General features: G+C 64.7%; 197 protein-coding genes, 7 tRNA genes, 2 pseudogenes, 3 CRISPR repeat arrays and 1 riboswitch (1 of these 210 cut by a window edge). Of the genes and pseudogenes, 90 read left to right on the top strand and 116 right to left on the bottom strand.

What is annotated here, in order from left to right; all coding sequences use genetic code 11:
* Positions 1-846, bottom strand: the 5' portion of a protein-coding gene (locus tag DFO50_RS08755; RefSeq protein WP_028499618.1) for a histone deacetylase family protein. The gene continues 198 nt to the left of window position 1, outside the view; only the first 846 of its 1,044 coding nucleotides appear in the window; the start codon lies at positions 844-846; the stop codon falls past the left edge of the window.
* A 168-nt stretch (positions 847-1,014) separates the two neighbouring features.
* Positions 1,015-2,022, bottom strand: a complete 1,008-nt coding sequence (locus DFO50_RS08750; RefSeq protein ID WP_084300124.1) for a cytochrome-c peroxidase — start codon at positions 2,020-2,022, stop codon at positions 1,015-1,017.
* 423 nt (positions 2,023-2,445) lie between these two features.
* Here DFO50_RS08750 and DFO50_RS08745 point away from each other — a divergent pair, with 423 nt between their 5' ends.
* The 4 genes from DFO50_RS08745 to DFO50_RS08730 all read left to right on the top strand — a co-directional run bounded on the left by DFO50_RS08745 (position 2,446) and on the right by DFO50_RS08730 (position 7,900).
* Complete coding sequence (locus DFO50_RS08745) at positions 2,446-2,817, top strand: FlxA-like family protein (RefSeq protein WP_028499620.1); 372 nt, start codon at positions 2,446-2,448, stop codon at positions 2,815-2,817.
* Between the two features lie 324 nt (positions 2,818-3,141).
* On the top strand, positions 3,142-5,922 hold the full coding sequence (locus tag DFO50_RS08740; protein WP_028499621.1) for a ribonucleoside-diphosphate reductase subunit alpha: 2,781 nt from the start codon (positions 3,142-3,144) through the stop codon (positions 5,920-5,922).
* 301 nt (positions 5,923-6,223) lie between these two features.
* Positions 6,224-6,790, top strand: a complete 567-nt coding sequence (locus DFO50_RS08735) for a hypothetical protein (protein WP_028499622.1) — start codon at positions 6,224-6,226, stop codon at positions 6,788-6,790.
* A gap of 24 nt (positions 6,791-6,814) precedes the next feature.
* A complete protein-coding gene (locus DFO50_RS08730) occupies positions 6,815-7,900 on the top strand; it encodes a ribonucleotide-diphosphate reductase subunit beta (protein WP_028499623.1) in 1,086 nt (361 codons plus the stop codon).
* A gap of 321 nt (positions 7,901-8,221) precedes the next feature.
* Here DFO50_RS08730 and DFO50_RS08725 read toward each other — a convergent pair whose 3' ends face one another.
* Entirely contained in the window at positions 8,222-9,889 is a 1,668-nt protein-coding gene (locus DFO50_RS08725; protein ID WP_028499624.1) for an ABC-F family ATP-binding cassette domain-containing protein, read from the bottom strand.
* A gap of 271 nt (positions 9,890-10,160) precedes the next feature.
* Here DFO50_RS08725 and DFO50_RS08720 point away from each other — a divergent pair.
* Positions 10,161-10,289: pseudogene (locus DFO50_RS08720) on the top strand (transposase); the annotation flags it as partial.
* A 56-nt stretch (positions 10,290-10,345) separates the two neighbouring features.
* Here the strand turns inward: DFO50_RS08720 and DFO50_RS08715 are convergent.
* From DFO50_RS08715 to DFO50_RS08705, 3 genes are all read right to left on the bottom strand, one after another.
* On the bottom strand, positions 10,346-11,407 hold the full coding sequence (locus DFO50_RS08715) for an alpha/beta hydrolase (protein WP_112692350.1): 1,062 nt from the start codon (positions 11,405-11,407) through the stop codon (positions 10,346-10,348).
* Between the two features lie 42 nt (positions 11,408-11,449).
* The gene (locus DFO50_RS19515; RefSeq protein WP_028499626.1) at positions 11,450-12,286 is read right to left on the bottom strand and encodes a carboxymuconolactone decarboxylase family protein; all 837 of its coding nucleotides are present in this window, start codon (positions 12,284-12,286) and stop codon (positions 11,450-11,452) included.
* Positions 12,287-12,362: 76 nt separating this feature from the next.
* A complete protein-coding gene (locus tag DFO50_RS08705; protein ID WP_112692349.1) occupies positions 12,363-13,214 on the bottom strand; it encodes an aldo/keto reductase in 852 nt (283 codons plus the stop codon).
* Between the two features lie 122 nt (positions 13,215-13,336).
* Here DFO50_RS08705 and DFO50_RS08700 point away from each other — a divergent pair, with 122 nt between their 5' ends.
* Positions 13,337-14,299 carry a LysR family transcriptional regulator gene (locus tag DFO50_RS08700; RefSeq protein ID WP_028499628.1) on the top strand — a complete coding sequence of 321 codons (963 nt, stop codon included), beginning with the start codon at positions 13,337-13,339 and terminating at the stop codon, positions 14,297-14,299.
* Between the two features lie 5 nt (positions 14,300-14,304).
* Here DFO50_RS08700 and DFO50_RS08695 read toward each other — a convergent pair whose 3' ends face one another.
* The 5 genes from DFO50_RS08695 to DFO50_RS08680 form a co-directional block, all read right to left on the bottom strand.
* Complete coding sequence (locus tag DFO50_RS08695) at positions 14,305-15,429, bottom strand: HNH endonuclease signature motif containing protein (protein WP_199489781.1); 1,125 nt, start codon at positions 15,427-15,429, stop codon at positions 14,305-14,307.
* A 64-nt stretch (positions 15,430-15,493) separates the two neighbouring features.
* Positions 15,494-15,892, bottom strand: coding sequence for a hypothetical protein (locus DFO50_RS18835; protein WP_146745035.1), 399 nt, complete (start codon positions 15,890-15,892; stop codon positions 15,494-15,496).
* A 228-nt stretch (positions 15,893-16,120) separates the two neighbouring features.
* Positions 16,121-19,657, bottom strand: a complete 3,537-nt coding sequence (locus tag DFO50_RS08690) for an AAA domain-containing protein (protein ID WP_112692348.1) — start codon at positions 19,655-19,657, stop codon at positions 16,121-16,123.
* A 133-nt stretch (positions 19,658-19,790) separates the two neighbouring features.
* The gene (locus DFO50_RS08685; RefSeq protein ID WP_107889638.1) at positions 19,791-20,510 is read right to left on the bottom strand and encodes a peptidylprolyl isomerase; all 720 of its coding nucleotides are present in this window, start codon (positions 20,508-20,510) and stop codon (positions 19,791-19,793) included.
* Between the two features lie 82 nt (positions 20,511-20,592).
* The gene (locus DFO50_RS08680; RefSeq protein ID WP_028499630.1) at positions 20,593-21,276 is read right to left on the bottom strand and encodes a hypothetical protein; all 684 of its coding nucleotides are present in this window, start codon (positions 21,274-21,276) and stop codon (positions 20,593-20,595) included.
* Positions 21,277-21,509: 233 nt separating this feature from the next.
* Here DFO50_RS08680 and DFO50_RS08675 point away from each other — a divergent pair, with 233 nt between their 5' ends.
* Genes DFO50_RS08675 through DFO50_RS08660 form a run of 4 tightly spaced genes read left to right on the top strand, consistent with a single transcriptional unit; the run spans position 21,510 to position 27,652 of the window.
* Positions 21,510-22,631: an AAA family ATPase gene (locus tag DFO50_RS08675; RefSeq protein ID WP_028499631.1), complete on the top strand. Its 1,122-nt coding sequence runs from the start codon at positions 21,510-21,512 to the stop codon at positions 22,629-22,631.
* A complete protein-coding gene (locus DFO50_RS08670; RefSeq protein ID WP_028499632.1) occupies positions 22,628-23,068 on the top strand; it encodes a hypothetical protein in 441 nt (146 codons plus the stop codon). Before DFO50_RS08675 ends, DFO50_RS08670 begins: the two co-directional genes overlap by 4 nt.
* Positions 23,065-24,870, top strand: coding sequence for a hypothetical protein (locus tag DFO50_RS08665; RefSeq protein ID WP_028499633.1), 1,806 nt, complete (start codon positions 23,065-23,067; stop codon positions 24,868-24,870). The genes DFO50_RS08670 and DFO50_RS08665 overlap by 4 nt, the downstream gene beginning before the upstream one ends.
* The gene (locus DFO50_RS08660; protein WP_112692346.1) at positions 24,857-27,652 is read left to right on the top strand and encodes a bpX6 domain-containing protein; all 2,796 of its coding nucleotides are present in this window, start codon (positions 24,857-24,859) and stop codon (positions 27,650-27,652) included. The genes DFO50_RS08665 and DFO50_RS08660 overlap by 14 nt, the downstream gene beginning before the upstream one ends.
* 19 nt (positions 27,653-27,671) lie before the next feature.
* On the opposite strand, the gene DFO50_RS08655 is transcribed toward DFO50_RS08660, so the two are convergent.
* The 7 genes from DFO50_RS08655 to DFO50_RS08625 all read right to left on the bottom strand — a co-directional run bounded on the left by DFO50_RS08655 (position 27,672) and on the right by DFO50_RS08625 (position 37,657).
* Positions 27,672-28,934: a hypothetical protein gene (locus DFO50_RS08655; RefSeq protein ID WP_112692345.1), complete on the bottom strand. Its 1,263-nt coding sequence runs from the start codon at positions 28,932-28,934 to the stop codon at positions 27,672-27,674.
* The gene (locus tag DFO50_RS08650; RefSeq protein ID WP_146745034.1) at positions 28,931-30,172 is read right to left on the bottom strand and encodes a hypothetical protein; all 1,242 of its coding nucleotides are present in this window, start codon (positions 30,170-30,172) and stop codon (positions 28,931-28,933) included. Before DFO50_RS08650 ends, DFO50_RS08655 begins: the two co-directional genes overlap by 4 nt.
* Positions 30,169-31,701 carry a hypothetical protein gene (locus DFO50_RS19145; protein ID WP_158537425.1) on the bottom strand — a complete coding sequence of 511 codons (1,533 nt, stop codon included), beginning with the start codon at positions 31,699-31,701 and terminating at the stop codon, positions 30,169-30,171. Before DFO50_RS19145 ends, DFO50_RS08650 begins: the two co-directional genes overlap by 4 nt.
* A 181-nt stretch (positions 31,702-31,882) precedes the next feature.
* Positions 31,883-32,578 (bottom strand): hypothetical protein, encoded by a 696-nt coding sequence (locus DFO50_RS08640; RefSeq protein ID WP_107889630.1) that lies wholly within the window; start codon positions 32,576-32,578, stop codon positions 31,883-31,885.
* Between the two features lie 148 nt (positions 32,579-32,726).
* Positions 32,727-33,515 (bottom strand): hypothetical protein, encoded by a 789-nt coding sequence (locus tag DFO50_RS08635; RefSeq protein ID WP_028499637.1) that lies wholly within the window; start codon positions 33,513-33,515, stop codon positions 32,727-32,729.
* A gap of 39 nt (positions 33,516-33,554) precedes the next feature.
* Positions 33,555-37,202: a Hint domain-containing protein gene (locus DFO50_RS08630; RefSeq protein WP_112692343.1), complete on the bottom strand. Its 3,648-nt coding sequence runs from the start codon at positions 37,200-37,202 to the stop codon at positions 33,555-33,557.
* A 161-nt stretch (positions 37,203-37,363) separates the two neighbouring features.
* The gene (locus DFO50_RS08625; protein WP_169735651.1) at positions 37,364-37,657 is read right to left on the bottom strand and encodes a hypothetical protein; all 294 of its coding nucleotides are present in this window, start codon (positions 37,655-37,657) and stop codon (positions 37,364-37,366) included.
* 239 nt (positions 37,658-37,896) lie between these two features.
* On the opposite strand from DFO50_RS08625, the gene DFO50_RS08620 reads away from it, so the two are divergent.
* Entirely contained in the window at positions 37,897-39,261 is a 1,365-nt protein-coding gene (locus DFO50_RS08620) for a tetratricopeptide repeat protein (protein ID WP_112692342.1), read from the top strand.
* 267 nt (positions 39,262-39,528) lie between these two features.
* Here the strand turns inward: DFO50_RS08620 and DFO50_RS08615 are convergent, their stop codons facing one another.
* The gene (locus tag DFO50_RS08615) at positions 39,529-40,461 is read right to left on the bottom strand and encodes a CsgG/HfaB family protein (protein WP_373280392.1); all 933 of its coding nucleotides are present in this window, start codon (positions 40,459-40,461) and stop codon (positions 39,529-39,531) included.
* On the opposite strand from DFO50_RS08615, the gene DFO50_RS19980 reads away from it, so the two are divergent.
* Positions 40,363-40,857, top strand: coding sequence for a hypothetical protein (locus DFO50_RS19980; RefSeq protein ID WP_374755038.1), 495 nt, complete (start codon positions 40,363-40,365; stop codon positions 40,855-40,857). The two genes, DFO50_RS08615 and DFO50_RS19980, sit on opposite strands and share 99 nt — an antisense overlap.
* Positions 40,858-40,892: 35 nt before the next feature.
* Here the strand turns inward: DFO50_RS19980 and DFO50_RS08610 are convergent, their stop codons facing one another.
* The 5 genes from DFO50_RS08610 to sbcD all read right to left on the bottom strand — a co-directional run bounded on the left by DFO50_RS08610 (position 40,893) and on the right by sbcD (position 48,693).
* Entirely contained in the window at positions 40,893-41,531 is a 639-nt protein-coding gene (locus DFO50_RS08610) for a hypothetical protein (protein ID WP_107889625.1), read from the bottom strand.
* Positions 41,532-41,585: 54 nt separating this feature from the next.
* A complete protein-coding gene (locus DFO50_RS08605) occupies positions 41,586-42,650 on the bottom strand; it encodes a hypothetical protein (protein ID WP_028499641.1) in 1,065 nt (354 codons plus the stop codon).
* Positions 42,641-43,807 carry a hypothetical protein gene (locus DFO50_RS08600; protein WP_199489780.1) on the bottom strand — a complete coding sequence of 389 codons (1,167 nt, stop codon included), beginning with the start codon at positions 43,805-43,807 and terminating at the stop codon, positions 42,641-42,643. Before DFO50_RS08600 ends, DFO50_RS08605 begins: the two co-directional genes overlap by 10 nt.
* 246 nt (positions 43,808-44,053) lie before the next feature.
* Positions 44,054-47,476, bottom strand: a complete 3,423-nt coding sequence (locus DFO50_RS08595) for an AAA family ATPase (protein ID WP_112692340.1) — start codon at positions 47,474-47,476, stop codon at positions 44,054-44,056.
* Positions 47,473-48,693 (bottom strand): exonuclease subunit SbcD, encoded by a 1,221-nt coding sequence (gene sbcD, locus DFO50_RS08590; protein WP_112692339.1) that lies wholly within the window; start codon positions 48,691-48,693, stop codon positions 47,473-47,475. Before sbcD ends, DFO50_RS08595 begins: the two co-directional genes overlap by 4 nt.
* A 182-nt stretch (positions 48,694-48,875) precedes the next feature.
* Between sbcD and DFO50_RS08585 the strand changes: the two genes are divergently transcribed.
* The 4 genes from DFO50_RS08585 (at position 48,876) to DFO50_RS08570 (ending at position 54,711) form a co-directional block, all read left to right on the top strand.
* Positions 48,876-51,230 (top strand): TonB-dependent receptor, encoded by a 2,355-nt coding sequence (locus tag DFO50_RS08585; protein WP_112692338.1) that lies wholly within the window; start codon positions 48,876-48,878, stop codon positions 51,228-51,230.
* A gap of 41 nt (positions 51,231-51,271) precedes the next feature.
* The gene (locus tag DFO50_RS08580) at positions 51,272-52,420 is read left to right on the top strand and encodes a diguanylate cyclase (protein WP_028499646.1); all 1,149 of its coding nucleotides are present in this window, start codon (positions 51,272-51,274) and stop codon (positions 52,418-52,420) included.
* A gap of 272 nt (positions 52,421-52,692) precedes the next feature.
* On the top strand, positions 52,693-54,024 hold the full coding sequence (gene brnQ, locus DFO50_RS08575; protein WP_112692337.1) for a branched-chain amino acid transport system II carrier protein: 1,332 nt from the start codon (positions 52,693-52,695) through the stop codon (positions 54,022-54,024).
* A gap of 90 nt (positions 54,025-54,114) precedes the next feature.
* Positions 54,115-54,711, top strand: coding sequence for an HD family hydrolase (locus DFO50_RS08570; RefSeq protein ID WP_112692336.1), 597 nt, complete (start codon positions 54,115-54,117; stop codon positions 54,709-54,711).
* Between the two features lie 4 nt (positions 54,712-54,715).
* On the opposite strand, the gene DFO50_RS08565 is transcribed toward DFO50_RS08570, so the two are convergent.
* Entirely contained in the window at positions 54,716-55,195 is a 480-nt protein-coding gene (locus DFO50_RS08565; protein ID WP_112692335.1) for an AtaL-like protein, read from the bottom strand.
* A gap of 156 nt (positions 55,196-55,351) precedes the next feature.
* On the opposite strand from DFO50_RS08565, the gene DFO50_RS08560 reads away from it, so the two are divergent.
* Complete coding sequence (locus DFO50_RS08560) at positions 55,352-56,365, top strand: RHS repeat-associated core domain-containing protein (protein WP_158537424.1); 1,014 nt, start codon at positions 55,352-55,354, stop codon at positions 56,363-56,365.
* 3 nt (positions 56,366-56,368) lie between these two features.
* Here the strand turns inward: DFO50_RS08560 and purL are convergent, their stop codons facing one another.
* The gene (gene purL, locus DFO50_RS08555; RefSeq protein WP_112692334.1) at positions 56,369-60,331 is read right to left on the bottom strand and encodes a phosphoribosylformylglycinamidine synthase; all 3,963 of its coding nucleotides are present in this window, start codon (positions 60,329-60,331) and stop codon (positions 56,369-56,371) included.
* A 115-nt stretch (positions 60,332-60,446) separates the two neighbouring features.
* Between purL and DFO50_RS08550 the strand changes: the two genes are divergently transcribed.
* The gene (locus DFO50_RS08550) at positions 60,447-60,785 is read left to right on the top strand and encodes a P-II family nitrogen regulator (protein ID WP_028499651.1); all 339 of its coding nucleotides are present in this window, start codon (positions 60,447-60,449) and stop codon (positions 60,783-60,785) included.
* A gap of 275 nt (positions 60,786-61,060) precedes the next feature.
* On the opposite strand, the gene DFO50_RS08545 is transcribed toward DFO50_RS08550, so the two are convergent.
* From DFO50_RS08545 to ilvD, 4 genes are all read right to left on the bottom strand, one after another.
* Positions 61,061-61,930 (bottom strand): hypothetical protein, encoded by an 870-nt coding sequence (locus DFO50_RS08545; protein WP_107889618.1) that lies wholly within the window; start codon positions 61,928-61,930, stop codon positions 61,061-61,063.
* Positions 61,931-63,166: 1,236 nt separating this feature from the next.
* A complete protein-coding gene (locus DFO50_RS08540; protein ID WP_146745032.1) occupies positions 63,167-63,463 on the bottom strand; it encodes a hypothetical protein in 297 nt (98 codons plus the stop codon).
* Between the two features lie 105 nt (positions 63,464-63,568).
* Entirely contained in the window at positions 63,569-63,913 is a 345-nt protein-coding gene (locus DFO50_RS08535) for a hypothetical protein (RefSeq protein WP_107889616.1), read from the bottom strand.
* Positions 63,914-65,281: 1,368 nt separating this feature from the next.
* Entirely contained in the window at positions 65,282-67,138 is a 1,857-nt protein-coding gene (gene ilvD / locus DFO50_RS08530; protein ID WP_112692332.1) for a dihydroxy-acid dehydratase, read from the bottom strand.
* Between the two features lie 300 nt (positions 67,139-67,438).
* On the opposite strand from ilvD, the gene lgt reads away from it, so the two are divergent.
* The 3 genes from lgt (at position 67,439) to DFO50_RS08515 (ending at position 73,087) form a co-directional block, all read left to right on the top strand.
* Positions 67,439-68,302 (top strand): prolipoprotein diacylglyceryl transferase, encoded by an 864-nt coding sequence (gene lgt, locus DFO50_RS08525; protein WP_112692331.1) that lies wholly within the window; start codon positions 67,439-67,441, stop codon positions 68,300-68,302.
* Between the two features lie 66 nt (positions 68,303-68,368).
* A complete protein-coding gene (gene ccoS / locus DFO50_RS08520; RefSeq protein WP_107889612.1) occupies positions 68,369-68,548 on the top strand; it encodes a cbb3-type cytochrome oxidase assembly protein CcoS in 180 nt (59 codons plus the stop codon).
* 237 nt (positions 68,549-68,785) lie between these two features.
* The gene (locus tag DFO50_RS08515) at positions 68,786-73,087 is read left to right on the top strand and encodes a hypothetical protein (RefSeq protein ID WP_112692330.1); all 4,302 of its coding nucleotides are present in this window, start codon (positions 68,786-68,788) and stop codon (positions 73,085-73,087) included.
* A 91-nt stretch (positions 73,088-73,178) separates the two neighbouring features.
* Here the strand turns inward: DFO50_RS08515 and DFO50_RS08510 are convergent, their stop codons facing one another.
* The 7 genes from DFO50_RS08510 to DFO50_RS08480 form a co-directional block, all read right to left on the bottom strand.
* Positions 73,179-74,291, bottom strand: coding sequence for a glycosyltransferase family 4 protein (locus DFO50_RS08510; RefSeq protein WP_112692329.1), 1,113 nt, complete (start codon positions 74,289-74,291; stop codon positions 73,179-73,181).
* 143 nt (positions 74,292-74,434) lie between these two features.
* Complete coding sequence (gene adk, locus DFO50_RS08505) at positions 74,435-75,091, bottom strand: adenylate kinase (RefSeq protein ID WP_107889608.1); 657 nt, start codon at positions 75,089-75,091, stop codon at positions 74,435-74,437.
* 39 nt (positions 75,092-75,130) lie between these two features.
* Positions 75,131-75,895, bottom strand: a complete 765-nt coding sequence (gene kdsB / locus DFO50_RS08500; protein ID WP_107889607.1) for a 3-deoxy-manno-octulosonate cytidylyltransferase — start codon at positions 75,893-75,895, stop codon at positions 75,131-75,133.
* Entirely contained in the window at positions 75,895-76,077 is a 183-nt protein-coding gene (locus DFO50_RS08495; protein ID WP_107889606.1) for a Trm112 family protein, read from the bottom strand. Before DFO50_RS08495 ends, kdsB begins: the two co-directional genes overlap by 1 nt.
* Positions 76,078-76,083: 6 nt before the next feature.
* Positions 76,084-77,082, bottom strand: a complete 999-nt coding sequence (gene lpxK, locus DFO50_RS08490) for a tetraacyldisaccharide 4'-kinase (protein WP_107889605.1) — start codon at positions 77,080-77,082, stop codon at positions 76,084-76,086.
* Complete coding sequence (locus DFO50_RS08485; protein ID WP_028499661.1) at positions 77,079-77,504, bottom strand: biopolymer transporter ExbD; 426 nt, start codon at positions 77,502-77,504, stop codon at positions 77,079-77,081. Before DFO50_RS08485 ends, lpxK begins: the two co-directional genes overlap by 4 nt.
* Positions 77,504-78,109, bottom strand: a complete 606-nt coding sequence (locus tag DFO50_RS08480) for a MotA/TolQ/ExbB proton channel family protein (protein ID WP_028499662.1) — start codon at positions 78,107-78,109, stop codon at positions 77,504-77,506. Before DFO50_RS08480 ends, DFO50_RS08485 begins: the two co-directional genes overlap by 1 nt.
* 52 nt (positions 78,110-78,161) lie before the next feature.
* Here DFO50_RS08480 and DFO50_RS18830 point away from each other — a divergent pair, with 52 nt between their 5' ends.
* Positions 78,162-78,374, top strand: coding sequence for a hypothetical protein (locus DFO50_RS18830; RefSeq protein ID WP_146745031.1), 213 nt, complete (start codon positions 78,162-78,164; stop codon positions 78,372-78,374).
* A 95-nt stretch (positions 78,375-78,469) separates the two neighbouring features.
* The gene (gene xseA, locus DFO50_RS08475; RefSeq protein WP_107889604.1) at positions 78,470-79,816 is read left to right on the top strand and encodes an exodeoxyribonuclease VII large subunit; all 1,347 of its coding nucleotides are present in this window, start codon (positions 78,470-78,472) and stop codon (positions 79,814-79,816) included.
* Positions 79,817-79,861: 45 nt separating this feature from the next.
* Here xseA and DFO50_RS08470 read toward each other — a convergent pair whose 3' ends face one another.
* From DFO50_RS08470 to DFO50_RS08455, 4 genes are all read right to left on the bottom strand, one after another.
* Positions 79,862-80,896, bottom strand: a complete 1,035-nt coding sequence (locus DFO50_RS08470; protein WP_199489779.1) for a PotD/PotF family extracellular solute-binding protein — start codon at positions 80,894-80,896, stop codon at positions 79,862-79,864.
* 136 nt (positions 80,897-81,032) lie between these two features.
* On the bottom strand, positions 81,033-82,079 hold the full coding sequence (gene dusA / locus DFO50_RS08465) for a tRNA dihydrouridine(20/20a) synthase DusA (RefSeq protein ID WP_107889602.1): 1,047 nt from the start codon (positions 82,077-82,079) through the stop codon (positions 81,033-81,035).
* Positions 82,080-82,359: 280 nt separating this feature from the next.
* Entirely contained in the window at positions 82,360-84,210 is a 1,851-nt protein-coding gene (locus DFO50_RS08460) for a diguanylate cyclase domain-containing protein (protein ID WP_158537423.1), read from the bottom strand.
* Between the two features lie 188 nt (positions 84,211-84,398).
* The gene (locus tag DFO50_RS08455; RefSeq protein WP_233495223.1) at positions 84,399-84,725 is read right to left on the bottom strand and encodes a BON domain-containing protein; all 327 of its coding nucleotides are present in this window, start codon (positions 84,723-84,725) and stop codon (positions 84,399-84,401) included.
* Between the two features lie 418 nt (positions 84,726-85,143).
* Between DFO50_RS08455 and DFO50_RS08450 the strand changes: the two genes are divergently transcribed.
* Complete coding sequence (locus tag DFO50_RS08450) at positions 85,144-85,599, top strand: GNAT family N-acetyltransferase (RefSeq protein WP_051529096.1); 456 nt, start codon at positions 85,144-85,146, stop codon at positions 85,597-85,599.
* 407 nt (positions 85,600-86,006) lie between these two features.
* Here the strand turns inward: DFO50_RS08450 and DFO50_RS08440 are convergent, their stop codons facing one another.
* Positions 86,007-88,145, bottom strand: a complete 2,139-nt coding sequence (locus DFO50_RS08440) for a TonB-dependent siderophore receptor (RefSeq protein ID WP_199489778.1) — start codon at positions 88,143-88,145, stop codon at positions 86,007-86,009.
* Positions 88,146-88,435: 290 nt separating this feature from the next.
* On the opposite strand from DFO50_RS08440, the gene DFO50_RS08435 reads away from it, so the two are divergent.
* On the top strand, positions 88,436-89,542 hold the full coding sequence (locus DFO50_RS08435; RefSeq protein ID WP_304598477.1) for a sigma-54-dependent Fis family transcriptional regulator: 1,107 nt from the start codon (positions 88,436-88,438) through the stop codon (positions 89,540-89,542).
* Here the strand turns inward: DFO50_RS08435 and DFO50_RS08430 are convergent.
* The 7 genes from DFO50_RS08430 to moeB form a co-directional block, all read right to left on the bottom strand.
* Positions 89,501-90,721, bottom strand: coding sequence for an MFS transporter (locus tag DFO50_RS08430; RefSeq protein WP_107889596.1), 1,221 nt, complete (start codon positions 90,719-90,721; stop codon positions 89,501-89,503). The genes DFO50_RS08435 and DFO50_RS08430 overlap by 42 nt on opposite strands.
* A 124-nt stretch (positions 90,722-90,845) precedes the next feature.
* Positions 90,846-92,078 carry an acyl-CoA dehydrogenase family protein gene (locus tag DFO50_RS08425; RefSeq protein WP_051529093.1) on the bottom strand — a complete coding sequence of 411 codons (1,233 nt, stop codon included), beginning with the start codon at positions 92,076-92,078 and terminating at the stop codon, positions 90,846-90,848.
* Positions 92,075-93,739 (bottom strand): class I adenylate-forming enzyme family protein, encoded by a 1,665-nt coding sequence (locus DFO50_RS08420; RefSeq protein ID WP_199489777.1) that lies wholly within the window; start codon positions 93,737-93,739, stop codon positions 92,075-92,077. The genes DFO50_RS08425 and DFO50_RS08420 overlap by 4 nt, the downstream gene beginning before the upstream one ends.
* A complete protein-coding gene (locus DFO50_RS08415) occupies positions 93,721-95,538 on the bottom strand; it encodes a CoA transferase (RefSeq protein ID WP_112692325.1) in 1,818 nt (605 codons plus the stop codon). The genes DFO50_RS08420 and DFO50_RS08415 overlap by 19 nt, the downstream gene beginning before the upstream one ends.
* A 5-nt stretch (positions 95,539-95,543) precedes the next feature.
* Positions 95,544-95,816: a MoaD/ThiS family protein gene (locus DFO50_RS08410; RefSeq protein ID WP_028500618.1), complete on the bottom strand. Its 273-nt coding sequence runs from the start codon at positions 95,814-95,816 to the stop codon at positions 95,544-95,546.
* 38 nt (positions 95,817-95,854) lie between these two features.
* Positions 95,855-96,331, bottom strand: coding sequence for a Mov34/MPN/PAD-1 family protein (locus DFO50_RS08405; protein WP_199489776.1), 477 nt, complete (start codon positions 96,329-96,331; stop codon positions 95,855-95,857).
* 89 nt (positions 96,332-96,420) lie between these two features.
* The gene (moeB, locus tag DFO50_RS08400) at positions 96,421-97,584 is read right to left on the bottom strand and encodes a molybdopterin-synthase adenylyltransferase MoeB (protein WP_107890341.1); all 1,164 of its coding nucleotides are present in this window, start codon (positions 97,582-97,584) and stop codon (positions 96,421-96,423) included.
* Between the two features lie 335 nt (positions 97,585-97,919).
* Here moeB and DFO50_RS08395 point away from each other — a divergent pair, with 335 nt between their 5' ends.
* Both DFO50_RS08395 and DFO50_RS08390 read left to right on the top strand, forming a co-directional pair.
* On the top strand, positions 97,920-98,867 hold the full coding sequence (locus DFO50_RS08395) for an AraC family transcriptional regulator (protein WP_107889592.1): 948 nt from the start codon (positions 97,920-97,922) through the stop codon (positions 98,865-98,867).
* A gap of 238 nt (positions 98,868-99,105) precedes the next feature.
* Positions 99,106-101,385: a sensor histidine kinase gene (locus DFO50_RS08390; RefSeq protein ID WP_158537422.1), complete on the top strand. Its 2,280-nt coding sequence runs from the start codon at positions 99,106-99,108 to the stop codon at positions 101,383-101,385.
* An 89-nt stretch (positions 101,386-101,474) separates the two neighbouring features.
* On the opposite strand, the gene DFO50_RS08385 is transcribed toward DFO50_RS08390, so the two are convergent.
* From DFO50_RS08385 to DFO50_RS08370, 4 genes are all read right to left on the bottom strand, one after another.
* On the bottom strand, positions 101,475-102,398 hold the full coding sequence (locus DFO50_RS08385) for a LysR family transcriptional regulator (RefSeq protein ID WP_036386986.1): 924 nt from the start codon (positions 102,396-102,398) through the stop codon (positions 101,475-101,477).
* A gap of 181 nt (positions 102,399-102,579) precedes the next feature.
* Positions 102,580-104,022: an arginine-ornithine antiporter gene (arcD, locus tag DFO50_RS08380; RefSeq protein WP_028500614.1), complete on the bottom strand. Its 1,443-nt coding sequence runs from the start codon at positions 104,020-104,022 to the stop codon at positions 102,580-102,582.
* A gap of 77 nt (positions 104,023-104,099) precedes the next feature.
* Positions 104,100-105,164 (bottom strand): alanine/ornithine racemase family PLP-dependent enzyme, encoded by a 1,065-nt coding sequence (locus DFO50_RS08375; RefSeq protein WP_233495222.1) that lies wholly within the window; start codon positions 105,162-105,164, stop codon positions 104,100-104,102.
* A 261-nt stretch (positions 105,165-105,425) separates the two neighbouring features.
* The gene (locus tag DFO50_RS08370) at positions 105,426-106,250 is read right to left on the bottom strand and encodes a ChaN family lipoprotein (RefSeq protein WP_107889589.1); all 825 of its coding nucleotides are present in this window, start codon (positions 106,248-106,250) and stop codon (positions 105,426-105,428) included.
* Positions 106,251-106,485: 235 nt separating this feature from the next.
* On the opposite strand from DFO50_RS08370, the gene DFO50_RS08365 reads away from it, so the two are divergent.
* On the top strand, positions 106,486-108,309 hold the full coding sequence (locus tag DFO50_RS08365) for an ABC transporter ATP-binding protein/permease (RefSeq protein ID WP_051529091.1): 1,824 nt from the start codon (positions 106,486-106,488) through the stop codon (positions 108,307-108,309).
* Positions 108,310-108,315: 6 nt separating this feature from the next.
* Here the strand turns inward: DFO50_RS08365 and DFO50_RS08360 are convergent, their stop codons facing one another.
* The 7 genes from DFO50_RS08360 to DFO50_RS08330 form a co-directional block, all read right to left on the bottom strand.
* Positions 108,316-109,479 (bottom strand): FAD-dependent monooxygenase, encoded by a 1,164-nt coding sequence (locus DFO50_RS08360; RefSeq protein ID WP_112692323.1) that lies wholly within the window; start codon positions 109,477-109,479, stop codon positions 108,316-108,318.
* Complete coding sequence (locus DFO50_RS08355; protein ID WP_028500610.1) at positions 109,480-110,784, bottom strand: aminopeptidase P N-terminal domain-containing protein; 1,305 nt, start codon at positions 110,782-110,784, stop codon at positions 109,480-109,482. It lies immediately after the preceding gene.
* A gap of 112 nt (positions 110,785-110,896) precedes the next feature.
* Positions 110,897-111,541: a response regulator gene (locus DFO50_RS08350; protein ID WP_107889588.1), complete on the bottom strand. Its 645-nt coding sequence runs from the start codon at positions 111,539-111,541 to the stop codon at positions 110,897-110,899.
* Complete coding sequence (locus DFO50_RS08345; RefSeq protein WP_158537421.1) at positions 111,538-111,858, bottom strand: Hpt domain-containing protein; 321 nt, start codon at positions 111,856-111,858, stop codon at positions 111,538-111,540. The genes DFO50_RS08350 and DFO50_RS08345 overlap by 4 nt, the downstream gene beginning before the upstream one ends.
* A 159-nt stretch (positions 111,859-112,017) precedes the next feature.
* A complete protein-coding gene (locus tag DFO50_RS08340; RefSeq protein ID WP_107889586.1) occupies positions 112,018-112,200 on the bottom strand; it encodes a hypothetical protein in 183 nt (60 codons plus the stop codon).
* A 56-nt stretch (positions 112,201-112,256) separates the two neighbouring features.
* Complete coding sequence (ccoN, locus tag DFO50_RS08335; protein WP_107889585.1) at positions 112,257-113,678, bottom strand: cytochrome-c oxidase, cbb3-type subunit I; 1,422 nt, start codon at positions 113,676-113,678, stop codon at positions 112,257-112,259.
* Positions 113,679-113,766: 88 nt separating this feature from the next.
* Positions 113,767-114,282, bottom strand: coding sequence for a DUF934 domain-containing protein (locus tag DFO50_RS08330; protein WP_112692321.1), 516 nt, complete (start codon positions 114,280-114,282; stop codon positions 113,767-113,769).
* 304 nt (positions 114,283-114,586) lie between these two features.
* On the opposite strand from DFO50_RS08330, the gene DFO50_RS08325 reads away from it, so the two are divergent.
* The 14 genes from DFO50_RS08325 to DFO50_RS08260 all read left to right on the top strand — a co-directional run bounded on the left by DFO50_RS08325 (position 114,587) and on the right by DFO50_RS08260 (position 126,529).
* Positions 114,587-116,008, top strand: a complete 1,422-nt coding sequence (locus tag DFO50_RS08325) for a PLP-dependent aminotransferase family protein (RefSeq protein WP_107889583.1) — start codon at positions 114,587-114,589, stop codon at positions 116,006-116,008.
* Positions 116,009-116,113: 105 nt separating this feature from the next.
* Positions 116,114-116,683, top strand: a complete 570-nt coding sequence (locus DFO50_RS08320; RefSeq protein WP_107889582.1) for a carboxymuconolactone decarboxylase family protein — start codon at positions 116,114-116,116, stop codon at positions 116,681-116,683.
* Positions 116,684-116,708: 25 nt separating this feature from the next.
* On the top strand, positions 116,709-117,809 hold the full coding sequence (locus DFO50_RS08315) for an acyl-CoA dehydrogenase family protein (protein WP_107889581.1): 1,101 nt from the start codon (positions 116,709-116,711) through the stop codon (positions 117,807-117,809).
* Entirely contained in the window at positions 117,806-117,973 is a 168-nt protein-coding gene (locus DFO50_RS08310) for a rubredoxin (protein ID WP_028500602.1), read from the top strand. Before DFO50_RS08315 ends, DFO50_RS08310 begins: the two co-directional genes overlap by 4 nt.
* Before the next feature lie 10 nt (positions 117,974-117,983).
* Positions 117,984-118,793: an ABC transporter ATP-binding protein gene (locus DFO50_RS08305; protein WP_233495221.1), complete on the top strand. Its 810-nt coding sequence runs from the start codon at positions 117,984-117,986 to the stop codon at positions 118,791-118,793.
* 2 nt (positions 118,794-118,795) lie between these two features.
* Positions 118,796-119,989, top strand: coding sequence for an ABC transporter substrate-binding protein (locus tag DFO50_RS08300; RefSeq protein ID WP_107889580.1), 1,194 nt, complete (start codon positions 118,796-118,798; stop codon positions 119,987-119,989).
* Between the two features lie 10 nt (positions 119,990-119,999).
* On the top strand, positions 120,000-120,776 hold the full coding sequence (locus DFO50_RS08295; RefSeq protein WP_112692360.1) for an ABC transporter permease: 777 nt from the start codon (positions 120,000-120,002) through the stop codon (positions 120,774-120,776).
* Positions 120,777-120,868: 92 nt separating this feature from the next.
* Positions 120,869-121,243, top strand: a complete 375-nt coding sequence (locus tag DFO50_RS08290; RefSeq protein WP_028500598.1) for a Gfo/Idh/MocA family oxidoreductase — start codon at positions 120,869-120,871, stop codon at positions 121,241-121,243.
* 136 nt (positions 121,244-121,379) lie between these two features.
* Complete coding sequence (locus DFO50_RS08285) at positions 121,380-121,793, top strand: hypothetical protein (protein WP_112692320.1); 414 nt, start codon at positions 121,380-121,382, stop codon at positions 121,791-121,793.
* A gap of 243 nt (positions 121,794-122,036) precedes the next feature.
* Positions 122,037-122,543, top strand: coding sequence for a rhodanese-like domain-containing protein (locus DFO50_RS08280; protein WP_112692319.1), 507 nt, complete (start codon positions 122,037-122,039; stop codon positions 122,541-122,543).
* 4 nt (positions 122,544-122,547) lie between these two features.
* A complete protein-coding gene (gene epsC, locus DFO50_RS08275; protein ID WP_112692318.1) occupies positions 122,548-123,522 on the top strand; it encodes a serine O-acetyltransferase EpsC in 975 nt (324 codons plus the stop codon).
* On the top strand, positions 123,519-123,743 hold the full coding sequence (locus DFO50_RS08270; RefSeq protein WP_112692317.1) for a helix-turn-helix domain-containing protein: 225 nt from the start codon (positions 123,519-123,521) through the stop codon (positions 123,741-123,743). Before epsC ends, DFO50_RS08270 begins: the two co-directional genes overlap by 4 nt.
* 100 nt (positions 123,744-123,843) lie before the next feature.
* Positions 123,844-124,773: a family 2A encapsulin nanocompartment shell protein gene (locus DFO50_RS08265; RefSeq protein ID WP_112692316.1), complete on the top strand. Its 930-nt coding sequence runs from the start codon at positions 123,844-123,846 to the stop codon at positions 124,771-124,773.
* Positions 124,748-126,529, top strand: coding sequence for a family 2A encapsulin nanocompartment cargo protein cysteine desulfurase (locus DFO50_RS08260; protein WP_112692315.1), 1,782 nt, complete (start codon positions 124,748-124,750; stop codon positions 126,527-126,529). Before DFO50_RS08265 ends, DFO50_RS08260 begins: the two co-directional genes overlap by 26 nt.
* A gap of 113 nt (positions 126,530-126,642) precedes the next feature.
* Positions 126,643-127,771: a CRISPR direct-repeat array (repeat unit 29 nt; unit sequence CGGTTCATCCCCGCGTCCGCGGGGAACAC).
* A gap of 91 nt (positions 127,772-127,862) precedes the next feature.
* On the opposite strand, the gene cas2e is transcribed toward DFO50_RS08260, so the two are convergent.
* Positions 127,863-128,162: a type I-E CRISPR-associated endoribonuclease Cas2e gene (cas2e, locus tag DFO50_RS08255; RefSeq protein WP_107889575.1), complete on the bottom strand. Its 300-nt coding sequence runs from the start codon at positions 128,160-128,162 to the stop codon at positions 127,863-127,865.
* Positions 128,143-129,063, bottom strand: a complete 921-nt coding sequence (gene cas1e, locus DFO50_RS08250; protein WP_028500591.1) for a type I-E CRISPR-associated endonuclease Cas1e — start codon at positions 129,061-129,063, stop codon at positions 128,143-128,145. The genes cas2e and cas1e overlap by 20 nt, the downstream gene beginning before the upstream one ends.
* A 275-nt stretch (positions 129,064-129,338) precedes the next feature.
* A CRISPR array of direct repeats spans positions 129,339-130,405; the repeat unit is 29 nt; unit sequence CGGTTCATCCCCGCGTCCGCGGGGAACAC.
* Between the two features lie 273 nt (positions 130,406-130,678).
* Here cas1e and cas3 point away from each other — a divergent pair.
* From cas3 to cas6e, 6 genes are all read left to right on the top strand, one after another.
* Complete coding sequence (gene cas3, locus DFO50_RS08245) at positions 130,679-133,432, top strand: CRISPR-associated helicase Cas3' (protein ID WP_112692314.1); 2,754 nt, start codon at positions 130,679-130,681, stop codon at positions 133,430-133,432.
* Between the two features lie 416 nt (positions 133,433-133,848).
* Positions 133,849-135,432, top strand: a complete 1,584-nt coding sequence (gene casA / locus DFO50_RS08240; protein ID WP_112692313.1) for a type I-E CRISPR-associated protein Cse1/CasA — start codon at positions 133,849-133,851, stop codon at positions 135,430-135,432.
* Positions 135,413-136,006 carry a type I-E CRISPR-associated protein Cse2/CasB gene (casB, locus tag DFO50_RS08235; protein ID WP_107889572.1) on the top strand — a complete coding sequence of 198 codons (594 nt, stop codon included), beginning with the start codon at positions 135,413-135,415 and terminating at the stop codon, positions 136,004-136,006. Before casA ends, casB begins: the two co-directional genes overlap by 20 nt.
* A 16-nt stretch (positions 136,007-136,022) precedes the next feature.
* Complete coding sequence (gene cas7e / locus DFO50_RS08230) at positions 136,023-137,075, top strand: type I-E CRISPR-associated protein Cas7/Cse4/CasC (RefSeq protein WP_112692312.1); 1,053 nt, start codon at positions 136,023-136,025, stop codon at positions 137,073-137,075.
* A gap of 3 nt (positions 137,076-137,078) precedes the next feature.
* Entirely contained in the window at positions 137,079-137,822 is a 744-nt protein-coding gene (gene cas5e / locus DFO50_RS08225) for a type I-E CRISPR-associated protein Cas5/CasD (RefSeq protein ID WP_028500587.1), read from the top strand.
* Positions 137,819-138,523 carry a type I-E CRISPR-associated protein Cas6/Cse3/CasE gene (gene cas6e / locus DFO50_RS08220; protein ID WP_028500586.1) on the top strand — a complete coding sequence of 235 codons (705 nt, stop codon included), beginning with the start codon at positions 137,819-137,821 and terminating at the stop codon, positions 138,521-138,523. The genes cas5e and cas6e overlap by 4 nt, the downstream gene beginning before the upstream one ends.
* An 89-nt stretch (positions 138,524-138,612) precedes the next feature.
* Positions 138,613-139,740: direct repeats of the CRISPR family, unit length 29 nt; unit sequence CGGTTCATCCCCGCGTACGCGGGGAACAC.
* A gap of 196 nt (positions 139,741-139,936) precedes the next feature.
* On the opposite strand, the gene DFO50_RS08215 is transcribed toward cas6e, so the two are convergent.
* Both DFO50_RS08215 and DFO50_RS08210 read right to left on the bottom strand, forming a co-directional pair.
* A tRNA-Asn gene (locus tag DFO50_RS08215) sits at positions 139,937-140,012 on the bottom strand.
* A gap of 75 nt (positions 140,013-140,087) precedes the next feature.
* Positions 140,088-143,357: an Rne/Rng family ribonuclease gene (locus DFO50_RS08210; RefSeq protein ID WP_112692311.1), complete on the bottom strand. Its 3,270-nt coding sequence runs from the start codon at positions 143,355-143,357 to the stop codon at positions 140,088-140,090.
* Positions 143,358-143,883: 526 nt separating this feature from the next.
* On the opposite strand from DFO50_RS08210, the gene DFO50_RS08205 reads away from it, so the two are divergent.
* The 4 genes from DFO50_RS08205 to DFO50_RS08190 are packed head-to-tail and all read left to right on the top strand — an operon-like array spanning position 143,884 to position 146,785.
* The gene (locus DFO50_RS08205) at positions 143,884-144,822 is read left to right on the top strand and encodes an RluA family pseudouridine synthase (protein ID WP_028500584.1); all 939 of its coding nucleotides are present in this window, start codon (positions 143,884-143,886) and stop codon (positions 144,820-144,822) included.
* The gene (locus DFO50_RS08200; protein ID WP_233495220.1) at positions 144,819-145,481 is read left to right on the top strand and encodes an HAD-IA family hydrolase; all 663 of its coding nucleotides are present in this window, start codon (positions 144,819-144,821) and stop codon (positions 145,479-145,481) included. Before DFO50_RS08205 ends, DFO50_RS08200 begins: the two co-directional genes overlap by 4 nt.
* Entirely contained in the window at positions 145,457-145,795 is a 339-nt protein-coding gene (locus DFO50_RS08195) for a Rieske 2Fe-2S domain-containing protein (RefSeq protein WP_107889567.1), read from the top strand. The genes DFO50_RS08200 and DFO50_RS08195 overlap by 25 nt, the downstream gene beginning before the upstream one ends.
* Before the next feature lie 57 nt (positions 145,796-145,852).
* Positions 145,853-146,785: a S49 family peptidase gene (locus DFO50_RS08190; protein ID WP_107889566.1), complete on the top strand. Its 933-nt coding sequence runs from the start codon at positions 145,853-145,855 to the stop codon at positions 146,783-146,785.
* Positions 146,786-147,064: 279 nt separating this feature from the next.
* Here DFO50_RS08190 and DFO50_RS08185 read toward each other — a convergent pair whose 3' ends face one another.
* The 6 genes from DFO50_RS08185 to DFO50_RS08160 form a co-directional block, all read right to left on the bottom strand.
* On the bottom strand, positions 147,065-147,949 hold the full coding sequence (locus DFO50_RS08185; protein WP_158537420.1) for a VacJ family lipoprotein: 885 nt from the start codon (positions 147,947-147,949) through the stop codon (positions 147,065-147,067).
* Positions 147,930-148,202 carry a lipid asymmetry maintenance protein MlaB gene (locus DFO50_RS08180; protein ID WP_036386984.1) on the bottom strand — a complete coding sequence of 91 codons (273 nt, stop codon included), beginning with the start codon at positions 148,200-148,202 and terminating at the stop codon, positions 147,930-147,932. The genes DFO50_RS08185 and DFO50_RS08180 overlap by 20 nt, the downstream gene beginning before the upstream one ends.
* 1 nt (position 148,203) lies before the next feature.
* Entirely contained in the window at positions 148,204-148,821 is a 618-nt protein-coding gene (locus DFO50_RS08175) for a phospholipid-binding protein MlaC (protein WP_028500579.1), read from the bottom strand.
* A gap of 65 nt (positions 148,822-148,886) precedes the next feature.
* Complete coding sequence (gene mlaD / locus DFO50_RS08170; protein ID WP_028500578.1) at positions 148,887-149,384, bottom strand: outer membrane lipid asymmetry maintenance protein MlaD; 498 nt, start codon at positions 149,382-149,384, stop codon at positions 148,887-148,889.
* A gap of 17 nt (positions 149,385-149,401) precedes the next feature.
* Complete coding sequence (gene mlaE, locus DFO50_RS08165) at positions 149,402-150,187, bottom strand: lipid asymmetry maintenance ABC transporter permease subunit MlaE (protein WP_028500577.1); 786 nt, start codon at positions 150,185-150,187, stop codon at positions 149,402-149,404.
* Positions 150,180-150,995 carry an ABC transporter ATP-binding protein gene (locus DFO50_RS08160; protein WP_028500576.1) on the bottom strand — a complete coding sequence of 272 codons (816 nt, stop codon included), beginning with the start codon at positions 150,993-150,995 and terminating at the stop codon, positions 150,180-150,182. The genes mlaE and DFO50_RS08160 overlap by 8 nt, the downstream gene beginning before the upstream one ends.
* Positions 150,996-151,419: 424 nt before the next feature.
* Here DFO50_RS08160 and DFO50_RS08155 point away from each other — a divergent pair, with 424 nt between their 5' ends.
* From DFO50_RS08155 to DFO50_RS08125, 7 genes are all read left to right on the top strand, one after another.
* Positions 151,420-152,898: a type II secretion system protein GspD gene (locus tag DFO50_RS08155; RefSeq protein ID WP_146745030.1), complete on the top strand. Its 1,479-nt coding sequence runs from the start codon at positions 151,420-151,422 to the stop codon at positions 152,896-152,898.
* The gene (locus DFO50_RS08150; protein WP_112692308.1) at positions 152,895-153,704 is read left to right on the top strand and encodes a tetratricopeptide repeat protein; all 810 of its coding nucleotides are present in this window, start codon (positions 152,895-152,897) and stop codon (positions 153,702-153,704) included. Before DFO50_RS08155 ends, DFO50_RS08150 begins: the two co-directional genes overlap by 4 nt.
* Positions 153,701-155,386, top strand: a complete 1,686-nt coding sequence (locus DFO50_RS08145; RefSeq protein WP_112692307.1) for a GspE/PulE family protein — start codon at positions 153,701-153,703, stop codon at positions 155,384-155,386. The genes DFO50_RS08150 and DFO50_RS08145 overlap by 4 nt, the downstream gene beginning before the upstream one ends.
* 3 nt (positions 155,387-155,389) lie before the next feature.
* Positions 155,390-156,592, top strand: coding sequence for a type II secretion system F family protein (locus DFO50_RS08140; RefSeq protein WP_112692306.1), 1,203 nt, complete (start codon positions 155,390-155,392; stop codon positions 156,590-156,592).
* Positions 156,589-157,437, top strand: coding sequence for a hypothetical protein (locus tag DFO50_RS08135; RefSeq protein WP_028500572.1), 849 nt, complete (start codon positions 156,589-156,591; stop codon positions 157,435-157,437). Before DFO50_RS08140 ends, DFO50_RS08135 begins: the two co-directional genes overlap by 4 nt.
* Positions 157,422-158,267 carry a phosphoserine phosphatase SerB gene (gene serB / locus DFO50_RS08130; protein WP_028500571.1) on the top strand — a complete coding sequence of 282 codons (846 nt, stop codon included), beginning with the start codon at positions 157,422-157,424 and terminating at the stop codon, positions 158,265-158,267. Before DFO50_RS08135 ends, serB begins: the two co-directional genes overlap by 16 nt.
* Positions 158,268-158,594: 327 nt before the next feature.
* Complete coding sequence (locus DFO50_RS08125; RefSeq protein ID WP_112692305.1) at positions 158,595-159,830, top strand: aromatic amino acid transport family protein; 1,236 nt, start codon at positions 158,595-158,597, stop codon at positions 159,828-159,830.
* A gap of 17 nt (positions 159,831-159,847) precedes the next feature.
* Here the strand turns inward: DFO50_RS08125 and DFO50_RS08120 are convergent, their stop codons facing one another.
* From DFO50_RS08120 to DFO50_RS08030, 19 genes are all read right to left on the bottom strand, one after another.
* Positions 159,848-160,159, bottom strand: coding sequence for a DNA-binding transcriptional regulator (locus tag DFO50_RS08120; protein WP_028500569.1), 312 nt, complete (start codon positions 160,157-160,159; stop codon positions 159,848-159,850).
* 305 nt (positions 160,160-160,464) lie between these two features.
* On the bottom strand, positions 160,465-161,847 hold the full coding sequence (gene mpl, locus DFO50_RS08115) for a UDP-N-acetylmuramate:L-alanyl-gamma-D-glutamyl-meso-diaminopimelate ligase (protein WP_112692304.1): 1,383 nt from the start codon (positions 161,845-161,847) through the stop codon (positions 160,465-160,467).
* A 55-nt stretch (positions 161,848-161,902) separates the two neighbouring features.
* Positions 161,903-163,303 (bottom strand): sodium:proton antiporter, encoded by a 1,401-nt coding sequence (locus DFO50_RS08110; protein ID WP_112692303.1) that lies wholly within the window; start codon positions 163,301-163,303, stop codon positions 161,903-161,905.
* 133 nt (positions 163,304-163,436) lie between these two features.
* On the bottom strand, positions 163,437-165,275 hold the full coding sequence (locus DFO50_RS08105; RefSeq protein WP_028500566.1) for a nitric oxide reductase activation protein NorD: 1,839 nt from the start codon (positions 165,273-165,275) through the stop codon (positions 163,437-163,439).
* Between the two features lie 19 nt (positions 165,276-165,294).
* Positions 165,295-166,095, bottom strand: a complete 801-nt coding sequence (locus DFO50_RS08100) for a CbbQ/NirQ/NorQ/GpvN family protein (protein ID WP_028500565.1) — start codon at positions 166,093-166,095, stop codon at positions 165,295-165,297.
* Positions 166,096-166,107: 12 nt separating this feature from the next.
* Positions 166,108-166,359 (bottom strand): cytochrome C oxidase subunit IV family protein, encoded by a 252-nt coding sequence (locus DFO50_RS08095; protein ID WP_036386982.1) that lies wholly within the window; start codon positions 166,357-166,359, stop codon positions 166,108-166,110.
* Between the two features lie 75 nt (positions 166,360-166,434).
* On the bottom strand, positions 166,435-167,013 hold the full coding sequence (locus tag DFO50_RS08090; protein ID WP_036386981.1) for a cytochrome c oxidase subunit 3 family protein: 579 nt from the start codon (positions 167,011-167,013) through the stop codon (positions 166,435-166,437).
* Between the two features lie 162 nt (positions 167,014-167,175).
* Positions 167,176-168,561 (bottom strand): cbb3-type cytochrome c oxidase subunit I, encoded by a 1,386-nt coding sequence (locus tag DFO50_RS08085; RefSeq protein WP_028500562.1) that lies wholly within the window; start codon positions 168,559-168,561, stop codon positions 167,176-167,178.
* A gap of 42 nt (positions 168,562-168,603) precedes the next feature.
* On the bottom strand, positions 168,604-169,029 hold the full coding sequence (locus DFO50_RS08080) for a cytochrome c (RefSeq protein ID WP_107889554.1): 426 nt from the start codon (positions 169,027-169,029) through the stop codon (positions 168,604-168,606).
* 305 nt (positions 169,030-169,334) lie between these two features.
* On the bottom strand, positions 169,335-169,730 hold the full coding sequence (gene gloA / locus DFO50_RS08075) for a lactoylglutathione lyase (protein WP_028500560.1): 396 nt from the start codon (positions 169,728-169,730) through the stop codon (positions 169,335-169,337).
* 36 nt (positions 169,731-169,766) lie between these two features.
* Positions 169,767-170,465 carry a M48 family metallopeptidase gene (locus tag DFO50_RS08070; protein ID WP_158537419.1) on the bottom strand — a complete coding sequence of 233 codons (699 nt, stop codon included), beginning with the start codon at positions 170,463-170,465 and terminating at the stop codon, positions 169,767-169,769.
* The gene (locus DFO50_RS08065; RefSeq protein WP_028500559.1) at positions 170,434-171,201 is read right to left on the bottom strand and encodes a 1-acyl-sn-glycerol-3-phosphate acyltransferase; all 768 of its coding nucleotides are present in this window, start codon (positions 171,199-171,201) and stop codon (positions 170,434-170,436) included. The genes DFO50_RS08070 and DFO50_RS08065 overlap by 32 nt, the downstream gene beginning before the upstream one ends.
* Before the next feature lie 6 nt (positions 171,202-171,207).
* Entirely contained in the window at positions 171,208-171,750 is a 543-nt protein-coding gene (gene gmhB, locus DFO50_RS08060; RefSeq protein WP_028500558.1) for a D-glycero-beta-D-manno-heptose 1,7-bisphosphate 7-phosphatase, read from the bottom strand.
* A gap of 49 nt (positions 171,751-171,799) precedes the next feature.
* Positions 171,800-173,878, bottom strand: a complete 2,079-nt coding sequence (gene glyS / locus DFO50_RS08055; RefSeq protein ID WP_028500557.1) for a glycine--tRNA ligase subunit beta — start codon at positions 173,876-173,878, stop codon at positions 171,800-171,802.
* A gap of 6 nt (positions 173,879-173,884) precedes the next feature.
* Positions 173,885-174,349, bottom strand: coding sequence for a surface-adhesin E family protein (locus DFO50_RS08050; RefSeq protein ID WP_028500556.1), 465 nt, complete (start codon positions 174,347-174,349; stop codon positions 173,885-173,887).
* Between the two features lie 8 nt (positions 174,350-174,357).
* Positions 174,358-175,251, bottom strand: a complete 894-nt coding sequence (gene glyQ / locus DFO50_RS08045; RefSeq protein WP_028500555.1) for a glycine--tRNA ligase subunit alpha — start codon at positions 175,249-175,251, stop codon at positions 174,358-174,360.
* A gap of 77 nt (positions 175,252-175,328) precedes the next feature.
* Positions 175,329-175,973 (bottom strand): YceH family protein, encoded by a 645-nt coding sequence (locus DFO50_RS08040; protein ID WP_112692301.1) that lies wholly within the window; start codon positions 175,971-175,973, stop codon positions 175,329-175,331.
* A 76-nt stretch (positions 175,974-176,049) separates the two neighbouring features.
* On the bottom strand, positions 176,050-177,369 hold the full coding sequence (gene hemG / locus DFO50_RS08035; RefSeq protein WP_112692300.1) for a protoporphyrinogen oxidase: 1,320 nt from the start codon (positions 177,367-177,369) through the stop codon (positions 176,050-176,052).
* A gap of 112 nt (positions 177,370-177,481) precedes the next feature.
* Entirely contained in the window at positions 177,482-178,294 is an 813-nt protein-coding gene (locus tag DFO50_RS08030; RefSeq protein ID WP_051529081.1) for a class II glutamine amidotransferase, read from the bottom strand.
* A gap of 113 nt (positions 178,295-178,407) precedes the next feature.
* Here DFO50_RS08030 and DFO50_RS08025 point away from each other — a divergent pair, with 113 nt between their 5' ends.
* Together DFO50_RS08025 and hslO are read left to right on the top strand one after the other, a co-directional pair.
* Positions 178,408-179,010: an MFS transporter gene (locus DFO50_RS08025; protein WP_036386978.1), complete on the top strand. Its 603-nt coding sequence runs from the start codon at positions 178,408-178,410 to the stop codon at positions 179,008-179,010.
* A complete protein-coding gene (gene hslO, locus DFO50_RS08020; RefSeq protein WP_112692299.1) occupies positions 179,007-179,891 on the top strand; it encodes an Hsp33 family molecular chaperone HslO in 885 nt (294 codons plus the stop codon). The genes DFO50_RS08025 and hslO overlap by 4 nt, the downstream gene beginning before the upstream one ends.
* A gap of 236 nt (positions 179,892-180,127) precedes the next feature.
* Here hslO and serA read toward each other — a convergent pair whose 3' ends face one another.
* Positions 180,128-181,357 carry a phosphoglycerate dehydrogenase gene (serA, locus tag DFO50_RS08015; protein ID WP_107889551.1) on the bottom strand — a complete coding sequence of 410 codons (1,230 nt, stop codon included), beginning with the start codon at positions 181,355-181,357 and terminating at the stop codon, positions 180,128-180,130.
* A gap of 163 nt (positions 181,358-181,520) precedes the next feature.
* Positions 181,521-181,625, top strand: a riboswitch (yybP-ykoY riboswitch).
* A gap of 88 nt (positions 181,626-181,713) precedes the next feature.
* On the opposite strand from serA, the gene DFO50_RS08010 reads away from it, so the two are divergent.
* A complete protein-coding gene (locus DFO50_RS08010) occupies positions 181,714-182,283 on the top strand; it encodes a TMEM165/GDT1 family protein (protein WP_028500550.1) in 570 nt (189 codons plus the stop codon).
* A 334-nt stretch (positions 182,284-182,617) separates the two neighbouring features.
* On the opposite strand, the gene DFO50_RS08005 is transcribed toward DFO50_RS08010, so the two are convergent.
* The 7 genes from DFO50_RS08005 to DFO50_RS07975 all read right to left on the bottom strand — a co-directional run bounded on the left by DFO50_RS08005 (position 182,618) and on the right by DFO50_RS07975 (position 188,886).
* On the bottom strand, positions 182,618-182,896 hold the full coding sequence (locus tag DFO50_RS08005; protein ID WP_036386977.1) for an acylphosphatase: 279 nt from the start codon (positions 182,894-182,896) through the stop codon (positions 182,618-182,620).
* Positions 182,897-183,178: 282 nt separating this feature from the next.
* Positions 183,179-183,739, bottom strand: a complete 561-nt coding sequence (greB, locus tag DFO50_RS08000; protein ID WP_028500548.1) for a transcription elongation factor GreB — start codon at positions 183,737-183,739, stop codon at positions 183,179-183,181.
* An 84-nt stretch (positions 183,740-183,823) separates the two neighbouring features.
* Positions 183,824-184,282 (bottom strand): copper resistance protein NlpE, encoded by a 459-nt coding sequence (locus DFO50_RS07995; RefSeq protein WP_051529080.1) that lies wholly within the window; start codon positions 184,280-184,282, stop codon positions 183,824-183,826.
* Between the two features lie 58 nt (positions 184,283-184,340).
* Positions 184,341-186,782: a pseudouridine synthase gene (locus DFO50_RS19355; protein WP_199489774.1), complete on the bottom strand. Its 2,442-nt coding sequence runs from the start codon at positions 186,780-186,782 to the stop codon at positions 184,341-184,343.
* Positions 186,760-187,392, bottom strand: a complete 633-nt coding sequence (gene scpB, locus DFO50_RS07985) for an SMC-Scp complex subunit ScpB (protein WP_028500547.1) — start codon at positions 187,390-187,392, stop codon at positions 186,760-186,762. The genes DFO50_RS19355 and scpB overlap by 23 nt, the downstream gene beginning before the upstream one ends.
* A 23-nt stretch (positions 187,393-187,415) precedes the next feature.
* Positions 187,416-187,823, bottom strand: a complete 408-nt coding sequence (rnk, locus tag DFO50_RS07980) for a nucleoside diphosphate kinase regulator (RefSeq protein ID WP_028500546.1) — start codon at positions 187,821-187,823, stop codon at positions 187,416-187,418.
* A gap of 361 nt (positions 187,824-188,184) precedes the next feature.
* Complete coding sequence (locus DFO50_RS07975; protein WP_112692298.1) at positions 188,185-188,886, bottom strand: TIGR01621 family pseudouridine synthase; 702 nt, start codon at positions 188,884-188,886, stop codon at positions 188,185-188,187.
* 98 nt (positions 188,887-188,984) lie between these two features.
* On the opposite strand from DFO50_RS07975, the gene DFO50_RS07970 reads away from it, so the two are divergent.
* Positions 188,985-189,554: a TetR/AcrR family transcriptional regulator gene (locus DFO50_RS07970; RefSeq protein WP_107889549.1), complete on the top strand. Its 570-nt coding sequence runs from the start codon at positions 188,985-188,987 to the stop codon at positions 189,552-189,554.
* Between the two features lie 2 nt (positions 189,555-189,556).
* A complete protein-coding gene (gene sugE, locus DFO50_RS07965; RefSeq protein ID WP_028500543.1) occupies positions 189,557-189,871 on the top strand; it encodes a quaternary ammonium compound efflux SMR transporter SugE in 315 nt (104 codons plus the stop codon).
* A gap of 31 nt (positions 189,872-189,902) precedes the next feature.
* Here the strand turns inward: sugE and pdxH are convergent, their stop codons facing one another.
* On the bottom strand, positions 189,903-190,541 hold the full coding sequence (gene pdxH / locus DFO50_RS07960; protein WP_028500542.1) for a pyridoxamine 5'-phosphate oxidase: 639 nt from the start codon (positions 190,539-190,541) through the stop codon (positions 189,903-189,905).
* Between the two features lie 64 nt (positions 190,542-190,605).
* Positions 190,606-192,576, bottom strand: coding sequence for a monovalent cation:proton antiporter family protein (locus DFO50_RS07955; protein WP_028500541.1), 1,971 nt, complete (start codon positions 192,574-192,576; stop codon positions 190,606-190,608).
* 112 nt (positions 192,577-192,688) lie between these two features.
* On the opposite strand from DFO50_RS07955, the gene DFO50_RS07950 reads away from it, so the two are divergent.
* The 14 genes from DFO50_RS07950 to DFO50_RS07885 all read left to right on the top strand — a co-directional run bounded on the left by DFO50_RS07950 (position 192,689) and on the right by DFO50_RS07885 (position 203,367).
* Positions 192,689-193,672 carry an SIS domain-containing protein gene (locus tag DFO50_RS07950; protein ID WP_028500540.1) on the top strand — a complete coding sequence of 328 codons (984 nt, stop codon included), beginning with the start codon at positions 192,689-192,691 and terminating at the stop codon, positions 193,670-193,672.
* 13 nt (positions 193,673-193,685) lie between these two features.
* The gene (locus tag DFO50_RS07945) at positions 193,686-194,213 is read left to right on the top strand and encodes an HAD family hydrolase (RefSeq protein ID WP_028500539.1); all 528 of its coding nucleotides are present in this window, start codon (positions 193,686-193,688) and stop codon (positions 194,211-194,213) included.
* Between the two features lie 3 nt (positions 194,214-194,216).
* Positions 194,217-194,804, top strand: a complete 588-nt coding sequence (lptC, locus tag DFO50_RS07940; RefSeq protein WP_028500538.1) for an LPS export ABC transporter periplasmic protein LptC — start codon at positions 194,217-194,219, stop codon at positions 194,802-194,804.
* Positions 194,782-195,351, top strand: a complete 570-nt coding sequence (gene lptA / locus DFO50_RS07935; RefSeq protein WP_028500537.1) for a lipopolysaccharide transport periplasmic protein LptA — start codon at positions 194,782-194,784, stop codon at positions 195,349-195,351. Before lptC ends, lptA begins: the two co-directional genes overlap by 23 nt.
* Positions 195,348-196,082, top strand: coding sequence for an LPS export ABC transporter ATP-binding protein (gene lptB, locus DFO50_RS07930; protein ID WP_028500536.1), 735 nt, complete (start codon positions 195,348-195,350; stop codon positions 196,080-196,082). Before lptA ends, lptB begins: the two co-directional genes overlap by 4 nt.
* Before the next feature lie 9 nt (positions 196,083-196,091).
* Positions 196,092-197,537 carry an RNA polymerase factor sigma-54 gene (locus tag DFO50_RS07925; RefSeq protein WP_028500535.1) on the top strand — a complete coding sequence of 482 codons (1,446 nt, stop codon included), beginning with the start codon at positions 196,092-196,094 and terminating at the stop codon, positions 197,535-197,537.
* A 70-nt stretch (positions 197,538-197,607) separates the two neighbouring features.
* Positions 197,608-197,946, top strand: a complete 339-nt coding sequence (gene hpf, locus DFO50_RS07920) for a ribosome hibernation-promoting factor, HPF/YfiA family (RefSeq protein ID WP_028500534.1) — start codon at positions 197,608-197,610, stop codon at positions 197,944-197,946.
* Positions 197,947-198,211: 265 nt separating this feature from the next.
* On the top strand, positions 198,212-198,679 hold the full coding sequence (gene ptsN / locus DFO50_RS07915; RefSeq protein ID WP_028500533.1) for a PTS IIA-like nitrogen regulatory protein PtsN: 468 nt from the start codon (positions 198,212-198,214) through the stop codon (positions 198,677-198,679).
* Positions 198,672-199,628 carry an HPr(Ser) kinase/phosphatase gene (hprK, locus tag DFO50_RS07910; protein ID WP_028500532.1) on the top strand — a complete coding sequence of 319 codons (957 nt, stop codon included), beginning with the start codon at positions 198,672-198,674 and terminating at the stop codon, positions 199,626-199,628. Before ptsN ends, hprK begins: the two co-directional genes overlap by 8 nt.
* Positions 199,609-200,454 (top strand): RNase adapter RapZ, encoded by an 846-nt coding sequence (gene rapZ, locus DFO50_RS07905; RefSeq protein WP_107889547.1) that lies wholly within the window; start codon positions 199,609-199,611, stop codon positions 200,452-200,454. Before hprK ends, rapZ begins: the two co-directional genes overlap by 20 nt.
* Positions 200,451-200,816, top strand: coding sequence for a NusG domain II-containing protein (locus DFO50_RS07900; RefSeq protein ID WP_028500530.1), 366 nt, complete (start codon positions 200,451-200,453; stop codon positions 200,814-200,816). Before rapZ ends, DFO50_RS07900 begins: the two co-directional genes overlap by 4 nt.
* The gene (locus DFO50_RS07895) at positions 200,806-201,327 is read left to right on the top strand and encodes a Gx transporter family protein (protein WP_036386976.1); all 522 of its coding nucleotides are present in this window, start codon (positions 200,806-200,808) and stop codon (positions 201,325-201,327) included. Before DFO50_RS07900 ends, DFO50_RS07895 begins: the two co-directional genes overlap by 11 nt.
* Complete coding sequence (locus DFO50_RS07890) at positions 201,324-201,968, top strand: flavin prenyltransferase UbiX (RefSeq protein ID WP_028500528.1); 645 nt, start codon at positions 201,324-201,326, stop codon at positions 201,966-201,968. Before DFO50_RS07895 ends, DFO50_RS07890 begins: the two co-directional genes overlap by 4 nt.
* Before the next feature lies 1 nt (position 201,969).
* Positions 201,970-203,367 (top strand): NAD(P)H-hydrate dehydratase, encoded by a 1,398-nt coding sequence (locus tag DFO50_RS07885; protein ID WP_158537418.1) that lies wholly within the window; start codon positions 201,970-201,972, stop codon positions 203,365-203,367.
* Here the strand turns inward: DFO50_RS07885 and DFO50_RS07880 are convergent.
* From DFO50_RS07880 to DFO50_RS07845, 8 genes are all read right to left on the bottom strand, one after another.
* Entirely contained in the window at positions 203,349-203,744 is a 396-nt protein-coding gene (locus DFO50_RS07880; RefSeq protein ID WP_028500527.1) for an RNA-binding S4 domain-containing protein, read from the bottom strand. The two genes, DFO50_RS07885 and DFO50_RS07880, sit on opposite strands and share 19 nt — an antisense overlap.
* Entirely contained in the window at positions 203,744-204,394 is a 651-nt protein-coding gene (locus DFO50_RS07875) for a fumarylacetoacetate hydrolase family protein (protein ID WP_112692296.1), read from the bottom strand. The genes DFO50_RS07880 and DFO50_RS07875 overlap by 1 nt, the downstream gene beginning before the upstream one ends.
* Positions 204,395-204,526: 132 nt before the next feature.
* Positions 204,527-204,603 (bottom strand) — tRNA-Arg (locus DFO50_RS07870).
* A 295-nt stretch (positions 204,604-204,898) separates the two neighbouring features.
* Positions 204,899-204,974, bottom strand: a tRNA-Glu gene (locus DFO50_RS07865).
* A gap of 1 nt (position 204,975) precedes the next feature.
* Positions 204,976-205,052 (bottom strand) — tRNA-Arg (locus DFO50_RS07860).
* 21 nt (positions 205,053-205,073) lie between these two features.
* Positions 205,074-205,149, bottom strand: a tRNA-Glu gene (locus DFO50_RS07855).
* 3 nt (positions 205,150-205,152) lie between these two features.
* Positions 205,153-205,229, bottom strand: a tRNA-Arg gene (locus DFO50_RS07850).
* Between the two features lie 361 nt (positions 205,230-205,590).
* Positions 205,591-207,150, bottom strand: a complete 1,560-nt coding sequence (locus DFO50_RS07845) for a sensor domain-containing diguanylate cyclase (RefSeq protein WP_028500525.1) — start codon at positions 207,148-207,150, stop codon at positions 205,591-205,593.
* Positions 207,151-207,591: 441 nt separating this feature from the next.
* On the opposite strand from DFO50_RS07845, the gene DFO50_RS07840 reads away from it, so the two are divergent.
* From DFO50_RS07840 to DFO50_RS07830, 3 genes are all read left to right on the top strand, one after another.
* Complete coding sequence (locus tag DFO50_RS07840; protein WP_028500524.1) at positions 207,592-208,068, top strand: sigma factor-like helix-turn-helix DNA-binding protein; 477 nt, start codon at positions 207,592-207,594, stop codon at positions 208,066-208,068.
* Positions 208,069-208,076: 8 nt separating this feature from the next.
* The gene (locus tag DFO50_RS07835) at positions 208,077-209,096 is read left to right on the top strand and encodes a FecR family protein (RefSeq protein ID WP_051529077.1); all 1,020 of its coding nucleotides are present in this window, start codon (positions 208,077-208,079) and stop codon (positions 209,094-209,096) included.
* A 79-nt stretch (positions 209,097-209,175) separates the two neighbouring features.
* Positions 209,176-211,584, top strand: coding sequence for a TonB-dependent siderophore receptor (locus DFO50_RS07830; RefSeq protein ID WP_084300389.1), 2,409 nt, complete (start codon positions 209,176-209,178; stop codon positions 211,582-211,584).
* A gap of 9 nt (positions 211,585-211,593) precedes the next feature.
* Here the strand turns inward: DFO50_RS07830 and punR are convergent, their stop codons facing one another.
* Complete coding sequence (gene punR, locus DFO50_RS07825; RefSeq protein WP_199489773.1) at positions 211,594-212,526, bottom strand: DNA-binding transcriptional activator PunR; 933 nt, start codon at positions 212,524-212,526, stop codon at positions 211,594-211,596.
* Positions 212,527-212,669: 143 nt separating this feature from the next.
* Here punR and punC point away from each other — a divergent pair, with 143 nt between their 5' ends.
* A complete protein-coding gene (gene punC, locus DFO50_RS07820; RefSeq protein ID WP_028500521.1) occupies positions 212,670-213,872 on the top strand; it encodes a purine nucleoside transporter PunC in 1,203 nt (400 codons plus the stop codon).
* A 1-nt stretch (position 213,873) separates the two neighbouring features.
* Here the strand turns inward: punC and DFO50_RS07815 are convergent, their stop codons facing one another.
* A complete protein-coding gene (locus DFO50_RS07815) occupies positions 213,874-214,425 on the bottom strand; it encodes a methylated-DNA--[protein]-cysteine S-methyltransferase (protein ID WP_107889539.1) in 552 nt (183 codons plus the stop codon).
* 200 nt (positions 214,426-214,625) lie between these two features.
* Positions 214,626-214,856 carry a hypothetical protein gene (locus tag DFO50_RS18825; protein WP_146745029.1) on the bottom strand — a complete coding sequence of 77 codons (231 nt, stop codon included), beginning with the start codon at positions 214,854-214,856 and terminating at the stop codon, positions 214,626-214,628.
* Between the two features lie 21 nt (positions 214,857-214,877).
* Here DFO50_RS18825 and DFO50_RS07810 point away from each other — a divergent pair, with 21 nt between their 5' ends.
* Entirely contained in the window at positions 214,878-216,503 is a 1,626-nt protein-coding gene (locus DFO50_RS07810) for a methyl-accepting chemotaxis protein (protein WP_107889538.1), read from the top strand.
* 41 nt (positions 216,504-216,544) lie between these two features.
* On the opposite strand, the gene DFO50_RS19350 is transcribed toward DFO50_RS07810, so the two are convergent.
* Positions 216,545-216,709: a hypothetical protein gene (locus DFO50_RS19350; protein ID WP_169735668.1), complete on the bottom strand. Its 165-nt coding sequence runs from the start codon at positions 216,707-216,709 to the stop codon at positions 216,545-216,547.
* A 135-nt stretch (positions 216,710-216,844) separates the two neighbouring features.
* Here DFO50_RS19350 and DFO50_RS07805 point away from each other — a divergent pair, with 135 nt between their 5' ends.
* Positions 216,845-219,400 (top strand): cation-translocating P-type ATPase, encoded by a 2,556-nt coding sequence (locus DFO50_RS07805; RefSeq protein WP_112692356.1) that lies wholly within the window; start codon positions 216,845-216,847, stop codon positions 219,398-219,400.
* A 6-nt stretch (positions 219,401-219,406) separates the two neighbouring features.
* Here DFO50_RS07805 and DFO50_RS07800 read toward each other — a convergent pair whose 3' ends face one another.
* Positions 219,407-220,000: a TetR/AcrR family transcriptional regulator gene (locus DFO50_RS07800; RefSeq protein WP_199489772.1), complete on the bottom strand. Its 594-nt coding sequence runs from the start codon at positions 219,998-220,000 to the stop codon at positions 219,407-219,409.
* 105 nt (positions 220,001-220,105) lie between these two features.
* Between DFO50_RS07800 and DFO50_RS07795 the strand changes: the two genes are divergently transcribed.
* The 4 genes from DFO50_RS07795 (at position 220,106) to DFO50_RS07780 (ending at position 223,271) form a co-directional block, all read left to right on the top strand.
* Positions 220,106-221,311, top strand: a complete 1,206-nt coding sequence (locus DFO50_RS07795; RefSeq protein WP_028500515.1) for an MFS transporter — start codon at positions 220,106-220,108, stop codon at positions 221,309-221,311.
* 78 nt (positions 221,312-221,389) lie between these two features.
* Positions 221,390-222,082 carry an AzlC family ABC transporter permease gene (locus DFO50_RS07790; protein WP_112692295.1) on the top strand — a complete coding sequence of 231 codons (693 nt, stop codon included), beginning with the start codon at positions 221,390-221,392 and terminating at the stop codon, positions 222,080-222,082.
* Positions 222,079-222,402, top strand: coding sequence for an AzlD domain-containing protein (locus DFO50_RS07785; RefSeq protein WP_036386973.1), 324 nt, complete (start codon positions 222,079-222,081; stop codon positions 222,400-222,402). The genes DFO50_RS07790 and DFO50_RS07785 overlap by 4 nt, the downstream gene beginning before the upstream one ends.
* On the top strand, positions 222,399-223,271 hold the full coding sequence (locus tag DFO50_RS07780; protein ID WP_028500512.1) for an AraC family transcriptional regulator: 873 nt from the start codon (positions 222,399-222,401) through the stop codon (positions 223,269-223,271). Before DFO50_RS07785 ends, DFO50_RS07780 begins: the two co-directional genes overlap by 4 nt.
* Positions 223,272-223,383: 112 nt before the next feature.
* Here the strand turns inward: DFO50_RS07780 and DFO50_RS07775 are convergent, their stop codons facing one another.
* The 4 genes from DFO50_RS07775 to fdhD form a co-directional block, all read right to left on the bottom strand.
* Positions 223,384-224,187: a class I SAM-dependent methyltransferase gene (locus tag DFO50_RS07775; protein WP_112692294.1), complete on the bottom strand. Its 804-nt coding sequence runs from the start codon at positions 224,185-224,187 to the stop codon at positions 223,384-223,386.
* 246 nt (positions 224,188-224,433) lie between these two features.
* Positions 224,434-224,527: transfer RNA gene (locus DFO50_RS07770), tRNA-Ser, on the bottom strand.
* 310 nt (positions 224,528-224,837) lie between these two features.
* A complete protein-coding gene (locus DFO50_RS07765) occupies positions 224,838-226,061 on the bottom strand; it encodes an aspartate kinase (RefSeq protein ID WP_028500511.1) in 1,224 nt (407 codons plus the stop codon).
* 251 nt (positions 226,062-226,312) lie between these two features.
* Positions 226,313-227,143, bottom strand: coding sequence for a formate dehydrogenase accessory sulfurtransferase FdhD (gene fdhD, locus DFO50_RS07760; protein WP_107889516.1), 831 nt, complete (start codon positions 227,141-227,143; stop codon positions 226,313-226,315).
* 204 nt (positions 227,144-227,347) lie between these two features.
* Here fdhD and fdnG point away from each other — a divergent pair, with 204 nt between their 5' ends.
* Together fdnG and DFO50_RS07745 are read left to right on the top strand one after the other, a co-directional pair.
* Positions 227,348-230,407 (top strand): formate dehydrogenase-N subunit alpha, encoded by a 3,060-nt coding sequence (gene fdnG / locus DFO50_RS07750; RefSeq protein WP_146745028.1) that lies wholly within the window; start codon positions 227,348-227,350, stop codon positions 230,405-230,407.
* 12 nt (positions 230,408-230,419) lie between these two features.
* Positions 230,420-230,686: pseudogene (locus DFO50_RS07745) on the top strand (formate dehydrogenase subunit beta); the annotation flags it as partial.

Raw genomic sequence — 230,686 nt, 5'->3', positions numbered from 1 at the left:
CAGCGCATCGGGCCGGAAAGCCGCAATCGCCGTGCACGCCTGTTCCAGCGCCGCCATCCAGGTCGGAACGTCGCTGCCGGCCGGCAGCGGCAGGTTCAGGTTGCACCCTTCCCCCTCCCCGGCGCCGCGCTCGTCGGCAAACCCCAGATAGAACGGAAACTCGGTGCGCGGGTCACCGTGGATGGACACGAACAGCACATCGGCACGGTCATAGAAAATCTGCTGCGTGCCATTGCCGTGGTGGTAGTCGACGTCCAGGATCGCCACCCGGCCCAGCCCGCTGTCGCGCAGATGCTGGGCAGCGATCGCGGCATTGTTGAAGAAGCAGTAGCCGCCAAAGACGTCGGCCGCGGCATGGTGCCCCGGCGGACGGCACAGCGCGAACGCGGCCCGCTCGCCGGCCAGCAGGCGATCGGCACCGGTCAGGGCGGTCTGCGCCGACCAGTAGGCGGCAGGCCAGGTGCCGGCGGTCACCGGCGTGCCGGCGTCCATGGAGAAATAGCCCAGCTGGCCGTCGATGTCCTGCGGCTCGATCTGGCGGAAGCAGCGCGTCGGCCAGATCAGCGGCAGCGCATCATAGGTGCGGCCGGTTTTCGAGCGCCGGCTTGGCGCGGTCCAGCGCGACCAGAACGTCTCCAGAAAACGCACGTAGTTGTCGCGATGCACCGCCAGGATCGGCGCCTTGCCATGGTCGGTCGGCGCAATGCGCTCGAATCCGGCCCGGTCGACTTCGGCCAGCACCATGTCAGCGCGCGAAGGGTTCTCGAAGCACGGTTTCAGCGTGCCATCCACCAGTTCGGCATTGCCATGCTGAAGGCGATGTTGCTCGGTGTACACAGTCAGCATCGGAAAAAACACTCCCATAGAGAAACGGCCACCCGGCGACGCGTCGGCGGCATGCATTCACCCTACGCCACCCGCAGGCAAAATGTGCTGCCCTGGATCAGGAAGCCGGCCCGACGCAAAAAACCCCGCTCGCGAGCGGGGCCTGTTGCCGGCTGGCCGGTCGACGGGTCAGTCGAACGGATGCGGGCGCGGGGTGTTGTCAGCCGACGGCGGCAGGATCGGCATGTCGATCTTCGGCTGGTCGCCGGTCAGCGTCTTCAGGAAAGCCACGATATTGGCGTTCTCGCTCCTGGTGAACTGCTTGCCGAGCTGCAGCTTGCCCATCGTGTCCACCGCTTCGGACAGCGTGGCCGCCGCGCCGTCGTGGAAGTACGGGTAGGTCAGTTCGACGTTGCGCAGGGTCGGCACCTTGAAGTTGAAGCGGTCGGCATCCTTGCCGGTCACCGCGGCACGGCCGATCGCCGGGTTGTCGGTCTTGTACGGCGTGACCAGCCCCATTTTCTGGAACGAGGCGCCACCGACGGCCGGACCATTGTGGCAGGCCACGCAGCCGCTGTTCTTGAACAGCTGGTAACCGGCCAGTTCCTGGGCGGTCAGCACCTTCTTGTCGCCCTTGAGCCACTTGTCGAAGCGCGAGTTCGGCGTGACCAGCGTTTCCTCGAACACGGCGATCGCGTCGGTGATGCGGTTGATGTCGATCTTGTCCGAACCGTACACCCTGGCGAATTCCTGGCGGTACTGCGGGATGGACTGCAGCACGTCGACCGCCAGCGTATGCGTCGACGCCATTTCGCCCGGGTTGGCGATCGGGCCGCCGGCCTGTTCCTGCAGGTTCTTCGCCCGGCCGTCCCAGAACTGCGCCAGGTTCAGGCTGGAGTTCAGCACCGTCGGCGAGTTGATCGGGCCTTTCTGCCAGTTGTGGCCGATCGAGGTCTTCAGGTTGTCCGAACCGCCCATGCTCAGGTTGTGGCAGGAGTTACAGGAGATGAAGCCGGAACGCGACAGCCGCGGATCAAACCACAGCTTCTTGCCCAGTTCGGCCTTGGCCGGCTGCGTCAGCTTGTACGGGGCGATCGGCTGAATCGGCTCGTCCCCTGCTGCGCTGTCTGCCCATACCCAGCCGGCAGTCAGCATCACGCTGGCAATCGCGCCAATCTGAAATAGTTTTTTACTCATTTACGGCCTCCTTGATTCACGACGTCGTACCCAATATCTATTGGCCTGTTGCGCCAATGACCAGTCCATCCGCATAAAATGCTATTGGCTTTCAATATGCACAGTATTGACCGAAGTCAACAAGCTCAGGCTATCGACCGGATCAGGCAAACAGTAAAATCAACACGTTGATTACAAAAGGATTTTTTGTTATAAATTTTTTAAATCACTTCGATTAACATTGGCTATCGCCGAATGAAAAAACCGAAACAGCCAATGTTTTACGGCAAATAAACGGCGTTATGCCTGACAGATAAAAAAAAGAATAAATTTGTCCTGACACGCCATTTTTAATTCAATTCTTCATTCTGCAAAACAGAAAAAATTAAATACCTGGCGCATCCGGTCGATAACAGGCACAACGAATCACAGGACGCACCGGACATGACCTCGATCTCCGTCAACCTCAGCAGCTCGGCCTCGTCGACCAGAATGTCGACCGGCGCCACCGACAGCCTCGGCAAGAAGATCGCCGACCTGAAGCAGCAGGTTCAGGATCTGTACAAGCAGGCGCAGGAACTGAAGGACGCGAAGCTGTCGCCGGCAGAGAAAGAGAAGCAGCAGCGCATCATCGAGGCGTCGATCCAGATGCTGCAGGCCGAAATCGCCCGGCTGGAGAAGGAACGTGCCAGCCAGGGCAAGCAGGGCGGCACCGAACCGTCCAGGGACCCCAAGCCCGGCACGGAGGTCAAGACACCGACCGCCAGCGTCGCCAGCCCCTCGAACACCGGCACCCAGGTCGACGACTTCGCCTGAGGAGTGTTGCGGAACAGCAGTCCAGGCGGCGGATCACGTGATCCGCCGCTTTTCGTTTCTGCCCTGCCGTCCGTCACCCGTTGCATCCGCCCCACACCCCGTACAAAAAACACCCCCTCCCGCAAGTGCTTGAACGCAGGCGAAAAACGCGCTGCGGATATCGTCGTCGGCTGGAAAACCGTTATGTCCATGCCTTGTCATGAACAGACAATGACTACTACAATTTGTGCAACAACTATGAAAACAGCAGCACATATTGTGTAAAAACCCGCCTGGCACGGGTTTTCAGCCGACACAAGCGTCCCAGCAAAGGAGCTCCCAACGATGTCTGTCGCATCCACCGCCTCATACCAGTGCATCCGTCGCAACGGCGACGTGGTGCCGTTTGCCCCTGACAAGATTTCCGTCGCCCTGAGCAAGGCTTTCCTGGCCGTGCTCGGCAGCGAAGCCGGCGGCTCCAGCCGCCTGCGCGATGAAGTGGAACACCTGACCGCCACCGTGGTGGCAGCCCTGATCCGCCGCCGCCCGGAAGGCGGCCCGATCCATATCGAAGACATCCAGGACCAGGTCGAACTGGCCCTGATGCGCGCCGGCGAGCAGGAAGTGGCCCGCGCCTACGTGCTGTACCGCGAACGCCGCGCCGCCGAGCGCCGCGCTGCCCGCGAGGCACTGGGCCTGGCCGCCGCCCCCACCCTGCACGTCACCCGTGCCGACGGCAGCCGCGCGCCGCTGGATCTGGACCGGATGGCCACGCTGGTGCATACCGCCTGCATCGGTCTGGAAGCCGATACCGACCCGGCCGCCATCCTTGGCGACACGCTGAAGAACCTGTACGACGGCGTCAGCGAAGCCGAAGTCGGCCGCGCCGTGGTCATGTGCGCCCGGCAGATGATCGAGCGCGACCCGGCCTACGACAAGGTCACCGCCCGCCTGCTGCTGGATTCGATCCGCGGCGAAGTGCTCGGTCGCCATGTGGCGCAGACCGACATGGCCGCGCTGTACGCCGACGCCTTCCCCGGCGCCATCCAGCGCGGCATCCAGGCCGAGCTGCTCGACCCGCGTCTGGGCGAATTCGACCTTGCCCGCCTGGGCCAGGCGCTGAACGCCGACGCCGACCTGCAATTCGGCTATCTCGGCCTGCAGACCCTGTACGACCGCTACTTTCTGCATATCGAAGGCCGCCGCATCGAACTGCCGCAGACCTTCTTCATGCGCGTGGCGATGGGCCTGGCGCTGAACGAAGCCGAACGCAACGACCGCGCGATCGAGTTCTACCGCGTGCTGTCCAGCTTCGACTTCATGAGCTCGACGCCGACACTGTTCAACGCCGGCACCCTGCACAGCCAGCTGTCCAGCTGCTACCTGACCACGCTGGGCGATGATCTGACCGAGATTTTCGACGGCATCAAGGAAAACGCGCTGCTGTCCAAGTACGCCGGCGGCCTCGGCAATGACTGGACCCCGGTGCGTTCGCTCGGCAGCCATATCAAGGGCACCAACGGCAAGAGCCAGGGCGTGGTCCCGTTCCTGAAGGTGGCCAACGACACTGCCGTCGCGGTCAACCAGGGCGGCAAGCGCAAGGGCGCGGTGTGCGCCTACCTGGAAACCTGGCACGCCGACATCGAGGAATTCCTCGAACTGCGCAAGAACACCGGTGACGACCGTCGCCGCACCCATGACATGAACACCGCCAACTGGGTGCCGGACCTGTTCATGCAGCGGGTGATGGAAGACGGCCCGTGGTCGCTGTTCAGCCCGAGCGAAACCCCGGACCTGCACGATCTGACCGGCAAGGCCTTTGCCCGCCGCTACGCCGAGTACGAAGCCATGGGCGAGCGCGGCGAGCTGCGCGTCTACAAGCGCCTGCGCGCGCTGGACCTGTGGCGCAAGATGCTGACCATGCTGTTCGAGACCGGCCACCCGTGGCTGACGTTCAAGGACCCGTGCAACCTGCGCAGCCCGCAGCAGCACATGGGCGTGGTCCACAGCTCGAACCTGTGCACCGAGATCACGCTGAACACCAGCGACAGCGAAATCGCCGTGTGCAACCTCGGCTCGGTCAACCTGGCCAACCATATCCGCAATGGCCAGCTCGACGACGCCAAGCTCGCCGGCACCGTGCGCACCGCCATGCGCATGCTGGACAACGTGATCGACCTGAACTTCTACCCGGTCGAAAAGGCCCGCAACGCCAATATGCGCCACCGCCCGGTCGGCATGGGCCTGATGGGCTTCCAGGACGCACTGCATGCGCTGGGCCTGGCCTACGGCTCCGATGCAGCAGTCGAGTTCGCCGACCGTTCGATGGAAAGCATTGCCTACCACGCCTACTGGGCCTCGACCTCACTGGCCGAGGAACGCGGCACCTACCAGACCTACGACGGCAGCCTGTGGAGCCGCGGCATCCTGCCGCACGACAGCCTCGACCTGCTGGCCGAGTCGCGCGGCGGCTGGCTGGAAGTCGACCGCTCGACCACGCTGGACTGGGACCGCCTGCGGGCCCGCATCAAGCAGTTCGGCATGCGCAACTCGAACTGCCTGGCCATCGCCCCGACCGCGACCATCGCCAACATCATCGGCGTGTCGGCCAGTATCGAACCGACGTACAAGAACCTGTTCGTCAAATCGAACCTGTCCGGCGAGTTCACCGTGGTCAACGAGTACCTGGTCCGCGACCTGAAGCGTCTGGGGCTGTGGGACAAGGTGATGCTGGCCGACCTGAAATACTTCGATGGCGACCTCGGCCCGATCGAACGCATCCCGGCCGAGGTGAAAGCCCTGTACGCGACGGCATTCGACCTCGACCCGAGCTGGCTGGTCGAAGCCGCCAGCCGGCGCCAGAAGTGGATCGACCAGGCACAGAGTCTGAACCTGTACATGGCCGGCGCCTCGGGCAAGAAGCTGGACACGCTGTACAAGCATGCGTGGGTACGCGGTCTGAAAACGACCTACTACCTTCGCACGCTGGCCGCGACCAGTGCCGAGAAGTCCACCGGTCGTGGCGGCGAGCTGAACGCCGTCCCGGTCGCCGCCCCGCCGGCCGTCCCGGCGACGGACATGAAGTTCTGCTCAATCGACAACCCCGACTGCGAATCTTGCCAGTAGGCAAGATCGCAGGCGGTGGTTGAGGCGCAGCCACAACCCGGACGCTCCTGCGACAGCAGGAGCCAGCCCGCAGGGTGCGAATCTTGCCAACAGGCAAGATCGCAGCGGTGGTTGAGGCGCAGCCACAACCCGGACGCTCCTGCGACAGCAGGAGCCAGCCCGCAGGGCGCGAATCTTGCCAACAGGCAAGATCGCAGGCGGTGGTTGAGGCGCAGTTAAGGCACGCAGCCCACGGCGGGCGGACAGGTGTATAAGCACAATCGTCACCTGTCTGTTCCCGTCGTCGATTGGAGAGAGCGTCATGAAACGCCTGCTGTTACTGATCTGCTGCCTGACCCTGGCCGGCTGCGCCACGGTTGCCAAACAACTGAACGGCAGCCTGCAACCGCCGCCCGGCTACGGCTACGCCATCGTGTCGATGACCGCGCTGGCTTTCGAGCCGGATGCGAGCTCGATCGAGGCGATTTACGTGCCGGACGGCGCGCCTGGCCGGGGTGGCAACATCCACGCCAGCCTGCTGACCGACTCGGTGTTCGGCGAAGCCGGCTCGTCGCCGGTCGAAGGCAAGCTGGCCCTGCTGACGCTGCCGCCGGGCAACTACCGCTTTGTCGAGGCCATCGGCTACTACCCGCAGGAGATCGCCGGCTGGCGTACGCGGCAGATCATCCGGATGCCGATGAGCGCGCCGTTTACCGTGACCGCCGGTCGCGCCGTCTATCTCGGCGAGATCCGGCTCGATCTGTCGTACCGGCCGGAACTGCTGCTGCGCGACGGCCGCCCGCGCGACTTCGGCCATATCCGCCGCGTCTGGCACGTGGAGGACCTCTCGCCGATCGACGTGCGGCTGCTCTCCCCCCTTACCCAATAATCGACGTACCCGACAGGAACCGACATGCTGACATTTGAAGACAACGACATCGCCGCGCCGGCCGTACCGGCCAATCCGACTGCCACCGCCATGCCGAACCGCGTCAACGCGGTCGACAAGCGCATCATCAACGGCAAGACCGACGTGAACCAGCTGGTGCCGTTCAAACACAAGTGGGCATGGGAGAAGTACCTGGCCCAGTGCGCAAACCACTGGATGCCGCAGGAAGTGAACATGCAGCGCGACATCGAGCAGTGGAAGACCGGCCAGCTGAGCGAAGACGAAATGCGCATCGTCAAGCGCAACCTCGGCTTCTTCGTCACTGCCGACAGCCTGGCTGCCAACAATATCGTGCTCGGCACCTACCGCCAGATCACGTCGCCGGAATGCCGCCAGTTCCTGCTGCGCCAGGCCTTCGACGAGGCCATCCACACCCACGCCTACCAGTACATCGTCGAAAGCCTCGGCCTGGACGAAGGCGAAATCTTCAACGCCTACAACGAGATCGCCTCGATCCGCGACAAGGACGAGTTCCTGATCCCGTTTATCGACGCGCTGTGCAACCCGGCCTTCAAGACCGGCACGCTGGAAACCGACCAGCAACTGCTGAAGTCGCTGATCGTGTTTGCCTGCATCATGGAAGGCCTGTTCTTCTACGTCGGCTTCGTGCAGATCCTCGCCCTCGGCCGCCAGAACAAGATGACCGGCGCCGCCGAGCAGTACCAGTACATCCTGCGCGACGAGTCGATGCACTGCAATTTCGGCATCGACCTGATCAACACCATCAAGCTGGAAAACCCGGAACTGTGGACCGACAGCTTCAAGGCCAGCCTGGATGAGCTGTTCCGCAAGGCGGTCGACCTCGAATACGCATACGCCGAAGACACCATGCCGCGCGGCGTGCTCGGCCTGAACGCCCCGCAGTTCAAGGAATACCTGCGCTTTATCTGCAACCGCCGCATGCAGCAGATCGGCCTGACCGAACTGTTCCCCGGCGCCAGCAACCCGTTCCCATGGATGAGCGAGATGATCGACCTGAAGAAGGAAAAGAACTTCTTCGAGACCCGGGTGACGGAGTATCAGACGGGCGGGGCTTTGAATTGGGATTGAGGGGGGTTGTCAGAAATCGGAAAGGTTGAAATTTTGTAGTCAAAAGTTGAAATTTCCGATAACCAAAGCATGAAATCTTGCTTTGCGAGAAGAAAGGGCCCTGTCGTTACAGGGCCCTTTCCATGTTGCGATCGGCAGTATCAGTAATCGGAAGTAACCTCTTGCTTGAACATTGGCATGCGCTCGCTTCTCGGCCAAAACTGACGTTCGACGGCTCGATGAAAAATGGCCGCTTACCTATTGGAAGTGGACTGCCCCGGCTCCTGCAGGTAATCCTGCCCCATGATTGGCCGCAAGGAGGTAACGCGCAGACGGGCCGGCTCAGCGCTTGCCGGCCGCCTCTTCTCGCCGGCGCTTGGCCTCTTCCAGCAGGTAGACCTGGTAATCGTCCAGATCGCCCGCGAAATCGCTGACCCCGCCACGCGACACCATCCAGAATTCGTCACACACCGCGCGCAGCAACGCCCGGTCGTGGCTGACCAGCATCACCGAGCCTTCGAACTCGTTCAGCGCCACGCTCAGCGCCTCGCGGGTGGTGAGGTCCAGATGGTTGGTCGGTTCATCCAGCAGCAGCAGGTTCGGCCGCTGCCACACGATCATGCACAGCACCAGCCGCGCCTTCTCGCCGCCGCTCATGCTGCCGACCGCCTGCTTCACCATGTCGCCGCTGAAGTTGAAGGTGCCGAGGAAATTGCGCAGCCCCTGCTCGCGGCAGTCATTGGCCGACGGCCGCATCGCCGCCGGGGTGTCGCGCGCCAGGCGGAACATGTGCTGCAGCGGATCGTCCTCCGGCCGCAGCACGTCCAGTTCCTGTTGCGAGAAGTAGCCGATGTTTAGCCCCTTGCCGCGGATGATCTCGCCACCGACCGCCTGCAGCGCCTCGGCCACGGTTTTCACCAGCGTCGACTTGCCCTGGCCGTTGGCGCCGAGAATGCCGATGCGCTGGCCGGCCAGCACGGTGCGGTTGACGTTGCGCACGATCACCGTCGGCGGTGTGTCTGCCGGCGCGCCATCCATTGCCGGATAGCCGAACGCCGCGCCGGTCATCGACAGCATCGAGTTCGGCAGGCTCATCGGCTCCTTGAATTCGAACTGGAAGTCGGCGTCGGCCAGCACCGGCGCGATCTTCTCCATCCGCTCCAGCGCCTTGACGCGGCTCTGCGCCTGCTTGGCCTTGCTGGCCTTGGCCTTGAAGCGGTCGATGAACTTCTGCAGGTGCGCCATCTTTTCCTGCTGCTTGGCCTGCGCCGCCTGCTGCAGGGTCAGCTGTTCGGCACGCATGTACTCGAACTTGCTGTAATTGCCGCCGTAGCGCACCAGCTTGGCGTTGTCGACGTGCAGCGTCACCGTGGTGACGGCATCGAGGAATTCGCGGTCATGGCTGATCACCACCATGGTACCGGCGTACTGCTTCAGCCACGCCTCCAGCCACACCAGCGCATCCAGATCCAGGTGGTTGGTCGGCTCGTCCAGCAGCAGCAGATCGGACGGACACATCAGCGCGCGCGCCAGTTGCAGCCGCATGCGCCAGCCGCCGGAGAAGCTGTTCACTGGCTGCTGCAACTCGGCGACACTGAAACCCAAGCCGAGAATCAGTGCCTGCGCCCGGGCCGGCGCGTCGTGGGCGCCGGCATCGTTGAGCGCGGTATAGGCGTGCGCCATGCGCATATAGTCTTCGCCGGCCTCGGCCTCGGTCACCTCCCGCTGCGCGGCGAGCAGGATGGCATCGCCTTCGACCACGAACTCGGTCGCCGTCTGCACCGTTTCCGGCATGTCCTGCGCCACCTGCGACATGCGCCACTGCGACGGGATCGACACATCGCCGCCGTCTTCGTGCAGCGAGCCGTTCAGCACCGCGAACAGCGAGGATTTGCCGGCGCCGTTGCGGCCGACCAGGCCGACTTTCTCGCCAGGATTGAGCGTCACCGACGCGTTGTCGAGCAGGACTTTGGTACCGCGGCGCAAGGCCACGTTTTTCAGAATGATCATGGGAAGCGCCGTGCGGCGGCAGGAAACAGGTTACGCCGCGACCGGCGACAAGGCGGGAAGACGACAGGCAATGCGGCCAACGTTGGCCGCATCAGGACAAGGGTGCTGCCTCGGCAGCGTGGCGCCGCCGCATGCTGCAAAGCAATAAAAACGGCGCGGCGCAGATGGTAACACGCCCCTACGCGCTCCAATGACCTCCTCCCGAAAAACCGTAGCGGTGAGAAGTAGAGATTTCTGGCAAATTTGAGCCCATCCGGGCAGGAGATTTGTCATGAAAAAATCGAAGTTCACGGAAGAGCAGATTGCCTTCGCGCTGCGCCAGGCGGAGTCGGGCACCACGGTCGCGGAGGTCTGCCACAAGATGGGCATCTCCGAGGCCACCTTCTACAACGGGAAGAAGATGAGTCTCACAGGGGTGTCGAGCAGCAGATAACGCCCTGCCCGACCATCCACCAGTCATCCATAAAGCGTCCGGCCAAAGAAGTCTTTCAGCTTGTTTACGGCCAGGCCCACATACAGCGGCTTCCAGTACGTCTCGATATGGGTCGCTCCCTCGATCAGGAACAACTCCTTGTCCTTTGCATTCACTGCCTTCGTGAACGCTTCCTTGCTCATATAGAGCGAGTCGGCCCGGCTGCCGGCCATCATCAGCAGAGGCTGGGCAATGAGTTCGATATTGTCGGTTGCATCCCAGCGCATCAGGTCCAGCAGGCTGCTCGTGGTGTACTTGAAGGTCGAGTTGGGGTGCGCGTGTGTCTTCCCGTAGTACTCGTAACCCTGCCGATACAGATCGAACGGCAAGCTGGCAATCTGTTCGTCGGTCAGGTTTGCATCCCCGGAATAAAGGACGTCCCCTCCCACTGCCTCCTGGGCCCGGGCTGCCGAAGCCTGCTGCAGCCGTGACTGGATGGTGTCCAGTTGCGAATCCGCATAACCATTACGGCGAACCCGCCCCGAGTTGAACATGCTCAACGTCGCAACCGCTTTGAATCTCTTATCGGATTCTGCCGCGGCCAAAGCGTAGCCGCCTCCACCGCAGATACCGAGCAGCCCGAGTCGCGCCGGATCGACGCCCTGGAAACCGGAAATAAAGTCCGCCATCCCATGGATGTCTTCCACGCGATTCGCCGGCTTGTCGACGTGACGCGGCATGCCGCCACTGCCGCCTTGATAGGCGGCGTCGGCAACGATGGTGATATAACCCTGCTCGGCAAGCCGTTGCGCGTACAGACCAGCCACCTGCTCCTTGACGCCACCATTCGGATGCGCGACCACAACCGCGGGGTACTTTCGTTTCGCATCGAAATGGGCGGGCGTGTAAACATTGGCGACGATATCCAGGCCGTTGAGCCGGTATGTCACCGGCGTGATATTGATGGCTCCCCTGACGTTCCCGGTAATGGCGCCGTCGTAGGCCAGCGAGAAGGGATTCTGCCTGTAGTCTGCAGCCATGCTTGCTCCCGATAAAAGGCTGATCGCGCCAGCCACGCAGAATGCGTTGAAGATTTTCAAATTCATAAGAGTCTCGAATGGGCGGGATCCCGGGGGCCGGCAGCGGGATCAGGGCGCGGGTTTGCGCTGAAAAACATCCCTGGCAACCCCCGTTGCCGACACGGCATTTGGCCAGCCCGTATAGAAGGCCAGATGGGTGATGAGCTCGGACAGCTCCAACTGCGTCAGGCCGTTCTGAAGGCCAAGGACGAGGTGCGAGCGCAGTTGCTCCGGCCGGTTCATGGCAATCAGGGCACTGACGGTGGCAAGACTGCGGTCCCGCTTGCCCAGGCCGGGTCGCTCCCATATCTCGCCAAACAGAACCTGATCCGTAAGTTCGGCAAGTTTGGGGGCGACATCCCCCATCAACTGCCGGGCACGGCTCGGGCTGCCCACCGGGGCCGACCCTAATCCCGTGCTCTTCACTGCAGCCAGATAGTCCTGATCACTTACCTTGTCTTGCCAGGTGACGGCGCTGCCATTTTCTTTCTCGGCGATTGCAATATGCGTCATCGCTCCGCCAGGTCCTGCGCCATGCCAATGGCGCACATTTGCAGGAATGGTAACGACATCGCCGGGCCGGAGGATCTGTGCAGGCTGGCCGTCTTGCTGCACCAGGCCAATCCCGGAGGTAACGACGAGAATCTGCCCGAGAGGGTGGCTGTGCCATGCGGTCCGGGCTTGTGCTTCAAAGCTCACGGAAGCCCCCCCTGCGTGACCGGGCGGGAGAGCCTGGAATGGCGTGGAAATGCGAACAGTCCCGGTAAATGTCTCCGTCGATCCGATGGACACGGGTGCAGTCTCAGCGGAACGCACTTCAACGACCGGCAAGGGCGCTGCCCGGGCGGGTAGCTGCGTATTGGCGCCGGCGGCACACGTCAGGGCAAGCATAATCAGCGCTTTCATGAACGGGCCTCCTTTGGGCACAAGATGTCACGCCGACGTAGGTCCGGAGCTTTGGGTACGGTCATGGCCATTTGCTTCAGATATCGAGTCTGCGCTCGGCCATCCACTTGACGATGGCCGGGTCGCGATGCGAGAAGAAACTGCTTGTGTTGGTATCCAGCGTGGCGATGAGGGCCATGTCTGCATCAGCCAGTTCGAAATCCAGAACGGCGAGGTTTTCGGCCATGCGCTCCTTGCGCACCGACTTGGCCAGCGCGACGATGCCTCGCTGCGTCAGCCAGCGCAGCACAACCTGGCCCACGGACTTGCCGTAGCGCCTGCCGATACCGATAAGCAACTCGTTCTGGAACAGGTTGTTGCGGCCCTCTGCAAATGGCGCCCAGGCTTCGGCCTGCACACCGATTTCCTGCATGAAGGGAGCGCTCTCCCGTTGCTGCAAAAAGGGATTCACCTCGATCTGGTTCACAGCCGGCGCCATCTCGTTGAATGCCTTGATATCCATGAGCCGGTCAGGATGAAAATTGCTGACGCCAATGGCGCGCAGCTTGCCGGCACGGCAAGCCTCTTCCATCGCTCGCCAGGAACCGTGCACGTCACCAAACAGCTGGTGAATCAGATACAGGTCCAGATAGTCGAGCTGCAGGCGTCGTAGCGACTTGTCGATCGCCTCGCGGGTGTGCTCATACCCGGCTTCCTGCACCCACAGCTTGGTCGTTACGAAGAGCTGGTCGCGAGCGACGCCACTGGCCTTGAGCCCCTTGCCAACAGCCTCTTCGTTCATATACGAGGCTGCAGTATCAATCAGCCGGTAGCCACTCTCGATGGCATCAATCACGCTGCGTTCGCATTCCTTCGCATCAGGAATTTGAAAGACGCCGAAGCCCAGGATGGGCATTTCTACGCCGTTGTTCAGTGTCACGTGTTGCATGGCGAGTCCTCGAAGGTTTGCTGGCTTGAACTCTAGGCCCGATACTCGCATTTAAATAGCTGCAAAAAGATTGTTTTATTAACATCAAATTAGGGACAATAACGAAAAGGAGGCGCCTTCGAATGGCCATCAACGAGCTTCGATCCTTGTCCACCTTCATCAAGGCGGCAGAACTGGGCAGCCTGCGCAAAGCGGCGCAGGCTCTCGACATCAGCCCTCAGGCAGCCAGCAAGGCGCTGGCACAGCTGGAAGCGCATCTGAATGCGCGGCTGTTTCACCGTACTACGAGGGTCATGTCCCTCACGGATGCTGGTCAGCGCCTGCTTGAAGATGTCCAGCCGGCACTGCTGGGCATACAACGCGCACTGGCGCATGCCCGGACGGCCAAAGAGGAGTTTGCCGGGCCACTGCGCATCGCCGGCCCCCGCACGACATTCCAGCCCATCCTTTGGCATCTAGTGGAAGAGTTCTGCGCGTTGTACCCGGACATTCAGCCAGACGTGCTTCTGGATGACGGAGTTGGCAACTGGGTTGAAAACCGGGTGGACGTCGGCTTCCGGCTTGGACCGTCGCCACACGAGGGCGTCATCGCGCGCAAGCTGTTCCCGCTGCAATTGATTGTTTGCGGCGCGCCGGCCTACTTCCAGCGTTATGGGGCGCCGGGCTCACTGGCCGCGCTCGCCTCTCACCGTTGCAGTGCTTTCCGTAATCCCGGAACGGGCAAAGTCACGCCGTGGCATGTGAGGCTTGGCGAACAGATCGTCGACCAGCCGGTCGTTCCCGCAATCTGCAGCAATGACGAGATGTTCGAGCTGCAGGCCGTGCTGTCCGGCAGCGTACTGGGACAATTGGCAGGCGTCACCGCCGCCCCCTACATTCGTTCAGGACGGCTGGTTCCCGTTCTACTGGATCACATACCCGAGTTCGGGAACTATTCCGTGTACTTTGGCAGCAGGACGTCCCAGCCGGTACGAGCCCGGGCGTTCATCGACCTCGCGGTAAAGCGTCTTACTGACAATCCGGCGTATTTGCTGAGTGCTGAAGAGCTGCGGGACGGGTATCGCCGGGTGCGAGGGACAGAATGACGGCACTACTCACACACCAAGCGCTCAACGGATAAATACAGCTGTTCGACTAACTGTTTTGAATATGCGCCATAATGAAGTTCACGGTGGCAGTTTGGGCAGACGGCTACCGCATTCGATACTTGATCTGAGCCTTGATCGGCCAATCTTCTGACGTGGTGCACCTCAAGATAAGGCATGCCATCTGCAGCCTTAAAAGGAGCTGATTTTTTACAGCACTCGCAAACACCACCGGCCTGCTGCAAAATCCATGCTTTGATTTCTGGATCACGAGCATATTGAGTACTTGCAGAGGTGAACGGTTGGGGGCTATCACTGCCTGTCGGCACAGGAAGTTGCTTCTTTTTCACCTCATCCCGAACAGCAATCTCAAACGCAACGATGGGTGCTACCTGCCGCCCTTCGGCTTCCGCAAGTAGTTGCTCGATTTGTCCAGCCACTTGCGCACCGACATTTTTTGCTGGCTTTAGACCACGGAGCCAGTCCCGTCCCATCAGCGAAAGCACATAGGAAATATTTTGCATCCGATACTCGAATGCCTTTGCCGTTCTATTAAATTTCCCTGCAAGTTTTTCGTAGTACTGTTTTTTAACATACGGCTTACCCGCTCGGTCACGGGTCATCATATCTAGATAGGCCTCGACAGCCGAGCGCAACTCATCCACCGTCCACGCCGCGCCGTTGGCTTCTTCCACTGCAGTTGCAAGAGTAGGCGAAGAGAGCGTGTGGGGTTCAATCTCTAAATTGGGCAATAAATAATCCGACCAATCAAAAGCTTTCGACTTCTCAATTTCGGACGTCCACCAAGAAAAATCATTAGCTGACCGGCCAGACAATCTAAAATAGTCTTCTTCAGGCGCCATAGCGCTAGTGTCGATGATCACTCCCGTAATTGCAGGCACACCGGCATCATGCGTCCAAGTTGTCAGCGCAGTGAGCCCCTGTCTCCTCAAACTCTCCTCACAGGAAATCCCGAGTGACGGCAATCCAAGCTGATCGTGTACTAGCTTATAGCTGATATAAGTTTTTTTATCGCCAGGCTTTACGGCGGAGAGTAAGGCAACGAGTAGCGCAAGCAACTTGCGCCCGGCATCGTCAAGCTCACAACCGCCCTGCGCTATTTTTGGCATACCCCACCCTTTAACGTTTTACTACAACTATGCTTCGATCACATATCTACTGAAATGGAAGTCTTTATTTCCAGCAAGCAAGCATCGATTTTGCATCTTCTTTCGTTAACGACATCTCGAGAGAATCTGCGACGTCGTTGCAAGGCCTTTTATCGAAAATGGGGTCTTCCGCTATATTTTCATATAGAGTTGAACTCCCTATAGCCTCTGCTGAATCCGCCCAAAATGCAGTTGCAATAGCCAGCACAAAACCTGGGTAGGCTGTAGCAAGATTCAGCCGCGTTTTTTCCATGCCCGCCTTCATTTCCGGATGAAGCTTTTCGCAGACAATGGATTTATGCCAATTACTTGCCACAAAAAATCCATAGCTATCGCAGTCGCTAAATTCATTGACATCTTCGGCATTGGACAACATTGAGAAACCAAGCAAAAAAGCACTACAAACCCAAACAATTTTCTTCATAATCCATGTTTTACATCATGTTTTACATACAGGATATAAAATTCAAAACCTGCTCAATATCAGAAACAAAAACTCACTCAACAATTTAACTGACAATATAATATCGCCAAACAAACTCAATGTACATGACAAGCGAAGCAACGCTCTATCCGCCCAGCAACGTATCTAGGTGCTGAATAGGTTTCCACCTGCTACCTATCCAGCGCTATCTGCCTTGAAAACCAAGCCTCACCCCACCTCGCACACTTCTTCATCGAACTGATACACCAGCGTGCGACGTTGCAGGCTTTCTTTCATCACCGTGATTTCGTGGCAGAGGTCAGCACCGCAGTAGGCCAGCGAGGTTTCGTGCCGTGCATACTTTTCATCTCGGCTAGCGCTGAACCAGTTGAACGAGCCGACGCAATACAGGCTGTCGTCGCCGATCACGATCTTGCTGTGCACCTTGTGGACGATGTGCATGCTGATGCCCTTGCCACTCAGGGCGGAGACCACCGTACGCAGCGCCTGGTGCTTGTTCCACTGCGGGTTGCCTTTGTCAACATTGCATTTCAGGTCGGTATACACATGGACCTGGACGCCTCGGCTAACCGCGTCATTCATCGCGGCAAGGGCACCAGTTTGTTCAATACGCTCCAGCTTGATCCACGGGGACACGACATGTACCTCGCGCTGGGCGCTGGCCAGCGTATCGAGCAGAAAAGCATCGTGCTCCTGTGCATCTCGCAGCGGGCGGAGGTGGATTTGCGGGCTAATCAGGTCTGGACGCGGCTGATAGTCGAAACTCAGCGCATTGTCTATCTCGCGGAACAGGAATTGCCCGAGCAGGCCACGTGGTGTCGTTCCCGACTTCTGAGCGAAGGTATCCATATCGCCAAACACCAGAAAGCTATCTTTTGCTCTGGAAACCGCTACATTCAGCATGCTGGGGCGTCTGTCGATAAAACTGCCATCAGCATGTTTGGAATACACCGGGGAGAAGATCACCACAGGTCGTTCTGCCCCCTGCAGCGAATGTACGGTGCCGATAGTGATGTCGCTGCTACTCGCGCCCACCGAGATGCCCTGCTCTTTGCATGCAGCCGACAGCGCGCTGACTTGCCCGGAGAACGGCGTCACCACGGCAACAATCTGTGCCAGCGGTTTATCGTACTGTTGTTCCAGCGCGGCCCTGTTTGCCGCGATCCAGGCGGCAATTGTCTGAGCTTCCAGCAAGTTTTCCCAGCTAGCACCATGCTGGCGCAGGCATAAACCGTCGACATGCAGATAGCCCAATGCCGGCAAGTGCAGGTCGTCGCGAGGATGCAGGCCACGCCTGGCGATCAGTTTGCCGCGATAACATAGTGTGTTGCAGTAGCTAATGATTTCATCAAAACAGCGCCGATGCTCGTACAGGTACAACCCGCGTGCCAAGTCCTGATCGTAGTGGTAGCGACAGGCATACTGGGCGATCCGCATTACGCTACCGGACGCAGCGGTCTTGCCACTCATGGACACACGCTCGTAGCCGTCGTCGTCGTCACGACCAGGCAGGATGCCGGCACTAAATAAATTGCCGATATCCACACGGGCCGGAACGCTCCAGATGGGTTCGATCTGGGCGGTATCGCCGATAACCAGAGCGGTCTTAGCCAGCGAAAATGAGGCGCCAGCAACTTCGGGCAGTACCTGCCCGGCCTCGTCGACAATCAGCAGATCGGCAAAGTCGTAAAGGTAATCGTCGACAAACCGTTGTCCATCACGGCGGGACACTTTCATTTCGGATGGCAGCATAAAAAAGGTCGACACCACGCAGGGCGTCAACTTCATACGCCGGCGCCAACGTTTCTCGGCCGCTACCCGACCGGTCTTGCGCTTTTCCGCCTCCAGGTCAGGCGCCAGGTCTTGCATATCCAGCAACCAGCGGCCTTCCCAATAATGCGTCGTCAGTTGAAAGACTGGGAAACGAATGCGGGTATCCGCGATAGGATCGCAATCGGCCAGAGACCAGCGCCCGGCGTCATCTTCCATTCCCAACGGAATCAATGCCGTCCGCCAGCCGGCCAGTGCATCGGCCTCGGTCCGGATCAGGGCTTCTCCGTACCGGATGCGGCGATGCTGCTCATCATGTTGTTGATCCGTATGCTCGACAACGGCGATCAGCCAGGCTCCGATTTGCTCGATTCGCTCCCAAGCACAAGTTTCAAGCCACGATGGCCAGATAGGGTCGAGAAACTGGCGGGCTAGCTGCATGCGCTTTCTGGCCACCGGCGCCAACCAGGAAAACGGCGCATACAGCAGGGGTTCTTTGGCCAGATAACCATCCCATTGTTCCAACAACGAACATAGGTCGAGCAAACTGGCGTCGAGACTCTCCCCTTGCCTGCGCCGTTCGGCCATGGCGGCATCCGGGTTCTCGCCCAATTCCTTTCGGACCGTGTCCCGTGCCGCAGCCAGTCGTTGCCAGGTCTGCTCCAGATCGTCGAGCTTCGCCGCCTCGGTCGCAATAGCCTGTCGCAGCTGCTGTGTAGCAGACAAAACGGTCAAGCTGTCGTCCGCACCGGGCAACGCTTGGCGTGCCGCAGCCAGATAGGCCAGCTTGGCGTCCTGAACTTGGGCTTCTGATTCGATGCTCTCGAAAAAACGACGGGTCTGGTAGCGTTCGGCCAGCTTGGCTTCCTTACCTTTAGCTGGGAAATAGGCCGCAAAACTGTGAACGTCGGGCAACCAGCGGCCAGCAAACGGGCCACTGCCATGGGCAAAGTCCTTGCCGAACGCGTCAATGATGTTAGTTACCGCCTGATTGTTGGTAGACGCCGCCAGAATCAATGGCGGCTCTCCCCCATCCAGGGCTGCCCTGGCCCACTGCGTGGCGACAACGGTCAGCAACAGGGTCGTCTTCCCGGTCCCCGGCGGGCCATTGACAGCCAGTATTTCACCATGCTCAGCGAGCAGTAGATGCGATAGGGCATCGCGTTGGGCATCGGCCAACGGATAGAGATCGCTGGCGTGCCCCAACCGTGCAGAGAAACAGGCATTGGGCGGCAGGCAGACGTCAGGAGGACTCAAGCGCTCATCGGAATAACGCTCGAACAACGGTGCATCGGGTGTGCACTGCCGCAGATGGTCATACAGGCCGAGAATATGCTTGCTCGCCCCTGTGATGACATCCTTCTTGCGCAGGAAACCGTGGTCAGCCAGGATAAAACTTTCGTCGAGCGCAGAGCGCTCTCCCGTCACCTGCGCCAGCAATTGCCTGCAACCCGCCAGATAACGCGCCCACCCGGCCTGGTGACGCTCACCGAAAGCATCTTCCGTCATCTGTTCGTCACGGCACGAATCCACGCCGGGAATCGGGCTTCTGCTCAGGAAATCGTCCAGATCATTCACAGTGCCGACGGAGAATGCTCCTTGCTCCAACGGCTCCAGAATATCGCGCGGCATGACAGTATCCGCTAACGGAAACAGGCGGCCATCGCGTGCCAGTAGAGCCACGCCAACCACTGGTGTCACAATATCCGGCATGCCGGCATGACGTTTGCCATGCGACATTCGCGCCATATAAACCTGCGGGCGGATCATCACGCTGACAAACGGGTGCGGCTCAGGCTCCCCGGCAAAGCATGCGTCGACAATGTCACTGCCGACCCGGCCGCTGGCGAGTGCATCCGGGGTCAGCCACAGCTGATCCTCAGTCTCGCCGCTCCTGAATGCCCCACGCCCAAGGTCCGAGTCCGCCAGAGATGTCCGCCAGTAATCGGCATACGCGATGGATTGTACTGTCATGTCTTTTCGCTGCGCACCGCCCGGGTCGGCTATCGACCCGTCCGCAGTCTGTGAATATCGTAGCTGCCCCTTATAGCATATTCACAAAGAAAAAAACCCAACGTCATTATTTATTGATACAACCTGCGCCCCCTCAATTCACCAACGGCACCCCCACCGCCCCCAGATCCACCCCCTCCACCTTCGCCTGCCCGGCCAGGATCCGGACATACTGTTCCAGCGCCCGGGTCAGCGCCTGGCCCTGCAGGTCCATGGCCACGCGTTCGCGCGCGACGTCGAACGGCATCTGCTTGCCGGGAACGCGCTGGTCGATGCGCAGGATATGGAAGCCGAAGCGCGTGCGTACCAGTTGCGGCCACAGGCCGACGGACTGGTCGGAGAACAGGGCGGCGTCGAATTCCGGCACGGTTTCGCCGCGTTGCAGCTGGCCGAGGCTGCCACCAAGCTCGGAAGACGGACAGTTGGAGTTCTCGCGCGCCAGCTGGTCGAACCGCTCCGGCTGGTCGCGCACATTGCGCAGGATGGCTTCCGCCCGCGCCTGCAGTGCCGGCAGGTCCACGCCGGACGTCACCTGCAGCAGGATGTGCGAGGCAAATACCAGTTCGCCGGCACAGTAGCGCCGGGCATGGGCGGTGTAATAGCGTTCCAGTTCGCTGTCGCTGGCCTGCGGCACGCTGACTTCCTGTTCCAGCAGTTGTTCCAGTGCGGCAGCACGGGTGTCGTCGTCGGCGCCGTCTTCGAGCAGGCCGACAGCCAGTGCGCGCTGGCGCAGCAGTTCCTGCACGGCGGCATTGTTCAGTTCGGCCCGGGTGTCGGCTTCGATCCGGATATCGTTGATGGTCGCTTCAGGCATGGCAGGTTCGCGGGGTCGGGAGTAATGAAGGCACGTTATCCACCCCGGCGGCGCGGCACAATACGCCGAGCGGGCTAGGTCCCTACTCCGAAAACACGAAGAACGGCGCCGGCATCGGCATGCCTTCCGGATGGGAGAAGCGGTCGCCCGGTGCGCACTCGTTCCGGTTCAGCGCCGTCACCCGCAGCGCATCGAACCGGGCGCGGCCATTGACGGCCAGTCCCAGCGTGCCCCGCTGCCGCGTGTCGTGCGGCTCACCGCTCAGATAGCGTTTGCCGTCGATGCTGACGCTCAGGTTGCGGTTGCAGACGGTGATCTCGACCCGGTACGGGCGGTTCGTTTCCACCTGGAACGGCACTTTGGCCACGTTCTTGCCGCCATAGGCCTTGTCCGCAGTCGAGCGTCCGTTGCCGATGGCCAGCTTGTTCTCGATCCGGTACAGATAAACGCGGGTATAGCGTTGTGCGGTGCGGTCCAGCATCAGCTCGGCCAGCACGCCATCCTGCAGTGTCAGCGTGGTACCGAGCCGGTAGTTGGCCGGCAGCGGCACCCGGCCATTGATGCTGGCCCAGTCGCCCCGGCAGCCGCTGCTGCCCGTCTCGCAGCCCCCCTGCAGACCACCGTCCGCCAGCGGCTGCCACTGTCCGTTCTCGACCTGCCACAGTGACGGGAAGGTGTCGCTGCGGGTTTCGGAATAGCTGGCGCAGCCGGCCAGCAGACCAGCCAGGGCGATGGCGGGAGTCAGGGACAGGATGGAAGTGCGCAACGGGATACCTTTTTCCGGACCGGGGTGGGCCCCCATACTAGCGCGTTGAAAAAATCCGAAGAATATCTGGCGGCACCGCGGTGCGAAATCGGCACGAGTGCAAAAAACAAGCCACTGATTCAAAACAGATAACGTCAATGTCATTTTGATAATGACAAATTGTTGCTATTGGAATGATTTTCGCCAATCTGGCAAACTGGCCTTTTCTTTCCCTGGTGGAAGCCACTCCAGCAATGATTGCCGAACTGCACCATGCCGCCGGGCAGCTGCGCGAAAACCTCCGGCAGGCGACCACCGGGCTGGTAGAGCGCGAACAGCTGGCCGAACTGATCCTGCTGGCAGCGGTCGCCCAGGAGCATTTACTGGTTATCGGCCCGCCCGGCACCGCCAAGAGTGCCGTGGTACGCCGCGTCGCCCGTTCGCTGGGCGGCCGTTACTTTGAGTATCTGCTGGGCCGGTTTACCGAGCCGTCGGAGCTGTTCGGCGCGGTGGATCTCAGGAAACTGCGCGACGGCACGGTCGAGACCGACGTCAGCGACATGCTGCCGGAAGCGGACATCGCCTTTCTGGACGAGGTGTTCCTCGGATCGACGGCGATTCTGAACACGCTGCTCGGCCTGCTCAACGAACGCCAGTTCCGGCGCGGCCATACCCGCCTGCACTGCCCATTGCGCATCTGTGTCGCGGCAGCCAATGCGCTGCCCGAAGACGAGGCGCTGGCGGCCTTTGCTGACCGTTTCCTGGTCCACTCCTTCGTGTCGCCCGTGGCTGACCACCAGCTGGAAGCCCTGCTGGCCGGCGGCTGGCAGGTCGCGCAACAGCCGCCGGCCGCCGGAAACAGTCTCGCCCAGCTGGATCTGCTGAGCGCACAGGTGGCCCGGGTCGACATGCGCGAGGCGATGCCGGCGCTGGTCAATGCCATCCGTTCGCTGCGGGCCGCCGGCATTCCGCTGTCGGATCGCCGCCTCGTCAGGTCACAGCGGCTGATCGCTGCGGCCACCGTGCTGGCCGGACGCCTGCAGGCGCAGGAGGCCGACATCTGGCCGCTGCTGTGCGTGATTCCGACCGAAGCGCTGCAGGCGCAGGCACGCGATGTGCTGCGCGAGCAGATCGCGTGCTCCGCCAACGCTACCCTGTTCAGCGCCTGTGAGGCCACCGTCCAGCAACCGTTGTCCCGTGCGGCGCGGCTCGAGTCGGCAGCGCAGGAATGCCTGGCCCGGTCCGCCACGGTGACGCCCGCCCGGCTGGAGGCACTGTTGCGCGAGATCGACGCCAATTTCAGTCGCGAACAACTGCCCGAGGCCCTGGCCGGGCTCAGAACGCAACTGGCCGCCCGGCTTGTCGTAACGGCATGACGCTGGTTTCCCCCCTGCCCTGGCACTGGCGCCCCGCCGTCACTGTCGCCGAACCCGCTGCCGCCGTGGCGGGACGGGACGCGGCGCCCGCGCTGCTGGCACGGCTGGCGTCCCTGCCTGCCAACGTCCGTGCCCGGTTGCAGATGTGTTCATCTTCTGACCTGCTGGTGCTGATCGGTGCGGCGGCCGACCTGCCATGGGTCGATGGTATTGCCTATGCGGCACCCAGCAGGCAGGCACCGGCACTGTGGCTGCCGACGCAGGACGAACCCGACGTCGCCCATGATCTGCTCGCCCGGGCGCTAGACCTGCGCTGCCATCGCCAGCCGCTGCTGCTGTGGCGAACGCCGGCAGTGTTCATGCCGCTGGACCGGCAGCATGCAGTTTCCCCCTGTCTGCTGGAACGGCTGGCCAGGCGCTGGCCGGGACGCCCATGAGCGACTGGAGCCTTCCCGCCGCGCTTCGACCCTGGCACCACTGGCTGCAATGGTTCAGGCCCGATGTGGCCGTCGCGCTCGGCGATCTGGTTCGCCAGCTGGACACCCTGCCCGGTCTCGCCGCGTCCCGCCTGCACGACACCTCCGTGACAGAGCCGGACGGGCTGGATGACCTGAGGCATCGCGGGCCCTATCCGCGGCTGCTCGCCAGCGAATGGCTGCTGGCCGAAGCCGCGCCGGACGAGTTCCTGCGCCGGGCGGTCATGGGTGAGCACCTGTTCCTGATGCCACGGCCGAGATCCCGGCAGGTCGACCGTCTGATCCTGGCGCTGTTCGACGCGGGTCCGCACCAGCTCGGCGCACCGCGGCTGGCGCATCTCGCCGCATGGATCCTGCTGGCGCGCCGTGCGGAACAGGCCGGCGCCACACTGCGCTGGGGCGTTCTGCAACAGCCGGGGGCGCTGCACGAAGCGCGGGAAGTCCGCAATCTGCACGATTTACTCAAGCAGCGCGGCTGGACCCTGCCGACTCCGGCCCATCTGCAGCAGTGGCAGCAGTCACTGGCCGATGCCGCGCTGAATCCGGCCGAATGCTGGCAGGTCGGCAGCCCGTCCGCCGGGGCAATGCCGCAGGCCAGCCACCGCCTCGGCATCGCCCGGGCCCTGCAGGGCAGCGACCTCGACGTCCTGCTGGAAACGCGCACCCGCCGGAGCAGGCTGCAACTGCCGTTGCCGCCGGAGCCGCTGGCGCAGGACATACTGAAAGGCCGGTTTGCGCCAACTGCCGCCAGCAACGCCCATCAGAAAAACAGTGGTCGTCTCAGCATCAAACAGCCGCCCATTCTGTCGCCCGCAGGCCGTCATGTCGCCGTGCGCCTGCTCGACGCCCCCGGCGTCATGGTGTTTCCCATTCCTGGCGCCAACCATGCCCGGGGCAAGGCGCGCCGGCAGCTGTGGCCTGACGGCGCCCAGCCGCTGGCCCTCCTGCTCGATGGCAGGACGGCACTGGGGGTACTGAGGCAGTCGGGGCAGACCCTCGCCTGGCAAGCCGAGGGAATCAGGCTGCCGACGGATCTGGTGCCGGCACCGGCCGGCAGCGCGGCGCTGCAGCCGGCGGCCTGTCTCACCGCCGGCCGGCAGCGGCAGTTGCTGCTGTTGACGGTGGACAATGCCCTGCTCTGCGCGAAGCCGGCCAGCGGCGGCAAGCCGCCTGTGCCGGAAACCCTGGCCAGCAATGTGCTGGCGATCACGCCGGTGGGCAAGCACCGGCTCGCCTGTGCCTGGCGTGAAGCCGACAGGCTGCACATCCGGCAGTACGATACCGATCCTGACGATGTCCAGGTCACACTGGGACCGGTCGGCCAGGACGTTGCGGTCCTGCTGAACGGCATCGCCTCGCGACCGGAAGTGTTCGGCGGGGCCGCCGTCTGCGACCGCCGCCCGGGGGAAGCAGAAACGTGGCGGGTCTATCCGCTCCAGTGGCAGTCGGGCGGCCCGCTTCAGTCTCTGGAATGGACCTTGCCCCCCGGCTGGCGGGCGATCGGCATGTTCGACCGGACCATTGGCGATGACAGCGCCCTGCTGCTGATCGACGCCGGAAACGAACGGCTCGCGCGGTGGGACCAGGACGGCCTGACGACGCTGTACACCCTGCCCGCCGCTGCCGTGCGCCTCAGCTACTCACCGATCAGCGGACAGGTTGCGCTGCTGACCGGGCAGCAACAGTTGATCGTCTATTCGCTGGCAGAGCAGGTCCTCAAGCTGTTTATCCATGAAGGGAGCAGCGAAGATGCCAGCCATTGATCCCGGCCTGCTGCCGTGCCAGCCGGTATGGCATGGCAATCCGCCGCTGCACGGGTTGTGGTTCCCGGCCGACTGGTACGACGACGCGCAGCGCGCGGCGCGACTGGTCGCGGCCTGGCAGCCCGGAGCCACCGCCTGGCGCTTTGCCGCCGGCGACGCGCTGCGCTTTGCCCTCCCGCTCCCCGCCGACGCCGCCCAATTGGGCTGGCCGCTGGTGCGGGTCGGGCAGACACTGAGTTCGGCCGGCATCCGCCCCGGCGAAGCGGCCCGGCTGCCCGAGGCCGATCTGTGGATCGTCGATGGCGGCCGCGTGCTGGCCCTGCATTTTGCCGGGGCCGAGCCACTGGAACCGGCCGGCTGGCTGTCGGTCGACGACCATGCCCTGCTCGACACGGATGATTTCCGCGACGAACCCGGCGAAGCCGTGCTCGCCACCCCGGCCGTTCCCGGTGATGTGCGCGAGGTACTCGGCGAGGCGGTCGCCCCGGCGGACGCGGCTCAGCAGCGTTTTGTCCAGGCCATCGGGCAACCGCCGCAAAGCCGGCCTGATACCCGGAACGGCACGACCGGGTCGGCAGCATGGAAATGGCAAGTCGCGCTCACCATCATGTTGATGGGGTGGCTGCTGATCACCGACAGGCTGCCGCCGCTGTCCAGCCCCGGGTGGCTGATACCCATCACGGTCTGGGCCGTGCATCACTGGATCGCGCGCCGGCTGGCCGGCGGGGCCCGGCCGCTGGCCGCCCGGCTGGTGGACAGCCTGCCCGCCCGCCGGCTCCGCGCCCGCTTGCCGCAGCGCTGGCAGGACTGGGTGGCCCGCATGGTCATGACCACGCCGCTGGCCCGGGCATTCGGCCACCGTCAGGCCGCCTACCTGCGGCGGATGCTGGAAATGTTTGAAAACGGCCGGCTCGACGAGGCACTGCGCCATGCGATCCCGCTCGGCGGTGGCGACGGGTCGGACTCACCGTCACTCAGTACGCCGCATGCGCGAAAGGATCTGCGTCTCGGCGCACCGGGCACATCGGGCCGCGCCAGCCTGAATCTGGACCCGCCGCTGCGTCAGTACCTCATGGACCTGTACCGGAGGAGCTTCGGAAAACTGGACCGCGAAGGCCGTATCGACGAGGCGGTCTTCGTGCTCGCCGAGCTGCTGCAGTCCCATGCCGAAGCCCTCGACTATCTGGAAAAGCAGCAGCGCTTCACCCAGGCCGCCGCGCTGGCACTGTACTGGGATATGGCGGCGGACACCATCGTCCGTCTGCACTGCCTCGCCGGCGACTGGAAACATGCGGTTGCCGTGGCGCGGCGCGACAACGCCTTCTCCACCGCCATCCTGCAGCTGGAAGACAAATGGCCCGATGCCGCCCGACGTCTGCGCGAGGAATGGGCCGCGACCCTGGCGGCCCAGGGCGCATGGCTGGAGGCGGTCGATGCCGCCTGGCCGCTTCCCGATTTCCGGCCGCAGGCGGCACAGTGGCTGCAGAACGTCGAGCAGGCCGGGGGCCAGTTGCAGGCCAGGGCGCTGCTGAGGCGGGCAATCCTGTTGCCGGACACGATGGTGCATTACCACGACTTCCTGCTGGGCCTGCGCGATGATCCGGCACAGTACCCGGCCCGCGCGGCCATCGCCGACAGCGCCCTGACGCTCGGCGCGCGTGGTCCCGGCGTCGCAGCCATCCTGCGTCCCCTCCTGCCCGGGCTGCTGGCCGACCGCATGGCAGGACATGGCAAGCTGGACCGTCGTACCCTGAGCAAGCTGGTGACGCTGGCAGCGGACCCGGTATTCGCGGCCGACCTGCCCGATCTGCGTTTCCCGCCTCCGGCCGTGCTGCCCCTCAATCAGCAACAGACACCGCTGGACTGGCAGGCGCCGGCCGCCGGCGCGCGTGCGCTGCAGGATGCCGTGCCGCTGAACGATGACACGTTCCTGCTGGCCCTCGGCGAAGCTGGCGCCATGCTGGTCGACAGGCACGGCACCCCGCTCCACCGCTTCCCGCAACCGGCGGAACGGCTGGTGCCGGCGCACAACGGCCAGGTCGTGCTGGCGCTGGCGCAGCGCGGTACCAGGTGGCGGGTCAGCCGGCTCGACCTGCTCAACCGGACAGCCACGGGTCTCGGCAGCGGCGAGTTCGACCATATGGCGGAGCAGTTCGACGGCATCGGCTGGACCGTGGTCAGCGGTTCGCGGCTGCAGGTGCTCGATGTCACCACCTCGCTGCAGTCGGTGCTGTGGCAGGTGGCGGACCTGCCGGGCATGGTCACGGCCTTCTGCGCCGGGACAAGCGTGGAGCAACTGCTGATCCAGACCGGGCCGGACGAAGTACAGTTGTGGTGCTACCACCTGCCGGAACGCCGGCTCAGCTCACGCTGGCCGCAGGAAAAGCACACTGGCGACGGCCTGTTGCTGGAACGTGACGAAGGCTGCGTGATATTTCACACTGAGCAGGACCGGGACGGGCAGATCGTTCTGCATCGTGGCGGTCGCGGGGACGACGGCGCCGCCGTCACCCTGCCCGGCCCGGCCGGCCACGGCAGCGGCCTGATGCTGAAAACCGGCGCCGGCTGGTATCTGGCCTGCCGCACCAGCCCGAATGGTGCAGTCGACCTGTTCCATGTCGGCATGCGCGACTGGGCCCTGAAAGCAGCACTGCACTGGCCGGCAGGCAGCGGCCTGCAGGTCCGGGTCGCGGATGACTGGTGGCAGGTCATCGATCAGCACGGCCGCCTGTTCCACGTCGATGTCAGCCTCGGGCGTACCTTGTCGCTGTCCGTGTTCTGACCGGATGTTGCGGGCGGGCTTACTGCTCCGCCCACGCCGCGCCCAGCACCTGCCACGCCGGGCAGCCCGGCAGATTGCTGGCCCGGTAGATCCTGCCGTCCGCCAGCCATCCGGCCACGGTCGCCCCCCGGCGCGACAGGTAGCGGGCGCTGGCCGGATGCTGGTCGGCCGGTACGGCATACACGGCGGACAGCGGCTGGCTGCCATGATTGGCCCAGACCACGGCCCGGGTGGCGTCGGATGCCGCCGCTCCGTCAGGCAGGGTGGCGCCGACACCGATGCGGCCATCCTCACTCAGCGCATACAGGCGGACACGGCTGCCGTCGTCCAGCCCGTTCACCCACTCGGTCAGCTCCGGCGAGACCACCACACTGCGCGGCGCACCGGTGCTGTCCTTCAGGCTGACGGTATAGCGGCTGCCGTCGCGCGACAGGGCCTCCATGCCGATTTTGACCTCCGGGTCCGGCACGGCCGCGCGCAGCGGCTCGAGCCAGTCGTTGCGACGCATGTCACGACCGGCCGGCGCGACAAAGCTGAAGTAGCTGCCATCGCCGTCACTGCGGCCCTGGCCGGCCACCAGGCCGCCATCGGCCGACAGCGCTTCGGCGCGGGCGTAGCGCGCACGCGGCCCCAGCAGGGTCAGCGTGCCGTTGCGCAGCACGAAAGCCTGCTGCCAGCCGCCGCTGTCCGCCGCCTGCCCGGCCACCACGCGACCGTCGGCCGATACCGCGCTGGCGGCGGCGTACCCCGGTGGCGACGACAGCAGGCGGAGCGAGTAGCCGCGCCCGGTACGCCGGGCGACAAAGGCCCGCGGATACTGGTCATTCGGTGCCAGACTGCCGGCAACTACACTGCCATCGTCGGACACCGCCACCGCCTCGCCCATGCAGGTGCCGGCCGGCAGTTCCAGCGCAACGCGCACGCCATCCACCCAGATGGCAGGCCCGACGCAGGCGGCAGTCTGCCGGTAGCCGCCGACCGCCACCCGGCCATCGGCCGACAGGGCCAGCACATGGCCATACTGGCGATCCAGCCAGCGCCAGCCGTCGCCGTCGGACCAGGTGAATGCACGGCGACCGTCCGTCACCCGCGCGTAACCGGCCAGCGTGCTGCCGTCGGCCGACATCGCGGTCAGTACCAGCGGCAGCGGCGGCACGGCGGCACGCTCCGGTCTGGCCGGCGCGCAAAACTCGGCCGGCGCCTGCGGCGCGGAGGACATGCTGGCGCAGCCGGCCAGCAACCACAGTGGCCAGGAACGGGCCAGAAAGAGACGCAGGGTCATGGCTGAACTTCCGGAGCAAGATCAAAAACACAATAGCCCCCCGCCTGACCGGCCAGCGTCAGACGGTAGCCATCGGCGGACAGGAACAGCCGTCCGGCTGCCGGATCGCCGGCACAGCGCAGGCGGCGGCTGTCGCCCTGGGTCAGGTCCCGCCACCAGGCGCGCAGGGCCCGCTCTCCGGGACGATCACTGGCCCGGAACAGGGCGGCGACCTGGCGACCGTCGCTGGAGAAAGTCACGCTGTCGGCCTGCAGTCCGGCTGGCAGTGGCAGTTTCTGCATCGGCGTCAGCAGCACACTGTGCTGACGGCCCTGCAGCAGCAGGGCGCGGCCATTGGCTGCCATCGTGCCGCCCGACACCCGGTCCACCTGGCCGGCGGCCAGCGCATCAGCCTCGAATGTCTGACTTTCATGCCCGAGCCGCACCGTCAGCCGGCCCGGTTCGCGGGTGCGCCACAACACCGCTCCCTGCAGGCGGGCATACGCCAGCGCCCGGCCTTCCGCCGCCAGCTGCGTCGGCGACTCGCCGATCCGCCAGAGACTGACCCCCGGGTCGCCGGGCAGCAGCGCGGCATCGGGGTCAAGCACGGCCGACAGCGCTTTGCGGCGCAGACTGTCGCGATCCTCCCGATCACTGCTGGCCAGCAGCCCGGTGCCATCGGCGGATACCGCCAGCGGCAACAGCAGGGGGCCGGGCAGCAGACGCACACCGCGCCGCTCCCGCCACAGAAAGCCCCTCGCGACGGACTGCCGGTCAAGCAGCCAGCCGACGACGGTCCGGCCATCGGCGCTGATATCGGTCACCGACGAGTAACGCGCCATGGCGGTCGGCAGCATGCGTTCGGGCGCTTGCCCGCGGCGGATCAGCCACGCGTCCAGCGCGCCTTCCCGGCCGGCACCAACGGCCAGCGTGCCGCCGTCGGCCGACAGGCGGGCACTGCCGGCAAGCAGGTAGTCAAAACCGTCCAGCGGGGTGAAGCGCCGCTCCTGCTCCCAGGCCAGCGCCGGCACCCGGACCAGCGGTTCCCGCCCCGCCCGGTGATACGGCGCCAGGGCCCGCGTCAGCGCCGGCACACTCACCGCAGCCCGGTCTCCGGCACGATGGACCAGCCTGACGCGACCATCGGCCGACTGTGCGAGCAGCACCTGCCCGTCGACGACAAGCTGTGGTGCGGCGGCGGCGGCCAGCACGGCCGGCGCCAGCAGCGCCAGGGCCATGCCCGTCAGCCAGCGCCTCACGGCGCGATGCGGCGCAGGCAGATGACGCTGCGTTTGGTACCGGACTGACCGGTGGCCAGCACCTTGCCGTCGCCGGACAGCACCAGCGTTCCACTGCCCATGCTGTCGCCCGGGCAGTGGTAGGCCGTGTCGCGGCCAGTCGCTTCGGACCAGACCATGGCCGGGTAGCGCTGCGGCCTCGTTTCAGTGGCGCCGATGCCGGCCAGGGTACGCCCGTCCGTGCTGACACTGACCGGCGAGATGGCCGCCTGGACCTTGCCCAGCGGCACCCGTTTGCCGTCGCGGAAGAAGTAGGTACCGGACGACATGGCTTCATAGTCATCACCGCGCAGCCAGACCCGGCTGCCGTCGTCGGAGACTGACAACAGCCTCAGATAGCTGTTCCGCACATTCAGTTTCCCGCCCAGGTCCGTCCTGCCGCCGGCGTCGATCTGCCACAGCCGGGGCGGCCAGCCACCGGTCTGGTACGCGAACAGCGTATCGCCCCGGGCCGACATCCCGGCCGGCACACCGCCGGCCTCGATCATGTCCAGCCCCTTGCCCGGCTGCCAGCTGACCGCATCGGTCTGCAGGAAGGTGAAACGGTCGGCATCGGTCATCCCGCTTGCTGCCCGGATACGGCGGGCAAAGTCGTCGAAGTCCGGCTTTTCGCCACCGGGCTGCCGCTCCAGCATCGGCGGGTCGGCCTGTTCGACGAAGCCGGTCTGCTCATCCCACAGGAATCCCTGCCAGCGCGACGTCCCCTTGATTTCGACATGACCGGCCAGACGCTGGCCATCGGCGCTGACACCGACGATGTCCCAGTCCCCGGCGCCCTCGGTATTGTCGAACGGCATCTGCTGCTCGAACAGTTCCCGGGCACCGCGCTGCAGCAGTTGCCGGAAGTTGCCCCGGAAACGGGTGCCGAACACGCGCTGGCCGTCGGCACTGAGGGCAAACGGCAGGTTCATGTCGTCCGGCAGCAGTGAAAATCCACCGTCCTCGGTCCACAGAAAGGTGCGCGGCACCGACTGCCGGTCCGGTAGCAGCCAGCCCAGCACGGTGCGACCATCGCGGCTGATATCGGCCACGCCGGAGCGCCATGCCCGGCCTTCCGGCACCAGCCGCTGCAGGGCGCCCCCCGCCTGCCAGCGCCAGGCATCCAGGCTGCCATTGGCACCGGCACCAAAGGCGACAAATTTGCCATCCGCCGACATCCGTGTCGTCGTCGCCGTGAAATACGCACCGTCCGGCAGCGGCACCGGTGTTTCGCCTGCTGCGCCATCCAGCGCCAGCCCCTGTGCCGGTTGCAGATTCCAGAGATCGGTTTCCGACAGGCGCAGCCGCAGTTCGTTGAGCACGACGCCATCGGCCTCTTCCAGCCCGGCGCCGCTCTTGCGGACCAGCAGGACACTGCCATCGGCGGACACTCGCTCCAGCAGCCGGTTTTCGATCAGCTGCACGGCACCGACCGTTTTTTTGACTTCTGCGGCATGGGCGGCGGGCAGGGCCGCAAACAGTGCGGCAGCGAGGAGTGTCTGTCTCAGCATGCGAGGTCCGGATTTGGCTTGGAAAAACAAATGGTAACCGTGGATAAAATGAATGGGCAAGCCAAAGGGATAATGCTATGCGCAAAGCTTTTATATACGAATATTTAATTCAAAAAACATAAAAACCCCCGCAGGAATCCATTTGTGCCTGCGGGGGCAGTCCTGGCAGAAACCGGACGGATCACTGACGCTGGTAAACCAGCCCGCCGCCGCCCTCTTCCATGACCAGTTTGTCGCCCTTGACCGTCAGCGTCAGGCGCTGGAACGGCTGCTCGCGCACATAGTCGATATCGTCCACGGCAAAGGCGCTCAGGCGCTGCCCGGCACGATCCGGGGCAAGGTCGAACCACTGCAGCGGTGCCTTGCTGCCCTCGCGGCGCAGGCCGGCGCGGGCCCAGGTTTCACTGGCCGGCATTTCCACCATGGCATCGCCGGCGCGGTCGCTGACGGCGGTCGCCGTCTTGCCGGATGCACTCTCGAACGTCACTTCCACCCCGCGCATCGGCCCGACGCCCGGCATGCCGACGATGGCGACCCAGTAGCCGTCCTCTGCCGGTTTGCGTACCCGCATTTCCTCATCGCGGAACGGCCGGAACACCGGGTCCTTGTCGGTGCTGGCGGTCTGCAGAACCACCTTGCCCGCATTCACCCGCCAGCTGCCTTTTGCGTACTGGTCCATCGCGCCATAGCTGATGGCCCACTCGAAACGGCCATCGGCCTTCAGCAGCAGTTCCGATCCCATCTCGCGCACACCCTGCAGGTAGTAGTGCCCTGCCAGCGCCTTGTCCGCCTTGCCCGCCTTGCCCGGCCCGGCGGCCTGGGCCTGCAACAGCCAGCCGCTACAGAGCAGTGCAGCCATCAGTGCCATTTTTTTCATGATGCCATTTTCCTGATCCGGTCAATTTCCCCGCATGGTACGTCCTCCCCGAACGGCAGAGCCAGATCTGCAGCCGGAATGTCACGGTGACCGCCCGTGCCCACCCCGAGGCATGGGGCGATGGCACCGGGCGGTCCCGTCTCCGGCATCAGGCGCTGGTGCTGATCTTGATCAGCAGGCTGCCGCGGTTGTCCTTCAGGCCCATGCCATAGCGGCCATCGAGGTCATCGTTGATGCACAGTTCAAGCAGGCCGGCAGCGCCCTGCGGAGCACTGGCCGCGTTGCCGACCAGGAATACCCGGCCGCCGATGCGACCGACCAGCGCACCCTCGGGCGCACCGGGCAGTGTGTAGCCGGGCTTGGCGATCAGTCGCGGATCGCCGGTACCGGTGCAATTGCCGGTTCCCGGGCTGGCATACCAGTTGCCGCTGACATAGTTGATCGAGGTCGTCTGCGTTCCGGTGACCTGCACGCCGGTGCTCTGCCATGGCTGGGTCGCCAGCACGGTCACCTGCACCGGATAGAGGATATTCGCGGCCAGCAGGGTCTCGTCGGGCGAGAAGCCGGCGCCGGTCAGGGCGTGGCTCAGTTCCGGACGGCCGGTCTGCGGATAGACATTCGGATTCAGCAGGATGCCGCCGAGATCCAGCGCGCTCAGCCCGGAGTAATTGACCTTCAGCGCCACGGCGATGTCATCGACCGGATAGCCGAGGTTGTGCAGGATGATGGCGGCGGCCAGGGCGGTCAGTTCCTCGCCATAGACCTCGCGCAGGGCCAGGGTCAGTACCTCCGCGCCAATCGTGCGCGGATTGATCACTCCGGCAGCATGGCCGGCGCAGGCCAGTTCGAGGTTGAGCACGGCCTGCTGTGGTGTGGCGCCCTGCTGCTTCTGGGTCTGCAGGGCGGCGATCAGCGACGGGTCAAGGGGATTTGCCATGATGATTCCTTGGTGGGAGGGAAAAGAGTCGGGGACGGGTCAGGCCTTGCCATAGGCACTCACCAGTGCGGCGAGCAGTGCCGGTGCGGACAGCGACGGAAAGGCGGCTTTCAGCCCCTGCCCGGTTGCATCCGGCGGATAACCGGCCTGCTGCATGGCGATGGCCATGGCCGTGCTGTCGGTATCCGGATAAGCCGCAATCAGCCGCCGTCCGCAGGCTGCGCCATCCAGGTGTTCACTGAAGGACTGGGCGGCCAGTTGCGCCAGCGTTGCCTGTACCGTCACCAGTACGGCTGCACTCCAGATCCCCGGCACTTGCCGGCTGGCGGCACTGTCCGGCAGGCAGGCAACGAACAGCGTATAGGTGCCGAAGCTGACCGGTGGCGGCAGCTGCAACTCGGCCTGCGATGTGCCGCTGGCGTCGACCTGCTGGCAAACCGGTTTGCCGACAGGGTCGAGCAGGGTCAGCAGATAGCGCTGTACGCCGGCCACGGCCGTCCAGCGCGCGGTGACCGTCGTCCCGCTGCTGCTGGCCCGGACTTGCCCGGGGGTGCCGAGCCGGGTCCAGATCTGGACCGGGCTGTCATCACCGGGGATGGCGGCAGAACCGGCACTGGCGCCCAGCGAGAACGCATAGTCGCCGGCCGGCTGATCGGCATCGAAGCGCCACGGCAGGGCCAGCGCCGGTGCCTTGACCGGTTCCGGCGGCAGGCGCTCGCCGTTGCGGGACAGGCGGAGCAGATAGTCGGTGGCACCGGCCACGTCATCCCACTGCAGCAGCAGCGTGACGTTCGGTCCGATCGTGCCACCGGTCGGCGTGACCAGACCGGCGCGCAGCAACGGGGTCTGCAGCTTCGGCATCGACACCAGGCTGGCATCGCTGGTGAAGTCACCGAGGCAGGCCATGACTGCCATGCTGTAGTTGCCGGCCACCGCCTCTGCCCCGACCGGGAACGAGGCCGAAGTCTGCATGAAGCTCAGCGACACATCACCCAGCACCTTGCCGGCCGGGTCCCGCCACTGCACCCGGTAGCCACTGGCATTCGGCGCACTGCTCCAGCTCGCCTGCACGACGCCATTGAGGTAACTGGCGCTCAGTCCTGCCGGCGGCTTCGGGTTCTGGCCCGGTGTCGGCGGCGGCTGCGGGTCCTTGTTGTGAACCAGATAGCCGTCGGCGTAATAACTGTGATTGCCGTCGAGCACAAAGTTGTACAGCTGCAGCCGGGCGTCGGCCCGGGTCGCCGTCAGCGTCCGCAGTTCGGTGACGCTGCCGTCCTGCCGGCACAGCAGATCGCCTGCCTGCAGCAGCCCCACGGCCAGACCCGGGATTTCTCGCCGGGTAGCCAGCGGATCGAGCGCGCACCAGCCGGCACGGGTCATGAACGGATGCTCGGCGGTGACGAAGTGGCGTCCCCGGTTCAGCGCATACAGATGGCGCGAGCCAAGCCGTGGCGAGTCGAGACCCAGCACCCGGTTGTGCGCACCGTCGGCGCCAAGCAGCACATCGCCCGGGCAGACCGATTCGATCGGGCACTGGACACCATCGGCCAGCGTCACCAGGGTGCCGGCGATAAAGCACGACTTGCTGGTGCTGTGGGATACCGCGCCGCCAACGGCAGCGATCGACAGCGCCGAGATCACGCCTCCCGCCGCTGCCAGCGCGGTGGCGCCGGCCTCGGTGGCCGCGCTGACTGCCCCGTCGGCCAGGCCCTTGCACACCAGACTCAGTGCATATTGCGCAGCCTGCTTGCCGGCCATCAGCGCCAGAAAGGTGGCCACCGCTTCGCTGTTGTTCATCAGCCCGGTGACGAATGACTCGGCGGCGCCGGCCAGCGCATCGGTGATGGCCGCCGGCAGCGCCTGCATCGACAGCGAGTCCGGCAGCGGAAAGGCCACGGCTTCGGGAAATTCAAGGTGGGCAAATTCGACCCCGGCGGCGGTCAGCCGATACGTGCCGTTCAGCACCAGATACAGCCCGTCGCTGCGGGTCGAGAATGACGGCGAGATCCTGAAGGTCGACGCCAGCAGTTCCTTGTTGACGAAATCGGCCAGCGCCCCGCAGGCGGAACGGTTGCGGTTGGCGATTTGCTTCATCTCTTCGATAAAGTCGATCGCCTCGCTGACAAAGTCGAATGCCGGCCAGTTGTCGACCTTGAAGCCATCCTTCCTGCTGTAGGAAAAGCCCAGTGTCGGCGGTGTGGTGAACATCGGCGGAAAGGTCTGCGCAGACGACAGCGTGCCATCGATCTTCAGCTCGCTGCCCTGGCTCTTGCGCCCCCTGACCTTGACGTCGATGCCGAAATCTTCCTGGAAGAACAGCAGGCTGCAGCCAAAACCCATTTCGCTGCCGTCGACGGTATCGAACGAGAACACCGGCCCGCCGCCTTGCTTGCCACCGGTTATCTGCAGGATGTAGATCCGGATCGGATCGGCCAGCTGTATCGTCGCACTGACGCCCTTGCTGGCGATCCGCACGTCGCCGATGATCCGCAGCGTGGACAGCAGGGTGATGTCGAACACCGAATGGATATGGAAGCCGGGCAGATAGGTGATCTTCTGCGTCGGCACGGCCACCGGCAGCTGCCCCGCGGCCGGGCAGTTGAAGCCGCTGACGTCGAGCGGCATCGGACCGCTGTTCTCGTCCTGGTAATACAGACAACTGCCATCAAGAAAGGTGATGTCGATCAGATCGTCCGGCCAGTGAAAGTGCGGGATCGAGGCATGAAACAGGTCGCGAATGGACAGGTCCTGGTCGACCGAGACGGCCGCCAGCAGCGGCGTGGTGTCCTGCAGATAGATCTGCCCGCTCAGCTTCAGGTTGGCATAGTCGATGCTGCCCTGGACCCGGTACAACCCGGTCGCCTTCACCGGCGGCCTGGCCTTGCTGTCGGAGAAGGTATAGAACACGCCGAAAATCAGCTTGCGGAATGTGACCCCGAGCATGGCGCCATAGAACGGCTTGTCGATCTCGTGGCCGGGATCGCTCGCGCTCAGGCAGGCCTTCAGTGTCCTGGCGTTGGAAACCACCATGCCGTCGAAGCCATAGGCCTGCCCAAACAGCGCCAGTTCCAGCTTGCCGCTGATCGCATATTCGGCGTCGGTGGCGAAACGGTACTGCAGTTTCAGCTGCCGGAACGCAAACAGGCCCAGCAGCCGGATATCGGGCAGGATCGCGGTATAGATCGTCTGCCGCAGCGCCTCGCCGGCGCTCAGGGTATGGCTCAGGGTGCCGGACAGCGAAATGTCGGCCTGCGGCGTGTCGCCTTCCCGGTAGCCGACCTCGATCAGGCTGTTGAACAGGTCATTGCCCTTGAGCCGGATCGTCAGCCAGAAGCTGCTGGTATCGACCACCGGGCCGGACACGGCAGCCACGCTGGCCGGCAGCATGCTCTGCGGAAAGACGTCCAGCAGGGTCTTGTCACCCGGCGTTGTGCCACGGTGAGAAAAGGTGAAGAAGCCGGCATCCTGCACATACAGCGCGTTCTCCGGCAAGCCGGTGCCAAACGCCTGATTCAGCAGTTTGAAGACGTCCAGATTGTCGCCATCGACCCGGTCCCGGGTGGCCGGCATGTCGATGTAAATCAGGTAATACTCACCCGCCAGGTCCAGCCGGCACTGCATCGTGCTGTTCAGCTTGCCATCGAACAGGGTGCACCCGTCGAATCTGGCCGCGATCTGGAATTTCATCTGCGAAATGGCATCGGATAGGGAGGGCAGTCACGGTAAATGGCAGGCAGCCGGCTCGAATTCCGTCCCGGCGGCCCCCGTCGCAGCGGAGGCCACCGCCGACGCTCGTCCGGCAAGACGCCCGGGCGGCCCGGTCCGGGCGCCGGACCGGCAGCGGACGCTCAGGGTGTGGTCTTGAAAGTCTGGCTCTTCGGATCGTACGTGCCTTCCGACACCACCACGTTCAGTTGCTGCACCACATCGCCGGCCACCTCGGTCAGCAGCGACTTCGGCGGCGCCACCGCCACATAGATTTCCGCCGAACTGCCGACGGCCACCGCCAGCAGGTTGTCCAGCACCGTGCCATCCGGTTTCAGCGAATCGACATTGAACAGGAAGGGTGCGGTGGCAGTCGGCGTGCTGGACGGCAGTTTCAGGTCCACCGCATAGCTGTCCGTCCCGAGTTGGAATTTCACGTTCACATTCGCCTGAATACTCATCACTGCTCTCCGGGGGCAAGGGTTGACCGGTCGCAGGATAACAACCTGTGCACGGCATGAAACACGATGAAAAGATCAATTGTCATATATTCATAGCAGCCACTATTCACTTAGCAATCTTTTGTTTGCTTTTTTTATTCCACCGGCAACGGGAGAACCGCCAGCCCCCCGCCACCCTGCTACGATACGGGCCGTTCCCATCCCCGCCCCTTGCCATGACCACCGCACGCCAGCAGGCCGAAACGCTGTTCCACACCGGCAACCAGCAGATGGAGGCAGGCGACGATGCCGGGGCCGAGCGCAGCTTTCTGCTGGCGCTGGCGCAGGACCCCGGGCTGGCCGAGGCGCATGCGAACCTGGCCTACCTGCACGAGCGGGCCGGCGATGCGGCAGCGGCCGAAGCCCGTTACCGGCGCGCCCTCGCCCTCAGCCCCGACTGCCTGCAGATCGCGCTGAACCTGGGCAGCCTGCTGCTGGACGGCAAGCGCTTTGCCGAGGCGGAAGCCATCGGCCGGCAGGCGCTGCAGATCGCACCGGGCGAACCGGCGGCATGGTCGAATCTGGGCGTGCTGCTGGCCTGCATGAAGCGGGAAGACGAGGCCGAGCAGTGCTATCGCATCGCACTGGCACTGGATGACGGCTATGACAAGGCGCGCTTCAACCTCAGCTACATCCTGCTGCGCCAGGGCCGCTTCGACGAGGGCTGGCGCTGTCTGGAGGCACGCAACTGGTACGAGTACCTGAACCGGCATTTCACCTTCCCGCGCTGGCGCGGCGAAGCACTGACCGGCAAGTCACTGGTCATCACCATCGAGGCCGGCCACGGCGACATGATCCAGCTCTGCCGCTACGCCGCGGTGCTGAAATCCCGGGGCGCCAGCCGCATCGCCATCATCTGCCACCCCGGCCTGACCACCCTGTTCCGCAGCCTGCAGGACGTCGACGCGGTGTTTTCCATCACCGGCGAGCTGCCGAGCAACGGCTGGGACTACTGGTCGCCGCCGCTCAGCCTGCCGCGGCATTGCCGGACCGACCTGGACAGCATCCCGGCCCGCATTCCGTATCTGGCTGCCGATCCGGCCGGCATCGAAGTCTGGTCACGGCGGCTGTCGACCACCGCACGCCGCGTCGGTCTGGTGTGGAAAGGCAGCCCGGGCTTCGAGAACGACGCCGACCGCTCGCTGCCGTCCGTCGCCCTGCTGGCGCCGCTGGCCTCTGTGCCCGGCATCCAGTTTGTCAGCCTGCAGAAAGGCCGTGGCGAAGACGAGATCGCCGGCGCCCCGCTGCCGCTGCTGCCGCTTGGCGGCGAGCTGCAGGACTTTGCCGAAACCGCAGCCGTGGTGTCGGCGCTGGACCTGGTGATCAGCGTCGACACCGCCGTCGCCCACCTGGCCGGCGCGCTGGGCAAACCGTGCTGGCTGCTGTTGCCGGACTACCGCACCGACTGGCGCTGGCTGACCGAACGCACGGACACGCCGTGGTACCCGACCCTGCGCCTGTTCCGCCAGCCGGCAGGGGGCGGCTGGGAACCGGTGATGGCAAGGGTCGGGCAGGCGCTGCGGGAGTGGGTGGCGGGTTGAGCGCTGAATGGAAAAAGAGCGCCGAAGCGCTCTTTTCAGACTGTCCACAAACCCCGTCCGCGAAGAACGGACGAGCGAAGCGAGGTTTCCCCGCGGCGGCGGGGACGGAAGGGGCAGGACTCAATCAGGCAGACTGCCGTGTTCACGACCGATCCTGTCAGTCGGGCGTGCACCGACGCCACTGTGAACGTCGGTGCCCACCTTTATCAGCAGTCCGGGAGCGCCGAAGCGCTCTTTCCTGTTCTGCAAGACCATCCGGCTGGCGGATTACCACTTGTCCTTGTCGCCGGCAAACACGTTTTCGGCCTTGTGCGGCTTCTTCGCGACGGCTTTCTTCTCCGTGCCGTTACCGGTCCCGGCAGCAGCGGCTGCCTTCGGTTCCGGAGCCAGGTCGCGCAGTTGCAGCCCGCCGGGCGGGATCTGTTCCAGCGGCATGCGCACGTTTTCCAGATGGCCCTGCGACATGGTCGGTGTGACCTTGTCGATCACCACTTCGCAGCAGTCATACTCGGTCCGGCCCAGTGATTGCCCGGTCTGCGGGTCCTTGATCTCCTGGCCCAGCGAGACCAGCGCATAGCGGGCGCCTTCGCGCACCGACTGGCCGCCCTGGCTGAGGATTACCCGGTTGCCTTCGCGCGAGGCGACGGTAATCGGGAAGGTCCGCACCAGGATGGCGCTGACCACCCGTTCGACCATCTGGCTTTCCATGCTCTGGCGAACCGGATCGGCGCCGCTGGCGTTCAGCCGGCCGACATCGCCCTTCAGCATGCTGGACAGCTGCACCTGGCGGCTGGCGACGTTGATCACCCGCTGCGACAGGGCCCAGTTGCCCGAGTCCTTGCCATAGGAGAACGCGTTCAGCTGACCGGTCCAGACCAGATCGGCGCTGATGGCCTGGCTCATCTTCGAGCGCTCCGCCGACGGCGTCTGCCCGGAACCGATCATTTCCAGTTCCTGCTGCACGTCGTCGGTCAGATCGCGTTCGAGCACGGTAAAGCGACCGGTATTGGTCAGCGCGTTGAGGATCTGCTGACGGACTTCACTCGCGACCCTGGCCGACGGCACCGGCTGGCCGGCCACCTGGAACGACGCGCTGTCGACATGCACCGGGCCGACCACGATGCGCAGGCGGTTGCTGCTTGCCGGCGCGGTGAACCTGGCGATGGTCGCCTCGATCTGCGCGCTGTAGCTCTTGCCCATCAGGCCGGGCTCCTCGAGCTTGACCAGCTTGAAGCCGGTCACCACGCCGCCGGACTGCTGGCTGACGTACTCGGCGAACGCGTGCGCGCTGAGCTGCTCGGCATCCTTGCCGCTGGCCACGCTGAGCACGGCCTTGACCTGCTCCGAGCTCATGTCCATCGACACGCCGTTGACCTGGCGGATCGCCAGTTTCAGCGCTTCCTCGACCGCTTCGGCCGGGCTTGCGCCCAGGCCGGTGGCGGTGGTGGTCACACTGCCCACCTTGCCGGCATCCGGCATCGGCTGCGCCGCGCTGCCCTGGGCAGACGGGGAGGCGGTCGCCTTGTCGGCGGCCTCCTCTTTCGGCGAGCAGGCCAGCAGACCCAGCATCAGGCTGCTGGCACCGATCACGCGTAGCAATTTCATTCAGCCTCCCCTGTCATTCGCAGTGATTACAGTGCCTTGGTGGCATCCTTGGGCACCGGGATGTCATTGCTCTTGGCGAAGCTGATAGCCTGGTTCAGGGTGTTGTACAGATTCTTGCTGTTGCCCGGGAAGCTGGTGATGATGTACGAACCCGAGCTGAGCTTCGGCAGGTCCATCGGCGATGCGCTGCTCAGTGCCGACTTGAAGCCGTCGAACTGCTTGGCCATGCCGGCATACTTCAGCAGGCCCAGACCCAGCGAGCCCATGCCTTCGGCGTAGGTCTTCTTGGCCTGCGCGTCCAGGGTCACGCCCTGTGCCTGCTGGCCTTCGCTGATTGCCTTGGCAACCTTGCTCTGCACCGAGTCGGCCTTGGCCAGGTTGTCCTTGGTCGCACCCGAGGTCAGCGCATCGGCTTCGGCCTTGGCCAGGGCGGCGGCATCCTTCGCGCCGAGTGCCAGGGCCATCTTCGACTGGGCCATCAGCACTTCCTTGTTGGCGGCAACGTACAGCTCGACCAGCCTGGTCTGCTGGCCGATCAGGTCGCCACCGCTGTTGCTGCTGCCGCCGAGGCTGGCAGCGCCCTTGACGGCGTCGAACATGCCGGCGTGGCTGAGCGGGGCCAGGGCAGCAGTGGCCACGGCGAGGACGATAAGGGATTTGCGCATGCTCGAATCACTCCTGAGTAAGGTCGGGTAAAACTATTTGATGAATTCGGTGTTTCAGCGGAGGCCGGCGTTGGTCATCTGGCTCAGCAGCTCGCGCGCCACGGTGTCGGCGGCTTTTTTCAGCGCGTTGACCTGGGCTTCTTCCTCGGTCGGGCCGAGGCCGGCGACCTGGATCGGGCCGACTTCGGCGCGGGTTTCCGGGATGGTGTCGCTGGCGTCCAGCAGCTTGCCGGTGGCAGCGACCGACACCCGGTACATGCCGGTGGCCGGATCGGTGTCGGGCAGGCGCACATCCAGCGTGCCGTAGGCGATGTACGGCACCTGGGCGTTCTGCAGACCGGCGGCCACGTCACGTTCGGTCTGCGGTTGCAGGTCGTTGCCGGACTTGAAGTCGGTTTCGACTGCCTTGATCTTCAGCTTGCCCTTGCTGTACGGCTCCAGGTAAGCAGCGTCGACCACCTTGTAGCCGGCACCGGCGAACACGCCGTTGAACACGCTTTTCAGATAGTTGCTCGGGAAGATCGCGTAGGTCTTCCTGGTTGCCTTGCGCGTGGTGCTGCCGCCGGTTTCCACCGAGGCCCGGTACTGGGCCGAATTGCGGGTGGCGCGACCCTGTTCCTTGATCTCGGCGGTCGCGTATTCACGGTTGGCGAAGCTCTGCGCGGTATCGGTCTGACGCGACACGAAGATGAAGGTCAGCTTGGACTTCTGCCCGCCGCCGTTCTGCGCCACGGCCGAGCCGGCCTTCACCGCATTGTTCAGTTGCGACACGTTCAGCGTGGCGCGCACGGTCACGGTGTACTGGCCCATGTCCGGACGGTCTTCCTCGCTGAGGATGGCGGTTTCCAGCACATAGCGTTCCGGATCGGCCTGCACCTTGTCGCGGATGGCGTCCAGGTTCTGCGACTGGGCGTCGCCGGCTTCGGCGTAGTACTTCTCCACTGCCCGCAGCTGGGCCTGCAGCACTGCGCGGGCCTTGACCTCGGGGGTGACCTTGCGGCCGAACAGCGAGCTTTCATATTTGACAGTGGCCTGGCCCTTGGCCGTCGCCGTGGCCGCCATGGCCTGGATTCCGGTCAGCAACATCAGGCTGACGAGAAGGAAACGAATCATTTGCATGATTTCAGAAGCTCCTGGGTCGAAGTGATCTGTTTATTGATGCCCGAGGTGTCGGTCGCCGAGCTCAGCCAGTCGGTCCTGTTGCCGGCCAGGTTGTCGGAAAGCTTGGCAAACAGCCCCTTGATGGCATCGTGGTAGGCGGGGAAGTCGTCGACGCTGCTCTGCGTCACCGGCACCAGCTTGACTTCACCGTTCTTGAAATCGGCGTTCAGGTAATGCTTGCCGGATACCGGCTCCTGGATGTCGACATGGGCGTAGGCGCCATAGATGTAGCTGGCACCGGCAGCGGATTCGCCGCTCTTGATCTTGCGGAAGCGCGGCACGTCCAGCGCGATGGTGTAATCGGCCTCGGGCAGCTTGAGCATGAACACCTCGCCGTCGGAGATGCGCATCGACATCACGTTGCCAATTGCATAACCCTTCGAGTACGGCAGCAGTGGCACGCCGGTCTTGCTCGACAGGTTTTCCGCAAACAGATCGGCCAGCCAGGTCTCGGCGTCACCGGGGTTGCGAGTCAGCATCTCGGGCAGCACGGCACGTGCCTCGTCCGACAGCTTGACCTGGCCAACCTGCAGATAGCGCGGCACATGCTCGGGAATGGTGGCCGCGCCGACAATGTCGACAAAGCGGTTCAGGATGCCCGGCTTGCCCTGGTCGCCGTAGTACAGCGTGCTGAAGCGCGCCTGCATTTCGGCATTGCCCGGCATGTGGTCGATCACGTCGAGGTGGGTGAAACTGAACGGATAGGCGCGCAGCACCGACATGGTCTTGAAGTCGAAGAACATCGCCTGGGCGCGAACCTGGGTCAGCAGTTTCGCCACTGAGCCGAAGCGTTCCGCTGATACCGTTTCCCCGGTGATCAGCAGTGCGACGACGATGGCCTGGTCCTGGCCTTTCAGCGAGGTCAGGCCGGTCTGGTTCAGTTCAAAGTGCGCCGGCTTGCTGCTGGCCAGCGCCGACGACAATTGCGCGTTCAGCGTCAGGCCAGCAGCCGTCCGGGATTTCTCCAGCTTCAGGCTGTGCGGAAAGCGCTGCGGAATGGATTTGCTGTCGCCGGAATAGGCAATGCCGGCAAAGGTGACAGTAGCGGCGGAGGCTGTGGTGGCCAGACAGAGCAGGACCACGACCGAGCAACTCGACAGGATTTTCTTGATCACGGAATGGGAACCCAGGTGGCAATACCGGACACGCAGTCCGGAGCCCCGGGCTGTTGCCGGTCGACGTCAGTGACATCAGATCAGCAACAATGACAATATGCTGAAACGGCTATTGTTAATTTTCCATCGCGATAATATACATGAATGTCATTATTTTCGCCCGGATTTTTATCGCAATTGAATGATGTCCAGCATGGCCCCCGCCCGCGCAGCCTCTGCGACGCGGGCGGGGGGCGCAGCCCGGATTCACTGGCTGATGCTGAGGGTCGACACGCCGACGCCATTGCCCTTGCCGATGCGGATCTGCACCGGAATGCGTTCCTTCATCGCCTCGACATGGCTGATGACGCCGATCATCTTGCCGCTCGCATTCAGGCTGTCGAGCGCATCCAGCGCGATCTCCAGCGTCTCGCCATCCAGCGTGCCGAAGCCCTCGTCGAGGAACAGCGAATCGATCGAGGTCTTGTGGCTGACCAGATCGGACAGCGCCAGCGCCAGCGCCAGGCTGACCAGAAAACTCTCGCCACCGGACAGCGTGCGCGTATCGCGGGCCACATCGCCCTGCCAGGTATCGACTATCTCCAGCTCCAGCTCGCCACCGTGCCGGCGCCGCAACTGGTAGCGACCGTGCAGCCGCAACAGTTGCCGGTTGGCCAGATGAACCAGGTGGTCCAGCGTCAGCCCCTGGGCAAACTTGCGGTACTTGTCGCCGCGGGCCGAGCCGATCAGGCCATCCAGTCGCTGCCACAGGTCGACGTCGTCGGCCTGGGCGTCGATCTGCGCCAGCAGCGCCTGCTGGCTGGTCCGGCGTTCGTCGTCTGCTGCCAGCAGTGCGCGAATCTCCCCCTGCCGCTGCGCGACGGCGCGGCGCTGTTCGGCCAGCCCGGCCAGTTGCTGTTCCAGCGCCTCGCGGGTCAGTGCTGTCGGCGACGCGGCGTTCAGCGCGTCGAGCGCCTGCTGCGCGGCCTGCAGCAGGGTGTCGGCTTCCAGCCGCTCCTGCTCCAGCCGCGACTTGATGTCCTGCAGGCGCTGGCGCTGGTCATCGTCCAGCAGCGCCGCGCGGAAGGCGGCGGCATCGTCGAACGGGCTGGCCGCCAGCGCCAGTCGCCAGCCGGTATCGGCGCCGGCGACCTGCCGCTGGTGGGCAATCAGGTCGGCGTCCAGCTGCTGCTGCCGGCCATGCAATTGCGCCAGCGTCTGCTGTGCGTCGTCGATACCGGCCACGCAGCGGGCCAGATCGGCAGCCGGATCGGCCACCTCAGGCAGCGGGACGGCCTCGCCCATGCCGAGGGCGTGCCAGCGCTGCTGCCAGTCCTGCGCCTGCCGGGCAGCCGCCTCCGCCAGCGGCTGTTGCCGCAACAGTGCGTCTTTCAGCGCCTGCAGGCGTTCCTGCCCCTGCTGCCACTGCGCCCATTCGGCCTCGCGACCGGCCAGCCATGCCGCACTGTCGGCCGGCAGCGCGTGGCCGAAGCCGGCCAGCGTTTCCGCCAGTGCAGCCTGCTGGGCCTCCGCTTCCTGACGGCACCCGGCCAGTTGTTGCCGCAATTCGTCATCCTGCTTGTCACCGGCGGCCAGCGCCTGCTGCGACAGTGCCAACTGCTGCTGCAAGCCGGCCAGTGCCTGCGCCTGGCGATGACAGTCCTGGCGCGCGGCGGTCAGGGCGGCCTCGGCACGGTCGAGTTCGCTGACGGCGGCGGCGGCGGCAGTCAGCGCGTCCTGCTGCCGCTGGCTGCGGGCCTGCAGCGCGGCCGCATCCAGCCAGTCGTCGTCGCCCAGTTCCCATGCCGCGGCAGCGGCCTGCCAGCCGGCGGCCAGTGCATCGGCATCACGCACGGCCTGCGCCTGCTGGATCTCCAGCTGTTCCAGCTGTGTCGCCAGCCGGCTGATGCGTCCGGTCAGCGCCTGCCCGCGTTCGCGCAGCGCTTCAAGTTCGGTGCGCTTCTGCGCCAGGGTCAGCCGGGTCTGCGACGGATCGATGGCGTGATAGGCGGCAATGGCCGGGTGTTCATGCGCCCCGCACAGCGGGCAGGCGTCTCCGGGACGCAGGCCGGTACGCAGTGCTTCCAGACTCTGGATGCGCTGTTCCTGCTCCAGCAGCGCTTCCTTGTCCGTGATCTGCTCCTGCACATTCTTGTACGCCAGCCGCAGTGCGCGGCGTTCGTCGTCGAGCTGCCGGTGTTCCTGCTGCAGTTGCGTCTGCTGCTCCTGCCATTGCCGTTGCTGCGCGGCCAGCTTGCGCCGCTGTGCCGCAGTGGCTGTCAGCTGTTCGAGCGCATGCACGCCCTGTTGCTGCCGCTGCCAGTCGGCGCGCAGCATGGCGGCATCCTTGCCGGCCAGTACGGCAAGGCGATGCGCCCCGGCCCGGGCGTCGGCATCGCGGGCAGCCGTCAGCGCCAGACCGGCCTGCGCGCACTGCGCCTGCTGGCGCTCGATGTCCTGCGCCAGCGCCTGCTGCCGCGCAGCCAGTTCGTCCCGTGCGGTCTGCAGCCGGTCGTGTTCCGTCTGCAGCCGGGCCAGCGCGGCGAACTGACCGCGCCAGCCGCCCAGTTGCTCGCCCAGCCGCGCATGCTGCGGATGGGCGGCCAGCGTCTGCTCCAGCGCCTGCCGCTGCTGCGTAATGGTCTCCAGCCGCTCGCGTTCGGCAGCGGCGAGCTGCGCTGCCCGCGACCGCGCCCGGCCATGCAGGTCGAGCCGTTGCCGTTCGCTGTCCTCACGCTGGCCGGCCAGGGCCGCCAGATCATCGCGGGTACGCTGCCGCGCGGCTTCGGCCTGGGCCAGCGCGGCCGCCAGCGGCCGCAATGCGTCGGCCGGCCCGGCTGCCGCCAGTCGTGCCAGGTCGGCGCCAGCATCACGCCAGGCAGCTTCCGCAGCCTGACGACGCGCGGCAGCGGCATCCCGGGCCTGTTCGGCCTGGACCAGGTCGGCGCACCATTGCCAGTGCGCCTGCACCGTCGCCGCTTCGGCCGCCAGCGCCGTGTCACGTTCGCCCAGCGCTGCGGTTTCGGCCTGCAGCGCGGCGCGGGCCTCGTCACCGAGCAGGTCGACACCGTCGGCACGCGCACGCAGCTGCTCCAGCGCCAGCCGGGCGTCACGGGTCCGCTCGAACACCCGCTGCGAAATCTGCCCGTAGATGTCGGTACCGGTCAGTTCTTCCAGCAGCTCGGCGCGTTCGTTGGCACTGGCGTTCAGGAACGCGGCAAAGCCGCCCTGCGCCAGCAGCATCGACTTGGTGAAGCGGCCGAAGTCCAGTCCGGTAATGGCTTCGATCCGCTTGAGCTTGTCATTGATATGCGTGGTCAGGATGGTGCCGTCGCCATCGGCCAGCTCCACCCGTGGCGACTGCAGCGCCCCGTCGGCGCGGTCGCGCGAGCGGCGCTGGCTCCAGAATGCGCGATAGCGGGCACCCTTGACCTCGAATTCGACCTCGGCCAGGCAGTCGGCGGTATGCCGGGTCATCAGTTCATTGCTGCCGGCCGACACGGTGTCGAGACGCGGCGTCTTGTGATACAGCGCCAGGCACAGCGCATCGAGCAGTGTGGTCTTGCCGGCGCCGGTCGGTCCGGTAATGGCGAACAGGCCGTTGTCGCGGAACGGCTCGGCACTGAAGTCGATGAACCATTCGCCCTTCAGCGAGTTCAGGTTCTTCAGCCGCAGGGTCAGGATCTTCATGCGGCGTCCTCCCGCAACCCGGCGACGATCTCGCGGTAGCGCCGCTCAAGCCGGTTTTTCAGTTCATCACTCAGGGTTTCGCCCTGCAGCCGGCGGGCGAACACGTCGTCCGGCGTCAGTTCGTCCAGGGTTTCGCTGGCTTCGCCGGTCAGCGCGACGGCGGCGCGGTCGCGTTCACGGCGAATGCGCAGCACCTCGACCGGCAGGCCATCGGTCAGCGCGTCGATGCGGGTCTGCAGATCGGACAGGTAGTCGTCCTCCCGCACCCGGACTTCCAGCCAGACAGGCCGTTCGGCGTCGCCGTGAGTCGACGCGTCGCGGATGGCGTCACCGAGTTCGGCCAGCGAACCGGCCACGCTGAGCAGGGCCTGGAAGCGCGGCACCGGCAGCGGCGTCACCGCGCGCAGGCCGCTGCCGTCCAGTTCGACCAGCAGCACTTCCTTGCCCTGCCCGGCCTCGTCGAAGCCGAGCGGGATCGGCGAACCGCTGTAGCGGACATGTTCAAGCCCGCCGACTTTCTGCGGCCGGTGGATATGGCCAAGGGCAATGTAGTCGGCCGGCGGAAACGCGCTGGTCGGGAAGGCATCCAGCGAACCGACGTAGATTTCCCGTACCGACTCGCTGGCGCTGGCGCCGACCGTGGTCAGGTGGCCGGTAGCGATGATCGGCAGCGCGTCGCCGCGCGCCTCGCGCAGCCGGCAGGCCTGCGCATGCAGTGCATGGTAGTGGCGGCGGATGGCATCCTGCAGCGACAGCTGCTTGTCTTCGGCACTCTGCCCGGCCTGGCTTTGCAGCACGTCGCGCGGGCGGATGAACGGCACCGCGCACAGCAGCGCCCCCGCCTCGCCATTGCGCTGCGGCAGCAACAGCACCTGGGCTTCCGGCAGCCCGCCGGCACAGGGGATTACGTGCGCGTTCAGCCGCGCCAGCAAGGTCCGGCTCTCGCTCAGCGTCGCCACCGAATCGTGGTTCCCGCCCAGCAGCACCAGCTGCGCGCCGGTTGTCGACAATTCGACCACAAAGTGGTTGTACAGCTCGCGTGCATAGCTTGGCGGCGCGCCGGTATCGAACAGGTCGCCGGCCACGATGACGGCATCAACCTGCTGTGCATCGACCTGGCCAATCAGCCAGTCGATAAAAGCCAGATGCTCGGCCTGGCGTGTCTTGCCCATGAAGTGCTGGCCAAGGTGCCAGTCGGAAGTGTGAAGAATTTTCATGTCAGCCTGAAAAAATACTGTCTCGCGGCAGGTCGGCAAAAACGTGACAAATCAATATGACCGTCGACCAAAAAATCAATTGCTTATATCCTGTCGCCGGCCACGGCAGGCCGGCATTATCCGCTGTATCGCCAATGCCATGTACCGGTACGTGCCGACCCCCACCAGAATTGACGAATCGCATGAAACGCAGATTGCCTGCACGCTTGTCCTCACCGCGCTGCCACCCGCTTGTGCCGCTGGCCCTGACCGCCCTGCTGTCCTCCCCGCTGCATGCCGAGCCGGCGCCGCCCGCGGCGGCCGGCCACGCCGCAACCGGTGCCGATACGCCGTCGCTGACGCCGCTGACAGTGAGTGCGCGACGGCGCGAGGAACTGGCGCAGGAAGTGCCGGCGCCGGTCAGCGTGGTCGACGGCGCCACGCTGGAGGCCCGGCGCATCGACCGGATCGAGGATATCCAGCAGCTCCTGCCCAGCACCAGTGTCGCCTTTATCAATCCGCGCCAGACCAGCATTGCGGTACGCGGGCTGGGCAACAACCCGGCCAATGACGGACTGGAGGGCAGTACCGGCCTCTATCTGGACAATGTGTACCTGAGCCGCCCGGGCATGGCGGTCTTCGATCTGCTCGATATCGAACAGATCGAGCTGATGCGCGGCCCCCAGGGCACGCTGTTCGGCAAGAACACCACGGCCGGCGTACTGAACATCAGCACCCGCCGGCCGGATTTCACCCCGGAGCGCAGTCTGGAGATGTCGGCCGGCCAGCACGGCCGGGTCCAGGCCCGCGCCATGCTGTCCGGGCCGCTGACCGATGAGGTGGCGGGACGGATCGTGGTCTATCGCTCGCAGGACGCCGGCACGGTGACCAATCTGTACAACGGCGACCGGCTCAACGGCGGCCACCGTGACGGCGTGCGCGCCCAGATGCTGTTCACCCCCGATGACAGTTTCAGCCTGCGGCTGATTGCCGACTACAACGCGGAGAAATCCAGTTCCGGCACCCAGGTCATCTACAGTCTCGGCCCCGGCCTTGCGCTGCGCCGGGCGATCGCGGCCGGCGCCACCGGCATCGTCAGCGACCCGACGCGCTATCAGACCAATATTGATGAAACACCGCGCATCGAGGTCGAACAGGGCGGACTGTCGGCCGAGGCCAACTGGCTGTTCGACAGCGGTTTCCGGCTGACCTCGATCACTGCCGGCCGCTTCTGGAACTATGACCCGGTCGCCACCGACGAGCTGAACGTCAAGGTGCTCGACAACGGGGTGACGGTACGCAACCGCCAGTTGTCACAGGAACTGCGGCTGGCCTCGCCGGCCGGAGGCCGGTTCGACTATGTGGTCGGTGCGTTCTACATGCAGCAGCGGCTGCGCAACCGGCTGTCGCTGTCGTTCGGCCCCGCCGCCGACATTTTCCTGCAGGGCGCGCCGACCGGCCTGCTCGCCAGTGTGAGAAGCGAAAACCCCGGCCAGCAGGACACCAGCAGTTATGCGCTGTTCGGCCAGGGCACCTGGCATGTCAACGACCGGTTCGACCTGAGCGCCGGCCTGCGCGCCAGTTATGAGCTGAAGGAGGCACGCGTCACCCGCGACAGCCCGGTCGGCGGTTCCGCCCTGCTGGCGCCGATCCGCAACCAGCCGGGCCTGCTCGGTGCCTACGACAGCGGCACCCTGCGGCTGGAGCAGTGGAGTCCGTCCGCGCTGCTGAACGCCAGCTACCGGCTGCGCCCTGACCTGCTCGGCTACATCACGCTGTCGCACGGCGAGAAGTCCGGCGGCGTCAATCTGACCGGCCCCGGCACGGCGCCGGGACCGCTGGGCCCGGACTCGCTGCTGGTCGGACCGGAACGGGTCAACAATCTCGACCTCGGCCTGAAAAGCACGCTGTGGGACCACCGCGTGCTGCTGAACGCCAATCTGTTCTGGGCCGAAGTCCACGGCTACCAGACCACGACGCTGGTACCGGTCAGGAGTCTGAGCGGCGCCTATGTGCAGGTGCTGACCAATGCCGGCGATGTCCGCACCCGCGGCGCCGAGCTGGACCTGCAGCTACTGCCGCTGCGCGGACTGACGCTGACGCTGAACGCGTCGCTGAACGATGCCCGCTACCGCCGCTACGACAATGCCCCATGCCCGGCCGAGGTCAACATCCCGTATCCGAACGCGGTCTGCAGCCTGAGCGGTCGCCAGGTCGCCGGCGCGCCGCGCTGGATCGTCAATCTGTCAGGGGAATACCGGTACCGCTGGTCGGCGGATGTGCAGCACTACCTGAGCGCGGCCTATGCATGGCGCTCGGGTCAGGACGGGACACTGGACGGTTCGGTCTATTCGCGCATCCCGGCCTATGGCCTGCTCGACCTGGCCACCGGCTGGCGCCTCGGGCATGGCGCTTCGCTATGGAGTCTCTCACTCTGGGCACGTAATGTGCTCGACAAGCGCTACTTCCCGGCCGTCGCCGCCACAGCCAACGGGGCATACACCGCGTCGGTCGGTACGCCGCGCACGCTGGGCGCCACCGTACGCTACGATTTCTGAACCATGACCAACATCATGTCCCCACTCCCGGGCTGCTGATCTTGACGTTATCCACTCTGCAGATCCTGATGCTCGGCGCCCCCGGCATCGCCTTGCTGTTCGCCAGCGGTTTCCTGTTCGCCTGGCACACCTCGCGCAGCGAACGCCATCTGCTGCACCTGGCCGGCAGCTATGCGCTGTTCGCCGGCGGCATGTCCATGCAGATCCTGGCGGTGCCGGGCGATCTGTCGCTGAACGCCATGCTGTCGGTCACGCTGTACACGCTCAGCGCCCTGCTGCTGGCCGACGGGGCCCTGCGCCGTGCGGGCCGGCATCTGCCGCTGCCACTGGCCATCCTGATGCTGGCGGGGATGGTCGGCGCCACCTATGTGCTGTGCTATGTCACGCCGGATCTGACCCGGCGCGTCCGCCTGCACAACTTCGGCTTCTTCATTCTGTTCCTGCTGACCGCGCTGCAGCTGTATCCGGCATCGCGGCGGCGACGGATCGACCGGGCGGTGTTCTGGGTGTTTCTGGCTTTCGCGCTCGGCTTCATCCCGCGCATGCTGCTGGCGCTGAAGCCGCTGTCGCCGCTGCCGGACCAGTACGGCCATTCGCCGTTCTGGCTCACGCTGCAGATGTCATTGCTGATTTTCAGCGTGCTGCTGGCGCTGACCCTGCTGACGGCGATGATGCTGGACCGGATCGAGCTGCTGAGCCGCGAACGCGACCAGGATGTGCTGACGCGCCTGCTGAACCGCCGCGGCTTCGACAGCCAGGCCACCCATCGTCTGCGGGACCCCGGCTTTCACCCGGTCTGCGTCATTATCTGTGACATCGACCACTTCAAGCGGGTCAACGATGCGTTCGGCCATGCCGCCGGCGACGCCGTGCTGGAGACCTTCGGTACGCTGGTACGGCACCGGCTGCGGCCGGACGATGCCGCCGGTCGCATCGGCGGCGAGGAATTCGCCATTCTGCTCGCCAACACCGATCTGGACGGCGGGCTGGGCTTTGCCGAGCGCCTGCGCGCCGAGTTTGCCCAGAGCACTTTTCCGCTGGTGCCGGCATCACGGCAGATCACGGCCAGCTTCGGCGTGGTGACCTGCCATCCGTACGAAACGCTGGCCGACAGCCTCGCCCGTGCCGACAGCCTGCTGTACGCAGCCAAGCATGCCGGTCGCAACCGCACCGTTTTGCAGCCCGCCTGAGAAAAATCCGGCACCGCAGCGGTGCATGAGCAGCAACTCATATTGCGATTTGCGCGGCTAGAGCATAGTATTTACTCACATTTTTCACTGGCATTTATGCGAATTGCAAAACGGTTCGCTGCGCATGACCAGATTCCCAGCATTAGCCCTCATTTCCGTGCAATCCACGGATTGACTGCTTGTCGGACAGAATTTCTTCTTGCATGGACCCGTTCCCTCGCGCCCTCCGGCCGACGGACGGTTTTTTCATTTTCCGCAGCGTGCCGTCGTCTATGAATCGCGAAACCCTTTCCGTCCAGGACATCATTGCCCTGGGCTTCATGACCTTTGCCCTTTTTGTGGGTGCAGGCAACATCATCTTCCCGCCGATGGTCGGTTTCGAGTCCGGCAGCCAGGTCTGGCCTGCCGCCGCCGGCTTCCTGATCACCGCCGTCGGCCTGCCGATCGCCACCGTGGTCGCCATGGCCCGCGCTGGCGGCGGACTGGGCCGGCTGACCCTGCCGCTGGGCCGCACCGCCGGCATGGTGCTGGCGGTAGTCTGCTACCTCGCCATCGGTCCGCTGTTCGCCGTTCCGCGCACGGCCGTGGTCACCTATGAGGCCGGAATCGCGCCGGCACTCGGCCACAGCGACCTGCACCTGCTGCTGTTCTCGATCATCTATTTCGTGCTGGTCCTGCTGATCTCGCTGAAGCCGGGTCGCCTGCTCGACAGCGTCGGCAAGTGCCTGGCGCCGCTGAAGATCGCTGCCCTGGCCATCCTTGGCGTCGCCGCCTGTCTGTGGCCGGCCGGCACCGTCGGCCCGGTCGCCGCCAGCTATCAGGACAGCGCCCTGTCCCAGGGCATGGTTGCCGGCTACCAGACCATGGACACGCTGGGCGCGCTGATGTTCGGCCTGGTCATCGCCAACGCCATCCGCTCGCGCGGCATCACCTCGACCCGCTCGATTGCCCGCTACACCGTGATTGCCGGCCTGATCGCCGGCACCGGTCTGGTGCTGGTCTACCTGAGTCTGTTCCAGCTCGGCAACACCAGCCATGGCATCGCCAGCGACGCCAGCAACGGCGCCGCGCTGCTGCACGCCTATGTCCAGCACACCTTCGGCACCGGCGGCAGCACCTTCCTCGCCGTGCTGATCGGCATTGCCTGCCTGGTCACGGCCGTCGGCCTGATCACCGCCTTCAGCGAATTCTTCAGCGAACTGCTCGGCGTGTCATACAACAAGATCGCCATCACCACCGCCCTGTTCTCGCTGCTGGTATCGAATATGGGTCTGGATGCGCTGCTGCGGGTATCGCTGCCGGTGCTGACCGCCGTCTACCCGCCGTGCATCGTCATGATCCTGCTCAGCTTTGTCGAGTCGAAGTGGCGCTCGCCGCGACTGGTGGTCGCGCCGACCATGGCGATCGCCCTGCTGTTCGGCATCGCCGACGGCATCAAGGCCGCCGGTCTGGAAGCCTGGGGACTGGATCAGGTCGCCGCCCTGCCGCTGGCCAGCGAAGGCATGAGCTGGCTGGTGCCGTCGCTGACGGTGCTGGTCTGCTGCGCCCTGGTCGACCGCTTCGTGCCGCGCCATGCCGAGCGGACGGTGGCGCAGGACAGCTGACGCCCGAAACGGCCTGCCGCGCACGGGGCGCTGCCCTGTTGCGCCGGCAGCCGGTAAAATCGGCGGTTTCCGCTTTCAGTCAGCGCCGCCATGTCAGATTTTTCCCAGCTTGAGCAACAGTTCGCCTTCATCATCGAGATCGACCGGCTCAAGGCCGTTCTGCGCAAGAACAAGCCGGTCACGCTCGATCGCTACGAGAATACTGCCGAGCACAGCTGGCAGGTTGCGCTGCTGGCGCTGACCCTGACCCGGCATGCCACCGAGCCGGTCGATACCGACAAGGTGATCAGGATGCTGCTGCTGCACGATCTGGCCGAGATCGACACCGGCGATGCCATCCTGTACGGCGACAACCACCATGGCGCCGAGCGCGAGCAGGCCGAGCGCACGGCGGTACAGCGCATCTTCGGTCTGCTGCCCGACGCGCAGGCAGCGACCTTCTTTGACATCTGGCAGGAATTCGAGGATCAGCGCACGCCGGAAGCGCGGTTCGCCCATGCCATGGACCGGCTGATGCCGGTGCTGCTGAATCTGGCGCTCGGCGGCCAGAGCTGGCGCGAAAATGGTGTCAGCAAGGCACAGGTGCTGGCACGCGCCGTGTCCCAGGTCGCGCTCGGCTGTCCGCTTGCCGCCGACTGGCTGCGCGACAAGCTGGACTCGGCCGACGCGGCCGGTTTCTTCGGCTGATCGCTCAGGCGGCCGGTCCGTCCAGCCGGTCCGTTGCGGCCAGCTCGCGAATCAGACCGATCGCCTCGGCATCCATCTTGCGATAGGCGGCCTTCAGATAGCCTACGTAGTCGACGCCATCTTCCGGCAGATCGGCCACCGGCGTGTCGTAGCGAAAGCGCACGAACAGGTGCCCCTCGTCCGGCTCCTCTATCGTCACCACCAGTTCGCCGCCCAGGTGATTGCTGCCGGCGCGGGTGTGATAGTGCAGCCGCTGCTCGTGTTCGAGGTCGATGCGGTCATGCACGCTCAGCGCCCCCAGCTGCATGACGCGTTCGATGTGCACGTCGCTGCGGCTGACCAGGGTGACCGCCTCGACGCCGGGCAGGAACTCGCCCGGTGCCTCGATGCGATGGATCAGCCCGCGCCACAGCTGCTGGCGCGTCAGTTGCGTCAGCATCGGGTTGTTCGGGTCGTTGACTTCGATCAGGTGTTCGTACTGCATGTTCCATCCATCCGGCAGTGCCGCAAAAAATCAATCTGCTGAAGATGGTGGCAAACCCCTGCGGGACAAGGGCCCTTCGCCACCGGTCGCCCGTTTGCCGGCCCGGTCCCCTGCTGGCCTATACAGGGGGAATGCCAGACTGCCGCGGGAATGACCATGTCCACCGCCCCCTATCGTCTTCAGAACAGGCCGCTAACGGACGCGCGTCCACTGATCGGCATGCATGGCGAGCGCCTCGACTGGATCGGTCCACGCAGCCAGCTGTATCACCTGGGCAACGGTGTGCGCAGCTATGCGCCCACCATGCAGAGTTTCCTGTCCATGGACCCGTTCAGCCCGTTTTCGGCCGGCGGCACCAATGCGTATGGGTTTTGCGGCAACGACCCGATCAATCACAGCGACCCGAGCGGCTTTCTCAGCGAGTGGGCCACGAACGTCCTGTGGCTTGGCGCCCTGAACATTTTCCTGAGCATCCTGAGTTTCGGCCTGGCTGCCGGTGTGCTGGCCGGCCTGGCCTATGTCATGGCGGCCAGTTCAATGCTGCTCGGCGTGGGCAGCGGCCTGACCGGCATCCTGTCCGCCGCCTTTGAGGAACGGGATCCGGAACTGTCGCGCCTGCTCGGCCTGATATCTGTCGGCATGGGGATCGGTGCCGGACTGACCGCCGTCGGCGCCACTGCGGCCGGCAAACTGCTGGCCACCGGGCGCATCGCCTCGCGCAATGCCGCGCTGACATCCGGCGATGTCCGCATCGGCAAGATGACGCTGCAGGCCGACGATTACTGTGACGTCATCAATTCCCATGGCGCGCCGTTCACCACCCAGACCAGCTCGCCGGTGTCGGGCGGCACACTGGGCCGTCAGTTGCTGCAGGCCGGCCTGGAACGCACGGACAAGCCATTGCGCCTGGCATCCTGCTACAGCGCGGTTGGCGGACGCCATGCGTCACAGGCACAGCGCATCGCCAATCTGACCGGACGGAATACCATCGGCTACTACGGCCGGGTCAACTCCATGGCGCAGGGGACAGTCGTCAGCGGCAGCACGCAGCGCACCCTGTTCTCCCCGCAGGTCGGCATGGCGGCCACCAGGACCGCCGTGCTCAACGAGGCAGGATCGATGCTGATGCGGCCGCTGGTGTTCCTGAGGAACCCCACGGCCTTCATCTGAACCTCAGCCCAGCCACTTCCGCGCATTGGCGAACATGCGGAACCAGGCGCCGTTTTCGCCCCAGTCGGCCGGATGCCACGAGTTCTGCACCGTACGGAACACGCGTTCCGGGTGCGGCATCATGATGGTGAAGCGACCGTCTTCCGTGGTCACGCTGGTGATGCCGGCCGGCGAGCCGTTCGGGTTCAGCGGATAGCGCTCGGTCGCCAGGCCGCGGCCGTCGACATAGCGCAGCGACACGATGGCCTTGTCCTGTGCACCCGGCGCGAACACCGCACGGCCTTCACCATGGCTGACCACCACCGGCAGCCGGCTGCCGGCCATATCGGCCAGCAGGATCGACGGGCTGTCCTGGATCTCGACCATGCTGAAGCGGGCCTCGAACTGTTCGGACGCATTGCGGTGGAACTTCGGCCATGCCTCGGCACCCGGGATGATTTCGGACAGGTTCGACATCATCTGGCAGCCGTTGCACACGCCAAGGGCAAACACGTCATTGCGGGCAAAGAAGTGCTCGAACTCGTCGCGTGCCCGGGCATTGAACAGGATGGACTTGGCCCAGCCTTCACCGGCACCAAGCACGTCGCCATAGCTGAAGCCACCGCAGGCGGCCAGCCCCTTGAAGTCGTGCAGCGAAACGCGGCCGGCAATGATGTCGCTCATGTGAACGTCGACGGCGGCAAAACCGGCGCGATCAAAGGCGGCGGCCATTTCCAGCTGCCCGTTGACCCCCTGCTCGCGCAGGATGGCAATGCGCGGGCGGCTGCCGGTGGCGATGAACGGCGCGGCCGGGTTGTCATTGACGTCGAACGACAGCCGCGCATCGAGGCGCGTGGCCGCGGTGTCGGCCAGCAGCGCATATTCGCTGTCGGCGCAGGCCGGGTTGTCGCGCAGCCGCTGCAGCTGCCAGCTGGTCTCGCTCCAGGCCTTGAACAGATCGTGGCGGGCCTCGTCGAAGATCGGCTTGCCGCCGCGACGGACAATCAGCTTGTCCGCCTTGTTGGTCGAGCCGATAACGAACAGCGCGCGGCCAAGACCGGCGCGGGTGAAGCGCGAAATGGCTTCCGAGGTATGCGCCTTCTTCACCTGCAGCACGACACCGATTTCCTCGGTGAACAGCACACGCATATTGCGTGCATGGTCGGCCTGACCCGGATCGGACTGGGTGAAGTCATTGATGACGCGCTGCGTCACCTTGCGTTCGATCGCCAGTTCGTCGATGTCGATGGTGACGCCGACATGGCCGGCGAACATCATTTCCGCCAGCGTGGCGAACAGGCCGCCGTCGGAGCGGTCATGGTAGGCGGTCAGCAGCTTGTCGCGCAGCAGCGACTGGACCGTCTCGAACAGGGCAATCAGTTCGCCCGGCTGGTCGAGGTCGGGCGCGCGGCCCAGCATGTCGCGATACACCTGGCTGAAAGCCGAACCGCCCAGCGCGCAACGGCCATGACCGAGGTCGATCAGGATCAGGTCGGTATCGCCGTCGGCATTCAGCGCCGGCGTCACCGTGCGCTTGATGTCCTCGACCGGCGCGAAGGCGGTAATCACCAGCGACAGCGGCGCGGTCACGGCCTTCTGCTCGCCATCCTCCTGCCACACCGTCTTCATCGACAGCGAGTCCTTGCCGACCGGGATCGACACGCCGATGCGCTGGCACAGTCTGGACACGGCATCGACGGTGTCGTACAGCGCGGCTTCCTCGCCGGGATGACCGGCCGCGGCCATCCAGTTCGCCGACAGCTTGATATTGCCGATATTGCCCTGGCCGATATAAGTGGCGGCAATATTGGTGATCGCCTCGGCCACCGCCAGGCGGCCGCTGGCCGCCGGGTTGAACAGCGCGGTCGGCGTGCGTTCGCCCATCGCCATCGCTTCGCCACGATAGCTGTTGAAGCCCATGGCAGTCACCGCCACGTCGGCGACCGGCACCTGCCAGCGACCGACCATCTGGTCGCGCGCGGTCATGCCGCCAACGGTACGGTCACCGATGGTGATCAGGAAATTCTTGCAGGCCACCGCCGGCAGCCGCAGCACGCGGTAGGCGGTTTCCTTCAGTTCGTAACGCGAGGCGTCGAACACGCGGAACGGACGCTCGATCCGTTGCACGTCGCGCGTCATGCGCGGCGGCTTGCCGAGCAGCACGTCGAGCGGCATGTCGACCGCGCTGTTGCCGAACAGACTGTCGAGCACCTGCAGCTGGCGCTTGGCCGTCGCCGTGCCGACTACCGCGAACGGGCAGCGCTCGCGGTCGGCCAGGTCGCGGAATACCGCCATCGATTCCGGTGCCACCGCGAGCACATAGCGCTCCTGCGATTCGTTGCACCAGATTTCCTTCGGCGACATGCCGGTCTCTTCGATCAGCACCCGGCGCAGCTCGATCAGACCGCCACGGCCGGCGTCGTTGATCAGCTCCGGCAGCGCGTTGGACAGGCCACCGGCACCGACGTCGTGAATCGACAGGATCGGGTTCTGTTCGCCCATCTGCCAGCAGCGGTCGATGACCTCCTGCGCACGGCGCTCGATTTCCGGATTGCCGCGCTGGACCGAATCGAAGTCCAGGTCGGCCACGTTCGAGCCGGTGTCCATCGACGATGCCGCCCCGCCGCCCAGGCCGATCAGGAAGCCCGGACCACCGAGCACGATCAGCAGCGCGCCTTCTGGCAGCCCGTCCTTCTCGACATGACGGCCCTGGATATTGCCCAGGCCGCCGGCAATCATGATCGGCTTGTGATAGCCGCGCACTTCGCCCTCGAAGGTCTGTTCGAAGGTACGGAAATAACCGGTCAGGTTCGGGCGGCCGAATTCATTGTTGAACGCCGCGCCACCGATCGGACCGTCGAGCATGATCTGCAGCGCGCTGGCGATGCGTGCCGGGCGGCCGTATTCACTGGCGGTATCGGAGTGGATTTCCCACGGCTGGACAAAACCGGGAATGTTCAGGTTCGAGGTGGTGAAACCGGTCAGGCCGGCCTTCGGGCGCGAGCCGCGACCGGTGGCACCTTCGTCGCGGATTTCCCCGCCGGAGCCGGTCGCCGCCCCCGGGAACGGCGAGATCGCCGTCGGGTGGTTGTGGGTCTCGACCTTCATCAGGATATGGGTCGGCTCGGTGTTGTACGCGTAGCCGTAGTGGCCGGCGACCGGATAGAAGCGGTCGATGAAACCACCCTCGATCACCGACGAATTGTCCTTGTACGCGACCAGCGTGCCCTGCGGATGGGCATCGTGGGTATCGCGGATCATGCGGAACAGGCTCCTGGCCTGCGCTTCGCCGTCGATAATGAAATCGGCGTTGAAGATCTTGTGCCGGCAATGCTCGCTGTTCGCCTGCGCGAACATCATCAGTTCGACGTCGGTCGGGTTGCGCTGCATGGCACTGAAATTGTCGAACAAGTAATCAATCTCGTCGACCGACAGCGCCAGACCCATTTCCCGGTTTGCGGCCTCCAGGGCGGCGCGGCCGCCGGTCAGCACGTCGACGTGGGCCAGCGGACGGGGCGCGACATGTTCGAACAGGCGGTCGGCGGCGGCAAAGTCGTCCCAGACCTGTTCGGTCATGCGGTCGGCCAGCAGTGCGGACAGCGTCGCGCGCTGCGCGGCATCCAGCGGATGGCCGGCCTCGACGTACCAGGCCACCCCGCGCTCAAGGCGGCGGACCTGGGCCAGACCGCAATGGCTGGCAATGTCGGTCGCCTTGGACGACCATGGCGATACGGTACCCAGACGGGGCAGCACCAGGAACAGGTCACCGGCGGGCGCGTCGTCCAGTGCGGATTCACCATAGGTCAGCAGGCGATCCAGCGTAGCCAGTTCTTCGGCGCTAAGCTCGGTATCGCTCTCAATGAAATGCCAGAACTCGGCCCGCACGGACAGGCCGGGGAGACCGGCTTCTGCGGCCGAACGTTCCAGCTTTTCGCTGCGGAACGAGGACAAGGCGGAACCGCCTCGGAGCTTGGAAATGACGGGCATTGCGACACTCGCATCGTAATGAAATCAAGCCGTGCATGATACAGTATTAACGCTGCCCCCATGAACTGGGCAACATCCACTATGGGTTGATGCCCATCAAAATCAGGAGAATACCGTGAAGAAGATCGAGGCCATTATCAAACCGTTCAAGCTCGACGAGGTCCGCGAGTCCCTGTCCGAGCTCGGCGTCAACGGCCTGACGGTCACCGAGGTCAAGGGGTTCGGTCGCCAGAAGGGCCACACCGAGCTGTACCGTGGCGCCGAGTACGTCGTCGACTTCCTGCCGAAGGTGAAGATCGAACTGGTGCTGGCCGACGATCTGGTCGACCGCGCGATCGAGTCGATCACCAACGCTGCCCGCACCGGCAAGATCGGCGATGGCAAGATCTTCGTGTTCCCGGTCGAACAGGTGGTCCGCATCCGCACCGGCGAAACCGGCGAAAGCGCGGTCTGATACGCAGCAAGCCCGGCAGCGCCCGCTGCCGGGCCCGATCACCATCCATCGGCCTGACCGGTGGAGACACTGGATTTGCCAGCTCGCCGGAAACATACTGAATCCGGGCTGCAGGTCATCCTTTTCCACGACAGCAAGCACCTGCACCCCCTGATCGCAACGATCCCGGGAAACATGCCATGCTGTTCGAATCCAATGTATTCAATCTCATCGACTGGTCCGTCAACGGCGTCGAGCCACGGACCGGCATGTATCTCCGTACCCTTCCTGTCGCCTCAGTGGTTGGCAATTACCTGCAGGGCCCCGCCCTTGACCTGGCGATACGGTTCAACCCGTTCAGCAATCTCGATGATGGCTTCGGTACCGGCTGGGAACTGACCCTGCCCCGGATTGAGGTTTCGGGCAGCGACAAGATACTGGTCCTGGCGGATGGCAGCCGGTATCGCATCCTGGATGAGAGCGGGGAGGACGATATCCAGTTGCAGTACAAGCGCAGCAATACGTTCAGGGTGACGAAAGACCCGGCATCGCCCGGTGGCTATATCGTGATTCACAAGGATGGCCGCAGGGAAACGCTCAGCAATAACCGGACCAGCCTGATTACGACACCGGACCTGCGCACCCTGTCCCTTGCCTGGCACAGTGACCAGACTTTCACGCTGACCGACGACAAGCAGACCACCTTGCTGTCGACCCGCTGGGATGGCGATGCCCATTGCGTCACGACCCCGCGCGGCGTTTTTGCCTTTTTGCTGAACAAATCCAATCCCTCCTGCCCCTTCCTGGAGAAAGTCTCCAGCCGTAACGGCAGTACAGACAGCGACCTTTACCTGTTCACCTATACCAGCACCAATACCAGTTACTTGCTGATATCGCACTACAGCGCGATGGTTAATTTCTTCCAGAGCGATGATATCGTCTATGGAAAACTGGCCACACCTCCCGGCATGCCGGGAGAGGTCCATGCCGTCAAATCGATACAACAGTATGTCAAAACAAAAAATGGCGTCAATGAATACCTGACGACCAGCTACACCTATTTCGTCAGCAATTACCTTGGTTACCCAGCCGTGACCAGCTGGGCCGAGAAAATGGATAACCTGGAAAGCCTGCCATACCGCTTCACTTTCGGGACCGTCGAGCACATTGGCACGTCAAAAACCACTCAGCGACGGTATGACAAATTTTACCTGCTGGCCAACGATATTCCCCTTGACAAGAAAATCACCCCTGCAGATAACACACAGGCGCAGGGTTTTCAGTACGACTATCAGCTGGTCACGACAGGGAAAATAGACGATCAGGTTTCCACCTATATGTTGCCCACGGTGGAAAAGCATACTTACAGCACACTGAGCCCGACGGCAGGATCGCTCAAAAGAACCACAACCCGGACTTTCGAGTACGACGACTATGCCAATCTCACCAGAATGAAGGGAGAAGACGGCATTGAGCATGAATACGTTTACTATCCTGCCTCAGGCGAAAGCAGCGGGGATAGCATACTGTGTCCGGCAGATCCGGATGGTTTTGTCCGGCACCTGAAAAGTCTGACTCTCCGACCCGACATCCCATCCAGCCATCTGCCAGACAGAACACATCGTTATCAGTACAAAACACTGGCAGGCACCCGGGCAATAGTGATGACCGAAGATATTTTCCAGGAAACGTTTCCGGACACCGCCACGCCCGCTCCAACCTTGCTTCGAACTCGTTACACGTATGACGAAACCAGCGGAAGCCTTTTCCTTGCCTGCCTGTTGACACAGGAGCAGAACAAACCGGCAGTATCGGCCGACCCGCAAGGTCAGCCCGTCATCACCGATTATCTGACCACCCAGAGCTTCAGCTACAAGCTGTCGGAGGATAAAACGCAGCTCACTACTTTGAATACACTGCATGGATTTGATGATTCACAGAAGACAGGCGGCGAAGTATTCAATACTGCGACGGGAGATCTTTGCCAGGCAACAGACGAAAATGGCCTGATCAGCAGCTACCAGCATGATGCGCTCGGCAGGCTGATCGAGACCCGCTATGCCTGGTCGCCATCGCCGACAGGACAGGCCATCGACTCGACCAGCCATGATCCGGTCAACAGCAAAGTCACCAGAAGCAGTAGCACACGCGGCTTCAGCCAGACCGATACACTGGATGGTTTTGGCAATGTCCTGTCCGAGCAGCTTACCTCGACATTCACCGCAGGAAAAACATCCCGGTCAAAAACATTTCTGCTCGCCACGTATCGCTACAATGAGCTGCAGCAACTCACTACATTTATTCAATATGACTACAATGATGAACTGACTCCGTTTATCACCGAACGCACGGATTATGAATGGACCATTCATGACGAGCTGGTGAAAAAATGCCACCCGGATTCAAGTCGGCAGCAATATGTCCGTGATCATGTCGCCAATACCGTTCATGAAACCCGGCAGCCCGAGAATGAAACCATTCTGTCCACATTCAACCAGCAGGGACAATTGAGCCGCCGGCAACGTTACAATCTGTTCAACGCGGACCCCGCCATTCCGGAAGAGGAAGAAGTCTTCCATTATGACGGGCTGGGCAGACTGACGATGCATGCGTCCACCGTCAATGAAAGCCTGCTGTACAAGTACGATGCTTTCGACCGGAAGGTTTCGCAAAGAGGCCCCGGCAGTGGCCTGAAGCAATTCGACTATGCTGCACACAGTACAGCGGAACTGGTCTGCCGCACTCATCAAAACGGCACGCTGACAGGCGAACGCACCTTCGATGGCCTTGACAGGGAAATCAGTTCAAGCCAACCCCCGGTCCAGCGTACCAACAGCTACACCGGCAGCAGCCTTTTTGGCCGCCCCGCCTCCATCAGCTACAAGGATGGTCGCCTGTTTACTTACAAGCATGACGCCTCCCTGGGGCAAACCGTTTCCCGATCCGTTGCTGCCAGTGCCACTCCCGGTACGGAGCTGGCCCGCCACACCTTTTCCCATCATGCACAAACCGGCCTCCCTGAAAAGGCCATCAATGGAAAAAACGATGCGACCCGGCATTTTCACTTCGATATCTGGGGCAATATGCAGCATGAAACCGGGGGCCATAAATACCTCAATGGCATTTCCAGGGAGAAGTATGAAATCCATATCAAGTCAACGCTGCGTGGCAAGCCACTGCATACCAGAATCACGCTCCCCGACCCCAATGACAGGAAAAAAAAACTGACTGTGGAGATTCGTCATGAGTATGCAAAAACGGGCGGCGGTCTCAAACAGGTTGAGTACTACATCGAGGGAAAACTGAGGTCGCGCTCGGTCATTACGCGCAATGGGCAAGGTCAGGCAAACCGGATAGAAAACTACGCATATATTTTCACGCAAATTGACACGGATTATTTCGCAGGCATCCTGCTTAACCGCACATTCGGGGCCGGCGGGAACATTATCAGCGCAAATTACAAATCAACAGCCGAGGCAGCCACCGATTATTTCAGTTACTCACTCCAGTATGATGCCATCCGACGCTTGAAATTCATCGACTTCAAATTTTATGGCCTGACGTGGAGCGAGTTCTACACCTATACCAGAGATGGCATGCTGCAAGAATGGAGAATGAAAGGCAATGTAAGCTATGAAAGTGAGTATGGGCTTGGCATCACCCGGCAGGACTTCAGCTACACGCCAACGGGAAGCCAGGAATCCATCACCACTACCGCATCGCTGGACCCCACCATCATCTCGAGCTATAGCTATACGGATAATGGCGCTCTGAAAGAGATCAACAATGTCCTCTATCACTCTCCGGATATCTGGGCCGTGGGCAGATACCCATACAAAATTGTTTACTCCCATGATGCGGAAGGGCACGTCACTCAGGAAGCCGCATCGATAGAAAGTGAAAACGACAAAATAACTGAATATATTTTTTCTGGCGAAGACAATATTTCAACCAAGAAAACGACCCAGAATGGCGTCTGCAATCAGACAGATTACTACTATGACGCAAACAACAGAATTGTAAAAATTGCCAACACCCACTCCGGCCAAAAACTCCTGCTAAGCCGTTTCTATCTGGAAGATGACCCCATTATCGAAGTCATCTATCCGGACCTCACCCCCACGCAAAAAATCTATACGCTGTTTCATCGCATCAATGGGGAGGTTTTTTTATCAGTACCATTGACACCCTCAATAAAATTCAGGGTCAGCCTGCCATTACCACCCAGCCTTGCTTCAATCAGCCTGATGGCAGCCAGATTGCCAGAGGCAGCTATCGTGAAAAGGCACCTGAATTTGCCCCGTTCGCCAAGCCGGTACTCAGACCATATTATCTTCTCAGCATCAATGGGCAAAATGCCTACGGCTATACTTTTTCAATCAGGGATGTCAGGTGTGCCATTCACACCATTTATAAATATGCAGGCGGCAAGATGCTGCCGGCAAATCTTGTTTCGCCACGGAAAAACGCCCCCCCCTGACCGTGGCCACGGTCAAGGGGGACCATTCCATTGCCGCTTATCGGCGTTCGATCTGACTGACGTCGCGCACCGCACCGGTGTCCGCACTGGTGGTCATGGCCGCATAGGCGCGCAGGGCCGGCGTCACGACCCGGTCACGACCGACCGGCTTCCACGCATCGGCACCACGCGCCTCCATGGCGGCGCGCCGGCGCGTCAGCTCGTCATCGCTCACGACCAGGCGGATGCTGCGGTTCGGGATGTCGATTTCAATGCTGTCGCCCTCTTCCGCCAGACCGATCGCCCCACCCTCGGCCGCTTCCGGGCTGACGTGGCCGATGGACAGGCCGGAGGTACCACCGGAGAAACGGCCATCGGTCAGCAGTGCGCATGCCTTGCCCAGTCCCTTGGACTTCAGGTAACTGGTCGGATACAGCATCTCCTGCATGCCCGGACCGCCCTTCGGACCTTCATAGCGGATCAGCACCAGATCGCCGGCAACGATCTGCTCGTCGAGGATGCTGGCCACGGCCGCATCCTGGCTTTCGAAAATCCGCACCCGGCCCGTGAACTTCAGAATCGACTCGTCGACCCCGGCCGTCTTCACGATGCAGCCGCGTTCGGCAATATTGCCGTACAGCACCGCCAGCCCGCCGTCCTGCGAGTAGGCGTGTGCACCATCGCGGATGCAGCCGTCGGCACGATCGTCGTCGAGCGACGGGTAGCGCATGCTCTGGCTGAAGGCCAGCGTGGTGCGCACCCCGCCCGGCGCCGCGCGGAAGCGTTCGCGCGCCCGATCGTCACAGCCCGGACGCTTGATGTCCCAGCGGTCGAGCGCATCGCCCAGCGTCGGCGCATGCACGCTCGGCACATGGCGTTCGATCTTGCCCAGCCGGTCCAGTTCGCCAAGGATGCCGAGCACGCCGCCGGCGCGGTGCACGTCTTCCATGTGATATTTCTGCGTGGCCGGCGCGACCTTGCACAGGCATGGCACGCGGCGCGAGATACGGTCGATGTCGGCCATCCGGAAGTCGACGCCGGCTTCACTGGCGGCGGCCAGCAGATGCAGCACGGTATTGGTCGAGCCGCCCATCGCCACATCCAGGCTCATGGCGTTCTCGAACGCGGCCTTGGTGGCGATCGCGCGCGGCAGCACCGTCGCGTCGTCCTGCTCGTAATAGCGGCGGGCCAGGTCGACGATGGTCCGGCCGGCTTCGAGGAACAGCGCCTTGCGGTCCGCATGCGTGGCGACCAGCGAGCCATTGCCCGGCAGCGACAGGCCCAGCGCCTCGGTCAGGCAGTTCATCGAGTTGGCAGTAAACATGCCCGAGCAGCTGCCGCAGGTCGGACAGGCACTGCGTTCGACCCGGTCGACGTCCTCGTCGCTGACCTGGTCATTGGCGGCTTCGACCATGGCATCGACCAGGTCGAGCTTGCGCACCGTGTCGCCCCACTGCACCTTGCCGGCCTCCATCGGGCCGCCGGACACGAAGATGACCGGGATGTTCAGCCGCAAGGCGGCCATCAGCATGCCCGGGGTGATCTTGTCACAGTTCGAGATGCACACCAGCGCATCGGCGCAGTGCGCATTGACCATGTATTCGACGCTGTCGGCAATCAGGTCGCGCGACGGCAGGCTGTACAGCATGCCGCCGTGGCCCATGGCGATGCCGTCATCGATGGCGATGGTGTTGAATTCCTTGGCGATGCCGCCGGCTTTCTCGATCTCGCGCGCGACCAGCTGGCCCAGGTTGTGCAGGTGGACATGACCCGGCACGAACTGGGTGAACGAGTTGGCAATGGCAATGATCGGCTTGCCGAAATCACCGTCCGACATGCCGGTAGCGCGCCACAGTGCGCGGGCACCGGCCATGTTGCGACCGTGGGTCGAGGTTCTGGAACGATAAGCGGGCATGGAGCTGTCCCTTTTCCCTTCAGCAATTGATGTAGTCGGGTGCGGCTGCCAGATGGCCTGGCGCCCCCGTTTCTGTTGTCTGTCGCGTCGCGTCGGGGTCACCGCGCGCGCTGGCCCGGCCGGCCCGGCGCCATGCGCGTCGGGTCGCGGGAGAAACCTGGGTACGGCTGTGGATGTACCTGCGAGCTCGCCACATTGTGCGCGGAAATGCGGGCGGCCGGAAGTCTCCGCCGGTGAAACGAAAAACCGGCAGTTCCCGCTATATAATGCCGCCTTTCTCTACAGGGCCAAGGTTCAGGCATGCTGACTCATCCGCAGTTCGATCCGATTGCCATCAGCATCGGTCCTCTGGCGATTCGCTGGTACGGTCTGATGTACCTGGTGGGATTCATTCTTTTCATCGTGCTCGGCAATCTGCGCATCCGGAAAGGCCACACCGCCTTTACCGGCAAGATGCTCGACGACCTGCTGTTCTGGGGCGTGCTTGGCGTGATTTTCGGCGGCCGGCTCGGCTATGTGCTGTTCTACAAGCTTGGCGACTACCTGGCCGATCCGCTCAGCATCCTCAAGGTGTGGGAAGGCGGCATGTCGTTCCACGGTGGCTTCCTCGGCGTGCTGGTCGCCTGCGCGCTGTTCGCCCGCAAGCACCGGCTGAGCTTCTGGGACATCACCGACTTCGTCGCGCCGCTGGTACCGCTCGGTCTGGCCACCGGCCGGATCGGCAACTTCATCAACGGCGAGCTGTGGGGTCGCATTACCGATCCGTCGCGACCGTGGGCGATGCTGTTCCCGCAGGCACGCAGCGAGGATCTGCGCGCGGCGGCAGGCAATCCGCAGTGGCATGAATGGCTGGCCCAGTATGGCGCCATGCCGCGGCACCCGTCGCAGCTGTACCAGTTCGCGCTGGAAGGCATGCTGCTGTTCGTGATCCTGTGGTGCTATACCGCACGTCCGCGTCCGCGCGCCGCCGCCTCGGCGCTGTTCCTGATCGGTTACGGTGCATTCCGCTTTATCGCCGAGTTCGCCCGCGAGCCGGACGACTTCCTCGGCCTGCTGGTCATGCACCTGTCGATGGGACAGTGGCTGTCCCTGCCGATGGTGGTGGCCGGCGCCGCCCTGTGGCAGTGGGCGCACCGTCAGGCTGGCAACAGCTTCCCGCGCTAAGCTCGTTCATCTGCCCGCCGCGCCCTGCGGCGGGCCATCCCGTTCCCGGATCAGGACATCGTCGCCATGGAAAGTCTTTACCTGTTGATTCCGCTGAGCATCCTGCTGGTGTTCTGCATCGGCGCGCTGTTCTGGTGGGCGACCCACTCCGGCCAGTTCGACGATCTGGAAGGCCCTGGCCACAGCGTGCTGATGGATGATGACAAGCCCGAGCACGCCGACGCCGCTGATCGCAACGATCGCTGAGCCCGTCCCGGCCCTTCTGCTCCCACCCCGCATTCGCACAAACGCCTGTCGGAAAGTCGCCAATCCGCGTTTCTTCCCCGTGACGCATGGCATAAGTTGATAAGGCGAACCGCCTGATACCGGCTATCCCGCTTCTTCTGCCTCTCCGCCTGTAACTGGATCGCAGCCCACTGCCCTGGCTGCGCCATTGAAGTCTCCGCACGCCCCCCATTCGCCCCACGTCAACGGGAGCAAACCATGTTATTCGATTCGAATGTATTCAACATGATCGACTGGACAGTCAATGGTGTTGAACCCTGCACAGGCATGTATATTCGCACGATTCCCATTGCCAGCCTGCCCTCCTGCCAGCTGCAGGGGCCCACGCTCGATCTGGCGCTGTGTTTCAACCAGTTCAATGCCAATGACTATGGTTTTGGTGTCGGCTGGGAATTGACGCTGACCAGGGTCGATGTTGAAAACGGTGCAAGCACATTGATTCTGGCCAATGGCCAGCGTTATCGCATTCTTTCTGTCAGTGGCAACACCGTCAATCTGCAATACAAAAACACCCTGACTTTCAACTGCACCACGACCGGAACCGGGCAATATACCATTATCTATAAAAACGGTTTTATCGAGGAGCTGGTCAATTACCAGATCCGCACCCTCACCGCCCCCAACAACAAAAAAATCTACTTCAACTGGTACGCAGACCAGTCATTCAGCATTCAGGATGAAAACCAGAACCGGACAGGCAAGGGATATATGGTATCCAGCACCTGGCAGGGAACGAAGCATGTCGTGACCACACCCAGAGGATCAATTGCCTATGAAACCCTGATCATTGCCAATACCAGGCTCCGGTCTCTGGCTTCTGTGACCACCTTTATCGGCATTGGCCTTCTGGAGCTGTACACCGCCAAGTATCAATCACACAATGAGAAATATCTGTATATCACGGACATGGCATCGACGATAGACAGCTATCAACACGACGTCATAAAGTATAAAACGATAATGGCTCCGCCTGGCATGCCAGGCAGCATATATACAGTCAGTTCCGTAGAATTCAATATTTCTGGCACCTATCAAAAAGAAACTTTCATCAAAACCATCTATTCATTATCGACGGCAAATTACACCGGATACCCGCAGGTCACGACCTGGCAAAATGGTGTTGACAATCTGGAATCCCTGCCAGACAGCTTTTCCTTCAGCACCACAGCCACCACTGACAATAAAAGAAAGATTTTGTGCAGCTATAACAAATTCTACTTGCTGCTCAGTGAACAGCCGATGGCCCCCGAAGATTATCCAGACAGTAACAAACCGGGGAAGCTCGTCAAATATGAATACCAGCTGGTAGCCAACAGCGGCATTTCTTCCCAATCATCGACCTTTATGCTGCCCGTTACCATCAAGAAAATACGCCAGGATTACAACACGACGACAAAACAGCTGCAACAGATTTCATACGACACCCAGTATCGCTACGACAACTATTCAAATATTACCAGGTGCACCAACCCGGATGGCACCGTGGATGACTACACGTATTATCCCTCATCCGGTTCAATCCAGCAAGGTATTGTATATTGCCCTCCTGATCCGGGCGGTTTTGTCAATTACCTGAATAAAAAAACCACTACACCATTCAGCAACACACCAAATTACCTGCGCATATATACCTACACTTATATCGCCATTGCCAATACCAATCTGATTCAGCCGAGTGAAGTAACGTTTTCAGCTCTCGCCCGGGGGCAGCGCGAGATACTTATCGACTGGACCAAAGAAAAACACACATATCAGACCGACACCAGCAGTGCGTTCTATGGCACGCTGATCAAGACAGCGTTCACCATGCTGTATGGCACTGCCCCTTCGTTCACCACCACGACCACGATCAGCACGACGGCCTCCGGCAACAGCATCAACATTATCAACAGCCAGATCGGGTTTGATGATACGCCCAGCGTCCCGGTAAAAAGTTCTCATGTCGAAGTGTATGCGGCTGATACGGGTGACCTCATGCAGTCAACGGATGAAAATAACCTGACCAGCCTGTTCTCGTATGATGCACTGGGGCGCCCGACCAAAACGATACGCCCCTGGGGACCAGGTGCGAGTGACCAGGCAACGATCACAACCAGCTATGCCCCAGCCGCTGGAGAGACGCGCACGCGGGACAGCCGGGAGTGTTTTGACCGAGTCACCACCGTGAACAATCGGGGGGACCTGTTGACTGAAAGCTATAGGTTGACCACAACGGACCCGAAAGGGGTGCCCACAATCAAAGAATTCCTGATGGTTGAGAACACGTACAACACCCTGCTCCAGCTCGAGAAAAGCATTACTCATGATTACAGCCAGGATAAAAAAATCAGCCTGAGCGCAACAACAAACTACCAATGGAATATTTTTGACGAGCTGCTGTCCCAAAAAAATCCGGACATGAGCAATGACAGTTATACGTATGACTTTCTGGGAAATACCATCAGCGTGCTGCATCAGCCAGGGGACAGTGAAATCAAATCCGTCTACAACAATCAGGGTGCCATTATCAAGCGCACACGCAGTTCAAACTGGAAAGGCAAAACAGTCACTGGCGATGTGGAGAGATTCTACTACGATGGCTACTGGAATATTTTGACTCATGCACATTCCCAGGGAGAAACGCTGGACTACACCTATGATGTGCTCGGCCGCACCCTCACGCAAAAGGGAAGTACCAGCGGCAGAAAAACCTATCAGTATGCCCCCCATACCACAGCGGCGCTGGTCACCATAATCAGTGTTGATGATAATCTGATGGGAGAGCGCCGCTACGACGGGCTGAGTCGGGAAATTTCTTCAACCGTGGGCAAGGCGATAACCCAAAGCACATATGCCGGCTCCACGCTCCTGACACAACCGCGTACCGTCGCCATCAACGGCGGCCGGACATTCACATACACATACAATGCCGGGCTGAACCAGCTTGCGGCAAGAACGGTCACACCGAGCCCCAGCACGCAGGACCCTTCCCCCGCCCCGACAGGAAGCCGTGAATATACATTTCTGCAGGGAAGTGGCCTGCCAGCCAGTGCCCGCAACGTGACCGAAAGCCATACCCGGGAATTTGGCTATGATGACTTCAACAATCTGGCCAGTGAAAAAGGAAACTATTCCCTGCCAGTCGTGGCCAGAAGGCAGCCTTACAAAAACACCATCATCTCAACGGTCCGGGGGCTTCCCCTCAAGGCGGATGTCCAGTTGATTGATCCGGATGATGCCAGAAAAACCGTCATCATCACCAAGCGCTATGCCTACCAGTCCAATGGCGGCTTCCTGGTCCGGGAAGAATACTTGATCAACAATCAACTCCGCTCCAGGACTGATTACACGCGAGATGAAACGGGAAATTTGACCAATCTGGATATCTACGGCCACGTTGGGGATGGCAGTAGTACAGCCACCCCTGTCACCGATCGGAATGCACAGTATTTTGCGCGGATTCGCACCTTGTTTTCCTACGCCGAATTCAATCTGCTAAAAAGCAGAAAACATTTATGCACCAAACTCACCTCCCCCATCATCGAGCAGCAACTTGCTTACAACCAGATGGATTTGTTGAAAAAAGTCATTACCACCACTGGCGGCACACATGCATTAAGCTGGACAGAACATTACAAATACACACAATCAGGATCTCTGTCAAAATGGCAAAAATCCGGAAACATAAATTTTCAAGATCCATTTTCCCACTGGATAAATTCACAATCTTTCTCATACAGCACATCCGGAAACATCATGACAATCGATGCCGAGCATTCAACCGGAAGATTGCGCATCACTTACGATTACACAGACAATATCACGCTGGGAAAAATCACTCGACAGGCCATTGACAGCAGAGGTCAACCTTACGGCAAGGCAACCACAGTCAGCTATACCACTGACAGCGAAGGCAATGTGACCTTCGAGGCCACTGACGAACCCGTTACCAGAAATGAAACCACATACACCTATACTGGAGAGACAAATTTTTCATCCATCAAAAAGTCGAGCAGCACATCAACGAATTATTTGAATTCGGCTTACCACTACGATGCCAACGACATGATTCTGACCATAGAAAAGTATCCGGGAACCGGACAAACAGAGATAAATTGCCGATACTACCTGTTCAATGAAGTCATCGCAGAATGCATTTACATCGACAAATCAAGAGCCACAACAAAGTTGTACAATATTTTTCATCGTGGCAACAATGAAACACTGATGATAAGCAGCATCAGCCCGGATCAGAAAATAACAACCTACCCCTGCCTCAATCAATCAAACGGCAGCCAGATCGCAATAGGCGAGTACTTTCCGCAGATGGAGAGAATGGAAAGGGGACCACTATCGAGGGTTTACGTCCCCCAATACCGCTTCTATCTGCAGGGGCAAAATGCTTACGGATTTGTATTCAGAACGCAAAGCAGCGTAAATCTGATCTTTCCCATGTACAAATACAACAAGAAGACAGATAAAATGGTGGAAACCCGTGAAATTCCCCATCCCCCCGCATAGCAGACAAGGTGGACACCGACCGCCGCATTGGCGGAATCCGGCCCCTTTCATTTCCGGCAGCGGAGAATTCGTCCGTTTTCTGCGGCGAGATTCATGCCCGGTCTGCGCAGGCTACCTGTCCAGCCTTCAGCCAGTCAGCCCACTGCACCGCCACGCGGCTGGCTTCATGCCGCTCCTCCATGTGCCGCCTGGCCGTACAACTGAGTGCCAGCGCAAACTCCGGCGAATCGACCAGCCGGGCAATGGCATGGGCAAGCGAATCGGCGTCGGCCGGGGGCACCAGCAAACCATCCACGCCTTCACGCAGTCGCTCCGGCACCGCACCGATCCGTGTTGCCACGCAAGGCAGGCCCTGCGCCATGCCGACCAGCAACGCCTCTCCGCTGCCCGGCAGCAACGCCGGTTCGACCAGTGCATCGACGCCGCGCAGGCGAGTGCGCAATGCCGCAGCCGGCGCTGACGGCAGCCATTCGATCCGTGAAGACAGATTCAGCTGGTCAGCCCGGCTTTTCAGCTCGCCGGCCAGCGGCCCGTCGCCAATCAGCAGCAACTGGAGCGGGTAAGCAGCCTTGACCAGCTTCGCCATCGCTTCCAGCAGGGTGGCGTGGCCACTGGCGGCGACCAGCGGGCCGACCGCCATCAGCCTGAATGCCCCGCTGCGGGCCCGCGGCGGCTGCCAGTCGTGGCGAAGCAGGTCGATGGCCGGCGGCACCAGCACGGCGGCCGGCACGCCACCTGCAGCCAGCCAGTGCGCCTGCGCATAGAAACTGTCGCACAGCACCTGTCCGTCCGCCGGCGGGCTGGCCAGCCCGGTGCGCGCCCACCACAGACAGGGAATCCCCAGCTCGCGGTGCAGGGCACGCCCCAGCCAGACCGATTGCGCGTCCCCTCCCAGCAGCAGGCTGTCGACTTTTTCCGCCCGCAGGATGGCCGCCATCTCGCGCGCCGCGCCCAGCCACGGCCAGTGGGCGCGCGGCAGCCCCCTGAGCCGCCACGGCCGCCGCAATGCCGCCGGCCACCAGCGGGCACCGGGACGGGGGCTGACCGGCACCACGGTAATGCCGACCCGCGTCAGCGCCTGCTGCCAGGCCGACTGCACACCAAGCGGGTCCGGCACGATCGCCTCCGCCACCCAGCCGAGACGACGGAGCGGCCAACGCTGCTGCGGTGTGGCCGGTGACGGGGTATACAGCGCCGTGTCCATGACGGGCTCCGGGTCGGGAACTGACTTCTTTACCTTGTCGCCAGGCAGCAGGCTTTGTCAATGAAACAATGCACCAGCCCCCGCAAACAGACAAAAAGCCCCGCCATGAAGACGGGGCCGGGTGTTTCGGGCAGCGATGCGGTTTACGCGCCCAGCGCGCGGAAGATCGCGTCGCGGATGCCGTCGACCGAGCCCACGCCCGGAATCTTCACGTACTTCGGCGCGGTCCTGTCGCCGGATGCGGCCATGTCGGAGTAGTAACCGACCAGCACTTCGGTCTGTTCGTGGTAGATGTCGAGGCGTTTCTTGACCGTCGCAGCGTCGTCGTCCGGGCGCTGGACCAGGTCTTCTCCGGTTTCGTCGTCCTTGCCGGCCACTTTCGGCGGGTTGAACTTGATATGGTAGGTACGGCCCGACGGCAGGTGGATGCGGCGGCCCGACATGCGCTCGACGATTTCGCTGTCCGGCACGTCGATCTCGACCACGTAGTCGATGTTCACGCCGGCAGCCTTCATCGCTTCCGCCTGCGGGATGGTGCGCGGGAAGCCGTCGAACAGGAAACCGTTGGCGCAGTCGGCCTGGGTGATGCGTTCCTTGACCAGACCGATGATGATTTCATCCGAGACCAGCCCGCCTGCATCCATCACTTTTTTCGCTTCCAGGCCCAGCGGCGTGCCGGCCTTGACCGCAGCGCGCAGCATGTCGCCGGTGGAGATTTGCGGAATGGCGAATTTTTCGGTGATGTACTTGGCCTGGGTGCCCTTGCCGGCACCCGGTGCGCCCAACAGGATCAGTTTCATGTGTGACTCCAACGTAGAAAAGACAATCGTGTTCTTGTGTCATCGGGCAGCGAACAGCCGGCGGACACGCTCGAGATCGTCGGGCGTGTCGACACCGGGTGCAGGCGCGCCGGCCAGCGTGGCAACCGTGATCGGGAAGCCGTGCCACAGCACCCGCAACTGTTCGAGGGCTTCGATGCTCTCGATCGGTGCGGGGGACAGCTCGCGGTACTGGCGCAGGAATCCCGCCCGGTAGGCGTAGATGCCGACGTGCCGCAGGGCGGGGTGGTCCGCCGGCAGCACGGACCGGTCCGTCGCAAAGGCGTCGCGCGCCCAGGGCAGTGGTGCCCGGCTAAAGTAAAGGGCGCGGTTATGACGGTCAAGTACGACTTTGACCACATTCGGGCTGAAGAAGTCCGCCGCATTGTCCAGCGGGTGCGCAGCGGTCGACATCGGCGCGTCGCTGTCATCCAGGGCTGCGGCCACGCAGTCGATCACCCCGGGCTCGATCAGCGGTTCGTCGCCCTGCACATTGACGATGATCTGGCCGTCGGCCAGCGCCAGCAGATCGGCGACCTCGGCCAGCCGGTCGGTGCCGCTCGGGTGGTCGGCGGCGGTCATGACCGCCTCGACACCGTGTTCGCTGCAGGCCGCCAGGATGCGCGGATGATCGGTCGCCACCACCACGCGGCCGGCGCGGCTGCGCGCCGCCTGCTCGGCCACGCGCACCACCATCGGCTTGCCGGCGATGTCGGCCAGCGGCTTGTCGGGCAGACGGGTCGATTTCAGCCGCGACGGGATGACGACGACGAAATCGGCCGGCATCAGCCGACGTCCTCGTCTGCGGCGAGTTCGCGCGCATCGCTTTCCAGCATGACCGGGATATCGTCCCGGATCGGGAAAGCCAGGCGATCGCCCTTGCAGACCAGTTCCTGTGCGTCCTTGCGCAACACGAGCGGGCCCTTGCAAACCGGGCAGACCAGGATTTCGAGCAGTTTGGCGTCCATGTGCAGTCACAGTCCTTCGAGGGTTCGGGCCAGCCAGCGCCCGAGATCGGGTTCCATCACGGCGGCAACCGGCAAAGCCCAGATTCTAGCATCCTTGCCCTGCCGCAGTTTTACCGCGTCCTTTTCCGTGACCAGGATGGCGTCGGCATCGGGCATGTCGCCGTCGGCATAGTGATGGTGGTCGGGAAACGCATACTGGCGCGGATGCAGGCCCAGCGACGCCAGCGTGGCGAAGAAACGCTCCGGATGGCCAATGCCGGCCACGGCCGCGCAGTCCTTCCCGGCCAGATCGGCGGCCTCGCAGTACCGGTCCGGTGCAACCAGTTGCCAGAAACGCCCGGGGCGCAGTGTCATGACGAAGCCCGGCACGCCGGCCGGCAGCAGGTCCGGCCGCGCCGCGCCGTGGCTCACCACGGCGTCGACCGTCGCCAGCCGGCCCCGTGGCTCGCGCAGCGGGCCTGCGGGCAGCCGCCAGCCATTGCCGAGCCCGCGCGCGGCATCCAGCACCGCGATCTCGACATCGCGCGCCAGCCGGTAATGCTGGAGCCCGTCATCGGACAGCAGCACGTCGACATCGGGATGCGCCGCCAGCAGCGCGCGTCCGGCAGCAACGCGGTCGCGGCCGACCCAGACCGGGCAGCCGGTGGTCGCCAGCAACAGCGGCTCGTCGCCGACTTCAGCGGCCACACTGTCCACCGTCACGGCCATCGGCGCCTGGTGGCTGCCACCATAGCCGCGACTGATCACGCCGGGGTGCCACCCCTGCGCCCGCAGCGCATCAACCAGATAGCGGGTCAGCGGTGTCTTGCCGACACCGCCGACATTGATGTTGCCGACCACCACCACCGGTACCGGCAGGCGCTCGCAGCGCAACCAGCCATGGCGATACGCGCAGCGGCGCACACTGCTGACCAGGACAAACAGGGCCGACAGCGGCGCCAGCAACAGCGTCAATAGCGGGCGCGGCGCATACCAGTGCGCTTCGATCAGGCGGGACAGGCTCATGATGCCCGACGCGCGGTCGCGGCGAAGGTCACCCGGTTCAGGCCGGCCAGGCGGGCGGCTTCCAGCACCCGCATCACATTGCGGTGCGGCGTCATCTCGTCGGCATAGATCACCAGCGGATGGTCGGCGTTGCCGGCTGCCGCCGCTGTCAGCAACTTCGACAGCGTGGCGGCGTCAGGCAGGGCGAGCGTCTTGCCATCGCCGATGCGGACCTCGCCCTTCGCGTCCAGTCCGACCGCCAGTGGCGCGGTGGCGGCAACGCCCGGCCGGGCACCGAGGGTCGGCAGGTTCAGCTTGAGGTCGGCAAAGCGCGAATAACTGGTGGTCACCATCAGGAAGATCAGCACCACCAGCAGCAGGTCGATCAGCGGAATGAAGTTGATTTCCGGCTCGTCACGCCGGCGACCGCGACGGAAGTCCATCAGCGTGGCTCCGCATGCACGACTTCGACCAGTCGCAGCGCCTGCTGCTCCATGTCGAGCAGCAATTGGTCGGAACGGGCACGGAAATGGCGGTAGAAGATCATGCTCGGGATGGCGACGATCAGGCCGAAGGCCGTGTTGTACAGGGCAATGGAGATGCCGTGCGCCAGCTGCATCGGGTTCTCACCGGCCGGTCCCTGCGCCGCGAAGATTTCGATCATGCCGAAGACGGTACCCAGCAGGCCAAGCAGCGGCGCCATGGCGGCGATGGTGCCCAGCGTGGTCAGAAAACGGTCCAGCTCCGGCGACACGCCGCGCCCGGCCTCCTCGATCGCATCCTTCATGATTTCGCGCGGCTGTTCGGCATTGCGCAGGCCGGCGGCCAGCACGCGCGCCAGCGGCGCACCGGACGCCATGCGCCGGATCAGACCGTCATCGGCCCCCTGGCGGCGCCAGGTGTCCAGCGTCTCGTCGAGCAGGCATGGCGGGGCAACCACGGCGGCGCGCAGGCTCCACAGCCGTTCCAGGATGATGGCGAGCGCGATCACCGAGGCAAGAATCAGAAACCAGATCGGCCATCCGGCCGCTTCAATTATGGCCAACACGGGTACATGACTCCGGGCTTTAGCAAACGGTACACTTTACGCGACGCCGGCGATGACCGGCAACCATGAAGAAATTTCCCTGAAAAGTGAAATTGCAGCCAAATGCATGTCCGGCAAGGATTTTTTCATGTCATCCACAAAAGCTGTGGATAACATTGTGAGCAATGTACCCCCACCCCGCTCCAGCCAGCGCCAATACTGGCTTGCAGCTGATTTGCCTGTTTTGTGTGCAATTTTTCAGAATCGTTTAAAATCAACGACTTGAACAACCCTCTCTTGCCATTCCTCCCGGCCAGCCCACCCCGCGCCAGCGCCGGAAAAGCTTGTGGATGACTTGACAACACAACGGAGAATCGTCCCGTGCCCTTCCCGGACGCCAATGTCATCAGTGTTTCCGAACTCAACCGCCTGGCGCGGGACTTGCTGGAGTCCGGCCTGCCGGCCCTGTGGATCTCCGGCGAGATTTCCAACCTGACGCTGGCCGCGTCCGGTCATGCCTATTTCTCGCTGAAGGACGAACGGGCGCAGATCCGTGCCGTCATGTTCCGCAACCGCCTGTCCCAGCTGGGTTTTGTACCGAAGGAAGGCATGCGGGTCGAAGCGCGCGGCACGGTCACCCTGTACGAACCGCGCGGCGACTACCAGGTCAATCTGGCCGAGCTGCGCCAGGCCGGGCTGGGCGCGCTGTTCGAAGCGTTCGAGAAGCTGAAGGCCCGGCTGGCGATCGAGGGCTTGTTCGACAATCGTCACAAAAAGCCGTTGCCGGCCCACCCGCGCGCCATCGGCATCGTGACCTCGCCGCGCGCAGCCGCATTGCGCGATGTCGTCACCACCCTGCGCCGCCGGGCGCCGGGCATCCCGCTGATCCTGTACCCGGCCCAGGTTCAGGGTGAGGCCGCACCGGCGCAGATCGTCGCCGCCATCGAGGCCGCCGGCGCCCGCCAGGAAGTCGATGTGCTGATCGTGTGCCGGGGCGGCGGCAGCATCGAGGATCTGTGGTCATTTAATGATGAGCGGGTGGCGCGGGCGGTGTTTGCCTGTCCGCTGCCGGTGGTCAGCGGCGTCGGTCACGAAACCGACTTCACCATCTGTGATTTCGTTGCCGACCTGCGCGCCCCGACGCCAACCGCTGCCGCCGAGCTGACCAGCCCCGACCGGGCCGCGATGCTGGCGCGGCTGGCGGAGCTGCGTCGTCACCTCGACCATGCGCTGCGTCGCCGGCTGGAGAACGCCGCACAGCGGCTCGACCAGCTTGGACGCCGGCTGGTCCACCCGGGTGCACGACTGAACCAGCAGCGCGAGCGGCTGGCGGCCGATGGCCGGCTGCTGGAACAGCTGATCCGCTCGCGGCTGGCGTCCACGCGGCAACGGGTCGACGGACTTGGCGAGCGGCTGCGCCGTGCAAGCCCCGACCTGCCGCGTCGCGCCGAAAGACTCGCCCGCGATGCCGCCGCGCTGACCCGTGCCCGCAACGGCCTGCTGGACACGCACCGCCAGCGGCTGGCCCGGCTGGCCGACCAGCTGGCAGCCCTGAACCCGGCGGCGGTACTGGCACGCGGCTATGCCATTGTCGAAACCGCCGATGGCCACGCCGCCACCGATCCGGCGCAACTGGCACAAAACGAACGGGTCACGCTGCGGCTGGCGCACGGCAGCGTCGATGCGCGCATCAGCCATCCACCACGCCAGCACGAGCTGCCGCTGTAAGAAACGAGGGCGGATGCTGCATGCATCCGCCCTCGTTTTGCTGCTTTACGAGCCCACCTTGACCCGGGTCCACAGCCGGGTCAGATAGCGCCGCTCCTTCGGCTCCAGCTCGCGCAGCACCGTCCATTGCCGCACCGTGGCCGGCGCCGGGTTGATGACCGGATTCGCCTTCAGGTCCGGCCGGAAAAACGCCGTGGCGGTGCTGACCGGATTGGTCGCGCCATTCAGATTGGTCAGTTGCGCCGCATTGCGGCCTTCCAGCATGAAGTTCATGAACTGCAGCGCCAGATCCGGGCGGCGTGCACTCTTCAGGATCGCCATGGTGTCGACGCCAAGTTCATTGCCCTCGCGCTGCGGCACATTGCCGATGCTGAACTTGCGCTTCGCTGCGCGGGCATCTTCCTGCGCCTGGAAGAATTCGGTCGAATAGCCGAGCGATACCCAGATATTGCCGACCGCCAGCTCCTTCAGGTAACTGGCATTGGAGAACGTCGCCCAGTACGGCCTGGCCTTGCGAATCACCGCAGCGGCCTTGTCATAGTCGGCCAGATTGCGCGTGTTCGGGTCGATGCCCAGGTACATCAGCGCCGCCGCGAACACTTCGCGCGAGCTGTCCAGCACCGTGACCTTGCCCTTGACCTTCGCCAGCACCGCCGGATCGAAGATCACTGCCCAGCTGCCGGCATCGACACCGCGCTTTTTCAGCGCTTCGACGTTGTAGCCGACGCTGGTCAGACTGAGCACGGTCGGCACGGTATAGGTGTTGCCCGGATCGTATGACTGGTTCAGATAGGCCGGCGCCACATTGCGCAGATTCGGCAGCTTGCCGTGGTCAAGCGGCAGCAGCAGATGCTGTTTGGCCATCGCCTGGATCACGAAGCTGGACGGAAACACCATGTCGTAACCCCTGGCGCCGCTGGCCAGCTTGGCCAGCATCTCCTCGTTGTCACCGTAGAAATCCTGCACCACGCGGCAGGCGCACTGCCGCTGGAAATCGTCGAGTATCTTTTGCGACAGTGAGCCGCTCCAGTTGTACAGATGCAGCACATCGCCGGTTCCCGCCAGAGCGGTGGCGGACATGAGCGTCAACAACCAGGCCAGTTTCTTCAATTCGATTCACCTCCACAGTTCGGCGCCATGCGCCACGGACAACCGCCCCCGCGCACCGGGTGCGCGAGGGCGGCAGACAGGCCGGGACACGCCCGGCCAGAAAGGATCACGCGCCGGTCCGCGCGTGGCGGACGCTGTCGAGGGCGCGCAGGAACAGGCCGCTGTCGGCCCCGTTCAGCAGCGTCGCATCGGACAGCATCTGGCGGAAGCGGCGCGCGCCGGTCAGGCCGGTCATCAGGCCCAGCGTATGCCGGGCAATATCGCGCACCCGCCCGCCGGACGCCAGATGGGCATCCACATAGGGAATAAAGCGCTCGATGATGTCGCAGCGATCCGCTTGCGGGTGGTCGTCACCGTAATAGCGGGCATCGACGCCGGCCAGCAGATAGGGATTGTGATAGGCCTCACGGCCGATCATGACGCCGTCGACATGCGCCAGATGCGCGTCGACCTCGTCCAGGGTGCGGATGCCACCATTGATCAGGATTTCCAGTTCGGGATGCTCGGCCTTGAGCCGGTACGCGTAGTCGTACTTCAGCGGCGGCACCTCGCGGTTTTCCTTTGGCGACAGTCCCTTGAGGATGGCATTGCGTGCATGGACGATAAAAGTCCGGCAACCGGCTTCCGCGACCTCGCCGACGAAGTCGGACACGAAGTCGTAGCTGTCGACCTTGTCGACGCCGATGCGATGCTTGACCGTGACCGGCAGGCTGCACGCATCGCGCATCGCCTTCACGCAATCGGCCACCAGCGTCGGTTCCTTCATCAGACAGGCACCGAACGCCCCGCGCTGCACGCGCTCGGACGGACAGCCGACATTCAGATTGACCTCGTCGTAACCCCAGGTCTCGGCCAGCCGCGCACAATGCGCCAGATCAGCCGGTTCGGAACCGCCAAGCTGCAGCGCCAGCGGGTGTTCACAGGCATCGAAACGCAGATGGCGGCCGACATCACCATGCAGCAGGGCACCGGTGGTCACCATTTCGGTGTATAGCCAGGTGTGGCGGCTGATCTGGCGGGCGAAGGCACGGTAATGACGATCCGTCCAGTCCAGCATCGGCGCCACGGCAACGCGGCGGGGCGGGAGCTGGCCGGCAAATCCTTGCCATGACTGGGTTTTGTCGTTGTCTGCGGCGGTCTTGTTGCTGTCCATTTCTACCTGTTTTTGCCGGTTTTCGTCGCTTCGGTGCAGCGCCGGGAGCGCATGACCGCCGCTGCCGCACCCAGGAATGCTTTTGCTGCACTGAAAACAGTGTCATGGCAACGATAACTAAGCATTTGAAATCAAACCGGGAATTATCCTACCTCGCTCAAGAGAGGGTCAAGCGCAGAGGGAAGATCGTTTTCAGTGAGACCAGCCGCTTCCCGAAGGAGGGCCATCACCTTGGGCAAAGGCTTGCCAACAACCCGACAAGACTCCGGCCGGCCCCTCCTCACCAGACAACACTCTCCCTGCCCTCCCGCCGGAAATGGCAGATGCACTGCCCGGACTGCTTGGCCCGGTACATGGCCTGATCGGCATAGCGCAGCAGGGTATCGGCATCGTCGCCATCCTCGGGATGCATGGCCACGCCAATACTGGCCGTGACCTGTGCCGTCTGACTGGCGCCCAGCTCGACCGGGGTCGCCACGGCGGCGGCAATCCGTTCCAGGACATCGTCCATTTCCTGTGCGCTGCCCAGCCCGTTCAGCACCACGACAAACTCGTCGCCGCCCAGCCGGGCCACGGTATCGCCAGTGCGTACCACCTTTTGCAGCCGCTTCGCGATCTCCATCAGCAGCGCATCGCCCGCATCATGACCATGCTTGTCATTCACCGGCTTGAACCCGTCCAGATCCAGAAAGCAGACGACCAGCCGGCCCGGTTGCCGGGCGGTCCTGGACAGGGCCTGGTTGAGGCGGTCCGACAGCAGGCGGCGGTTCGGCAGGCCGGTCAGTGCATCATGGAAGGCAATATGCTCCACCGCCTGACGGTGATTCCGCGAATGGGTAATGTCGATAAAGGCAATCACCACGCCATAGCCGGCGTCGGAGCAGGGAATGGCGCTGATCGACAGCCAGCACATTGCCTTCTGCGCCGGATGGATGAAGCCGACTTCTTCATGGTGCACCAGTTCCCCGCCAAGCAGGGCGCGCATGCCGGGGAGCTCGGCAGCGCTCATGCGCGATCCGTCAGCGTGGTACAGCCGCCCCTCGAACCTGCTGAGATCGCTGGACAGCTGCACCTTACGTTCCAGGCCAAGCAACTGCTCGGACATCTGGTTGCAGTCGACAATATGCCCCTGCGGATCCGTCACCACGACACCGACCGGCAGCACATCGTAGATGGCCTGCAGCATGGCCCGATGGCGCTGCAGGCGCATGATCAGCCAGGTGATCAGCACGCAGATCAGCAGCAGCAGGATATTGATCGCCACACTGCGCAGCCGGGATTGGGTGATATAGCTCTCGACCGGGGACATGACGGCGTCGAGATCCAGCCCGACCGCTGCGGCCATATCGCCCGTCCCCAGTTTCTGCCAGCCGATCAGCCGGTGCACGGCATCGAAATCGCTGTCCCTTTCCAGCAGCCCCTGGCGTCTTCCACTGCGGCCCGGATGGGGCACTTCATCGGGCTCGCGCTCGGTCATGGCCTGAGACAGGGACAGGGAGCGGGCCAGATAACTGCCGTCCCGGCGGATCACGTACACCACATCACGCGGCAGCAACTGCAGCTCGTGCCAGCGCTGCAGCAGGTAGGCGGGCGCGATGCCGATGGTAATGACCCCGGCAAAGCCGCGCTTGTCGAACATCGGGCGGGAGATCGGGATCAGCCAGGTGCCGGTCGTGCGGGCCAGCAGCGGCTCGCCGACAAACAGGCCGGACCGGGCCGTGCGCTGATGAAACCGGAAATACTCCCGGTCGGCCACCGAGATGGTGTGATTCAGTCCCACCGAGGAATACACCATCTGTCCCTGGGCATTGTTGATCGACACCTGCATTTCGGCCACGGCCGGAAAACTGGCACGGGCATAGGACACCGAGCGGAGAAAGCCGGAGAACTCCTCGTCAACGTACTCGTTGCCCAGGGTCTGCAGCGTGACATCGACCATCTGCAGCAGCGTATCGGTCTGCTGGGCAACGGCACTGGCCAGCTGGATGGCCCGGTGTTCCGCCGCCTGACGGGCGGTGTCCAGCAATTTCTGGTGCGCCAGGGACTGGCTCCACCAGTAGCCGCTACTGAGCAGCAGCGCCGCAGCCGGGACAAGCAGTGCCGCGGCCAGACGCAGGCGGGATGGCAGCATGAAAATAACGCCATAACGGAATCCGTTTATGACAATAGTTTTGGACAACCGGATATGCAAGCAATTGCAAATTGCCAATTCCGCACAAAAACAATGCCTTGCCCCATCCCGTGCTGCGGTGCATGCCGATGCGCCACGCGCCATGTCACCGCCCTGCCCTCATGCCGGACCGGCTGCCGCAAACAGACTTACGGCGCCTGCTTCAGGCTGATCTTGTTGTGTACCGATTGCACGCCATTCACGCTGCGGGCCACGCTCACGGCGCGATCGATTTTTTCCTGCGAATTGACAAAGCCGCTCAGCTGGACCTTGCCCTTGAAGGTTTCGACATTGATTTCGGCAGCGCTCAGGCCGGGGTCATTGAAGATGGCGGCTTTGACTTTTGTCGTGATGGCCGAATCATCAAAGTATTCACCGGTGCTTTCCTTGTGTGGTGTCGATGCACAACCGGCAACGGTGACAAAGCCCGTGGCCAGTGCCACAAGCAGCAAACTGCGCATATAGCGGTTTGACATGATCAGATCCTTCAGAAGTCAGAGTGCCTGCAAATGAATATTTGCAATGCGACTCACTTCAATCTGCACTTGCTGGCACCCGCTGTCTGTGCGATGACGCACAGACAGCGGTTCCGTGTCCGGCGTATTTTCGGCGGGCCTGATCCTGCCCAGGATGACAGGCCCCGTACCCCCCGAAAAAAGGACACACCATGGACAATCCCGTCACGCAGCCGCCCCTTGCCACCCCCGACACGCCGGCGCAGCCATCACCCGCCGGACCGGAATCCGGCCCTCCGGCACCGGGCAAGACGCAGCCGGCTCCCCACCGGGCGCCCAGCATCCCGCGGAACCCCAACATCAATCCGGCACGCAAGTAATCCTCCTCCGGCGGCGACCATTTGCGGCACACTGGAGCCTCTCCTCTGCTGGAATGATGATGATGCTGATTCGCCATGCCCTCCCCGCCGACAATGCCCGGGCGCGGGACATCGTGCGACATTCGCTGCAAGCGTTTGCCATCGAGGCGGAATTCGACGGGCTGGACCAGGCCATCGGTGCTCTCGGGCGCGAAGACAGCCCCAATGCCATCGAACTGGTCGCCGAGTGGCGCCAGCAGGTTTGCGCCTGCCTGGCGATCCAGGAGGTCAGCCACGGCTGCGGCAAGCTGTCCGGTTTTCATGCCGACGCGGCCTGTCGCGGCCATGGCATCGGCCGCGCCCTGCTGTCGCGCGCCATCGACGAAGCCCGGCAGCACGGGCTGTCCCGGCTGATACTGGATACCTGTGCAGACATGCACGCGGCGATACGGCTGTACCAGTCGCTGGGCTGGCAGCGCATTGCCGATCCGTCACCGGATGCAGGCGCCGACCGCAGCTATGAACTGACGCTGTAGCCGGTCCTACAGCAGGACCGCGCGCCGCACCCGTCCCTGCGGATTGGCCGAAGCGCCGATTGGCTGTCCCGAAGCCGGCACCGCCCGCTCGCGCCCCCACTGCCGGATGCCCTCGATCTGCTGATGAGTTTGTCCGGATAGACCTCGACAAAGGCATACCCCGGGTGCAGGGCCAGCGAACGGCCGCGGGCCAGCATCGTCGGCAGGCTTTCGGAGTACTTGTAGTGCTGGATGATCTGCCCGGCACAGTCCAGCGCGGCAGGCGACAGACCGACCGGCGGCCGGAACGAAGGGGCCAGTGACGGGGTATCGAGTTTCGGAGAAGTGCCTAAAAGAATGCGCGCCATCTGTTTCGCCATATTGACCGGGAGAGCCTGGCCCATTGCCTGTCCGTCATGGCTTGCGCGTCAATAACTGCCGCGCAGGGTCAGCATCACATTGCGCGGCTCACCATAGAAGTTGTACGCCGTGCTGGTGCCGACCGAGGCGTAGTACTTCCTGTCGAACACATTGTTGACCAGCACGCCGACGGTGAAATGGCGGTCCAGCCGGAAGGCGGCCCGGGCGTTGAATACTGCATAGCCACCCTGCCCCTGCACCGCGCGATTGCCGCGCGAGCTCTCGCTGCCGCTGTTCGCCTGCACGCCGCCACCGAGGCTGAAGCCGGGCAGGCTGTCCTCGCTGAAGCGGTAGTCCGCCCACAGCTTGAACTGGTGCGACGGGGTCTGGATCGAATAGGCCTTTCCTTCCAGACTGCGGTCCTTCACATAGCGGGTCATCAGCCGGGTATAGCCGGCAGTCAGGTCCAGCCCGCGCAGCGGGCTGCCGGTCAGCTCCGCCTCCCACCCCCTGCTCTCGATTTCCCCGCTGGCCAGATAGTACGGCGTGCTGCTGGCCGGGTAGTCCGGATCGCGATAGGCGCGATTGCGGTCGCGCAGCGTGAACAGTGCCAGCGTGGCGCCGAGCCGGCCGTCAAGAAAATCGCCCTTGGCCCCCAGCTCGTACTGGCGGCCGGTGCGCGGGTCGATCACGCTGCCATCGGCCTTCTTCTGCGTCTGCGGCACGAAAATATCCGCATAGCTGCCATACAGGGTGACATCGCGGCTGACATCGAGCAGCAGCCCGCCATACGGCGTGAAATGATTGTCGGCCCTGGCATTGCCGGTGCTCCAGTCGGTAGGCACCGACGGTGACACATTGCGGCTCCGGGTCCGGAAGGTGGTAGTGCGGCCGCCGAGCACCAGGGTCAGCGGATCGGCCAGACTGGCACGCAACTGGCCGTAGGGCCCGTGCTGGCTGGTCACCGTCTCGCTGCCGCTGGTATAGCGGATCGACGCTTCGGGCACGCTGTCCGGCTGGCCGAACAGCACATTGGGCACGGCCGGTGCCGAGCCGCTCTTGCTGGCCGATTTCCGCCGGTCGACATTGAAGCCCAGCATCAGGTTGTGACTGCGTCCCAGCAGCGCAAACGGTCCGTTCAGGTACAGATCCAGCCCGTCGCGGTCATAGTCGGATTCGCTCTGACTGCGATTGAAGCGGCTGAAAGTGCCGGTAAGCGGATCAACACCGCTGCCCGGCCACGCATCTTTGGAATCGCTGTGCTGGCTGCGGTGATTCAGCGCAGCCCGGGCCACCCAGCGATTGTCGAAGCGGTGTTCGATGCTGGCCGACACTTCTTCGGTCCGGATATGGTAGTTGACCCAGTCCGGATAGACATTGGTCGAGCGGTCAGCATCGATCAGCCGGCCATCGGTATACAGCGGCAGGCCCGACGACGGTGCCGTGGTGTTGTCGTTCTGGATGCTGGCGGACAGCGCCAGCGTGGTGGCCGGCTGCAGATCGTATTCCAGCGTGCCGAACACCAGCCATTTGCCGGTGTGGGTGCGGTCTTGGAAATACTCGCGATCCTGCCCCGACACCACCAGCCGGCCGCGCAGGCTGCGGTCGGCATTCAGCGGGCCGGTCACATCGACCTCGCTGCGATAGTTGTTCCACGAACCGGCCGCCAGCGTGCCGCTCAGGGCGAATGCCGCGCCCGGCCGCTTGCGGACCATATTGACCACCCCGCCCGGCTCACCACTGCCCTGCAGTACACCGGCTGGTCCGCGCAGCACCTCGACCCGCTCGTACATGGCCAGATCGAACTGCTGCACGGCGGTCAGCCCGGCATAGGACGGCACACCGTCATACATCGCGCCCAGGCTGTAGCCGCGTGCCATCACCTGGTCATTGGTGGTGTCGTTGGCAATCACCGTCACGCCGGTAATCTGGCGCAGCGCATCCGACATGGTCACCAGTTCCTGATCGTCCATCTGCTGCCGGGTCAGCACCGACAGCGAGTTCGGCACCTCGCGCGGAGCAAGCGGCACCTTGCCGGCCACGGTGGCTGCATCGGCCTTGTAGCCGGGCATGGCCTCGGCCGTTACCAGCAGTTCCGGCACCTCGCGGCCGTCGGCCGGCTCCCCGGCGTCGGCCGGGCCCCGGGCCTGCACCGTCACACCATGAAAAACCGCCAGCAGCGGGGTCACATACAGCAGTTTGCGCATCGAGCCTGTCCTTGTGTCCGGATCGACGGATGGCACGGGTGGCGGCGGCATGACCGATCCCCGTGCAACCGGAAAATCCGCTCGCATCAAAGGCGAAGAATGGTAGTCGATGGTCATGGCGCAGCCGTGTGACCCATTGCCGCAGCCGGCCATGACAAGCCGCGGCAAATCGTCGCGGACCGCGCAGACGCAAGGCATGCCATGCTGATTTGCTATCAAGGAATCCTGCTAAAGCACTCGCGCCCCATCCCTTATGCTGTGGTGTCGCCATGATCTCCAGAGAGCCTGCAGTGAACTTTGACCGCGTACGATCAGACAGCGACACCCGGCCGGCGCAGACCGACACCCTGATCACCCTGCCCGACTCGCCGGTACGGGCGACCTCGATCCGCGCCACCGCGCAGGTGTTCGAAGACCCGAAATCGGTCGCCCTGCTGTCGCGTCTGCGCCAGATCGCCCCGAGCGAAGCCAATGTGCTGCTCACCGGTGAAACCGGTACCGGCAAGGAGCTGATTGCCCGCCATGTCCATGCACTGAGCCGGCGCCGGCACGGGCCGTTCATTGCCGTCAATTGCGGCGCCTTCGCCGAGTCGCTGGTGGAAAGTGAGCTGTTCGGCCACGAAAAGGGCGCCTTTACCGGTGCTTTCTCCGCCCGGCCGGGCTGGTTCGAGGCTGCTGCCGGCGGCACGCTGTTCCTGGACGAGATCGGGGACCTGCCGCTGAAGCTGCAGGTCAAGCTGCTGCGGGTACTGCAGGAGCGCGAGGTGGTCAGGCTCGGATCGCGCAAACCGGTGCCGATCGACGTTCGCATCATCGCGGCCACCCATGTCCGGCTTGAAGAGGCCGTCGCCGCCGGCAAGTTCCGTGAGGATCTGTTCTACCGGCTGGGCGTGGTCGTGCTCGGACTGCCGGCACTGCGCGACCGGCCCGGCGACATCCTGCCGCTGGCACAGCACTTTCTCGCGGTTTACCGGCAGCGCCTGGGCCAGGGCAATGTGCCCCTGCATCCGGACGCCGAACGCAAGCTGCTGCGCCACCCGTGGCCGGGCAATATCCGCGAACTGGAAAACGCCATTCACCACGCACTGCTGGTCAGCGAAAGCCACCAGATCCGTGCGGAAGACCTGCAGCTGTCGTCACTGTCGCTGCCGGATGCCGCCACCGGCCCGGCCGACAGCGCGCCGCAGCCAGCAGAGGACACCTTGCGCCAGGTGTTGCTGACGCTGTTCGAGCGCCCGCCGGCGGACCTGTTCGACCGCATCGAGGACACCGTGCTCCGTACCGCCTACGAGCACTGCCGGCGCAATCAGGTTCACACGGCCCGTCTGCTCGGAATCAGCCGCAATGCGATCCGCTCACGATTGATCCGGATCGGCGTCATCGACGCCCGGCGCTAGCGCCGGCCGCCCTCTCGCCCGGACCAGCCACAGCGACAGCCCGGTCGCCAGCAGCAAAACCAGCAGCAGCCCCCAGCCGGCCTGGCCCGGATCGCCGCGGTGGCGGATCAGCAGCCCGCTGCAGACCGGCCCCAGCGCCATGCCGGTGAAGAACGCGGCCGATACCCGGCCGGAAGCATGGGCCAGCGCACCAAAGCGCGAATCCCGTACCAGCATGCCCATGGCCAGCGCATTGGTGGCCACCGCGCTCAGCCCGACTCCGGCCACGGCCAGCCAGAGCAGGCCGGGGCTGCCGGCATCGGCCCGCAGGGACAGCGCAATCGACAGTGCCGAGACCAGCAGCAGTCCGGCCAGCAACAGCGCCTCCTCTGCCAGGCGGGCCCCCAGCGGCGTCAGCACCAGCCGTGACAGCATGCCCATGGCACCGAACAGCGCCACCATGCCGCCGGCACTGGTCGCCGACAGTCCCAGCCCGACGGCGTGCAGCGGCAGAAACAGGACAAAGGACGACAGCACCATGCCGACGCAGCACTGGATGGCCATCAGCAGTGCCAGCGGACGGTTCATGGCCGCAGGCGGCAGGGGACGGGCGATGGCGAGTGGCAGGGCCGGCAGTCGCCAGGCGCAGCACACCAGCCATGCGGCCAGGGCCGCCATCAGCAGAAAGGCGCCGCGCCAGCCGACCAGCCGCGCGCATCCCGGCAGGACCAGCCCGGCAAACAGCGCCGCCAGCTGCACACCGGACTGTTTCAGCCCGACCATGAAAGCCTGCTGCGACAGCCGGACCCGCTGCGCAATCAACTGGTTGGTCACCGGATTGGCCAGCGCCTGGGCCAGCCCGGCCAGGGCTGCCACCGGCAGCAGGCTGCAGAAGCCGGGCAGCACCGCCATCAGCGCAAACATCAGCGCCACCGAGGCAAACAGCAGGCACAGGGTCGAGCGCGGCCCCAGCCGGTCAAGCAGGACACCGGCCCGCAGGGACAGGACCGCCGCCACGGCAAAAGCGTTCAGGGTCAGATAGCCGAGTGTGGCCGGCGCAATGGCGAGATCATGGACCAGCAGCGGGCCCAGTGCGGCGACGGCATACAGCAGCAGCATCGGCAATGCCATGCCCAGTATCAGCAGTGATGGCAGCATCACGTCGCTGCTGGCAGGGGGGTCCGGCAGGAAGCGTGTCATGGGCAAAATTCCAGGCGATCAGAAAAACGCCGGACACGGCCAGCCATGGCCATGCCGTATCCGGCGGGCCCCACCCGTCGTGACCGGAAAGACGGAGGGAGGGAAAAAGCGGGCCGGCAGCGCATCAGCCACCGGCCGGCAGCGGGGTGAGGTCCGGACCGGTGCGGGAAAAATCCATCTGCCCGTCGTCGGCGAACGTCTCCAGCAGGCGTTTGCCGACAGCGCTGATCAGCGCTTCGTCCGCGCCATCCATGATGTGGGTGGCGCGTGCCGTGCGGTAAATGCCGGACAGCGGCGTCTGGTCGCTGACCCCTTCGGCGCCGTAGATCTGGATGGCGGCATCCGACACCAGACTCACCGCGCGCGACGCCGCCACCTTGGCCACATTGACGTCGATATCCGCCACCAGCCCCCGGTCCAGCCTGCCGGCCGCCAGTACCAGCAGGGCTCGGGCGCTGACGATGGCGCTGTAACATTCAAAGACCTTCAGCCGGGTCAGCTGCTTGTCGGCCAGCCGCACCAGCCGGCCGCGGGCCGAGGCGATGCGCCGGCACATCAGCCCGTAACAGCGTTCGGCCAGCCCCAGCCAGTGCCCGGCATGCAGTACGCGGCCGAGCAGCAGCCGCTCCCGTATCAGCACATGGCCACTGTGCGCCTGACCGAGCAGATGCGCGTCCGGTACCCGTACCGCTTCGAGCACCAGTTCGCATTGCCCCTGCAGGCGACCGAACACCGGCTGTTCGCGCTCGATGCGGTAACCGGCGCTGGTCGCCGGTACCAGCAACAGCGACAGCGACTGCCCGACCGGCCCGCCGTCGCGGGTACGTGCCACGACCGTGACGAAGTCGGCATTGCCGCCGCGGCAGACGAACCATTTGCGCCCGTCGATACGCCACTGGTCCTGCTCCCGTCGGGCGCAGGTCCTGAGCGTGGCCGGTACCGAGCCGGCACTGTCCGGCTCGGACATTCCGTAGGCGCACACGACGCGGCCGGCCGCCAGCGGTTCGAGGACGCGCTGCCGCAGTTCGGCATGGCCATGGCGGTGCAGCATGTGTACATCCAGCGCGACATCGCTGCCGAATATCGCCGGTCCGTACTCGGAGGCGCCCTCCTGCTCGGCCACCAGCAGATAGTCGCGCAGCGACGCGACCCGCCCCCCCAGCTCGGCCGGATAGTACATGCCCCACAGCCCGGCGCGGCGGGCCCGCGCCGACAGTCCGGCCAGCAATGCCGCCGCCCGCGCACCGCCGCCGGCCAGCACCGGCTCGTGCGGGACGATATCGTGGCCGACAAAGTGGCGGACCCGCCCGGCCAGGACCCGTGCCGCGTACGTGCTGCCGCAAAAGGGTTCATTCATGCCGGTGCGCTCCCGGCCGTGCCGAGGAAGCGGATATCGGCGGCAAGCCGCTTCTTGTCCACCTTGCCCGCCGGTCCCAGCGGCAGCTGGCGGCAGAAGCACAGGTAGTCCGGCAGCCTGTCGGCAGCCAGCCCGTGCAGCCGGAAATGCCGGTTGACGTCTTCCAGCGACGGCCGTGACGCCCCGGGCTTCAGCGTCACGCAAAGGCAGAGCCGCTGGCCGAGATCGGCATCCGGAACCGGGATGCAGGCGGCGCCGACGATGTCGGGGTGTGCCGTCGCCTGACTCTCGATCTGCACCGGGCTGATATTGGTGCCACCACGGATAATGATGTCTTTCTTGCGACCGGACAGCACCAGGTAGCCCAGCGGGTCGATATGGCCGAGGTCGCCGGTGCGGACCCAGCCGTCCCGGCTGCGATAGCGGGCATCCAGTTCAGGCGCATTGACGTACTGCATCGGACTCAGCGGCCCGCGGGCCATGATCTCGCCAGGCTGCCCGGGCGCCTGCTGCCGGCCGTCCTCATCGACGATGCGGATGTCGCAGACCGACGGATTCGGCCTGCCGACGCTGTATTGCGCCACATCCGGCGGGTCGTCCGGCAGGCTGTGGCAGTTGACGCCATCGGCCGAGCCGTAAAGGCTGACGAAGCCGCAGCCGAACGCCTCCGTGCAGCGGCGGATGGTCGCCGGATCGATCATCGCACCGCCGCTGACGATGGCCCGCAACGACGAGGTATCGACCGCGGCCAGTGCCGGATCGGCCGCCATGCGCTGGAACATGGTCGGCACGCCGAGCAGGTGGGTCGGCCGCAATTCACCGATGGCGTCGATGGCGGCGGCCGTGTCGAAGCGCGGCAACACGGCAATGCTGCCTCCCAGCCACGACAGCACGCCGCAGCTTGCCGACGAGCCGAAGGATGAGCCGAGCGGGACCAGGTACAGCCCGCGGAAGCCCGGCCCGTCCGGATGCAGGCGCTGCAGGAAGCGGCCGCGCCCCCCGACCAGCGCATTGTGCGAATACGCGACCAGCTTGGGCTCCGACTCGGTACCGGATGACACCAGCAGCCGGACCGGCGCATCGGCATCGACCTCGGCCAGCGCAGCATCAGCCAGCGCCGGACCGCACAGCAGGCTGTCCAGTGTCTGCCAGCCGGCACGCGGCGGGCCGTCGACAATCGGAAAGCGCAGCGACAGCAAGGTCGGCCGCAATGCCTCGACCAGCTGGCACATGTCGGTCTGCGCCTCGTGCGGCTCGACGATGAATGCCCGCGCGGCGCTGCGCCGCAACAGCGATGCGATGTCCAGTTTCCCGCGCCCGGGCGGCAACGGCGCCACCACGGCCCCGAGCGCGGCGGCCGCCAGATCGATCGCGCAGCCCTGCCAGCCGTTGGGCAACTGATAGGCAATCACGTCCCCGGCCACGAGCCCCATGCACCGGAAGCTGCCTGCCAGCCGCCGCACGGCCTGGTCCAGCTGTGCATAGCTGACGACCTTCCCCGGCATGAGCACCGCCGGCGCCGTCGGCCGGCGCTGCACCTGATCGGCGAACAGCCGGTACACCGGACGGTCCGGATAAATGCCCTCGTCCTTCCACTGCTGGCGCAGACTGGCGGGGACCAGGTCGATCAGGCCGGCGCTGTTCATGCGGGGAAGTGCCACGGCGAGTTGACCTGCGCATACCCGCCATCGCCCAGCAACGGCCCGGCGTGCGGGTGCCGGGGCAGCCGGGCAAGGTCCTCGACCACGCGGGCGGCCGGGATGCCGGCGCCGGCCAGCAGCGGCAGCCAGTCGCTGGCGCCCTTCTCCCGCAAACGGCAGGCAAGTACAGCCAGGCCATCAGCCGGCGTGCCGCCCAGCAGATCGGCCAGCCGCGCCAGCGCCCCCTCATCGCGGCAGTCCAGCGCCAGCATGCCGTCGGCGGTGGGAAAGGCACCGCTGCAACCGGGATCGGCCGGGCTGGCACACAGCAGGCTGGCAGCACCGGCCAGCGAGGTCCGTACCAGCGCCCCGCTGTGACGGGCTCGCCGGGCGAACAGCGCCGCCGTAATGCCCTGGGCCGCCACGGCACCGCCCAGCACGTCCAGTGCGGCAAACAGCGTGCCGCCGCGCGTCCCCGACGCCGAGGCGATCGCGTCAGCCACGCCGGTATGCGCCTGGGCCATGAAATCGGTACCCGGCAATCCGGGGTTGGCATCGTCATCCCAGCCCGCCGCCCGGGCATATACCAGCGTCGGTTTCAGCGCGAGCAGGTCGTCGCGATCCAGCCCGAACGCTGCGGCCTTGCCCGGCGCCCAGTTGTGCAGGAACACATCGGCCCCGGCAACCCGTGCCTTCAGCTCGCGGCGCCCCGCTTCCGACTTCAGGTCAATCTCGATCACGGTTTTAAGCCGGTTCAGCGCATCGAAGCGCGCCGAGCAGCCGCCGGCCAGCGGCGGCATGCCGCGCAGCGCATCGCCGCCGGGCGGTTCGATGCGGATCACCCGCGCACCGAGCATCGCCAGCAGATGACCGGCCAGCGGCCCCTGGATGCGCCGGCACGACTCCAGCACCACCAGCCCCTCCAGCGGCAGCGCGGCGGGGGCGCGGCCCGGATCCGGCGGCAGGGGCGCCGCCGGCGGGAAGGCGAACGCCCATGGCCCCCGCCGCCTCAGTTCGATCTCGGCGGCGTCGCCGGCCCGCATGGCCAGCGTGCGCAGCGGACTGAGGGCGATGCCGGCCGCCCGCGCCAGTTCGCACAGGCTGGCGAAAGGCAGCGCCGCGGCAGCAGCCGGCAGCGGCGCCGGCTGCCGCGCCATGGCCCGGGCATAGCGCCACTGGAATGTCTGCCAGCCCTGCCCGGCCACGTCGGCGGCCACGCCGGCCGACCGCCAGAATCGCAGCCATGGGCCGGCCTCCAGCGCCTCCAGTTCGAAACGTATGCCGTCGGCGGACACGAACGGCGGATGGGCCGCCGCCTCGCCCGGTACGGCCGGGGCCAGCTCGTCCTGATCCGGAGCCGTAGCATCGGCCAGGTACTGGCCGACCGCCAGCAGCGCAGCCCCGAGCAGCGACCCGTCGCAGCGGGGAAAACGGCCGCCGCGCCACTGGCCCACGGCGCAGGCGAGCGCACCGTTCAGCGCCAGCACGCTGGCCAGCGTCGACACGTAATCGACACCGAGCAGGCGCGGGGCGCCGCCAGCGCGGCCATGCACCGACATCAGCCCGGACGCCGCCTGCAGCAGGGCCTCGCCGGCCGCATGTCCATGCCCGCCGCCCTGACTCAGCCAGTCGCAGCAAACCGGTGCCGTGAACGGCGTGTGCAGCGTAAAGCCGAGGCCGCCAGCCAGCCTGACGCCATCGTCGACGCGGCGCAGCCCCAGACGTCGCGCCTGGTAGTCGAGCCGGCCGGCAAAGGCCGCCAGTGCAGGTGGCGGAGTGCACAGGGCCAGCGTGCATCCGTTCAGCAGACGAGCGACCATTCCCGTCAGCCCCCGGCCACAGCAGGCAGGATGGTCACGTGGTCGCCGGCCTGCAGCGGGGTCGCCAGCCCGGCGGCGAAACGGATATCGTCGTCGTTGACATACAGATTGATGAAACCGTGCACCGCGCCGCCGGCCATCAGCCCCGGCCCGATACCCGGATAGCAGGCATCGAGATTCTCGATCAGTTCACCCACGGTGTATCCGTGAGCGACGATCTGTCCGCGATCGCGGGTCAGCGGGCGCAGCAGCGCGGGAATGCTGACAGTGATGTCCATGTCGTTCTCCTGGAAAGTGAAGGTGGCCGGATCGCCGTTCAGGCAGCGGTGGCCGGTCTGGTATCGCCGGTGTCGAGGCCATGGTTGAACCGGACATCGCGATAGGCGGATACCGCAGCGATCCGCTCCTCGACCACGTGACCGTTGCCGATGCGAAAACTGCGCAGCCCGGGTGGATACCCGGCATCGGTGGACACGATCAGGTAATGCAGGGCCGGATCGGTCGCGTAGTCGATATCGCTGCGGCTCGGGTAGGCATGGCTGCCGGTATGCGAGTGGTAGATCGCCACGGCTTCCTGTCCCAGCTGCGCCATGTCGCGCGCCAGCCGCAACTGCTGGTGCGAATCGAAGCGGAAAAAGCACTCCGACTGCGCGGCGTTGTCCATCGCAATGCATCGGGTCGGCACGCCGGTACCGGCCGGACCGGCCAGCACGCCGCAGCTTTCAAGGGGATGGTCGGCCAGTGCCTGGCGGACAATGGCGTCAGCCAGTCGCTGATGGATGATCAACATCATGTTTCCTCCCTGTTGCCGATGGCCACGGGCCATCCGGTCGCGCGGTCGTCCCGCCCTCAGGGCGGAATCGGATGCGCAGTGCATTCCGTTCAGTAGCAAGGCAGTCCGGGCTCGACGTCCCGGATCCAGGCGATGATGCCGCCGTCGAGGTGTTTCACATTGCGAAAGCCGTGCCCCTGCATGTCGCGCAGCACCTGGCGCGAACGCAGACCATGCTTGCAGTGCAGAACGATGGCGGCGGACTTGTCCAGCGTCTCCAGCACGTCCTGGCGGATCAGCTCGTCTCGCGGGATATGGCGCGCGCCGTCGATGCGGACAATGTCCCACTCGAACCGCTCCCGGATATCGATCAGCACGACCGGCTCGTGGCGGGCCAGCAGTTGCTGCAATTCCTGCGCGCGGAGCGACGGCACCGGCGCATCGCCTTCGCCAGCCGCGCCGCGCCCGGCCGGATACTCGCCCAGGCCGGTCACGACCTCGCGCTGCGGGGCGCGCCTCAGCGGCAGGCAGCGCAGGCTCATGTCCAGAGCGTCATAGATCAGCAGGCGCCCCAGCAGGCTGGTGCCGATGCCGGTAATCAGCTTGATCGCCTCCGTGGCCATCAGGGTGCCGATCGTTCCGCACAGCACCCCGAGCACCCCCCCTTCCGCGCAGGATGGCGTACGGGCCGGCAATGGCGGCGACGGATAGAGGTCGCGGTAGTTCGGTCCGGCACCGCCGGGCGCCTGTTCCCAGAACACCGACACCTGTCCTTCGAAGCGGAAAATGGCCCCCCACACATAGGGCTTGCCGGCCAGCACGCAGCTGTCGTTGACCAGATAGCGGGAGGCGAAGTTGTCGCTGCAGTCCACCACCAGGTCATAGTCGGCGAGCAGGGCCCGCGCGTTGCCGGCATCGAACCGTTCGCGATGCGATCGCACATGAATCCATGGATTGCGTTCCCGTAGCGCCCGGACGGCACTCCCGGTTTTCGGCTGGCCGATATCGGCGACCCCGTGCAGTATCTGGCGCTGCAGATTCGACGCTTCGACCACGTCGAAATCGATCACCCCCAGCGTGCCGACGCCGGCGGCCCCCAGATAGAGCAGGACCGGGGAACCGAGTCCGCCGGCGCCGATCACCAGCACCCGGCTGTGCTTCAGCCGTCGCTGCCCGTCCGGCCCGAACCCCGGCATCAGCAGGTGACGGCTGTAGCTGGTGAGTTCGGCACTGGACAGCGTGGCGTCCGGTGCAACCAGTGGCGGCAGTATCATCGTGCCCGTCTCCAGTTCCGATTGGTCAATGAGAATTATTTTCATCCGCAGCCAGAGGGATGTGAATATCGATTTCAGCGCGACATCTATCGCTTTCGTTCGCGCCGGAATGCGGCAATCCCGTACCGGCGCCGCAATAAGCGCCTATGGTGGTACCTGCCCTTTCCCTTCGCATGCAGCAAGCGAACGCCGCACCGTGTGCCAGCACTTGCGGCGTTATCCAGCAGACACACAGGATAGTACGCACTAAAGATAATGATTATTGATATCGTTTGTGTGCGTATTGAAATATCTCATATGCGAACAGCCCGGACACAGGCGGGCAGGGAGACAACATGTCATACCGGATCATGGCGAACGAAGCGCATGGCAGCGAGCGACAGCAGCAAGGCTGGGTCAGGCTCCGCCTGCCGGAAGAACTGGGCGAGTGCCACACCGACTGCCTCGGCATCGCACCGGATTTCAGCCTGCTGCGCACCCATTACCGGCCGCAGCGGGATCTGGTGGAAGAGAGCCGCAAGCAACTGGAACGCCCGGTGCTGGCCATCACGCTGGGCCTGACCGGCGAGTCACAATTCCGCGGACATTGCGGCACCGAATTGTCGTTCCGCAGCGGTCACACCACGGTCTCGAGTTTTCTCAGCAGCCATGGCGAGCGCCATTACCGCCACGACCACAGTGTCCGGCAGATACGGCTGCTGGTCGGCGAACGCATGCTGCGACACTACCTGCCCGACGATCATGGCTGCCGGAAGCTGCTGGACAGCCGCAGCGGCGTGCGGCAACTCGCGTACCGGCCCACCTCGCCGGCCTGCCTCGCCCACGCCAATGCCCTGCTGTGGCAGGCATCCGAACCGACGCCGGACATTCTGCAGACCCATATCCACGTGCTCAGCCTGCTGGCGGAACAACTGCGCCATCTGGATCTGTCACAGGACAGGCACACCCCGCGTCTCCGCCAGCGCGATGCCGACAAGCTGGACGAAGCCCGGCGCCTGCTGGAAATGCACAACGGCCACTACATGGGCATCAGCGACCTCGCCGCAGCGGTCGGCCTCAGCGAGAGCAAGCTGCGCTCCGGCTTCCGCCACCGCTTCCGGCAAAGTCCGCTGCGACTGCAACTGGAACTGCGGATGCGGAAAGCCTGGGCGCTGCTGGAGACCGGGCGCCAGGTGGCCGAAGTCGCCTACGAGGTCGGCTATGAGCATCCGAGCAATTTCAGCGCTGCTTTCGCGCGTTTCTATGGCAGGGCGCCAAAGTCGGTGTTCGGCCCCAAGCGCTGATGCGGCCGGTCCGGCCGGGGCGGGTACGCCGCGGGCATGCTGAAACCCGGCGGTTTCATGCTATGATTTTTGCCATTCGGCTGTTTCCTGCAGGAAAAGCCTTCATTGCCCTCCCCGGTCCCGGTGACGATCGTCCGTCTGCCATCGCCGCCCCAGCCCCTGTCCTCGCATGCCTACCCTCCGCCCAGGTCCGCCACCGTTGTCCACGACAAGGCCAGCGTCATACACCGGCGGATGGATGCTGCTGCTGTGCCTGCTGTTCTGGCTGCCGTTTGCGCAGGCGGGCGAGCTGCGACTGGGACAGCGCAGCGACTGGCCGCTCAGCCTGACCCCGTATCTGGACGTGCTGAAAGATCCCGATGCGCAGCTGGATCTGGCCGGGGTTCGTTCCCGCGCCAGTGACTTCGTCCCGGCCACGACCGATCTGCTGCGCCCCGGGTTCACCCGCTCGGCCTGGTGGCTGCGGCTGAGCGTGGTCAATGACCGTCCGCTCCCGCAGTCCCTGCGGCTGATGTTCCTGTCGCCGCGCCTCGCCGACGTCACCTTCCATGTCGAGCAGGACGGGCACTGGTCGCAAACCCGGGCCGGCCTCGCCGTGCCCAACAGCGAGCAGCACTGGTCATACGCGCCGGAACGCATGCCCGGCCTCAGCCTGGAACTGGCCGCCCACCAGCGCGCGCAGATCTGGATTCGCGTCAAGAGCCCGACCTCGATCGGCATGGATGCCGTCCTGACCACACCCGGGACACTGCATGCCAGCGGCAGCCTGGAAGCGCTGCTGGACGGGATCAACCTGGGTGGCCTGGTCGTCCTGTGCATCTACTCGCTGTTCCTGTGCCTGTTCTCGCGCGACTGGCTGTTCGGCCTGCAGGGCGTGACCTGCGCCGTCTTCCTGCTGTACGAAGCGTCGTACCGCGGCTATGCGAAACAGTATCTGTGGCCGGAAGTGACCGCGTGGGGATATCAGGCCAATGCCTGCCTCGGTGCGCTGACCGCAACCTTCATCATCGCCTACCTGTACTTCCTGTGCCGGCGGGAGAAAATCTCGCTGCCCTGGGCCAGTGTCTTTATCGGCACTGCCATGCTGTTTGTCGGCATCGCGCTGATGTCGCTGTTCGGCGATTACTATCTGATCGCGAAAATCAGCATCTACACGCCACTGGTCACCAGCATGCTGCTGGTGGCCGTCGGCCTGCTGTTCATCAAGCGCATGCCGGGCACGGCCTGGCTGGTGATTTCCTTTTTCATGGTGTCCGTCGTCGGCATCCTGATCCGCGCGCTGGAGCTCGGCGGCAGTACCCGCCGCTGGCTGCCGGACATCAACTACACACCGCTGGTCGCCATCGTGATCATGGCCTTCATGCTGGCGATTCTGGCCGCCTGGGTGAACCGGATGCGCGCCGAGCGTGCCGAAGCCCAGGCGCTGCTGCTGTCATGGCATATCCAGGAAAAGGACCGGCTGCAGAAGGAAGTGGACCGGCAGACCTCGGCGCTGAACCAGGCCCTGGCCGAAGCGCGGACCGCCCATGACGACCAGACCCGCATCCTGGCCTATATCAGCCACGATCTGCGCGCCCCGCTGGTCACCATCGGCGGCTATGCACGCCTGCTGCAGGACGGCTCGCCTCCGGAGCTGGCCGCGCACGCCCGGACCATTGCCCACAGCGCGTCCTACCAGCTGGGCCTGATCGACGAACTGCTCGAGTACGCAAAGGGAGAGCTGCATCCGCTCAGCATCGACGCGGCACCGCTTCGCCTGCCGGACCTGATCAACCACATTTCGCAGTACGCGCACATTCTGGCCGCGCAGCAGCACAACACCTTTATCCTCGACTATGCCGACGATATCCCGGACACGCTGATGCTCGACGGCTACCGGCTGCAGCAAGTGCTGCTGAACCTGCTGTCGAACGCGGCCAAGTTCACCCACGACGGCGAAATCCGCTTGCGGGTCGGTATCGAATACGACAACGGCGAACCGCATCTGGGCATCTCGGTCAGCGATACCGGAGTCGGCATCCCGTCGGAGAAGCAGGCCCATATCTTCGAGGCCTTCGCCCAGTTGCAGCGCAACCATGGCGGCGCCGGCCTCGGCCTGTTCATCTCCAGGCGCATCATCCAGTACATGGGCGGCACGCTGGCCCTGCACAGCACCCCGGACCAGGGCAGCCAGTTCCATTTCGCCATCCCGTGCCGTGCCGCCGACAGCAGCGCCCGCACCATGCAGATCGACCTGCCGCCCCCGCCGGCCATGCCGGCGGTCCCCCCCCCGCCCTCGCATGTCCTGCCGCCCGAGCCGCGGCTGCGCGAACTGGCGCAGATGGCCGAAGCCGGCCTGATCACCGATATCGAGGACTGGATCGTGCTGATGACCTGCAGCTGTCCGGAAGCGCGCCCCTTTGTCGAAGCGGTTCGCGCCGCACTGGACGCGCTGGATTTTGCGGCAGTCCAGGCACTGGCCGCAGCCACACCGGCGGCTGGAAACGGGCAAAAAGATGCCCGCACGGGGCGGGCATGAATCCAGAAGAGGCTACGCAAGGCATGGGGAACAGCGTGTTCCTGCTTTGAGTGCGAAGCCACTTTAACACATACATTCCTGCATGTATATTAATTTGCAGCGTCGTCGGCCGCCTGCGGGTGCGAAAAGTGGCTGGCCAGGATCGCCTCGGACAGACGGTCCGCCGCCTGCGAGCGGATACCATAGCGCGGCCGGGTCAGGGCAAAGGCCGGCGAGTACTCGAGCGCCGGCGCCGGCAGTTGCCGCAGGCGCCCCTGGTCGACCCAGACCTTCGCGCAGTGGTTCGGCAGATAGCCGATGAATTCACCGGACAGCAGCAGGAACACCGTGCCTTCCATATGGGCGGACACCGCGCGGGTATTGAAGCCGGCTTCGAGCGGGGTGATGAAGTGCGACTGGCCGCGTCCGGCCACGGCGAACGCCTGCACATCACCCTTGTCCAGCACCTCCTTGCCCAGCGCAAATACCGGATGTTCCGGCGACGCGTACAGGCACTGCCGCTCGACGAACAGCCGGTCGTAGGACAGGCCCGGCATGTCCTTCTCGGACGAGGTGATGCCGAGGTCGAGCCGGCCCTGCAGCAGCAGGGACTCGATATCCATCGAGTCGATGACCGTGACCGAGACATTGACCTGCGGAAAATCATGGCAGAACTGACGCAGGCTCTCGGCCAGCCGGCACTCCGGGTTGGTCGCCAGCGTGTCGATGATGCCGATGCGGACATGGCCGAACAGCACGTGGCGGATCTGCCCGACCCGGTCCTCGTACTGGTCGATCAGTCCGAGCAGGATCCGGGTTTCCTCGTAGATGCGCTCGCCTTCGGCCGTCAGCCTGAACCCGCTGCGGCCACGCTCGCACAGGCGCAGCCCCATCCGGGTTTCAAGGTCGTGCATCTTGTTGCTGATCGCCGACTGGCTCAGCCCGAGGTGCGCCTGCGCGGCAGAGAAACCGCCGCAATCGGCAATGGTCATGAACACCCGCAGCAGGCGGATGTCGAAATTGTCCAGTCGCATGGGATCCGTCCACAGACGTCGTGATGGGCCGGCATTTTACGCTGCCGGCGCACGCTGGACGCATGACCGTGCGCAATATGCAGGCGGCGCACTGCCCACCCGGTCGCGGCCAGCCAGGCCGGAAAAACAAAAAACGCCCCGCGCGGGCGGGGCGAAACTGGCCGGAGAGCCAAATAAATCGTTACAGGGTCAGCGCACCGGTTGCAAGCTCGTAAGCGGCGTAGATACCGAGGAGAACCACGACCACGGCGATAACCACTTCAGCCGGCATGAACGGTTTCTGGTTCTGTTCCTTGCGTGCCTTCAGGTAGAACACCACACCGACGGCGTACAGGATCATCGACAGGAACAGGTACTTCGGACCGGCAGCGTACAGCAGCCACATGCCGTAGACCGATGCCACCAGGCTGACCAGCAGATCCTTGGTGCGGGTACCGGATTCAGCCTCGCTGTAGCCGTCCTTGCGAACTGCAATGATCAGTGCATACAGCGCGCACAGCAGATACGGGATCAGGATCATCGAGGTTGCGAGCAGCAACAGGGTCAGGTAACCGGCCGAGTTGAACAGGGTGATGATCAGGAACAGTTGCACCAGACCATTGGTCAGCCACAGTGCATTGACCGGGGCACCATTCTTGTTCACCACGCCGAAGAACTTCGGCATCGTGCCATCCTTGCCTGCCAGGTACGGCACTTCGGCAGCCAGCAGGGTCCAGGCCAGCAGCGCGCCACCCACCGAGATCACCAGGCCGATATTCATCAGCGTGGCACCCCAGTCACCGACAGCGGCCTTCAGCACACCAGCGGTCGACGGGTTTTTCAGTGCGGCGAGTTCCGGCTGGGTCAGGATGCCCATCGACAGCAGGGTCACGGCCACGAACATCACGATGGACAGGGCGAAACCGATCATGGTGGCCTTGCCGACGTCACGCATGTTTTCGGCACGGCTGGAGAACACCGAAGCGCCCTCGATACCGATGAACACCCAGGTCGTCACCAGCATGGTGCTCTTGACCTGATCCATGATGCTGCCCAGTGCGGCGGTACCCCAGAAGTCGAGACGGAAGGTGTCGACCTTGAATGCCACGATCACCAGCACCAGGAACAGGGCCAGCGGAACCAGCTTGGCCACCGTGGTCAGGATGTTGATGAAGGCTGCGCTCTGAATGCCGCGGCAGATCATGAAGTGCAGCATCCACAACAGCACGGACGAGCAGACGATGGCCGGCAGGGTATTGCCTTCGCCGAAGAACCCCAGCGCACTGAACGAACCCAGTGCGGAGAAGATCACCACGAAGTAGGACACGTTGCCGATCCACGCCGAGATCCAGTAGCCCCATGCCGAGTTGAAGCCCATATAGGGCCCGAACCCTGCCCGGGCGTAACCGTACACGCCGCCTTCGATTTCAGGCTTGCGGTTGGCCAGGGTCTGGAAGACGAAGGCCAGCGTCAGCATGCCGAAGAAAGTGATTACCCAACCGATGATGATCGCACCGGCACCCGCGCTTGCCGCCATATTCTGGGGCAAAGAGAAAATGCCTGCCGCGATCAGCGCGCTGACAACCAGCGCGGTGAGTGCGCCCAATTTCAGTTTCGGCGCTGCAACTTGAGTACCGTCAGACATGTTGGCTCCCAAAAGTTAACAAATTAATAGATTCTGATTTTTTACCGCAAAATTTTTTCATGGCCCCCGGCCACCGATCAGGCCGCCTCCGCCAGCCGCTCTGCTTTTTTCGCATTACGGTAGGTTTTCCGGACATAGTCGGAAGTCATTGCCTGCAAGACCCCACCGTAGCTCAGTGAAAAATACACCGCATCGCCGACCTGGTAATTCATTTTCGAGTCGGTGACATCCAGAATCAGGTGATCGCTGCTGCCGCCGATAATACGAATGGCCGGATCGGACGGAATCAACTGTTCAAAATCAATATCCTGCTTGCCCAGGGCGCAAATGGCACGCTGGCGATTGCCGAAATCCTCGAATTCAGGCTTGTTGCCGAATGCATCCAGTGCGGTGGAATTGATCGGGACCGACGGTTTTTCCTTCAGCTCGATAATTTCCACGCCCAGTTCGAATGCATCCTGGGTGGTGCCGGGAATCGGGTCGTCATTCAGGCCGATGCCCATCAGCAGCGAAGCGCCAAGGCGAAGCTGGGTCACGCCGGCCGGCATCCCGCCGCGCAGCAGCAAGGGCAGACCGGCCGAGCTGGCACCGGACACGGTGTGCAGCCTGACGCCGAGTTCGCGTTCGATGCGCCGACCGATATCGACCAGTGTCTGCTGGTTTTCCGTGGTCGGCTCGACCCCGCCGTAGCAGGCCAGGTTGGCGCCGACGCCTTCCAGTTCGAGATTCGGCAGATCCAGCACCAGTTTTGCCAGCGCCACGGTGTCTTCTGCCCGGAAGCAGCCTTCACGCAGGTCACCAAGGTCGTGCATGACGATGACCTTGTGGGTCCGGTTCAGGGCAGCAGCAGCGGCAGACAGGGCCCGCACCGTGCGCGGTTCCGAGTTCAGCGAAATATCGGCATACGTAACCACGTCGACGGCGCGACTGACTTGCGGAATGCGCAGCAGCATTTTCTCGACCGGCATGCCGGCCATGTTTTCCAGATTGCCAATACGGGAATCCCCGACGGTCTTGATGCCACCATCAATAAAGGCTTGCGCCACTTCGCAGGCGCCACGCGCCAGCTTGGTAATGCCAACCGGGGTGATTCCGTGGTCACGGCACAACGAGACCATCGCCTGGGCATTGTTTCTAATCACTGCCAGATCGACAAAAAGACATGGAAAAGTCTGAGACATGATATTCCTCACCAAACCGTTGCGAATAAGGGAAGAGCGGGTACCCGAACTCGTATCCGGATTGAACATCAGGCGATATTCAATCTGGATGCGAGCCTTGTTGTTTCTTTTGGCTTGAGCGTAATTTACTGCGGCCACTCTCCGGCTTAAATACCGAAGGTGACTTACTTTACATTTGCAAAACCAAATGTATCGCCAGAACGGCGCAGAACGGGGGCAGGGTCAGCGCGGGGCGGCGAGCGCCGCGCACGGGTCCGGACGCGAGACGGGGGCAAGGCGCAGCAGGTGATCGAACGCCGCTTCGGGCGGGTCCTGCTCGACAAAACCGATCACCAGCGGCGGGCGGTCGCCGGACAACCAGCGCGGCACGCCGAGGTCGCGCCGCACATGGCCGTTGCCGGCCAGCAGCACCACGCCGCGCCCGGACTGGCCGTCCAGCACATCGGCCATGAACACGTCACGGGCGACCTGGGCATTGACCATGCCGGGCACGGCGCTGTCCGGCAGCAGGCGGCAATGGCCGTCACGCACGGCTTCGCCCTGCCCTGCCGCCAGATCAGCCGGCAGCGCTTGCGTCAGCCGGTGACGGGCGATGCTGGCTGCATCCAGCGCGGCCGGGAAGCCGGCGCGCGCCACCCTGGCGGCATCGGCGCGGGACACGTTCGCCGCCAGCAGCGGCAACTGGTAGCGCTGCGCCAGTGCGACCACCGGGCGGTAGTAGCGCCAGTCCCAGCCGCCGTTGTCGGTCCGCGCAGCAGCGATCACGCAGTCGGCGTCCTGTCCGCAACGCTGCTGCGCCATGGTCAGGGCCGGCTGGCTTTCGCGGTCAAACTGCTCCATGGCGATGGCCGGCCGCCAGCCGGCCCCGACCGCGGCCGTCAGCAGCGCAAGGCGCTCGCGATGGCCATCGGCGTTGTCGTGCACCTCGCCCATCAGCACCACGGCCGTTCCCTGCAACGCTTCAGCCAGTGCAGGGGCTGCCTGCGCGCCGGCAGCAAGGACGGACAGGAAAACGGCGGGCAGCAATCGGCACGGGCGCAGGGACATGGCAAATCCGGAGCGGGACGGGTGAAGCCGCGAGTGTAGCCCGGATTGCGCGCGCGCTCCCTCCCGAACGGCAATGCCGATACACTAGTTGTTCCTTACTTGTTCTTTTCGTTCTTTTTGGGCCAGGTCCACCAGACAACGAAAAGACCGATGGCCAGGGCCAGCCCGGCCTCGAGGAGAAGGATCCACATCCGGCACGCTCCTTGCGACTCACCAGGAATCAGCTTAGACCACCATGCGCATCAGTCACTCGGGCCCGGCCCCGGAAAACCGCAACGATCTCAAGACCCTGGGCACACTGCTGCCCTATCTGCTCGAATTCAAGGGCCGCGTCATTGTGGCCATGGCCTGTCTGGTCATTGCCAAGCTGGCAAACGTCAGCGTGCCGCTGCTGCTGAAGGATGTGGTCGACACGCTCGGTCCGCAGCATGCCGTGCTGACGCTGCCGCTCGGCCTGGTGGTTGCCTATGGTCTGGCCCGGCTGGCGACCGGCGTGTTCGGTGAACTGCGCGACGCGGTATTCGCCAAGGTAACGCAGCGGGCCATCCGCCGCATTGCGCTGCAGGTGTTCGCGCATCTGCAGCGGCTGTCGCTGCGCTTCCACCTCGAGCGCCAGACCGGCGGCATGAGCCGCGATATCGAACGCGGCACCCGGGGCATCGGCTTCCTGCTGAATTTCATGCTGTTCAACATCCTGCCGACTCTGCTGGAAATCGCGCTGGTCGCCTTCATCCTGCTCGGCAGGTATCACTGGAGCTTTGCCGCCGTCACTTTCGGTACCATCGCCATCTACATTCTGTTCACGCTTGCGGTGACCGAGTGGCGCATGGTCTATCGCCGCAGCATGAACGACCTCGACAGCCAGGCGAACAGCAAGGCGATCGACGCGCTGCTGAACTTCGAGACGGTCAAGTATTTCGGCAACGAGAAATACGAGGTCGCCCGCTATGACCGCAACCTCGCCTCGTGGGAAGAAAGCGCAATCAAGAACCAGACCTCGCTGAACCTGCTGAACGCCGGCCAGGGCGCGATCATCGCCATCGGCGTCGCGCTGCTGATGGGCATGGCGGCCAATGGCGTGGTTACCGGGCAGATGAGCATCGGCGACCTGGTGCTGGTCAACGCCTATCTGATCCAGCTTTATGCACCACTGAATTTTCTCGGTTTCGTCTACCGCGAGATCAAGCACTCGCTGGCCGATATGGAGAAGATGTTCACGCTGATGGAAGTCGGTGAAGAAATCGCCGACAAGCCTGACGCGCAGACACTGTCGACCCGCTCCGCCGCCATCCGCTTCGACCAGGTCGATTTCCACTACGACCCGAAGCGGCAGATCCTGCACGATGTCAGCTTCGACATTCCGGCCGGTCATACCGTCGCGGTGGTCGGCAGCTCCGGCGCCGGCAAATCGACGCTGTCGCGGCTGCTGTTCCGCTTCTATGACGTCACCGGCGGCGCGATCCGCATCAACGGCCGCGATATCCGCGACTACACCCAGGCCAGCCTGCGCGCGCAGATCGGCATCGTGCCGCAGGACACAGTGCTGTTCAACGACACCATTTACTACAACATCGCCTACGGTCGGCCCGAGGCCAGCGAAGCCGAGGTGATCGAGGCCGCCCGCGCCGCGCGCATCCACGAGTTTGTCAGCCAGTTGCCGGACGGTTATCGCACCCAGGTCGGCGAACGCGGGCTCAAGCTGTCCGGCGGTGAGAAACAGCGCGTCGCCATTGCCCGCACCCTGCTGAAAAATCCGCCGATCCTGGTATTCGATGAAGCGACCAGCGCGCTGGACTCGGAAACGGAAAAGGCCATCCAGGCCGAACTGGCCGCCATTGCCGCCAACCGCACCACGCTGATCATTGCCCACCGGCTATCGACCATCATCGATGCCGACCAGATCGTGGTCATGGAACAGGGCCGCATCGTCGAGCGCGGCGCCTTCCGCGAACTGGTCGAACGCGACGGGCGTTTTGCCGAGATGTGGCGCCTGCAACTGCAGGAAGAGGAAGCCGCTGCGGCCGGCCAGCCCGCCAGTCAGGCGGTCGGACCGGCCTGATTCCGCCTAGCCGCCGATGCCGAACACCAGCGATGACGCGAACCGCTTGCGGAAGGTCGGCACCGCATCCAGCACTGCCATCACTGCGCCCCGCGCGCCCCGGCTGACCGGGTCCTGGTGATCGAACAGCGTCACCAGGCTGTGGGTGAAGCCGGTGACGGCCAGGCTGTCGACGCGACGGCGGCGCGCATACTCGGCCAGCCGCGTCGCGTCGCCGGCGTCGCCGGGACGGGCGATCAGCCCGGACAGCAGCGCGGCATCGCGCAGGCCGAGGTTCAGGCCCTGGGCCGCAATCGGGTGCATGGTCTGCGCCGCATTGCCGGCCAGTGCCACGCGGCGGCTGACGATACGGTTGGCGACCTTCAGCCGCAGCGGCACCGCCAGTCGCGGTGCGGTCGGCGTCAGCCGCCCGAGCCGCTCGCCGAATGCCGCGCCGAACTCGGCACCGAATGCCTCGTCATCCAGCGCGATCAGCCGCTCGGCATCGTCGTGACTGCGGGTCCACACTGCCATCAGCTCGTCACCGACCGGCAGCAGTGCCATCGGTCCCCGGGCGGAAAAGCGCTCGAACGCCACATTGCCATGCGGGGTTTCCGGCCGCAGCCGCGCCAGCACCGCGCACTGCCGGTAGTCGTGCTCGCGTCGCACCACATCCGGCAACTGGTCAATCAGCCCCCCGCCATCGGCCAGCACCACCAGCCGTGCCGTCAGCCAGTGCGGTGCGGCGCCATCCGGCGCGATGCCGAGCTCGGCAAAGCTGCTGCCGCTGCGCAGCGTGGTCGCCCGCGACGAGAACGCGACCGGCACGCCGGCGGCCAGCAGCGCCTCGCGCGCAGCCGCATACAGATCCGAATATGCGACCGAATGGCCAAGGTGTGCCAGGCCGAGGTCATCGCGGTCGAGTACGGTGCGGCCGAAAGCCGCCGCCTGACTGACATGGACCCGGTCGATCGGCGTCGACGGCATGCCGTCGTGCCAGATGCCGGAAGCGGCCAGCGCCTGCTGGCTGGCATGCGACAGCGCCAGCACGCGCGGATCGCGCACATCGGCATCCCGCGCCCGTGCCTCGACCAGCAGTACCGAGCGACCGGCCGCCTTCGCCGCCAGCGCGACACTCGCGCCGACCGCGCCGCCGCCGACCACGGCGACATCAACATGCAGTGGCAGCATTCAGTCGCGCTCCGCCAGCAGGGCCTCGACCGCCTCGACCGACTTCGGCACGTCGCCCGACAGGACCTCGTGTCCGCTCGCGGTCAGCAGCACGTCATCCTCGATGCGGATGCCGATGTTCCAGAACGCCTCCGGCACATTGTCGGCCGGCCGCACATACAGGCCGGGCTCGACCGTGGTCACCATGCCCGGGTGGTATTCGCGCCATTCGCCATCGATCTTGTAATCGCCGACGTCATGGACGTCGATGCCGAGCCAGTGGCCGATGCGGTGCATGTAGAACTGGCGATAGGCTTCGGACTCGATATTGCCGTCGACACTGCCCTGCAGCAGGCCGAGGTCGATCAGGCCGCGCACCTGGACCGCCAGCGCCGCATCGGCCGGCACGTTCCAGCGCACGCCGGGCGCCAGCGCGTCGATGGCGGCCTGGTTGGCCGCCAGCACCACCTGATACAGGTCGCGCTGTGGACCGCTGAAGGTGCCGTTGACCGGGAAAGTGCGCGAAATGTCGCCGGCGTAACCCTGGTATTCGCAACCGGCATCGATCAGCAGCAGGTCGCCGTCGCGCAGCACACTGCCGTTGCCGACATAGTGCAGCGTGGTGGCGTTGGCACCGCCGGCGACGATGCTCTCGAACGACGGATAGCGTGCGCCACCGGCGATGAAGGTGCGCAGGATTTCCGCCTCGACCTGGTATTCATGCCGTCCCGGACGCGCGGCGCGCATCGCGGCAACGTGACCGGCAGCGGACAGGCGTGCGGCCTCGCGCATCAGGGCGATTTCATGCTCATCCTTGACCAGCCGCATTTCGTGCACGAGCGCATGCACGTCCTTCAGCACCGTGGGTGCCGTCACACCGGTGCGGAAGCGGGCGCGCACCGTGTTCAGTGCCGCATTGATGCGGGTATCGAACGCCGCATCGCGGCCAAAGCCGTAATGCAGCGTATCCCGGTTCGCCAGCAGATCGGGCAGCCGGGCATCGAACTCGTCGATCGGCCAGGCCTCGTCGAAGCCGAACGCCTCGCGCGCGCCTTCGGGGCCATGACGGAAGCCGTCCCAGATTTCCCGTTCCAGATTCTTTTCGCGACAGAACAGCACCGAACGGCCATTGCTCGCATCCAGCACCAGCACCGCCTCCGGTTCGGCAAAGCCGGTCAGGTAGTAGAAGCTGCTGTCGAAGCGGTACGGATAATGGGCATCGCCATTGCGGTGCTGTTCAGGCGCGGTCGGCAGGATGGCGATGCCATCGCCGAGCGACCGGATCAACCGCTCGCGGCGGCCGAGATGGGGAGTGACGTCGGTCATGTGAATTTCCGTCTTTGGGCACCGCCGTCGCGGTGTCGGAACTGCGACGGCGGCCGGCGACGGCCGCGCATCGCGACAAGGCTGTCATTGTAGCCACTGCGGTGCGCTGCTGTCAGAGCAGCCCGTTCAGCCGGGCATACTCGTAGAGCTCGCGGTCGTTCGACACGCCGAGCTTGCGCGAGCCCTGGCGCTTCTGGGTGCTGACGGTCTTGACGCTGCGATTCAGCAGTCTGGCGATATCCGACACCGAGTTGCCGGTGACAAACAGGCGGACGACCTCCAGCTCGCGCGTCGTCAGCCGCTGCCGCTGCAGCGGATTGCCATCCTTGTCGGGCAGTTTGTCGGCGCGGCACAGGATGTCGGCCGCCTCGCGGTCGATATAGGTGCCGCCATTCATCACCGCATGGAGGGCCGGGATGATCTCCAGTGCGGCGGTACTCTTCAGCAACAGCCCCTGCACGCCGACATCGACGATCGTGCGCAGCACGGCCGCATTGGTCAGCATGGTCAGCACGATCAGCCGGACCGCCGGAAAATGGCGCTGCACATAGGTCACCAGGCCGATGCCATCACCCTGCCTGCTGCCCGGCATGTAGAAATCGGTAATCAGGATGTCCGGCGTCTTGCTTTCCAGCAGCCGGATCAGCCCGGACGCGCTGTCGGCCTCGCCGCTGATGCGAAGCTCTTTCACGGATTGCAGTGCGTTCCTGATGCCGATCATCACGATCGGGTGGTCATCCGCAAGCACGATGTTCATTCACGACCCTCCCAGGTGGAAAACAGGCAGCACTCCAGCGCGTCGGCCAGCGCCGCCATCCGTGCCGGATGACGCCTTTCCTCCGCCAGACGCTCGATGGCCGTGCACAGGCGGACCCCCGGAGCAGATTCGACAATGGCCAGTACGCCTTTCATCCGGTGCGCGTGATGGAGAATGGCCAGCCTGCTGCCAAGCCGGATCGCCGTCTGCAGGCTCCGCATGTCGTCGCGCATGGTCTGCTCGAACACCTGGAGAAACAGAACGGGAATGGCCGCTCGTGACAGTGGCAGGACCGGAGAGAAGAGGAGGTCTTTCATGCCCGGCATCGATCCCCCCGTCCACCCGCCCCGGGCAGGTAGACAGGGAAAGCTGTTCAGAATGAACAAATCGTGTTCAGGATCGCTGACATGGCAGTGCTTTTGAATAGGATTTTTCTGATTTCCCAGCTTTTTAGCCGGATCCGGGGCAGTGTCCGCTCAGCCATCCAGCGACGAATGCCGGCTGATGCGGCGGTCGTTGTCGGCGAACGGCAGGGCGGCGGCCTCGTCGAATTCCTCGCCGGCGCCGCGGCGGAAACAGGCCCAGGCAATGGCGTACAGGAAGCCGCCGAGTGCGGCGACGGTATACAGGGAGAGGATCAGCGCGTCGGTTTCTGACATGTCGGCTCCAGTCGGTGACCCGCCCCGGCCACGCCGGGGCGGAAAAGGGTTTCCGTTCAGGCGTGGGCGGCGAGAACCGGGATGCGGGCGTTGACGGCGCGGCCGATCATCACGGTGCGGCACACGTTGTACGCCATGATCACCATGCCGCTCAGGTACAGCAGCCCGCCCACCAGCCGCACGAAGTGGTACGGATAGGTGGCCTTGACCACTTCGGCGAACGCATAGGTCAGCGTGCCGTCCGGGTTCAGCGCACGCCACATCAGGCCCTGGGTCACGCCGGAGATCCACAGCGCGGCGATGTACAGCACGACGCCCAGCGTCGCCAGCCAGAAGTGCGCCTCGATCAGGCGGATCGAGAACATCTGCTCCCGGTTGAACAGCCGCGGGATCATGTAGTACAGCGAACCGATGGTGATGAAGCCGACCCAGCCCAGTGCACCGGAGTGAACGTGACCGATGGTCCAGTCGGTATAGTGCGACAGCGCGTTGACGGTCTTGATCGACATCATCGGCCCCTCGAAGGTCGACATGCCGTAGAACGACAGCGACACGATGAGGAACTTCAGGATCGGGTCAGTGCGCAGTTTGTGCCAGGCACCCGACAGGGTCATGATGCCGTTGATCATGCCGCCCCAGCTCGGAGCCAGCAGAATCAGCGAGAACACCATGCCGAGCGACTGGGTCCAGTCAGGCAGCGCGGTGTAGTGCAGGTGGTGGGGACCGACCCACATGTAGGTGAAAATCAGTGCCCAGAAGTGGACCACCGACAGCCGGTACGAATAGATCGGGCGACCGGCCTGCTTCGGGACGAAGTAGTACATCATGCCGAGGAAGCCGGCGGTCAGGAAGAAGCCGACCGCGTTGTGGCCGTACCACCACTGCACCATCGCGTCGACGGCGCCGGAGTAGATCGAGTACGACTTCCACAGCGTGACCGGAACAAATGCGCTGTTGACGATGTGCAGCAGCGCAATCGCCAGAATGAACGCCCCGTAAAACCAGTTGGCAACGTAGATGTGCTTGACCTTGCGCTTGGCGATGGTGCCGAAGAACACGACCGCATAGGCGACCCAGACGATGGCCAGCAGCACCTTGATCGGCCACTCCATCTCGGCGTACTCCTTGTTGAAGGACATGCCGAGCGGATAGGTGATCACGCACAGGACGATCACCGCCTGGTAACCCCAGAAGGTGAACGCGGCCAGACCATCGGAGAACAGCCGGGTGTTGCAGGTGCGCTGTACCACGTAGTAGCTGGTCGCGATCAGCCCACAGCCACCGAAGGCGAAGATCACACCACTGGTATGCAGCGCGCGCAGGCGGCCAAAGTGGAAATACGGACCGACGTTCAGGTCGGGCCAGACCAGTTGCGCGGCGATGGTCACGCCGACCAGCATGCCGACGACCCCCCATAGCACGGTCATCAGGGCGAACTGGCGTACGACCTTGTAGTTATATGTCGACTGCGACTCCATAGCGCTTTCTCCAGGACTGAAACAACGGCGTCCCCGTCCCGCGCCGGCACGGCGCGGAACACGGACGAAAAACAGACAGGGCGGACGCTCAGGTCCGCCGGGGCCCCGGCCCGCAAACCGGCGGGCAGCCTTCCAGCGCGGCCAGCGCCTGCAACGGGTCGTGACCCGGTCTGATGGTGAAACTGTCGAAACCGGCCTGTGACAACGCGTGCACGGTTTCGACCCGGACATCGCCGACGGCCCGCAACTCCCCCCGCCAGCCATGCCGGTCGCGCAGGGCCCGCGCCAGCGCATGGCCGCGCCGGTCGGCATGACCGGAGAAATCGATGGCGATAAAGGCGATATCGTCGGGCGGGAAAATCAGCCGGCCGTCTTCCAGCAGGGTGGCCGGATCGGTACCCGCATCCAGCCAGACGGCCGGCGGATGCCGACGACCGCTCAGCCGTGCACGGCAGGCCTTCCACAACGGCAATGGCAGCACCCAGCCCGGCTGGTCGACAAACACCGATCCGCCAGGTGGAAAGGCATCCACCGCGGCAAAGCCAAGCCAGTTGTCATTCTCGATCCGCCCGCTGCGGATCACCCGGCTGCGGGATTCATTCATGGCCGGCCTCCGCCTGTGCGGCTGGCCGGCTCCGGTCGACTGTCATGTGCATGGCTGCCACGGCCCCTTTCCGTCCCTCCCGCCATCGCCGGTTTCCGGGCTGGAAACGCGATGCGGTTTTTATGCCGGGAGGTTATGCCGTAGACCGTGTCGGCGGTATGGGCAGATGACAGTAAAAACACCGGAGCAGTTGCCGGTCTGTTACCCCTCTGATCCGGTGTTTTGCCCCGTTTGTGTGTCTGTTTCCCGCCGCGGGCGCTGCCTAGAATCCGGGATCCCTTCTTCCGCCCGGACCCCGCTCCCGATGACACGCTATGAAATGCTGGCCGACGATATCGCCCGCTCGATCGACACCGGCGTACTGCGTCCCGGCGACCGCCTGCCCTCGGTCCGCCAGGCCAGCGCCAGCCGCGAGATCAGCCCGTCGACGGTATTCCAGGCCTATTACCTGCTCGAAGCACGCGGCCTGATCCGCGCCCGCGACCGCTCCGGCTACTACGTGACCGGCACCGCGCCGCGCCTGCCGCCGGAGCCGGAAAACCTGCCGCAGCCGACCGCCACCGCAGCCGCGCTGGAGATCAGCGAGCGGGTGTTCGACGTGCTCGAATCGACGCTGCGCCGTGATCTGGTGCCGCTCGGCTCGGCGTTTCCCAGCCCCTTGCTGTTTCCGCTGCCGCGGCTGGCCCAGGTCATGGCGTCCTCGGTGCAGAAGCTCGACCCGTGGAGCTCGGTCGACGACCTGAGCCCGGGCAACGCCCGCCTGCGCCGGCAGATTGCGCTGCGCTACCTGATCGACGGCCTGCACGTCCACACCGACGACATTGTCATCACCAACGGGGCACTGGAAGCACTGAACCTGTGCCTGATGGCGGTCACCCGCCCCGGCGATGCGGTAGTGGTCGAATCACCGACTTTCTATACCGCGCTGCAGTCGCTGGAACGCATCGGCCTGCACGCGATCGAGGTGCAGACCCACCCGCGTGAAGGCATCGACCTCGCCGCACTGGAAAGCGCACTGACCCGGCACCGGCCGAAAGCCTGCTGGCTGATGACCAATTTCCAGAATCCGCTTGGCAGCCTGATGCCGGACCACAAGAAGCGCGATCTGGTCGAGCTGCTGGCCCGCCACGATGTACCGCTGATCGAGGACGATGTGTACGGCGAGCTGTATTTCGGCAGCAAGCGCCCGACACCGGCCAAGGCCTTCGACCGCCACGGGCTGGTCATGCACTGCTCGTCGTTCTCCAAATGTCTGGCACCCGGCTACCGGATCGGCTGGGCCGCGCCCGGCCGCTTTGCCCGCACCGTCGCCCGCCACAAGCTGACCACCACGCTGACTACCTCGGCACCGGCCCAGGCCGCGCTGGCCGCCTACCTGGAGAAAGGCGGCTACGACCGCCACCTGCGTCACCTGCGCCAGGCGCTGTCCGCGCAGCAGCGCGACGTCATGCAGGCCGTCGCCCGCCACTTTCCGCCCGGCACCTGCGCTACCCGACCCGACGGCGGCTACTTTCTGTGGATCGAGCTGCCCGACGGCATCGATGCGCTGGACCTGCACCAGCGCGCGCTGTCACACGGCATCAGCATCGCACCGGGGCGGATCTTTACCAGCCATCCGCGCTTCGCCAACTGCTTCCGGCTCAATTACGGCCATCCCTGGGACGCCGACATCGAACAGGCGATCGCCACGCTCGGCAAGCTGGCCACCGTCGGCAACCGGGCCTGAGCCGACCCTAAGCACAGAAAAGAATAAACAGAAACTTTTTTGATGTTTTTAATGCATATGGCAAAACTTACCATCGCTCCCTCAACCCTGAATCAGGAATGCCCCATGAGCCGCTTTCCCATCCACAGCCCCGATTCTGCCCCCGAAGCCGCGCGTGACGCGCTGAACAGCGTCCGCCAGGCATCCGGCTTTATCCCGAACCTGATCGGCGTGCTCGCCAATGCCCCGACCGCACTGGAAACCTACCGCACCGTTTCCGCCATCAACGCCCGCTCCAGCCTGAATGCCGCCGAACGTGAAGTGGTCCAGCTGACCGCCGCCACCACCCACGGCTGCGCATTCTGCGTCGCCGGCCACAGCGCCATGGTCGAGAAACAGGCACTGCTGCCGCCGGCCGTGCTCGCCGCGCTGCGTGAACGCCATGCACTCGACGACCCGCGCCTGAACGCGCTGGCCCGCTTCACCCTCGCCGTTATCGCCGGCCGCGGCCAGGTCGATGACGACGCGTATGCCACCTTCCTCGCCGCCGGTTTCACCCCGGCCAATGCGCTGGATGCCGTGCTGGGTGTCAGCCTGGCCACGCTGTGCAACTTCGCCAACAACCTGGCACAAACACCGCTGAATCCCGAACTGGCGACCTGGCGCTGGGACGCGCCGGCCGCGGCGCACGCGTAAGCGGGCCGGCCCGGAGGAAACCGCCATGAACGATATTTCCACAACGCCCGCACTGCATGACCGGGTCGCCGGACTGGCGCAGCAGACACTGGCGCCACGGGTCATCGACATCGACCGCGATGGTCTGTACCCGGAAGCCTTCCTGCGCGAACTCGGCGCCCTCGGCGGCTTTTCGGCCGCGCTGGCCGCGGAGGACGGCGGCAGCGGGCTGGCCAGCCAGATCGGCGTCATCGACACCGTCGGCCGGGTCTGCGGTTCAACCGCCTTTCTGGTCTGGTGCCAGACCACCTGTATCTGGTATCTGCGCCATGCACCGAATGCCGCCGTGCGCGAACGCCATCTCGGACCGCTGCTGCGCGGTGAACGGCTTGGCGGCACCGGCCTGTCCAATGCGATGAAGCACCTGGCCGGCATCGAGGACATCCGTTTGCGTGCCCGCCGCGATGGTAGCGGCTATCGCATCGACGGCAGCCTGCCATGGGTATCCAACATCGGCTCCGGTCACGTATTCGCTGCCGCCGCCGCCGTCGACGACGGCGGCTACGTGATGTTCCTGCTCCAGTGCGACCAGGCCGGCGTCTCGCTGCATGCCTGCCCGGAATTCGCCGGTCTGGAAGGGACGCGCACGCTGAATGTCCGCCTGCATGACGTCGCCATCGACGCCGATGCCGTCATCGCCGCTCCGGCGGAGTTCGCCGGCTATATCCGCCGCATCAAGCCCGGCTTCGTGCTCGGCCAGCTTGGCATCGGCTTCGGCATTGTCGACGCCTGCCTGCGCATCCTGCGCGAGTCGGCGGTCTCCCACGGCCACGTCAACACCTTCCTCGATCAGCAGGAAGCGCCGCTGGCGGCAGAACTGGCCGCCGCGCGCGCGCAGGCCGCCGCCCTGGCCGACGCCGCCGATCAGGGCACGGTACGGCCGCTGGACGTACTGAAGCTGCGCGCCGCCGCGGCCGAGCTGGCGCTGCGTGCAGCCAACGCCGCCGTGCTGCATGCCGGCGCCAAAGGCTACCTGATCCGCCACCCGGCCCAGCGCCGGCTGCGCGAAGCGGTGTTCGTTGCCATCGTCACCCCGGCGCTGAAACAGTTGCGCAAGGAAATCCATGCGCTGGAGCACGCCGCATGAGCGTGCAGTGGATGTGCGGTCCATGCGGCTTCATTTACGACGAAGCACTGGGCCTGCCCGACCACGGCATCGCCCCCGGCACCCCGTTCGCCGACATTCCCGACGACTGGGTCTGCCCCGACTGCGGGCTCGGCAAGCCCGATTTTTTCCTCATTCCGGATTAAGGAGCCCGCAGTGACCGCAAGGCCCGATGCCCTGCCCGCCCTGTGGGCGGAAGATATTTCCCTGTCCTACCCGCAGCCGGACGGCCAGCGCCAGCGGATACTGGAAGGCTTCGGCCTGTCGCTCGCCGCTGGCGAAACTGTGGCGCTGCTCGGCCCGAGCGGGGTCGGCAAATCGTCGCTGCTGCGCGTGCTGGCCGGCCTGCAGACCGCCGACAGTGGCCGGGTGCAGGCACTCGGCGCGCCGCTGACCGGTCCGCATCCGCGTCTGGGCATGGTGTTCCAGGACCCGTGCCTGCTGCCGTGGCTGACCCTGGCCGGAAACGTCGCCTTCGGCCTGGATTTCCGTCACCAGCCGGCGCTGGACGCCGCCAGCCGGCGGCGGCGGGTCGATGACGCCATTGCCGAAGTCGGACTGGACGCCTTCCGCCAGCGCTACCCGGCCGAACTGTCCGGCGGCATGGCCCAGCGTGCTGCGCTGGCCCGCAGCCTGGCGCGCCAGCCGGCCATCCTGCTGCTGGACGAGCCGTTCAGCGCGCTGGACGAGATTACCCGTGGCGACATGCAGTTGCTGCTGCGCGAGGTCATTCGTCATCACCAGGCGGCCGCCGTGCTGGTCACCCACGATATCGACGAAGCCCTGCGGGTAGCCGACCGCATTCTGCTGATCGGCGGCCAGCCCGGCCGCCTGATCGACAGCTGGACGCTGAACCTGCCGGCACCGGGTGCCGACCAGGACCGGGCGCTGACTGAGCTGCGCCTCGACATCGTGCAACGGCTGCGACATGCCCGCACGCCCTCCCCCCTCCCCCAACAGGCCTGACCATGACCCAAGATCCGTTGCGCTCCCGTCGGGAGTTCCTGAAATTGTCCGCGCTGCTGACCGCCGGCGGCGCGCTGCCGCTGCTGCAGTCGTTCGAGGCCCGCGCCGCCGCCGATGCCAATGCGCCGGTGCGGATCGGCTACCTGCCGATCACCGACGCCACACCACTGCTGGTCGCCCATCACAACAAGCTGTACGAGGCCGAAGGGCTGACGGTGGAAGCCCCGCGCCTGTTCCGCAGCTGGGCGCAACTGGTCGAAGCGTTTGTGTCCGGCCAGGTCAATGTGGTCCACCTGCTGTCGCCGATCACGGTGTGGGCGCGCTACGGCAGCAAGGTGCCGGCCAAAGTGGTCGCCTGGAACCATGTCGGCGGCTCGGCCCTGACCGTGCTGCCCGAGATCGACAATATCCGCCAGCTGGGCGGCAAGACGGTGGCGATCCCGTTCTGGTATTCAATGCACAACGTGGTGCTGCAGCAGCTGCTGACGCAGAACGGCCTGCAGGCGATCAGCGGCGGCCGCGCCGCACCGCGCGCCAATGAAGTGAATCTGGTGGTGATGTCCCCGGCCGACATGACCCCGGCGCTGGCCAGCCGCCAGATCGCCGGCTTTATCGTCGCCGAGCCGTTCAATGCCGCCGCCGAGCTGCTGAAGGTCGGCAAGGTGCTGCGCTTTACCGGCGACGTGTGGAAAAACCATGCCTGCTGTGTGGTTTTCATGCACGAGCGCGATCTGAACCAGCGCCCGGAATGGAGCCAGAAAGTGGTCACCAGCCTGGTCAAGGCCCAGGCCTGGATCCAGGACAACCGTGGCGCCACCGCGCGCCTGCTGTCCAGGGACGGCCCCAACCGCTACACGCCGCACAGTGTGGAAACCCTGTCCCGGGTGCTGGAGCCGAATGCGGCCCAGGCGCGCCAGTACGCAGCCAGCGGCGCCATCCGTCACCCGGACTGGAAGGAAGAGCGGATCGACTTCCAGCCGTATCCGTTCCCGAGCTACACCGAAACCCTGGTGCGGATGCTGAAGACCACCCGCATCGAGGGCAACAACGCCTTCCTCGCCGGGCTGAAGCCCGAGCAGGTCGCCCGCGACCTGGTCGATGATCGCTTCGTCAGGCAGGCGCTGCGCCAGGTCGGCGGGCTGAAGACGTTCGGGTTCCCCGATTCGTTCACCCGCAATGAAATCGTGTCGGTCTAGGAGGATGCGGATGTCTGTTTTTGCGGCCGGAAACGGCAAGGCCGCGCGGCTGGCGCTGGCCGTGGGCGGGCTGGCGCTGCTGCTGGCAGCCTGGGCACTGGGCATCCAGTGGCTGGGTCGCGAGCAGCCGCTGGCAGCCCTGCTCGGACCGGGGCCGACCTTCGTCAGCCTGTACGAGCTGCTGGCCGGCAACGAGCTGACCCGCCATGTGCTGGTCAGCCTGCGCCGGGTACTGGTCGGGCTCGGCCTGGCATTCGCCATCGGCGTGCCGCTCGGCCTGGCCGTCGGCGTGTCGCGGCCGGTCGAGGCCGGCACCTCGGCCGCATTCCAGTTCCTGCGCATGATCTCACCACTGTCGTGGATGCCGATCGCGGTCATGGTGCTGGGTGTCGGTGATGCGCCGATCTACTTCCTGCTCGCCTTCGCCGCGGTGTGGCCGATCATGCTGAACACCGCCGCCGGCGTGCGCCAGCTCGACCCGCGCTGGCTGCAACTGGGCCGCAGCCTCAGTGCCACGCGCACGGAGACACTGTTCCGCATCATCCTGCCCGGCATCCTCGGTCATATCCTGACCGGCGTCAGACTCGCCATCGGCATCGTCTGGATCGTGCTGGTGCCGTGCGAAATGCTCGGCGTCAGCGCCGGGCTCGGCTATTTCATCCTCGATACGCGAGACCGCCTCGCCTACTCGGAACTGATGGCCGTCATTCTGCTGATCGGCCTGCTCGGCTACCTGCTCGACGCCCTGGCACGCTGGCTGAAGCGTGCCGTGCATGCGGAAGCCTGAACGCCCGCCGCCTCCGTTTTGACCGCCATCAACGCAACATGACATCCGTGTTGCATAATGGCGGGGTTGATTTTTGTCACATGGAATTTGTCATGACTGCCATTCGTATCGCCATGATCGGCGCCGGTGAAACCGGCACCCCCCTGCTGCGCCAACTGCTTGACGCCCCGTTCGTCGAACTGGTCGGCCTGGCCGACCTCGACCTCGAACAGCCGGGCATTGCGCTGGCGCGCGAGCATGGCCGCCCCGTCACTACCGACTTCCGCGAACTGGCACGCGATGCCTCGATCGACATCCTGATCGACGTGACCGGCGTCCCGGCCGTGCGCGAAACACTGCGCCAGATCATGCAGGACACCCGCAACGAACATACGCTGATCATGCATGAGCGCATCGCGCTGCTGATGCTGTCGCTGTCGGCCGGCCACTGGATCGACGGCAAGCACGACAACGAACACTACGTGTAATACCGCCGCCGGCCGGCCTTCCCATGCCCGGGGGAAGGCCGGCGGCCGGCTTTTTCCGACCTTTCATAAAAGATTCACTAGCAAGTTGTAAATAGACTATAAATAATGAGACTTTGTCATATCCTCCGGGCTGAAGATGAATGCTGCAAAGAAGATCCGAAAACTCATAGAGAACAATCAGGAACCCGAGCAGATCACCATCCTGAAGTCGCTGGTGCTCGCCATCGAAAAAGGCGAACCGTTCCGGCTGCAGTCACTGTATGACCTGAACATGCCGCACTTCGACCTGGCCATCGAGCTGATCCAGGACTGGCGCTTCGATCACCACATCTCCTCGCGCAGCAAGCTGTGGGAGCAACTGGCCAACGAACTGCGTGCCCGACCGAGCGACGAACCGGCAGAGGCCGCAGAGGTCGCTGACGGCGACATCCCGGCTGTCGAAGCCGCCGCCCCCCCGGTAGTGGAAAAGGCACCGGCCAAGACCCCGGCTGCCCCGGCCGCAAAAAAGCCGGCCGCCAAGCGGACCAGCAAGCGGCCCGCCGCCAAGTAAGCACAAGACGCCGGTTCAACCGCAGCAGACCCCCCGGTCTGCTGTTCCAGTTTGTGCTTCAGTCCCTGACCAACCCGCCGCGCGCGGGTTTTTTCATGCCGGCAAGCGCCGGTTTCATCATCACGATTTGTGCTAACCAATCCAGTCTTTATTCTTTTACAGCCATATCGCGGATTCATATCCTGATGGTTATCGCCAGCACGGCCAGCCCGTGCCGACGCGAACCGAATGGAGAAAAACCGCATGTCCACCGTAGCCCTGTCCCTGATTTCCCCCGCCAGCGAACGGGCTGATGCCCCCCGTCACGAACACCCGGTTCTCGCCGCCGCCCGCTACCAGGCCCGGGTCGCGAACCTGCCGTTTGCCGGCAGCGTCACGCCGCAGCAGGCATGGCAACTGGTCGAGGCCGGCGCCGCGCAGCTGGTCGATGTCCGCTCGCCGGAAGAGGTCAAATTCGTCGGCCGCGTGCCTGACACGCAGAACGTGCCGTGGGCGTCCGGCACCGCACTGAACCGCAATCCGCGTTTTCTGAAAGAACTGGAAACCCGCGCCGGCGGCAAGGACGCCGTGCTGCTGCTGTTGTGCCGCAGCGGCAAGCGCTCGGCCGAGGCCGCTGCGGCCGCCACCCGCGCCGGCTTTGACGCGGTATTCAATGTCCTGGAAGGCTTCGAGGGCGAGCTGGATGCGCACCAGCAGCGCGGCGCGGCCGGGGGCTGGCGTCACCGGCAACTGCCGTGGCAACAGGACTGACGGCATGAATTCTCCCTTCCTCGCCATTCCGCCCGCCGCCACAGACGCCGGCGACGGCCTGTGGCCGCTGGAACAGGTGGTCGCCGAACTGCGCACTGCCCGCGCCCAGTGGCGCGCCGCCCAGCACCGCCAGGCCGAACCGGGCAGCCGCGAGCTGCCTTCGCGCGACATCCTGACCGACATCACCCACGCACTGCGTGCGGCGCTGTTCCCGCTGCGACTCGGCCCGCCGGACCTGCGTCCGGCCGGTGAGGACTTTTACGTCGGCCACACCCTGGACCGGGCGCTGAACGCCCTGCTCGGCCAGGTCAGGCTGGAGCTGCATTTCGTACTGCGCCACAAGAGTGGAAACCTGGACGCGCAGATCGACCACAAGGCGCGCGGCATCGTGCGCGAGTTCGCCATCCGCCTGCCGCAGATCCGCCGCCTGCTCGACAGCGATGTCGAATCGGCCTACCTCGGCGACCCGGCCGCGCGCAGTGTGGACGAGATCCTGCTGTGCTACCCCGGCATCGTCGCCATCATGCATCACCGGCTCGCCCATGCGCTGTACCGGCTTGGCGTGCCATTGCTGGCGCGCATCGTCGCCGAACTGGCGCATGCCGAAACCGGCATCGACATCCATCCCGGCGCGCAGATCGGCCGTGGCTTCTTTATCGATCACGGCACCGGCGTAGTCATCGGCGAAACCGCCGTGATCGGCGAGCGCGTGCGCCTGTACCAGGCCGTCACCCTCGGCGCGCGCCGCTTCGAGACCGACGACAGCGGTGCGCTGCGCAAGGGTGGTCCACGCCATCCGGTCGTCGAGGACGACGTGGTCATCTATGCCGGCGCCACCCTGCTCGGCCGGATCACCATCGGCCGCGGCTCATCCATCGGCGGCAATGTCTGGCTGACCCGCAGCGTGCCGCCGGGCAGCGCCATCACCCAGGCCGGTCTGCAGCAGGAAACGCCACCGCGCGACGGACCGGCGCCATGAACCCGCATCACTTTGGCCGCGAGGTGCGCCAGCTCCGCGAGACGCGGGCCTGCGCGCAGGAAGCGCTGGCGGAACGCGCCGACCTGAACCGATCCTGCCCCGGCAGGATCGAGCGTGGCGACGTGGTGCCATCGCTGAACACCATGGCCTGGCTCGCCGGCGCGCCCGGATTGAAACGGCCCGGACGGGTCGCCCGCTGCGGAACCCGCCTCGCAGCCTGAATGCCCAGGACCGCCCGTTGATGTCGATAGCATATCCAGTCGCCATCAACGAGCGGACCCTGTTTGCCGATTCCCTTCCACTCACCCCAGGAGCAGTTTGATGTCCGCTCAACACGATGCGCAGCTGGCGCTCGGCGACAATGCCGCCCGTCAACTGGCAAACGCCACCAAGACGGTTCCACAACTTTCCATCATCTCGCCGCGCTGGCTGACCCACTTGCTGCAATGGCAACCGGTCGAAGCCGGCATCTACCGTCTGAACAAGGTCAGGAACCCGCGCGACGTACGTGTCGCTTGCTCGCAACGGGACGAGTCGGAACTGCCGTCGACCTTTGTCGACTACGAAGAACAGCCGCGCGAATACTTCCTCAACGCCGTGACCACGGTACTGGACGTGCACACCCGCGTGTCCGACCTGTACTCCAGCCCGCATGACCAGATCAAGGAACAGCTGCGGCTGACCATCGAGACGATCAAGGAGCGCCAGGAAAGCGAGCTGATCAACAACCCGGACTACGGCCTGCTGGCCAATGTGGCCGACGAGCAGCGGCTGTCGACCCTGACCGGCGCCCCGACCCCGGATGACCTCGACGACCTGCTGACCCGGGTGTGGAAAGAGCCGGGCTTCTTCCTGACCCACCCGCTGGCCATCGCCGCCTTCGGCCGCGAGTGCACCCGTCGTGGCGTGCCGCCGCCGACCGTCAGCCTGTTCGGCTCGCAGTTCCTGACCTGGCGCGGCATCCCGCTGATCCCGTCGGACAAGGTGCCGGTCGAGGACGGCAAGACCCGCATCCTGCTGCTGCGCACCGGCGACAAGGGCCAGGGCGTGGTCGGCCTGTTCCAGCCAGGCCTGGCCGGCGAGCAGAGCCCGGGGCTGTCGGTGCGCTTCATGGGCATCAACCGCAATGCCATCGCGTCCTACCTGATCTCGCTGTATTGCTCGCTGGCAGTGCTGTCCGACGATGCGCTGGCCGTTCTCGAAGACGTGGAAATTGGCAAGTACCATGACTATCCAGACACTTACAAGTGAGCCGGTCCCGGCCGGCCTGCCGGACGTGCTGACCCTGGCGCAGCTGGCCGGCGAGTTCTTCGCCGCGCTGCCGGGATCGCCGCCGGCCGCCCCGACGGCACCAACCCCGCCGCGCGCGACCGGACCGGTCATCGCCTCCGGCAGCGGCTCGCCGACGCTGGCCCCGGCAGCCCCGCCGGGCGAAGCACCGGCCGCCGCCGGCGTACCACGCGGCCACAATGCCGCGCCCGGCGTGCCGCAGGGCTACGCTGCCGCGCTGCCGACGCTGGCTGCGCCGTCGGCGCCCTCCTCGTCGTCGCCGTACTACTTCCTCGACAGCGGCAATGGTTATCCGTCCGCCAGCGGGCTGTCGGTACCGCACAGCCTCGCCGCACAGCCATTCGGCTTTCCCGGCGAAACGGCGCTGCGCGAGTTGCTGGCCGACATCGACCACCGGCCACGGGACCGGGCAGCACCGGCAAACGGCAGCGGTCATTTCTACTTCCTCGACCCGGCAGCCGACGGCCGTCCGGCCCGCAGTGCCCCACAGGCCGCCAGCCAGCCGCCGCTGGACGTGAACCGGGTGCGCCACGACTTCCCGATCCTGCAGGAACGGGTGAACGGCAAGCCGCTGGTCTGGTTCGACAATGCCGCGACCACGCACAAGCCGCAGGCCGTCATCGACCGGCTCGCCTGGTTCTACGCCCACGAGAACTCGAACATCCACCGTGCCGCGCATGAACTGGCGGCGCGGGCGACCGATGCCTACGAGGCGGCACGACAGAAGGTGGCCCGCTTCCTTGGCGCGGCCTCGCCGGACGAAATCGTGTTCGTGCGCGGCGCAACCGAGGCCATCAATCTGGTGGCAAAGAGCTGGGGCGCAGCCAATATCGGCGCGGGAGACGAAATCATCGTTTCCCACCTGGAACACCACGCCAATATCGTGCCGTGGCAGCAACTGGCGGCCGAAAAGGGCGCAAAGATCCGCGTGATTCCGGTCGACGACAGCGGACAACTGCTGCTCGACGAGTACCGCAAGCTGCTCGGACCGCGCACCAGGCTGGTTGCGGTGACCCAGGTATCGAACGCGCTGGGCACCGTGACCCCGGTGCACGAAGTCGTGGCGCTTGCACACGGCGTCGGCGCCACGGTGCTGGTCGACGGCGCGCAGGCGGTGTCCCACCTGCGGGTTGACGTGCGGGCGCTGGATGCGGACTTCTACGTGTTCTCCGGCCACAAGGTGTTCGGCCCGACCGGCATCGGCGTGGTCTACGGCAAGAAGGCGATCCTGGACGGCATGCCGCCGTGGCAGGGCGGCGGCAACATGATTGCCGACGTCACCTTCGAGCGCACGCTGTACCACGGCGCCCCGGCCCGCTTCGAAGCCGGCACCGGCAACATCGCCGACGCCGTCGGCCTTGGCGCCGCCATCGACTACGTCGAGCAGCTGGGCCTGGACAATATCGCCGCCTACGAGCACGCGCTGCTCGAATACGCGACCCACGGCCTGCGCGCCATCCCCGGCCTGCGCCTGATCGGCACCGCGCAGCACAAGACCAGCGTCGCATCCTTCGTCCTGCAGGGCTACAAACCGGAGGAAGTCGGCGACGCGCTGAACCGCGAAGGCATCGCCGTGCGCTCCGGCCACCATTGCGCACAGCCGATCCTGCGCCGCTTCGGCGTCGAAGCCACGGTGCGGCCGTCGCTGGCGTTCTACAACACCTGCGAAGAGGTCGACAAGCTGGTGGCCGTGGTCAGGGGGCTGGCACGACGGTAGAGGGTCGCGTCAAGCCAGAACGGGCAATCCGGTGCATTCCCGGGAGGGAATGGACGGGGTTGCCCGTTTGTTCTGGTCGCTTCCGTACCGGGTCGGCAGTCATGGGAAGTGGGTATTTTCTCCCCGCGCCGGAGGGGAACACGATTTGGTCATGACCAAAATGCCGGCATATCTGGTTCATCCCCGCGGACGCGGGGAACACTGCGCCTTGCAGGGCCTCGGCACCAATGAAGGCGGTTCATCCCCGCGTCCGCGGGGAACACGTCGTAGGCCCAGCCTCCGCCCACCAGCCAGTGCGGTTCATCCCCGCGTCCGCGGGGAACACTTGGCAAGAAACTGCTGGAACGTGCCGTCAGTCGGTTCATCCCCGCGTCCGCGGGGAACACAGATTGTAGATACCGGGTTTTAGCCCCCCTGCCGGTTCATCCCCGCGTCCGCGGGGAACACCAGGTGATGTGCGGCTCGCGTGCGAAGCGGTACGGTTCATCCCCGCGTCCGCGGGGAACACGACGCTGGCGGCTTTGCGACGCAGATAGGCGGCGGTTCATCCCCGCGTCCGCGGGGAACACCTCAGCCAGTTTGCGGCCAGATTCATTCGCCGCGGTTCATCCCCGCGTCCGCGGGGAACACTGGCTGCAACGTGTCCTTGTCGATCAGGTCCACGGTTCATCCCCGCGTCCGCGGGGAACACGCGACCAGCCGCGACCGCACCGGCGCATAACGCGGTTCATCCCCGCGTCCGCGGGGAACACATCGCAGTGAAGCGCAACGTGCTGGTCAGTACCGGTTCATCCCCGCGTCCGCGGGGAACACGAATTGCTCGGAGAACAGCATGTACGCGTTCTCGGTTCATCCCCGCGTCCGCGGGGAACACCTTTGGTGTCGACGGTGTTCTTGCTGTCGCGGCGGTTCATCCCCGCGTCCGCGGGGAACACGCACCAGGCGACGAAGTCAGCCGGCGGCACTTCCGGTTCATCCCCGCGTCCGCGGGGAACACAGATATAACTGGAAGCCGGAAGAGGCTCAGACTCGGTTCATCCCCGCGTCCGCGGGGAACACCCTGGCCAGTCTGGGTTTAGTGATTTCAGGTACGGTTCATCCCCGCGTCCGCGGGGAACACAACGCCGATTTGCTGAGGTACTGGCTCATGATCGGTTCATCCCCGCGTCCGCGGGGAACACTTATGTTGTTTCCCGTGATGTTATTGAATGTCCGGTTCATCCCCGCGTCCGCGGGGAACACACTAAAAATAGTCAATTGATTACAAAAGACTATTTTGCACCCGGAAAATCTACCAACTTTTTGCCTTGCCCAAGGCCAGCGTCAAACCACCCTAGGCTGTGACGTCACCGGCATCCGGAGGATGAAACGACACCAGTCTGGCACCGTCGAATTCGACCGGCATCCGTCGATTGCGTCCAAGCGTGACAAACTCAAAACCGGCCTCATTGGCGGCTTGCCAGGCCATTACCGCATTGCCGTCCTCCAGCCCTTCTTCCACCTGCTGCCACAGGTATTCACGCACCTTGCGATTGTACGTGCCAACGTAGACGCCGGCCCGTACCTCCAGCAGCCAGATGGCCATGCGGCCGCGCAGTCTGGGCGGGGCATTCTCAAGTACGATGACCAGCATCGCCAAGCCCCTTCTCTTCCGGAATCGCCACCTCGACCACCCCGTCCACGACCGGCACGCTCAGCCCGCCCGCCGCCAGCAGTTCTTCGATATCGGGGATGATCCGCTCCAGCAGTCGCGTGCGGCGAAACATGTCCCGGCATGACTGTCGCACGGTCCGTTCGTCATTGCCGCCGGTCGATTTCGCGGCAACGGCAAAGGCGGCCGGAACAACGGTTTCGAATTTGTACAGGTCCGCGATGTCGTAGACGAACGACAGCGGTTTGCCACTATGGATAAAGCCGATGGCCGGCGCATAGCCGGCCGCCAGTACGGCCGCCTCGACCACGCCATACAGACAATGGTTGGCCGCAGACAGGCAGCGATTGACCGGGTCGGCGGCGTCCCAGTCATTGCGATCATAGTTTCGCCCCTGCCATTTGACGCCATACTGCCCGGCCAGCAACTTGTACAGCGCCCGGACGCGCGTGCCCTCGATACCGCGCAACTGCTCGACTGAACGCCGCTGCGGCGGCTCGTCGCCAAAACGGCGCCGGTACATCTCGCGCACCACCTTGAGCCTGGCATCGTCATCCAGCGCCAGCCGGGCCTGATGCAGCAGCCGGTCCGCCCGCGCTCCGCCCGGCTGGCCTGCCGAGTACAACCGTACCCCGGCCTCACCCACCCAGACCAGCAGCGTACCCACTTCGGCAGCCAGCTTGCAGGCCGCATGCGACACGCGAACCCCGGGCTCCAGCAGCAGACAGGCAACACCGCCGATCGGAATATGCGTCCGTATCCCGGTCGTATCGACGGCGACAAATGCACCATCCAGCACGTCCAGCTGACAGCGCTCGACAAACAGCACCGACAGCCGTTCCCTGACCGGAATCGGCTTGAGTTTGGGGAGAGGCTGGCTCATCGGGTCATCCCTCGGCCAATGCCGCATATATGGAGACTCGGCACGCCACCTGCTGCCGATGGCTGCCGGCACACCGGCGGCAGCGTATCAAAATGCCAAGCTTCACCTGATGACTGGATGACTCCGCCGCCCATATGGCCTTCCCGCGCATTGATCAGGACGGAATGAGTATGTCATGCGAAAAGCATGGTGCGCAAAGCCTGAGCGTCCAATGGGACACCATCCCGCTCACGCGGGGAACACATTGCCGAGGCGGACAAGAATGAGCTGCTTTTCGGTTCATCCCCGCGTCCGCGGGGAACTCTAGTTGTTGGCCTGCGTCAGAATGCCGCCAACCGGTTCATCCCCGCGTCCGCGGGGAACACCTATTTCGACAATCTCCATTTCAATCTCGATACGGTTCATCCCCGCGTCCGCGGGGAACACTGGCAACAACACGCCACTCAGGGTGATGCTCTCGGTTCATCCCCGCGTCCGCGGGGAACACGCGCCGCCGGCGGTCGTCGATTCTGTAGTGGGCGGTTCATCCCCGCGTCCGCGGGGAACACATCAGCTCCCGCACGAACGATTCCGTGCTGAGCGGTTCATCCCCGCGTCCGCGGGGAACACGCGCAGCTGTTCCTGCAGTTGGGCAGCCTGTGCGGTTCATCCCCGCGTCCGCGGGGAACACCTGATAGCGCGCCGGGAACTGCACACCTCCGACGGTTCATCCCCGCGTCCGCGGGGAACACGTGCTTGGCGAGAATCTGGCCGGTCAATCCGCCGGTTCATCCCCGCGTCCGCGGGGAACACCGGCAGCGGCGGGCGGAAGCTCAGCCCGGACGAGGTTCATCCCCGCGTCCGCGGGGAACACGGGCGTGCTGCGGGCCGGGTAATACGCCTTGTACGGTTCATCCCCGCGTCCGCGGGGAACACATGCCCGGACAGCAGCCAATCCGGCCGACCTGCGGTTCATCCCCGCGTCCGCGGGGAACACGCGAGCACCCCCGCTCCCGATACCGAGCACAACGGTTCATCCCCGCGTCCGCGGGGAACACGGCCAGTCCGCCGACTGGGTCGACCTCACCAGCGGTTCATCCCCGCGTCCGCGGGGAACACACATTGGCTTTCACTTTCACAGCCGTTTCCTTCGGTTCATCCCCGCGTCCGCGGGGAACACGGCTTGTTCCCGAACGGCCGCAGCGCAAACGGCGGTTCATCCCCGCGTCCGCGGGGAACACCCGGCAGGAAACTCGTACAGGACGCCCAGCGTCGGTTCATCCCCGCGTCCGCGGGGAACACGCATGCGACATCCCTTCGGCCGACAGCCAACGAGGTTCATCCCCGCGTCCGCGGGGAACACTCTAAAAATAACCAACTGATTAAAAACGACAATTTAACACCTCAAAAATCTACCGATTTTCAGCACGCTTGCAGCAGCGCTTTCCGTCTCGCAGCATGACCGGTATTTCAGGCCCCACCGCCAGCGTTCACAGGCACCAATACCCTACACAAGGTCATGCCATTCGACCACGTCACATCGCCAGCATCATGATGGCCATGTCGATGATTTGAAAAAATTAATCAAACGGAATAGTCTGTTCGCTCACTTCCATGCCGTACGAACAGGATCGTCTTGAAGACTACCGCATCCTACTGGCGCTATTGGGGCAAGGCCTCCCCGGCCACGGCCGACAGTGCCGCCTGGCACCTGTTGCCCCTGCACTCGCTGGATGTGGCAGCGGTCATGCACTGTCTGCTGGAACAGCAGACCGAATGGCTGGCAGTGCTCGCCGCGCGCTGGAACTGGCAACCCCGGGCACTGGCGGAGCATCTGGTCTTCTTTGCCGCCCTGCACGATATCGGCAAGTTCTCCCGCAGTTTCCAGCGACTTTGTCCGCATGATTCTCCCGGGCTGGTGTCATGCGAAAAGGCACGACCGTATACCCAGCGCCACGATACCCTGGGCTTTCTGCTCTGGCTGGACTGTCTGTCGCGCACCTTGCCCGAAAACCTGCTGCCAGCCCCCAGAGACAAGTTGTGGGGCGAGTGGATACGCGTGGTCTGCGGCCATCACGGCCAGCCGCCAAAAGAAGGAAGCAGCAGCAAGCTGCATGCCGATGACTATTTCCTGGTCGATGACCAGACGGCGGCAACGGCATTCTGTCAGGACGTGGTGGCGCTTTTGCTGCCGGAGGGGCTGCATGCGCCAGAGGGCATCTCGCGCGAGCACAGCAAAACCGTCAGCTGGCCACTGGCCGGCCTGATGGTTCTGGCCGACTGGCTGGGTTCCAGCCAGGCGTTTTTCCGCTATCACAGCGAGCCGCTGCCGCTCGACGATTACTGGTTCAACCATGCCCTGCCGGCCGCGCGCCAGGCCATCGCCCACAACGGGCTGGGGGCATGTGTGGTGGCCCCCTATTGCGGTGCCGACCGGTTGACCGACTTTATCGACTATCTGCACACCCCCACCCCGCTGCAGCACTATGCCGCCACGGTGACGCTGGATCCGGGACCGCAGCTGTTCCTGCTGGAGGACGTGACGGGCGCCGGCAAGACTGAGGCGGCGCTGATTCTGGCACACCGGCTGATGGCGGCCGGTCACGGCAAGGGGCTGTACTTCGCCCTGCCCACCATGGCGACGTCGAACCAGATGTACCGGCGCGTCGGCGCCATCTACCGCAAGCTTTATCAGCCACAGAGTGCCCCCTCGATCGTGCTGGCCCATTCTGCCCGGCAACTGGTCGACGATTTCACCCGCACGCTGCAACAGCCGGATCACGGTTACGGCCCGCAGGAAGGCAGCGCCAGCATGCATTGCAATGCCTGGCTGGCGGATGGCAACAAGAAGGCACTGCTGGCCCATGTCGGCGTCGGTTCCATCGACCAGGCCCTGCTGGCCGTACTGCCGGCCAGGCACCAGTCCTTGCGACTGGCCGGTCTGCGCGACAAGGTGCTGGTGATCGACGAAGTTCACAGCTTCGACCCGTATGTCAAAACCCTGCTGTGCCAATTGTTGCGCGCACACGCGGCACAGGGCGGCAGCGCCATTCTGCTGTCGGCCACCGTGCCGCACACGGTCAAAACCGGTTTGCTGAACGCCTTTCGCGCCGGGCTGGGACTGGCAGCCGAATACGTCGAGCTCGATCCGCATTACCCACTGACCACCCGGCTTGCCGCTCAGGTGACACTGGCAACGCCGTGTGAAACCCGCGCCGAGGTCAGACGCACGGTCGCCGTGCAGCTCTTTGACAACAAGGCCGCCGTTCTTGACCTGATTGCGGAAGAAGCGGCTGCCGGACGCTGCGTCTGCTGGATTCGCAATACCGTCGACGATGCGCGCCAGGGCTTTGCCGCCCTGCAGGCGCGGCTGCCGGCCGAAAACCTGCACCTGTTCCACAGCCGCTTTGCCATTGGCCACCGGCTGGATATCGAAAATCGCGTGCTGGACCTTTTCGGCAAACACGCTACCGCCGCCATGCGCCGGGGTCAGGTGCTGATTGGCACCCAGGTACTGGAACAGTCTCTGGATTTTGATGCCGACATCATGATCAGCGATCTGGCACCGATCGATCTGCTGATCCAGCGCGCCGGCCGTCTGCAGCGGCATGCCCGCCATGCCGATGGCCAGCCGGCCGACGACGGGATCGAGCGGCGCCCGGCTCCCCGGCTGTGCGTGTTCGGTCCGCCACCGGACCCGGAACCGAAAGCCGACTGGTACGGCAAGGTCTTTGCCGGCGCGCAATACGTCTATCCCGACTTCGCCAAATCATGGCTGACCCAGCAGGCGCTGCTGGCCGCCGGCTGCATCATCTCTCCGGGAGTGCCCGGGCAGGCAAGCGCGGTTCGTCAACTGGTGGAAGCGGTTTATGGCGATGACGCCGAAGCCCGGGTTCCGGCGGCCCTGCAGCAGGCATCGGCCAGATGCCTGGGCGAAGCGATGAGCCAGGCCGACATCGCCCGCTTCAATTCGCTGGAGCTGGGCAAAGGCTATTGCGAGGGCAGCAGCCATTTCTGGGATGAGGAAGCCAACATCCCGACCCGGCTCGGCGCGGAAACGCGCACCGTCTATCTGGCGGAAGCCGGCGATACACCGGAATCCGGACTGCGCCCGCTGTACCGCGATGCTGATCCCCTGCGCCAGTGGTCGATGTCGGCGATCCGCCTGCCCAGCCACCAGCTGCAGGCCCTGAGCGCCGACTGGCAGCAACGTTTTGCCGCTGCGCTGGCGCAGCTGCACAGTGAACAGCCATGGATGAGTGAGTTCGATCTGGTGCTGCCGCTGCTGCCGGACGAGCAGGCCGGGCAATGGATTGGTCATGGCTGCGATGCGGATGGCAGGCCGGTCACGGTGCGGTATGGGCTGGAACAGGGAGGGGTTCTGAGATGACATCCGGGGGCCTGAGCCACCCGGATGTCCACCCTGCGAATGCAGGGAACATGATGGCCGAGATGAAGCCTATGGCTACTCCGTACGGTTCATCCCCAAATAATCGGGGAACGCGCCAATGGTAGCAGATTGACTAAAAACCGTGGCCATCAGCCAAACAACGAAGGAATCACAATAGCTACTCCGTACTTAACATTAAATTGCCATCACTCCCAGAACTGAACTACATTACCTCCCATCTTCACCACTTTGGGGGCTGTATGCGTACTTTTCTGACAGGCCTTGCCATGGCCATCACAAATAATGGCCTGGAGTCATGGACGTTTATTCTATTAATTTTCCTCCTGATCACCGCTGCCAGACTCAAAAGCGTACGCATTGATTTCAAAGAGTAATCCGTAAAGGAAACGCCACGAATGAACCTGCTTGATCCAGACAACCACTGGCTCCTCCTGCGCCGCCTTGACGGCAGCGCGCTGCCGGCCAGTGTCCATGCGCTGTCGCAGCCGGATGTGGTCGATGTGCTGGCCCCGCGGGCCGATTTTCGTGGCGCGCTCTACCAGTTGCTGATCGGTCTGCTGCAGACTGCTCATGCGCCCGCCGACATGGACGACTGGCACCGGCTGTGGCGACAGCCGCCTGATGCGGCAACCCTGCAGGCATGGCTGGCACCATTGCAGCCTGCTTTCGAGCTGGACGGGAATGGCGCCGCCTTCATGCAGGATCTGGACCCGCTGACCGAGGCAAAGGACAACAGCACGGCCGACTTGCTGATCGACCGTGGCTCGGACTCCAATCTGTTCTTCAACAAGCTGGGCTCCTGGCAGGGGCTGTGCCCGGCCTGCGTGGCCCAGGCGCTGTTTACCCTGCAGATCAATGCGCCGAGCGGTGGCGTTGGTCACCGTACCTCGCTGCGCGGCGGTGGTCCGCTCAGCACGCTGGTCTTGCCGGCAAACGCCGAGGCCACGCTGTGGCAGAAGCTGTGGCTGAATGTGCTGCCTCTGGAAACGGGCGACGAGGCCTGGCGGCAGCCGGCACCGCTTGCAGCCAGCCTGCCCTGGCTGACGGCGACCCGCATCAGTGACAAGAACGGTGTGGAAACCCGCCCCGATGATGTCCATCCGCTGCAAGCCTACTGGAGCATGCCGCGCCGGCTGCGGCTGGATGAGACACAGACACAGGCCGGGCAATGCGGGATCTGCGGCCAGCCGCATGAGCAGCTCTACACCCGCTACCGCACCCGCAACTATGGCACCAACTACACCGGCAACTGGCTGCACCCCCTCACGCCGTACGCCATCGACCCCAAACACGTCAAACCGGCCCTGCCCGCCAAGGGCGGGCGGGCCGCAGGCAGCTACCAGCACTGGCTGAGTCTGACTTTTGGCGAGGACGACAGCATGAAGGTAGCGGCCGTCGTCTCCGACTTCAATCGCCGTGATGGCAAGGCGGACTGCCTGTGCGAACGCGGCGAAGCCCGGCTGTGGTGCTTCGGCTTCGAGATGGACAACATGAAGGCGAGGGCCTGGCACGACAGCACGCTGCCGCTGTACCAGCCCGTCAGCCACGATGAGCGCCGTTTTGCCCAGGCGGTTCGCCAGGTGCTTGGCGTTGCCGAACAGAGCGCATCCCTGCTCGGCGAGCAGGTCAAGCTGGCCTGCGGCAGCAGCAAGAAGGAACCGGCAGTCGAACAGAGTTTCTGGCAGCACACGGAAACGTCCTTCTACGCCGCCGTGCAGCAACTGGCATCACTGCCGCAGCTGGAAGACGAGCACTGTGTCCCCGCTTTTACCCAGTGGCTGAAAGCCGTGCGCAGCCAGACCCTGAATCTGTTCGACCGCTGGATATTGAATGCCCCGGTCGAGGAAATGAACATGAAGCGGGTCATCAAGGCCCGGGACGAACTGCGGCGCGGCCTGTGGCGTGCCAAACCGCACAAGCAGATGGAACAGATGATCAAGCAATTTTCCGGAGAAGCCCATGAAGCAGTTTCTCAGTGAGCCGCAGCAAGCGCTCGTCGTCCTGTGGTGGAACGGTCTGCAGAACGAGAACGGAAGGCCGGCGGGTCCGTTCGCCATGCTGACCCACGGCGACCGGGCACAGCTGCGCCGCTGCGCCCTGCCCGACGACGTGCTGCTGCTGTCGTCACTGCACCGGCTGGCGCAGGCCTTGCAAAAGGCCGATGGCCCGGCCGTGCCGCTGTCTGCGCTGGCGCTGGCCGCCGGGGTGCTGTCGCATGTCACCGACCACATTCCCGGCAAGGATTTTGCCCGTGCGCTGGGCAGCAAGAACGGCACCGACCGGCCATGCATGAGCGAGTTGCGCTTTCAGCAACTGCAGACCTGCCGTGACGAGGTCGCCTTTTTCCGTCAGGCGCGCCGTGCCGTCGACCTGCTCGGCGGCACGACTGACGTCGGCCGGCTGGCCAACGATCTGCTGAACTGGGTGCATGAATACCGCCAGCCTGATCCGGCCCTGCCGCCCGCGCAACGCCTGAAGCTGCGCTGGGCCACCCTCTATTACCAGGCCGCCCTGCCCGAATCCGCCGACGAACAAGCCCGGCAACCCTCTTGACCCTGGAGCCTCGACCATGACCCGTTTCATCCAGCTGCACACCCTGATTTCCTACCCGCCGTCCAACCTGAACCGCGATGATCTCGGCCGACCGAAAACGGCGCTGATGGGCGGCGCCGAACGTCTGCGCGTGTCGTCGCAGAGTCTGAAGCGCGCATGGCGCACGTCCGACGTGTTCGCTGCCCGCCTTGGCAGCCAGGTCGGCAGCAGCGACGGCAGCCTCGGTACGCGGACCAAGCGCCTGGGCGCAGACGCTTACGAGCGTTTCCGGGCCGCCGGTTTCAATGAAAAACTGGCCGGCGACAGCGCCGGCAAGATTGCCCAGGTCTACGGGGCGCTGAAAAAGGACAAGTCGTTCGAGATCGAACAGCTGGTCCATGTGTCAGCGGAAGAAAAGGCCACGCTCGATGCGCTGATCGCCACGCTGATCGCCGGGAAGCGCGAACCGGAGCAGGCTGAACTGGACGCCCTGCTGCACACCCAGCACGCAGTGGATATCGCCATGTTCGGCCGCATGCTGGCCAGCAAGACCGAATACAACGGGGAAGCGGCAGTCCAGGTGGCGCATGCCCTGGGCATTCACGCCTCGGTGCTGGAAGACGACTACTTCACCGCCGTCGACGACCTGAATGTGCAGGACGCCGGTGCCGCCCACATCGGTGAAAGCCCGTTCGCCGCTGCCGTGCTCTACCAGTACCTGTGCATTGACCGGGAACTGCTCAAGCGCAATCTGGGCGGCGACGAGGCCCTGCTGAACGCCGCGCTGCAGGCATTGATCGAAGCGGCGCTGACCGTCGCCCCGACCGGCAAGCAGAACAGCTATGCAAGCCGCGCTTATGCCCACTATGCGCTAGTGGAAAAAGGCAGCCGCCAGCCACGCAGTCTGTCGCTGGCCTTCCTCAAGCCGGTAGCAGGTAACGATTACGCCAGCGAGGGTATCCAGGCGCTGACCACGCTGCGTGACAATATGGACAAGGTTTACGGTGCCTGCGCCGATGCCCGTGACGAGTTCAATGTCCTGACCGGTTCGGGCAGCCTGGCCGGATTGCTGGCATTCGCGGCGGAGTAAGCCATGCACTCATATCTGGTACTGCGTCTCTATGGACCAATGGCCAGTTGGGGCGAGGTCGCGGTTGGCGAACAGCGCCCGGGCGCGCCCCATCCGTCACGCTCGGCGCTGCTGGGTCTGCTCGGGGCGGCGCTGGGCATCCGCCGCGACGATGAGGCCGGGCAGCAGGCGCTCGGCGCCGGCTATCGCTTCGGCATCAAATTGCTGTCGGCCGGACTGCCACTGCGCGATTACCACACCGTGCAATGGCCGGACCTGCCGAAGAAATTCAGCTACGCCACCCGCCGTCAGGAAATGCGCGCCCCGGACAGGTTGAACACCATCCTGACCAGCCGCGACTACCGCTGCGACAGCCTGTACACCGTGGCCATCGAGGCGACGGCGGATGCGGCATACGATCTGGCCACGCTGGGTGCGGCCATCGAGCGCCCGGTCTTTGTACCCTATCTGGGGCGCAAATCCTGCCCGCTGGCCCTGCCGCTGAACCCCCGGCTCGAATCGTTTCCCAGCCTGAAAGCCGCACTGGACAGCCGCGATGACGAGACGCTGATCCCGGAGGACCGCCATCACCAGTCTGCCTGCCTGCGCCCCGACCGCCTGGCCCGCTATTACTGGGATGCGAGGATGGACAGTGCCGGCATGCCGGTCACGCTCAGGCAGACCCGGCATGACGAGCCGCTGTCGCGCCGGCGCTGGCAGTTCGACACCCGGCAGGAAAACGTATACCTGGCCGAAGGAAGACAATGAGCTACTTCTCCCGCATCAGCATCAAGAGCGGCGCGCTGGCCGCGCAGGAAGGCGGCCTCGACGCTGGCGACGCCTATCGTGACCACACGCTGATCTGGCGCCTGTTCCCTGATTCGCCCGACAAGGCGCCGCGTGACTTCCTGTTTCGCGCCGCCAGTGCGGCAAGCGGGACGCTGCTGTACTACCTGGTCTCGCAACGTCAGCCACAGTCCTGGCATCCGCTGGTCACGGTGAACAGCAAACCCTTCCAGCCCCGGCTGGAGACAGGCGAATGGGTCGACTTCAGCCTGCGCGCCAATCCGACAGTGGCCATCGCCAGCGCCCCCGACCAGCGCGGCAAGCGTCACGACGTCCTCATGCATGCCAAGACCCTCGCCAGACAGGCCGGGCTGCAGGGTGAGTCACTGCAGCAGGCAATCCGGCAGGCTGCGCTGGCCTGGCTGGACAAGCGCGCTGCCAGCTGGGGCCTGCAGATCGACCCGGACCAGATCCAGGCCGATGGCTATTGCCAGCACGTTCTGCGCAGCAAGGGCCGGGAACTGCGCTTCTCCAGCGTCGACTATCAGGGCATGGCGCGCGTGCAGGACCCGGAGCGTCTGACCCAGGCAATGCTGGGCCAGCCGCTCCCGGGAAAGAACGCCAGCCTCGGCCACGCCCAGGCATTTGGCTGCGGGCTGCTGCTGGTCAAGCGGCTGGCGTGATCGCAGGCAGGCCCGGCGGGGGTCCGTTCGGCCGTTCTTCGCCTGGGTGAAGACCCCCCATTGACGCTGATGCAGGCAAGGCCCGCAAGCGGTTTATCCCCGCGTACGCGGGGAACACAGCTGATTGAATTGCGCGCGGGAAAGGGTTTTCGGTTCATCCCCGCGTACGCGGGGAACACTCAGCGAAGGAAATTTTCCCGGTTTTCACGAACGGTTCATCCCCGCGTACGCGGGGAACACAAAACCGAACGGCTCGACATGCTCGATGTCGTCGGTTCATCCCCGCTTACGCGGGGAACACGCCACGATGCCGTCAATGCGGTCGCGCGATTTCGGTTCATCCCCGCGTACGCGGGGAACACTCCAGGCACTTGCTGCGCAGGTGGGTGTCGTCCGGTTCATCCCCGCGTACGCGGGGAACACAGGGCGCTGCTGCCGCGTTCCGGTTCTCCCAACGGTTCATCCCCGCGTACGCGGGGAACACCAGATTGCGACCAGCGTCGCACGATAGGCGCGCGGTTCATCCCCGCGTACGCGGGGAACACACCCAGAGGGCGAGTCCGCCGCCGTCGGTGAGCGGTTCATCCCCGCGTACGCGGGGAACACCGCGTGGCGAGCGGCGTAACGCACTCACCAGCCGGTTCATCCCCGCGTACGCGGGGAACACGTTTTCTTTCCACGTCCCATTCCGCAAGATCACGGTTCATCCCCGCGTACGCGGGGAACACCGGGCCGTTGTACGAGTGTTCGATCTCGAGGTCGGTTCATCCCCGCGTACGCGGGGAACACCCCGGCGGCAAGCGGGAAAGCTATCTCGATTGCGGTTCATCCCCGCGTACGCGGGGAACACTGCAGGATGGTGCCGATGTAGACCACGTCGAACGGTTCATCCCCGCGTACGCGGGGAACACTCGATTGCCTGCCGAAAATGTCATTCGTTGAAGAGGTTCATCCCCGCGTACGCGGGGAACACGTCTGACTCGACACGATGTCGAATTCCCGCACCGGTTCATCCCCGCGTACGCGGGGAACACGTCGCTCTGGGTGGTCAGGAAAATGACCCAGCCGGTTCATCCCCGCGTACGCGGGGAACACGTGAACTGATCGTCATGCAGGATGGGGTTTATCGGTTCATCCCCGCGTACGCGGGGAACACGCGAGAAGATCAGTCGGACAATGCTTGTACACCGGTTCATCCCCGCGTACGCGGGGAACACTCAAAAATAACCACCTGATTAAAAACGATTATTTGCCACAGCAAAAATCTACCGATTTTCAGCACCCGGCAAGGGGGCTCATGCACACCGCAGCCAGTACGATAGCAGCCTCGCACACCGGCGGCCATCCGGCCTGTTTCTCCCGGCAACCCACAAATGAAAACGCCGTGAACATGCGTTCACGGCGTTTGAATTCTGGCTCCCCGACCTGGGCTCGAACCAGGGACCTACGGATTAACAGTCCGGCGCTCTACCAACTGAGCTATCGGGGAATCGAGAAAAGAGATTCTACGGAAGCCTGCTGATTCCGTCAACCCCCTGCATGCAGAAGGTTGACGGACTTCCGCTTAGTGGCGCGTCTCGACCTGCGACAGGCCGTTCTGGCCAGCGTCGCCGGCAGCGGCGGGCTGGGCCACGTCGGCGCGGCGGCGGGCTTCGGCGGCCGGGGTCTCGGCCGTGTCGGCCGGGGTGTCATGACCTGCGGTCTCGATCTGGACCAGCGATACCGGCTCGGCCACGACGGGCTGCTGCTGGCGCTGCTGGTTGCGACGGCGGACCGGGGCGGTCGGGGCCACTTCGGTTTCGGCAACCGGGGTGGTAACGGCCCTGGTGCTGACCATGACCAGCCCGTCGGCGACCGGGGCGGCGACTTCAGCAGCTCTGGCTACCGGCGCTTCGGCCTTGATTTCGACCGGTTTGGGCGCTTCGACGCGTTCCACCACCGGTGCTACCTCGACCCTGGCTTCAACCTTCTCGACCACCGGAGCGGCTTCGATCACCGGGGCCACGGCTTCGGCTTCGACCTTCGGCGTTTCGATCACTGCCGGCGCGGCCGGCTTTGCAGCCACCGGTTCGGCTTCGGCCAGAATCTGGGCCGGTTTGACCGGCACTTCTTCCGGCGTCGTGTTCAGCATGTCGATGCCGGACTGCGAACCGCCCTCTTCGATCCAGGTGGCGCGGGCATCAGCCTGCACTTCGCGGGCTTCTGCCGGTGCCGGTTCAGCGATGTCGGCGCGGACTTCCTGCGCCGGCTGCTCGGCCACGACCGGGCGTTCCTGACGCTCCTGACGCGGCTGGCGTTCCTGACGCGGCTGGCGCTCCGGCCGTTCCTGACGCTCCTGGCGTTCTGCGCGCGGTTCGGCAGCCGGTTTCGGCTCGGCGGCAAGCGGCATGTCACCGTTGCTGGCGACGCCGTTGTCTTCCGCTTCCGGGCGACGTTCTCCGCCACGACGGCCGCGACGACGACGGTTGCTGCGTTCGGCGCGTTCGGTTTCGGCTTCCGGTGCTTCTTCTTCGGCCGGCGGCAGGTCACCGATGGTGACCGGCTTGTTGATCAGCTCGTCGGCAGCCGGGGCATCGCGCTGTTCTTCACGGCGCGGGTTGCGGCGGCGTTCACGCGGTTCGCGCGGCTGACGGCCTTCGGCGGCTTCGGCGCGGACTTCCGGTGCCGGCACGTCCTGACGTTCCTGGCGTTCCTGACGCTCGACCGGGCGGCGTTCCGGACGCTCGCCACGTTCGGCGCGGACGTCATTGCGTTCGCGGCTTTCCGGGTTGCGATCGCCGCGTTCGCGACGTTCGTGGGTGTTGCGTTCCGGGTTGCGTTCGCCACGTTCCTGACGGTTGTCACCGCGTTCCTGGCGATTGTCGTTGCGTTCGCCACGGTTTTCCGGCGTGCGGTCGTTGCGATCGCGGCCTTCCTGGTTGCGATCCTGACGTTCGCGGCGCGGCGTGCCTTCGCCCTGTTGCGGCGAGCGGCGGCGCTGTTCTTCGGTCTTGGCGTGACGTTGCTTGCGGTCGCGCTTCTGGCTGGCATCGCTGCCGCCGGCCTGTTGCGCAGCCGGCGTCGGACGCGGGCGGGCAGCCGGGGTGGCCGGTTTCTTGTCGGTATCGCCCTGGAACCAGGCGATGATGCGCTGGAACAGGCCCTGCGGTGCGGCAGCGGCGGTGGCCGGACGGGCAGCGCTCTGGCGGGCAGCCGGTGCGGCCGGTTCTTCGCGGACCGGGGCCGGTTGCTGCGGGGTGATGCCCTGCACGGCGGCCTGCGGACGCTCCGGCTTCACGCGGTCGGCCAGGTAGGCTTCCATCGCGTCTTCTTCCGGTGCTTCGGCCAGGCGATAGCTCGGGCCGTCGTCTTCGACGATTTCCGTCATGTCGTCCTGGCGCAGACGGGTGATCTTGTAGTGCGGGGTTTCGAAGTGGATGTTCGGGATCAGCACCACTTCGACCTTCAGCCGGGCTTCGATGCCGAACAGTTCGGCACGCTTCTCGTTCAGCAGGAAGGTCGCGACGTCGACCGGTACCTGGACGTGGACCGCGCCGGTGTTTTCCTTCATCGCTTCTTCGGTCAGGATGCGCAGGATGTGCAGTGCCGACGATTCGATGCCGCGGATGAAGCCGGTGCCATGGCAACGCGGGCACGGCATGTGGCTGGTTTCACCCAGGCTCGGCTGCAGGCGCTGACGCGACAGTTCGAGCAGGCCGAAGCGCGACAGCTTGCCCATCTGGACCCGGGCGCGATCGGCACGCAGTGCGTCCTTGAGCCGGTTTTCGACTTCGCGCTGGTTCTTCGGGTTTTCCATGTCGATGAAGTCGATGACGATCAGGCCACCGAGGTCACGCAGGCGCAGCTGGCGGGCGATTTCATCGGCCGCTTCGACGTTGGTGTTCAGCGCGGTGGTCTCGATGTCCGCGCCCTTGGTGGCGCGGGCCGAGTTCACGTCGATCGACACCAGTGCTTCGGTATGGTCGATGACGATGGCGCCGCCGGACGGCAGCGCAACCTGGCGCGAGAACGCCGTTTCGATCTGGTGTTCGATCTGGAAGCGCGAGAACAGCGGAACGTCGTCCTTGTACAGCTTGACGCGGTTCACGTTGCCCGGCATCACGTGGCCCATGAACTGACGGGCCTGGTCCCAGATTTCTTCGGTGTCGACCAGCAGTTCGCCGATGTCCGGCTGGAAGTAGTCGCGAATCGCGCGGATGACGAGGCTGCCTTCCTGGAAGATCAGGAACGGCGCGGCCTGGGCACCGGCGGCGGATTCAACGGCGGTCCACAGCTGGAGCAGGTAGTTCAGGTCCCACTGCAGTTCGTCGAACGAACGGCCGATGCCGGCGGTGCGGGCGATCAGGCTGGTGCCCTGCGGGGTTTCGAGCTGGCTCATCAGTTCGCGCAGCTCGTTGCGTTCTTCGCCCTCGATGCGGCGCGATACGCCACCGCCACGCGGGTTGTTCGGCATCAGCACCAGGTAGCGACCGGCGAGGCTGATGTAGGTGGTCAGCGCTGCGCCCTTGTTGCCGCGTTCGTCCTTCTCGACCTGGACGATGAGTTCCTGGCCTTCGCGCAGCACGTCCTGGATCTTCGGACGACCGCCTTCGTAGGCGTTGAAATAGGTGCGGGAGACTTCCTTGAACGGCAGGAAGCCGTGACGGTCGGTGCCGTAGTCGACGAAGCAGGCTTCCAGCGAGGGCTCGATGCGGGTGATCACGCCCTTGTAGATATTGCCCTTGCGCTGTTCCTTGCCGACCGTCTCGATGTCGAGATCGATGAGCTTCTGCCCATCGACGATCGCGACGCGCAGCTCTTCGGCCTGCGTCGCATTGAACAACATGCGTTTCATGTTTGGTGTTCCCAGCACGCACGTCGCACGGGAATTGCAGCCAGTTTTTGACCATCCGCCGGCTTTGCGGGCGGATGCTATCCGAAAGATGCGCCTTCGATGGAAAGATCGGGAACGGAGTATCGCGTTAGCCGGCGTCTCATGTATTGCACGGCCCGGAACATCGCGTCAGGCGCGACGGCATCGACAGTGTCTGGCGGTGCCGTTTCGGGGTGTGGGCCGTGTCGGGTCAAACTTCGCTGCATGGTTTCCTGACTGGCTAGGGCATCAGGAAACAGGAACTTGCCTAAAGTGCGTCGTGCGCTCAAATGCATTAACATCGCTACTTTTCGGTGAGCGATACAAACCTTTTTGTCGCCAGCCGTCATTTCACCGCGTCAGGTCGACGCAAAAACTGCGTCGCCGGCTGTGCGCCCCAGACCCGCTGGCGGCGAAATTTTCGTTTCGCAACCGGTCGAAGGCGTTACGCTTCACCGCCACCACGCGCGTCGCGTCGCAACGATAAAGCGACCGAAGTATAAGCAATATGACCCCTCCGAGCAAAGATTCCGTCACCTTCCATTCCATCGATGAAGACGAGGCCGGCCAGCGGATAGACAACTGGCTGCTGAAGATCCTGAAAGGGGTGCCGAAAAGCCATGTGTACCGCATTCTCCGCGCAGGGGAAGTGCGGGTGAACAAGGGGCGCATCGACGCCAGTTACCGCCTTGCCGGCGGCGATCTGGTGCGCGTGCCGCCGATCCGCATCGCCGTGCGCGACAATGCCGCGCGGCCGGTGCCGGCGGCGGTGTTCCCGATCGTCTACGAGGACGATGCGATGCTGGTCATCGACAAGCCGTCCGGCGTTGCCGTCCACGGCGGGTCCGGTGTCAGCTTCGGCGTGATCGAGCAGTTGCGCGCCGCGCGGCCCGAGGCCCGCTTCCTCGAACTGGTTCACCGCCTCGACCGCGATACGTCCGGCCTGCTGATGCTGGCCAAGAAGCGTTCGGCGCTGGTCAAGCTGCATGCGATGATGCGCGACAATATTCCGGACAAGCGCTATCTGGCACTGGGTGTCGGCGAATGGGCGGCGGCGCGCAAGTCGGTACGCAAGCCGCTGTTCAAGTACACGCTGCCGGACGGCGAGCGCCGGGTGCGCGTCGACGAGCAGAACGGACTGGCCTCGCAGACCGATTTCCGCATTGTCGAGCGCCTGCCGGGCTTTACCCTGGTCGAGGCGCGGCTGCGCACCGGTCGTACCCACCAGATTCGCGTCCACATGCAGTCGGCCGACTGTCCGATCGCCGGCGACGACAAGTATGGCGACTACGATACCAACAAGATGCTGGCACGCCAGGGACTGAAACGCCTGTTCCTGCATGCCTGGCACCTCAGCCTGCCCCACCCGCTGACCGGCGAACCGCTGCTGTTCGAAGTCCCGCTGCCGCGCGAACTGGTCGCCTTTGCCGAAAGCCTGAAGTCATGATGGTTGCTCCTCCCTCCCTGCTGGTGTTCGACTGGGACGGTACGCTGATGGATTCGACCGCGCACATCACCCGCTCGATCCAGCGCGCCTGCGCCGATCTCGGTCTGCCGGTGCCGGAACGCGAACGCGCGTCGCACGTGATCGGTCTCGGCCTGCGTGACGCCATGCGCGTCGCCTGCCCGGGTCTGGCCGAGTCGGACTACGGCGGCATGGTTGAAGCCTACAAGCGCAACTATCTGGCCGGCGAAGAGACAGTCGAGCTGTTCCCCGGCGTGCGCGAGGCGCTGCAAGCCTACCGCCAGGCCGGCTATTTCCTCGCCGTGGCCACCGGCAAGGGCCGTCCCGGGCTCGACCGCGCGCTGGAAGCCAGCGGGCTGGGCGGCCTGTTCGATGCCACCCGCACCGTCAACGAGTGCGCGTCCAAGCCCGATCCGGAGATGCTCGACCAGTTGACCGACTACTTTGGCGTCGAGCGCGGCGCCAGCCTGATGGTCGGCGATACCACCCACGACCTGCTGATGGCGAAGAACGCCCGCGTGCCCGGCTGCGGGCTGGCGCAGGGCGCTCATCCGCGTCAGCAGCTCGAGGCCGTGGCACCGCTGGCGGTGTTCGACGACTTTGCCGGTTTCGATACATGGCTGACCTCGCTGCCACGCTGATCTGCCCGTCGTCGGCGCTGGTCGACGGCGGTGACGGCGTGCGCTTCGCCACGCCGCGCGGCGAGGCGTTCGTGGTCCGCTACCGCTCGCAGGTGCGCGCTTACCTGAATCTCTGCCGCCACCGGCCGATGCCGCTGGACATGAACGACAGCCGCTTCTTCAGCCTCGACGGCCATCACCTGGTCTGCAGCACCCATGGTGCCCATTTTCGCGCCGACAATGGCCTGTGCGTGCTCGGTCCCTGTCCCGGCCAGAAACTGGAACCAGTGGCGGTCATCGAACGCGACGGCAGTGTCTGGCTGGTGGCCGACTGAGCCTCCGGGTTTCTGTTAAGCTCGCCCTCGCCCTTCTGACCGGAAATCGATACGCATATGAGTGAAAACTGGGAACGCCAGGTGGTCGAAAAAACCCTGCTGGCTGCCGTTGTCGAACAGCGCCGTACGCGGCGCTGGAACATTTTCTTCCGCCTGACCTGGCTGGTCGTCATTGCGCTGGTGCTGTGGCCGCTGTTCGCCAGCATGTCCGGCGATTCGACCGAAGCCCTGCCCGGCGCCGGCACGCGTACTGCCGTGCTGCAGCTCAGCGGCACGATTGACGGCAACAATGACACCGCCAACCGGATGATCGACGGGCTGAAAGCCGCCTACAAGGATTCCGGCACCCGCGGCATCATCATCCGCGCCAACAGCCCCGGCGGCAGCCCGGTGCTGTCCGGCATGGTCTACGACGAGATCATGCGCCAGAAGAAACTGCACCCGAAGATCCCGCTGTACGTGGTGGTCGAGGATGTCTGCGCCAGCGGCTGCTATTACATCGCCGCAGCGGCCGACAAGATCTTTGTCGACAAGGCCAGCATCGTCGGTTCGATCGGCGTGCTGTCGGACGGCTTCGGCTTTACCGGTCTGATGGACAAGCTCGGCGTCGAACGCCGGCTGGCCCACGCCGGCCGCGACAAGGGCATGGGCGATCCGTTCAGCCCGGAAACGCCGGAACAGCGCGCCATCCGTCAGGGTCTGCTCGATGCGATCCACACCCAGTTCATCACCGCGGTCAAGCGCGGCCGTGGCGCGCGGCTGAAAGGGGACGAGTTGTTCACCGGCCGGGTCTGGATCGGCGAACAGGCGATTCCGCTCGGACTGGTCGATGGCTACGGCTCGGTCAATTCGGTCGCCCGCGACGTGATTCATGCCGAAGACACGGTCGACATGACGCCGAAGGACGGCCTCAGCGACCGCATCGCCAAGCGTTTTGGCGTCGGCGTGTCGGCCGGACTGCGCGATCTGATCGAGGCACGCTGGCTGTAGGACGCCGTTTCGGCCCGGCCCCAAAGCCCCTGACCGGATGGTCAGGGGCTTTTGACTGCTCAGGAGTGGGCTGCAACGGTCGCCGTGGTGCCGGTACACGCCCGGCTGACAGCAAGAATCGTGAATGCGGCAGTCTGCCTGACCGGGCCCTGCCCCTTCCGTTCCCGCCACGACGGGGAGATCCTGCTTCGTTGGTCCATTCCGGATGGACGGAACAGCAGAAAGCCTCTGACCGGAGGGTCAGGGGCCTGGTTTCTGGCGCGGAAAGCAGACGACACGCTACGGCGTGACGACGGCTTCCTTGCCGGCTTCCGGCGCTTCTGCGGCAGCGGCATGCGCAGCATGGGCGGTATGCACCATGTGTTCTTCCGGCTCGACCGGCGCAGCCGGCATTGCATGCTGCGGCTCGGACTCGGCACCGCCGTGATTGGCCGGGACCAGTTCGTTGATGTCGATCTCTTCGTTGTCGTCACCATTGCCCAGCGGCGGCGCAATGCCGAGCTGGCGGGCACGGATCGCCATCCACGCATCGCGGGTGAACGTGTACTCGTCGAGGGCGGCATCACGCGCCGGGTCCAGCGGCAGCAGGCGCGCGCGCTGGTCGACCAGATTCACCATCACCGCCGAGGCATCGGTATAGGTCGTGGTGAACAGTTCGCGCGTCGGCACCGTCAGGTAGTCGACACCGAGACCCAGCGTGTCGCGGATGGTCGACGGCGGGAAGAACGGGACCATGAAGTAGGCACTGTTCTGCCAGCCATAGTGCGCCAGCGTGTCGCCAAAGCCCTTCTGGTCCTTGTGCAGGCCCATCGGCGTGGCAATATCGAGCAGGCCGCCAAGGCCGAGCACGGTATTGACGCTGACGCGCATGAAATCGCTCATCGCCGGCACCGGACGCAGCATGACGATATTGTTCGCCAGGCTCAGCATGTCGGCCAGGTTGTCGAAGAAGTTGCGGATGCCGGTCCGCGCCGGTTGCGGCGTGACCTTCTGGTAGCCTTCGGCCACCGGACGATAGACGTGGCGGTCAAAGCCACTGTTGAAAGCGTAAACCTTGCGGTTATAGCCTTCATACGGATCGGACGGGTTGGAACCCGTTGCGCATCCGCCGAGAGCGATCAGGAGACCGAGCGCCGTCAGGGCCCTAGTCGGCTTGAGAGACAAAATGTTCCACTCCGTACAATTGGGCCAGTGTGGCCAGTCCGTTCGGCAGGGCCGTCAGGGTCAGTTGGCGACCGGCGGCGGTCGCCGCGCGCTGCAGGCCGAAGACCAGCGCCAGCGCCGAGGAGTCGGCAGACTCCACCGCCGACCAGTCCAGCACGCAATCATCGCGGGCGACGGCCGGGGTCAGCGTGCGCAGCAGGGCTGCGCTGTCGGCCAGCGTCACGCGGGTGGGCAGGGCCAGCCGTTCGCTCATGTCAGGCACCGCCCTTGGCGGCCAGCTGCGCATTCTTGTCGCGGATCGACTGGATCAGGCCGTCGATACCCTGCTTGCTGACCACTTCGTTGAAATTGCTGCGGTAGACAGTCACCAGGCTCGCGCCTTCGACCGTGACGTTGTAGACCTTCCAGCCGGCAGCAGTCCGGTACAGCGTGTAGTCGATCTGCACCGGCTTGTTGCTGGCGTCGCCGGTCTGCACGCTGCTGCGCACCGTGGCTTCACGGCCATTGCTGCTGACGATGGGGTTGTCGGCGACCGACACCTGGGCATTCTTGAAGCGGATCATCGTCGAGGCATAGGTCCGGACCAGGAGCGTCTGGAACGCGTCGGTCAGCTGTGCCTGCTGCTCAGGCGTCGCCTGGCGCCAGCCGCGGCCGACAGCCAGTGCCGTCATGCGGGTGAAGTCGAACTTCGGCGTCGCCAGCGCTTCGATCTCGCCGCGCAGACGGGCAGGATTGCGGCCGGTGTCCTTGCGGATGGTTTCCAGAACCTGCTGCGCAGTCTGTCTGACCACGGCATCGGGGTTGTCTGCGTAGGCTGCCACGGGCATGAAGCCACAGGCAAGGAAGGCAAATACAGCGGCAATGCGTTTCATTTTTGATATCTCACAATGTATCGGTCAGTCGTCGCCACCCGGTCAGCGGGCGGCGGATAGCGTGTTCATTTGAGCGAGGCGGCCGACTTGGTCGCACCGTCGTCACCCCCCTTTTCGGCAAAGCTCAGCATGAACTTGCCAATCAGATCTTCCAGCACCAGCGCGGACGAGGTCATGCTGATGGTGTCCCCGGCACGCAGCGGCTCGCTGTCGCCGCCGTCCAGCAGCGCGACATACTGCTCGCCGAGCAGGCCCGAGGTATTGATGGAGGCCGCCACGTCGCGGGCAAACGGGTAGCGGCTGTCCAGCGCCAGCATCACCCGGGCCCGCATGGTCTTGCTGTCGAGGCGAATGTCATCGACCCGACCGACGATGACGCCTGCGGCCTTGACCGGCGCACGGACCTTGAGGCCGCCGATATTGTCGAATTCGGCCGTCACCCGGTAACTGCTGGCACTGGAAGCGGTGGTCAGGTTCGCCACTTTCAGTGCGAGGAACAGGATGGCAGCAAAGCCGATGACGGCGAAGATGCCAACCCACAGATCAATTGTGGCTCTTTTCATAGTGAAAGCTATCCGTATCAGAACATGAAGGCGGTCAGCACGAAATCCAGTGCCAGAATGACCAGCGCGGAAGTCACCACCGTGCGCGTTGTCGCCGCCGAAACACCCGCCGCAGTCGGCTGGGCGTCATAACCTTCGAACACGGCGATCAGGGTGACCGCCACGCCAAATACCAGACTCTTGATCACGCCGTTGAGCACATCGTCGCGCAGGTCCACGGCCGCCTGCATCTGCGACCAGTACGAACCATGGTCGAGGCCGATCATCACCACACCGATGAAATAGCCGCCGAAGATGCCCATCAGGCTGAACAGCGCCGCCAGCAGCGGCATCGAAAACACGCCGGCCCAGAAGCGCGGGGCGACCACGCGGGCGATCGGATTGACCGCCATGACCGCCATCGCGTCCAGTTGCTCGGTCGCTTTCATCAGGCCGATTTCAGCCGTCATCGCCGAGCCGGAGCGGCTGGCGAACAGCAATGCCGCCAGCACCGGGCCCAGTTCGCGCAGCAGCGACAGCGCCACCAGGCTGCCGAGCGCATCGGCGGAGCCGAAGCGCATCAGCGTGGTATAGCCCTGCAGCCCCAGCACCATGCCGACGAAAGCGCCCGACACGATGATGATGACCAGCGACAGGACGCCGGCGAAATACACTTCGCGAATGGTCAGCTGGAAACGCAGCAGCGCCGTGCCCGAGTGCGTCAGCACGGCCAGCAGAAAACGCAGGGCAAAGCCGAGCCGCCATACGCCTTCGATGATGCGGTGGCCGATACCGGTCAGGCCGGCGCGCAGTCCGTCAAGCATGTCCGGCCCTCCCCAGTCCCAGATCCGTCGCGTAGTCGCGCGCCGGATATTGCAGTTTGACCGCACCGTCGGCCTCGCCGTGCACGAACTGGCGCACGAACGGATCGTTCGACACCCGCACCTCGTCCGGCGTTCCCTGGGCGACGATGCCGCCATCGGCGACGAAATAGATGTAGTCGACCACGTCCAGCGACACGTGGACGTCATGGGTGACCATGACCGCCGTGGCGCCGAGTGCCGCGTTCATCCGCTTGATCAGGAAGGCGATGGTGCCGAGCGCAATCGGGTCCAGCCCGGTGAACGGCTCGTCGTACAGCATCAGTTCCGGGTCGAGTGCAATCGCGCGGGCCAGCGCAACCCGCCGCGCCATGCCGCCCGACAGCTCGGCCGGCATCAGCCCGGCCGTACCGCGCAGGCCGACCGCTTCGAGCTTCATCAGCACCAGGTCGCGAATCATGCTTTCCGGCAGATCGGTCTGCTCGCGCAGCGGAAATGCCACATTGTCGAGCACCGACAGGTCGGTAAACAGCGCACCGAACTGGAACAGCATGCCCATGCGCCGGCGCAGCCGGTACAGGCCGGCGGAATCGATGTTGTCCACCCGCGCGTCACCGACCGTCACCCGGCCACGGTCAGGCCTGACCTGGCCGGACAGCAGTTTCAGCAGCGTGGTCTTGCCGCTGCCCGAGCCGCCCATGATGGCGACCAGCTTGCCTTTCGGCACGCACAGTGACACATCGCGCAGGATCTGCCTGTCGCCATAGCTGAAATCGACGTGCTCAAGCTCTATGAAGTTGCCTTGACTCAAACCAGCCCCTATCCCCGCGCTTGCAACGATATCCGGAAAGCATTAAAAATGATTTTGTCGGCAAAAACCGAAAAACAGCTACTGAATACAGCAAATTATCAATTTATTAGCATATTTGTCTCTTATCGCCCCGGCATACCCGGCGGCGACACCCGCGCCAACACATTGACGTGGCCGAGCATTGTAAGGCGGCACGCCGTCTTCGCCAAATGGGAAGCATCAGAAATATCCGCATACGACGTATGCGCGTTGCGCCCATGCCACGCCCCGGGGATTCCGAATGCCAAGTACCCGCGTGTCCCGCCCTGCCCACTTGTTGCTTTTTCTGTCCCTGCTGCAGGGCGGATGCGCAGCCTTTCCCGACCTCCCGCCCACGCCGCCCCCGGTGCCGGGCAGACCGCCTCCCGCACCGATCCCGCCGCCGGTGCTGGCCCCGCCCGTGGCCGATGCCGATGGCGGCCGACGCTACAGCATCAGCCTCGACCGGCCGGCGCCCTTGCGCGAATTGCTGACCCGGCTGGCCGGCGATGCCGGCATCGACATCGATATTCATCCGCAGCTGCAGGGCCAGGTCAGCCTGCATGCGATCCGCCAGCCACTGCCGCGCATCCTTGACCGCCTGGCGGAGCAGGCCGACATGCGCTGGCGGCGCGACCGCGATACGCTGGTCGTCGAGCCGGATACGCCTTACCTGCATCACTACACGCTCGACTACGTCAATATTTCCCGTCATTTCCAGTCCACGCTGAATGTCGACGCCAATATTTCCGGTGGGGCGGCCCCCGTCGCCGCCAGCAGCAACCCGCAGGACAACGGGTCGTCGACCCGGATCGGCAGCCATGCCGGCAATGATTTCTGGCACAGCCTGACCCGCCACCTCGCCGTGCTGCTGCAGGCAGACCCCGATGCCGCGGCCGGCGACAGCCGCCTGCCTGCTCCGCCCGGCATGTCGCGCACACCGGGCGCCCCCCCGGCCGGACGGCCGGCCGATCCCTGGTCGCGCCCCCCCGACGATGGCGAGGGCGGCAAGCTGGCCGTTCATCCCGAGACCGGCCTGATTTCCGTCCGCGCCACCGCCCGCCAGCACCGTCAGGTGCGCACGCTGCTGGAACGGGTCCACCGCCGGGCGATGCGTCAGGTGCTGATCGAGGCAACCATCGTCGAAGTGGAACTGTCGAATCATTACCAGTCCGGCATTGCCTGGGACCGCCTGTTCGACCATTTCCGCCTGATCGGCAACTTTCCGTCCGGCGCCGGCTCGCCGGGCGCCAGCCTGATCTGGAAAGGGGCCGACCTCAGCGCCGCACTGCGTCTGCTGGAAACCTTTGGTCGCACCCGGGTGCTGTCCAGCCCGAAGCTGATGGCGCTGAACAATCAGGTCGCCATTCTCAAGGTGGTGCGCGACGTGCCCTACTTTTCCATCCGCGTCACCCGCGACTATGTCGGCAGCCGGAGCCGGGATGGCGCCACCCCGAGTTACACCTACGAAAGCAAGGTCCATACCGTGCCGGAAGGCATCGTGCTCAGCGTGGTGCCGCAGATCGGGGCCAGTGGCCGCATTTCGCTCAGTGTGCGTCCGACCATTACCCATATCACCGGCTATGTGCCTGATCCGGCACTGCAGATGATGGAGGCCAGGGTCGAGAGCCGGGTGCCGGAGGTCCAGGTGCGTGAGCTGGAGTCGACGCTCGGGCTGCAGAGCGGCGAGGTCGGCATTCTTGGCGGCCTGATCCAGGACCGGCTGATGCATGACAATCGTGGCCTGCCGTGGCTGGCCCGGATTCCGTATCTCGGCGTGCTGTTCGGCAGCCGTGACGAACGCACGGTCAAGACCGAACTGGTGGTGTTCATCAAGCCGACACTGGCCGGTGACCCGGCCGCTCTGCTGGAGGCCTCCCGATGACCGCCGGGCCCCGGGACGGACGCGTACTGCAAACCGGTGACACCGCCAGCCCGGAACCGGTGCCGGTCGATGCCGATCCGGATCAGGATGCCGGTGCGCCCCTGCCGCTGTGGCAGGCATATGGCCGGCAGCAGGCCCGACAGCGGCGGCGGCGCATTGCCGCGCTGGGCGTACTGCTGCTGTCGCAGCTCGGGCTGGCCGGCTATATCGTCCGGGCGATGCAGCCGGCGCCCCCCGTCCCCGCCCTGCCCCGGGCGGCGGCGGCCCCCGCAGCGGACACCCTGCCCATGACCGCCATCGATGCCCCCCTCGTGGCCGAGGCCGACCCGCCGCCCCCGCCGCAGGACACGCCTGATGCTGCCGGGACCGGCCCCACCGACGGGATGGACGATACGGATGCGGAAGAGACGGATGCGGACGTTCCCGATGCCGCCCCTCCCGCGCCGCCCGCCAGGCTGCGGCTGCGCATCCAGCCGGACGGCGGCCGCCTGATCTCGCATGCGGACACGCCGGCCCACCCGCCACGCCCGGCAGCGCCGATCGACCCGCGGCTGGCGCCGGCCCGCCAGGCCAGCGCCGATGGCGACTGGGCCCGCGCGCGCAGTGGCTGGGCCGCCCTGCTGGCAGCCGATCCGGCGCAGGCCGACCATGCGTACAACCTCGCCGTCGCACTGGACCAGCGCGGCGAGCGACAGGAAGCCATCCGTCACTACCGGATGGCCCTGGCCCTGGCCGACTCCCGGCCCGCCCGGTTTCCGCTGGCACCGACCCTGCGCCGGCTGGCAACGCTGGAGGAGGAACGATGAGTGCCCCGGAAGCAGAATTCACCCAATGGCTGCTGGCCCGGGGGCTGCTGACGCCAGCACAGCTGCGCGTGGTGCAGGCCGAACAACAGGCTACCGGTGTTGCTCTCGATACGCTGTTGCTCCGGCTCGGCTTCGTCAGTGCCGCCGCCCTGCAGCAACGACCGGTGTCGACCGCCGTGCCGGTGCTCGGCGCCCTGCGCCGGCAGGTGGCCGACCCGCGCCTGCTGGCGCTGCTGCCGCGCGAGCTGGCCATCCGCCATGCGGCGTTCCCGCTGGCCTTCGACGCCGACAGTGGCACGCTGGACCTGGCCATGTCGCGTCCGCACGACAATGTGGCGCTGGCGCATATCCGCCAGCAGGGTGGCGCACGTTGCCGCCAGTTGCGTACCCACCAGGCGGCGGCGGCCGACATTGCCCAGGCCATCGGCCGCGCCTACGGTCATGCGGCGGCAGTGGACGACGCCCTGCGCGCGCTGGACGGGGCCAGCGCCGAGGTCATCGGGCGAGCGCCGGTCGACGGCAATCCGGTGGTGCAGCTGGTGGACAGCCTGATTGCCGATGCCGCCGCCCGCGATGCCAGCGACATCCACCTGGAGCCGGAGCAGACCTTCGTTCGCATCCGCTATCGGCTCGATGGCGTCATGCAGCTGTTCCGGACGCTGGACAAGCGTCACTGGCCGGCCATGCTGACCCGGCTGAAAATCCTGTCCGGCATGAATATCGCCGAGACGCGCGCGCCCCAGGACGGTCGCTTCTCGCAGTCGCCGGATGGCCGCCGCCTCGATGTGCGCGCCGCCACCCAGCCAACGCTGCACGGCGAGAACCTGGTGCTGCGGCTGCTCGATCGCCAGCGCGAGTACCTGTCGCTGGACGGACTCGGCCTGCCGGACGCGCAACAGGCGCTGCTGCGGGCGCTGAGCGCGCGGCCGGCCGGCATCCTGCTGGTCACCGGGCCGACCGGGTCCGGCAAGACCACGACGCTGTACGCGGTGCTGTCACTGCTCGACAGCACCGCGCTGAACATCATGACGCTGGAAGATCCGGTCGAGTACCCGATGCCGGGCATCCGCCAGACTTCAATCACCGACAACGTCAAGCTCGACTTCGCCAGCGGCATCCGCAGCCTGATGCGCCAGGACCCGGATGCGATTCTGGTCGGCGAAATCCGCGATGCCGACACCGCGGCCATGGCGTTCCGCGCCGCGATGACCGGTCATCAGGTCTTTGCCACGCTGCATGCGCCGACCGCGCTCGGCGTGCTGCCACGGCTGCTGGACCTCGGTGTGTGCCGCGACACGCTGGTCGGCAATGTGAGCGGCATCCTCGGCCAGCGGCTGGTGCGCCGCCTGTGCCCGCATTGCCGGCAGGCGGACCGGCCCGACGCCGGCGAGCGCCGGCTGCTCGGCGTCAGCGACGGCGAGATCTGCCTGTATCGCCCGCGCGGCTGCGAGGCCTGCCTCGGCAGCGGCTACCGTGGCCGCTTCATGGTTGCCGAGCTGCTGCGCATCGATGCCGACATCGACGCCGCCATCGGCCGGCACGATGACCCGGCCTCGCTGCGCCGGCTGGCAAAGGCACGCGGTTTCAGCGAGCTCGCCGAGCAGGGCTGCGCGCGGGTGCTGGCCGGCGATACCTCGCTGGAAGAAATCATCCGGACCATCGATCTGTCGGAGAGGCGCTGATCCATGCACTATCAATTGCTTGCCGCCGACCGCGACGGGCGCGTCCGCCGCCACCGCCTGAACGCAGCCAATCTGGCCGATCTGGAACAGCGGGCAGCGGCGCTGGGGCTGACGGTCATCCATCTGGAAACCCGCGCCGGTCTGCTGACCCGCGCCGCGCCGCGGCGGGTGTCGCGGCGCACGCAGATCGATTTTTTCCTGCAGCTGGAACATCTGCTCGGTACCGGCCTGCCGCTGCTCGATGCCCTGCGCGAACTGGACGACGACAGCGTCGATGCCGCCATGCGCCATGTACTGGCGGTCATGTCGCAGGACCTGGAGCGCGGCAGTACGCTGTCCGCCGCCATGCGCGCCCACCCGCGCGCCTTCGGGCCGGTCATCGTGGCGCTGGTGGAAGCCGGGGAACTGAGCGGCGAACTGCCGGTGATCTGCGCCCGGCTCAGCGACATGCTGCGCCGGGACGACGAGCAGCGCACGCACAGTATCCGGCTGCTGATGTATCCGCTGTTCGTCGCCGGCGTGTTGCTGGCAGTCTGCGTCTTCCTGCTGCTCTACCTGCTGCCGCAACTGGTCGGCTTTCTCGACAGCCTCGGCGCCGCGCTGCCATGGCAGACCCGCCTGCTGATTGGCACCGCTTCGGCGGCCGAACGGTACGGGCCGTGGCTGGCAGCACTGCCGCTGCTCACGCTGGCCAGCTGGCGCCTTGCCTGCCACCGGTTTCCACCGCTGCTGCAGCACGCCGACCGCTGGCGGCTGGCACTGCCGCTGCTGGGCCCGATCCGGCACCAGATCGCGCTGTCGCGCTTTGCCGCCGGTTTCGCCCTGCTGTACAGCGCCGGCATTCCGCTGCTGACCGTGCTGGAGCGCTGCGAGCAGCTGGTCGGCAACCGGGCGGTCGCCGCCGCGCTGGCCGATGCCCGGCGCCGGGTCGCCGGCGGCAGTACGCTGGCCGATGCGCTGGCGACCGGCGGCCTGTTCCCGCCCCGGCTGCGGCGGCTGATCCGGCTCGGCGAGCAGACCGGCGCACTCGGCCGGATGCTGGCCCACGCCGATCACGGCTACCAGCGCGATATCCGCGCCGGCATCGACCGGTTGCAGCGACTGATCGAACCGTCGCTGACCGTGCTGCTGGGATTGATCCTGGCCTGGGTGCTGAGTGCCGTACTGTCGCCATTGCACAGCGCCACGCTCGAGCTGACGCGATGACCGGCATCGGTCATCGGCCCGGCTTCCTGTGCCTGACACCGGGACTGGCCACGCTCTGGACCCACGACCGCCGTGGCGCCTGCCGGCTGGCAAGCTGGACCGACGCCGAGTGCGAGCAGGCGGCCGCACAATGCGCCGGCAGCGCCGGCCTGCACCTGCTGATCGAGGACCCGGCCGACCCGCTGCATGTCGAGCAGACGCCACCGGTCGCCCTGCACCATCGCCGGCGCTGGGTGCACTTTCGCCTCGAGCGCCTGTTTCCGGATGCGCCCTGCCGCGGGCTGCACCGGCTTCCGCAGCGGCGGGTGGCGTTTTCCGCACCGGCAAGGCCGGCGGCGCCGGGCCGGTGGCTGGCGGCGTTGTACCGGCATGGCGTCACGGTCCACAGCGTGCAGTCGGTCACGCTGCTGACCGCTGCGCTGGCCGCACGCATCGCGGCCGGGCACGATGGCGTCGTGCTGTGTCTGCCGGCCTTTGCCGATCACAGCCTGCGTTTCCTGCGCCTCGACCCGGACCGGCCGCTGTCGCGCGTCATCTGCGCCGACACACCAGGCACGCTGTTCGACAGCGAGTGCCGCCATCTGGCCGACGATCTGCCCCGGCAGCCCGAACCGGTGCTGATCGTCGTTACCGACGCCGGCTTTGCGCCGACGGCTGCGCCCGACTGGCCGTTCGCCCTGCATCGGCTGCCGGCCAGTCAGCTGGACGACTGCGCGGCACCGAGCGCGATCGGCGCCGTGCTGCGCGAGGCACAACGCGGCCACGGCCTGCTGTCCCCTCCCGCGCGCGGCCTGCGTACAATGGACGCCACTCATCTACTGGAGCCGTCATGCCCCACAACCTGATCATTCAGGCGCCGGTCGACCCTGCGCCGCACCTGGACACGCTGGCATCGCTTTCCGGCGCCCGCGATACCAGCACCGTCGCACCGGGGCTGGCCTACCGGCTGGCTGGCGCCGATCCGGAACGTCATGCTGCCGTCGATGCCTTCTGCGACCAGCACCGGATCGACTTTGCCTTCGTGCCGGCCGGCCGCCGCCTGGCCGACTACGGCCTGCTGGTCTCGGATATGGACTCGACCCTGATCACCATCGAGTGCATCGACGAAATCGCCGACATGTTCGGCGTCAAGCCGCAGGTCGCCGCCATCACCGCACGTTCGATGGCCGGCGAGCTGGATTTTGCCGCCTCGCTGCGCGAACGGGTCGCCCTGCTCGAAGGGTTGCCGGTCGATGCGCTGGCCCGCGTCTACGACGAGCGGCTGACGCTGATGCCCGGCGCACGCGAACTGCTGGCCGACTGCCGCGCCAGCGGCATCCGTACCCTGCTGATTTCCGGCGGCTTCACCTATTTCACCGATCGGCTGAAAGAAGAGCTCGGCCTGGATTACGCCATCGCGAACCAGCTTGAAATCATCGACGGCAAGCTGACCGGCCGGATGACCGGCCCGCTGATCGATGCCCAGGCCAAGGCCGACTGGCTGGTCCGCCTGCGCGGTGAACTGGGACTGGAACCGGAACAGGTCATCGCCATGGGCGACGGTGCCAACGACCTGAAAATGATTGCCGCCGCCGGTCTTGGCGTCGGCATGCACCCGAAACCGGTCGTTCGCCAGCACGCTGACGTCTCGCTGCGTTTTGTCGGGCTGGACGGGTTGTCCCGGCTGTTTGCATGATCGAAAGTCATAATTGACGTTCGGGTATTAACTTTATTTACTTTTATTTTTTCGTTTTGCAACCAAAAGCGGCCAAATGGCCGCTTTTCATATTCACTATCCAACATGCAGTTCGGCCAGACAAGCGACCGGTAATCAAGGGCTTGGCGCCACATTGCGGCATGGAAAGACAGATTTGGCACGATAGTGCCAGCCGCAACGGCATTCCATTTTATAATCGTTTCATGATTTACGAACGGATGCCCCCGTGGCATCCGAAATCATTTCCGTCCATGCGCGGCCAGCGAGGCCACGCTTCATAGAAAGGGTTCAATCTTGAACGCGAGCATGACACGTCAGGACATGGAATGGGTGCTGACGCTATTCGGTACCGCCATCGGCGCCGGGATTCTGTTCCTGCCGATCCAGGCTGGCCTGGGCGGCATCTGGCCGATGATCATCCTCACTCTGATCATCCTGCCCCTCACCTACATTTCGCACCGTGGCGTCACCCGCATGGTGGCGTCCAGTGAACAGGCAACCGACATCACCGGCGTGGTCGAAAACGATCTCGGCCGCAACTGGGGCTTTGCCATCAGCGTGCTGTACTTCCTGTCGATCGTGACCATCTGTGTCGGCTACGCAACCGGCGTGACCAACATCGTGTCGTCGTTCCTGGAAAACCAGATGGGCATCGACGGCATCTCGCGTCCGATGCTGACCGGCATCCTGCTGGTCGGCCTGACCGGCGTGATCGTGGCCGGCGAGAATACCGTGCTGAAGGTCACCTCGATCCTGGTCTACCCGCTGATCGCCATCCTGTTCGGGCTGTCGCTGTACATGATTCCGTACTGGAACCTGTCGGTATTCCAGCAGCCGATCGAACCGGCCAGCCTGGTCCGCAACCTGCTGCTGACCTTCCCGGTACTGGTGTTCTCGATGAACTTCTCGCCGATCTGTTCGGCGCTGGCCAGTTCGTACCGCGGCAAGAGCGCGACACCGGACGAAGCCGTGAAGCGCACCGACCGCGTGGTGTGGTGGAACAGCCTGATCCTGCTGGTGTTCGTGATGTTCTTCGTGTTTTCGATCGTGCTGTCGCAAACGCCGCAGAGCATGGTCGACGCCAAGGCCAACAACGTCGACGTGCTGACCATGATCTCGCTGCAGTCGAATGAACCGTGGCTGCGCTACCTGATTCCGATCGTCGCGCTGATCGCCATCGTGACCTCGTACTTCGGCCACTTTATCGGCACCCGCGAAGGCCTGGACGGCATGATCTATCGCCTGGCGACCTGGAATGCCGACAAGGACAGCAAGGCCGCATTCAATCACAGGAAGCTGCGCACCTGGACCACGATCAGCATGATCGCCGGCCTGTGGATGCTGGCCGTGTTCAATCCGCCGATCCTCAAGATCATCGGCGCGATGTCGGCACCGGTCATTGCGCTGTACTGCTACGTGATGCCGGTCGTGCTGATGAAGCGCGTCCCGCGACTGATGATCTACCGCTCGACCTGGGGCGGCGTGGTGTTCGTGTTCGGCCTGATCACCATCATCGGCTACGGAGTGGCCGAGTATATGTAACAGGCCCCCGGGCCGTGTCAGATCGAAGCCAGCCGCTCCATGGTATCCGGGTAGCGTTCTACCAGACGGATCAGGGTTGCGGCCTGGGCATTGGGTTTGGCACGGCCCTGCTCCCAGTTTTCCAGCGTGCGCTCGTTGGTACGCAGATAACGGGCAAAGACGGGCCGCGACAGATGCAGCCGGGTACGCAAGGCCAGCAGTTCTTCAGCGCTGACACAGGGCGGGGCCTTGCGCTCGACCTGATGCTTGCGCAAGGTCACCTTGCCCTCTCGTTCCGCGCGCAGCGCATCCACGCCTTCAGTCAATTCAGCAAACAGATTGCGTTTCATGATTGATTCCTCATCCTGATTTCCTGCTCAAGTCTCTGCTTCAGACCCTTGCGCCCTTCCGCAGACAAGTCCGTCGCCTCGTCCTTCCGGGATGACATCACCGGCATCGGGTTTGTTCAGCAGCCACTGTGCAGGCAGCAGAATGCGTCGTCATCCAGCTAGTCCTGACGATAGCGGGCAACTCGGTAAAGTTCGCATTCATTAAAAATGAAATGTACGCAACTTGCGTTGAGTTTTCAAATACATCCGAAGATGCAGTCCATAAAAAAATCGGCCCCGAAGGGCCGCATCCTGTTCAGGCACGTTCAGTTTCCCGCCAGCGCCTGCAGCAGCTTGCCGTGCACGCCGCCGAAACCGCCATTGCTCATGACCAGCACCTGATCGCCGGGCCGGGCAACGGCGGCGACGCGGGCCACCAGCGCATCCAGATCGTCAAAGGTTTCCGCCTTGTCGCCGAGCGGCGCCAGCGCGTCGGCCGGGTTCCAGCCCAGCTGGGCGCCATAGCAGAACACGCGGTCGGCCTGTGCCAGGCTGGCCGGCAATTCCGCCTTCATCGTGCCGAGCTTCATGGTGTTGGAACGGGGCTCCAGCACGGCCAGAATGCGGGCGCCGTCACCGACCCGGGCACGCAGGCCGGCCACGGTGGTCGCGATCGCCGTCGGGTGATGGGCAAAGTCGTCGTAGACGGTCACGTCATTGACCACGCCCTTCACTTCCATCCGCCGTTTGACGTTGCTGAAACGGCCGAGCGCCGCGCAGGCGTCCGCCGGTCGCACGCCGACATGGCGGGCAGCGGCCACGGCGGCCACGGCATTGAGCCGGTTGTGCTCGCCCATCAGCGTCCAGCACACGCGGCCGACCACGGTGCCGTCGAGCAGCACGTCGAAATGGCCGTCGGCATCGGCGTCGCCGGCCTGCCAGCCGCCCTCGGCGCCGAAGCGTTCGACCGGCGTCCATGCACCGCGCGCCAGCACCCGGTCCAGCGCCGGTTCACGGCCATTGACCACCAGCCGGCCATTGCCCGGCACGGTCCGCACCAGGTGATGGAACTGGGTTTCGATGGCGGCCAGGTCGGCAAAGATGTCGGCGTGGTCGAATTCGAGATTGTTCAGCAGCGCCGTGCGCGGCCGGTAGTGGACAAACTTCGAGCGCTTGTCGAAGAACGCGGTGTCGTACTCGTCGGCCTCGATGACGAAGAACGGGCTGCGCCCGCCCGGCTCCGCCGGCGGTTCGCCGGGCAGGCGCGCCGACAGGCCGAAGTTTTCCGGGATGCCGCCGATCAGGAAGCCCGGCGCCAGTCCGCAGTCCTCCAGCACCCAGGCCAGCATCGACGAGGTCGTGGTCTTGCCATGGGTGCCGGCCACCGCCAGTACCCACAGCCCGTGCAGCACATTCTCGGCCAGCCACTGCGGACCGGACGTGTACGGCAGCCCGCGGTCGAGGATCGCCTCCATCAGCGGCATGCCGCGCTTGACCACATTGCCGACCACGAACATGTCCGGGTTCACGCGGTCGAGCTGGTCGGCGTCGAAGCCGGTCATCAGGTCGATGCCGAGCGCTTCGAGCTGGGTCGACATCGGCGGATAGACGTTCTGGTCGCAGCCGGTCACGGTGTGGCCGGCGGCGCGGGCCAGCGCGGCGACGCCGCCCATGAAGGTACCGCAGATGCCGAGAATGTGAATATGCATGGAGACGACTCGCAAGGCTGTCCGGGCGCGGCATCCCGCCGTGCCCCGGCGTGTGTTACAGGGAGAAGAACAACAGGGTCATCAGCACGAACAGCGGGATCAGGATGGCGCCCGACCACAGCATGTAGCCGAAGAAACCCGGCATTCTAACCCCTCTCGACTCGGCGATCGCCTTGACCATGAAGTTCGGTGCATTGCCGATGTAGGTATTGGCGCCCATGAACACCGCCCCGGCCGAGATCGCCATCAGCGTCGACGCCATCGGCCCCATCATGTGTGCCGGGTCGCCATGGGCGAGATTGAAGAACACCAGATAGGTCGGCGCATTGTCGAGGAAGCTGGACAGTGCCCCGCTGAGCCAGAAGTACATGCTGTCGATCGGCGCCCCGTTGCCGTCGGTCACGGTCCGCACCAGCGGTGCCAGCGCACCCTCGGTGCCGGCACGCAGGATGGCGATGGCCGGGGCCATGGCGACGAAAATGCCGGCAAACAGCTTGGCCACTTCAAGGATCGGGCCCCAGTCGAATTCGTTGCGTTCGCGCACTGCCTTCGGCGTCATCCACAGCGACAGCGCCGCGCAGCCGAGCATCAGCCCGTCGCGCACCAGATCCTGCAGGCCGGTATCGACACCCAGCAGCGAAACGCTCACGCCCGGCTTCCACAGCCCGGACAGCAGCACGGCAAACACGATGACCGCCAGCAGCGCGAAGTTGCCCTTGCCTTCCACCCGCAGCGGCGAATCCGGCGTCGGGTCGATCCGGCGCACGCCTTCCTGGCGGTACAGCCAGCTGTCGATCGCATAGAACAGCGTCAGCAGCACGGCGGCGGCAAAGGCGACCGGCAGCAGCATGTGCTGCAGGGTCCAGAAGAAGTCGATGCCCTTCAGGAAGCCGAGGAACAGCGGCGGATCACCGATCGGGGTCAGCCCGCCGCCGATATTCGCCACCAGGAAGATGAAGAACACCACCACATGCACGTTGTGCTTGCGGTTGTCGTTGGCGCGCAGCAGCGGCCGGATCAGCAGCATCGCCGCGCCGGTGGTGCCCATCAGGCTGGCGCACAGGGTGCCCAGCGCCAGCAGCCCGGTATTGAGCCGTGGCGAGCCGTGCAGGTTGCCGCTGATCAGGATGCCGCCCGACACCGTATACAGTGCGAACAGCAGGATGATGAATGGCAGGAACTCTTCCAGCAGCGCATGGGCGACCACGCTGCCGGCGACGCCGGTGCCGTACAGCGCCACGGCCGGCAGCAGGAAGGACAGCGCCCAGAAGGCGCTGACCTTGCCGAAATGGTGATGCCAGAAATGCGGCAGGAACAGCGGGCACAGCGCAATCGACAGCAGGATGCCGACGAACGGCAGCCCCCAGGCCAGCGACAGCTCGGCACCGGGCAGGCCGGCGGCTTGCGCCGCCAGTGGCGCGCAACTCAGAAACAACAGGATCGGCAGTTTGGTCATGGCTCGGCAGGTTGCGGGCGGCAGGGACGCCCGGCGTGACAAGTCCCGGCAGGGGCCGGGACAAAAGCGCCGATTATACCCATGCCCCTCCCCCGCTCAGGCGACCCGGATCAAGAACCCGCCTGGCCGTCGCCTATGCCGGTGCCGCCAGTCTCAAATACAACCGTGGCAGCAGTCGCGGCAGCTCGGCGGCGTCGCGGGCGACCACGAAACCGTGGCTGCCGAACAGATAGGGCAGGTATTCGCCGGCATCGCGGTCGATGGTGACGCAGAACGGCAGCAGCCCGCGCGCACGCGCCTCGGCGACTGCAACCCGGGTGTCCTCGATGCCGTGGCGGCCTTCATAGCGGTCGAGGTCGTTCGGCTTGCCGTCGGTCAGCAGCAGCAGCAGGCGCCGCTCGGCCGGCTGTTCGGCCAGGATGCGGGTTGCGTGGCGAATGGCGGCGCCCATGCGGGTATAGAAGCCGGGCTTGATCGCCGCGACCCGGCCACGGGCGGCCTCGTTCCACGCCTCGCCGAAATCCTTCAGCACGTGAAAGCGCACGTGTTCGCGCCGCACCGACGAGAAGCCGTACACACCGAAGCGGTCGCGGCTCGCAGCCAGCGCCTCGGCAAACACCATCAGCGCGTCGCGGATCACGTCGACGACCCGTGCCTCGTTGCCGACCCAGGTATCGGTCGACAGCGACAGATCGGCCAGTACCAGCGTCGCCAGACTGCGCGCGCCGCCACTGTGGCGCCGGTACAGCCCGCTGTCGCCGACATGGCCCGTGGCGCGTTCGGCGGCAAAGCGCACGACCGCATCCAGGTCCAGTTCGTCGCCATCCTGCTGGGCATTCAGCCGCACCCGGACCGGCTGCAGCAGCTCGAACTGGCGCCGCAGCCGTCGCGCCAGCGGTGCCAGCGACTCGGGCAGCGCACAGGGCGGCGCCTCGTCGGCCTGCATCGGCTCGATCCGGCAGTAGTCGGGCAGATAGGCGCCAGTTTTCCAGTTCCACTCCGGATAGAGGATGCCGGCGCCGATCGGCCGGTCGTCATCGCTTTCCGGCGGCAGGTCGAGGTCGAAGCGCAGCCGCTTTTTCGGTGCGCGACCGCCCCGGGCGATGCTGAGCTTGTCCAGGTCGTCGGCAGCACGCGGATCGGGGTCCTCGTCGTCGTCCAGCGGCCGGTTGACCTCCAGGTATTCGGCCCAGCTGAAAATGCTCTCCGCGCGGAACACCATCAGCATGCCGTTCCTGTTCTCCGGCAGTTCGACCCGTTCTGCGCTGCGGCGCACGCGGTCGGCCTCGTCCTGACGCATCAGTTCGCCCTTGTCGCCGTCCGCATCGGCCGCGTCGGCACGCGGCGCCAGTGCCGCGGTCGTCGGCGGATCGGGATGCAGCCACAGCGGTACCGGATGCGGAGGCCAGCGCGCCGGGGGCGGGGGCGCTTGTTCGATTTCGGGTCTGAGCAGCGCGGCACGGATCGCCCGCTCCCATGCCGCCTCGTCCGCCGGCAAGCGGGTCGGGTCCGGCCGGCTGCCCAGATGCGCATCGACCAGTCGGTAGTAGCGCGACGCCAGCCCGGGCAAGCGGGCCAGCACACTGGCGGTGGCACGCCGGCTGCGCGACAGCCACTCGCCACCGACCGGTGCCTGGGCCGCCAGCGCGGTCAGCCAGATATACAGTTCGCGATTGAGCGCCGCCTCAGGCATGGCATCCAGCCCGGGCGGCAGGTACAGCGCGTCGTCGTCGGCCCAGCCATGGCAGGTCTGTTCGCCGATGCCGGCCACCCGTTCCAGCCAGCGCCGGCGCGCGCCATGCGCTTCCTTGTCGGATGCCTTGATCTGCGCGGCACCGGCACCGCCAAATGCCCGGTACAGCGGCGCCAGCATGCCGCTGACCTCGTCCAGCCTGACCCGGGCCGCCGGATGGCCGCGATAAGCCGCCCGGCGCACCCAGCGGTCCCATATGCCCCCAACCCATTCTTCCATATCGTTCTGCTCTGCCCGGTCAGTCGGCGAAATGGGCGCGAATGATCTCGGCCAGCGCCATGCGGGTGGCCGGTTCATCACTCAGCGGTTCGATCACCGCCACCCGGCAGGCACTGCCGGCCGGCAAACCGGCCTGCATCAGGCGGGCGGCATGGATCAGCAGCCGGGTGCTGACTGCTTCGTCCAGATCATGCGCGGCCAGCCGGCGCAGGTCGGTCGCCAGCGCAACCAGCGCGGCCGCCTGGTCGTGGCTCACGCCGGCCTCGGTGGCCACGATGCCGGTTTCGATCGCGGCGGCCGGGTAGTCGAAAGTCAGCGCGACAAAGCGCTGGCGGGTCGACGGTTTCAGCGTTTTCAGCGCGTGCTGATAGCCGGGGTTGTACGACGCCACCAGCATGAAGGACGGCGGGGCTTCCAGCTCCTCGCCGGTGCGTTCGACCGGCAGGATGCGACGGTCGTCGGTCAGCGGATGCAGCACCACGGTGGTGTCCTTGCGCGCTTCGACCAGTTCGTCGAGGTAGCAGATTGCGCCCTGGCGCACGGCGCGGGTCAGCGGGCCGTCCTGCCAGCGCGTCTCGCCGTCGCCAAGCAGGTGGCGGCCGACCAGGTCGGCAGCCGACAGGTCATCCTGGCAGGCCACGGTAATCAGCGGCACGCCCAGTCGGGCTGCCATGTGGGCGACAAAGCGGGTCTTGCCACAACCGGTCGGCCCCTTGATCAGCAGCGGCAGCTGCTGGCGGAAGGCGAGTTCGAACACGGCGCACTCGTCGGCGACGGGCTGATAGAACGGGGGCCGGATGGCGGCGGGGTCGGCATGCATGGGGCAATCCTTCTAGAACGTGGGGCGGAACGCGAACGCCAGGCCGGCCAGTACCAGCAGCAGCCAGCCGAGCACGGCGGCACGCAGCCAGCCGGCCGCGTGCGCAAGCCCCATGAAACGGTCGATGATCCAGCGTCCCTTCAGCAAGGTCAGTCCGCCGAGCAGCAGCGGCAGCGCCGGGCCGGCGCGACCGGTCTCGGTCAGCACGAAGCCCAGCGCGGTCAGAGACAGCAGAAACAGCCAATCGAAAGTGGAACGGGACATGACGGCATCCAGGGTTGAACGGAAAAACACGGGGCGGCAGGTGGCCGGGCACCAGCCCGGACCCGCAGCAGCCACTCAGCGCAGCAGGTAGAGCAGCGGAAACAGCACCACCCACACCAGGTCGACCATGTGCCAGTACGAGGCAACGGTTTCCACGCCATCGTGCGCTCTGGCGTCATAGCCGCCACGGCCGGCCTTGAGGGCCACATAGCCGAGCATGACCATGCCAAGCAGCACATGCAGGAAATGGAAACCGCTCAGCGACAGGTAGAACATGTAAAACAGGTCGGTCGACAGTGAGATGCCGGCAGCGAAGACAGCACCGAGCTCGGCCAGCTTGACGCTGGCGAACACGGCGCCGCAGGCGACCGCCCCCCACATCCAGCGGGCACAGCGCTGCGACTGTCCGCGGCGGATGGCCGCGACCGCACGCACGACGGCATAGCCGCCGCTGAGCAGCGCCACGGTATGCACGACGCCGGTCAGCGGATTCAGCCCGGCCTGTCCCTGCTCGAACAGCGCCAGGTGATGCTGGCGGGCAAAGGCGTAGGCCAGAAAGAAGACGCCGAACACCAGCAGTTCGGCAAGAATGAACAGCCACATGGCCAGGTCACCCGGATAGCGGGGCGGATCAAGGGCAGAAGCGGTAGACATGATGGAACGTCCTCGGGGGCCGGATGAGATCAGGCAGGCAGCCGTACTCACGATCTCCCCTGTCAGTCAGGCATGCACCGGCGCCACGGTGACCGCCGGTACCCACCTTTGTCAGCAGCCCGGGGCCGGGCGGAAAATCCGCCCGGCCCCGGGCTTGCACCTTCAGGCGTTGCTGCGTGCCGGCGCGGACTTGCCGCCGACAAAGAACGACGCCACGTACAGCAGCAGACCGGCCAGGAACACCAGCCCGGACACTTCACGCATCCAGTAGATCGACGAGATCTGGTCCTGGGCGACCATGAAGTTCATCGGCGTGTCGGTCAGGCGTTGCAGCATGACCTGCTTGAAGCCGGCAGCGGTCAGGAACAGGGTGATGGCGACCATGGCCAGGGTCATCATCCAGAACGACGCGATTTCCATCCGCTGCGACGCCTGGCTGTTGGCTTCACGACCGCGCATCAGCGGCATCGCATACGAGATCATGGTCAGCACCACCATCACGTAGGCACCGTAGAACGCCATGTGGCCGTGGGCGGCGGTCAGCTGCGTGCCGTGGGTGTAGAAGTTCACCGGGGCCAGCGTGTGCAGGAAGCCCCACACCCCCGCGCCCAGGAAGGCCATCACCCCGGTACCGAGCGCCCACAGCGTGGCGGCGCGGTTCGGATGGTCGCGCTTGCGGCGCTTGACCATGTTGAAGGCGAACACCGTCAGCATGAAGAATGGCACCGGCTCGATGGCGGAGAACACGCTCCCCATCCACAGCCAGTATTCCGGCGCGCCGATCCAGAAGTAGTGGTGACCGGTGCCGATGATGCCGGAGATCAGCGTCATGGCAATGATCACGTACAGCCACTTCTCGACCACTTCGCGGTCGACCCCGGTCACCTTGACCAGTACGAAGGCCAGCATGGCGCCGAGAATCAGTTCCCACACCCCTTCCACCCACAGGTGCACGACCCACCACCAGAAGTACTTGTCCAGCACCAGGTTTTTCGGGTTGTAGAACGAGAACAGGAAGAAGATCGCCAGTCCCCACAGGCCGAGCAGCATGACCAGGCTGATGGTGGTCTTGCGTCCGCCCAGCACCGTCATCGAGATATTGAACAGGAACACCAGCGCCACTACCACGATACCGACCTTGGTCGGCAGCGGCTGTTCAAGGAACTCGCGCCCCATGGTCGCCAGCAGATCGTTGCCGGTCAGCCGGGCCAGGGTCGCGTACGGCACGGACAGGTAGCCAACCACGGTCAGCGCCCCGGCGGCCAGGAAGATCCAGAACATCCAGCGCGCCAGCTTCGGGCTGTAGAGTTCGCGCTCGCTTTCTTCCGGGATCAGGTAATACGCCGCACCCATGAAGCCGAACAGCAGCCAGACGATCAGCAGGTTGGTGTGGACCATGCGGGCCACGTTGAACGGGATCTGGGGAAACAGGAAGTCCCCGATTACATACTGCAGGCCCATGATGAGGCCGAAAATGATCTGCCCGATGAACAGGCCGATCGCGGCGACGAAATAGGGCTTCGCCTCCGCCTGCGACTGGTATTTCATCTTTTTTCTCCGCGTGGATGGCGCAAACGGTCGTGATGGTGCTCAACCTTCGACATTGGGCGGCCAGTTGTTGGTGTTGATGCCGTTGGTGTACTTGAGGAAGGCCACCAGGTCGTCAAGTTCCTGATCGCTCAGGTGAAACTGCGGCATCTGCCGGCGGCCGGGAGCCCCGGTCGGCTGCGCCTTGATCCACGCCTTGATGAATTCCGGTCCGCGCCGGGTATAGACATTGCCGAGCTCGGGCGCGAAGTACGCACCTTCACCCAGAATGGTGTGACAGCCGATGCAATTGCGCGTTTCCCAGATGTGCTTGCCGCGCATCGCCTGATCGGTCAGCAGTGCCCGGTTGTCACGCTTGGGCAAGGTATTGACCGTATCGAAAGTCAGGCCGAGAAAAAGCAGAAAGAAAAACACCGCGCCACCGTAAAAGATGTTGCGCGCGGTTGACTTGGTGAAGCTTCCGCTCATGGCACTCCCCTGTGCATAAATTAGCATGCAGATAGTGCGGTCCGGCACAGGACATCATCATTGATTCGTATCAACGCTTTTCAGACCGGAGGGGAATCGGAAGCATAAATCCGGCTTTTTTCGGGTTATTTTAACCCTGCCATAATCAGGGTTTATTAGGCATGGCCGGCAACGCCGTTATAACCCCATTTATAATGCGGGAATACACGCCGGCTTTGCCGGCAGGTGCATATAGCCTGCAAAACAGGAAAAAGAAAGGACTGACCGTATTCAAATACGGTCAGTCCTTTTTTCATTCACTGCGATCAGTCGTGCTGGGTACCGGCCTGAATGAATTCGATCTTGTAGCCGTCCGGGTCCTCGACAAAGGCGATGACGGTCGAACCATGTTTCATCGGCCCGGCTTCGCGCGTGACCTTGCCGCCCAGGCGGCGCACGGCATCACAGCTGGCAGCGGCATCGGCGACTTCCAGCGCGATGTGGCCATAGCCGTTGCCGAGGTCGTAATGGTCGGTGTCCCAGTTGTGGGTCAGTTCGAGTACCGAGGCCTTGTCCTCGTCGTCATAGCCGACGAAAGCCAGGGTGAAGCGGCCGTCCGGATAGTCATTGCGGCGCAGCAGCCGCATGCCGAGCACCCCGGTATAGAAAGCGATCGAACGGTCGAGATTGCCGACACGCAGCATGGTGTGCAGCAGGCGCATGGTATTCCTCCAGAAAAGTCAGGGATGTTGTGGCGCTTACACGACGCCGCACAGCGCGGCGTTGCGCTTCAGCCAGACATGGCCGCGCTGCCAGTCCGGATACAGTCGGGCGACTTCGGCCCAGAAGCGCGGCGAATGGTTCATTTCCAGCAGATGGGCCAGTTCGTGCGCCATCACGTAGTCGATGGCGTAATCGGGCGCCATGACCAGCCGCCAGGCGAGATTGACCGTCCCGCGCGAGGTGCAGCTGCCCCAGCGCTTGCGCGCCGACGACAGTTTCAGCGCCCGGGGCGCCCGCAGCCAGTGGCCGGAAAACGCCTGCAGCCGGGCCGGAAAATCGGCGGCGGCTTCGGCGCGCAGCGCGCGGGCAATCAGCGGCTGTGCCGCTTCCCAGTCGGCGGCGCCGACCACCACGCACTGGCCATCGCGAAACAGCGCGCGGCGCGGGCTGCCGGGAATGAAATGCAGCGCATGCCCGATGCCACGCAGCAGCACACTGTGCGGCGTGGCCAGCCTGGCGGCGTCGCGGGCCATGACTTCGGCCTGCTTGCGCCGGATCCAGTCGGCCTTTTCGCGCACGAAGCCTTCGATGCGTTCGCGCGGCAGGGTCAGCGGCGCACGCGCCTCGACCCCCTGCCCGGTCACGTGCAGCGCCAGCGTCCGCCGCGCGCTGCGCACGACTGCCAGTTGCAGCGGTTCGCGGTCAGCCAGCGAGACGTGCCAGACGACGGGCACGGTCTTCGGGACTCGCGCACGGGCCGACGCCGCTGATTTCGGCTTGGCGGGCTTCAATCCATTCCTCCACTTGACGCATCATCGCTTCCGGTCCGCCAGCATCCGCCGCCATCACCGGCTTGCCGATGACCACGGTAATCTCGCCCGGGTACTTGAAGAAGCTGTTGCGCGGCCAGAATTCGCCGGAGTTCAGCGCCACCGGCACCAGCGGCACACCGATGTCGCGGGCCAGCCGCGCGCCACCGAGCTTGTACTTGCCGCGCTTGCCCGGCGCGGTGCGCGTACCCTCGGGGAAGATGGTGATCCAGAAGCCGTCGCGAATCCGCTGCTCGCCCTGCTCGATCAGTTGCCGGTTGGCCTGCATGCGATTGCGGCGATCGATCATGATCGCGCACGCCGCCGCCAGACCCCAGCCAAAGAACGGGATCCACAGCAGTTCACGCTTGGCGACGAACACCTGATGCGGAAAGATCGATTGCAGTGCCAGGGTTTCCCAGCCGGACTGGTGCTTGCTGGAAATGATCGACGGCGTATCGGGGATGTTCTCCCGACCGATCACCTTGTACTTGAGACCGACCAGGTGTTCCAGCGCCCACATCAGCACCAGCGCCCACGAGGCGATGACCCGCTGGCGGAAGCGACGCGGCGCCGGCAGCAGCAGCAGGCCAATGATCGAGTAAGGCGGCATGCTGATGCACAGCACCAGCCAGTAAAGCAGATTTCGGAATATGAGCATGAGTCTTCAGGAAACGTGGGCTATCAGCCATTCGGCGGCGACAAGCAGGTTGTCGAACACCTCGGTGCGCGGCGGCAGATCGCCGGCCTTCTCCGTCTGCCGCCCCTTGCCGGTGCGGACCAGGATCGCCTTGCCGCCGGCGGTGTCGATCGCCTGCAGGTCGCGCAGGCTGTCGCCGATCAGCCACAGGCTTTCCGGCTTGACGCCGAAGCGCTCGGCAATGTCCAGCACCATGCCCGGGGCCGGCTTGCGGCAACTGCAATGGGCCTCGGGCTTGTGCGGACAGAAGAATACCGCGTCGATGCGGCCGCCGGCCTTGCCGACCAGGTGGTGCATCTTGTCATGCATGGCGTTCAGCGCATGCATGTCGAACAGCCCGCGCCCGAGCCCGGACTGGTTGGTCGCCACGACCACGCGCCAACCGGCCTGGGACAGCAGGGCAATCCCGTCCAGTGCACCGTCGATCGGCACCCACTCGAGGCTGTTCTTGACGAAATCGTCGCGATCCTGGTTGATCACACCGTCCCGGTCGAGGATGACGAGTTTCATGGGGCTGGCACCGTGATGGGACAATGGACGTCCTTGTGACGGGCGTGGGTCATTCCGCCAGCAGCGAAATGTCGGCCACGCGATTGAACAGACCGGCAAGTTTGCCGAGCAGGGCGAGTCGGTTGCGACGCACGGCGGCATCGTCGGCCATCACCATCACGCCGTCGAAGAACGCGTCCACCGGCGCCTTCAGCGCCGCCAGGCGCGACAGCGCAGCTGTGTAGTCACGACCGGTGCAGGCGGCATCGACATCGGGCAGTACGGCGTCGATGGCGGCAGCCAGCGCGCGCTCGGCCTCCTCGGCAAAGCGTGCCGGGTCGATGGCAGTCGGCACCTCGCCGTCCACCTTCTTCAGGATGTTCTTGACCCGCTTGTTGGCGGCGGCCAGTGCGGCGGCTTCCGGCAGCGCGCGGAACGCGGACACCGCTGCCAGCACGGCGCGGATTTCGTCCAGCCGGGTCGGCGCCAGCGCCAGCACGGCGTCGACTTCGTCGGCGCGGATGTCGGCGTCGGCGGTCAGCAGGTTCTTCAGCCGTTCGAGCATGAAGCCGTACAGGGCGTCGGCAGTGCCGTCGGCCAGCGTGCCGGCCGGGAAGGCGGCGACGGCCCGTTCCAGCAGTGCGCGCAGGTCCAGTGGCTGTTCCATCAGCATGCGCAGCACGCCGAGGGCGTGCCGGCGCAGGCCGAACGGGTCCTTGTCGCCGGTCGGGATCAGGCCGATGCCCCAGATGCCGGTCAGGATTTCCAGCTTGTCGGCCAGGGCGACGGCGGTCGCGATCGCGCCTTCCGGCAGCGAATCACCGGCAAAGCGCGGGTGGTAATGGCCTTCGATGGCGGCAGCGACCTCGGCCGGCTCGCCATCCAGGCGGGCGTAATAGGTGCCCATCACGCCCTGCAGTTCCGGGAATTCACCGACCATGTCGGTCAGCAGGTCGGCCTTGGCCAGCCGGGCGGCGCGGCGCGCCAGCGCGGCGTCGGCCCCCAGTTGCGCGGCCACTTCGCCGGACAGGCGTTCGAGGCGTTCGACGCGTTCGAGCTGGCTGCCGAGCTTGTTGTGGTAGACCACATCGGCCAGACGCGGAATGCGCGCTTCCAGCGGCTGCTTCTGGTCCTGTTCATAGAAGAACTTGGCATCGGACAACCGTGCGCGCAGCACGCGTTCGTTGCCGCGGATGATGTGGGTCGGATCGGCGGTTTCCAGATTGGACACCAGCAGGAAGCGGTTCATCAGCTTGCCGGCGGCGTCCAGCAGCGGGAAGTATTTCTGGTTCTGCTGCATGGTCAGGATCAGGCATTCCTGCGGCACCTTGAGGAACTCGGCCTCGAAACCGGCTTCCAGCACCACCGGCCATTCGACCAGCGCCGTCACTTCGTCCAGCAGCGCGTCATCGGCCGCCAGCGTGGCGCCGAGTGCCGCGGCACGGTCGGCCAGGTGCTTGTCGATCAGCGCGTGGCGGGCTTCGAAGCTCGCCACCACTTTGCCCTGTTCGTACAGCGTACGCGCGTAGGCGTCGGCGGACGGAATGGCAATGTCGCCGGCGGACAGGAAGCGGTGACCGCCGGTCACCCGGCCGGACTTCAGGCCGAGGACTTCGCCATCGATCACGCGATCGCCATGCATCATGATCAGCGCATGCACCGGACGCACGAAGGTGACGTCGCTGTCGCCCCAGTGCATCAGTTTCGGGATCGGCAGCTTGCGCAGCGCTTCCTGCACCGCAGCCGGCAGCACCTGGTCGAGCCGGGCGCCGGTGGCGGTGTAGGTGTAGAAGAAGGTTTCACTCTTGCCGTCCTGGCGACGCTCGAACTTCGCCACCGCGTCGAGCGGGATAGAACGGGCTTCGAGCTTCTTCACCAGCGCCGGGCTCGGCTCGCCGGCAGCATTCAGCGCCACGCCGACCGGCATGATCTTTTCGGTGACATCGTGGTCCGGCGCCTGGGCCAGCACCGGGGAGATGGTCACGCCCAGCCGGCGCGGGCTGGCAAACGGGTGGACGACGGCGGCATCGTCGATCAGACCGGCGCGCGCGAGTTCGGCGCGGACGGTGTCGGCAAAACGCTCGCCCAGCTTTTTGAGCGCCTTCGGCGGCAGCTCTTCGGTAAACAGTTCTACGAGCAGGGTGGTCATGGCAGTTTATTCGGTCTTGTAGGCAGGGTGGCGGACGGTCTGGCAGGCGATATCCAGCATGCTGGCGCCCATCGAACCCTCCTCCACTGCTTGGAAACGCCACAGGTGCGGCGGCAGCGGGAAGGTCGTCGCCCAGACGAGCTTCCCGTTGCGATCCAGGTAATCGGAAGAAACAAGGGCATAACGGTCGTTTGCGCAGTCCACCACCACGGTATTGGTCCGGACGAAATAGTGCACCTTCAGCGTCGGCTCGGTCTTCTGGTCGGCGAAGGTTTCACGATGACGGAACTGCAGCAGCCCGCCGTCGACCCAGCGGAACGACGCACGGTCGATGGCCAGTTGCAGCTTGGTTCCGTTCTGGTAGGTCATCCACACCGGCGTCGGCGTGGGGGCCCGGGCGGAAACCGGGGCGGCGTGCGCCGACGACAGCAGGACGGCGGACAGGACGGCGGAAACGACGGTTTTCCTCATCTAGCGACTCACGATCCGGTTTGGCACATCGGGAAGCCCAGGGCTTCGCGACTGTCGTGGTAGGCCTGGGCCACCAGCCGCGCCAGCGCGCGGATGCGGCCGATATAGGCGGCACGCTCGGTCACCGAGATTGCACCGCGTGCATCGAGCAGGTTGAACGCGTGTGCCGCCTTCAGAATCATTTCGTAGCCGGGAATCGCCAGCCCGGTATCGAGCAGGCGGCGGGCCTCGCTCTCGAACTGGTTGAACTGGCCGAACAGGAACGGCACGTTCGAATGCTCGAAGTTGTAGGTCGACTGCTCGACCTCGTTCTGGTGGTACACGTCACCATAGGTCAGCGTGCGGCCTTCCGGGGTCACGGTCCAGACCAGGTCGTAGACGTTTTCCACCCCTTGCAGGTACATCGCCAGCCGCTCGATCCCGTAGGTGATCTCGCCGAGCACCGGCTTGCAGTCGAGGCCGCCGACCTGCTGGAAATAGGTGAACTGGGTCACTTCCATGCCGTTGAGCCAGATTTCCCAGCCCAGGCCCCAGGCGCCGAGGGTCGGGTTTTCCCAGTCGTCCTCGACGAAGCGGATATCGTGCACGGTCGGGTCGATCCCCAGTTCGCGCAGGCTGCCGAGGTACAGTTCCTGGATATTGTCCGGGCTTGGCTTCAGTACGACCTGGAACTGGTAATAGTGCTGCAGGCGATTGGGGTTTTCGCCATAGCGGCCATCCTTCGGCCGGCGCGACGGTTGCACATAGGCCGCATGCCACGGTTCCGGGCCGATGGCGCGCAGGAAAGTCGCGGTATGGCTGGTGCCCGCGCCCATTTCCATATCGTACGGCTGGAGCAGCGCACAGCCCTGGCGACCCCAGTAGGTCTGGAGCTTGAGGATGATGTCCTGAAAAGTCAGCATGACAGCGTGGATCCGGCAATAAATTAGCGGTGGATTCTACTCGTTAAGCCCTTGTCGAATCAAAGGCAGCCCATTTGCTACAGGCCCAGCTCGCCGCACACCCGGTCCAGACGCTCGCGCAGTCCGGCGACCTCCTCCTCCAGCTGTTCGACCCGCGCCTGCAGCGCCGCATCGCTGCGGGGTGCCGGTCGCGTGTCGGCGGCCGGGGCCAGCAGCTCCGGCCCGGGCTCGCCGCACAGCAGGTGCATCCAGCGGTTTTCCCGGCTGCCGGGGGCCTTGGGCAGCATGCAGACCAGCGCGCCGTCGCCGCGCTCGGACAGCTCGTCGAGAAAAGCCTCGACGGCCGACACGTCGGCAAAACGGTGCAGCCGCTCGCAGTTCGCGCGCAGCTCGGCGGCCGTCTGCGGACCGCGCAGCATCAGCGTGGACAGAATGGCGACCGACTGGGTCGGCACCGACAGCACGCGTTCGGTGTTGTGTGCGTAGCGGATCACGCGTCCGCCGGAAGATTCGATGACGAAAGAATGGCTGCGCAGCGCATCCAGCGCGGCCAGCACATCGGACTCGCCGGCGCTCATCACCGGGTCGCGGCTGGTCTTCTGATTGCAGCCGGCAAGCAGCGCATTCAGCGACAGCGGGTAGGTATCGGGCACGGTGCGCTGTTTTTCCACCAGCACACCGAGAATGCGCGCTTCAAGCGCGGACAGAACGGGAACGGACATGGGCAAACGATACAGGGGTCATGGCAATGTCCTTTATACCGTTAACCGCGCCGCCGCGCACGGGGCAAGCGCGCCTTCAGGCGCCGGTCCGGTCGCCGGCCAGCCGCCGGGCCAGGCGCTCGCCCTTTTCCAGGCAGTCGGCCATCGACACGCCGTCATGCCAGTTCGCGCAGACGTGCAGCCGTTCGCCTGCCAGCACGCTGGCGGCATGGGCGATCGGCAATGCGCGCTCGTCGTACTGCGGCAAGGCCTCCGCCCAGCGTGTCAGCCGCTGCCGCAGCGGTGCGGCCCGGGTCCGGCAAGTGCGCGCCAGCTCATCATTGACCCCGGCCAGCAGGGCCTGGTCATCGACGGCGTAGCGGTCGACGAACTGCATGCCGCCGACAAAACTGGTCAGCAGGGTTTCTTCCGCCGGCACGCAGTCGGGGAACAGGGAGCCGGACCAGATGGCACCGGCGGCGAACGGCCGCTCGGCACGCGGATGCAGCGCGCCGAAGCCGTCCAGCGCATGGCCAACGTCGGTGCGGCGGAACACCGTGTGCACCACCGCCATCGGCGCATAGCCAAGGCCGGCCAGATCCTGCGCCTGGCGCGGCAGCCACGGTTCGACCAGCGCCGCAGCGGCCGGCGCCGGCAGCGCCAGCACCACGGCGTCGGCCGCGATCGGCCCGGCGGCCGTCACGACCGTCCAGCCGCCGTCACCCCGTTCCAGCCCGAGTGCCGGGCACGACAGTCGCACGTCCAGCCCGGCGGCCAGCGCGCGCGGCAGGCTTTCCAGTCCGTGCCGCAGCGTGAAGCTGTCGCGGCGACGCAGGGTGTGCATGCGCTTGAGCATGCCCAGCAGGATGGAACCGGCATCACGCTCGGCGTCATAGATCGCGGGCAGGGTCAGCGAGGCCAGCAGGTGTTCGGGATCGCCGGCAAACACACCGCCGATAAACGGGTCGATCAGCCGCTCGACCATCTCCTGGCCCAGCCGGCGGCGAAAGAATGCCGCTACCGTTTCCGGCGTCTGCCGCGGCCGGTTGCGGCGGAACGGTTCGGTCAGCAGCCGCCACTTGCTGCGGGCGCTGAAGGCGCCCCCGCACAGAAAGGCCAGCGGCCCGCCCGGCAAGGTGCGGTATTCGCCACCACGCAGCACATGACGATGGCGCGCCACATCGGCAACCGGGACGATGTCACCGTCCAGTCCGAGGCGGGCAAGCAGTGCGCGATGGCCATCATGGGCATACAGGGTGTTCGGGCCGAGTTCCAGACGACAACCGGCCTCCTCGACCGTCCTGACCTTGCCGCCGACGCGGTCCCCCGCTTCGAGCACGACCACCTCGACGCCGGCTTCGCGCAGATGCCACGCGCACGACAGACCCGACAACCCGGCACCGATCACGACGATCATGCGCGTTTCCCCCACCCCATGGATACAGCCCCCGTCAATGCGACAACGTCACCAGTATAGTGAGACGTTCCGCGCCGCCGGTTGACTGTCGACAAGGCGGGGCCCGGCGGACTCAGGCGCCGGACGGCGGAACCGGCGCTACCTTGCCAATGCCCGGTGCCGTTTTCAGCGGTGCGCCGTACTTGAAGATTTTCAGCTCGTTGGCCTCGAACGGGGTCCAGACCTCGTTGTCGGTCAGCGGCTGGGTGGCGATCACGGCCACTCGGTCGTTCGACGTGGTCAGATCGGCAAAATCGACACTGACGTCCTCGTCGACCAGGTGGGCGGTCGTGAACGGCGCCTGGCGCACGATGTAGTACAGGCTGGTCGAGCAGTGCGCGAGCATGAACTTGCCGTTCGACAGGATGAAGTTGAACGTGCCATGGCTGCGGATCCAGGCCACGGTCTCGCTGACCAGCCGGTACAGCTCGACGAACGGCGGTTCGTGGTCGAAGCGCTGGCGCAGCGTGTCGAGCAGGAAGCAGAACGCGCGTTCGGAGTCGGTGCAGCCGACGGGACGGTAGTGGCGCCCTTCCGGCGGCGCAAAGCCGTCCAGATTGCCGTTATGGGCGAACACCCAGTAGCGCCCCCACATCTCGCGCTGGAACGGGTGGGTATTCGCCAGCGACACGCCGCCCTGGGTCGCCTTGCGGATGTGGGCGATGACATTTTCGCTCTTCAGCGGATAATCGCGGATGAAATCGGCCACCTGCGATTGCGCCGACGGTTCGACATCGAGAAACACCCGGGCGCCGGCCCCCTCGAAAAAGGCGATGCCGAAGCCGTCCGCATGATGGTCGGTCAGTCCGCCGCGACGGCGGAAACCCTCGAATGAAAAGACGATGTCGGTCGGTGTATTGCAGTTCATGCCCAGAAGCTGGCACATCGGTGTGGATTCCCTGGTCTGGAGCGACGCGGGCGACCAAAGGCGGGCCCGCGCTTGCGTTTTCGGTGTACGGACCCAATCTTACCGCCTTTGCTGATGCCGGAAAGCCTGTCATGACAACCATAGTGGTGGTGAAGAAAGGCGACGAGGTGGCAATTGCCGCCGATTGCCAGTCCACCTTCGGCGACACCCGCCTGTCCGCCGTTCACGATGCCCGTTACAACAAGATCTTCCAGCTCGACGACAGCTATATCGCCATCGCCGGCTCGGCCGCGCACGACCTGGTGCTCCAGTCGGCGCTGGCCCGCCTCAAGCACCGCGATCTGTCCAGCCGCCCGGCGATCTTCGAGACCTTCCGCAAGCTGCATCCGAAGCTGAAAGACGACTTTTTCCTCAAGACCGAGGAAGAGGAGGACGACCCGTACGAGTCGAGCCAGATGACCGTGCTGATTGCCAATCCGCACGGGATCTTCGCCATCTACTCGATGCGTGAAGTCTATGAATACAACCGCTACTGGGCCATCGGCTCGGGGCGCGATTTTGCCATCGGCGCCATGTACGCCGGCTTCGACAGCGCCAGCGGTGCCGCCGATCTCGCCCAGCTCGGCGTCAGGGCCGGCTGCGAATTCGACGTCGGCTCGGCACTGCCGATGACCCTCTATACCGCCCGGCTGAGCACCGGTACCGACACCGAAACGGAGACGATTCCGACATGAAAAAAGACACGCTGCAACGCTTCCTGTTCGACGAGGCACCGGTCCGGGGCGCACTGGTGCGCCTGGACGACAGCTGGCGCGAGATCAACGCCCGCCACGACTACCCGCCGGTGCTGCGCGACCGCCTGGGCGAACTGGCCGCCGCCGGCATCCTGCTGGCCGCCAACCTGAAATTCGACGGCCAGCTGATCCTGCAGATCCAGGGTCAGGGAGCACTGCGACTGCTGGTGGTGGAAGTCAATGCGGCCTCGCGCACCCTGCGCGCGACCGCACGCTGGGATGGCGAGTTGCCGGCCGATGCCGACCTCGCCACCCTGACCGGCCAGGGGCAGTGCGTGATCACCCTCGATCCGAAACAGGCCGGCGCCGAGCCTTACCAGGGCATTGTCGCACTGGAAGGCGGCAGCGTCGCCAGCCTGCTGACGCACTACATGGAACGCTCGGAACAGCTCGACACGCTGATCATGCTGGCCGCCGACGGTGATTGCGCCGCCGGCATGCTGCTGCAGAAACTGCCGGGCAGCAGCGGTGACGAGGATGACTGGCCGCGTGCGCGCGAACTGGCCGCCACGCTGAAACAGGAAGAACTGCTGACGCTGTCGGCCGATGACATCCTGTATCGCCTGTTCCACCAGGAAGTCATCCGCGCCTTCGACGCCGAAAGCGTGGCCTTCCAGTGCAGCTGCAGTCGCGAGCGCGTCGGCGGCATGCTGCGCATGATCGGCCGCGACGAGGTCGAGAGCATCCTGTCCGAACAGGGCAGCGTCGAGATCGCCTGCGAATTCTGTCAGCAGAAATACGTGTTCGACGAAGACGATGCCGCCGAGCTGTTCGCCGGTCCGCAGGACCCGATCGAGCCGGCCAGCCCGACCCGGCACTGAGCAGACTGCAGGCAAAGGTGGGCACCGACGGTTGCAGTGGCGTCGGTGCACGCCCGACTGACAGAATCCGTCATGGGCACGGCAGTCTGCCCGATTGAGCCCTGCCCCTTCCGTCCCCGCCGCCGCGGGGAAACCTCGCTTCGCTCGTCCGGTCTTCTCAGGCAAGGCTTGATGGTCAGTCCAGAACGCCCCTGTTCATCACGGGGGCGTCTGTTCATGCACCGGTCACGACGCGGTCAGTACACCACCCGGCAGCGGATGGTGCCCGGCACCGCCGACAGCGCCTCGACCGCCGCTTCCGGCGCCGGGCTGTCGGTGTCGATCACGACATAGCCGAGCGTCGGCGTGGTTTGCAGGTACTGGGCCGAGATATTGATGCCCAGCCGGCCGAAGGTCTCGTTGATGGCGGCCAGCACGCCGGGCTGGTTCTCGTGGATATGCAGCAGCCGCGCGGTGCCCGGGTGCGCCGGCAGCGATGCCTCCGGGAAGTTCACCGCGCTCAGCGTCGAGCCGTTGTTCGAGTAGCGGATCAGCTTGGCAGCAACTTCGGCGCCGATATTGGCCTGCGCCTCGACCGTGCTGCCGCCGATATGCGGAGTCAGGATCACGTTGTCGAGTCCGCGCAGCGGGCTGAGGAATTCGTCGTCATTGCCCTTCGGCTCGGCCGGGAACACATCAATCGCCGCACCGGACAGGTGACCGGCATTCAGTGCCGCCGCCAGCGCATCGATGTCGACTACCGTGCCGCGCGAGGCATTGATCAGCTTGGCGCCGGCCTTCATCGCCGCCAGTTCGGCCGCACCGATCATGTTCTGCGTTTCGCGGGTTTCCGGCACGTGCAGCGTGACCACGTCGGCCGCCGCCAGCAGTGCCGCCAGCGATGCGGCCGGCTGCGCATTGCCCAGCGGCAGCTTGGTTTCGACATCATGGTAGATCACCCGCATGCCGAGACTCTCGGCCAGGATGCCGGTCTGGGTGCCGATATGGCCGTAGCCGATGATGCCCAGCGTCTTGCCGCGCACCTCGTAACTGCCATCGGCCGATTTCAGCCAGCCGCCGCGATGCGCCAGCGCGCTGCGCTCGGGAATGCCGCGCATCAGCATGATGGTTTCCGCGATCACCAGTTCCGCCACCGAGCGGGTGTTGGAGAACGGGGCATTGAACACCGGGACACCACGCCGGGCGGCGGCGTCCAGATCGACCTGGTTGGTGCCGATGCAGAAGCAGCCAACCGCCATCAGCTTTTTCGCCGAACCGAAAACGGCGTCGGTCAGCTGGGTACGCGAACGGATGCCGACCATGTGTGCATCGGCGACCGCTTCCGCCAGCGCGTCGCCGGACAGCGACTTGGCATGACGCACGATATTGGTGTAGCCATCCGCCAGCAGCGCGTCGACCGCGTTCTGGTGCACGCCTTCGAGCAGGACGATGCGGATCTTGTCTTTGTCGAGCGAATATCTGGCCATGACGCATGAACTCCTGTGCAATGAATTCCGACTGATTTACTCGGGATTATAGGCATGCGGCAGCCACGCCCGGCAAGCTTCGCGCGGCATCGCCGGCCGGGGGCTTTACGCCGCCCGCACCCTGCCGCTAGAATGCGCGCTCTTCTCGCCCGGCTCTGCCGGGCACCCAGTCCTGGGGGAGTAGCCGGCCCGCGGCAGCACAGCGGGGGCGCGTGTCAACAGACTTGGCCGACAGGCCGTGGCACGCGACGGAAAGCACAGACTTTTCGCGGCAAGACCCATGATCGCCGTCCGCTCTCTTTCGAGGCTCGGGCGACGCGCGATCATGGTGTCGTATCGAGCCTCGGGAAATCCACATGTCCGCATTCTTCATCTCCACCGGCGTCGTCGCGCTGGCCGAAATCGGTGACAAGACCCAGTTGCTGGCCTTGCTGCTCGCCGCCCGTTTCCGCAAACCGCTGCCTATCGTCGCCGGCATCTTTGTCGCCACCATTGTCAATCACGCCATCGCCGGCAGTCTGGGCGCGTGGCTGGTCACGCTGGTTTCCCCGGACGTCCTGCGCTGGGTACTGGTCGCGTCGTTTGTCGGCATGGCCGTCTGGATGCTGATTCCCGACAAGATCGACGAGGACGAAATCCGCATCCGTGATGGCGCCGGCGTGTTTACCGCGACCGTGATCGCCTTCTTCATGGCCGAAATGGGTGACAAGACCCAGATCGCGACGGTGATGCTGGCCGCCAAGTATGACGCGCTGTTCGCCGTCGTCGCCGGCACCACGGTCGGCATGATGCTGGCCAATGCGCCGGCGGTCTGGATCGGTCACAAGGCAGCCAATGTCCTGCCGACCCGCGCCGTGCACATCGTCTCGGCCTGTCTGTTCGCGGGACTCGGCATTGCGGCGGCCATGGGGATGGCGGCGGCCTGATCTGCTGCGGAAAAACACAAACCGGCGGAGTCATGCCGCCGGTTTGCTGTTTCACGATGACTCCCGTACCGTATTTCGCCGGGTGGTGCCAGCACTCGATACGGCAGATTTATCAATGACCTGGGCGCATCCGCTCGTGCACCATGTTCTCACCCGGTGCGGCACCGTGACATCACTGCCATTCCAGCTGATCCCCTGGACGGTCACAATATTCGGCATCCCTGTTGAATTCTCAAGCCAAGCTTAAGCGCCCAATCCATATTCATCAGCGATGCAACACAAGCGTACGTCATAAAAGGAGATCAAACCGGATGCAATACCTGAAGAATGCGTGTCAGCGCGTCGGCCAGCGCTCGAACGCCAGCGGCATGCCGTGCTGGCTGCCGTCGGTCAGTTCGATCTTGTCGACCCGGGCGTCGGCGGGACCGCTGTGCGCCCAGTTGATGAATGCCTCGACCGCTTCGGTCGCGCCGCAAACCAGCGCTTCGACCGTGCCGTCATGCCGATTGCGCACCCAGCCCGTGACACCGAGCTCGCCCGCCTGGGCCACCGCATTGTCCCGGTAGTACACCCCCTGGACCTTGCCGTGGATGCGCAGCAACTTGGAGTTCATTTTTCGATTTCCTCTGAGGTTGTCATTGGACAACCGCCAGTTGCCCCTGACCGGCAGGGTCCGGGCGCACGAAAGCCCGCCGTCGCGGAACGCGTCGACGGGCGAGACAGGGCACACAGCGGATACGGGCAGGCACGGGGCAATCTGGACAGGGCGGAGCGGAACCGGTCCGCGGACCGTCCAACGGTCATCACTGGGCGCAATTATGTCACAAAAATTGACCCAAAACCCCGGTACTACATTTCGGAACGCGACGCTGCACGATGGTTACGCGCAATGAACTCAGGGGTCCACGCGCTGGTAGCGCACTTCCAGGATCTCGATCTGCTCATCGCCGTCAGGGCCGCGAAACAGGATTTCGTCTCCCTCGCGTGCCTGGATCAGGGCCCGGGCAATCGGTGACACCCAGCTGATATGGCCGCGTGCCACGTCGATCTCGTCGACGCCGACAATGCTGACCGTCTGTTCCTGCCCGTTGCCGCGCAGCATGACGACGGTCGCGCCGAAGAAAATCTGGTCGGTCGGCTCGCGCCGTTCCGGATCGACCACCTCGGCCACTTCCAGCCGTTTGGTCAGAAAACGGATGCGACGGTCGATTTCCCGCAGCCGGCGCTTGCCATACAGGTAGTCGCCATTCTCCGAACGGTCGCCATTGCCGGCCGCCCAGTTGACGATCTGGGTGACTTCCGGCCGTTCCCGATGTACCAGGTGGTACAGCTCGTCCTTCATGCGCTGCCAGCCACCTGGCGTCATGTAATTCTTGCCCGAACGCGGCAACTGACGCTCGACCGGCAGGTCGTCGTCCTGTTCGTTGTCATCTTCCTGGGTAAAGGCTTTGTTCATGGCGGAACCCGGGGGAAAGGCCCGTGCCGTGGCGACGCGGAAAACCGCCGCCAGCGGCACGCAGGCGGCGGGACGCGCCAGTGCTTACTGTCGCGTCAACGTGTAATTCAGCTTGCTGTCGACCGGATTGCCGTCACTGTCCAGCATCTGCAAGTGCTTGCCGGCCAGCTGGAAATAGCGGCCCTGACCCGGCTTGTCGTAGTCGATCTCGATCTTGCGCGTGCCATCGACCACATTCCACTTGCCGGTCGACACGAACGGCTTGCCCTTGCCGAGATAGGTTTCGCTCAGCTGGTAGCTCATGTCGGCATTCAGCGTCAGGTCGGTGTCGATGCCGCTGCAGTCCGCGCACGGCAACTCGCCACGGAAACGGCCAACCATCGCCTGCTTCAGCACATCCACATCCACAGTATCGGCGATCTGCGCCGGCAGTGCCGCCGTATCGGCAGCCGGTTCCGCCTGCGCGGGACTGCCACCGCAGGCGACCAGCAAACCGCTAAGCAGCGAGGCCATGACGGCAACGATCCATCGGGACCGGTTCATGGGCTTGTTCCTCCAGGGATAAAGACGCAGCGCCCCCTCGCGGCGGCGCTGCAGACGATCAGGCGTCGTCGCTGGTTCCGGCCAGCGTCAGGCCGGCCCACTGCACCAGCTTGGCGACTTCCAGTTCATTGAGTTCGTAGAACTGCCCGCGCTTGAGCCGCGACGGCAGCGTGACGATGCCGAAGCGGACACGAATCAGGCGGCTGACGGTCAGGCCGAAGTGTTCGAACAGACGACGGACTTCACGATTGCGCCCTTCGCGCAGGCCGACACGGTACCAGTGGTTCGCACTTTCTTCCTTGTCGTCTTCCTCGCGGATGAACTGGAAGCGCGCCGGTCCGTCCTCGAGTTCGATGTCCCGGGTCGATTCCTTCATCTGATCCGGCGTCAGCGCGCCCAGTGTGCGCACGGCGTATTCACGATCGACTTCAAAGCTCGGGTGCGTCATCCGGTTCGCCAGCTCACCCGAGGTGGTGAAAATCAGCAGCCCGGAAGTGTTGACGTCGAGGCGGCCAACGGCGACCCACTTGCTGGAGCGCGTCTGCGGCAGACGCTCGAACACCGTGACCCGGCCTTCCGGGTCGTCACGGGTGACGATTTCGCCTTCCTGCTTGTGGTAGACAATGACGCGCGGCAGGCGGTCCGGCCAGCGGATGGCCAGTTGGCGACCATCGACGCGCACCTTGTCACCCGGCACGACGCGCGTGCCCGGTTCGGCCACTTCGCCATTCACGCTGACGCGGCCCTGGGTGATCATCTCGTCCATGTCGCGACGCGAGCCCAGCCCCATCAGTGCCAGCGCCTTCTGCAGGCGCATTTCGTGCAGCCCCTTGTTCGGGTCGATACGTGTTTCGCGCAGCTTCAGCATTTTCTGCTCAAGCTTGCCCGACAGATGGCGCTGCGGCATTTTCTTGGCACGAAGCACCGGCAGATAGCTGCCCGGGCGGCTTGCCGCCGGTCCGCCATTGCCTGCCTTCGGGCCACGATAGGCATTGCCTTCGCCACCGAACGGCCTCGGGCCGGACGGGCGACGGTCGCCACCGTCGCGCGGGCCGGACGGACGGCGGTCACCGCCATCACGCGGACCAGCATAGGCCGGGCGGTCGCCGCCCTGGCGCGGCGGACGATCGCCATACGGCTTCGGACCGCGGTTGAAATCACTGTCGCCACGTGGACCGGACGGACGGCGGTCGCCGCCGTCACGCGGGCCAGCATAGGCCGGGCGATCCCCGCCCTGACGCGGCGGACGGTCGCCATACGGCTTCGGACCGCGGTTGAAATCGCTGTCGCCACGCGGGCCGGACGGACGGCGGTCGCCGCCATCACGCGGACCAGCATAGGCCGGGCGGTCACCGCCCTGACGCGGCGGACGATCGCCATACGGCTTCGGACCCCGGCTGAAATCACTGTCGCCACGCGGGCCGGACGGACGGCGGTCGCCGCCGTCGCGCGGGCCACCATACGCCGGGCGATCCCCGCCCTGACGCGGTGCACGGTCACCGAACGGCTTCGGACCACGGCCGAAACCGCTGTCGCTGCGCGGGCCGGACGGACGGCGGTCGCCGCCGTCACGCGGAGCACCGAACGCCGGACGGTCGCCGCCCTGACGCGGCGGACGATCGCCATACGGCTTCGGACCACGGTTGAAATCACTGTCGCCACGCGGGCCGGACGGACGGCGGTCGCCGCCGTCACGCGGAGCACCGAACGCCGGACGGTCGCCGCCCTGACGCGGCGGACGATCACCATACGGCTTCGGGCCACGGCTGAAGCCGCTGTCGCTGCGCGGGCCGGACGGGCGACGGTCGCCGCCGTCACGCGGACCACCATAGGCCGGGCGGTCACCGCCCTGACGCGGCGGACGGTCGCCATACGGCTTCGGACCCCGGTTGAAATCACTGTCGCCACGCGGGCCGGACGGACGGCGGTCGCCGCCGTCACGCGGGCCACCATAGGCCGGGCGGTCACCGCCCTGACGCGGCGGACGGTCGCCATACGGCTTCGGACCACGGTTGAAATCACCATCACCGCGCGGGCCGCCATAGGCCGGGCGGTCACTGCCCTGACGCGGTGCGCGGTCGCCAAACGGCTTCGGGCCGCGGCTGAAGCCGCCCTCGCCACGCGGGCCGGACGGACGACGGTCACCGCCGTCACGCGGGCCACCGAACGCCGGACGGTCTCCCCCCTGGCGCGGGCCACCATAGGCCGGACGATCCCCGCCCTGGCGCGGCGCACGGTCGCCAAACGGCTTCGGGCCACGGCTGAAGCCGCCCTCGCCACGCGGGCCGGACGGACGACGGTCGTCATCACGCGAGCCGCCGTAGGCCGGGCGATCTCCGCCCTGGCGCGGCGCGCCACGGCCCGCTTCCCCTTCCGGGCGGCCAAACGGCTTCTGGTTGCCACCACGCGGCGCGGAGTACGGCGCCTTCGGCTGGTCGCGGTGCGTTCGCGCGGCCGGCTGGCGGGCAGTGCGCTGGTTACTGGGCTTCGGTTTCGACATCTTCTGGGCTTTCGTTCAATGCTTGCGCCGACGCGGCGTCTTTTGCGCCCGCGTCGTCATTCGGTATTTCGGGTATGACCAGCGCGCCGATATCGGCGAGCGGTGGCAGGTCCTTCAGCGACTTCATGCCGAGATCGTCGAGAAACTTGCGGGTCGTGGCGTACAGACCGGGACGTCCCGGCACGTCCTTGTGGCCGATGACTTCGATCCAACCCCGTTCGGACAGGGTCTGCATCACATGGCTGGAAACCGAGACGCCACGAATGGACTCGATGTCCCCGCGCGTCACCGGCTGCCGGTAGGCAACGATGGCGATGGTTTCCATCACCGCGCGCGAATAGCGCGGCGGTTTCTCCGGGCTCAGTCGTTCCAGGTAAGGCTTGAATTCGGCCCGGGCGCGAAAGCGCCAGCCGCTGGCCAGCTTGACGAGTTCGATGCCCCGACCCCGCCATTCGTTCTGGATTTCCTCCACCATTTCGTAGATCAGGCCCGACTGCAGCGATTCGGTGAACAGCCGCTTCAGGTCATGGACCGACAGCGGCTCGGTCGCGACCAGCAATGCGGTCTCGATCACGGTCTTCAGGTACTTCAGATCGGTCAGGGTGCTCATGCGGGCCGTCGGTTTCGCGCGAATCAGCGGTGCAACTCGCCTGCGGCTTCCGGCTGCCAGATCACTTCATGCACGGTCAGACGCAGCGTCGCGCCGTCCGGCATCGGCCATTCGATCGTCTGCCCGACCGACAGGCCGAGCAGCGCCGCGCCAACCGGCGCCAGCACCGACAGCCGGTCCGGGTTGCCGTTCATGTCCTTCGGGTAAACCAGTGTGTATTCGCGGATTTCGCCATTGTCGGCGGCAAAACGCACGCGCGAATTCATCGTCACAACGCCGGCAGGCATGTCGGCGGGCTCGGCCACTTCGGCACGATCGAGTTCGCGGGCCAGTTGCCCGGCTGCGGGGAAAGCCTTGCTGTCGATATTCTCCAGCAGGGCCTCCAATCGGTCGAGATCGAGGGTGGATACGGTGATGACAGGCTGTTGCATGGTGTGCTCCGACGGAAACTCGCCCGTGCCGGGCGTGCCCGTGTCGATCCGCGCAGGCCGGCGAAATCGCCAACGGCGACAGACGCCGGGTCCGGCTACCCGACTCGGTATCCGTTCCGGCGTCTCCGCCTGCATGCTGCCACGGATGCCTTCGGGCTCGCTGCGCGGGCCGATCAAGCAAAACGGGCTGCCGGCCAGGGCAACCCGTTGCATCGCTATCTATAGACGCGATTCTAGCCGCAAATGCCCCGCTCGGCTATCGAATGTAGCGCGCGGCGACATTTTATCAAACAAAATCATTGGCTTGCATTGGAAAGCCCGGCCTCGCCAGACAGCAGCCACTCAACAATCAAATTTAAAATCAACGAGTTATACATGATTCCGGCCAATCCAGCGCCCAGGGATCATCAAAACGGCCGAGCGCTGCCGCAAACGGCGCCGCCAGGAAATGCGTACCGGTCGTCGGCGGCTGGACATAGCGCCAGCGGCGCCCGCCCAGCTCGAAGGCGAACGCGTAGTGATGCAGGTAGGCGCGATCGGCCGCCGCATTCGCCGCATCGGCCGCGTGATACAGCGGATCGCCCAGCAGGGGGCTGCCGAGGCTTTTCAGTGCCACGCGCAACTGATGGGTGCGGCCGGTACACGGCCGCAGCAGAAAGGCGCGCACGCCGGGTTCGACCGAGACGGAGAAGAACCGGGTAATGGCCGGATTGACCCGGGTCGGCAACAGGCGCCAGCTGCCGCGGCGGCCGCGGTCCATGTCGCCGGTCACCCAGCCCTGCTTGCGCGCCGGCTTGCGATCGGACAGCGCCAGATAGAACTTGTCGACCTGGTGGTCATGAAACGCCTGCGACAGCGTACGCGCGGCATCGCGATGCGTCGCCAGCACCATCAGGCCGGAGGTGATCGCATCGAGACGATGTACCAGATGCAGGCTGTCGCACCCCAGATCCGCGCGCAGGACATCAAGCAGGCCCTGCGCTTCCTGGTCGCGATGCACGGCAACGCCCGGTGCCTTGTCGATAATGATGAAGTCGGGCTGGCGGTCGATCAGTCGGTACATGGCAGGCGGGTTTCTGGCAGGGGCGCACAGCCTAGCAGCACGCCCGCCATCGCGCCCGGCACTTTACTGTACCGTCCGGACGGTTTACATTCGGTGCCATGACGACAACGGACACCCAGAACCGCATTCTCGATGCGGCCGAACATTGCGTAATGGAACACGGCGTCGCCAATCTGACTCTGGACAGCGTGGCGGCACGGGCCGGCGTCAGCAAAGGCGGCCTGCTGTACCACTATGCCGGCAAGGATGCACTGGTGGCGGCCCTGATCGCCCGGCTGACCCGGGCGGTCGATGCCCGCATGGACGCCTACCGGCAGGCTGACCCCAGCCACGGCGCTGGCGTCCGCGCCTACCTGCTGGCCGCGCTGCCGCCTGATCTCGACAGCGAAACCGTTGCCCGGCGCGAAGCCTCGCTGATCGCCGCGCTCGGCACCCGGCCGGAGCAGGTCGCCCGCTATGCCGACCGCCAGCGCGACTGGCAGGCGCAGATCGCCGCAGACGTGGCCGACCCGCTGCTGGCCCACATCGTGCGGCTGGCCGTGGACGGCATCTGGATGAATGAAGCGTTCGGTATCGAACCGCTGGACCCGGTCACGCGGACAGCGGTGATCGAACGCCTGCTGACACTCACGCGGGAGACTTCGCTCCCCGCACAAGGAAAGGACTGACCATGGCCTGGCTCATGCTGTTTATCGCGGGTCTGTTTGAAATCGGCTGGGCCATCGGCCTGAAATACACCGAGGGCTTCACCCGGTTGCTGCCGTCAGTGCTGACCGGCATCTCGATGCTGTTCAGCATCGTCCTGCTCGGGCTGGCGCTGCGCGACCTGCCGATCGGCACCGCCTATGCCGTCTGGACCGGCATCGGCGCCGTCGGCACCGCCGCCCTCGGTATCGTGCTGTTCAACGACCCGGCCACGGCGGCGCGGCTGGTCTGCATCGGCCTGATCGTGGCCGGCATTCTCGGGCTGAAAATGGCGTCGTGAATGAATCAGACCAGCGCTGGCGCCGCCATCATCATGGCGCCAGCCGGTCGCGGCTCCAGCTGCCGTCGGCCTGCAACTGGTACAGCACGCGATCGTGCAGGCGGGACGGACGCCCCTGCCAGAACTCGATCCGCTCCGGAATCACCGCAAAGCCGCCCCAGTGCGGCGGACGCGGAACATGCAGCGCGTACTTGGCCGCGTACTGCGCAAACCGCGCCATCACCACATGGCGACCGGCAATCGGCTGGCTCTGCTCGCTGGCCCAGGCGCCGACCCGGCTCTTGTAAGGCCGGCTGTCGAAATAGCTGTCCGATGCGGCGGACGGCAGGCGCTCGACCACGCCCTCGATATTGACCTGGCGCTCCAGCCCCGGCCAGAAAAAGGTCAGGGCGATGACCGGGTTGGCTTCCAGGTGCCGCCCCTTGCGCGACTGGTAGTTGGTGAAGAACACGAACCGGCCGTTCTCGACCCCCTTCAGCAGCACCACCCGTGCCGCCGGCCGGCCCTCGGGGCTGACGGTCGACACCAGTACTGCCGTCGGTTCGACCAGTTCGGCGGTAATGGCCTCGTCCATCCAGATTTCAAACTGCCTGACCGGGTCGGCCAGACAGTCGGTTTCATTCAGCTCGCGGCTGGCGTAATCCTTGCGGATGTCGGCAATGCTTTTCATGACGATTTTCCTCCCCCGGCGCCTGACCGGCGCCGACCTGATGATGTCCAATCATACCCGCGACTCAGACGCCTTCCAGCAGCAGCAGCTCGGCCGCCGCCAGGTGTTCGGCCGAACCCAGCAGCACCAGCACGTCGTCGGCCTGCAGCACGAAGGCATCGTCCGGACCGATCACCCGACCCTGCTTGCGCTTGACCGCCCGCACCTGTACATGCAGTGCACCGAGGTCCAGTTCGCCCAGACACTGGCCGATCGATGCCGCGCCCGGCGCCAGCAGCACCGTTCCCAGCCGTGACTGCTTGGAGTCGTCCAGTGCCAGCGTGTCGTCGGTAATGCCGCGGAAGAAGCCGCGGAACAGGCTGTAGCGCTCCTCGCGCACCGAGCGGATGCGGCGCAGTACCCGGTTCATCGGCACCCCCATCGCCATCAGCGCATGGCTGGCCAGCATCAGGCTGCCTTCCATGACCTCGGCCACCACTTCGTCCGCCCCGCCCTCGCGCAGCAGGTCGATATCGCTGTCGTCGACGGTGCGCACGATAATCGGCAGGTCTGGCCGCAACGTCTGCGCCACGCGCAGGATCTGCATGCTGGCATGGGTATCGGCGAAGGTAATCACCAGCACCTTGGCCCGCATCAGGCCGGCAGCCAGCAGCACTTCCCGCTTGCCGGCATCGCCAAATACCACTGCATCGCCGGCCGCGGCCGCCTCGCGCACCCGCTCCGGATCGAGATCGAGCGCGAACAGGCTCATGTCCTCTTTTTCCAGCAGCCGCGCCAGCGCCTGGCCGCTGCGACCGTAACCACAGATGATCGCGTGCTCGTTGCGCATCATGCTCGACACCAGGATCTGGTGCAGATCGGCCGCCTGGCTGACCCAGTCCGAACGGATCAGCAGGCGCACCAGCCGCGGCGTCTGCTGGATCAGGAATGGCGACATCAGCATCGAGATCAGCACCGAGGTGATCGCCGCCTGTTCGATCGCCGGCGCCACCAGTCCCAGGTTGCCGGCCAGCGCGATCAGCACGAAACCGAACTCGCCCCCCTGTGCCAGCGCCAGTGCGGTTCGCAGTGCGTCATTGGCCCGATAGCGGAAGGTTCGCGCCACCGCGAACATGACGATGGCCTTGCCCGGTACCAGCACGGCCACAAAGGCGAATACCAGCCAGAAACGCTCGGCCAGCGCGGCGAGATCGAGCCGCATGCCGATGGTGATGAAAAAGAAGCCGAGCAGAATGTCGCGGAACGGCCGGATGTCTTCCTCGACCTGGTAGCGATATTCGGTTTCGGCGATCAACATGCCGGCGACGAAAGCCCCCAGTGCCAGACTCAGCCCGGCCAGTTCGGTCAGCCACGAAATCGACAGCGTGATCAGCAGCACATTGATCATGAACAGTTCGCCCGAGCGCTGCCGGGCGACCACATGGAACCACGGCCGCAGCAGCTTCTGGCCCACGGTGAACAGCAGCACCATCACCAGCACGACCTTCAGGAAGGCGATCGCCAGATCCAGTGCCAGCGTTTCGGCATTGCCGGCCAGCGCCGGCAGCAGAATCAGCATCGGCACCACCGCCAGATCCTGGAACAGCAGCACGCCGATCGACATCTGCCCGTGCGGCGCATTGAGTTCCAGCCGCTCGGTCAGCAGCTTGGACACGATCGCGGTCGACGACAGGGCCGCCACCGCGCCAAGCGTAAAGCCGGTAAGCGGCCGCCCGCCCAGCGCGATGAACAGCACCATGACTGCCAGCAGGGTCACCACCACCTGGCCGGCGCCAAGCCCGAACACGATGCGCCGCATCGCCCGCAGTTTCGGCAGACTGAATTCAAGACCGATGGTGAACATCATGAAAACAATGCCGATTTCACCCAGAAACTGGGACTGGTCAGTCCCCGCAATCAGCGCGAACCCGCCCGGGCCAACAATGAATCCCACCAGCAGGTAACCGAGCATGGCGGGGACTTTGACCGCCCGGCACAGGGTGATGACCCCGACGGCGGCGAACAGGATGGCAACGACAGGTGCTAATGAATGCATCAGGAAATCGACAGTGGCATGAAGTATCGGAAACGCCGCGAGTTTAACGCTTGGTATACTCCCCCACTACGACATCTTTTGACGGAGGGTGACAGCGCCCTCCCGACCTGACATGAATGCATCCCTGTCCGCCCATCGCCTCGCCCTTGCCCGCGATGTTCTCGCCACCGAAGCTCAAGCCATCGAGGGCGTGTCCGCACGCCTGAACGGCAGCTTTCTTGCCGCCGTCGACGCGGTGCTCGCCTGCCGTGGCCGGGTCATCGTGACCGGCATGGGCAAGTCCGGCCATATCGCGCGCAAGATTGCCGCCACGCTGGCATCGACCGGCACGCCGGCATTCTTCGTCCACCCGGCCGAAGCCGCCCACGGCGACCTCGGCATGATTGCCGCCGGCGACGTGGTGATCGCCCTGTCCTACTCGGGCGAATCCGGTGAGCTGATCGCCCTGCTGCCGGCCATCCGCCGCAAGGGCGTCACCCTGATCGGCATGACCGGCCGCGACACGTCGACGCTGGCCCGCGAATCGGACATCCATCTGGACGCGGCCATCGAACACGAGGCCGGACCGCTCGGTCTGGCACCGACCGCCAGCACCACCGCCGCGCTGGCGCTCGGCGACGCGCTGGCACTGACGCTGCTCGATGCGCGGAATTTCCGTGCCGAGGATTTTGCGCTGTCGCATCCGGGCGGCAGCCTGGGCCGGCGTTTGCTGGTCCATGTTTCGGACGTGATGCACGGCGGTGATGCGCTGCCCGTGGTCGCACCGGACGCCAGCCTGCGCGATGCGCTGCTGGAAATCAGCCGCAAGGGGCTGGGCATGACCGCCATCGCCGACGCGGACGGCACGCTGCGCGGCATCTTTACCGACGGCGACCTGCGCCGGCTGATCGATGCCGGTCAGGCGGATTTCCTCGCCACCCCGGTCGGCACGGTCATGCAGCCGGCCGCCAAGACCATTGCTGCCGACCGGCTCGCGGCCGAAGCGGTCAAGGTCATGGAGGCCAACAAGATCAACGGCCTGCTCGTGCTCGACACGAACGGCAAACTGGCTGGCGCGCTGAACATGCACGATCTGTTCCGCGCCGGTGTGGTGTAACACGATACTGACTATGCACACTGTCCATGCACTCGCAGTTCCCGTCCGCCTGCTGATCCTCGACGTCGACGGCGTCCTGACCGACGGCCAGCTGTATTTCACGCCGGCCGGCGAGGAAATCAAGGCATTCAACACCCTCGACGGCCACGGCCTGAAGATGCTGCAGAAAAGCGGCGTCGCCCTTGCCATCATCACCGGCCGCGCCTCCGGCGCCACCGAGCATCGCGCGCGCGCGCTCGGCATCGATCACCTGTACATGGGGTCGGAAGGCAAGCGCGCCGCATTCGCCGATCTGCTGGCCAGAACCGGGCTCGACGCGGCCGCCTGTGCCTATGTCGGTGACGACGTGGTCGACCTGCCGGTCATGCGCCAGGTCGGCTTCGCCGTCGCGGTGCCGGCCGCACCCGATATCGTGCGCAGCCACGCCCACTACGTGACCGGTCGCCATGGCGGCCACGGCGCGGTGCGCGAAGTCTGTGAACTGATCATGCAGGCCCAGGGCACGCTGGACGCGGCGCTCGCGCCGTACCTGGAAGACTGAGCCATGTTCGCTCTCCGCAATGCCTCGCGCCTGTTCCCGCTGCTGCTGGCCGTGATCCTGATCCTGCTGACGCTGTGGCTGGAATACCTGCTGTCGATGCTGCCGGCCGGCCGCGACCCGGTCAACCGAGGTACGGTCGAGTACATGGCGTCCGACTTTGTCGGCACCAGCTTCGACGCCAATGGCCGCATCGACCGCCACGCCTTCGGCAAATCCATGTGGCAATATCCGGAAGACAAGCGGGTATTCTTTACCGACTCGACGCTGGAACAGTACAGCCTGGGACGGAAGGATCTGTCGATCTTTACCACCAGCGGCCTGTACAACAACGATACCGGCATCGCCTTCCTCGACGGCAAGGTCCGCGCCCGGCGAGAGCCTTCGGCGCAGCATCCGCTGCCGGCCACGCTGGACACCACCCGCTTGACCGTCGATACGCGCAAGCGCACCGCCGACACCCTGGCGCCGGCAATCTACGTCGAAGGCGGCAACCGCATTGACTCGGTGGGTTTCCACTACGCCGATGCCACCCAACAATACAAACTCAAATCGCGCGTCAGGATGACTTATGCTCCGCCGAAATCCGAATAATTCCTTCCGCCTCGCCGCAGGTGCCCTGATCGTCTGCAGCGCCCTCGCCGCCCATGCCGAAAAGGCCGACCGCAGCAAACCGATCAATATCGAAGCCGACCAGGCCAGTCTCGACCAGCAGAAGGGCGTGACCGTCTACGAAGGCAATGTGATCCTGACCCAGGGCACATCGAAGCTGACCGCCGCCAAACTGACGGTGAACCAGGACAAGGCCGGCAACCAGTACGGCACCGCCATCGGCAACCCGGCCACCTTCCGCCAGCGCCTCGACCCTGACAGCGACGGCAAGGTCGAGTGGATCAACGGCAAGGGCCAGCGCATTGACTACGACAACGCCAAGCAACTGGTTACAATCTATGACAACGGCAGAGTTCAGCGCGGTGGCGACGTCGTCACCGGCAATGTGATCATCTACGACGGCAAGACCCAGCAATTCCAGGCCACCGGCACCCGCAGCGATGCCCATGGCCAGGCAATGAAGGGCGGCAAGGGCCGTGTCACCGTGGTGATCCAGCCGCGTGAAAAGAAGGAAGGCGCCAATAAATGACGCAAGCCACCAGTCGCCTCAGCGTCCGCCACCTGCAGAAGCGCTACAAGAAGCGCACGGTGGTCCAGGACGTCTCGCTGGAAATCAACAGCGGCGAGGTCGTCGGTCTGCTCGGTCCGAACGGCGCCGGCAAGACCACCAGTTTCTACATGATCGTCGGCCTGGTGCCGGCCGATGCCGGCGACATCCATATCGACGATATCGATGCCAGCCATCTGGCCATCCACCAGCGTGCCCGGCTCGGCATCGGCTATCTGCCGCAGGAAGCCTCGATCTTCCGCAAGCTCACGGTCGAGGAAAACATTCTCGCCGTGCTTGAGCTGACCGGACTGAAAGGGGCGAAGATCCAGGAAGAACTGGAGCTGCTGCTCGACGATCTGAACATCGCCCACCTGCGCGACAACCCGGCGCTGTCGCTGTCCGGCGGCGAGCGCCGCCGGGTGGAAATCGCCCGCGCGCTGGCCATGCGCCCGCGTTTCATCCTGCTGGACGAACCGTTTGCCGGCGTTGACCCGATTGCCGTCATCGATATCCAGAAGATCATCTCCTACCTGAAGGAGCGCGGCATCGGCGTACTGATCACCGATCACAATGTTCGCGAAACCCTGCGCATCTGCGATCGGGCTTACATTATCAATGCCGGCAGCGTACTTGCCGCCGGCAAGCCCCAGGCGCTGGTCGAGGACGAAAATGTCCGCCGCGTCTACCTGGGCGAGCATTTCCACCTCTAGACAGCGGCCATGAAGCAAAGCCTCCAGCTCAAGCTGGGTCAGCAACTGACCCTTACGCCCCAACTGCAACAGTCGATCCGGCTGCTGCAGCTCTCGACGCTGGACTTGCAACAGGAAGTGGAACAGTTCATCGCCGACAATCCGCTGCTGGAGCGCGACGAGGGCCGTGACGAAAACGGCGCGGAAGTCAGCGATGCCGGCGAGATTGCCATCAACGGCCATGACGAGCCGCGTGAGCCACCGCAGCAGCAGGACGGGGCCGGCGGCAACGACGACAGCGCCACCGACCTGAACCTGGTCAACGACTGGTCCAGCTACGGCCGCAACGGCAGCGACGAAGACGACGACTGGGACCCGCACCAGAACCTGACCCGGGCCACCACGCTGCGCGAGCATCTGCTGGCGCAGCTGGCCGAGCTGCCGCTGTCGGTCCGCGACCGGGCAATGGCGATGGTCATCATCGAGGAACTGGACGACGACGGCTACCTGCCCTGCCCGCTGGAAGAGCTTGCCGTCCATCTGCCGGCGGAACTGGAGATCGATCCCGACGAGCTGACCGTGGCGCTGACCCTGGTCCAGCAGTTCGAGCCGGCCGGTGTCGCCTCGCGCGATCTGACCGAATCGCTGCTGCTGCAACTGGCGGCCCGGCCCGAGTCGCCGGCCAGGCCGCTGGCGCAGGACATCGTCCGCCACCACCTGCCGCTGCTCGCCAACCGCGACTTCACCCGGCTGCGCCGCGCCACCGGCGCCGACGACGAATCGATCCGGCAGGCCCAGGCGCTGATCGCCTCGCTGAACCCGCGTCCGGCCGCCGGTTTCGGCAGCGGCGACACCCACTACGTAATGGCCGACGTGCTGGTCCGTCGCGATCGCAACGGAATCTGGCTGCCCCTCTTGAATCCTGCGACTCAGCCCAAATTGAAAGTAAATCAGCTGTACGCGCAGATGCTCAGCCGGCACCGCGGCGAGGCCGGACAATTGTCCGGCCGGCTGCAGGAAGCCAAGTGGCTGATCCGCAACATCGAACAGCGGGCCGACACTATACTCAGGGTGTCGCAGGTCATCGTCGAGCGACAGCAGGCGTTCTTTGATCAGGGTGAAGTCGCAATGCGCCCCATGGTGCTGCGCGACGTCGCCGACGAATTGGGATTGCACGAGTCGACCATCTCCCGCGTGACCAGCAGCAAGTATCTGATCTGTCCGCGTGGCGTGTTCGAACTCAAGTACTTCTTCGGCACGGCGCTGGACACCGATTCCGGCGGCGAATGCTCGGCTACCGCCATCAAGGCGCGGTTGCGCAAGCTGATTGCCGACGAAGACCCGCACAAACCGCTGTCGGACAGCGTGCTGGCCGAACGGCTCGGTGACGAGGGCATCCAGGTTGCCCGCCGCACCGTCGCCAAGTATCGCGAGGCATTGCTGATACCACCGGTAAACCAGCGGAAAACGATTTAACGCGCGTCAAGGCGCGCCCCCTGCGTATCCAGCAACATGGATACGCCAGCCCACCAGAAGGAGTTAGGGTATGAACCTGAACATCACCGGCGTCCATCTCGAAGTCACTCCGAGCCTGCGCGACTACCTGTCGGAAAAAATCGACCGCATCACCCGCCACGTCGATAACGTCATTGCCGTCAACGTCGCCCTCTCGGTCGAGAAACTCGACCAGAAAGTGACGGTCGACGTTCACCTGAAGGGCAAGGACATCCACGTCGAGGAAGTCGCAGCCGACATGTATGCGGCCATCGACCTGGTTGCAGACAAGCTGGACAGACAGGTGCTGAAGCACAAGGAGAAGAGTACGGATCACTTCTCGGACAAGGCGCACAAGGCACAGGAGCTGTCCGCCGGCTCCGAAGCCTGAGCCTGAAGAAGACTCACAAGGGCAAGCGCCCGCGGTCGTCGTGCCGCTGGCTCAGGCCTGACTGAAAGGGGGGGACTGCCGGAAACGGCAGTCCCCCCGTTTGATTGCGGGCCCTCGCGCCCGGAGGGGTGCCGGCACAGGCATTCCGCTGCCGGTCCGCCCTTTGCTGGTGCAGACCGGCCGGGGTGCCCACTAATGCGGCAGACGCTCCCGCCGTAACCGGCTAGAATGGCCCCGTTTTGATTACTCGTACTCGTTGACGACCATGAGTCTGATCGCAAAGATCCTGCCCAGCACCGACCACCTGCTCGTCGATCTCGACGTCAGCAGCAAGAAACGCGTGTTCGAGCATGTCGGCATCCTGTTCGAGAACGCCTACGGCATTGCCCGCAGCACCGTTTTCGACAGCCTGTTCGCCCGGGAAAAACTCGGCTCCACCGGACTCGGTCACGGGGTTGCCATCCCGCACGGTCGCGCCAAGGGGCTCAAGGACGTCGCCGGCTGCTTCATCCGCCTGAAATCCCCGATTCCGTTCGACTCGCCCGATGGCAAGCCGGTCAGCCTGCTGTTCGTGCTGCTGGTGCCCGAGCAGGCAACCGACCTGCATCTGCAGGTACTGTCGGAACTCGCACAGATGTTCAGCCGCCGCCAGCTGCGCGAAGCGCTGGCCGCCGCACCGGATGCCCAGACCCTGTTCCAGCTTCTGACCACCCAGCAGGACAGCCATGCCTAGCATCACGGTCAGGAAGCTTTATCAGGACAACCGGCAGAAACTCAATCTGAACTGGGTCGCCGGCTCGTCCGGCATCGACAACCTGATCGGCACCGACGACCAGCGGCCAACCCTGGCCCTGGTCGGCCACCTGAACCTGATCCACCCGAACAGCCTGCAGGTGCTCGGCGTCGCCGAATGCGACTACCTGAACCAGCTGGGACAGGACGCGGCCCGCGAAGCGCTGGAGCAGCTGTTCCGGCTGCCGATGTCGGCCATCATCGTCGCCAACGGCCAGCCGGTTCCGGCCGCACTGAAGGCCGCCTGCGAACACCAGCGCGTGCCGCTGATCGCCTCGAGCCAGGCCTCGCCGTACCTGATGGACGTGATGCGCATCTACCTGGCGCGAGTCCTGGCGGTGTCCACCGTGCTGCACGGCGTGTTCCTCGACGTGCTCGAGGTCGGCGTGCTGATTACCGGCGACAGCGCGATGGGCAAGAGCGAACTGGCACTGGAACTGATTTCCCGCGGCCACGGCCTGGTGGCCGACGACGCGGTCGACCTGTTCCGCATCGGCCCGGAAACCCTGGAAGGACGCTGCCCGGACATGCTGCGCGATTTCCTTGAAGTGCGCGGCCTCGGCATCCTCAATATCCGCACGGTGTTTGGCGAAACCGCCATCCGGCCGAAAAAGATCCTCAAACTGATCATCCATCTGGTCAAGGCCACCGACCAGATCATGCAGGACATCGACCGGCTGGCCATCCAGTCGGAAACGCAGGAAGTCCTGAACGTCAAAATCCGCAAGGTCACCATTCCGGTGGCTGCCGGTCGCAACCTGGGCGTGCTGGTCGAAACCGCCGTTCGCAATTACATTCTCCAGCTCAGGGGCATCGACAGCACGCGCGACTTCATCGAACGGCAGACGCGCATGTTGAGGGAGCAGGAAAATGCAGCTGATCCTGATTAGCGGACTGTCCGGCTCGGGCAAGAGCATCGCCTTGCGCATGCTCGAGGACAGCGGTTTCTATTGCATCGACAACCTGCCGGCCAGCCTGCTGACCAGCGTGGTCGAGCAGGTGCGCCCGTTCGGCTACGACCATGTCGCCATCAGCGTCGATACCCGCTCCGCGGCCGCACTCGGTGCGCTGCCGGCGGCGCTGGACACGCTGCGCGCCAGCGGTGACGACGTCCGCGTGCTGTTCCTCGACGCGCAGACCGATACCCTGATCCGCCGCTTTTCCGAAACCCGCCGCCGCCACCCGCTGTCCGGCTGCGCGCTGACCATTCCCGAATCCGTGGCCCAGGAGCGGCAGATGCTGGGCGATGTCGCCGAGCTCGGCCATCGCATCGACACCAGCGACCTGTCCGCCAACCAGCTGCGCCGTTATGTGCGTACCTTCGTGTCGCTCGACATCGGCTCGCTGGTGCTGATCATCCAGTCGTTCGGCTTCAAGCATGGCGTGCCGCTCGACGCCGATTTCGTGTTCGATACCCGCTGTCTGCCAAACCCGTACTACGACCCGGAGCTGCGGCCGATGACCGGCCGCGATGCCCCGGTAGCTGCCTTTCTTGCCGCCGAGCCGCAAGTCGGCCAGATGGAGGACGACATCGCCGGGCTGATCGAACGCTGGCTGCCGGCCTTCCGTCTCGACAACCGCAATTACCTGACCGTCGCCATCGGCTGCACCGGCGGCCAGCACCGCTCGGTCTATCTCGGCGAACGCCTCGCCGCCCGCCTGCGCCAGGGCGAGCAGACGGTACTGGTCCGCCATCGCGAACTCGACGAAGCATGATTCCACTCCGCGCCGGCGACGCGCTTGCGCTGCTGCTCGGCGCGGCGCTGGTCGTCGCCAGCGCCCTGCACTTCTGGCGTGACGGCATCGGCGAGACCCTGCGCGTGCGCGCCGACGGCCGGGTGGTCGAAGACCTGCCGTTGCGGCTGAACCGCACCCTGTCAGTGCCCGGCCCGCTTGGCACCACCGTGGTCGAAGTTCGCAACGGGCGTGCCCGCATCGCCACCGATCCCAGCCCGCGCCAGTACTGCGTGCGCCACGGCTGGCTGTCCCGCCCTGGCGAAATGGCGATCTGCCTGCCGAACCGGACCAGCATTGAAGTCCTGCGCCGGCAACAGGAGTACGACAGCCTTGGCTACTGAGCGCGTCATCGAGCTGCACGCCCTGCCGGCCGATCGTCGTCTGGCGCGGCTGGCCGCGCTGGCCATCGTGCTGGCGCTGTTCGACGCCGGCATTCCGACGCCGCTGCCCGGCATCAAGCCCGGTTTTGCCAATATTGTCACCCTGCTGGCACTGGAACGGCTCGGCCTGCGCGCCGCCATCGCTGTCAGCGTCCTGCGCATTTTCGCTGCCGCGCTGCTGCTCGGCAGCCTGTTCACCCCGGGCTTCTTCCTCAGCGCGGCCGGGGGGGCGGCCAGCCTGCTCGGGCTGGCGCTCGCCCATCGCCTGCCCCGCCGCCTGTTCGGCCCTGTCACCCTGTCGCTGATTGCCGCGTTCTGCCATATCGGCGGCCAGCTGCTGCTGGCCAGACTCTGGCTGATTCCGAGCAACGGCCTCGGCTATTTCGTCCCGCTGTTTGCCGCCGCCGCCTTCGTCACCGGCACGCTGAACGGTATCATGACCACCCGACTGCTCGCTTCACGCCCCCAATGACCCCTCCCGCCACTGTTACTCTGGCCCTGACCGGTGCCTCCGGCCTGCCGTACGGGCTGCGCCTGCTCGACACCCTGCTGCAGGCCGGCGTCCACGTCCGGCTGCTGTATTCACAGGCGGCACAAATCGTCGCCCGGCAGGAAATGGGCTGGACCCTGCCGTCCCGCCCGGCCGGGGTCCAGCGCGACCTTGCCGCCCGCTTTCACGCCGCAGACGGCCAGCTGGCGGTCTATGGTCGCGACGAATGGTTCGCCCCGGTCGCCAGCGGCTCGAATCCGTCCGATGCGATGGTGGTCTGCCCGTGCTCGATGGGCACGCTGGCAGCCATCGCCCACGGGCTGTCCGACAACCTGATCGAACGCGCCGCCGACGTCAGCCTGAAAGAGCGCCGCCCGCTGATCCTGGTGCCGCGCGAAACGCCGTTCTCGGTCATCCATCTGGAAAACATGCTGAGCCTGGCCCGCGCCGGCGCGATCATCCTGCCGCCATCGCCGGGCTTTTACACCCATCCGCAGACGGTCGACGACCTGGTCGACTTCGTGGTCGCCCGCATCCTCGACCAGTTGCGCGTGCCGCACCAGCTGCATGCGCGCTGGGGCGAGGCCGATCCTGCCGCAACACCGCCTGCCCCCGGAGACTGACATGAACCGCCCGATCCACACGCTTGCCACGCTGCGCCATATCGAAACCCTCGCCGGGCAGGCCGGCATGCCGCTGATGGATCGTGCGGCCGGCGCCATCGCCGACCGGGTCGAGCAACGGATCGTGCGCGGTGAGCCGATCCTGGCGCTGGCCGGACGCGGCAACAATGGCGGCGATGCCCTGCTGGCCGCCGCCCGGCTGGCCGCACGCGGCCATCGTGTCGATGCCTGGCTGCCGCTTGGCGAGCCGGCAACCGACGACGCGCGGCGTGCCCATGCCCAGGCCATGGCCGCCGGCGTCACCCTGGTTGTCGCGCCACGCACCGCACCGGCGCTGGCACTGGACGGCCTGTTCGGCATCGGTCTGCGCCGCGCGCCCGACGCGGCCGCCTGTGCGGCCATCGACTGGCTGAACGGCATCTCCGGCCACCGGCTGGCGCTCGATGTGCCGTCCGGACTCGACGCCTGGAGCGGCCGGGTGACCGGCTGCGCCGTGGCCGCCACCGAAACCCTGACCTTTCTTGCCGACAAGCCCGGCCTGCTGACCCATGACGGCCCGGACCAGGCCGGCGACGTGCATCTGGCCACACTGGACATCCCGCCCGCCTGGTGGCCGGCAGCCGACGGCGCCTGCTACCAGCCCGACGACGACATTACGCACCGGCTGGCACGAAAACAGAATGCCCACAAGGGCAGCTTCGGCTGTGTCGCCGTGCTTGGCGGCGCGACCGGCATGACCGGCGCCGCCCTGCTGGCTGCGCGCGCAGCACTGCGCACCGGCGCCGGCAAGGTCAGGATCGGGCTGCTGGAGCCGGCACTGGCGGTCGACCCGCTATACCCGGAACTGATGCTCGACGATGCCCCCCGCGCCATCGCCCACACCGATGTCACGGTCGTGGCGATCGGCCCCGGGCTCGGTCAGTCGCCGGCGGCAGCGCAATTGCTGCGGGACACGCTGCAGCGCGGCGGACCGCTGGTGCTCGACGCCGACGCCCTGAACCTGATCGCCGCCGATGCCGGCCTGGCCGACCTGTGCCGGACCCGGGGCGCCGCAACCGTGATCACCCCGCACCCGGCCGAAGCAGCGCGACTGCTGGGCACCAGCACCGAAGCGGTACAGTCCGACCGGATCGCCGCCGTCCGCCAGTTGGCCAGCCGTCTGAACGCGGTCGCGCTGCTGAAGGGCTGCGGCACGCTGGTGGCCGGGCCGGACGGCTTCTTTACCGTCAACCCGACCGGACACCCGGGCCTGGCGCAGGCCGGCCAGGGCGATACGCTGACCGGCATGATCGCCGCCCTGCTGGCGCAGGGGCTGAGCGCCGGCCAGGCGGCCCGTCACGGCGCATGGCTGCACGGCCAGACCGCGGGCAGTATCGTGGCTCAGTCGACGCGCCGGTAGCGATCGATCTCGCGACGCGCCTTCTTGGTCGGTCGCCCCTCGCTGTACGGGAAAGTCGCGTGCTCGGCCTTCAGCTGCAGCAGGCGCTCCTCGCGCCGGGCAATGCTTTCCGCCGATTCCTCATACAGCTCGCGCGCAATGGTCGCCGAACCGCGCTTGTCGGACACGGCGCGAATGGTCAGCGCATATTCGAGCTGATTCAGCCGCAGGCCGACCCGGTCGCCCACCTTGACTGCATGGGCCGGTTTGGCACGATCGCCGTTCAGGCTGACGTGACCGGCATCAATGGCCGCCTGCGCCAGCCCCCGCGTCTTGTAGAAGCGGCTCGCCCACAGCCATTTGTCCAGCCGGATCCGGCCGGTTTGCGCATCCGCCATCAGATCACCCCGAAGCCGGCCGACACCACACCGTCCAGCGTCAGCACGAGGCGATCACCGGCCGCAATGCGTGCCACGCCTTCCGGCGTGCCGGTATAGATCAGGTCGCCGGCGGTCAGCCCGTATTGGGTCGACAGATAGCTGACAATCACCGGTAGCGGAAACAGCATCAGCGCCGTGTCGCCATGCTGGCGCGTCTCGCCATTGACCTGCAGCGAGAAGGTGAAGCGCTCCGCCGCCACCTGCCCGGCCGCAACGAAGGCAGACACGCAGGAGGCCCCCGGAAAGCCCTTGGACTTGGTCCACGGCTGGCCTTTGGCTTTCATCGCCGCCTGCACGTCGCGGGCCGTCAGGTCGAGCCCGATGCCATAGCCGGCGATCGCCGACATCGCCTCCGCCGGCGCCAGGTCACGCGCATCGCGGCCGACCAGCAGTACCAGTTCGCATTCGTGGTGAATATCGTCCGACCAGACCGGCAACCGGACCGGATCGGGTTCACGTAGCAGCGACGAGGTCGGTTTCAGAAACACCAGCGGTTCGTCGGTTTCGACGGCATTGCCGAGCTCGGACGCGTGCGCCGCATAATTGCGACCGATGCAGAAAATATTGGCCACCGCGTGCTCGCGGCCGGCAAGGGAAACAGTCGTCATGACAATGATCGTTCGGAGAAAAGGAATACGCGCACAGCGTAGCGCAGACATGCCGCCCGGACCAGTGAGCGGACGCGAAAAGGCCGCTTCTGACGAAGCGGCCTTTTCAAATCCGGAACTGATGGAGACGGATGGCGCACCCGGAGCGATTCGAACGCCCGACCCTCTGGTTCGTAGCCAGATACTCTATCCAACTGAGCTACGGGTGCGCATGTCACACTTTTTCAGCGACGACTCCAGCGATCAGTCCGGCAGGCCGGACCCGAAACCGGCATGGCCGCGTCTCGTCGTGGAGTGGTGAAACTATGCCATAGTGGCTAACCCTCTGCAAGCTTGAAATTCGGAAACTGCAGGGGTTTTCCGGTAAAAATGCTGTGATCTGCATCAGCAACAGCTTGATTGAATGCAGCTTTATCTTATTCCCGGCAGATCGTGCCCGGGCAGCGGGGCAAGCCGGAACGTGAAAACGGCCGCTTCCTCGAAAGAAGAAGCGGCCGCCTGAATTGGCGTCCCCACGGGGAGTCGAACCCCGGTCGTCGCCGTGAAAGGGCGGTGTCCTAGGCCTCTAGACGATGGGGACATGGCGCACCCGGAGCGATTCGAACGCCCGACCCTCTGGTTCGTAGCCAGATACTCTATCCAACTGAGCTACGGGTGCGTGTGTCACACTTTGATACTATGGCGTCCCCACGGGGAGTCGAACCCCGGTCGTCGCCGTGAAAGGGCGGTGTCCTAGGCCTCTAGACGATGGGGACATCTGGCGCACCCGGAGCGATTCGAACGCCCGACCCTCTGGTTCGTAGCCAGATACTCTATCCAACTGAGCTACGGGTGCGCTGTTTTGGCAATGACAGGGTTGCCCCCGCCGCTTGTCAATTTCCTGACCGGTCCGTCTCCGTTGCCTTCGTCGGCGATCAAGGAGGCGAATTATGTACATAAACCGGTAACGCGTCAACACCCTGATCGCAACTTTTCCACCGTCGTCACAGGCAGGATTCACCCGTTCGTCATTGGCTGCCGCCGGAGACGCCAGGACCGCCACCACGGCAAAACCGCCAAACCATTGATCCGTTTCCAGGTTTCTCCAGCCGGCGCATGCCATTCATTCCCCGACGATGCAGCACGATGGACGAGTTTGCGCACAATGCCGGCCACCACGAAAGAACCGCGACCGGCCCTGGCTTCGGTTCACCGGCTCACTTTTCCGCCGCGGCCATTTCCACCCGGTTGCGCCCGTTGTGCTTGGCCAGATACAGCGCCTCGTCCGCCGCCTTCAACACGGCCGTCACGGTTCCGGCACTGCCCGGCCAGTGGGCAACGCCAAGCGACAGGGTGACCGGTTCCCCGGTCGGACAGTTGGTAGCAGCAATGCGTTCGCGCAGGCGCTCGGCGATCTGGATCGCCATGTCCAGGCTGCAACCGGGCAGCAGCATGCAGAACTCTTCGCCCCCGCTGCGACAGACCTGGTCATCACTGCGCGAGCCCTCGCACATCTGCCGGGCCAGGTACTGCAGCACCAGATCGCCCACATCATGCCCGTGCCGGTCATTGACCCACTTGAAGTGGTCGATATCCATGGCGATCACTGCAAACGGCCGTAGTTCGGCCTGCCATTGCGCCAGCGTCGCCTGCATGCCGCGACGATTGATCAGCCCGGTCAGTTCATCGGTAACGTTCTCCACATTGAGCCGGCCCAGTTTCTGGTTGATCCGGCCCAGCCCGGCCAGCACCGCCCGCTTGAGCTTGTCGGCTTCGTCATACCAGGCCCGGACCTGATTGATTTCCTCGGTCGCCGCTGGCGAATCCCAGTCCCTGGCAGTGGCGGCCAGCCTGGACAGCGGCTGGGCAATGACCCGCGAGATCCACCACACCCCGAGCACCGACAGCAGGAAGAACGGCGCCGCATGGCGGATGATGCTCAGCATCAGCGCATTCAGCCCGTCCAGGGTATCCGCCGTGGGGCGCTGGGCAACAATGCCCCACTGGGTAAGATGCATTGGCGCATAGCCGGCAAGCATGTCGACATGGCGGGAGTTGATCAGCCGCTGACTGCCTGCCTTGCCGGCAATCACCGCCTCGATGGCCGGATTTCCGTTCACCACCGTTCCGACCCGCGCGGTATCGCGGTGATAGATCAGCCGCCTTTTATTATCAACGACATACAGATAGGAACCATCGCGATAATGGTTTTCGCCCAGCAGGGACTGCAGGATATTCTGTTCGTGCAGATAAATCGTCCCTCCCAGATAGCCGAGGTAGCGTCCGTTACGGGCAAAGAGCGGATGGGAGATGAAAATGACCAGCCGGCCGGTGCTGGCAATATACGGCGGAGAAATCAGTGGTTTGCGCTTGGCCAGGGCTTCGCGAAAGCCGGCACTGTCCAGCCAGGTGCCAGTCAGGTGCAGCGACGCCGGTGAAGACGCCAGGATGTGCCCGTCCGGCCGGATGACCACGACCGAATTGAAACTGTTGGTCTGCCGCTTCAGGCGCTCGGTTTCCGCCACCAGCGATGCCGGATGCGCCATCAGCGGTGGCAGCAGATTGGCGCTGAATGCCAGCTGCTGCTGGGCCGCAGCCAGAAAATTATCCGTGCTGCTGGCCAGCTTGGTCGCATACGCATAATTTTTTTCCAGCTCCAGCTGTATCAGCAGATCACGCTGGGTCTGGTAACTGGCATACAGCGTATAACCCAGCGTCAATAACGCCATGCTCAGGGCAAGCAGCAATATCAGCTGGCGGAGGGTAATCTTTATCATGGCGTCATTATCACGTAGAGAAGCCATGGGCTGCGCATGACTTGGTAACAACACATTCGCCAAGTGTACATTCCGGATTCCAGGGAAACCCGATATTCCGGATCGGCAATGCGTGGCCGGTCAATCTACGGGAACAGGGTAAGTCCGGGAGAATCGGGAGTAAAGAAACACTAATGAAACACTGTGCATTCCATTCCCTTTCATCATGGCCCACATTCATTTTCCCGCAGGGAGAAAATGAAAATAACTTGAAGAATCAACACACAGCTGCTGGTCATATTCCCGCCCCGGCACAGACCGGCGGCGACAAAACGCCTGCAGTGGTGGTCTGACTGGGAGGGGTGTCACGCACGATGGCGGTCGACAAATATTCATGCAACTGAAATAATAACGATTCTTGTTTGCATTTGTGACGTTTTGCCACGGACCTCCTGCCCCTTCATGACTGCGCGCCACTACCTGGAACTCGTCAATTTCTTCTCCCGTTCCCTGCGTGACCGCGATGCGGCGGCGGATGTGGTTCAGGAAAGCTATTCCCGGGTGCTGGCCATGCGCCAGCCGGAGGCAGTGCTCGACCTGCGCGCGCTGCTGTACCGCATCGGCAAGAACATCGTGATCGATGACGCCCGCGCCCGGCAGGCCGAGCAGCGCATGCTCGACACGCTGGGGCTGATCAGTGCCGACAGCGCCCCGTCGCCGGAGCGCGAGGCCGATGCCCGCCAGCAATGCCGCCGCCTTGCCGCCCGGCTGGCGGTCATGCCGCGCAAGCGGCGGGAAGCGTTCATCCTGGTTCGCATCTACGGCTTCAGCCATGCCGAATCCGCCCTCCACCTTGCCACCACCGTGGCCGCCATCGAGAAACACATCGTGCGGGCCGTTTGCGATCTGTTCGATCTCGCCACGCTGCGCACAGCCTGAACCACACCATGCCCCGTCCTGAAACCGATTGCCGCCGTGAACGCCAGACCGCGCAGCGCCTGTTCGAGCACGCGCTGCTGCTGATCGCCCGCCAGCACGGCGGCGACCCGGCCCAGGCCGAGGCCTGTCACCAGGCCCAGCAGCAATGGCGGCAGGCCGACCCCTGCCACGAGGCCGCGTTCCGCGCCGCGCAGCAGGCGTGGCAGGCGACCGAAGCCGGTTCCCTGCGCGGTGCCCTTGCCCTGCCACCGGTCCGCACCGGCGCGCAGACCCTGACCCGCCGCCGGCTGATAAGCGTGCTCGGTCTGGCTGGACTGGGCCTGGCAACCGGGGGTCTCGGCCACTGGTACCGGGCCCAGCCGCTGCAGCAACTGAGCCTGCGAACCGGTCAGGGCCAGATCGGCAGCAGTCTGCTGGCCGATGGCAGCCAGCTGGCGCTGGCCGCCCGCACCGAAGCGCGGGTCCTGTACTACCGGGACCGGCGCGAAGTCCTGCTGGCGCACGGCGAGATCCGTTTCGATGTCCGCCCCGACCCCGAGCGGCCCTTCATTGTCGTAACCGACTGGGGCCGGGTGCAGGTGTTCGGCACCGTGTTCTCGGTCGCCGTTCGCCAGACCGGCATGCGGGTCGCCGTCGCCAGCGGGCGGGTCGGCGTATGGCGACGCAGCGCCACCCGGGAAGGCACCGTCGCCCTGTCGCCCGACATCGCGCTGACGGCAGGTGACAGTGCCGATATCGACCATGCCGGCCTGCGCAGCGGCCATGTCTCACCGGACGACGTCGGCGCCTGGCGCCAGGGCTGGCTGGTATTCGATGCGCAGCCGCTGTCGGTCGCGGTCGAACGCTGGAACGACTATCTGGCCACGCCGCTGGTGCTGGAACGGGATGCGGCACTGGCCGGCCTGCGCCTGACCGGCAGTTTCCCGCTCGCCCGCCCGGCGGCCTTTCTGGATGCCCTGCCGCGCATCCTGCCGGTGCGGGTCGTCCGCAGCCCGGACGGCCCGGTCCGGATCCAGGCCCGACGCTGAGGGCCGGTGACAAAATAATTGTCCGGTCATGGCGCTCCCGTTCGTCCTCACGGCAAACCCATCACAAGGACGTTCCGACATGCCCCGTGGATTTTCCCTGGCCGCCGTCACGCTGGCGGTCCTGGCTGCACCGTTTGCAGCCGCGGCCGATGCCTCCCCGGCCCTTTCCGGCCGACAGACCCTGTCGTTGCCTGCGCAGCCGCTCGGCCAGACCCTGAATGCGCTGGCCAGGCAGTCCGGTACCGCCATCTCGGTCGACGCCGCACTGATCGCCGGCCGGCGCGCCCCGGCCCTGCAGGGCACGATGACGCTGGGCGAGGCCCTGCGCCAGGCACTGGCCGGCAGCGGACTGCTGGCCACACCGGCCGGCACCGGCATTTCGGTCCACAGCGGCGACCGCGCCGGTGAGGTCGCCCTGCCGGAAGTCACGGTCTCGGCCAGTACCGGCCGCAGTGCCGTCACCGAAGGCAAGGGCTCCTACACCACCGGCTCGATGAGCACCGCCACCCGCTTGCCGCTGTCGATCCGGGAAACGCCGCAGGCGGTCACGGTCATGACCCGGCAGCAACTGAACGATCAGGCGATGACCAGCATCACCGATGTGGTCCGCAATGCCCCGGGCCTGTTTCTCAGCACCAGCAACGGGCCGGGCCGGCCCGATTTCAGCGCCCGCGGCTTCAGTGTCGACAATGTGATGTACGACGGGCTGCCGTCCAGCTACCAGGGCTGGATCGTCGGCGCCCAGGCCAATATGGCGATGTTCGACCGGGTGGAAATCGTGCGTGGTGCCACCGGTCTGGTCAGTGGCAGCGGCACGCCGTCGGCCGCCATCAATCTGGTACGCAAGCGCCCGACGGCGGCACCGAAGCTCAGCCTGACCGGCAGCGTCGGCAGCTGGGACAACTACCGGGGCGAAATCGACGCGTCCGGCAGCCTGAATGAAAACGGCACCGTCCGTGCGCGGGTGGTCGGTTCATGGCAGGACGCCCATACCTTCCGCGATGTGGAAGCCTACGACCACGGTCTGTTCTACGCCGTCGGCGAGGCCGATCTCGGCGAACGGACCCTGCTGACGGTCGGTGCCTCGTACCAGAAGGATTCCACCAACAATTTCTGGGGCGGCCTGCCGCTGACCGTGACCGGCGGCCACATGAACCTGCCGCGTTCGACCTTCCCCGGCAATGCCTGGGAACGCAAGGAGCAGAAGATCACGACCGTCTTCGGCGAGTTCAGGCATCAGTTCGACAATGACTGGAGCGTGCGGCTGGCCGCGATGCAGGCCTGGCAGGACGCCGTGTTCTCCGGCACCTATCTGGTCCGTTCCAGCCCCACCGACCTCGGCCACAACGCCTATCAGTCCGGCCACGACGAGGACCAGTCCAGCTACGATCTGTATGCCAGCGGCCCGTTTGCGCTGCTGGGACGCTCGCATGAGCTGATGGGCGGCATCAGCCGGCGCCAGACCCGGCTGGCCACGGACAACTACAGTGGCAACGGCATGATCAGCCAGCATGTCGACCCGTTCAGCTGGGACCCGCACAGCGTGCCGAAGCCCCATTTCGTCTATACCGACACCTCGCACGAGGTCACGACCCAGGAAGGCGTCTATCTGGGCACGCGCCTGAGCCTGGCCGACCCGCTGAAGCTGATCCTCGGCGCCCGCCTCGACTGGTACGACTATGAGGGCAGGTCCGAGGCCAGCGACTACAAGGTCACCCGCAACCTGACCCGCTATGCCGGCCTGATCTACGACCTCGACCGCCGGCATTCGGTCTATGCCAGCTATACCGACATTTTCACGCCGCAGACCTCGAAGGACACCAGCGGCAGGATTCTCGATCCGATCGTCGGCGAGAACTACGAAATCGGCATCAAGGGCGAGTATTTCGGCGGCGCGCTGAATGCCGCCGTGGCGCTGTTCCAGATCGAGCAGAAGAACCGGGCGCGGCTGAACAGCGACCAGAGCCTGTGCCCGACCTTTCCCGCCACGTCCTGCTACCAGGCTTCGGGCCTGGTGCGCAGTCGCGGCATCGATGTGGAAATCCAGGGCGCGCTGACCCCCGGCTGGCAACTCAGCGCCGGCTACACCTACACCCGGGCCAACTATATCCGCGACAGCGATCCGGCCAACGAGGGCAAGCGCTTCAACCCCGACATGCCACAGAACCTGTTCAAGCTGTCCACCGTCTACACCCTGCCCGGCGACCTGAGCCAGTGGCGGGTCGGCGGCACCCTGTACTGGCAGAGCGACATCTTCAACGAAGGCAGTTACGAGGGCGTGGACTTCCGCAATGAGCAGAAAGCCTATGCCGTGGCAGACCTGATGCTCGGCTACCGGGTCAACCGCCATCTGGACCTGCAGCTGAACATCAACAATGTGTTCGACAAGACCTACTACAAAGCCGTGGGCTCCGATGTGACCTGGGGACCGACCGACAGCTATGGCGATCCGCGCAATGCCATGCTGACCGCCCGCTATGTCTTCTGAGTCACCGGCTCAGGTCTCGCTGAACCACTCCAGGTTCAGCGTCGTGCTGTCGCCCAGATAGTCGAGCAGCCACGCCATCGCCGGCGACGGGGTATTCTGCGCCCAGGTCAGGCAGCAGGGGCTGGGGGGGTACGGACGCTGCAGCGACAGCGCAACCAGCTTCCCCGCCGCGACCAGCGGCACGGCCCGGTGCGCCGGCACCATGCCGACGCACAGGCCGTCGCACAGGCAGTCCAGCGCGGAGGCCCAGTCCGGCACCACCAGCCGGCGCTGGTTGTCCAGCATCCAGGCCTCCCGCTTCGGCAGGCTGCGCGAGGTGTCCTCCAGACACAGTGCCGGACAGGGGCGCAGCAGGTCGTCATCCAGCGGCCCGGTCAGCGCGGCCAGCGGATGCCGCGGGCTGACCACGCACAGCCAGTTCATGAAGCCCATATCGCGAAAGGCAAAGCTGCCGGCCACCGGCACGGCACGCGTGGCGCCGATGGCGATGTCGGCGCGCCCGTCGGCCAGCGCATCCCAGACGCCATTGAACACCTCAGGCCGGACGTGAAGTTCGACATCCGGGAACTGGCGATAGAAATCGACGACCATCTGCCGGCTGCGCTGCGGTTTGACGATATTGTCCACCGCGATATTCAGTTGCCCGCGCCAGCCGTTGGCGACCTGCTGGCACTGGCGCCGGGTGGCGAGCATCGTCCGGCTGACCGCTCGCGCCTCGCGCACGAACAGCGCTCCGGCCTCGGTCAGTGTCACATCCCGGTGCCGCCGCTCGAACAGCGGCACCGCCAGCCATTGCTCCAGCTGGCGCACGGTATAGCTGACGGCTGACGGCACCCGGTTCAGCTCCTGCGCGGCCGCACTGAAACTGCCGGTGCGCGCCACGGCGTCGACCACATCAAGTGAATATTCCGACCACATGCCCTTGCCTTCAATTTTTTTCATCCAGCACGGCAAATATTAGCGCTTCACGTCATGGCATCCACCCGAATAAATTAAAAAAAGACCTGACCGCTGCCTGAAAAACCGGATGAGGCGGTCATTCCTGAGAAGCAAATTCCCTGAAAGCCATGGATGAAAAAAGTGTCATGAAGTTGTCGTTCGGATTTACCTGTTATCTCGCCGGGCTGAGCATGCTCGGCTACCTGGCCACCGACATGTACCTGCCCGCCTTCGGCGCCATGCAGCACGAGCTGGGCCTGTCCGCCAATGTGATAGGCGCCAGCCTGAGCCTGTTCCTGGCCGGCTTCGCCTGCGCCCAGTTGCTGTGGGGACCGTTGTCGGACCGGCTCGGGCGCAAGCCGGTGCTGTTGCTGGGCATGGGCCTGTTTGCCGTCGGCTGCCTCGGCATGTTCTGGGTGCAGGGCGCAGTGCCATTGCTGGCGGTGCGCTTCCTGCAGGCCGTTGGCGTCTGTGCCGCAGCCCTTGTCTGGCAGGCACTGGTGATCGACCGCTACCCGGCCGACCAGGCCCGGCGTGTCTTCGCAACCATCATGCCGCTGGTGGCCCTGTCGCCGGCACTGGCCCCGCTGCTGGGTGCATGGCTGCTGAATCACCTGGGCTGGCGGTCAATCTTCGCCGTGCTGCTGGTCATCACCGTGCTGCTGCTGGTGCCGACCCTGCTGCTGCAGGAAACCCGGCGCCAGGCATCCGCCAGGGCGCGGCGCGAACGGGTCAGCTATTTTTACCTGCTGAAGTCACCACGGTTCAGCGGCAATGTGCTGATGTTTTCCGCCTGCACTGCCGGTTTTTTCGCCTGGCTGACCGGTTCGCCGTTCATTCTGGGTGAAATGGGCTACAGCCCGGACGTGATCGGCCTCAGCTATGCCGTTCCGACCCTGGCCTTTCTGGCCGGCGGATACGGCTGCCGCACGGCACTGCGCCGCCTTGATGGCAATCGCCTGCTGCCCTGGTTGCTGCTGCTGTACGGCCTCAGTCTGATCGCACTGTTCCTGGTGGCGACCCTGACCACACCGACGCTGCTGACGCTGCTGCTGCCGTTCTGCTGCATGGCACTGGCCAATGGCGCCAGCTATCCGATCATCGTCGCCAATGCGCTGATGCCGTTCCCGGACAATACCGGCAAGGCCGCCGCACTGCAGAATGCCCTGCAGTTCGGACTGTGTTTCGTGACCAGCCTGCTGGTGTCGTCCTTTGTCGCCCGTCCGCTGCTGGCGACGACCGCGACCATGCTGGCCACGGTCGCGCTGGCGGCCCTCGGCTATGCCATCCAGTCCCGCCGCCCGGCCGCGCCGGCCCGAGCGGCACCGGCCCCCGGCTGCGCGCAGTAAATCAGTCGCCCCCCCGTTCCCGCTGCAGCTGGGCGCGCTTGCGCTCGATGCCCCAGCGGTAGCCGGTCAGCAGGCCATCGCGGCGCAGGACCCGATGGCAGGGAATCGCGATGGCAAACACGTTGGCGGCACAGGCGCTTGCCACGGCGCGCACGGCCGCCGGCGCACCGATCTGCTGTGCGACGTCGGTATAGGTGACGGTCTGCCCGACCGGAATCGTGCACAGCATCTGCCAGACCCGCTGCTGGAACGGCGTGCCACCGACATCGAGATCGAGCGCCGGGTCGCAGACCCCGGTGTCGATCAACGCCGTCACCCGCTCCAGCTCACCGTGCAGCGGCGCCGGTTCGAGGCAGGTGCCGGGAAAGATCCCGGCCAGCTGTACCGGCAGCGCGTCCGGCAGGTCATCCAGCAGGATGGCGCACAATCCGCGATCACTGCGGGCCACCAGTACGGTCCCCAGCGCGCAGCGGCCCATGGCATGGCGCAGCGTGCCGCTTATCGGCTGATGACGAAAGTGCAGCCTGGGTGAGGGAAAGGCAGGCGGGTTCATGGTCCAGATCTCCCGGGTTGATTGAGGCCAGTGTGGCATGTGATCGTTCCCGCAACACTCCGCTCCTTGCGCTTGAATTGATCCTGCCGGTTTTCCGCGAAAATCCGCTGCTGGCAGATTTTCCCAATATGACGACAGCTTTATTTTTATTCAATTCAAACCATTGATTGAAACAGCAACCGACCGCGGTATCTGCCTGTTCATTTTTCTGATAAACCCGTTATTTCAAGGCAGCACTCTTCTCCTGCCATACGTAATTCATTATATTTGCCGCCCGGATTCCAGCAGATCGCGTACAGGAAAGGAATCCCGGCGCTGCCTGTCGTCTCCACCTGGCGGCTGGCAATGAAATTCAGCTCATGACTTGATGCAAAACAGACTTGTCGCGGCAAAGCCTGCCGGGATTCGTGCTCATCAATGTCTCGTAACATACCGGTACAAAAGGTAAAAACATGAAGATTTCAACAAAACTGTACGGTATGGCCGTTATCAGTCTCATCGGCCTGGCCACCATGCTGTGGACGCTCTATGTGCAAATGGGCGTGGTGGAAGAGCGGGTTGTGGATGCCACGGAAAATTCGCTGCCGTCGGTCATTGTCGCCGGCGACGCCCGGGTCCAGTATCTGGAAGCCCGCCGACAGACCATCCTTCATATCGCCTATCAGGATCTCGCCAGCAAGAAAGAAGCCCAGGCCGCGCTGGAAGACAATGTCAAAAACCTGATCAAGGATCTGGACAATTACCGGAACACCCTGGTCAGCAATGAGGAAGACCGGGCCAATACCGATGCCGCCATTGCAGCCGTAAGCAAATGGCATGCGCTGATTCCCGGCCTGATCACCCTGTCGGAACAGCATGCGGGCGGGGACAACACCGCGGCCCTGCAATACCTGAAAACCACCCTGGCGCCGACGGCGGACAACACTTATGGCGCCATCAACAAGATTGTCGAGTTCAACAAGGCTCAGGGCACCCAGTCCGGCAAGGACGCCGTGCAGGCCGGCCGCAGCGCGAAATGGTCGCTGATGGCGCTGGGACTGGCACTGCTGGCCATCATCACGGCCGCCAGCCTGTGGGTCGCGCTGAGCGTCAAGCGCACGCTGGGTCATCTGGACGAGAAGATCGCCGCCATCACCAGTGAACGCAACCTGACCCTGCGCGTCGACGACAGCGGCAAGGATGAAATTTCGCAGATTGCCGGTCGCCTGAACCAGTTGCTGCAGATGCTGCAGGCCAGTTTTGCCGAGCTGACCCATATCGGTCAGGCCGTCGGCGGGCATGCGTCGGAAGTCGCCAGTTCGTCAGTGCAGATGTCGCAGGCGGTCGAACAGGTCAGCGAATCGACCTCCAGCATGTCGGCCGCGGTCGAGCAGATGACAGTCAGCGTCAACCATGTGGCCGACCGCTCGGCCCAGGCCGACCAGAGCGCCCGCGAAGCCGGGGAAGAGGCCTCGCTGGGTGCCTCGATCATCAACGACACCATCGGCATGATTCGCAGCACCTCGGACAGCGTCAAACTCGCCGCCACCCAGATCGGCAAGCTGGAAGAGAAAACCACGTCGATCGGTACCGTGGTCGGCGTGATCAAGGACATCGCCGAACAGACCAATCTGCTGGCGTTGAATGCGGCTATCGAAGCGGCCCGCGCCGGTGAACTCGGTCGCGGTTTTGCCGTGGTCGCCGACGAAGTGCGCAAGCTGGCCGAACGCACCGCGCAGTCGACCCAGGAAATCACCGGCACCGTGTCGTCGATGCAGAGCGATGCCAACCAGACCGTGGTGTCGATGCAGGCAGTGGTGACCCAGGTCGAAACCGGCATGGAAGCGGCCAACCGGGCGACCGAGGCCATCCAGCGCATTCTCGACCGCACCGGCGGCACGGTCGGTCAGATTGCCGAGATCTCGCACTCGATGCGCGAACAGTCCATGGCCAGCACCAATATCGCCCAGCAGATCGAACGCGTGGCGCAGATGGCCGAAGAAAGCCATTCCAGCTCGCAGAACAACTCGGCCACCGCGGCCAGCCTGAACGAACAGGCACAGAACATGCTGACCACCATCGCCCGGTTCCGGGTGTAACACCTGGCAGCGGGTATGGACTGTCCCCTGCCCGCGCCAGCTCAGCCCAGTTCGAGATACAGCTTGTAGGCCACGGTCCCGAACATCACCAGAATGCCCATGGCAAGCATGAAGATCCCGGATTTGTCGTCGCGTCGCGAATAGCCGGTCAGCAGCAGGACAAAACCGGCAAAGATCAGCGCCAGCATGATTTCAAGCGAGTTCATACCGTCCCCCGTTTTCGTTGTTGTCGCACCAGTCCGGCCATGAAACGCCAGCCTGATTGACATATCTTAGCCGAGATCATGGCGCCGCTGTCATCGTGCCGCCGGCACCGGTTCGGTGCTATGGTAGGGACGGCCATGCCGGCCTATCGCGAAAGGGATGTCGTGTCCGACGCACCGGAAGGGCTGACCTGCAGCGAAGCGCAATCCCGGCTCCGCGAGGAAGGCTTCAACGAACTGCCACGTACCGGGCATCGCTCGCTGCCCCGCATTGCGCTTGAAGTCGTGCGCGAACCGATGTTCGGGCTGCTGATCGGCGCCGGCCTCATCTATCTGCTGCTTGGCGACCATACCGAAGCCCTGCTGCTGCTCGCCTTCGCCTCGATTTCGGTCATGATCGCCATCGTGCAGGAAAGCCGCAGCGAGCGTGTGCTCGAAGCCCTGCGCGACCTGACCAGCCCGCGCGCGCTGGTCATTCGTGATGGCGAACGGCAGCGGATTCCGGGTCGCGAGGTAGTGCGCGGCGACCTGATCGTGCTCGACGAGGGCGACCGGGTACCGGCAGACGCGCAGTTGCTCACCGCCATCGACATGCAGGTTGACGAATCGCTGCTGACAGGGGAGTCGGCCCCGGTCGGCAAGGTCGCGTCCGGCGACGCGTCCCCCGGCCCGCGCCCCGGCGGCGACGGCCTGCCCTTCGTGTTTTCCGGCACGCTGATCGTGCGCGGCCAGGGAACGGCACGCGTGACCGCCACCGGTGCGCGCAGCGAAATCGGCCGGATCGGCCAGGCACTGGAAGCCATCGACAGCGCACCGCCACGCCTGACGCTGGAAACCCGCAAACTGGTCCGGCGTTTTGCCCTGTTCGGCCTCGTCGCCTGCAGCCTGACCGTCATTCTCTATGGCCTGTGGCGCGGGTCCTGGCTCGACGCGCTGCTGGCCGGCATCGCACTCGGCATGTCGATGCTGCCCGAAGAATTTCCGCTGGTGCTGACCGTGTTTACCGTCATGGGCGCCTGGCGGATTTCACGCATCCGGGTGCTGACCCGTCGCGCCTCGGCCATCGAGACGCTGGGCGCGGCCACGGTGCTCTGTACCGACAAGACCGGCACCCTGACCGAGAACCGCATGACGGTGGTCGCCCTGGCCATCGACGGCGACATCCTGCGCCTCGACGCCGGCCTGCCGCCGGCACTGCCGGACCGGTTCCGCCACCTGATCGATCACGGACGGCTGGCCTGTGCCCCCGACCCGTTCGATCCGATGGAGAAAGCGTTCCATGCACTGGCGGCACAGCACGGCCACGCGCTGCCGCCAGCGTCGTCAACCCGGGTCCACAGCTACGGGCTGCGGCCGGATCTGCTGGCAGTGACCCAGTTGTGGCAAGGCCCCGGCGACAGCGAGGTGGTCATCGCCAGCAAGGGCGCACCGGAGGCCATCGCCACCCTGTGCCGGCTGGATGCCACGGCGCGCGCCGCGCTGGCCCGCGATGTCGACCGGATGGCCGCTGACGGCATGCGGGTGCTGGCCGTAGCGGAAGCGACGCATCACGGCAATGACTGGCCGGCATCACCGACCGCCTTTGTCTTCACCCTGCTCGGCCTGGTCGGACTCGCCGATCCGCTGCGGGCGTCAGTGCCGGAGGCCGTGCGTGAATGCCGTTCGGCCGGGCTCCGGGTGGTCATGATCACCGGAGACTATCCGGCGACGGCGCTGGCCATCGCCGGCCGGGCCGGCCTTGCCACCGACCGCTGCGTCAGCGGCGACGAACTGGCGGCCATGAGCGATGCCGAACTCGGCCGCCATGTCGCGTCGATTCCGGTGTTCGCCCGGGTCATGCCGGACCAGAAGCTGCGCATCGTTCGCGCACTCAAGGCCGGCGGCGCCATCGTGGCCATGACCGGCGATGGCGTCAATGATGCGCCGTCGCTGAAGGCCGCCGACATCGGCATCGCCATGGGCGGGCGCGGTACCGACGTGGCACGGGAGGCTGCCTCGCTGGTGCTGCTGGATGACGACTTCGGCTCCATTGTCAGGACGGTCCGCCTCGGCCGGCGCATCTATGACAATCTGCGCAAGGCCATGGGCTACATCCTCGCCATCCACGTACCGATCGCCGGCCTCGCGCTGCTGCCGCTGCTGACCGGCCTGCCCCTCATTTTTTCGCCGATCCACATCGCCTTCCTCGAGATGATCATCGATCCGGTCTGCTCGGTCGTGTTCGAGGCCGAACAGGAAGAAAAAGACATCATGCGCCGGCCGCCACGGGCGGAGGACAGTCACCTGTTCTCGTCGGGACTGGTGTACTGGAGCCTGCTGCAGGGCGCGCTGGTCTTGGCCGTGATTGCCACCCTCTATCTGCTTGCGCTGTGGCGCGGCATGCCGGAGGCCGATGTGCGCGCGCTGACCTTCGTCTCGCTGGTCCTGGCCAACCTGGGGCTGGTGCTGGTCAATCGCTCGTTCGACAGCTCGGTGCGCGGGGCATTGCGCGGCGGCAATCGCGCACTGTGGTGGGTCGGGTCGGTGGCGCTGCTGCTGCTTGGTCTGGCACTGGCATGGGCGCCGGCACGCGCCCTGTTCCGCTTCGGCCCGCTGCATGTCGACGACCTCGCCATCGCGGTTGTTCCGGTGGTCGGGCTGGTCATCGTGCTGGAAGCGCTGAAGCGCTTCTGGCGTGGACGACTGACCGCCTGAACACCGTCAGCGAGCACGCAATCCGCGCAGCAGCAATTCCAGCCCGTCCAGCGCTCGCGGCAGGCGATCGTTGTCCGCCTCGCCGCCGGCGATCCACAGCGCCGCATCCACCAGGCTGCCATTGATCAGCCGTGCCAGCGCCTCCGGATCGGTGCGCTCGATCGTGCCCGCCTGCATCAGCCCGTCCAGCAACTGGTTCAGCGACTGAATGCAGTACTGCTGCGCCGCCGGCATGGCGGCACCGAGCACCGCGTAGGCATCCTGCAGCACGATGCGCTGGATTTCCGGTTCCTGTGCCATTTGCAGGTAGGCGCGGCAGCGATCGCGAAAACCGCTCCAGGCATCGGCCGCACCATCCGACACCGCCTGCAGCCGGGCATCCATCTCCGCGTCCATCTCCCTGACCACCGCCGCCAGCAGTCCTTTCTTGTCACCGAAGTGATGATAGAGCGCGCCCCGGGTCAGCCCGGCGTCGGCGGTGAAATCATCCATCGACGTATTGGCATAGCCCTGTGAGCCGAATGCCCGCCGCGCAGTGGCAAGCAGTTTGGCACGGGTTTCATCAATCATGTCGGCGCGGGCGCGGCGGGGTATCGGCATTTCCGGATCAGGCTTTCATTGACATACGCAGTGTACGTCAATACGCTGCATTCGCATACGCCGCGTATCTTTTTCTCCATGCGCGGTCACAAGAGGCTGGTTGTCATGTCAAATTCCTACCGCGAACTGTTCAACGCCCCCGGCACCACAGGCTTCGCCCTGGCCGGGCTGCTGGCCCGCATGCCGGTGTCGATGACCGGCATCGGTCTTATCACCATGCTGTCGCAACTGCGCGGCGGCTACGGGCTGGCCGGCGCCGTGGCCGCGACCTTCGCCCTGGCCACGGCCGTGTTCGCACCGCAGGTGTCGCGCCGGGTCGACCGTTACGGCCAGGGGCGCGTGCTGCCGGTGGCCGCCGCCATCAGCGCAGCGGCGATGCTGGGCCTGCTGCTGTGTACCCGGCTGCAGGCGCCCGCCTGGACGCTGTTCGTCTTTGCCGCGCTGGCCGGCTGCATGCCCAGCATGTCGGCCATGGCCCGCGCGCGCTGGACCCAGGTCTATCGCGGCAAGCCGCAGCTGCGGACCGCCTATGCACTGGAATCGGTGCTGGACGAGGTGTGCTTTATTGTCGGCCCGCCATTGTCGGTCGGGCTGAGCGTGGCGGTATTTCCGGAGGCCGGTCCGCTGGTCGCCCTGCTGCTGCTGGCTATCGGCGTGACAGCCTTCGTGGCACAGCGCACGACCGAGCCCCCGGTCCATGCCCGGCACGCCACCGATGGCGAATCGGTCATGCGTTCCGCCAGCATCCGTGCGCTGGTGGTCCTGCTGATGGCGATGGGCGCCATTGCCGCCACGGTGGACGTGGTCAGCGTGGCCTTCGCCGCCCAGCAGGGCCAGCCCGCCGCCGCCAGCATCGTGCTGTCGGTCTACGCCGTCAGCTCGTGTCTGGCCGGACTGGTCTTCGGCACGCTGAGGCTGTCCATTCCCCTGCCGCGCCTGTTCCTGTTCGCCGGGCTGGCCACTGCCGTCACCACCCTGCCGCTGCTGCTTGCCAGCGATATCCTCGGCCTGTCGCTGGTGGTCCTGGTCGCCGGCGTATTTTTCTCCCCGACCATGATTGTCGCGATGACCCTGGTCGAAACCATCGTGCCGGGCGCCCGGCTGACCGAAGGCCTGACCTGGCTGATTACCGGGCTCGGCATCGGCGTTGCCCTCGGTGCGGCCGTGTCGGGCTGGGTCGTGGACGCCTTTGGCGCGCGCGCCGGCTTCAGTGTCGCCCTGGCGGCGGGGCTCGTGGTGCTGGGCATGGCACTGTACGGCCACCATCTGCTGTGCCGGGAACTGCCCGCCACCGTGCCGGCGAAAGCATAGCAAGCGCAAGATCGTTCAAGGCAGCACCGGGGGCGCTCAGGCATGCTTTCCGCTCCGAGCCTTCCCGTCATTGCCACCATGTCCACACCCCTCCCCGCCCGCCGCGCCTTCGTCCACGGCGCGATCGCCATCCTGCCCCTGTCGCTGGCCATTGCGCCATGGGCCATGCTGGCCGGCTCCCTGGCGATCGATGCGAAGCTCACGCCCTGGGAAGGCCAGGGCCTGTCGGTCATCGTTTTTGCCGGCGCAGCCCAGCTGGTGGCCATCGGCATGCTCAAGAGTGGCGCGGGGCTGTTCTCGATCCTGCTGACCACCCTGCTGCTGACCTCGCAGCACCTGCTGTACGGCCTGACGATGCGCCCGGCGCTGTCCGGTCTGCCGGCACGCTGGCGCCTGGGGCTGGGTTTTCTGCTGACGGACGAATTCTTCGCCGTCAACAGTGCCGGCCTGCAGCAGTTCAACCGCTGGTACGCGCTGGGCGTCGGCCTGACGCTGTATCTGGCCTGGAACCTGTTTACCCTGGCCGGCATCGTGCTGGGCAGCAGCATTCCGCAACTGAACCGCCTGGGGCTGGATTTCTCCATTGTCGCCACCTTCATTGCCCTGATCGTGCCGCTGGTGCGCAACATGCCGACGGTGGTCTGCGTCGCGTGCTCACTGTGCTGCTCGGTGCTGTTCAGCGACTGGCACTGGGAATCGGCCCTGGTGCTTTCCGGGCTGGCCGGCATGAGTGCCGGCTATGTCTGTCAGCAACTCAAAGGAAAATCATGATGATGACAGCCCTGATCATCGGCATGGGTCTGGTGGTATTCGCCAACCGCTATGTGTTTCTCGAACCGCGCCTGCCACTGCGTCTGGGCCGGCAGGCCCGGGCCTTCCTCGGCTTCGCCGTGCCCGGCATGCTGACCGCCATCTGCGGGCCGATCGTGTTCCTGCACGACGGACAACTGGACCTGCGCCCGGACAACCCTTACCTGCTGAGTGCGCTGGCGACGATCGTGCTGGTGCTGTTGACCCGCAACACCTTGCTCAGCATGCTGGCAGGCATGACCTTCTTCTTTGTTCTTGGCAACTGGCCTGGCAGCGCATGAAAACCGCACCACAGGAACGGACCCGCTTCTGGCAGGCCAGCGCGCTGGGCAATATTGAACTGCTGCACGCCCACTACGTGCATCAGCGCTTCGCCCCGCATGTGCACGACAGCTATGTGATCACCATCATCGAGTTCGGGGCCCAGACTTTCTGGCATCGCGGCAGCGAGCATCTGGCGCCGGTCGGCAGTATGGTGCTGATCAACCCGGAAGAACGGCATACCGGCACCACGGCCCACGAACAGGGCTGGCGCTACCGGGGCTTCTACCCGGAGCGGGAACGCATCACCGAAGTGCTGGACGAGCTGTCATTGCCGCGCAGTGGCCTGCCGCTGTTCAAGTCCAGTGTGCTGCACGACCCGCAACTGGCTCGGGCCTTTCGCTGGCTGCACGGACTGGCAGAACGCGGCGCCAGTGCACTGGAGCAGCAGACCGCCTGGCGCGAGGCCGTGCTGCTGCTGGTCCAGCGCCATGCCCGGGTCGCCGAACCCCGCCAGCCCGGCGCCGCCCCCGGCGCCGTGGTCAGGGCCAGGGAGCTGCTGGACAGCCGGATCGCCTGCCCCCCGTCGCTGGAAGAACTGGCGGCGGTAGCCGGGCTGTCGCCATTCCATTTCGCCCGCGTGTTTCGTCAGGCCACCGGCCTGCCGCCGCACGCCTGGCTGATGCAGCACCGGCTGACCGAAGCCCGGTCATTGCTGAAGAAAGGCTGGCTGCCGTTCCGGGTCGCGCATCACCTGGGTTTCTCCGACCAGAGCCATCTGAACCGGCAGTTCAAGCAGGCGTATGGCGTCACCCCGGGCGAGTACCGGCTTGCCAGTGCCGCCCGTCAGGCGGTCTGGAAAGAGGATGGGGAGATGGACATCAGCTGATGCCGTGCATGATCGGCATGCGTATTGCCCGTTCAGTTGCCAGATCACGAAGCTGCGGACGAAAAAAAGCCCCGACAGGATATATCGGGGCTTTTATCGTCTGACCGGCAGCTCAGGCCCGTTTCAGCCAGAAGCAGGTTCCAACCTTGTTCAATCCCTGGTAATGGGGATCGGAGAAGATCTGTTCACGCAGCTCTTTCAGATTCTGGTTGTCAGAGGTATGGATGTACCAGTTGGGCAGGAAAATTTCGTCCCCGCCATGGCCGCCCAGCAGGTAGGCGCTCATCAGGTACTGTTCGTTGTAAATCCGCGATTCCCAGTCGGCGGGATAGTCGTCAGGCAGGAACATGTCATGAACGCCATAGACGACACCGCGCTTCAGACGGGGCAGGATCTCGGTAAAGAATACCGTCACATCAGAATTCTGGAAGGAACGATGCGAGTTGTCGACGAACAGCACGTCGTCCTGTCCCAGTGAATCGAACACCTCGACGCCCACGTCTTCCAGAGGATAGCGCAGTACTTCATCACAGATGGTATCCACTTCGGCCCGTGGCATCGGGTCGATTGACACGATCCGGGTGGAAAGCCCAAAGTCCTTGATCGCCTTGCGCGCGAACTTCGTCGAGTTGCCGGAACCGACTTCCATGTAGATCTTCGGCCGCTGCTTGCCGATCAGGTAATAAATGGAGGCAGCATCAAGGCAGGGAATCCAGTTCCCGTTGTCCCAGCGCGGTTCGATGCTGTCCGCGGCTTCAACGCGGTTGATCTTCTTCAGGCCCTCGGCGAAGGAGGTCATTTCCAGCATGCGCCAGCAGTACGCATCGACCTGCTTGTCGAGCAATTTCTCCAGCGCGGCATTACGCGGCCTGGGCTGAAGGCTGTACTGATAATCAAGCGATACCTTGTAAACCATTTATTCCCTCGCCCCTGAACGAATCACTAAAAAAAGATTGATAGCAACACCGGATCAGCTTGTCCGCAGCACGACCGCCCACTTTTTCCACGCATGCGCAATGTGGCAGGTACCGTCCGGTACCGGCCCATTATCGCAGGCAACACGTTTTCACTCTAACAATAAAATGACTGTTGCCCGGGCCGCCGGACCGCATAACCGAAAAACAAAAAAGCCCTGACAAGTCAGGGCTTTCGTGTTTGGGTATGGCGGAGAAAGAGGGATTCGAACCCTCGATACGGGTTTTGGCCCGTATGCTCCCTTAGCAGGGGAGTGCCTTCGACCTCTCGGCCATTTCTCCGTCAAGAGGATGCGAAATATACGTGCTGGGCGCGCTGTCGTCAACAGCTATGCGAGGCCGGATTCGACTGGCGAACGCAAGTCACTGAACGGAAATGAAAAGACCGCCATGCTGGCGGTCTCGGACTATCCATAAACCCCGCAGCGCAGGACGAGCGCAGCGAGGTTTCCCCGCGACGACGGGGACGGAAGGGGCAGGATTCAATCAGGCAGACTTCCATGCTCACGACAGCTTCTGTCAGTCGGGCATGCACCGACGCTACTGCAACCGTCGGTGCCCGCCTTTATCAGCAGTCGTCGAAACTGAAGTTTCAGGCCTGATCGAGGCCGAATGCCTTGTGCAGCACGCGCACGGCCAGTTCCAGGTACTTCTCGTCGATCAGCACCGACACCTTGATCTCGGAGGTCGAGATCAGCTGGATGTTGATGCCCTCTTCGGCCAGGGTACGGAACATGGTGCTGGCAATGCCACAGTGCGAACGCATGCCGACGCCGACGATCGACACCTTGGCGATCTTGTCATCGCCATTGACGTCGGCCGCGCCGAGGTGGCTCTGCACGTCGCGCAGGATGGCCAGCGCCTTCTGGTATTCGCCGCGCGGCACGGTGAACGAGAAGTCCGTGGTGCCGTTGTCGCCGACGTTCTGGATGATCATGTCCACTTCGATATTCGCATCCGACACCGGCCCGAGGATCTGATAGGCGATGCCCGGCTTGTCCGGCACGCCCTTCACATTGATGCGGGCTTCGTTACGGTCGAACGCGATACCGGCGACGACGGCCTTTTCCATAGTCTCATCTTCCTCAAACGTGATCAGCGTACCCTCGCCTTCGTCTTCGAACGAAGACAGCACGCGGAGCCGCACTTTGTACTTGCCGGCGAATTCCACCGAACGGATCTGCAGCACCTTCGAACCGAGCGATGCCATCTCGATCATTTCTTCGAAGGTGATGGTCTTCAGGCGACGGGCTTCCTGCACCACGCGCGGATCGGTGGTGTAGACGCCGTCGACATCGGTGTAGATCTGGCACTCGTCCGCTTTCAGCGCGGCGGCAATCGCCACCGCCGACGTATCCGAGCCGCCACGGCCGAGCGTGGTGATGCTGCCGGTCTCGTCGATGCCCTGGAAACCGGCGACGACCACGACGCGACCGGCGTCGAGGTCTGCGCGCATTTTCTCATCGGAGATCGACTGGATGCGGGCCTTGGTATGTGCGCTGTCGGTGATCATCGGCATTTGCCAGCCGGTGTAGCTGACGGCGTCGATGCCGATTTCCTTCAGCGCCATCGACAGCAGGCCGATGGTGACCTGCTCGCCGGTGGCGGCGATGACGTCGAGCTCGCGCGGATCGGGATCCGGCTGGATTTCCTTCGCCAGTGCGATCAGGCGGTTGGTTTCCCCGCTCATGGCCGAAACGACCACGACCAGTCCATGCCCTTGCGCCTTCCACTTGGCGACGCGGCGGGCCACGTTCTTGATGCGCTCTGCCGAGCCCACCGACGTGCCGCCGTATTTCTGAACAATGAGTGCCATGTTGCTAACTGCGTGGGTGATAAGAAATTTGTGACAGGATTCTTACCATACCGGGCCTGAAAAGGATAGCCGCGCGGCATGGCGCGGGGACCCCGCGCACGCGGTTACGAATGCGATGCGATGCGGCAGATAAAAGCCCGGCCGCGAAGCGTGGCAGAAAATGCCAGTGTAGTGGAATAAAACGGCGCATCACGACCGTTTCAGGGCATTTTCGATCCTGTGGCAATCCTGCCCGGAAAAACGAACGAAACTCAGTGCTGAGGCGCGCTGTCCGGCACCCGCGCCGGATGACTGTAGAGCCCGTAGCGCTGTTTGCGGACAAAGGCGGCCAGCGTCAGCCCGGATGCCTGCGCCAGTTCGACCGCCAGCGCGGTCGGGGCGGACATGGCCGCCAGCAGCTCGATGCCGACCGCCGCCGCCTTGTGCACCAGCTCGTAGCTGGCGCGACTGCTCAGCAGCGCAAAGCCCGCGCCCCAGTCGGCCTGGGCACGGGCGCCGATCAGCTTGTCGAAAGCCACATGCCGGCCCACGTCCTCACGCACCGCCACCACGCTCCCGTCCGGCGCACACCAGGCGGCGGCGTGGGTGCAGCCGGTCTCCATGGCCAGCGTCTGCCCGGTTTCCAGTTCCGCCAGCGCGCGGCCAAGCGCGCCGGGGGCCAGCTGCAGCGTCTGTCCGACATGCCCGACCGGCCGGATCGCCTGTTGCAGGCTTTCCACCCCGCACAGTCCGCAGCCGGTACGCCCGGTCAGTTGCCGCCGTCGTTCCTTCAGCGCGCTGAAGCGCGCCGACGCCAGCTCCAGATGCAGTTCGATGCCGGCCGCGCGCTCGACGGTCTCGATGGAAAAGATCTCCTCGCGCCGCCCGACAATGCCCTCGGACAGGCTGAAGCCGAGGGCGAAATCGTCGAGATCGAGCGGCGAACACATCATCACCACATGCGACAGTCCGTTGAACACCAGCGCCACCGGCACTTCGGTCGCCAGCAGATCCTCATGGTCGCGGGCGCCATCGGCGGACACCCGGCGCACCCGGCAGGGGCGGGTCGGAAGAATCGGGGTATCGAACTGGACGTCGGACATATCGCAACCTGGGTAAAACGCCGATTTTACAGGCTGCCGGCATGGCGGGTCACCCGCCCGTGCCCCGGACAGTGCTGGTCACTGTCCGCACCCAGCCGTTATCATGGTGGCGGTATCGCCATGTCCTGCCGGGCCACCACCCTGCTATACCGAAAGCGGACATGTCATGAAAAAGAACAACCCTGACCCATCGGAGGCCAATCCATGCAGGTAAACCGACGGCAGTTCTTCAAGATCTGCGCAGGCGGTGTCGCTGGTTCGAGTCTCGCCGCCCTGGGGGTGCTGCCATCGACGGCTTTTGCCGACGTGCGCGCCTACAAGCTGCAGCGAGCGACGGAAACCCGCAACACCTGTACATACTGTTCAGTAGGCTGTGGCCTGCTGATGTACAGCCTCGGCGACGGCGCCAAGAATGCCAAGGCGGAGATTTTCCACATCGAAGGCGACCCGGATCACCCGGTCAGCCGCGGCGCACTCTGTCCGAAGGGCGCCGGCCTGCTCGACTTCGTGCACAGCGACAATCGTCTGAAGCACCCCGAATATCGCGCCCCCGGCAGCGACAAGTGGCAGCGCATCAGCTGGGATGACGCGTTCGCCCGCATCGCCAAACTGATGAAGGCCGACCGCGATGCGAACTTCATCGAGAAGAACGCCGCCGGCGTGACCGTCAACCGCTGGCTGACTACCGGCTTCCTCGCCGCATCCGCCTCCAGCAACGAAGCCGGCCATCTGACGCACAAGGTCGTGCGCAGCCTCGGCATGCTTTCGTTCGACAACCAGGCGCGCGTTTGACACGGTCCGACGGTGGCAAGTCTTGCCCCAACATTCGGTCGTGGCGCCATGACCAACCACTGGGTCGACATCAAGAATGCCGATCTGGTCATCATCATGGGCGGCAATGCCGCTGAAGCCCACCCGGTCGGTTTCCGCTGGGTTATCGAAGCCAAACAGACCCGCGGCGCCAAGCTCGTGGTGGTCGATCCGCGCTTTACCCGTTCCGCCTCGGTCGCCGATTACTACGCGCCGATCCGCAGCGGTACCGACATCGCCTTCCTTGGCGGTGTCATCAACTGGCTGATTGCCAACGACAAGATCAATTGGGAGTACGTAAAGTCGTACACCAACGCAGGCTTCATCGTGCGCGACGATTACGCGTTCGACGACGGCCTGTTCTCGGGCTGGGACGCGAGCAATGGCAAGTATGCCGACAAGTCGAGCTGGAACTACCAGCTGGACGAGAACGGCATGGCCCGCGTGGACGACACCCTGACCGATCCGCGCTGCGTGTGGAACCTGATGAAGGACCACTACAGCCGCTATACCCCTGACATGGTCAGCAGCATCACCGGTACGCCGAAGGACCAGTTCCTGAAGGTGTGCGAGATGCTTGGCGAATGCGCGAAGCGCGACAAAGTCGCGACCTTCCTGTACGCACTCGGCTGGACCCAGCACTCGATCGGCGCGCAGAACATCCGCACCATGGCCATGGTGCAGACCATGCTCGGCAATATGGGCATGGCCGGCGGCGGCATCAACGCCCTGCGCGGCCACTCGAACATCCAGGGTCTGACCGACCTTGGCCTGCTGTCGACCAACCTGCCCGGCTATCTGAACCTGCCGAGCGAGAAGCAGACCGACTACGCGACCTACATCACCCAGACCACGCCGAAGGCCACGCGTCCGGACCAGATGAACTACTGGGGCAATACGCCGAAGTTCTTCGTCAGCCTGATGAAGAGCTGGTTCGGCGACAACGCCACGGCGGACAACAACTGGGGCTTCGACTGGCTGCCGAAGTGGGACAAGTCCTACGACGTGCTGCAGGTGTTCGAGCTGATGAAGCAGGGCAAAATGAACGGCTACTTCTGCCAGGGCTTCAACCCGGTGGCCGCGTTCCCGAACAAGAACAAGACCATCGCCGCCCTGTCGAAGCTGAAGTATCTGGTTATCATGGATCCGCTGGCGACCGACACTTCGACTTTCTGGCAGAACCACGGCGAGCAGAACGACGTCGACACAGCCAGCATCAAGACCGAAGTGTTCCGTCTGCCGACGACCTGCTTTGCCGAAGAAGACGGCGCCATCGTCAACTCCGGCCGCTGGCTGCAGTGGCACTGGAAGGGCGCCGACGCCCCGGGCGAGGCCATTCCCGACGTCGAGATCATGGCCGGGCTGTTCCTGAAGCTGCGCGAGCTGTATCGCGCCGAAGGCGGCGCACCGTCCGATCCGATCATGAACCTGTCGTGGAAGTACCGCATACCGCATGCGCCGATGCCGGAAGAACTGGCAAAGGAACTCAACGGTACGGCACTGGCCGACATTCCGGACCCGAAGAACCCCGGCCAGTTCCTGGCGAAAAAGGGCGAGCAGGTGCCCGGCTTCGCCGTACTGCAGGCTGACGGCAGCACCGCCAGCGGGTGCTGGATCTTCGCCGGTTCCTGGACCCAGGCCGGCAACCAGATGGCACGGCGCGACAATGCCGATCCGTCCGGCCTCGGCAATACGCTCGGCTGGGCATGGGCGTGGCCGGCCAACCGCCGCATCCTGTACAACCGTGCGTCGATGGACCGCAACGGGGTGCCGTGGGATCCGGCCCGCTCGCTGTTCAAGTGGAATGGCGAGAAGTGGGTCGGCGCCGATGTGCCCGACTTCAAGATCGACGAGCCGCCGGGCAGCCCGATGAACCCGTTCATCATGCAGCCGGAAGGAGTCGCGCGCTTCTTCGCCATCGACAAGATGGCCGAAGGTCCGTTCCCCGAGCACTACGAGCCAATGGAATCGCCGATCGGCACCAACCCGCTGCACCCGAAGGTGATCAGCAATCCGGCCGTGCGCATGTTCAAGGACGACCGCGCGCAGCTCGGCGAGCACGACAAGTTCCCGTATGTCGGCACCACTTACCGGTTGACCGAGCACTTCCACTACTGGACCAAGAACGTGCGGCTGAACGCCATCATGCAGCCGGAGCAGTTCGTCGAAATCGGCGAGGCGCTGGCAAAGGAAAAAGGCATCAGCCATGGCGACATGGTCAAGGTCAGCTCGATGCGCGGCTATATCAAGGCTCGCGCGGTGGTGACCAAGCGGATCAAGGCACTGACGGTCAACGGCAAGACCGTGCACCACATCGGCGTCCCGATCCACTGGGGCTACGAGGGCGTGGCGAAGAAGGGCTTTATCGCCAATACGCTGACGCCGTTCGTCGGTGACGCGAACACGCAGACGCCGGAGTTCAAGTCATTCCTCGTCAATCTGGAAAAAGCCTAAGGAGGGCGGACCATGGCACTGCAATCGCTTGACATCACCCGCCGCTCCGCGAGCCCGACCGCCCCGCCGCAGGCCCGGCACACGCTGGAAGTCGCCAAGCTGATCGACGTGTCGGCCTGTATCGGCTGCAAGGCCTGTCAGGTCGCCTGCTCGGAGTGGAACGACCTGCGCGACGAGATCGGCGACAACGTCGGCGTCTACGACAACCCGGCCGACCTCACCGCCCAGTCGTGGACGGTGATGCGTTATGCCGAGGTCGAGGAAAACGGCAAGCTGGAA

The sequence above is a fragment of the Microvirgula sp. AG722 genome, from assembly GCF_003269145.1.
GTDB lineage: Bacteria > Pseudomonadota > Gammaproteobacteria > Burkholderiales > Aquaspirillaceae > Microvirgula > Microvirgula aerodenitrificans.
The sequence above is the reverse complement of the archived record's forward strand: the minus strand, read 5'-3'. Positions and strand labels throughout refer to the sequence as shown.

Coding starts and splice junctions, on each gene's coding strand:
- DFO50_RS08750 (WP_084300124.1), bottom strand. CDS start 2,022: ATGAGTAAAAAACTATTTCAGATTGGCGCGATTGCCAGCGTGATGCTG.
- DFO50_RS08745 (WP_028499620.1), top strand. CDS start 2,446: ATGACCTCGATCTCCGTCAACCTCAGCAGCTCGGCCTCGTCGACCAGA.
- DFO50_RS08740 (WP_028499621.1), top strand. CDS start 3,142: ATGTCTGTCGCATCCACCGCCTCATACCAGTGCATCCGTCGCAACGGC.
- DFO50_RS08735 (WP_028499622.1), top strand. CDS start 6,224: ATGAAACGCCTGCTGTTACTGATCTGCTGCCTGACCCTGGCCGGCTGC.
- DFO50_RS08730 (WP_028499623.1), top strand. CDS start 6,815: ATGCTGACATTTGAAGACAACGACATCGCCGCGCCGGCCGTACCGGCC.
- DFO50_RS08725 (WP_028499624.1), bottom strand. CDS start 9,889: ATGATCATTCTGAAAAACGTGGCCTTGCGCCGCGGTACCAAAGTCCTG.
- DFO50_RS08715 (WP_112692350.1), bottom strand. CDS start 11,407: ATGAATTTGAAAATCTTCAACGCATTCTGCGTGGCTGGCGCGATCAGC.
- DFO50_RS19515 (WP_028499626.1), bottom strand. CDS start 12,286: ATGAAAGCGCTGATTATGCTTGCCCTGACGTGTGCCGCCGGCGCCAAT.
- DFO50_RS08705 (WP_112692349.1), bottom strand. CDS start 13,214: ATGCAACACGTGACACTGAACAACGGCGTAGAAATGCCCATCCTGGGC.
- DFO50_RS08700 (WP_028499628.1), top strand. CDS start 13,337: ATGGCCATCAACGAGCTTCGATCCTTGTCCACCTTCATCAAGGCGGCA.
- DFO50_RS08695 (WP_199489781.1), bottom strand. CDS start 15,429: ATGCCAAAAATAGCGCAGGGCGGTTGTGAGCTTGACGATGCCGGGCGC.
- DFO50_RS18835 (WP_146745035.1), bottom strand. CDS start 15,892: ATGAAGAAAATTGTTTGGGTTTGTAGTGCTTTTTTGCTTGGTTTCTCA.
- DFO50_RS08690 (WP_112692348.1), bottom strand. CDS start 19,657: ATGACAGTACAATCCATCGCGTATGCCGATTACTGGCGGACATCTCTG.
- DFO50_RS08685 (WP_107889638.1), bottom strand. CDS start 20,510: ATGCCTGAAGCGACCATCAACGATATCCGGATCGAAGCCGACACCCGG.
- DFO50_RS08675 (WP_028499631.1), top strand. CDS start 21,510: ATGATTGCCGAACTGCACCATGCCGCCGGGCAGCTGCGCGAAAACCTC.
- DFO50_RS08670 (WP_028499632.1), top strand. CDS start 22,628: ATGACGCTGGTTTCCCCCCTGCCCTGGCACTGGCGCCCCGCCGTCACT.
- DFO50_RS08665 (WP_028499633.1), top strand. CDS start 23,065: ATGAGCGACTGGAGCCTTCCCGCCGCGCTTCGACCCTGGCACCACTGG.
- DFO50_RS08660 (WP_112692346.1), top strand. CDS start 24,857: ATGCCAGCCATTGATCCCGGCCTGCTGCCGTGCCAGCCGGTATGGCAT.
- DFO50_RS08655 (WP_112692345.1), bottom strand. CDS start 28,934: ATGACCCTGCGTCTCTTTCTGGCCCGTTCCTGGCCACTGTGGTTGCTG.
- DFO50_RS19145 (WP_158537425.1), bottom strand. CDS start 31,701: ATGCTGAGACAGACACTCCTCGCTGCCGCACTGTTTGCGGCCCTGCCC.
- DFO50_RS08640 (WP_107889630.1), bottom strand. CDS start 32,578: ATGAAAAAAATGGCACTGATGGCTGCACTGCTCTGTAGCGGCTGGCTG.
- DFO50_RS08635 (WP_028499637.1), bottom strand. CDS start 33,515: ATGGCAAATCCCCTTGACCCGTCGCTGATCGCCGCCCTGCAGACCCAG.
- DFO50_RS08630 (WP_112692343.1), bottom strand. CDS start 37,202: ATGAAATTCCAGATCGCGGCCAGATTCGACGGGTGCACCCTGTTCGAT.
- DFO50_RS08620 (WP_112692342.1), top strand. CDS start 37,897: ATGACCACCGCACGCCAGCAGGCCGAAACGCTGTTCCACACCGGCAAC.
- DFO50_RS19980 (WP_374755038.1), top strand. CDS start 40,363: ATGCACCGGGCCGACCACGATGCGCAGGCGGTTGCTGCTTGCCGGCGC.
- DFO50_RS08615 (WP_373280392.1), bottom strand. CDS start 40,461: ATGGGCAAGAGCTACAGCGCGCAGATCGAGGCGACCATCGCCAGGTTC.
- DFO50_RS08610 (WP_107889625.1), bottom strand. CDS start 41,531: ATGCGCAAATCCCTTATCGTCCTCGCCGTGGCCACTGCTGCCCTGGCC.
- DFO50_RS08605 (WP_028499641.1), bottom strand. CDS start 42,650: ATGCAAATGATTCGTTTCCTTCTCGTCAGCCTGATGTTGCTGACCGGA.
- DFO50_RS08595 (WP_112692340.1), bottom strand. CDS start 47,476: ATGAAGATCCTGACCCTGCGGCTGAAGAACCTGAACTCGCTGAAGGGC.
- sbcD (WP_112692339.1), bottom strand. CDS start 48,693: ATGAAAATTCTTCACACTTCCGACTGGCACCTTGGCCAGCACTTCATG.
- DFO50_RS08585 (WP_112692338.1), top strand. CDS start 48,876: ATGAAACGCAGATTGCCTGCACGCTTGTCCTCACCGCGCTGCCACCCG.
- brnQ (WP_112692337.1), top strand. CDS start 52,693: ATGAATCGCGAAACCCTTTCCGTCCAGGACATCATTGCCCTGGGCTTC.
- DFO50_RS08570 (WP_112692336.1), top strand. CDS start 54,115: ATGTCAGATTTTTCCCAGCTTGAGCAACAGTTCGCCTTCATCATCGAG.
- DFO50_RS08565 (WP_112692335.1), bottom strand. CDS start 55,195: ATGCAGTACGAACACCTGATCGAAGTCAACGACCCGAACAACCCGATG.
- DFO50_RS08560 (WP_158537424.1), top strand. CDS start 55,352: ATGTCCACCGCCCCCTATCGTCTTCAGAACAGGCCGCTAACGGACGCG.
- purL (WP_112692334.1), bottom strand. CDS start 60,331: ATGCCCGTCATTTCCAAGCTCCGAGGCGGTTCCGCCTTGTCCTCGTTC.
- DFO50_RS08535 (WP_107889616.1), bottom strand. CDS start 63,913: ATGGATTTCATACTTCTCCCTGGAAATGCCATTGAGGTATTTATGGCC.
- ilvD (WP_112692332.1), bottom strand. CDS start 67,138: ATGCCCGCTTATCGTTCCAGAACCTCGACCCACGGTCGCAACATGGCC.
- lgt (WP_112692331.1), top strand. CDS start 67,439: ATGCTGACTCATCCGCAGTTCGATCCGATTGCCATCAGCATCGGTCCT.
- ccoS (WP_107889612.1), top strand. CDS start 68,369: ATGGAAAGTCTTTACCTGTTGATTCCGCTGAGCATCCTGCTGGTGTTC.
- DFO50_RS08515 (WP_112692330.1), top strand. CDS start 68,786: ATGTTATTCGATTCGAATGTATTCAACATGATCGACTGGACAGTCAAT.
- DFO50_RS08510 (WP_112692329.1), bottom strand. CDS start 74,291: ATGGACACGGCGCTGTATACCCCGTCACCGGCCACACCGCAGCAGCGT.
- adk (WP_107889608.1), bottom strand. CDS start 75,091: ATGAAACTGATCCTGTTGGGCGCACCGGGTGCCGGCAAGGGCACCCAG.
- kdsB (WP_107889607.1), bottom strand. CDS start 75,895: ATGCCGGCCGATTTCGTCGTCGTCATCCCGTCGCGGCTGAAATCGACC.
- DFO50_RS08495 (WP_107889606.1), bottom strand. CDS start 76,077: ATGGACGCCAAACTGCTCGAAATCCTGGTCTGCCCGGTTTGCAAGGGC.
- lpxK (WP_107889605.1), bottom strand. CDS start 77,082: ATGAGCCTGTCCCGCCTGATCGAAGCGCACTGGTATGCGCCGCGCCCG.
- DFO50_RS08485 (WP_028499661.1), bottom strand. CDS start 77,504: ATGGACTTCCGTCGCGGTCGCCGGCGTGACGAGCCGGAAATCAACTTC.
- DFO50_RS18830 (WP_146745031.1), top strand. CDS start 78,162: ATGACCGGCAACCATGAAGAAATTTCCCTGAAAAGTGAAATTGCAGCC.
- DFO50_RS08470 (WP_199489779.1), bottom strand. CDS start 80,896: ATGTCCGCCACCGCTCTGGCGGGAACCGGCGATGTGCTGCATCTGTAC.
- dusA (WP_107889602.1), bottom strand. CDS start 82,079: ATGGACAGCAACAAGACCGCCGCAGACAACGACAAAACCCAGTCATGG.
- DFO50_RS08460 (WP_158537423.1), bottom strand. CDS start 84,210: ATGCTGCCATCCCGCCTGCGTCTGGCCGCGGCACTGCTTGTCCCGGCT.
- DFO50_RS08455 (WP_233495223.1), bottom strand. CDS start 84,725: ATGTCAAACCGCTATATGCGCAGTTTGCTGCTTGTGGCACTGGCCACG.
- DFO50_RS08450 (WP_051529096.1), top strand. CDS start 85,144: ATGATGCTGATTCGCCATGCCCTCCCCGCCGACAATGCCCGGGCGCGG.
- DFO50_RS08440 (WP_199489778.1), bottom strand. CDS start 88,145: ATGCGCAAACTGCTGTATGTGACCCCGCTGCTGGCGGTTTTTCATGGT.
- DFO50_RS08430 (WP_107889596.1), bottom strand. CDS start 90,721: ATGACACGCTTCCTGCCGGACCCCCCTGCCAGCAGCGACGTGATGCTG.
- DFO50_RS08425 (WP_051529093.1), bottom strand. CDS start 92,078: ATGAATGAACCCTTTTGCGGCAGCACGTACGCGGCACGGGTCCTGGCC.
- DFO50_RS08415 (WP_112692325.1), bottom strand. CDS start 95,538: ATGGTCGCTCGTCTGCTGAACGGATGCACGCTGGCCCTGTGCACTCCG.
- DFO50_RS08410 (WP_028500618.1), bottom strand. CDS start 95,816: ATGGACATCACTGTCAGCATTCCCGCGCTGCTGCGCCCGCTGACCCGC.
- DFO50_RS08405 (WP_199489776.1), bottom strand. CDS start 96,331: ATGATGTTGATCATCCATCAGCGACTGGCTGACGCCATTGTCCGCCAG.
- moeB (WP_107890341.1), bottom strand. CDS start 97,584: ATGATACTGCCGCCACTGGTTGCACCGGACGCCACGCTGTCCAGTGCC.
- DFO50_RS08395 (WP_107889592.1), top strand. CDS start 97,920: ATGTCATACCGGATCATGGCGAACGAAGCGCATGGCAGCGAGCGACAG.
- DFO50_RS08390 (WP_158537422.1), top strand. CDS start 99,106: ATGCTGCTGCTGTGCCTGCTGTTCTGGCTGCCGTTTGCGCAGGCGGGC.
- DFO50_RS08385 (WP_036386986.1), bottom strand. CDS start 102,398: ATGCGACTGGACAATTTCGACATCCGCCTGCTGCGGGTGTTCATGACC.
- arcD (WP_028500614.1), bottom strand. CDS start 104,022: ATGTCTGACGGTACTCAAGTTGCAGCGCCGAAACTGAAATTGGGCGCA.
- DFO50_RS08370 (WP_107889589.1), bottom strand. CDS start 106,250: ATGTCCCTGCGCCCGTGCCGATTGCTGCCCGCCGTTTTCCTGTCCGTC.
- DFO50_RS08365 (WP_051529091.1), top strand. CDS start 106,486: ATGCGCATCAGTCACTCGGGCCCGGCCCCGGAAAACCGCAACGATCTC.
- DFO50_RS08360 (WP_112692323.1), bottom strand. CDS start 109,479: ATGCTGCCACTGCATGTTGATGTCGCCGTGGTCGGCGGCGGCGCGGTC.
- DFO50_RS08355 (WP_028500610.1), bottom strand. CDS start 110,784: ATGACCGACGTCACTCCCCATCTCGGCCGCCGCGAGCGGTTGATCCGG.
- DFO50_RS08350 (WP_107889588.1), bottom strand. CDS start 111,541: ATGAACATCGTGCTTGCGGATGACCACCCGATCGTGATGATCGGCATC.
- DFO50_RS08345 (WP_158537421.1), bottom strand. CDS start 111,858: ATGAAAGACCTCCTCTTCTCTCCGGTCCTGCCACTGTCACGAGCGGCC.
- DFO50_RS08340 (WP_107889586.1), bottom strand. CDS start 112,200: ATGTCAGAAACCGACGCGCTGATCCTCTCCCTGTATACCGTCGCCGCA.
- ccoN (WP_107889585.1), bottom strand. CDS start 113,678: ATGGAGTCGCAGTCGACATATAACTACAAGGTCGTACGCCAGTTCGCC.
- DFO50_RS08330 (WP_112692321.1), bottom strand. CDS start 114,282: ATGAATGAATCCCGCAGCCGGGTGATCCGCAGCGGGCGGATCGAGAAT.
- DFO50_RS08325 (WP_107889583.1), top strand. CDS start 114,587: ATGACACGCTATGAAATGCTGGCCGACGATATCGCCCGCTCGATCGAC.
- DFO50_RS08320 (WP_107889582.1), top strand. CDS start 116,114: ATGAGCCGCTTTCCCATCCACAGCCCCGATTCTGCCCCCGAAGCCGCG.
- DFO50_RS08315 (WP_107889581.1), top strand. CDS start 116,709: ATGAACGATATTTCCACAACGCCCGCACTGCATGACCGGGTCGCCGGA.
- DFO50_RS08310 (WP_028500602.1), top strand. CDS start 117,806: ATGAGCGTGCAGTGGATGTGCGGTCCATGCGGCTTCATTTACGACGAA.
- DFO50_RS08300 (WP_107889580.1), top strand. CDS start 118,796: ATGACCCAAGATCCGTTGCGCTCCCGTCGGGAGTTCCTGAAATTGTCC.
- DFO50_RS08295 (WP_112692360.1), top strand. CDS start 120,000: ATGTCTGTTTTTGCGGCCGGAAACGGCAAGGCCGCGCGGCTGGCGCTG.
- DFO50_RS08290 (WP_028500598.1), top strand. CDS start 120,869: ATGACTGCCATTCGTATCGCCATGATCGGCGCCGGTGAAACCGGCACC.
- DFO50_RS08285 (WP_112692320.1), top strand. CDS start 121,380: ATGAATGCTGCAAAGAAGATCCGAAAACTCATAGAGAACAATCAGGAA.
- DFO50_RS08280 (WP_112692319.1), top strand. CDS start 122,037: ATGTCCACCGTAGCCCTGTCCCTGATTTCCCCCGCCAGCGAACGGGCT.
- epsC (WP_112692318.1), top strand. CDS start 122,548: ATGAATTCTCCCTTCCTCGCCATTCCGCCCGCCGCCACAGACGCCGGC.
- DFO50_RS08270 (WP_112692317.1), top strand. CDS start 123,519: ATGAACCCGCATCACTTTGGCCGCGAGGTGCGCCAGCTCCGCGAGACG.
- DFO50_RS08265 (WP_112692316.1), top strand. CDS start 123,844: ATGTCCGCTCAACACGATGCGCAGCTGGCGCTCGGCGACAATGCCGCC.
- DFO50_RS08260 (WP_112692315.1), top strand. CDS start 124,748: ATGACTATCCAGACACTTACAAGTGAGCCGGTCCCGGCCGGCCTGCCG.
- cas2e (WP_107889575.1), bottom strand. CDS start 128,162: ATGCTGGTCATCGTACTTGAGAATGCCCCGCCCAGACTGCGCGGCCGC.
- cas1e (WP_028500591.1), bottom strand. CDS start 129,063: ATGAGCCAGCCTCTCCCCAAACTCAAGCCGATTCCGGTCAGGGAACGG.
- casA (WP_112692313.1), top strand. CDS start 133,849: ATGAACCTGCTTGATCCAGACAACCACTGGCTCCTCCTGCGCCGCCTT.
- casB (WP_107889572.1), top strand. CDS start 135,413: ATGAAGCAGTTTCTCAGTGAGCCGCAGCAAGCGCTCGTCGTCCTGTGG.
- cas7e (WP_112692312.1), top strand. CDS start 136,023: ATGACCCGTTTCATCCAGCTGCACACCCTGATTTCCTACCCGCCGTCC.
- cas5e (WP_028500587.1), top strand. CDS start 137,079: ATGCACTCATATCTGGTACTGCGTCTCTATGGACCAATGGCCAGTTGG.
- cas6e (WP_028500586.1), top strand. CDS start 137,819: ATGAGCTACTTCTCCCGCATCAGCATCAAGAGCGGCGCGCTGGCCGCG.
- DFO50_RS08210 (WP_112692311.1), bottom strand. CDS start 143,357: ATGAAACGCATGTTGTTCAATGCGACGCAGGCCGAAGAGCTGCGCGTC.
- DFO50_RS08205 (WP_028500584.1), top strand. CDS start 143,884: ATGACCCCTCCGAGCAAAGATTCCGTCACCTTCCATTCCATCGATGAA.
- DFO50_RS08200 (WP_233495220.1), top strand. CDS start 144,819: ATGATGGTTGCTCCTCCCTCCCTGCTGGTGTTCGACTGGGACGGTACG.
- DFO50_RS08195 (WP_107889567.1), top strand. CDS start 145,457: ATGGCTGACCTCGCTGCCACGCTGATCTGCCCGTCGTCGGCGCTGGTC.
- DFO50_RS08190 (WP_107889566.1), top strand. CDS start 145,853: ATGAGTGAAAACTGGGAACGCCAGGTGGTCGAAAAAACCCTGCTGGCT.
- DFO50_RS08180 (WP_036386984.1), bottom strand. CDS start 148,202: ATGAGCGAACGGCTGGCCCTGCCCACCCGCGTGACGCTGGCCGACAGC.
- DFO50_RS08175 (WP_028500579.1), bottom strand. CDS start 148,821: ATGAAACGCATTGCCGCTGTATTTGCCTTCCTTGCCTGTGGCTTCATG.
- mlaD (WP_028500578.1), bottom strand. CDS start 149,384: ATGAAAAGAGCCACAATTGATCTGTGGGTTGGCATCTTCGCCGTCATC.
- mlaE (WP_028500577.1), bottom strand. CDS start 150,187: ATGCTTGACGGACTGCGCGCCGGCCTGACCGGTATCGGCCACCGCATC.
- DFO50_RS08150 (WP_112692308.1), top strand. CDS start 152,895: ATGACCGCCGGGCCCCGGGACGGACGCGTACTGCAAACCGGTGACACC.
- DFO50_RS08145 (WP_112692307.1), top strand. CDS start 153,701: ATGAGTGCCCCGGAAGCAGAATTCACCCAATGGCTGCTGGCCCGGGGG.
- DFO50_RS08140 (WP_112692306.1), top strand. CDS start 155,390: ATGCACTATCAATTGCTTGCCGCCGACCGCGACGGGCGCGTCCGCCGC.
- DFO50_RS08135 (WP_028500572.1), top strand. CDS start 156,589: ATGACCGGCATCGGTCATCGGCCCGGCTTCCTGTGCCTGACACCGGGA.
- serB (WP_028500571.1), top strand. CDS start 157,422: ATGCCCCACAACCTGATCATTCAGGCGCCGGTCGACCCTGCGCCGCAC.
- DFO50_RS08125 (WP_112692305.1), top strand. CDS start 158,595: ATGACACGTCAGGACATGGAATGGGTGCTGACGCTATTCGGTACCGCC.
- DFO50_RS08120 (WP_028500569.1), bottom strand. CDS start 160,159: ATGAAACGCAATCTGTTTGCTGAATTGACTGAAGGCGTGGATGCGCTG.
- mpl (WP_112692304.1), bottom strand. CDS start 161,847: ATGCATATTCACATTCTCGGCATCTGCGGTACCTTCATGGGCGGCGTC.
- DFO50_RS08110 (WP_112692303.1), bottom strand. CDS start 163,303: ATGACCAAACTGCCGATCCTGTTGTTTCTGAGTTGCGCGCCACTGGCG.
- DFO50_RS08105 (WP_028500566.1), bottom strand. CDS start 165,275: ATGGAAGAATGGGTTGGGGGCATATGGGACCGCTGGGTGCGCCGGGCG.
- DFO50_RS08100 (WP_028500565.1), bottom strand. CDS start 166,095: ATGCATGCCGACCCCGCCGCCATCCGGCCCCCGTTCTATCAGCCCGTC.
- DFO50_RS08095 (WP_036386982.1), bottom strand. CDS start 166,359: ATGTCCCGTTCCACTTTCGATTGGCTGTTTCTGCTGTCTCTGACCGCG.
- DFO50_RS08090 (WP_036386981.1), bottom strand. CDS start 167,013: ATGTCTACCGCTTCTGCCCTTGATCCGCCCCGCTATCCGGGTGACCTG.
- DFO50_RS08085 (WP_028500562.1), bottom strand. CDS start 168,561: ATGAAATACCAGTCGCAGGCGGAGGCGAAGCCCTATTTCGTCGCCGCG.
- DFO50_RS08080 (WP_107889554.1), bottom strand. CDS start 169,029: ATGAGCGGAAGCTTCACCAAGTCAACCGCGCGCAACATCTTTTACGGT.
- gloA (WP_028500560.1), bottom strand. CDS start 169,730: ATGCGCCTGCTGCACACCATGCTGCGTGTCGGCAATCTCGACCGTTCG.
- DFO50_RS08065 (WP_028500559.1), bottom strand. CDS start 171,201: ATGCTCATATTCCGAAATCTGCTTTACTGGCTGGTGCTGTGCATCAGC.
- gmhB (WP_028500558.1), bottom strand. CDS start 171,750: ATGAAACTCGTCATCCTCGACCGGGACGGTGTGATCAACCAGGATCGC.
- glyS (WP_028500557.1), bottom strand. CDS start 173,878: ATGACCACCCTGCTCGTAGAACTGTTTACCGAAGAGCTGCCGCCGAAG.
- DFO50_RS08050 (WP_028500556.1), bottom strand. CDS start 174,349: ATGAGGAAAACCGTCGTTTCCGCCGTCCTGTCCGCCGTCCTGCTGTCG.
- glyQ (WP_028500555.1), bottom strand. CDS start 175,251: ATGCTGACTTTTCAGGACATCATCCTCAAGCTCCAGACCTACTGGGGT.
- DFO50_RS08040 (WP_112692301.1), bottom strand. CDS start 175,973: ATGTCCGTTCCCGTTCTGTCCGCGCTTGAAGCGCGCATTCTCGGTGTG.
- hemG (WP_112692300.1), bottom strand. CDS start 177,369: ATGATCGTCGTGATCGGTGCCGGGTTGTCGGGTCTGTCGTGCGCGTGG.
- DFO50_RS08030 (WP_051529081.1), bottom strand. CDS start 178,294: ATGTGCCAGCTTCTGGGCATGAACTGCAATACACCGACCGACATCGTC.
- DFO50_RS08025 (WP_036386978.1), top strand. CDS start 178,408: ATGACAACCATAGTGGTGGTGAAGAAAGGCGACGAGGTGGCAATTGCC.
- hslO (WP_112692299.1), top strand. CDS start 179,007: ATGAAAAAAGACACGCTGCAACGCTTCCTGTTCGACGAGGCACCGGTC.
- serA (WP_107889551.1), bottom strand. CDS start 181,357: ATGGCCAGATATTCGCTCGACAAAGACAAGATCCGCATCGTCCTGCTC.
- DFO50_RS08010 (WP_028500550.1), top strand. CDS start 181,714: ATGTCCGCATTCTTCATCTCCACCGGCGTCGTCGCGCTGGCCGAAATC.
- DFO50_RS08005 (WP_036386977.1), bottom strand. CDS start 182,896: ATGAACTCCAAGTTGCTGCGCATCCACGGCAAGGTCCAGGGGGTGTAC.
- greB (WP_028500548.1), bottom strand. CDS start 183,739: ATGAACAAAGCCTTTACCCAGGAAGATGACAACGAACAGGACGACGAC.
- DFO50_RS07995 (WP_051529080.1), bottom strand. CDS start 184,282: ATGAACCGGTCCCGATGGATCGTTGCCGTCATGGCCTCGCTGCTTAGC.
- DFO50_RS19355 (WP_199489774.1), bottom strand. CDS start 186,782: ATGTCGAAACCGAAGCCCAGTAACCAGCGCACTGCCCGCCAGCCGGCC.
- scpB (WP_028500547.1), bottom strand. CDS start 187,392: ATGAGCACCCTGACCGATCTGAAGTACCTGAAGACCGTGATCGAGACC.
- rnk (WP_028500546.1), bottom strand. CDS start 187,823: ATGCAACAGCCTGTCATCACCGTATCCACCCTCGATCTCGACCGATTG.
- DFO50_RS07975 (WP_112692298.1), bottom strand. CDS start 188,886: ATGTACCGACTGATCGACCGCCAGCCCGACTTCATCATTATCGACAAG.
- DFO50_RS07970 (WP_107889549.1), top strand. CDS start 188,985: ATGACGACAACGGACACCCAGAACCGCATTCTCGATGCGGCCGAACAT.
- sugE (WP_028500543.1), top strand. CDS start 189,557: ATGGCCTGGCTCATGCTGTTTATCGCGGGTCTGTTTGAAATCGGCTGG.
- pdxH (WP_028500542.1), bottom strand. CDS start 190,541: ATGAAAAGCATTGCCGACATCCGCAAGGATTACGCCAGCCGCGAGCTG.
- DFO50_RS07955 (WP_028500541.1), bottom strand. CDS start 192,576: ATGCATTCATTAGCACCTGTCGTTGCCATCCTGTTCGCCGCCGTCGGG.
- DFO50_RS07950 (WP_028500540.1), top strand. CDS start 192,689: ATGAATGCATCCCTGTCCGCCCATCGCCTCGCCCTTGCCCGCGATGTT.
- DFO50_RS07945 (WP_028500539.1), top strand. CDS start 193,686: ATGCACACTGTCCATGCACTCGCAGTTCCCGTCCGCCTGCTGATCCTC.
- lptC (WP_028500538.1), top strand. CDS start 194,217: ATGTTCGCTCTCCGCAATGCCTCGCGCCTGTTCCCGCTGCTGCTGGCC.
- lptA (WP_028500537.1), top strand. CDS start 194,782: ATGCTCCGCCGAAATCCGAATAATTCCTTCCGCCTCGCCGCAGGTGCC.
- lptB (WP_028500536.1), top strand. CDS start 195,348: ATGACGCAAGCCACCAGTCGCCTCAGCGTCCGCCACCTGCAGAAGCGC.
- DFO50_RS07925 (WP_028500535.1), top strand. CDS start 196,092: ATGAAGCAAAGCCTCCAGCTCAAGCTGGGTCAGCAACTGACCCTTACG.
- hpf (WP_028500534.1), top strand. CDS start 197,608: ATGAACCTGAACATCACCGGCGTCCATCTCGAAGTCACTCCGAGCCTG.
- ptsN (WP_028500533.1), top strand. CDS start 198,212: ATGAGTCTGATCGCAAAGATCCTGCCCAGCACCGACCACCTGCTCGTC.
- hprK (WP_028500532.1), top strand. CDS start 198,672: ATGCCTAGCATCACGGTCAGGAAGCTTTATCAGGACAACCGGCAGAAA.
- rapZ (WP_107889547.1), top strand. CDS start 199,609: ATGCAGCTGATCCTGATTAGCGGACTGTCCGGCTCGGGCAAGAGCATC.
- DFO50_RS07900 (WP_028500530.1), top strand. CDS start 200,451: ATGATTCCACTCCGCGCCGGCGACGCGCTTGCGCTGCTGCTCGGCGCG.
- DFO50_RS07890 (WP_028500528.1), top strand. CDS start 201,324: ATGACCCCTCCCGCCACTGTTACTCTGGCCCTGACCGGTGCCTCCGGC.
- DFO50_RS07885 (WP_158537418.1), top strand. CDS start 201,970: ATGAACCGCCCGATCCACACGCTTGCCACGCTGCGCCATATCGAAACC.
- DFO50_RS07880 (WP_028500527.1), bottom strand. CDS start 203,744: ATGGCGGATGCGCAAACCGGCCGGATCCGGCTGGACAAATGGCTGTGG.
- DFO50_RS07875 (WP_112692296.1), bottom strand. CDS start 204,394: ATGACGACTGTTTCCCTTGCCGGCCGCGAGCACGCGGTGGCCAATATT.
- DFO50_RS07845 (WP_028500525.1), bottom strand. CDS start 207,150: ATGATAAAGATTACCCTCCGCCAGCTGATATTGCTGCTTGCCCTGAGC.
- DFO50_RS07840 (WP_028500524.1), top strand. CDS start 207,592: ATGACTGCGCGCCACTACCTGGAACTCGTCAATTTCTTCTCCCGTTCC.
- DFO50_RS07835 (WP_051529077.1), top strand. CDS start 208,077: ATGCCCCGTCCTGAAACCGATTGCCGCCGTGAACGCCAGACCGCGCAG.
- DFO50_RS07830 (WP_084300389.1), top strand. CDS start 209,176: ATGCCCCGTGGATTTTCCCTGGCCGCCGTCACGCTGGCGGTCCTGGCT.
- punR (WP_199489773.1), bottom strand. CDS start 212,526: ATGAAAAAAATTGAAGGCAAGGGCATGTGGTCGGAATATTCACTTGAT.
- punC (WP_028500521.1), top strand. CDS start 212,670: ATGAAGTTGTCGTTCGGATTTACCTGTTATCTCGCCGGGCTGAGCATG.
- DFO50_RS07815 (WP_107889539.1), bottom strand. CDS start 214,425: ATGAACCCGCCTGCCTTTCCCTCACCCAGGCTGCACTTTCGTCATCAG.
- DFO50_RS18825 (WP_146745029.1), bottom strand. CDS start 214,856: ATGTTACGAGACATTGATGAGCACGAATCCCGGCAGGCTTTGCCGCGA.
- DFO50_RS07810 (WP_107889538.1), top strand. CDS start 214,878: ATGAAGATTTCAACAAAACTGTACGGTATGGCCGTTATCAGTCTCATC.
- DFO50_RS19350 (WP_169735668.1), bottom strand. CDS start 216,709: ATGAACTCGCTTGAAATCATGCTGGCGCTGATCTTTGCCGGTTTTGTC.
- DFO50_RS07805 (WP_112692356.1), top strand. CDS start 216,845: ATGCCGGCCTATCGCGAAAGGGATGTCGTGTCCGACGCACCGGAAGGG.
- DFO50_RS07800 (WP_199489772.1), bottom strand. CDS start 220,000: ATGCCGATACCCCGCCGCGCCCGCGCCGACATGATTGATGAAACCCGT.
- DFO50_RS07795 (WP_028500515.1), top strand. CDS start 220,106: ATGTCAAATTCCTACCGCGAACTGTTCAACGCCCCCGGCACCACAGGC.
- DFO50_RS07790 (WP_112692295.1), top strand. CDS start 221,390: ATGTCCACACCCCTCCCCGCCCGCCGCGCCTTCGTCCACGGCGCGATC.
- DFO50_RS07785 (WP_036386973.1), top strand. CDS start 222,079: ATGATGATGACAGCCCTGATCATCGGCATGGGTCTGGTGGTATTCGCC.
- DFO50_RS07780 (WP_028500512.1), top strand. CDS start 222,399: ATGAAAACCGCACCACAGGAACGGACCCGCTTCTGGCAGGCCAGCGCG.
- DFO50_RS07775 (WP_112692294.1), bottom strand. CDS start 224,187: ATGGTTTACAAGGTATCGCTTGATTATCAGTACAGCCTTCAGCCCAGG.
- DFO50_RS07765 (WP_028500511.1), bottom strand. CDS start 226,061: ATGGCACTCATTGTTCAGAAATACGGCGGCACGTCGGTGGGCTCGGCA.
- fdhD (WP_107889516.1), bottom strand. CDS start 227,143: ATGTCCGACGTCCAGTTCGATACCCCGATTCTTCCGACCCGCCCCTGC.